Consider the following 230686-nt stretch of genomic DNA (forward strand, 5'->3'; position numbering starts at 1 on the left):
ACCTTGATGGTTCAAATAATGCGTACTCAAGCATAACAAGCGCATTTTGTGTTGCTCAACACAGCGGATTATTTCTGCAAGTGCTTGATCAATGTATGCTGGTTGCACGACAAAGCCAGTAGTAAATTTGTCTGGATGCTGGTCTTGTACCTGGGCGTTAAAATCATTCTGGAAGCGCAGAATATCAAGGGCGTCAGCTTCAGGTACACCATTGCAATATAACTGGGAAAGATTAAGTACTACCTCGTGCTCGATTTGGTGTTTTGCCATCCACTCGATTTTTTCATTGAGAAAGAAGCTCGCATCAGTAATTGGTCTGCGCCAATTGTTTTGATGCATAAATTGGCGTTCATCATCCACCCAGAAGTATTTTTTCTCGCGCATAAACGCAGGAATTTGTTCAGGGTATGGCAACAAATGGCCATGTGCGTTAATTTTGGTTAGCTTAGCTGAAATCGTCATCTTGTTATTATCATTATGATTTTTGTTTAAGATGACAAATCAGCTCAGCTTTCGCAAGTGATAAACCACTTACTTCGATATTTTAGCTAACATCGCTTCAACAGCTTCAAGGTGAGCTTGGTCGTGATGGCACATACCTTGAAATGCAGCACACATTGACAAGAAATCAGGTAATTCCATTCGCTGCGCCATTTTCATCAGTCGTTTGGTCATGCGCATCGCCATTGTCGGATTTGCGGCAATTTGCTCAGCAAGCTGATTAGCGCGAGTTAGTAACCGTTCAGGCTCAACTACCTCAAGCACAATGCCTAATGATTTAGCTTCATCAGCCTCTATCACACGACCAGTAAAGGTTAATTCTGCGGCTTGTTGATAACCGATAATGCGTTGTAAGAACCACGCGCCACCATCACCAGGGATCAAGCCTAAACTCGAGAATGTTTCGCCAAATTTAGCCTTTGAGCTGGCTATTCTCAAATCACACATATTCGCGAGATCAAAACCAGCACCGATGGCTGGCCCATTAACCGCAGCAATAATCGGCACTTCGATACTTTGCATGGCAAGTGGGATTTTCTGAATACCTTGGCGATATTTATCCATTAAGATTTTTACGTCACCGCCAAAATCACCAGCTTGGTTAGCCATATCTTTAATATTGCCACCAGCAGAAAAAGCACTGCCTTGGCCGGTAATAATTAACACCGCAATCGATTGCTCGCAATTGATCCACTGCGCTGTAGCAGCTAGATCGTCAATTAATGCCGTGCCCGTTAAGGCATTTCGAACATCGTGCCTATTGAGGGTTAACGTTGCAATATTGTTGGCTAGCGTTAACGTTGCGTCAGACAACTTAGGTAAAGGTTTCATCAATCAGCTCATGTAAAAAGGTTTACAGACACCATAGCGTAATACTATGAATTTTTGCGACTTTTTTTGGCTTTTTTTACGTATGGTTGAATGAACAAGTACATACCCGTTAGCCATAAAACAAATAGAACGATGCCACTTGGCAACATTAACCACAAGTTAGCATTATCGAAAAAGAATGTGCCATCGTGTAAGCTCTCAAAAAAGTCTGAACGCCGGTAGGCTACTTGTAAGACTTCTCCCGTTTGATTATCGATTTGCACTTCCCATTGATTTTTCGAGCGTACCTTAGTAATACCTTTAGAGGGCCTCACATCTAGTCGGTCAATATCTTGCCAGTTATTAATCTGCGCTTGTTCAACGGTTTTAACTTGTTCAAGTATGCGTTCAAACGAAATACTTGGGGTTATCGCAACGCCCTTTTGCGTTGGCGGTTGCAGATAAGCAAACTCTTTTCTCACTAGCAATAGCAGCCCGCTGACAATCACCAGCAAAATAGGTAGCGCAATGATAATGCTACCCCACTTATGAATTTTTCGATTGGTTTTATTAAACGACTTCATTTACCTATCACAACTAAAGAGTTTTTATCTTTGATATTTAACACTAATCGCAATACTGCGCTCAGGTTGCCATGGAGCATCTTGATCTGCGGTTGCCCGATATAGCTCATTGGTTAAGTTTTGCAAATACACATTAATTTGCCAGTTATTCGAGACCTGATATTGGCCATTTACGTGCCATAAAAACGCACTCTCAAGTTCTCGTTCTGCGCTACCAAAAGCGTGCTTAGCAAAGCGATAACCCAATTGATTACTCACTCGCCAATTGCGCCATTGCCAGATACTATGCCATGATACATCATCTGGGTTTAAATCGTTTAACGAGCTACCATTTTCTGACGTTCCCCGATTGTATTGGAAATGTACTCTGTGCACGAATTGAGTGTTTTGTTGCCACTCGATACTGGCTTCTGCACCATATATCTCAGCACTGTCAACGTTTGTGTAGCTCAAGGTTTGTTCATCCAGCTCAATGCGCTCGATATAGTGGTCAACCCAATAGCGATAAGCATTGAGATCGACGGAAATAGCGTGGTTTAGGTGATAAGTTACTCCCAATTGCCCACCAACGCTTTCTTCTGGTAACAAGTCTTGATTACCTATGATAGTGCCGCGCGGCGTTTCGCCGTTGAAATAACGCTCACTTAAGCTTGCAAAGCGAAAGCCATTGCCAACTTCGGCCTGAAAATTAAGATGCTGGCTAAATGATTTATTAACAGAAAAACTGGCACTAAAATAATTGTCATCAACCTTATTCCCTGTTGTTTGTTGCCATTGCTTGAGTTTATCAACTCGGCCTGACAGGCCCCATGACCAATCATTAAACTGGCCATACTGATGAACGAAAATAGCGTAATTATTCTGCTCTGCATTCACCACCTCACCTTCGGCGATTGCGTCACCGCCAATAGAGTATTCACGCTCGTAAATATTTACATCTGCACGTTTTGTCCACTCTACACCCCACGTCCCTGCCAAAGCAAAATCACTATGACTTGTGTCAACGCCAAATATACCAACGAAATCATCCTGCCATAATAGATGATAGGTTTTGGCTTGATAATCGGTGATATTTTGACGTGTTTGCACCCTTAAAATATCTGACTGCCAAGCTTGGTCGTGCAGGCCTATTTGCCATCGACCAAATGCTCGATGATCGAGAGAAACGTTGACTAAAACGTGATCGTCAAATGGGTACTCGGTAATCCGTTCATCGGGGTATTGCGATGAACTTTTTGCAATATTCCGTGCTTGACTCATAAAAGCATTGGCAGTTAATTCATAGGCTTGCCCACTTTGTTTAAGTGAAGCTATGGCAAAGCGCTTGTCAAAGGAGGTGTTGAGTTTATCACCGTTAGGCGCTGTATTGTTATTAGCGTCTTGATACCCGCCTCCGATGCTAAACCTTTCATTACCATACCCAGCTACAAGTGATTTAGCATCGTTATTTGGCTGATAATTAGCTTGTAAGAATGTTCCGTCAAAGTGCTTTAGCTGAGCACTGACAACGCCCCCCATAGCATCTGAACCATAGTAAGAAGCGCTTGGCCCTTTTCGAACATCAATAGTATCGATAAACTCATTAGGCAAAAATGCGACAGAATTGCCTGCTCGCCGATCGGTTAATATCGGTGTACCGTTTATTTCAGTTTTAATCCGCGCTTTGCTAAACCCGCGAATACTATAGCTTTGAAACTGACCACCTTGTCCGTTTAAACTGACTCCCGGTACATCAGCAAGCCAGTCAGCCAGTGAATTAGGTTGGATAACGATATCTTGTTCAATAAGTTGCTGGTTATTAGAAGTCACTAATTGCTTTTGATAGCGACTGCCCGTTACAGCTATTCGCTCAACCTCTGAGTTATTATTTTGCCCTAACGCAGGCACACTGGCGCATACAGCCAAGTTTACTAGCACAGGTAAAATAATCGCTGGGGTTTTCAAAAGGTTGTTTCCGTTGCTAACAATAAAAAGCCGCAACACTATAGCAGAAATCAGTGGGGATATTGGGGTCGTTTGCCTTGAAAATTTTACCATTAATCGGCATTTTCCTCTTGAGTTGAGGCCAAGACACTAGCCAGAGTACTTTAAGCTGTAATACACTAACTGCAACTATAATGATTTGTTAACAAAACATGGATTTAAAACGACTCTTATCATTGAGCATTTCGATTGCGCTATCACCAGCCCTAATAACTTATTCACCGTTCTCACATAGTCAGAATCAATCAGAGCTCACGACTGGCGGCTTTGCCCATTCACTCTACGAAAAAGCGAATTCAGCCTATCAGCAAGGCGACATTAATACAGCGGTGATTCACGTTAAAAATGCGCTACAGCAAGATTCAAACAACTTACCTGCTCGATTATTATTTGGTCAAATTTTACTTGAATACGGTGAGCTAGCAGCCGCAGAAGATCAATACCGCGTGGCTTTATCGCTAAATGCTGATAAATCGATAGTCATCACCCCGTTAGCACAGTCGCTATTGTTACAAAGTAAGTTCTCAAGCATTTTAGCCGATATTACCATTGGCCCCTACCCGAGAGATATCAACACGCTAGTTTATGTTTATCGCGCTAAAGCATATAGCGGGCTTGCGAATCTTGAGGAAGCTAAATTTAATTACCAACAAGCACTGGTCATTGATGAGGCCAACATAGACGCACTATTAGGCTTATCAACGATTGCTAAGAAACAAAACGAGCCAATAAAAGCTAAACAGTTTTTAACACAGGCCAAAGCTATTGCGCCTGATGAGCCTTATATTGCTTTTTTTGAAGGTGAACAACTTCGTCACGACTTCAAGCTTGATGATGCATTAGTCGCTTATAACGAAGCAATTGCACTTAAAAATGACTATACCGATGCTAGACGCGCTCGCGCGACTATTCACCTCGATCAAAACAATTTAGCGTTAGCAAAAGCTGATATTGAGTTTCTATTAGCTGAAATCCCAAATGATCCTTTCTCACAACTGTTACACGGTCTTTACTTAGCTAAAACCAACCAAAGTATTGAAGCTAAAAATTTAATTGCCAAAACATCTGAACAGTTTAGCCAATTAGATCCTGAAACTATCGACCAATTTGCTCCGCTAGCACTGGTCTATGGTTACTCTCAGTTTTTACAAGGCAACTTACAAAACGCAACAACAAGTTTAAATAGCTATCTACAAAAAAATCCAAGTAGTAAACAAGCCCGTGAGATCCTTGCTGAAATTGCAATAGAGCGAAAGCAGTATGACCTAGCAAGTGACCTACTACAGCCGGTTGCGGTTGATCAGCTATCCAATCGAAGTGCTCATATTATGCTGCGCTCGTTAATTGAAACTCAGCGTTACAATCAGGCATTAACCTTGATTGACCAACTCCCCGACAGTATCAGGCAAACACCTGCTATGGTAAATTTACACGCAGTGGTGTTAGTAAAATCAGGCAATGCAGAGCAAGCGATAGATTTATTGACTCAAAAGCAATCCTCTGCGCAAGGGGTAGCAAAAAATCAGGCGATGCTAATTTTAGGTTACAACTATTTGAATCAAACCTTTAATCAAGAAGCCTTAGCAATAGCGCAAAATCTAGAGTCGAGTTTAGTGTCGGAAAATAAGCCATTAACGATAACCGAATTAAACTTTATCGGCTCAGCCTATTTGGTAAACGGTGATGACAACAGTGCCGAACAATACTTTGAGCGCGCACTAACTATCGATAAAAATGACGAAGTCGTTAAACGCAATTTAGCGCAACTTTACCTAAAAAACAGTGAGTATGCCAAAGCTCAATTGCTCATCGAACAAATGTTAGGGCTAAATCCAAATAACTTAAATGTGCTACCGCTTTATGGTGAATTACTCAAACGTCAAAATGACACCTTAGCGGCACTCGCGATATTTGAGCAAATTAATCAATTGGCCCCTGATAATTTAAAAAACAAATATCAGTTAGCGAATGCCTATTTAGCGACAAATCAGGCTGATAAAGCGATTGATACAGCAAACGACATCAATCGACTGGAGTCACTTTCTCCTTTTGCATTGATTGTTAAAGCAAAAGCAAACTTACTCAAAAATGACAACGAACAAGCCGCTCGCTCACTTAGAATAGCGTTTGGTCTATATACTGAAGATGCAGATAAACTTGTTGAGATAGCTAAATTGCAACTTGCTGCTCGAGACATTTTATCTGTTGAGAAATCAATTGCGACGATCAGTACATTAGATCCTAACCACAGAGCATTACACTATTTAAAAGTAACCCTGCTTGAAGCTACTGGCGATGTATCAGGAGCACTTGCTTTACTACAAAAACAAAAGCAACAAACGAGTGATTATTACAGTATCGAAGCGAATTTAATGCTCAAATTATACCAAGACGAAAACGCGTTAAGCTCAGCTCGAAAGGCTTATCAGTTAAGTCCAACAATTGATAACCATCAACTTATGGTTCGCTGTTTATTATTAACTAAAGATTATTCAGGGGTGTATAAACAATTTGAACAATGGCTTAGTGCAAACCCAAATGACTGGCAATCTTGGCGTAAATTAGCCAACCTCTATGAGCAGCATGGGCTGAGCAACGATGCAATAAAGAGCTATCAACAGGCAATAGAGATCAATAGTAAAGACGTATTTAGTTTAAATAATTTAGCTAATTTATTAATAGAGCAAGAAGCCTATGCCCAAGCGTTAAATCTCGCGCAAACAGCACATCAATACGCACCGCTTGAAGCAAAAATAAACGACACCTATGGTTGGGCATTAGTCCATAACAATCGTGCACAAGAGGCTGTTAACTATTTTAGAGAAAGCTTAGCACGTGACCACAATAATGCGACGACTCGTTATCACCTTGGCATTGCACTACAGAAGCTCAATCGCCGCGATGAAGCCCTAACCGAGCTCTATCAGGCGCTGAGTCTGTCGCCTAACGAGGACGTGAAAGCGCTGATCCAACAAGCTATTGATGGTTAAAATATTAATGCTTTGGCGATTGATATTTAAATCACTTGGTATCGTGCCCATTTCATTAAATATTTCGTGACATGGGCTATAGAGGCTGAAAAAGATGTTTACTCCAAGGAAAATTGAACAAGAACCAAACTGGATAGATGATACAGGAACAAAAATCTACACCATTTCAGCCAATGCTAAGTCGGTCAATCACGCTCACTTTAGTGATGCGTTAATTCAGGCCAAAACACATATTGATATCAACTGGGCTATGACCCCGTCATTTGCGATCTTTCATGAAGGCGCTACATACCCCTATTTAATTTTGTGTTGGTGGCAAAATGACAACGAGCTATTTACGAGAGTGTATGTAAAAGAGGCTGAAACTTGGCTATGCGAGGTGACTAAGTATTCATTTTGTGTATACGATTTGGCGGTTATTTGGGCTGAAAGGAATATATTTATTGAAACAATAGATTGCCCCTCTCCTTGTCTTGAGCGCTATCAACAAACACGCGTAGTAATAGAAAACTAACCTTAAGTTAGACGCAAAAAAAAGACCGGCTTTACCGGTCTTTTTTCATTGAAACATATTGCTTTACGCTGAAGCCTTCTGACGATAAATCAGTAGCAAAGCTAGTGCAAATAACACCATAGTGCTAGGCTCTGGTACTTGAGTTGCAGAAGCCGTGTTAAAAGATAAGTTTTTAAAACCACCCGAGCCCTGCATGCGGATCACCAAATATGAAATTGTATCAGATAGTGAGAAGTCGTGTTTTGCATAACCGCGGTTACCTGTCACTGTCATCATCTCAACGCTGTCAATCATATTACCCGCTGAACCGTAGAAGCTAAATGAACCGCGTTGGTTGGCACCGTCTTCCATATCAGCTAAATCGATCGATTTTAAACTCACCGCTTCGCTAAACTCGACAAAGATAAAGCCACCGTGAGGATTGTTACCTGAGTAACGATCATCAGGATCTTTACACAAGCCTTTACCGCCATTCCAAGCCAAATTACATTGCTCATTGCGCTCGTGGATAATGGCGACATTACCTTGGTCAACTTTCAAGTCTTCATCTTGTGTTGCCCAAGTTGCATCCGTGTTAAACAGTGTTAAGAATAAATCTGAATTTGCGTTGTTGAACGCGTTAGGATCTGATGAAACATTTGAGCTTCCCCAGTGACTCCAGTCAGTTTGCGCCCAAAAGGTAACATCTACGCCACCTAAAGCACCGATGTGACCCGATGAGGTAAACTCCTCATCAATGATCTGACCTTTGTTTTTACTGTACTTCCACTGACATGTTGCACAGTTATTGCCGTCAGTTGGGGCACGTAAACCGCTTTCATCAAATGAAATCGTGTATGAATCAGAATTTGCACTAAACGCTGCTAAAAACAACATTGAGGCAAACGACTTCATTAATATCCTTTTAATCATTTGCAATACTCATCAATAAATCTTTTAGACTAACCGTAACAAAGCAATTATTACGCCAAAACAAAAATCCAATTTAAAACCAACAACTTATACGCATTATAAATATTAAGTTATTGAATACTGTAAAAAAAACCAACACGTCTGATCTGTTGTTTTTTTATTTGTTTTGGCTATATAAAAGCCGGCTATTAGAGCCGGCATTTATAACACAAAATTTACATTTATTTCAAGCTAATTGTTGTGTGAACGGCGCTACCATCTTGATGGTCTGGCTCAAACCAACGCGCGGTAACTGACTTAGTTTGCGTCCAAAAACTAACCACTTGTTTACCGTTTGGCCCTAAGTCACCTAACTTAGATGCTCTTGAACCAGTGAAACTGAAATAAGCCACTGGCACAGGAATTGGCACATTTATGCCAACTTGACCAACATCAATATCATTTTCAAACTTACGTGCAGCCCAACCGCTTGAAGTAAAAATTGACGTACCATTACCGTTAGGGTTGGCGTTAATGATGGCAATAGCTTCTTCGAGTGTTTCTGCTTCTAATACGCAAAGTGCTGGACCAAAAATCTCTTGAGTATAAATATCCATGTCTGTGGTAACGTTTGAGAACATTGTTGGACCAACAAAGTTACCTTGCTCATAGCCTTCGACAACACAGTTACGACCATCAACGAGTAATGTCGCACCTTGCTCTACACCGCTATCTAAAATAGATAAAATACGTGCTTTCGCTTGTGGCGATACCACTGGGCCTAAATCGGCTTCGCGATCTGTACCTGGGCCAACTTTCATTTGTTTTGCACGCTCGGCAATCTCTGGTAACCAATTTCTCGCTTCACCGACTAAAATCGTCACAGGGTTTGCCATGCAACGTTGACCAGCAGCACCAAATGCCGAGCCTAACAAGTCATTAATAGCGCGATCTTTATTGGCATCCGGCATGATCACCATGTGGTTTTTAGCGCCCATCATCGCTTGTGCTCGCTTGCCGTGCTTACTCGCGTGATTGTAAACATGAGTACCGACATTCGTTGAACCGATAAATGATACGGCTTTAACGTCATCGTGCTCACATAGCTGGTTAACCGTATCAGCGCCGCCGTGGACAACGTTTAAAACACCAGCAGGAATACCTGCTTCTATAGCTAACTCAACAAAACGGATAGTTGACGATGGATCTTGCTCTGAAGGTTTTAGAACAAAAGTGTTACCACAAGCAACCGCTGGTGGGAACATAAAGGCTGGTAACATCACTGGGAAGTTAAATGCAGTAATACCGACACCAACACCTAGTGGCTTGTTCAATGTGTAAACATCAACACCTGTTGCGGCGTTATTCGCCATTTCACCAAGTTGTAGACGTGTAATCGAGCAGGCATTTTCAACGGCTTCTAAAGCACGCCCAACTTCGCCTTCTGCATCAGGTAAGGTTTTACCGTGCTCTTGGGTAATTAATTCAGCGATTTCACTTGTGTGTTGGCGAACAAGCTCTTGGAATTTAAGCATGATACGCATGCGATTCGTTAACGACACTTGTGACCAGGTTTTAAACGCTGCTTGAGCTGATGCTACCGCTGCATCAACCTCTTCCTTTGTTGCCATAGGCACTTTAGCGACAACTTCTTGAGTCGCTGGATTTAAAACATCTAACCAAGTATCAGTTTTTGAGCGAACTTTTTCGCCATTAATAATCAGGGGAATTTCTTTGATCGTCATTGCGAACCCTTATTGCTTGTAATCATTGTATCGAGCTAAAGGTATGCTTTATTAAGCAGTGACGCAATATGCATAATTGCATGGCAGCTTGTAAATATGCAAACCATTAAAATTAAAGTATACTTTCGCAATGAATTGGGAAGATATTAAAATATTTTTAGAAGTTGCGCGCACCGAAAAGCTCGCACAAGCAGCTAAACGCTTAGGAAAAGATGCGTCTACGGTCTCTCGTCGTATTCACAAACTTGAAGAGCAACTGAGTACTAAACTGTTTGAACGTAGTATTGATGGCCATGAGTTGACCTCAGATGGTGCTGAGTTACTTGAGCGAGCGCGGCGCATGGAGCAGCAAGCACTCAGTGCTTTTAATCAGATAGCGTTAGAAAATACCGATCAAACAGGGCTCGTGCGCCTTGGTTTAACAGAGGCATTTGCGAGTTATTTCTTAACGCCTAATTTACCGCTATTTTATCAACAACATCCCAATATTGAGCTCGACCTGCTTCATTTTACGCGCGATGTCAAAATTAGTCGCAATGAAGCCGATATTGCCATCTCGCTTGAAAAGCCCAAAAATACCTCGATGATCGTCACTAAACTGTGTGATTATCAATTAAAGCTCTACGTCAACAAGCACAGTGCGGTTGGTCAACGTGCAATACAGCAAGTTAGCTCAATTAATCAATTGCCTTGGGTCAGTTACGTCGATTCTATGCTTTATACCGAGCAACTTGCCTATTTTAATGAGTTAACCGACAACATAGTACCGGTATTTCGATCAAACAGTGTAATAAGCCAATACCAAGCAATTAAAAACGGCATTGGCGTTGGCGTGTTACCCTGTTTTTTAGCCGAGCAAGATGAAGCGCTAACTCCTATTTTTAATGATCAGATAAAAATAGCTCGTACCTTTTATCTGGTTACCCACCCCGAGTGTAAAAGACTGGCGCGAGTTGCTCATGTCTGGGAGTTTTTAAAGCAGTTATGTATTGATAAACAGGCATTTTTAATGCCTGAACATTAGCTTGGTTTGCACAACTATCGGGTCAACTCGAAAATTTTCGACTCACCCCAACCGGTATACTGATTCGATACCTCATCAAAACCTAGGGAATTCAATAAACTCATTGATGCGATATTAGTTGGATCTGTGATAGCTAAGACCTGTTGATATTGTTGATAGTAATCGAGCACCGCCAAGCAGGCTTCTTTAGTATAGCCTTTTTGATAATACTCAGGCGCTATCGCGTAACCTAAATCCGGCATGGGTAAATCTTCGCGTTGAAGTAAACCACATACGCCGAGCGGGGTATCGTCATTTAAACACACTAATAATAAACCAAAGCCATGCTCGTGGTAGCTTTGTTTTGGCCCTGAAGTGATGTATTCACGAGCTGCTGCTTGGTCTTCAATGCCTTTATCGCCAATGTAGTTAATAAAATCCGGTTGATTGTATAAATAACGAATAAAATCAGCGTCGTTAAGCTGCATTTCACGTAAATACAAACGGGCTGAGTTCATCTTAATTGTTTTATTTTTCACAGTAAGTTAATCCTTGTACTTGAACAAACTCGCGATAATCAGTCAAACATGTCGCCGAACCAACGGCTGTTTGGCAAACGCTTTTTTGATATTGCCAAGAAAAAACATCAAACCACAAATCTAATAATGCTGCGGTTAAATGCTCGCCTTGTTGTGCCAGTACCTTAGCGGCAACTTCTGCCGTTGCCAAATGGTTGTCTATTTGAGCGCTGCGCAAGGCAAATCGAGAATCTGTGCTGTCAGTTCCCTGAGTCTCCGGCAGGGTAACAAGCGGTAAACCACTAAGGTATGGGCTTTTTCTAAACATTCTTCGCGCTTCACGCCAACTACCATCAAGTAAAATAAATAAAGGCCGTTGCTGAGCAGCCAACTCAACTTTGCTTGTGATCACTTGTTGATTAGCTTGAGCATATTGAGCAGGAAATACCACCATAGGGTACCAACTAGGATCACTCAGTAGATCAAGCAATACTTGATCAGGTTCAGTCCTCGACCAAATAAAAGGAAAGAAATCATCACATACATCGTTAATCAAGCGTCCTGTATTACTGGGTTTCAATATTTCCTTATCGTGCAGTAATAAGACGAAACCCGCGTTAGCGCTATGGTTTACTTTCAAACCACAAATACAATTGACCTTTGCAACTTGGCAATATAGGCAACGCTTAACGCCTTTACCGCGGGCATTAAACGGCTTGGTCGATTGCGCGATGCGCTGCTGATAGAGTGTTTGATATGGATTCATAGTCGCTGTTTTACCAGTATCACTTCAATTTGCAAGCCCCTAAGCGAAGATAGAACAAAAAAGCGGGCTAAAAGCCCGCAAAACACATGGAGTAATCTGTAAGTTTTTGAGTGTGTATTAAATATCTTTGTGGCTATGTCCATGAACGTGTAAGACATCAATTTTACTCAGTTCTGGCACATTGGCTTTTAACTCATCTTCAAGCTTGTCGATGTGAACAATTTGCTCACACAAGGCATAAGCACTTTTTTCAATATTTTCTGCACGCGCTTCCATTTGGCTTTCGATATTATGACCAAAATCTTCCATGCGTGCTTCAAATGCTTCCATATCGCCACCAGAGAAAATCATTTCTCGACCCACAGCCATTAATAAACTGCCCATTGAGCGTTCAATAGCACTTTCTAAAACATCTTCAAAACGTTGTTCAAAGTCTTCGCCAAAAACATCCTCAGCCATGTCATGGCCATTGCCAATATAAATACCTGAGCCTGAGTCAAACTTATGTGCTAGTTGATCGCGAATTTGTGATAACTCAAAGGTCAAATCTTCAGAGACATCGTTCCCTTCACCTAATAATCCATCAAAGGCTAAATTAACCCCTTCGATGGCAATATTTACGCCTTCGATAGCAACATCGCGAACTTGTGGTACGACGTCACGAATACCTGAAGCATAAGCATTTAACGACGACTGTCCAGCAGCTGATAGACGAACATTATGGTTATCAATAACTAACTCATTTTTAGCCGTGATACGATATAGTTCATGTTGGTGATCATCTGAAAAAATGATTTGATTATCTTTTAGTGAAAAATTTGCATCTAAATTGACATCACAGTTATTGCCCGCCAAAGCAAAGGTAGATGAGGTTGTTGCCGCTAGTACAAGTATTGTTGGTAATGTTTTCATCGCGATCCCTTATTCATGATCCAATTAAGTTTGGCTAATGCCGTTAACTTGTTAAGTTTGTCTTCTCCTATTTACAAATCCAGTGCCAAAAATTTTAACCCTATACTTTTCATTGACTTATGAAAAAAAGACTAACTAAGGGTAACAAAACAATAGAGATAAAGTAGTGAAATAAACCAATTATTTGTGTATCTTGCTACTTCTTTCACCAACAATAAGTCTGATCAATGAAACTATCTCTTATTGCCCTAACAACAACTATGCTAAGTGGCTATGCGTTAGGGCATGGCAACAATCAACTACCCGAGTCACAACAACAGTTTTTCAATCAACTTTCTCAGTATTGCGGTAAAGCGTTTGAAGGAAAAGTAGTCACTGACACGCCAAAAAGTGGCGGTTTTGAAGGCCGTTTAGTAATGCATGTGCGTTATTGTGATGACAACCAAATTCAAATTCCATTTCACGTGGGTAGTGATGCCTCGCGCACTTGGATCGTTACCAAAAAACACGGTGGCTTAGAGCTCAAGCACGATCATCGCCACAAAGACGGTTCCGAAGATGAGCTGACGATGTACGGTGGATTAACTAAAGACGCAGGTTACCCGCAAGTACAATCGTTTCCTGCCGACGAGTTCACTAAAGATTTATTTGTCAGAATGGCGATTCCGGTATCCAACGACAATACCTGGCAGTTTTTTATCTATCCTAAGACGTTTACTTATCGCATGGTAAGACCTGCTCGTGAGTTTCGCGTAGATTTTGATTTAACCAAACCTATTACACCACCAGCGGCACCTTGGGGTTACAGCGACTAGCTGTTTGAGCTTCAATAAGCGTTTAAACAAGCTAAATTACAAAACGTACTTTGGGTTGTTGATTGGGTTCCCGTCTATCGGGTTGTTGGCGAGATTCAATCCAACGCTTTCTTGTTTGCTGATCGGGTTGGCGACGCTCTTTACCTGAGCGTCGTTCAACATCTGGCGAATTAATTGCACGCTTGCTTTTATCTGGCACTTTATCTTTTGATTGACGTTGTTGTGCTTTAGCTTTGGGTTGAGACTGCTGTTGCTGATCGTTTTTTAAGTTCTTGAACGTCACCGCTGTTGACGAAGCCTCTGGAGACACAACCTGACCTAATGAATTTAACTGGCGCACAACTAACTCTCAATAAACGTCCTTAGTGATAATTGTTTATTTTATCGGCAAGCGTGACAAACTCTTTAGTCGAAATATGTAAAATTGCAAGCTTTGATTAACAATCACCAAATAAAATTTATTTTATTAAAAAGTCATTTTAATCCACTGATTTAAGTTAATTTTTTATTAACCGCTAAATAACATAATGAAAGAAAAAGCTAATTAGTTAAGGTTTTTACTAGTAAAATGGCAACTAGTTAGGTTATCTTAACCTTAACAATATATTAACCCTGTTTTATAAGAATAATGTATAACACTTATATTGCTCGCCAAGCCATTTTTGATGCCAAAAATAATACTATCGGATACGAATTGTTATTCCGCGATAGCCCCGACAACAAGTTTCCCGCTATCGATAAAAACATCGCAACGGCAAAATTAATCATTCAGAATCATATTCATGGTGACATAAAAGCAATTTGCATGGGCAAAAAAGCTTTTATCAATTTTACTGAACATTGCTTGATCAACAAGTACCCATTGATGTTCGATAACAACAGTATTGTTATCGAAATTGTTGGTCATCAAACAGCTTCAGAGCGGTTAATAAAAATCGTTAAGTTTTATCACAACAAAGGCTATAAAATCGCCTTAAATGACTATGATTTGAACGAGAAATGGGACGTCTTGTTTCCTTACATTTCAATTTTGAAAATTGATATTGAACAAGTTAACCCAAAACAAGTGTTTAAAGCGCTTTCTCGCATGCGCCCATTCAATATAAAACTTGCAGCAGAAAAAGTTGAAACGGTTTTTCAACGTCAATCTCTTGCTGAAGTAGGATTTAACTACTTCCAGGGGTTCTTCTATCACGTTCCTGAAATTATTGAAGGCCAAACACTCGCGCCAATGAAAGCGCAAATGCTTAACTTGATCAGCGAAACCTTCAAAGAACCATTTAGCTTTAATGCGGTTGCAACGATTATTGGGCATGACGTTAACTTAAGTGTTGGCTTATTAAAGATGGTTAACAATGTTGCTGTCGGTACAAAAGTAGAAATCACCTCGCTTAAACAAGCTGCAGCCTACTTAGGTGAAGAGAGTTTGAAGCAATTCGTGTCAATTCTAGCACTATCAAAATTAACTTCAGACAGCACTGACGAGATCGCCAAGCAATCACTCGTTACCGGTAAATTAATGTCGTCTATTGCCGCACATCCACAATTTAAAGAGATCCGAGAATATGCATTTATTACCGGCCTGTTAAGTTCAATGGAAGTGTTACTTAAAATGCCAATGGCCGAGATAATGGCGACAATGCCATTAGCTGAGCAAATCCGCAACGCGTTGATCAACCGCAGTGGTTTACTCGGTGAATTGCTGGTATTAACCAGTAGATTTATTCAAGGCCAAGACGATATCGAACCATTGCTCGCTAACTTTGAACTAGAAAAAGACGTAGTAGCGCAAGAGTTTGTTAAAGCCAGTAAGTGGGTTGCTAGCCTAGATATATAGGAAATCAGATGAAGCTTATCATGCGCTCAGAATTTGATGATTTACGGCTTAACCCCAATCATCAGTTTGAGGCAGATAGAAATGGTGATAAACAGATCGTAAAAATTTATGCTGATGAACTGCTTATCGCCAAAAAGGTAACTCATAAAAAGTCTATTCGATACTTTGCTATCAAACAATACAAAGACTATTTAATCGAAAAACAATAAAAATAAAGCTTACATTATGCCTCAAGAGCAATTGACGAAAGACCATTGCCAATCATTAATTAGCGCGGTAGAAAGTGTTTTTAACAAAATAAACCAGCCTAGGGTAACCGCTGACTTAGCTTGGGAATGGGATGATAAACATCAAGTCCTATTAACGCATTTTGCACGTAACTTTGCACCAGACATTCAGGCCCTAGTAGCCAAAGAGTTACCTGAGCATTGGCATGTCAACAATTTTAAAAGTGCGCCTCGCATTTTACGCGAACAGTTAATCCGTTACGGCAAGTTGTCTAAAGGTCAGCATTATTACACAAAATCGGCAACCGATGATTGCCCTGCCCTGATCGCCATATGGTGGCCTTGGGGTCACGGTAGTACTTACTCGCTGCGTTTTGGCTTACTCGAGCACAGCTATGATCTAGGTCAAATGGCCGAGCCAAGTATCTGGCATCGCTTGAAGAAAGTATTTAATCGCGCATAGCACTATTATACCAATTGAAATAAATATTTGACCGACTCAGAGCTACGTCAGGGAAGTTAGAATAAAAGAAATTTATGCAGGTGTAGTCATTCTACATCAAGTAAATTTGTGAAATTATCACTTTTCTGATGAGCTCCCAAGGGCGAGTTTAAAAGGCTTTTATACTTCGTTACTGATTTTGATAAGGGAATAACCATTATCGGCAATGAAAGCCTTGTCTAAAAGCCTTTTAAATCTCGCTGAGTGATCAAATAGTTAATTCACTTGGTATTAATTATTTACTACTCAAACCCGAGTAACTAGGTTATTCTTGCCGCCATGAAAGCTCCCCGAAAAATTTTCATTACCGGTTTACCTAGAACAGGCACAACCAGTATTTGTCAAGCGATGCTAGACCTTGGTTTTAAAGTTGCTCATACGGCCTATTCAGCCGAAGCACGCTCGTGCGCAGAAGTGATCGCTGATACGCCTATATTTTGTGATTTTGAGGTGTTATCAAAGCAATACCCTGAGGCAAAGTTTGTTCATTTAACACGTGATTCAGCGCTTTGGCTGCCATCGATAAAACAGTTACTCAATCGAATGTTCAAAAATGTTACTCGTACTGATGGTGGCTTCAATCCGACGCTAAAACGATGTTATCAAAGTGTTTTTTCACCATTAACCCGAGATAACATCAATAGCGATCAGTTCCTATCTAGCATTTATCAACAGCACTACCATGCTGTACTCAATTGTTTTAAGGAGCAACCCAATAGGTTGTTAGTTATTGATGTCGCTCAGCCAGAAAGCTTTACTCAACTGCTGTCATTCTTAGCGATAGATTCAGCACCGATCAGTGGTTTTAAACAAGTCAATATTGGTGGCAAGATCACGTATTGGAATTCAATCAAACACATCAATAAAGTAGATAGTAATTTAAAATAATAACAAATAGTTACCGACAAATTACATCTCCATACACTAGTGTTGATGAGCCTTAGGTAATATATCAAGCTCTCATAGAAGTTTGATTGGTGCCTGATGAAAGAAGTTGTCTTGGTTATTAGCTGTTTTGCTTTGATCGCTTTATCGAGCGGTGGATTGTCTGTCAAAATACTGGCTATATGCCTAGCAATAGTAACGGCGATAGTTGGGCTTTCCTATTACTTAGACCAGTATCACAAGAGAAAACTGCAACAGCGTCTAAAGCGCAAAAAGCGACAAAAAATTATCAATAGCTATCAAAGAAAGCACCAATAACACCTATATCTGCAACGATGAGCCTGCATTGAATAGGCGCTCGTGTCGGCTAATCCATATTTAATGTTTTGATTTCGTCAATGGTTTGTTTGTGCAGTTGCTCGATTGTTTTGCCATGAGGTACAGGTTTACGGGTTTGCGGATCAACCTTAACAAAGACAATATCATCAGCGATACAAATTGTTTTTTTAGTGACCTTGTTGCGTACCATGCAAGTTACTGTAATCGAAGATTTTCCAACACTTTTGGTACGCAAGCCAAACTCAACAACATCACCTTGCATGGCTGCTGATTCAAAACTTATTTCACCAATATGCTTAGTCACTAAACAGTTTGTTTCTAGCTGACAAATGGCGTAAATAGCTGCTTCTTCATCAATCCATTCAAGCGCTCTGCCACCAAAAAGTGAGTTTGCATAGTTAAGATCATTCGGCATCACCAGACGACGAGATAAAAACCTCATAAAAAGCCTCTATGTTTAAGATATAAAAATTATCGTAATTATAACCTGCTTCTATAACATTGGTAAGTGGTTAGACCACCAAAAGACAAGTAAAACTGTACATGCAGTAGGGCTTAACTACTATTATATAGAGTGTGTGAATTCGAGTAAGTTTATGGATTGGTGGCAAAAATTTATTAGTTTGAAGTCGTCTGAAGAAGTAGAGCTAAAGCGGAAAAAGCTTGTGTTTTACATGCTGAGCTATTTGTGTAGCTTGATTATTCTCTATTTCGCCAACCAACAGCCAGACAGCTATTTGACATTACAAATTACACTCAATGTTGTTGGCCTATTTTTTATTGTCAATGCATTATGCTCACATTTTCACCGGTATTTCCAAACGGCGATGTTAACCGGTGCGATCGGCATTGGTTTTCTCGTTATCTATCTAGCTTACTCAGGTGGTCATGAAAACACAGGACTCTACTGGATTTTACCCTTTCCTATTGTGTACTTCGTTTTTTTTGGTTATTTCAGAGGACTAGTTGCAAATATATTGGTTTATTTGGTGTTGATCATCTTACTGCTAAACCCTGAAAATTTGGCAGCAAATTATCGCAGTGTCGAAATATCTCGATTTTTGGCTGCCTATTTAGTTGCGATGATCTTGTGTTTAATCGCAGAGTATTTTCGATTTCAAAGTTATATTGAGTTGTCAGTATTAAACCTAAAAAAGCAAAGACAAGCGAATACCGATTCGCTGACAGGCCTTCCTAATCGTCGTTTCATAGATAGTGTCCTGCTTGAATCCGCAACTATCGATCCAGAAAAGTACTTCCCGATGACTGTCATTATTGCTGATATTGATCACTTCAAACAGATCAATGACACTTATGGCCACAATACCGGCGACCAAGCACTGATCCAACTGTCAGAGTTACTCAAAGCAAACTGCCGTGGCGATGATATTGTCGCGCGTATTGGCGGCGAGGAATTTCTAATTGTCTTCCCACAAACGAGCGTCACTATTGGTTTAAGTATTTGTGAAAAACTCAGACAACTCGTCGAACAAACGCCCATTAAGGATGCTGAACATCATTTTAATATCACCGCTAGTTTCGGTATTAGTCAAGCGCTTACCTTATATGATTTTGAAGAAGCTAAAAAGCACGCCGATGTTATGCTTTACGAAGCCAAAGCTGGCGGTCGAAATCAAGTAAGAATTGGCTGATCAATATGATTATAACAACCTAAATTAGCGAACTTTTATCTTAAAAAATAAACTGTAAAGCACAGGGACAGCGACTAGGGTTAATAAAGTAGCAAACGTCAAACCGCCCATAATCGTTACCGCCATATCTGCGAAAAACGCGTCGAATAACAAGGGTGCCATGCCTAAAATTGTCGTGATTGCGGCAAGCGATACTGGCCGCAAACGACTAACACTCGCCTCAACAACTGCCATATTGGGCGGACTACCTTCGGCAATTTGTAAATCAATTTCCTCAATCAAGACAATGGCATTTTTGATCAACATGCCAAACAAACTCAAAAAGCCTAATAACGACATAAAACCAAATGGCATATCGGCAAGCAATAAGCCACTAACCACGCCAACAACCGCCATCGGTACGACTAACCAGATAATCAAAGGTTGTTTTAACTTGCCAAATAACAATACCGACACTAAAAACATCACTAAAAATCCCGCAGGTAAGCCACTGCCAAGCGCTTTCTGGGCATTTTTTGATGACTCGTATTCACCGCCCCATTCAATGTTATAACCATCGGGTAATGGAATGGCTTCAATCTTCGTTTTAACACGCAGCAATGCTTTATTAGCGGTTTCGCCAAAAGCAGGATCGGCAAATACAGTGATGGTTCTGATCCTATCTCGTCGTTGGATGAGCACTTCTTCGCTGACCAGGGTTACCCCTGACGACAGCTGTTTAAATGGAATATATTGACGCTGTTGCTGACTCCATACCTGATTATTTTCAATAGCACCAATAACAGAATCTTGCGACGCTGACATTTTAGCGACGATTGGATACGCATAATCGCCATCTTGTAACACGCCCAAACGTACGCCCGTCGAAGCGTATTGTACAGCGCGCGTAAAATCGGTCCGAGAAACACCAGCAATGCCCGCATTGTATTCATCAAAATGAGTATTTAGGGCTAAACCTTTTTGTCGCCAGTTTTGCCGAATATCGCGTATCTCGCCATCTGCGCGCATGATGGTCATCGCTTGGTTGGCTAAATCACGTAACACATCGTTATCTGGACCAGAAAAACGCACAGCGAGCTTTGCACCACCGCCTGGGCCAAATTGCAAACGCTCTAAATAAAAGTCAGCATCTAAGTTAGCTGCTTTCGCCTTTGCTAAGATATCACTGGCATATTGATCAATATCATCAGTATTAGCCATGCGTACTAATAATAAGCCATAGCTTTCGTTCGGCGCTTGAGGGCTGTAAGTCAGCGTATAGCGGTCAGCGCCGCGACCAATAAAGCTGGTAATTGCGGTGACTTTATCATGGCGCAATAGCGCCTTTTCTACGGTTAATATCGCATCATGAGTTTGACGAATATCGTTATCTTGGCTACCCCAATAATGGATAAAAAACAGCGGTGTATTCGACGCGGGGAAAAAGCCTTGTTTCACTTTTGAAAACCCCGCATAAGCACTAATCGTTATAACAACCAGCAAACCAACAGTTAACCAACGATGGCGTAGCGAAATATTCAATAACCCCAAATACCCTTTTAAAAAGCCACTAATTTTTTGTTGCGTGTCTGCTTGCTTTTCGACGCGATAAAAATACGAGCCAAAAAGTGGTGTAACACTAACCGCTAATACCCAGCTCAACATTAATGAAATTAGCACAACCGCAAACAGTGAAAATAAAAACTCGCCGGTTGAATCGTTCGATAAACCAATCCCGGAAAACGCAGCAATACCGATAACTGTTGCGCCAAGTAAAGGCCATTGCGTGCGTTTAACGATGAAGCTAGCGGCATCGATGGCAGATTTCCCTTGTTTCATTCTCAGCATCATACCTTCGGCAACGACAATGGCATTATCAACCAACATCCCCATGGCGATAACCATAGCGCCCAGAGAAATTCGCTGTAATTGCAAATTGAGTAACCACATGATCAGTACAGTGCCCATCACAGTGATCAGCAACACTGAGCCGACAACGACACCAGAACGCCACCCCATAAATAAGCATAGCGTTACCGTTACTACGACGACTGACATGATCAAGTTTTCGATAAACCCCTCAACGGCTTGATCAACGATTTTCGCTTGGTTATAAATCGGCGTTAGCTCAATACCGGCTGGCAATTTCGCCAGTACCTGGGCTATTTTTTCATCAACTTGCTCTCCAACACTGACAATGTTGACATCACTAATCGCAGACACCGATAAGGTAACGGCTTCTTGGCCATTGTGATTAACTAAGAAGTTTTGCACCTCGCTTTCTTCAAGTCTTAACTCAGCAATATCACGAATTTTAATTGATGAGCTTGAGCCCGGTAAAACGAGCGTTAAATTACTCAAGCTGTCGATACGAGACTCGGCATCTTCGACTAACAGACGAAGTTTTTTACCGTCAACTTCTACCCGACCACTGTCAAACGGTTGCAGGTTGTCATTAAATAAGGCAATAACATCGGGAAATGAAAGGCCTAAGCCAGCGATGCGATATGGATCCATATAGGCAACAATTTGTTGAGATCTCAAACCGTTGACATCGACTTTTGCTACGCCTTGCGCGGTTAACAATTCTCGACGAATAATGCGAGAAAACTCGCGAATTTCATCAAGACTAAAATCTGGTGCTGTTAGTGCATAATACAAACCAAAGACATCACCAAAATCATCGAGGATTTGTGGTTCAGAAGCACCAAGAGGCAGTTGAGCCCGGGCATCGCGTAGCCGCTTTCTCAACTCATCCCATATCTGTGGCAAGGTTGATGACTTATAGCTGTCTTTGATTTCCACCGTTACTTCTGACATACCTGGCTTAGAAATCGATGTGACTCGCTTTAGCTGTGGCATTTGCTGAATGGCTACCTCGATCCGCTCGGTGATCTCCAGCTCAACTTGTTCAGCGCTCGCACCAGGGAAATAGGTCATTACTCGAGCCTGTTTAATGGTAAAAGCAGGATCTTCTAATCGGCCAATATTCGATAGGCCAACCACACCACCGATCACACAAATTAGCACTAATAGCCAAATATTAACCGGATTTTTTATCGAATAACGTGCTATATCCATTAATCATGCTCCGCACGGTATGGCTTTACTAATAGCCCTTGGTACATTTTACTCGCACCTGCCGTGACAATCATATCAGCTGTTGAAAGTGAAGCATCAATCGCGACAAAATCGTCAGCAAACTTAACAACCTTGACAGATGTTTTATCAACACGTTGAGTTTCTACGTTGTATTTCCAAACGAAAAAACCTTGTTCATCATCACCTAAAACGGCAGAAAGAGGCACTACATGAACCTGCTGTTCACTGCGCTCTTCGATAGTAATATCTAATACCGCTCTCGCGCCTGGCACTAAACTGACGCCTTCTATTGGTTCCATTGCAAAAACGGCTTTGTAGGTTTGAGTGATCGGATCGGGCGTTGTTGAATGCTCTAAGTAAGTCACAGGAAACGATTGAGCTAAACTACCAATAGTTGCTGTAGCCGCTTTAATTTTTTTACCGGTATTAGAGGTAATTACCCTTTCAGGCACATTGATTTTAAAGTAAATCTTTGACATATCTTGCATTCTAGCAATCGGCTGACCTGCGCGAACAAAGCTATTATTATCAACTAAGCGTTCTGAAATTTGAGCGCTAAAGGGCGCTAAAAGTTGGGTATAACTCAGTTCCTGTTGACTATCACTGAGTTCAAGTTCTGCTAACTCAAAGGCGGTTTGGGCATTATCAAAGTCCCTTTGCGACGCAAGGCCTTTTTCAATCATTTGCTTGATGCGATTTAGCTCGCGTTCAGCTTGCAGTTTTCGCGATGTCTTCTCTTTAACCTGATGAATAAATGGCGTTTGATCAATAGTTGCTAATAAATGACCTTGTTCTACTTGCGTGCCAGTAACAATATCTTGCTGAACCAATCGACCAGACACTTCAAAGCTCACATCAATCGTTCTTACTGCATCAACTTCCGCAGGGAAGGTATAGGTTGCATTTTCGTTGATCAATTGCACCTTACCTAATTTAACCATTACAGGGGTTTCTTTTTTTACCTGATTAGGTTGCACATCTGAACAAGCAACAACAGCCAAACAAACTAAGACCACGAATATATTTTTCATCAAACTATTCTCTTACGTGTTAATCAACACAAACATTTAAGCAAAGGTTAACACATTATCAATTTTTGTAAACTTTGTAATTCTCAACAAAAGCGATTACAATCGAGCTATTGCTTTTATTTGCCAAGAATTTCTTATGCTTACCAGTACCATTAAAATTCTTAACGCCGCCAAACACTGTTTTTATCAGCACGGTTATAGTGCGACAACCATTTCGATGATCAGTAAATACGCTGATATCTCGCGCGTTACCATCCATAAACAGTTTTGCTCAAAAGAGCAGATTTTTCGACAAGTATTAAACCAATATACCGCTGACATGCTTGAGCAATCGGCAATTATGCTCAAAGAAAAGCACGGCTGTTGGCAAAAAATAGAAGCGCTTTTAACCAAATGGGGCGATGAAATTTTTAAAGAGATCGGTGATGAGATCATACGCAATGACCTCATTTACTCAGCGAAAAAATACTGTAAAAATGAGCTACTCGAGATGAGAGAAGCCAAATGCAGTATTATCGAACAACTACTGAACCAAGGCATAAAAGACGGTAGCGTCTGTTTAGAAAAATTAGCGATGCAGGCCAGTGAAGTTGCCTATTTAATTGAAATAACTTTTAGTGGCTTAGTCAATACGGGGCGAGAAGATAATCGACAGGATCAAATTAGCGCGCTATTGAAGGTTTATCGAACAGCAACGCTTTAATCTTGCTTGGTATTTTTCTTGGCCGCACTACGTTTATCGTTTTCGCGTTTTACCAATAAAAACGTCAAGTACATTTTGGTTGGCAACGACAAAATCAAACCGATAGCCACACAGGCGGCGCTAATAATCATGCCGTTAACGCCCATAGTCTGCGGTAGATTGGCATAACTAATTAAGTAATGGCCTAACAGCAAGAGGCACAAGCCAATTACAATGACAATTTTTAATAACTTGATCAAACCATCTTCAGACATCGTATTGGTACCATCTAAACTAAATAGCTAATATTGAGCAGTGAATGCTTTTTAATATATTACAATAACTTACGGAAATTAACATGTTTAACTTTACCTATAGCAACCCTACAAGAATTCACTTTGGCGAACAGCAAATTGCTAAGATTGCTAAAGAAATTCCTCAATCTGCCCGTGTTTTAGTGACCTATGGTGGTGGCAGTATAAAAAGCAATGGTATTTATCAGCAAGTTGAGCAAGCGCTTAGTAACCACACCTGGTTTGAATTTTCGGGTATTGAGCCAAATCCAAGCTTAGAAACCTTAGCTCACGCCATTGAATTGGTAAATAAAGAAGGTATTGATTATATCCTTGCCGTTGGTGGCGGCTCAGTTATTGATGGTAGTAAATTTATTGCCGCAGGCGCACATTTTGATGGTGAACCTTGGGATATCCTTGCCAAACAAGCCAAGGTGACAAGCGCAATTGACCTCGGCGTGGTGCTAACATTGCCAGCAACTGGCTCGGAGTCAAACAGCTTTGCCGTGGTATCAAAGAAAGCGACCAATGAAAAGCTCGCCTTTGGCAGCGAACACGTTCACCCCAAATTTGCCGTTTTAGATCCTAGCGTGATCAATTCTTTACCGCAAAAACAAGTAACCAATGGTATTGTCGATGCGTTTGTCCATGTCATGGAGCAATACTTAACCTACCCTGTTGATGCCAAAATTCAAGACAGATTTGCTGAGGGCATTTTACTCACCCTCATGGCTGACGGTATAAAATTAATCAATGATAGAAGCGATGAGAAAGCACGCGCTAATGTTATGTGGAGCGCTACCCAAGCACTCAATGGCTTAATTGGTGCAGGCGTACCACAAGACTGGGCAACACACGGTATTGGCCACCAAATCACCGCGCTGTACGGTTTAGATCATGCGCAAACATTGGCGATTGTACTCCCGCGCATGATGTCGGTAATGCGAGCAGAAAAGCAAGCAAAGTTACTACAGTACGGCGAGCGTGTATTAGCGATTACAGCGGAGCAATTTAACGGCGATATCGATAAAACCATTGATGCAATTATCGATAAAACGGAGCAGTTCTTTGCCAGTGTCGAGATGAAAACCCGTTTTAGCCAATACCAGTTAGGTGAAGACGTTATTGAGCCAATCATTGCGCAATTAACACAGCTAAAAATGACCAAAATGGGCGAAAACCAAACGGTAACCTTAGATAAAGTTAAAGCTATTTTAACCGCTAGCTTGTAATAGCTAATGCTCAAAGCCAGCACGACATACTGTGCTGGCTGTTTGCGTTTAACTCACAGAAGTCTTCATTCACTATAGTAGCGTTGTCAACAAACTTGCTGCGATAGCCCACATGATCAATGCGACCAACAAGTTAATCCCTCTTTGAACCTTGGGCGTTGATAACCAAGGTGACATTTTTGCTGCGCCAAGCGATAACATATAAAACCATGTTAAACTCGCCAGTAAGGTACCAAAGAGAAAGAACACCCGCTCGGCTTCATCAAATTGATTGCTAATACTGCCAATTAACACCACGGTATCTAGATAAACATGCGGGTTAAGCAAGGTTACCGCTAAGGTTGTAAAGATCACGGTTTTCTTAGTTACTGGCGACATTTGTTCAGCCATTTGTTCATTGCTAGCTAAATAAAAGCTTTTAAAAAACAACGCGCCGTAAACGGTTAAAAACACGATACCTAAAATGGTGACCACAAGCGCGATAACCGGGTGTGAACTCAATAGTGCACCACCACCAAAGACACCAAGCGACATCAAGATAAAGTCACAAATAATACAAATCGTCGCTGCTAATATATGATAGTTTCGCTTGATCCCCTGACTAAGCACATACGCGTTTTGCGCGCCAATCGGCATAATTAAACCGGCGCCAATGACAAAACCTTTCGCCAACGTTAAAAACATCACCATTCCCCTTAAAAAATATGGTGTCAGCTTAGCTAGCCAATCAAAACAAGTAAAATTAATAAATTTAATATATTATTAGCTTTACTAATCCAATAAGTTACAAATTACATAGTGGTTCGATAGATGAAAGTAGAGAAACTAGATTATAAGTTGGTCATGGCACTTGATAGCGTGATCGCCGAGCAAAGCTTTGAAGGTGCGGCGAAAAAGCTTCACATTACCCAATCGGCAGTTTCTCAACGCATTAAACAACTCGAGCAATGGTTGGCTCAGCCAGTACTGATCAGAAGTACACCAATAGAAGCAACGGCTATTGGCCAAAAGCTATTAAGTCATTATCAAAAAATTAAACAACTCGAAAGCTCACTGCTCGATGAATTGCGACCCGAGCTCACCAACACCACCCAACAAATCGCGATCGCGTTAAATGCTGATACGCTGGCAACATGGTTTATTCCGGCAATGACACCAGTATTAAAAACTCAAAAAATAGCATTGGATCTTAAAGTCGCCAATGAAGCTGTTAGCCATGAATTACTGAAAAAAGGCGAGGTATTTGGTGCGATTAGCAGCCAATCAACAAGCTTTTCGGGCGGTAAAGCTGTGCACCTCGGTATGCTTGAATACGTATTATGCGCAAGCCCTGAGTTTATTTCGCAGTATTTTTCCTCGGGTGTTAATGCTACCTCGTTACAGTTTGCTCCGGCGATCAGCTTTGATAGCCAAGATACAATGCACACAAGCTTCATTAAACAACATTTTGATCTTAACGCCAATGACTACCCGCGCCACCAAGTAAGAAGCTCAGAAGCCTTTGTTAATATGAGCTTAGCTGGTGTCGCTTATTCACTGTTACCCACCACCCAAGCCCAAGCGTTTTTAGATAACGGTGAGCTCATCGATATTGCCCCGTCATTGCGCATCCAGCAGCAACTCTATTGGCACAGCTGGCATTTAGAGCGCGGTATTTATCGAGAAGTATCACAGGCGATAGTAAAATTCGCCCAAGAGTTGTTGGCAAAATAAACACTTTGGCGACCAAATGAGCAGTCATCAAATTTTGTTCGATTTCTCCTTGAACAACAGCATCAATTGAGTATGATGCGCGGCTATTTTAGTCAACTGTGATGCCTTCTAGAATTAATGAAAAAGCTACTTACCGCCCCCGTACAAATGAACCTTAGCGAGAGCCAAAACCAATATTACCAACAGATATTGCAGCATATTGCCCAGCTCAGTTTAAACTTTATGGCGGTTAAGGTGCACACCTATCCTGAGAAGTTTCTCGACTGGTGCATTGAATTACATCGCATTTGCCAACAAGACTTAAATCTCGCCTTACTCGACGATCATCAATTCAAACCGCTGAAAAAAATTGAAGACACGCTAGTGCAAGCCATTAGCGTTGACCAAATAAAATTATCTCGGGTAATGCCATGGCCAGTATTTGCCGCGTTTATTGATCAAAATAGTCAGCGCCATGGCTTAGCTGAGCGCATTGCGTTACTTGACTATTTACAAACGAAAAAAGATATCGCTTTTGATCAGCTCATTGAAGAAGACAAACTCGCCCTTATTGGTAAACACAGTGCTAAACACGATCCGAGTATTTACCCATTTGATGTTGAATGGTTTGCCAGCACAAAAGCAGCAAAACCATTTATTAGCCTAGTGAACACTCAGCCCCAAGCTATCGCGCAATTATTAGCGACAATTCCTGCTACCGGTGAAGTGAGTGAACAAGCCTATTTCGATTTTGTTGAACAGTATATCGCGTTATTTACGAAGTACTTGCCGAATGAAAAAATCGCATTTATGCCTGCAACGCGTTTATTAGCCATGCTGCGCCCAGATCAGTTCGTCGCGCTAACGAATGCCAAAGTAGACATGATATGCCAAGGTTTAGGGGTCTCGAAAATTCGCAGCCAAGCGCCCCTTGCCTTTATCGATTACTGGCATGAAATTATAAGCACCATTCGCACATCACCTTGGTATAACCAAGCATTGCCAGAAGCGAGTAACGAGCAAGCAATTTGGCCTTATCGCGTTGCTTTACTCGATATGTTTTTATTTGTAGAAGAAGATCACGCGAGTAAATCAAACTATTTGAAACTACGCGATAAACCAGCAAAAACTAGCAACAAAACAACTGCCGTTAAGCGCACTAAAGCCTCTGCTGAGCAGTTAGTTGACCACGCCTTACAAGACGAGAGTACGCCTGAATTTATCAAAGGAATGCGTGATTCAATAATCAAAAGTGTTCAGGCGGGTAAATCCGTTGACGACTCAATCAACCTGATGAAAGCAATATTTAGCTAAACTTTAAGCTTGGCGCTAATTTTCTATGCTTGAACTGCCAGATTGGTTAACTAGCACTCAATCTGGCTGTCCTATAGGTGCCAAAAGCGGAAGTAAGTTTTCTTTATAAGGTTGTTGCTATGAGGCAATTAACTCAATTTTTCACTATAGCAAAACGTCATTCCCGCGAATGCTTACATGGATGTAAGTAAGTAGAATAATGCAGGAGCAATTATCGAGGCGGGAACCTCATAAATTCAAAGCGAGCTTTTAATAATTAATGAAAAAACGCACTGCAAAATGGCAGCAGAACACGTGTAACAACGTCAGGGGATGACGGCTCTCCGCAGTAGGGTTTGGTAGAGTCGAACAGAGAATAGCCAAAACCTTTAAACCAAACCTGTTAGTTTATAAATCTACGATTACCGTTACCTAAGACAGCTTGTGTTGTCTTAGCTTCATCGCAATCTTATTGTGTGAAACGCCTAAGCGCTTTGCCAAAGCCCTAGTTGAGTGAAATTGTGGGTAAAGTTGGCTGAGTAAGGTGTGCTCAAATAAGTCTTGCGCCTCTTGCCAGTTTTGACAATTCCGATAGTCACTGCCAGCGTGCTCAGTTTCACCGCGCTTCGCATTATTCCCCTGCATTGTATGGCTAAACTCATTGAGTACTTGAATAATGTCTGCTTGCGTAATGACACTGGATTTCGCCAAAGCGACAATTCGAAACAGGCTGTTTTGTAATTGTCGAATATTGCCCGGCCACTGATAACTAGCAAGTTGTTGATAGGCATCGTCACTTAAGCTAGGTTGAATGAGATCGACTTGTTGGGCAGCAAGTTTTAAAAAGTGTGGGATCAATAAAGCTAAATCATCTAATCGCTGTCTTAGCGGTGGTATCTGGATTGATAAAACATTGAGTCGATAATATAAGTCTTCCCTAAATGCTTGTTGTTCAATGTTGCTCTCAAGATCTTGATGGGTGGCTGATATGATCCTCACATTAGCATTCAATTCTTGTGTACCACCAACGCGCCTAAATTGATAATTCTCTAAAAATCGTAATAACTTGGCCTGCAAATAGACCGACATTTCAGCGATTTCATCGAGAAAAATGGTACCGCCTTCAGCCAGCTCTAACAAACCCGGCTTACCAGCTTTACTCGCACCGGTAAACGCGCCAGCTTGATAGCCAAATAATTCACTTTCTAATAAATGCTCAGGTAAGGTGGCGCAATTTATCGCAAGAAATGGTTGCTGATTGCGCGCCGAGCTTTGATGAATAGCGCGAGCAAGTAGCTCTTTACCCGTTCCGGTTTCACCGCGCAATAATACGGGTAAATCGAGCGCGGCAAAGCGCATCGCTTGCTCTTTTACTTGTTGCATTTGCGCTGATTGGCTAATAATCGCAGCTATACCATCGTCAAGCGGTTTGGTATTTTGTAATGCTGATATTTGCCGCCCTAACGCTCGAGTTTCTCGCAGCATAATAACCGCGCCCTGATAATCTTGCTCGCTATAAACGGAAGTAATATCTGCAATAAAGTTCATTTGCTTCACGGTGATAGATATTGAGCGCCTAGACTGGCCTTGAATATCTTTACTCGTTAAATTGATCAGCGAGTTAATCTGGCTACCTAATATCGCCGTTGAGCGATTTTTTGAGCCAAATAGCTTCACTGCAGCTTGATTGGCAGTAATAACGACGCCGTGTTTATCAATATCTAAGATGGGTTCAGAAATTCTAGCAAGTAGCGCCTGTAAATGTTGCTCCTTTAACGCACTTGGCATTACATCTATTTGATGACAGGTGATAAATTCAGGTAACTGACTTAGCGCACTGGTTACGTCGGTTAATGAGGTTTGTTGGCCTTCAATATCTAAATAGATAAGCCCAGTTTCAACCTCCATCGCGATTACGTTCCAGCCATGACTAGCAATAGCCGTTAATACCTTTTGCGAAACACCGAGTTTATCTTGAAGTGAAATAGCTAATTTCATTGTCACAAATTTATTACATATCGTCATATAAATATGACAGAGATAAATAAATAGTCAATAGATAGATAGGACTGCGTTTTGCCAAGACAAACAAGGATAAATATAACAACCTCACATTTGAAATAATGGCTTAACTTGGATAAACCTCAGTGTTTGTCATAAATTTATTACAAAAAGCCTGTTTTCTTTGTAAATAGCATTATCAAAACCAGATAACCAACTGAAAAATAAGCAGTAAATACTATTGGTCACAATCTTGCTAAAAGTAACCTGCGGTGAGGTTGAGCGTTAATAACCAAAAGCCATCTCACTAATACGTTTGTCAAAACAAAACTAAACAATAAACAAAAGACAAACAAGCAAGTATAAATAAACGTGTTGCAAGACAACAATAATGACAGCAACACATTAGCAACAGGAAAGTATTCATGTCAGACAAGAACGCAAAGCAGCAATTTAACATTGAAACGCGTGCTATCCACGGTGGCTCAATTAAAGATGAGCAATTTGGTTCGCTCGCCACCCCGTTATATCAAACGTCTACCTTTACCTTTGAGAATGCTCAGCAAGGAGCAAAGCGCTTTGCCGGCGAAGAGCAAGGTTATATTTATTCTCGTCTTGGCAACCCAACAACAACACAATTAGAGCAAACGGTTGCAGCATTAGAAGGAACAGAAGCAGCAGCGGCAACTGCAACCGGCATGGGCGCTGTATCTGCAGCATTGTTGGCGAATTTGAGCGCTGGCGATCATTTGATCTCATCGAAAGCTGTTTATGGCTGTTCATTTGCCTTGATGTCACATATGCTAACCAAGTTTGGTATCGAAGTGAGCTTTGTCGATATGACAGAGCCTGAAAATATCATCAAGGCGATAAAGCCCAATACCAAGGTTATTTTTTTAGAAACGCCAATTAACCCAAATCTTGTCGTGCTTGATCTTGAAGCTATAGGTAGCATTGCTCAGCAGCACCAGTTGATTTCTATCGTTGACAATACGTTTTTAACACCTTACCTACAAAAACCAGCGCAATTTGGTTTTGATCTAATTATACACAGTGCAACTAAATACCTTAACGGCCACGGTGATGTCGTTGCCGGTATTATTTGTGGTAGTGAGGAGATGATCAACGAAATCAAGATGACGTCGTTAAAAGATATTGGTGCGACCATGAGCCCACACGATGCTTGGTTAATTATTCGCGGGCTTAAAACCCTGCCAGTACGCATGGATAGACACTGCAGCAACGCGCAAACTGTTGCAGAGTATTTAGAGGGTCACAAGGCGATCAAACAGGTTCATTACCCAGGCTTAAAATCTCATGCCGGTTATCAATTTATCGGTAAACAAATGAAAGCAGCGGGCGGGGTAATAGCCTTTGAACTTGATGGTTCGTTAGAAGATGGCGCGTTTTTTATCGATCAAATGAAATTGCTGTCAATTGCCGTAAGCCTGGGCGATGCCGAATCATTAATTCAACACCCAGCCTCAATGACACACTCGCCTTATACTGCCGAAGAGCGCGCTAAAGCAGGCATTAGCGACACCTTGATTCGAATCTCAGTGGGTTTAGAGCATGTCGACGATATTATCGATGATTTATCGCAAGCGTTTGACAAATTAGTTGAACGCCAAAAGTCAGCACAACAAGTTGCTTAACTTATCCCAAGTTCAGGTTAACCTAACAAAAAGCCTTCACTAAACACGAAGGCTTTTACTTTTGAAATAGTACTCAAAGAGCTTTCTTCAGATAGTAGCGCGTACCTGTCAGCGGATAATTATCTTGCTGCCACTGCACCTGATAACCATGTGCTTGGTAAAAAGGTTTTGCTTGGAATTCAAGGGTATCTACCAAGGCATATTTACAACCAAGCTTTTTGGCTTCAAGCTCTATCGCATTGAGTAACTTTTCACCCATTCCTTTGCCGCGCAATTGCTCTGCCACCCACAAGCGCTCAATATTAAGCCAATTGCCAAAAGCGATCCCTGAAACGCCAGCAATCATATTATCGCTGTCATCTGTTTGACAGATCGCTAAAGGTATTTTGTTTTTTAAATCCCAGTGTTGGTGATTAAATGCGACGATTTCACGACTCAAACAATCGGAAACTTGCTGATAATTTTCATGCGCAATGGTAAATTTCATAGACTACTTTTTCTGATGATTTTGTCGGTTTCTTATACCAGTTATTCCGAATTCAGGTTATTTAGTTAACAAATAGCCGCGTAAACTAGCTCATTTTTCTGATCCAACTATCCGGCGCTATGCGCAGTACTCGATGCAATATAGCCCATGGCCAACTCGGTACATAAGCATTCGCTTGCTCTTTTTCTATTGCGTTTATGATGGCTTTACAACCCGTTTCTGTGTCGACCATGAACGGGACTTTTTCTACTTTTTCATTAATTTCACTTTTAATAAATCCAGGGTGAATACAACTGACTTTTATGGGTGTATTCATAACATCAATGCGAATCCCCTCGGTAAGAGCAGTTAACCCCGCCTTGGTTGCGGCATATACAGTTAACGCCCGTCTAAAGCCACGCACAGCACTAATAGATGAGATGGTCACCAAATGCCCCGCTTTTTGCTCTCTGAAGATAGCCATCGCAGCTTCACATTGAGCCAAAGCGGCAACAAAGTTAGTTTGTGCTGTCTGCAAATTTGCCGAAAAATAGCCTGTACCCACCGATGCACCTTTGCCCATTCCTGCATTGACTATTACCCTATCGATACAGCCAAAATCCTGCTTGGCTTGATTAAACACCTCAAACACGCGGTCGTGATCATTGACATCTAGCAGGTAAATTTCCACCTGAATATCTGGATTTTGTTCGAGCAATTTAGCTTTAAGCGCTTCTAGCCTTTCCATTCTGCGCGCGCACAACGCTAAGTTTCTGCCTTGTTTGGCGTAAAGCATAGCCATGGTATACCCTAAGCCTGAGCTAGCACCTGTGATCAGTATATTTCGTCTTGTCATAGTTATTCTTCTTGTTGTTTATTTTGTTCTATCAGGCCTTGTTAAAACCTAATAGCTTGCGAAAATAAGCGCATTCGGCCTTTGCTGCTTTTTTCATATCGCCAAATAAATAGGTCGAAGCAAACCACAGGGCAATCAATAACATCAATACTGACTGGCTATTGTCATGGCCTTTAATTAATAATGCACTGCCGATCATTGCTGACGCCCAAATCAATGCATTACCTATCATCATTTTAGATAAACTCTTTTGCTGTTTATCTTCTTGTTCAAGTAATAGCGCATCAAAGCTTTCGTCTTGTTGTGCTTGACACAATTTAAATAATCGCTCGCGATTTTTGGCAAATTCCGCTTTTATCTGTTCTTGATCGCCCAGTTTACTCGTGGCGATATAAAAGGCTTGTTGCTGTGATTTACCTTGCGCTATTTGTGCTTCTATTTCACTGTACAGATGATCTTTTAACTCGTCTAAACTCTCGCTGTTTATCGCATTAATCTCGGTTAATGTATCAAACCACAGGTTAACTTCAGTGTCTAAATCAAACATGCTCTTCTCCTACCAAGCTTTGCAGCATTTCATTGAGCTTGCGCCATTTATTGGTTAGTGACATCAGCTCACTTTGGCCCAACGCAGTAATTTGATAATACTTGCGTTTGCGACCATTCGATGACTGCCCCCAGTATGACTGAATTAACGCTTTTTTTTCTAACCGGTGCATGATCGGGTAAAGCATACCATCAGCCCACTGCATTTCCCCACAAGACAGTGTTTTAACCTGAGCAATGATATCGTAACCATAACTATCGCCCTTGTTTAAAATAGCTAATACAAGCGGAGTCGAAGACGCTGCCACCATATCTTTGGGTAAATCCATTGTAGAAAAACCTCATACCTAGAACATCTAGGTATAAAAGATACATAGAGATTCTAGGTATGTCAACTTAGTGTTGAATTATTGCGCAGATAGCGCTTGGTCAATCGAGCAGAGCGAAGTTGATCGCGAACAAGAGAAATGAGGCTACATTGAGATTTTTGACTCGATTTTCCTTCGCCTAGTCGAATCAGTTGTCGTCGAATGATCGCCATGGTTGTTAAGGCATGTAATGTTTTATCTTTAAAACTCGGGTGTAAGATTTTAGCTTGGAAGTCTGGTTGTAACTGCCATTGATTAATTAAATCAGGCTGAAAAGCTAATGCTGAGGCAATACCAACAAGCGCGATATTTTGCTCAAGCACGCGTTCAACTGTCGCAAGCTGGGTAACACCACCGGTCGTCATAATGGGGATTGTTGCGCTTTTCGCTATTTGTTGTGCAAAGCTTAAAAAATAGGCTTCGCGTTCTAGCGTGCGACCGTCTTTAGTGACCCCCTGCATCGCTGCTGCTTCGTAACTACCGCCTGAAAGCTCAACAAAGTCAACGCCTAAGTTACCCAACATAGCAACAACTTGCTCAGCCTCATCAACATCAAATCCACCGCGCTGAAAGTCAGCCGAATTTAGCTTAACCGAAACAGAAAAAGAAGAGCTCACAGCTGCTTTGATGCCGCTAACCACCTCGAGTAACAAACGCGCTCTGTTATTGAGGCTACCACCCCATTGATCATCTCGTTTATTAACTAATGGCGATAAGAATTGTGAAATCAAATAGCCATGCGCTGCATGCACTTGAATACCATTAAAACCAGCCTTTTCGGCCAAAAGAGCGGTGGTAATAAAGCGTTTGATCACGTCCATTATTTCATTTTCATTCATCGCTTTAGGCACACCAAACAAACTAGAATGTTTACCTAAATCTAGCGGAATAGCTGAAGGCGAAAGTACTTTGCCTTGCATCTTTTTATAGACCTGCCGACCGGGGTGATTGATCTGCATGACGATTTTACAGTCGTTGTGTTGCCCTGCTTTTGCTTGTTTGGCAAATGCACTCACTGCACCTTCATTTTCTAAGACAAGCCCACCGGGCCCCGTCATCGCCAGTTTATCGATCATCACGTTACCGGTGATAATCAAACCTACACCGCCGTTTGACCATTTTTGATACAAGCGCTCAATTTCACGATCGGGTAGCTGTTGCGTATTGCCTAAGCTTTCTTCCATCGCCGCTTTTACACAGCGATTTTTCAGGGTAAGGCCACTGGCCAAGGTAAGTTTTTCAAAAGGTTGATTTGCCATGTGATACATTCCAACTACTTTGCATTAATTAACGCTTAATCATTCAATGAGCGTTTAAGCTTGCGTTGCGTCGCTGCTGAACTGACTAAACTTGCAACCAAAATGGCAAGATAAAATTGGCCGATGATCGCCTCAAAATAAGCCAAAAATTTAGTAATTGGCTGTGATGGCACAATATCACCAAAACCAACGGTTGATAGAATAACAAACGAGTAATAAATATAATCTGGGAGTAGTAAGTACCAGTGTTGAGTTTCAGTGCTGTTACTAAAGGCAGGACCTATAGTCATTTGACATAAGGTGTATAAAATAGCAAAGGTTAAACCGATCAAATAATACAGACAAATCGATCCTAATATTTTGTTCAGATCTATCGGCCCGGTAAATATCACCTGAACTGCAACGTGGTAAGCCATATAGCCGAAAAAGATAAGTAGCATCACCAATTGAAAAAGATAAAAATGGTAAATATTAAGTTGATAGCCAACAATGATTAAAGTACAGCTCAAAATCGGTAAAAAAACGGCTGGCTCTTTGAAATTTAAATTTTCTTTAACACCGAGTACAGAAACGAGCAACACCATTGCGATAGAAGTCAACATCAAACGCTGACTTGAAGCATCAAAAAATTGATGAGATAGTGCGATACCGAATAACAACACGGTAAGTGAGAGTGTTAAGTAAAAAAAGTTATCGTGATGTGAAATATTACCAATTTTAGCCATAACGCGTTCAGTAATCCCTTTAATTAGAATAAAAATAAAAATAAAGTTAGGTTAAGTCTAGCGCAATATAGCGCGACTTTATAACACCAAACCCATCACACACTCATCATACCAAACCCCGTTTACCGTGGAATGCTTGCGCAATATGCCCTCTTGTATCATGCCTTGCTTTGTCATGGTCTTTTTTGAAGCCATGTTGTCGTTGATACAATAGCCAATAAACTTAGTCGGTTGAGCAATTTGCGTAAGCTGCCTTAAAAACTCAGCCAGTGCCTCAGTCATCAAGCCTTTTTGCTGGTATAACGTCGACAGTCGAAATCCGATTTCTATTCGCTGATAGTCAATAGATTCATAGCGACAAAATAGTTCACCAATATAGTTACCATCGACTTTGTCAACGAGGGCAAATGTAACCCATTGGCCTTCTTCACCCGTCCAAGGTTTGATCGAGCTTTTAACTAGCTTTTTCGCTTCGTCTAGCGTAGGAACATCTTTTATGTACTTTTGCATGACCGGATCAAGTTCGTGGGCAAGGCAATTATCAAAATATTTATCTGTGAGTTTCTCGATCAACAGCCTCGGTGTTTGAAATACCAAATTATTTATCGAATCAACAATGGTTAGCGCTAGCATCTGAGGTTTGTAGTGTTAAAGAATTGTTGACCACACTACCGTGTTAACACTTATTTAGCCAGCATTTAAATAACATGAGCGCTGGATAAGCAATTAGCTAACCTATTAAAAGTAATCACTTACATCCATTATTATCAACTAGTTAGCTTAAGATTTTTGACTTCCCCATCGCTTATATGGCAAAAACACATAATAAATGCCAAACAATGTTAACAAAATATTAACAAACTTCTTTTTTTTAATCTGCACTCTCGCTATCATGCGTAATAAATATACCATCAGGCATAGCCGTGCCTGTATTGCAAAATAAAATCAGAAAGGGATATCAACGGAGATAATCAAGTATGCTTAGAGGAAAGATAACAAGCCTTGCGCTTGCCAGTATTGTGGCTGCTAGCCCTGTATTTGCGAGTAAGCACCAAGGCACACCAGCTGATGTCGGCGTTATTAATGAGGCGCGTATTTTATATTGGCTTGAAAAGCGCGGAGAGCTTTCTCCACTTGCCGATGAAGCCACACGTCGAGCGGCGATAAAAAACTTTATTGCGAACAAAAACTTTGGACGAGCCAAATTAAACGGTAGTTTTGGTGCTAAAGTCATGGATGCTGAACAAGCGCCTCATATGGCGATCAGCGGTAAAAAATTACCAAGCAAATATCAAAAGCAACGCTTATTTAGCCAAGAAAAGTCGGCGAGCGCTGTCGTTAACACCACAGTCAAAGTGTTAGCGATCATGATTGATTTCCCTGATCTACCCTATAATGACAACCGTCTATCGGCTAGTGATACCGATATGTACTACAGTGATTATTCAGCTGAACACTACAACGACCTGCTTTTTTCACAAACCGGTTACACTGGCCCAAGCGGTCAAAATATCCAGTCGGCTTATCAGTTTTATCAAGAAGAATCAGGCCAAAGCCTTAATTTTACCGGTAACGCAGTTGGCTGGGTAACTGCCGATAACGATGCTGCCGATTACGGTGCTAACGGCGATGATGGCGATGATATAGACGTTCAGGCACTCGTGTTAGAAGCGGTTACAAAAGCCGTAGCTGAGCAAGGCATTGATCTGGCTGAGTACGATCAAACAGACTTTTTTGACATCGACGGCGACGGCAATGTTAACGAGCCAGATGGCATTATTGATCACGTGATGCTTTTCCACTCAAGTGTTGGCGAAGAAGCTGGTGGTGGCGTGTTAGGTGATGATGCTATTTGGTCACATCGATTCTTTGTCTTTGACGAAAACCAACAGCCGGTAGATGTTCCCGGTTCAGATGTTAGATTATTTGGCTATACAATCAACCCTATTGATGCAGCTACCGGTGTTGTTGTCCATGAATTTGGTCACGACTTAGGTTTGCCTGATGAATACGACACGCTAAATGGTCAATACGGCTCACCTGTTGGCGATTGGTCAGTGATGGCCTCTGGCAGTTGGGTCGGCTCTCCGGCAGGCACATCACCTGTTTCATTTAGCCCTTATGGTAGGGATTATTTCCAAACCCGCTATGGCGGTAATTGGATCAACCAAGAGATCATTGAATTCGATCAAATCAGCAGCGAAGCTAAATCTTTAGTAGCGGCAACAAATCACGAATCAGGCGTCAACCAGCTAAAAGTTTCTCTACCACCACAGCAAGTGCCGATCGGCGCACCTTACACTGGTGATTATCAGTTTTATTCTGGCAATGGTGATGAAAAAACCAATACCATGAGTTTTGACGTAACCTTACCAGCTGATGCTGCAACGCTGACCATGAAGGCTCGCTGGAATATCGAAGTAGACTACGATTACCTACAAGTTATGGTTGATGGTCAAGCGATTGCCGGTAACCACACCAAAGTGACGAATGAATACTATCAAAACGTTACTCATTTTATCACGGGTGATTCAGCAGACATTGCAGGCGCTGAGGGCGACTTGGCTTGGGTAGACTTATCCTTTGATCTCTCGAGCTTTGCTAACCAAAGCGTTACCGTAAGCTTTTTATACAAAACCGACCAATTTGAAGGCGGTTACGGTTTTATGGCTGACGATATCTCAATTGATACCGCCAGTGAAAATGTTGCTCGTTTAGATGCAGAAACGAATGCAGGCTTTACCTTAGACGGCTTTAGCAGAATTACTAACACTATTGATGGCGCGGCACATCATTATTACGTCCAGTTACGCAGTGCAAATGATACCGACAGCATGTTACCTTCGGTAAATTACCATTCAGGTGTTTTACTCTGGTATAGCGATACAGGGGTAGCAAATAACCAAGTTAATGCTCACCCTGGTAAAGTACAAATTGGTGTTGTTGATGCTGATCAACGCCCAATCAAATCATCATCAGGTCGCTTATATAACACCAGTACACAAATCAGTGATGCTGCATTTAGAATATTGCCGCATACAGCGACTAATTTCGATAACGAAACCTCAGTCTTCGACCTATTTGACGATAGCTTAGATTATTCATTCCCCGCTCAACCTGAATCAGGTATAGACCTACCTTTCGTTGGCATGAAGATGTTAGTTGAAACAATTGCTAGCGATTACAGTAGCGCTGATTTGACGATTTCTAATAATGGCATGCAGCGCGTTGAAGCTGAGCGCCAAGGCTTAACGGTCACTTTAACCCTAGAAGCACAAGATATTGCCGACGCAACGTCAATAACTTGGAGCCTAGGTGACGGCACTAGCCTTATGGGACGCACAATTGAGCATACCTATGCGAGCGCAGGTAGTTACGATGTTGAAGTGAGTTACAGCTCAAATACTGGCACTAAAACCGTCGAAAAAGCACTATCGGTTGGTGAAGCACTAGACGGTGAAATTGTTGCCAACCTAACAGGTTTAACGTTAACTGTTGATGCTGACGTTACCGGTGGTGTTGGCGAGTTAACCTACCGGTGGAACTTTGGTGACGGCGAAGACATCGTTGCTGGCCAAAGCGCATCTCACGATTACGAACAAGAGAACAATTACGATGTAACCTTGACGGTAACCGATGAAATTAACCAACAACTGGTGCGAACCTTAAACATAGATATTGTCGACCGTGTTGCCGTTTCTATTACCCGAACAGTGAGTTATTTAACCGTTAACTTTATCTCGTCAGTATCCGGCGGTAGTGCTGATTACACTTATGCATGGGCATTTGGCGACGGCAATACATCTAGCCAAGCAAACCCTAGCCATACCTACGCTAGTGCTGGTACCTACAATGTCTCGGTGAGTGTAACAGATGCAAACGGTAATGTTGCTGAAGACACTATGTCGGTAACGGTAACAGCACGTCCTGCGCCGACAACGACAACATCAACGAGCTCTAGCTCTGGTGGTGGTTCGATGGCATGGTTATTAATCGTACTTGGTTGTGCCTTAGCCAGAAAACGCGGCTAGTTTACACACCATCGTCTTAATAAAGCCAACAACTGTTGGCTTTATTTTTTGCGATTTACTCACTTTATTATTTACATTTTCATAACGAACTCTATAATACGCTTTCGCTAAAAACTAGGTAACGTTACTGCCTTAGAAAATTTAGCCGCGACAAGCTGTTTCACGGATTAGAGAAGATCCTTCCCACGGACAGGGCCAGCAATTTGGATCACACTTCTTAGCTTGGAGTATTCTTATGGACTTATTGTTCGACATAATTGGTATGTCTGGCACATTTTTAGTGGTTGGTTGTTTTTTCCTACTACAACTGAAAAAAATTACGCCAACTAGCCTCACTTACAATTTAATGAATCTTATTGGCGCGATTTTGCTACTGATCAGCCTGTGCTATAACTTTAATTTAGCAAGTTTTGTTATCGAGCTATTTTGGATTGCAGCCTCGTTAATTGGCTTGGTCAACTATTGGCGCAGTGACAAGAACGCGGTAGTCTCAGCCTCTTAGCTATCCCTTTTTACATGTTTTAGATACTTGATTTCATCGAAGACAAATTCGATGAAAGTCTTGAGTTTTTTTGATTGAAAAATCACTTGTGGGTATAGCAGATAAATTGTCCGCTCCTGCAAGCTTTGATGTTGCAATAAAGGTAGCAACTCTCCCAGTGCTACCTCTTTTTTTGCAAAATAATCCGGTATTTTCACTATTCCACTCCCTGCTACTGCCTGATTTTTCAATAAGTTATTATCATTTAGTTGCAGCCAGCCGTTTATCGGTACTTCGCCCGATTTAAATTGCCAAACCCGTTGGTCTTGCCCAGCTAGACACTGATGAAGCGTTAATTCGTCGACCGATGTTGGCGTCCCATTTTCGGCAAGATAGCTCGGTGATGCATAACAGATCGTTTGATATGGTAGTAGCGCTCGAGCAACCATATTTTGTGGCGGCTGCGAAGTCGCACGAAATGCTAAGTCATAATCACTTTGGTGTAAGTCATGAGGAGTATAACTACAATCAATAGCGAAGCTAACTTCAGCATAGCGCTGTTTAAACTTTTGGCAGATATTGAGTAGTATCGCTTGGGTAAATAGGAGCGGCGCAGTCAATTTGATGACGCCGGTAATTTGCTCTTTACCAGCATTTACCGATCGTTCAATATCAATGAGTGAACCTTGAATATCTTGTGTTTGCCGAGCAATCGCCTGACCTTGCTCGGTGAGTTTAACGCTGCGCGTAGAACGAACTAATAAAGCAACGTTCATTTCTTGCTCAAGCTTTTTGATCTGCAATGACAGATGGCTTTTAGAAATAGCCAAACGCTCAGCTGCTTTCGTAAAACTAAGATCTTTTGCAACCTCGTGAAATAACATCAGGCGTTCAAGTTTTTTGTGATTATCCATGGTCCTTTAGCTACAAATTCCCCCAACCAACGACAATTGTACTACATAAAGAACAATCATTTCTTATTTACCTTATATATTAGACAAAGCAATTTCGTGATAATAAATAGCCACGACAAACAAAAACCAGTGATAGCACAATGAGCAAACAACACGTTTTGACCCAATACCTGCCAAACACAAGCCGAATTGTATACGGTGCCATGGGCCTGGGTGGAGGTTGGAATCAAAATCCGATTAGCCAACAAGACATTCAACACACCCATCACATTATCGATACCTGCATAGACTTGGGTATTACTAGCTTTGATCACGCCGATATTTATACCTTTGGCAAAGCAGAGCAAGTGTTTGGTCAAGTATTAAAGCAGCGCCCTGCACTGCGCGACGCAATTTCGATTCAATCTAAATGTGGTATCCGGTTTAACGATGATCTTGGCCCTAAGCGTTACGACTTTTCTAAACAATGGATCAGTGAGAGTGTTGATAATATTCTTGCTAGATTACACATAGAGCAACTCGATATTTTATTGTTACACCGCCCCGATCCACTCGCGCAAATGGATGAAGTTGCTGACGTTATCCAAAAATTAAAACAGCAAGGTAAAATTAAGCACTTAGGCGTATCGAATATGCACCACGGACAAATCGCCTTATTACAACAAGCCATTGACGCTCCTATTGTTTGTAATCAACTTGAGTTGAGCCTCAATCACCTTGCCTTCATAGAAAATGCTGTCACCTCAGGCTGCTCTGGCGAGTCAGGTGTTAACTTTGCTAGTTCTACCTTAGAGTATTGCCAACTACACAAGGTACAAATACAAGCTTGGGGGAGCTTAGCACAGGGATTATTTAGTGGCCGTGATGTTAGTGATCAGCCGCAGAACATACAGCAAACAACACAACTTGTAGCAACACTTGCCGATGAGTATCAAGTATCAACAGAGGCGATAGTGCTGGCTTGGTTAATGCGCCACCCTGCCAACATGCAACCGGTTATTGGCACAACCAATATCAATAGGATCAAGGCATGTGCTCAAGTTTACGGTATCGAATTGTCACGCGAGCATTGGTACAGTTTATATGTAACGGCACGAGGTCATGAGCTACCTTAACGCTTTATTTAGTGAGTTACTGGTTATTTTATGTCAATGGACGTGTCTCTTTTTGTCAATAGTTCGTTAGTAATAGACACTAGATTTTAATCACCAAGCGCCTGTAAGATAGTCATTTTTAAAGATTAATTTCCAGGCGTTATCACTTTATGAAGCTTCACTTGCTTGACGGCTATATCCAGCAAATCTATCTCGTTGAAGAAGCGCAACAATTGATGTTACTCGATGGTTGCTGTCGCGCTGACGTTGATACCGTTACTAATTACATAACCAACACGTTAAAACTACCACTGGCGAGTTTAAAAAACGTGGTGGTAACCCATATGCACCCCGATCACGCCGGCGCTGCCAGTGAATTGCGAAAAGTCACCGGTTGTAAATTGATCGGCGCTAATGTTGATGGCCATTGGTATCAGGGAATAGATGGCTTCTTTATGTACTTAACCGATATGGCGCTTGCTCGTTGGGTTGGTAAACGCATTGGCAAGGGCAAACAAAAAATCCTCTACCCAAGACACCTGAGCTTTGATATCAAGCTTAATGATGGCGACGTCATTCCAGGATTTGAAGACTGGCAAGTTTTGTTTTCTCAAGGCCATACCGACAGAGATTTATCTGTTATGCACTTGCCAACCAAACAAATATATATCGCTGATTTACTCGTTGCGGTAAAAGGTAATTACATTCCGCCATTTCCAATTTTTTACCCAAATCGCTATCGAAATTCGATAGCGCGGTTGGCACAGCTAGATGTCAACCACGTCTTACTTGCCCATGGTGGTAAACAGCCTAAATCGGCGCTAGATTTTAACTTGATTGAAGAACTCTCACCTTCAGTACCGCAAACGCATTGGCGATCGGTTAAGAATAAGCTCTTTAAATCATTAAGTTAGCGCACCTGTGATAACACTTTTAATACATTTTGTTGATTGTTTAATAATCTCGCTTTTGGTACAAATATAGGGGAGAACAAATTAACGATAAAACAACATGCGATACAAAAATAAAACATTGAAATTCTCTCTTACCTTTTTAGCGGCTAGCTTATTACTGGGTTGCGGCTCAACCGAGCTCAAGCCTTCAGTAGAACCCAAAACTAATTTAGCCGCATCGACAAACACCGAACAACCGAAGTACGACACATCACCACTACCAACAGCGCTTAATGAAAAGCTAGAAAATTCGATGGTACTAGTCGAAGGCGGTAAATTCTTGATGGGCTCAGATAGTCCAGAAGCTCGTCGCCGAGAAAAGCCTGTTCACGAAGTAGAATTGAGTGACTTTTACATCAGCAAGTATGAAGTAACCCAAGACCTATATATTGAAGTGATGGGTTGGAATCCGAGTTATTTTCACTGTGATGATTGCCCTCTAAATAATTTAAGCTACACACAGGCCGAGATATTTTTAGCTAAACTCAACGCCCGTACAGGAAAAAACTATCGCTTCCCCACTGAAGCCGAGTGGGAATTCGCCGCACGTGGTGGTAACAAATCTAAAGGTTACAAGTACAGTGGCTCAGATAATATTGATGATGTCGCTTGGTATTCAGGTAACGCTAATAGAAAAGCTCAGCCCGTGGGCTTAAAAGCACCTAACGAATTGGGTTTGTATGATATGACAGGCAATATGTGGGAGTTTTGCTCAGATGATTTTGAAGAGAAGTCCTACATGTACCACGACAAAAAAGATCCTCATGTGGTAATAGACATTCCACGAGCTAAAATCAAAATGAAAGTAACACGCGGCTCTGGTTATGAATACCACGCGGATGAGTCGTTCGTTTTTATACGAGATATGGCAAGTGACAATGTACGCATGCCAGACTTAGGCCTTCGCCTAGCGCATAGTAAATAAGCTGTTTTACAGATAAAAATGACAGCCTTAGGCTGTCATTTTTAGTATACGGCCGGTTACAAAAGCTTAGCGTCTACCAATACAAACGAAATGCTGTCGTTAAAGCAACACCACTAAAGTTGCCCCCCTGATTGGTTTTATCACTCATATCTGCGTATTGTAATCCCAACTGAAGTTTTAATTTATGGCGATTAAAATACCAATTAACACCACCATAGATTTCGCTATACCTATCACCGCGACCTTGCGTTAACTCACTGTCATAACGCCCTTGCCTAATGCCATGCGGATCTGATGAATGAATATAGGTAAAGCGCATTACGTATTGAAACTTATCATTTAGCGTGTAATACGGCATGAGTTCATAGCCCCAAATATCGCTTTGCTCTTTATGTCCCTTACCAAAGCCGATATCCGTCCAGATCCCCCAACTATCTCGCTCAAACTTAGTGGAAAAACTCGTAACTTGTGAGAAGGCATCATTGCCTTCAAATGGGTTTTTATCATTGACCAATACATCAATTGAAAACAGCGCATTATCCCAATATTGGTTTGCATCATAAGTACGGCCTATTGAAAAGAGTCCAAAAAGCGTAGAAGTGTCAAATGAAATACCTTTTACTAATTCTCCCAAGTAAGCACCAGCAAAATAATGCCAGTTATTCTCTAACGTATTCGTTACAGTCACGCCATTAAAGTAATCACCAACAAACCACAAGTTATTCGCAAGATTACTGCGCTCAGGCGTCAGTAATGTTCGGCTTGATGTTTTACCTTCCAAAGTAAAAGGAACAGCTTGTTTAAACACCTTAACCCGCGCGCCAGAATCAAGTAGAAAGCTAACGTTAGCGTCTGCGATACGGCGAAAAGTATCGCCATAGTCATTGTTCAAATTAAAATCGGCATCTAAGGTATAAGTAATGTCATCAAATCGACTTTCTAGACCAAACCTGAAGCGGCGCCAATAGAAGTCCTGGAAGTGGCCATATTCTTTACTGTCAACGCGCACAGAGTCGACATGAATACGGCCGATACCGTGAACATAGTCACCGTTATCATTTTGGTAAAATTTATTAAAATCCCAAAATGATTGATCAATGGTTTCAGTTGCACGCGCATCTGTTGGCAAAATGCTCGGGATAAGCATTGCCAAAAACGCAAATTTGGAGATAGAAGAATATGAAAAATATTGCCACGCGTTCATAACAAAAATAATGCTAGCTACTGATTAAGGTGCAAAAAATAAAATATATAATAAATTAACAGGTTTAACGTTTAGTTTATGAAACGAATTGTAACCCCGCTCAGGCCAGTTTTTGGCACTATGACGAAAACGATTTTTTAGCTTGAAGTTTTTTGAAAATTTCAACGGCAAAATACGCAATTGCACCGATAATAAAACCAACTGTCAGCGTCATTAATAGTGGCGAAATTGCACTCAAAATACCACCTAAAAATGACGATGTATCTAAGGCATCAGATGAACTAGCCACTAAATGATGTAAAAACGGCAAGCCGTGAGTAAAAATACCACCGCCAACAAGTAACATCGCTACTGTACCAATTATCGTCAATGCTTTCATTAATTTTGGCGCAAACGCAAGTAAGCTACTACCTAGCCAATACATTGGCTTATTATCACGGCCATACTGGCTCTTTTTCACTAAATAAAGCCCTGCATCATCGAGCTTAACAATACCGGCAACAACACCGTATACGCCGACAGTAATCAAAATGGCTAAACTAGAAATAACTGCTGCTTGCATTTGCATAGTTTGCTCTTGCACAGTGCCCAAAGCAATCACGACAATTTCAGCCGACAAGATAAAGTCAGTGCGAATCGCCCCTTTAATCTTTTGCTTTTCAAACGCTAATAAGTCTATGGAATCAGTGCTAACTGCGTTAATTAAGGCTTTGTGATCATCGCTATCTTGCTTATCAGGCGATAACCAGTGAGCGATTTTTTCAACACCTTCATAGCACAAGAAACAGCCCCCTAAAAGTAACAAAGGCGTAATAAGCCAGGGTAAATAAGCACTAATAAGCAATGCCGCGGGGACAAGGATGAGCTTATTTTTGAAAGAGCCCTTAGCAACAGCCCAGACAACGGGTAATTCACGGTCGGCTTTAACGCCACTAACTTGCTCTGCATTGACGGCTAAATCGTCACCGAGAACACCAGCGGTCTTCTTTGCTGCAACTTTCGACATAACGGCCACATCATCTAACAAAGTGGCAATATCATCAATTAATGCTAATAAACTCGTTCCGGCCATTGAAACCTATCTCTAAAAAGAAAAACGCCTATAGAATAACGTTTTACACGTTAATAAAAAAGAAATTACGTTAATATACCTGTTGAAATAAGTAGTTAACCCACTCAATGCTATGTTAAGGAGTTTGAAGATATTTGTGGAATTATCAGTAGTGGTTGCCAGTACAGGATTTACCTTATCTGAACGGCGCTAAACAGTGATTTAGAGACTCGACCAAACCCAGCTAAAGCAGAACCGTCATCCCCTGACGTTGTTACAGGGGGGCTCCTTTCATTTTTCAGTATCTTTTGCATTAATTTTCATAAGCTCACTTTGAATTTATGAGGTTCCCGCCTCGATAATTGCTCCTGCATTATTCTACTTACTTACATCCATGTATGCATTCGCGGGTATGACGCTTTGCTATAGTAAAAAATTGAGTTAATTGCTTCATAGCAACAATCTTATAAAGAAAACTTAATTCCGCCATTGGCACAAAGCAATATTCGTTTGGCTGAAAAATACTTTTGTGTTTTGGCAATCCCGTTATTTTGTATGTTTTGCCATCTGGATTTAAAGTCACTTGAATACTGCGTGGTAATCAACGTTCACTGTAATATCGACGCTTCCCTCTACCCCATCTAAGCCAACGAATAAAAAAGCCGATTAAACATCGGCTTTGGCATCGTCTATTGAGCATTCAAGCTATTACGCGATTTTTAGGTAATCTTTAATAATTGCTGCACCGCTATCGGCTTGAATAGGTTTAAAAATAAAACCAGAAACCCCATGTGCTTCGCATTCGCTAACGAGTTTCTGATCCGTTACCGATGACAGCATAACCACTGGAATGTCGCTCCCCATTTCACGAATCATACGCAGTGCTTCATTACCATTAATGTCATTCATGACAACGTCCATAAACATAAAGTCTGGATTTTGTGCTTTAACCTGCTCGACAGCGCTATGACCATCATCAGCTTCAATGACATTTTCATAACCTAGTTGGTTTAGGTAGCGCTTCATCGCTTTGCGAATCATCAGGCTATCATCAACTAATAAGATCTTTGACGATGTCGGTAGTTCTGTAGAGTATGGGTTGGCGATACCTGTTACGTTAGAGGCAGGTTGTTTGTCGCTTATTTCTTGATAGGACACATTGCGAATTAATAAATTGAAATAGTAACGACCCACACCTTCAACCATAATTGGCACTGTAATAACTTCTTTTACACCTTCAAGGTATTGGTCCATATCGTTAACATCGTGAACAAAGTATGGGCTTGAAAAGTCGTAATCTAAATTGTAGCGACCATGCAGCTCAGTTGAGCGACCAACAATAGTATTACCCCACTCGGCTAAGGCATGACTCAACTCTTCGTTAATTTCTTCGTAATCAAAGGTTTCATCAAACATTTTTTCGCATACAGAATTACCAATTGCGATGGCTGTTTCAGGATAGTGATGCATCATAATCACCCCGTCGAGCCCGCCAGTAATATCAGAGCAAACAGCGTAGCCTTTGAAGCGAAAATCATCAACGCTGTCGACAAAAGCTTCGCCAGCATCACCCGTAAGTTCTGTCATTGAACTTAGGCTTGCGATAGATTCTTTGATAAACGGGTATAAAATAACTTTATAGATAGTTTCTACGGACATTGGCTTTCCTTATTATTGTTATAGCTACCAACCCGCACAGTGAAATTAGCGCTCATCTTGTTGTGGCAGTTTGGTAAGTGTTTAATTTCCAACCAACAAACTACTAGAGCGCTAACAATTTTGCAACATATACCCTAATAATAGGGTCATTTAACCGCTAAATTACTCTAACCACTCACCTTTATTAAAGCGATAAATCAGGTTTAGGCTAAATAAATCGTCCCGAGTTTTATAGCGCGTACTAATCAACCTTTTTGCCTCACCTTCAATGCTCCAATTGTTATTAAGTTTGTAGTACAGCCCTGCTCCTAAACTGGTGACAAAGGTTGAGCGGTCGCGATCTTGGTCTTTCATTTCCTCGCCAAAACCTAAGCTTAAGAACGGACGCAAATCTTTATCTGTTTGAAAGTAACGTTGGCCACTCAAACCATAGTTTTCATAGGTGTATTCTTCGCCGGAGACTAAATCATCAGCATGGCCTCGAGCGTATTGTAGGCGCAATGAGTACTTTCGAGAAAAATATAAACCAAGCGATGCATTTAATGTTGTTGCGTTTTCCACCCCCCAGTCGTCATCTAAACTTGTTTGACCAAGGCCTACACCAATACCAACAATACTGGTATCGACAGGATCACCAGTGACTTTGGTGTAGTCATAACTTTGGTAGCTCGCTCTTTGGCGGCCACCACTGCCTAGGGTGTATTCTATGTTGTAACGCACCATGGTTTCGTTATCACCATTGTTGCCAACAGGTACTTCATGAACAGAGATAAAGCCAGTGCCGGCGCGCACAATGTCGCGATCGAACAGGTTATTAATGCCGCGGCCAAGGCTATCAACAGGATCTAAGAAAAACAATGCGGTTGAACCCAACCATTCTTTGCCCATCACCTTACCGCCGTTAGCAAGAATACTTTGCTCGGTTTGGAACATGTACTCCCCGACTACCCAGCCAAGCACAGGTGTTACAACTAAATCTTGAATTGACGGGCGCTCAGCAAAAGCTTCAACACCGTACTCCCAATAAAAAGTCGACATCAAAAATGAGTACATAAATGAGTCCCATTGACGATAGCCCGACTTTCTTGCCGCTTGATAATAAACACCACCAAAATATGGATGACCTAAATAGTTGATCCAAAAGACATCTCTGTCCCAAACGGGTGGGTTGGTAACGTTGTCGCCCCATTTTTTCAGGAATTTACCATCTTTATCCCAGTTAGAAATTTCGTCAGGCAACAACCAGATGACCCCGATAACACCAAAGCCATAACCAAAGATTGATTTTGTTTGCGACCAAAGCCGGGCACTGTCCTCACCATTTTGGGCATCGAACAGTGAAATTTTATAAGGATCGTCGTACTGTACTTTGTAAGGATCTTGTTGTTCCCAAATACTACTGCCAATACGCGAACTGACGACCCGTTCAACCTCGGTAAGCTCGTCACTAGACTCGGTCTGTTCATTACTTAACACAGAAAAAGAAGATAAAAATAAAAGGCTAATTAGAAAGGAGTGCCGAAGTCCAACAGGCATAAGATTTCCTTGGTTGTCAGTTTTTATCAATTATACGTTTACCTTAGGTTAACAAACAATAAAATCAATAATTTTCTCAATAACGCAATATCATCATTGGTTGACTTTTGATTGAGAACTCAATGATAACTCGCGATTTAGCTCTTCAATCTGCTTGGTTCGCTCTAGCATTTTTTGTGTCAATAGCGAATTCGCTCTGCGTTCTACGTTGCGTCGATACAGCACGAAGCTTAGAAAACCAAATAATACCAAACAAATCACTACCGCTACCCAGTACTCAAATACTTGTTTTGCCCTGAGTTCTTCTAACGCTTTAGCGTGTTTTAATTGATTAACTTCCTGAGCGAGCATTTTTGATTGATAACGCGCAAGTTTTGTATTCAAACTGATGTTATTTAACTTATTTTGTTGATTGATCGCGATCTGCATGGCGTCGAGCGCTTCTCGATTGTTTCCTTGATTGGCGTGCAACATGGCAAACAGCCAGCGAATTGGCAGCTCTAGCGCTTGATCATTTGCTTCTGTGGCAATTGCTTGAGCTTGGCTTAGATATTCGATTGCTTGCTCGGTGTCTTGGAAAACAAACCGTGTTTTAGCTAACGTATATAACGCACCAGATAACGCCTTTTGATGACCAATTTCTCGAGCCATCGTTATCGCTTGTCCTGCTAACTCGCCGGCAGCTTGATAATTTTCCAGCTCGAAGTGAACTTCAGATGCGTTGTGCAAGGCTGAAGCTAATGCATAAGGATTATTGGTATCTCGATAATACTCAACAGCTAATAGACCATATTCAAGTGCCCGTTGATACTGCTGTGCCAACTTGAGCGGCACACTGTATTCACCATAAATATGCATGATTTGGGCTTGGCTTGAGTTCGCTTTATGCCACTGTAAAACTTCTTCGTAGTGCGCAATAGCATTGTCGTATTGGCGTAAACTGATATATAACACAGCCAAGTTGTGTTTTATGTCAATTTGGTCCTCTACACTGCCGTATTGTTGATACAAGGACTGTGCTTCAGAATAAGCGACTAGCGCATTGTCATATTCGGCAACCCTAATATTGGCCAAGCCTATATTATTGAGTAAGTTTGCCTGTTGCACATAATCATTGACCATTCGATAATGCACTAGCGTTGCTTGATAACCATCAATCGCTTTATCGTAGTCACCCAAGTAGTAATAGGTAACAGCCTCAAGTTTGTTTGCTTTAGCAACATCCTCTAACAAACGCTGCGATTGCGCGTATCGACTTGCTTGCAAAGCATACGCGAGTGCATCTTGAATTTGGCCATGGCGAATAGCAACATCTGCGTAACTCAGATTGAGTAATGATTGTTCTGATGTCGACAGACTATTACCTTCAAGTGACTTTAACGCCTCAATAGCAAGGTTATAATCATCGATTTCAATGCTTTGACTGACACGTTGGTCAAACGGACTTGGCTCGGCGATAACCGCAAACCTGATCAAACAACACATGATCAAAAAATAGTGGCGTAACATATTATTATTTTTGTAATCAGAAATAGCGATATTTCGCGGATAAAACAGAGGTTAACCTAGCACGTTCAGGCGAACTTTCAAAGCCATCAACGCCTGTAAAAGACAGCTAATCACTCCATTAACACCGTTGCAACAACCGCTTGATGATCTGATAACACTTGGTCAGCAACTTGATAATCGAGAAAAGCCATCGTTTTAGGAATAAAGATCCAGTCTAACCGTTTGTTACCATAGGTGTTATGACTATTAGAGTATTTAAAATAGGTTGTTAGGGACCTATCAGACAAGATAGTACCAATGACTTTATTCCCCCCCTGCCAAGTAGCATTAAAATCTCCCAGTAATATACTCGGCACTTGTCGTTGCTGGCGCACCGCATTTAACTGGGCAATTTGCTCCAAGCGTTTACTTTGCCGCGAAAAGTCGAGATGGATTGAGTAAATATCAATGGGGTGACAGTTTGTTGGCTCAGTAGCACAAGGCAAATTAATTTGCCCGACAACAAACCCTTTGCTAGGTGTTGGTGGTGTCGGTGCAAAACGATAACTAAAGCTATTTGTTATTGGGTACTTAGATAAAATTGCCGTGCCATAGCGACCAAAAAATCGATCAACATGTTTACCGTGAATGTAATATCGATAGCCTGCCAACCCCGCAAGATAAGCGACGTGATCAAATTCTCCGCTCCACCAAGATGCTGCATCAGCCTCCTGCAGCGCGACAACATCAGCATTTTCATACGATAAAAACTGACCTATTTGATTTAAATTTTCTTTTATTTTTTCTTTAGATAACAACAATTGGCTCACGCTATCGCCACGACCGTGAGCTAGATTGAGCGTTAACAATTTGAGTTTGGTGGGTTGTGTTGTTGAATACACATCTGCCACCGAGTGATGAAGCTGAGGAATCAAAGCCTCTTCTTGCTCAAACATAGCGCCAAAAACCGAATTAGCCGACCAATTTAGGCTAATAACAATCAACCAATGAACGATGTTCAGACGCACTACTTATTACTCTGTTGCTGACGATATTCAATGAGCTTATCGATCATCCAAGATTCAACCATCATCAGCTCACCCGGTTGACACTCCAAATGATAGGCCTTGCCCGTCCACGAGCTTTTACTTGCCAAGCGTTCAATAAAGTGCTCAGCGCTGTCGGCAAATTTTTTACCCCGCCTCAGCTTTAATCGCAAATGATCTGCTGCACTCGGTGCATCGTGGATCTCGCCATTGCGATGAAATGTACAACCACTTTGTTCCACGGCATGAATTAAATAAGCGATTTCATGCTCAACTATCTCGCTATTTCCTGCAAAGGTAAAAGTGCTAAAGAAACTTAACAACAAAACAAAAACAAGATGAATCATGTATTACACCACTAGCTAAAGATGACAAAAATCACTATATCTCGCATAACAAGTAGATTCTGTGACATTTATGTACCAGTAACATTAAAGCGCAAATACACAACAATTGTTTTACATCTATGTAACTAAGTATGTTGTATGTAGTAGCTGTAGCGATGATTTTTGCAAAGCGACACTATACCGAACAAAATGCCAAACAAAATACTAAGCAAAAGCTTGATCTAGGGCATAAAAGCGATTTGCCGAAACAGCATCTCATTGTTATTGTTAATTAAAGGAGGAAAACAAAATGAAAAAGCCTTTATATATTGTCGGTGTTGATGGTAGCGAGTGGAGTGAAAGAGCGGTGATGCGCGCTATCAACCTTGCTAAACAAACAAATGCACAAGTCGAGCTAATTTCGGTTATTGAATTTGGCAAAATCCAACCCATTTTAATGGAAGGCAACGAGCCTTATGTTATCGATAAGGGTAATGTCCAAGACGAAACCCTAGAAAAAGTCATTAAACCTTTACTCGATACATACCAAGACAGCGGTGTTGAGATGAGCTATCAACTGCTTTGGGGTGATCCCGTTGATGTTTTGCATGAATGTGCCAAACACGAACGCGCCAACATGCTATTTATGGGCCGCAGAGGTCGCTCAAGGTTTGTCGATATTCTGCTCGGCAGTGTTGCTAATAAAATTGCGCACAAAGCAGGGATCCCTGTGGTTTTAGTTCCTTAGCGATAGCGGCAATAAAAATAGAAAGCCAAATGCACAACAATATGTCGCACTTTTGGCTTTATGTATCTCTGAATTTAGCTTACCTAGTCAGCTATTAGCCACTGAGCTAAGTACGTATAATGTTCTTAGCTTAGTGGCTGGTACTCTTTACCAAGAATAGGTTACATCTTTAACTCGTTTTTCAACATGCATCACTTCATACACGTGATAAACATCCTCAAAATCTAATGCTAGCTCAGTTGTGTAGGTATCACCAACGGGATAACTTTTGATCACCTTTGCACCTCTGATAACCCCTTGGATTTTTGCCGTTAACACCTGATCCGCAACAATTAAATCTGCCATGGTCGTACTACCGGTAATTTGTTGACCATAAACTTGCTCTGCGAGCTCGGCATATGCCGCAATTTTTGACGCGTTAATCGCCATTAACATGCGCTGCGTTTCATTATCAGACTTTTGCAGACTTATCGGCGCATACCCTATTGCCGTTAACACGGGGAATTTTTCAGGTTTAACGCGCTCATATTGCACGTGCTTATCAACACTAGAGCAGCCAGCAACCATTGCCGTTAGAAATAGTGCTATCAAGATATTTTTCATTATTTGCTCCTATTTCGCTTCATTGCTTTTTTGAACAGCTTGAGAATCTCGATACAGCTTGCCATTTTGCATTTTTACATTTTGTTGCTGTGATATCTGCTCACCGATCACCCAATCAGGAATGTACGCTTGTGAGGTTGCGACAACAACATGAGATTGCATGCCAATAATTTTGGCATTAACTAACACACCGCCATCTTGTTTGGTCATAGTACCGGTAACAACATAGTCAATTAATTGGCGAGCCGGCAATTGTTGCCAGTCTCTACTTTGAACAAAATCACCCTCGGGCGTTACCCGAATACTACCTGTCGTTTTATAATCAATCACCGTTAGGCCATAGTGTTGTAACTCATAGACCAAACTTTCAGCCAATTGATTACCCAACCAATGAGTTGACTCTAGATCATCTAAATTTACAAATGACGCAACCGCCAGCGGCGTTTTTGATGAAACGTAATCACTTGATTTAACTAAGTTATTAGCCATAGCTTTGACAACATCATTGATTGCGTGCACAGGCATATTCGCCGTAGTAATTTGCTCGCTTGGTAGCTGTTCATGAGCGTAATAAGCTGATGTTGGTTGTTGTGAAGATGAGCATGCTACCAGTAAACTTGGTAAAGCAATTGCAAGCCAGTGCTTCATAAATATTTCCCCTTAGTGGGTCGTTATTTGTCTTTACTAGTAGAGTTTAAGCATTTTTTACGCCAACTCTTGAATGCTGGAATGTTGGAATGCTGGAATGTTGGAATGCTGGAATGTCGGAATGTTGGAATGTCGGAATGTTGGAATGTTGGAATGTCGGAATGTTGGAATGTCGGAATGTTTTATACCTTTATACCTTCAACAAAAGATTCCCGATTAAAACACCTCGATGTATGGACTCCCTCCCTCTGGGGGAGTAACGTAATAAGTGCCTAAACTTTTACCTTGGAGTCCATACAAATGAATAATAACGTTATTGCCATCGATTTAGCAAAGTCTTCTTTTCATGCCTGTGTTATAACAGATAAAAACAAAGTGCTCACAGATAGAAGTTTTACTAGGGCATCATTAACTAATTGGTTAATTAAGCAGAAACCAGCGACCGTTGTCATGGAAGCCTGTGGCTCTTCACATTACTGGGCTAGATTTGCAGAGCAACACGGTCACAAGGCAAAAATCATCCCGACCAAATCCGTTACCCCCTTTCGCCAGGGCCATAAAACCGATAAGAACGACGCCTTGGCAATAGGCGTAGCTTCAAAACAACCGAGAGTAAAGTCTGTAGCCATCAAAACCGTTGAGCAACAAGGTTTACAGTCGATAGAAAGAATGCGTCAACATCTGAGTGACCAGTTAACAGCAATGAGTAATATGCTTAGGGCGTTAATATCTGAATTTGGCATCACCATCCCCAAAGGTATTTCGGCATTTAAAAAGCGCATTCCTGAAATACTCGAGGATGGAGAAAACGAGCTGCCTTTTGCTTTTCGAGAGCAAATAAGCAATATGTATCAACTGTATTTAGTTATCGAAGCGCAAGAGCAACACATTGAAAAACAACTAGGCTTACTGATTAAACAGCAAGCGCAATGCCAGTCTCTAATGGCACTAGAAGGTGTCGGGCCGGTTAATGCGCTTGGCCTTTATATTGCCCTTGGAAATCAAGGTAGTAGTTTTAAAAATGGGCGAGAAGCCTCGGCTTGTATAGGCCTTACACCGAAGCAATATAGTACCGGAGGAAATATTGTACTCGGTACCATAGGTAAAAAGTGTGGTAACAAACGGCTACGCTCAACGTTAATCCAAGGTGCTTTGGCTTATGTGAAAGTCGTGGATAAACGGCAACCTAAAAACAACAAAGAAATATGGATTAAACAGTTGATAGCAAAAGGTAGTCTTAAAAAAGCGGCGGTAGCATTAGCCAACAAAACGGTTCGAACCGCTTGGGCGATGTTAAGCCATGATAGTCAATATCAAAAACCAGCTGAGCTACACCACTAAATTAGACAACCCATCAATTAAGTTATAGGAAATTACATCTTTATTTAATGCGATTAAAAAATAGGTAAGACCGACCTCCAAGAGCCTGCTCATTCCCTCGGTATAAAATACCGTCACCTCGATGAGGCATGGAGGTGCGAATACATCAGGGGCCAGAGTTCGCTACTCAAATAGAGCCCGAATATACGGACGCACCTTTCCTACTTAACATTGCAAAAAATAGGTTGTAATTATCCGGGAGTCCATATACGGGAATGACACTTTGTTCTGGCCTTACAACCTTTGAACCTTGCAACCTTTAAACCTTGCAACCTTTAAACCTTACAACCTTTGAACCTTGCAACCTTTAAACCTTACAACCTTTGAACCTTTTTAAAAAGCTTCGGCATAATAAATGCATTATCGATAATCATTAGATTCAGTGCCAAAAGCGTGACAGATTTTTTATGAGTAAACTAGCTAAACTTTCGTTGATCACTCTCCTGTTAAATACCACACCAGCTTATGCTGAGTGGTTCCAAGCTTCAGGGAGTTCATTTATTGATAGTAGCGGAAAGAAAATTGCTAAAACACGAGCTACCGAAAATGCGCTAAAAAAAGCGTTACTCGTCGCTGGAGCATCCGTCTCGAGTGTTCAGCAAGTCGTCAACGGCCTAATGACCAAAGACGAACTCAATGTTAGAGCTAGTGGCGTCGTTAATGGTTTTGAAATTGTCGAAGAGTACTACCAGGATGATGTCGTTACTGTCACCATTCGCGCTGACATTTTTCCGCAAGAGAAACAGTGTTTTGCCGCCGACTACCAAAAGCGCTTGTTAGTGACGAAAGCCCATATTAAATACCGAGAACAAGCCAATATAGGTGGAATTTACCAACTGGACAGGCAAATCGCCTACCAACTGAATGAACAACTTCAAAATAACACCCGTTATATGCAAACCCAACTTGCGCTCAATAATACAACTGAGTTCGGTCGTTACATTGATAGTTTTAATCAAGATAAGCTGAAAGATTTGACTATTAGTATTGCTAATATGACCCAAAGTCAGTTTATTCTTTACACCGAAATTACCGACCTATCATTTGAGCAAGAACCAACCAACAGTTGGAAGTTTTGGCAAAATGATATTCTACCGCGAAACTTTGCTATCAGGATCCACCTATTTGATGGCAACACTGGAGAGTCCTTTCTTGAGCAGCAATATAGTGCGGCATCGCCTTGGACATATAAATACCGCGAGCAAGTTGACGTTGCCAGTAATCAATTCCAAACAAGCCCTTACGGCCTAGGCATTAATCGAATTTTAGAACAAGCGGTGATGGACTTAGATGAATCCTTAATGTGCCAACCATCACAAGCTAAAATTATTCACGCAGGTAATAACCAACTCATCTTAAATATTGGTAAACGTCACGGCGTACAAATTGGTGATGAATTCTCGCTATTACACCAAGAAAATTTTATCGCTAACAATGGTAAACAATATACAGGATATACGCTCAGCCCTTATAAAGTTACCATTACTAAGGTCACTCAAGATAGCGCTACTGCTGTTACTCAAAACGATGAAACCCTCGGCAACATCCAGCACAATGATTTAGCAGTAAGATATTAATTTAAATAGTAATAAAGTTAATATTTGGTATATTAAGTGTCAATGTCCCTGTAGCTCAGCTGGATAGAGCATTCGCCTCCTAAGCGAAGGGTCGGACGTTCGAATCGTCTCAGGGACGCCACCCTCTCACTCAGCATTAGATTAACTAATGCGAAATAGTAATTTTTTTCGTTTGTTTAATGTGCATTAAATCTTGATAATGCGCGCTCTTTTTTTGACCACGTAATTAAACAAACGGAGTAATACCCACTAATGAACGAAATGTTCTTCGACATCATCAGTTGGCTAGGTTTAGCCTTATGTATTGGTGCATTTTTTGTTAAAGATATGATTAAACTCAGGTTAGTAACCTTCACAGGTTGTCTATGCTTAGGGGTTTATTACACTCATATTGATGTCGTTCAAGGTATGATTTCCAATGTCATTATTCTCGCGATCAATGGCGCGTATTTATTCAAGTTCAAATTTAATAAACTATTCAAACGTGGAAAAACTCGCTTAGAAGATGAATTAGAGTACAGCTAAGCTCACTATTGCCCGTACAAAAAATTTACAGACATAAAAAAACCCGCTAATGCGGGTTTTTTAATCGTTAAATCCTTGAGCTTTTAATTTTCTTGCTCTATCACAATGTCCCTATCTCCATCTGTGGCGCTATTGCTGAAAAAGGCGGATAAACCTAATATCGCTACGGCTAGCATCACAGTGGTCAACTTCAATCCCCTAGGAGACGACCTATTCATTTTTTGCCTTCAGAGTTATCGTTATTATTTTTTCGACTCTTAACAAATCAACATTACGTTATTAGTAAAACGATTTCAACACATTAGCATCATTTTAGCGACTGATTCATTGATTTTTGTCAAGATATTGCTCAATAACCGATACTTTTATCCACTTTGTGTTTTATCGCTTGTTCTTGAGTCATCGCGATGTAATTGTCAGCGATTTGTTCGATGATCTCTTGCTGATCAGTTATCGCGGCAATATGTGGCGTAATATTAATATTCGGCTGCTGCCAAAATGGGTGTTTTTCAGGTAAAGGCTCTTGTTGAAATACGTCAAGTGTTGCACCGGAAATATCTCCATTACGACACGCTTCAAGCAGGTGTTCTTCATTGATAGTATTACCTCGGCCAACATTAATCAGCCAGGTTTGTTGACTACAAGCTGATAAAAATTCACGATCGATCAATAACCGAGTCGCTTGAGTGTCTGGCAATAGGTTCACTGCGTAATCACAGTCTGCTAAAGCATCATACAGCGCCTGCTTACCTTGAATACAAGGGTAGTTTTTATCTGTTTGTACCGTTCTAGACCAGCCTGTCACGTCAAATCCATTAAGCTGCAATTGACGTGCAACGACATCGCCAATTTGACCGACACCTAACACCAATACCCGTTTACCTTGTAATCGGCGCTGAAATTTCCAGCGCTGTTGTATTTGTTGCTCGGCAAATTCTGTCAATCGACATTGGCGCATTAACATCACACCAAGAACATATTCAGCCATTTGCTGAGCAAGCGAATCGACAACAATACGAGATAAAATCACATGTTCAGGTATTGCTTGATCGAAAGTAAAGTGATCAACCCCTGCCCCTAGCGATTGCGCTACTTTAATATTTGGCAGCTGTTGCCATATATCAACGGGGTGTTTCCACATCACGGCATAGGTCACTTCCTCAGGAGACGATATGTCAGGCCACAGCTGGATTTTAACCTCGGGAAGTCGTTGCTGTAATAATACTCGTAACTTTTCAGCATTGCGATCAGTGATCACTAAAGCGATAGACATAATAAAAAACTCTCTTTTGATGACAACAAGTGATTAGCCTAAGTCGGTAATATAGCAAAAGTTTTCTCTTGATATCGGCAAAAATATTGATGGCTTCCCTACCAATTGGACAGTTTTAATCACGTCCATCTCATTGCTAGATAACAAAAAACATACAAGAAATAAGAGAATAATATTTGCAGTAAATCCGTCGGTAAGCGAGAATACCGCAACTTTTCTTTTCATCAAAAAATAAACCAAGTTCAGGAGCAACTATGCCTTCTCGTCAACAATTGGCCAACGCTATTCGTGTTTTAAGTATGGATGCCGTACAAAAAGCAAAATCAGGACACCCTGGTGCACCTATGGGTATGGCAGATATCGCTGAAGTATTATGGCGCGATCACCTAAAACACAACCCTACTGACCCAAAATGGGTTGATCGTGACCGCTTTATCTTGTCAAACGGTCATGGCTCAATGTTGATATATTCGCTTCTACACTTAACTGGCTACGACCTACCAATGTCGGAGCTTGAAAACTTCCGTCAACTACATTCTAAAACACCTGGTCACCCAGAATACGGTTACACGCCAGGTGTTGAAACAACAACAGGCCCATTAGGCGCTGGTATTTCAAACGCCGTGGGGATGGCGATTGCCGAAAAAACGTTGGCAGCTCAATTTAACCGTGATGGCCACGATATTGTTGATCACTTCACCTACTGTTTCTTAGGTGACGGCTGTTTAATGGAAGGTATTTCACACGAAGCTTGTTCACTAGCTGGTACGTTAGGCCTAGGCAAATTAATCGCATTTTGGGACGACAACGGCATTTCTATCGATGGCCACGTTGAAGGTTGGTTTACTGACGATACACCTGCGCGTTTTGCCTCATATGGTTGGCACGTAATTGCTGATGTTGATGGTCATAACCCTGAAGCAATCAACGCAGCGATTATCGAAGCTAAATCAGTCACCGACAAACCAACTATGATTTGCTGTAAAACCGTGATTGGTTTTGGCTCACCGAACAAATCAGGATCTCATGACTGTCACGGCGCGCCACTAGGTGAAGAAGAAATAGCAGCAGCACGTGAGTTTTTGAACTGGCCACATGCACCATTTGAAATCCCAGCCGACATCGCAAGTGACTGGAACCAACAAGACAAAGGTCAAGCTAACCAAGCGAGTTGGAATGAAAAGTTTTCAGCCTATAAAGCGGCACATCCTGAACTGGCTGCTGAATATGAGCGTCGTGTTATCAAGGGTGACTTACCGGCTGAATTTGAAGCCAAAGCCAATGCGTTTATTAAAGAAACCCAAGCAAAAGCGGAAAACATCGCGTCGCGTAAAGCATCGCAAAATACCATTGAAGCGTTTGGCCAAATGTTACCCGAATTATTAGGTGGTAGTGCTGACTTAGCTGGCTCAAACTTAACGCTATGGTCTGGCTCTAAAGGCATAGAAACCGATCCTGCTGGTAACTACATCTTCTACGGTGTGCGTGAATTTGGTATGAGCGGTATTATGAACGGTATTTCATTGCACGGTGGTTTCATCAACTACGGTGCAACCTTCATGATGTTTATGGAATACGCGCGTAACGCTGTGCGTATGTCTGCCTTAATGGGTATCCAAAATATTTTCGTGTATACCCACGATTCAATTGGCCAAGGTGAAGACGGCCCAACGCACCAGCCTATCGAGCAGTTAACTAACTTACGTACAACACCCAATATGGTGACATGGCGTCCAGCTGACGCTACTGAATCAGCTGTTGCATGGAAAAATGCCGTAGAGCGTCAGCAAGCACCAACGTCTTTAGTGTTCTCTCGCCAAGGTTTACCTGCATTAGCACGTAACGAAGAGCAAGTTGAAAACATCGCTAAAGGTGGTTACATCCTAAAAGACAGTGTAGGCACACCAGAGGTTATTTTAATTGCCACTGGCTCTGAGGTTGCACTTGCATTAAAAGCCGCTGAGCAACTTGGTGACAACGTCCGTGTTGTCTCTATGCCGTCAACAAATATCTTTGACGCCCAAAGCGCCGAGTACAAAGAATCAGTGTTACCATCGACAGTTACTAAACGCGTTGCAATTGAAGCTGCCCATACTGATTTTTGGTATAAGTACGTAGGCTTTGCCGGTAAGGTTGTCGGTATGACTACCTTTGGTGAGTCAGCACCAGGTGGCGTTTTAATGGAGCATTTTGGTTTTACAGTCGATAATGTCGTTAATACGGTAAACTCGCTGTAATTAAACGATAATTCACCTTCAAGCGCCGAGCACTAAGCTCGGCGTTTATTCCAATAAAGAGAGTTATGTCGATAAACATCGCCATTAATGGTTTAGGTAGAATTGGCCGCAGTGTATTGCGCGCCGTCTTTGAAACCAATCGTCAACATCAAATCAATGTCGTCGCCATCAACGAGCTCGCTGACATTGAAGGTATTGCTCACCTATTAAAATACGACAGTACCCACGGGCGCTTTCCATTTGAGGTTAGGCACAGCCAAAATCAGTTGAAAATCAATGACCATACGATCAATATCAGTCATCACAAAAGCTTAAATGCGCTTGAGTGGGCTGAGCACAATGTCGACATTGTGCTCGAGTGCTCTGGTGTATTTGATAAGCGTGAGCATGGCGAATTGCACTTAAAACAAGGCGCAAAGAAAGTCTTGTTCTCACAGCCAATCGCCAAAAAAATTGATAACACAATTATTTACGGCATTAATCAAGATAGCCTGTTAGCTGAGCACCGCATTGTTTCTAATGGTTCATGTACCACTAATTGTATCGTACCTGTGATCAAAGCAATCGATGATGCCTTTGGCGTAGAAAGTGGCACTATCACCACAATTCACTCCTCGATGAATGATCAGCAAGTGATTGATGCTTATCACAGTGATTTACGTCGAACGCGCGCCGCCAGCCAGTCTATTATTCCCGTCGATACCAAGCTTGCTTTAGGTATTGAAAGAATACTGCCTAAGTTTGCCGGTAGGTTTGAAGCTATTGCCGTTCGAGTACCAACGATTAATGTTACCGCGATGGACTTAAGCGTAACAGTCAACACTGATGTTTCCATCGCAGAAATTAATCAAGCAATCATTAAAGCTACAAGTAATGGTTTATCGGGTATCCTGGGATATACCGAAGAGCCACTTGTATCGATTGATTTTAATCACGATCCGCACTCGTGTATTGTCGACGGCAATCAAACTCGTGTTAGTCACAAGCGTTTAGTGAAAATGCTAGTGTGGTGCGACAACGAGTGGGGATTTGCCAACAGAATGTTAGATACGGCTTTAGCCATGTCTAAAGTATAAATTATAGTTATTACACCCTTGTTCAAACGGAGTTAATCATGTCAGTAATCAAAATGAGTGATTTAGCACTTGCCAACCAACGCGTATTAATTCGCGAAGACTTAAACGTCCCTGTTAAAGACGGCAAAATCACTTCAGATGCGCGTTTAAAAGCGGCACTACCAACACTAAAACTTGCCCTAGAATCAGGTGCGAAAGTCATGGTGATGTCTCACCTAGGTCGCCCTACCGAGGGTGAATTTAACACTGAATTTTCACTACAACCTGTGGTTGATTACCTAGCGGCGGCACTTAACTACCCTGTTCGCTTAGTCACTGATTATCTCGACGGTGTTGAAGTGGGCGCTGGCGAGCTCGTCGTGTTTGAAAACATTCGCTTTAATGTCGGCGAGAAGAAAAACGACGAAGCGCTAGCACAAAAACTCGCTAATCTTTGCGATATTTTTGTGATGGACGCCTTTGGCACAGCTCATCGCGCACAAGCAAGTACGCATGGTGTTGCCAAGTTTGCGCCTACTGCATGTGCTGGTCCGTTATTAGCAGCTGAATTAGATGCATTAGGCAAGGCCCTCGATAATCCAGCGCGCCCGCTGGTAGCGATTGTTGGTGGCTCAAAAGTATCAACTAAGTTAACGGTCTTAGATTCGTTAGCAGGTATTGTTGATCAATTAGTTGTCGGTGGTGGTATCGCCAACACCTTCATCGCGGCACAAGGCCACAACGTTGGTAAGTCTTTATTTGAAGCTGACTTAGTCGATGAAGCTAAGCGTTTAACGGCTCAAGCACAAGCAAATGGCGGTGATATTCCTGTACCGACTGATGTTGTAGTTGGAACTGAGTTTTCGGAAAGCGCAACGGCAACATTAAAAGCCGTTAGTGATGTTGCACCAGACGATATGATTTTTGATATAGGCCCAGATTCAGCGCAAGCATTAGCCGATATTTTAGCAAACGCTGGTACCATTGTATGGAATGGTCCTGTTGGTGTATTTGAGTTTGATCAATTCGGCAAAGGTACAGAAATTATTGCTAACGCCATTGCTAATTCAAAAGCTTTCTCTATCGCCGGTGGCGGGGATACTTTAGCAGCGGTTGACAAATACAACATCGCCGATAAAGTCTCATACATTTCAACCGGTGGCGGAGCTTTCCTAGAATTTTTAGAAGGTAAGAAATTACCTGCAGTAGCGATTTTGGAAGAACGCGCAAAATAAGGCTGGAAGGTTAAAAGCTATAATGCTGGAATGTTTTTAACTTTCCAGCATTACAGCCTTATCGCATAAAAAGGCCTTTTGAACTGAAGATTCCGGCCTAAAACACCGCCGGAATGACTCGACCTAAAACACCCTGCCTTAAAGCATTTATCACCTTACAACCATACCGCCTTCTCACATTGAAACCTTCTCACATTAAAGCTATTAACTTTCCCACTTTATCCCCTTCTTTGCTTTCAACCTTCTTGCGCCTTTGATACAATCCGCGCCGACCAATGAAAACTTTCATCACCTATTACATTTGATGACACGTTTTTATCAAACCAACAAAATATCACCACAAGTGTACGACTAGGAGTTAAGAATGGCTTTAGTTTCAATGCGTCAGATGCTAGATCACGCAGCAGAAAACGGATACGGTATCCCGGCATTTAACGTAAATAACTTAGAGCAAGTCCGTGCGATTATGATCGCCGCTGACAAGACCAACAGCCCAGTAATATTGCAAGGCTCAGCGGGCGCGAGAAAATACGCAGGTGCGCCTTTCTTACGCCACTTAATTTTGGCCGCGATTGAAGAATTCCCACATATCCCAGTGGTTATGCACCAAGATCACGGTACATCACCTAGCGTTTGTCAGCGTTCAATCCAATTAGGCTTTTCATCTGTGATGATGGATGGCTCATTAATGGAAGATGGTAAAACACCATCTAGCTATGAGTACAATGTTGATGTTACGCGTCGCACCGTTGAAATGGCGCATGCCTGTGGTGTATCTGTTGAGGGTGAATTAGGTTGCTTAGGCTCACTTGAAACAGGTGAAGCAGGTGAGGAAGACGGTATTGGCGCGGAAGGTAAACTGACGCTAGAGCAAATGCTTACCGACCCTGAAGAAGCAGCAGACTTTGTTCAAAAAACCCAAGTAGACGCCTTAGCGATTGCTTGCGGTACCTCACACGGTGCTTACAAATTCACTCGTCCACCTACAGGCGATATTTTAGCCATTGATCGCATTAAAGCGATCCATGCCCGCATTCCAAATACCCACTTAGTTATGCACGGCTCATCTTCGGTACCACAAGAGTGGTTAGCCGTTATCAATGAATACGGCGGTAATATCCCAGAAACTTACGGTGTGCCAGTAGAGCAGATTCAAGAAGGTATTAAAAACGGTGTTCGTAAAGTTAACATTGATACCGATTTACGTTTAGCATCAACGGGTGCTACTCGTCGTTTCTTAGCACATAACCCAAGTGAATTCGATCCACGTAAATTCCTAGCAGAAACAACCAAAGCAATGACCGACATTTGTGTTGCTCGTTACGAAGCATTTGGTACGGCCGGTAATGCGAGTAAAATCAAGCCAGTGTCTCTAGAGAAAATGTTTACTCGTTATGAAAGTGGTGAATTGAACGCACTCATTAAATAAAAAGCCCCGAAGAGCTTTTACCTTAACAAGATAGTAAATAAGTTATTATTTTGTTAATATTTAACCGCTTAAAAAAGAGGCTATAGCCTCTTTTTTTATGGTTATTTTTTAACACTTAGCCTATCTTTATAGCCCTACACGTTAAAAACCTTAGTGTTAGTAACAAAACCATATATAATTGCCGTGCATACAGAGTGCTTTCGCTCTCTTTAGCGCTATGGAATTAACAATAAAAACCCGGAGAGTACACATGGAAAAAGTCATAAACTGGTTTAGTAATAACCAAGATATGTTAATTAACTTTGGCATTAAGCTGTTAGTTGCCATCGTCATTGTTTTTGTTGGTAAAATGTTATCGCGCTTGATCAGCAAAGCGATTGCAAAAATGCTCAACCACAAAAACGTCGACAACACGGTTGTATCATTTGTTGAAAGCCTCGTATTTGGTTTAGCCTTCACCCTTACCTTAATCGTAGCAATCTCACACTTAGGTTTTAACACCTCATCACTGGTTGCTATTTTAGGTGCTGCAGGTTTAGCCATTGGTTTAGCTCTACAAGGCTCTTTGTCGAACTTCGCATCTGGCGTGTTATTGATTTCATTCCGCCCGTTTAAAGCTGGTGATTTTGTTGAGGTGAGTGGTGTTGCAGGTATTGTTGAAGAAGTTTTAATTTTCTCAACGAAATTGCGCACTGGTGATAATAAAACTGTTATCATTCCCAACGGCTCAATTACTGGTGGCACAATTACTAACTATTCAGCCAAACCAACACGCAGAATTGACTTAGTCATCGGCGTAAGCTACGACGCTGACTTAGCTAAAACACGTCAAATTTTAGCTGACGTCGTTGCTAAAGATGAGCGCGTATTAACCGACCAACCAGTGACCATTGGCGTCAGTGAATTAGCTGATAGTTCAGTTAATATTGTTGTTCGCCCGTGGGTAAATTCAGGTGATTACTGGCCTGTATATTTTAATTTATTAGAAAACATCAAGGTTGCGTTAGACGAAGCTGGGATTGAAATTCCATACCCACAAATGTCTGTGCACCTTAATAACGAGAGTAAAAATGAAGACTAAGATGAATGTTTTGGCACTAGCACTAGTGCCATTTATCTCGCTCGCTCAAGACGACACCACATCTAAAGAACCCGAGTTAACAACGGCTATTGAACTCGGCTTCTTGTTAAAAACGGGTAATACCAATAGTGCGGATATTAGAGCTGGTGCAGAGTTACGTTACGATCTTGAGCACTGGCGCAACTCATTAAACTTCAATATCTTGGGTAAAAAAGGTGAAGTCACCGATGAAGAAGGTAATGATAAATGGGTAACCTCAGATCAAACCTGGAATATCGCTGGTAAAACAAACTACATTCTTAATGAGCGCGGTACAAACTACATCTACGGCAGTGGTGACTACAAGCAAGATCGCTTTAGTGGTTTTGAGTCACAATCTTCAATGTCAACAGGTTGGGGTCGCCGTTGGTACAAAACAGAAGTAGCAAGCTTTGACGCCGATATTGGTCCGGGTTTTAAACGTGATGTAGTTTCGGCAACAGAAACTACAGCAGAAGAAACTAGAGATGCTTTTATTATTCAAGCTTCGGGCCTGTACTTGCACAAAATCAACTCTCACGTTCAATTTCGCCAATTTGTTTCAGCTAAATATGCACCTAAAAATGGTGAAAACAATGTCTATCGCAGTGAAACGTCAGTCATTACTAAGCTAATTGAAACGTTACAACTCAAGTTTTCATTGAATATTGATCACAACAGTGTCGTTGAACCTGGCACCAAGAAAACCGATACAGAAACGGCAGTAACGCTTGTCTATAGTTTCTAACGGTAGCTATTTATAATGTAAAAAAGGGTCAGTGTAAAAATTACGCTGACCCTTTTTTTATTAACCAGTATTGCGCATACCTGTCGCGATACCAGCCATAGTGACCATAAGCAGCTGCTCGTAAACAGGGTGTTCAGGATTGGCTCTAAGTCGCTTTAATGCCTCTATTTGCATTAAGTGCAGTGGTAACAAGTAAGGTTGTCGCAGTTCAAACGAGCTTAAATTCCAACGGTCTCGCTCCATTGCCTGACGTTGACCGAGTAATTGCAAGACGGTTTGCTCATCTTCTTTTAATTGTGATCTAAGTTTATCGCCAAGTGGTTTTAAGCCTTCTTCAACTAGCGCTTCGTCATATAAAGCTGCAACTTGCGGATCTGACTTTAAATAAACCATTTCAGTTAATGAAATACGCGAATTAAAGTAAGGCCATTGCGCTAACATTTCTTGCATAACCGCTTTATTGTCAAGATTGTTTGCGAGTGCTTGACCTAAGCCAAGCCAACTCGGCACCACTAACCTGTTTTGACTCCAAGCGAAAATCCATGGAATAGCACGCAGAGATTCGATACCACCATCAGCTCGGCGTTTACTCGGCCGAGAACCCAAAGGTAATGATGATAGCTCTTGCTCAGGTGTTGCTTGGCGAAAATAACGGACAAAATCAGTCTTATCTTGGACATAACTGCGATATTGTTGGCAGCTTTCTTGTGCCATTTTCTCCATCAACGCGCGCCACGAAGCCTTGGGTTTTGGTGGTGGCAAAATGAGTGAAGACAAGATAGCTGAAGCGTATAGATGTAGCGAACGCACTGCCAAATTGGGTAAGCCGAATTTGTAGCGAATAGTCTCGCCCTGCTCAGTTACTCGCAGCCCGCCAGCCAATGTACCGGGTGGTTGTGAGGCGATTGCCGCATTCGCTGGCCCGCCGCCACGACCAATAGTACCACCGCGACCATGGAATAGTTTTAACTCGACATCTCGCTCGGCAAATACCTCAACCAATGCTTCTTGCGCGGTATATTGCCCCCAAGTTGCTGCTAATACCCCGGCATCTTTTGCTGAATCACTATAACCAATCATGACATAATGCTTGCCATCACAGCGCGCGCGATAATCACTGATATCAAGTAACGATGACATCACTTTAGGTGCGTTGTTTAAGTCGTCTAAGGTTTCAAATAACGGCGCTATTGGCATTCGCCACGATAAACCAACAGCTTTTTGTAAAAGTGCCACCAACAAAACGTCACTGACATGACTAGCCATTGAGATAATATAGATGCCAAGCATTTCTTTCGGTTGACGCGCGATCATCTCATAGGTATCGAGTACTTCTTGAACATCACTAGAAAACTCAACATCAGGGATCAGGGGGCGACTATTGTTTAATTCTTTGATTAAAAAATTAACACGGGTTTGCTCATCCCATGACTCATAATCGCCTAGTCCAAGTGCTTGGGTGATTTCAGCCATCGCTTGATTGTGACGTTCACTGTGTTGACGAATATCGAGCTTAACCATCGAGATGCCAAAACAGTGCACTTTGCGAATCAGATCGAGTAATGATGAATTAGCGCTACGCGATAATCCATGAGCAAGGAGGCTTTCTCGACAGCGATAAAGTGGCTCGAGTAACTCATCTTTTGACTCTATCGTCCCTTGTGTTATGCCATCACTAAGCAAACTAATCGTCTGTTTTAGGCTCTTGATGACTTGCTTAAGTTGATGGCGATACGGGCCAATGTGCTCGACATCAGCGACCAACAAAGCGTCGTTTGCATTATTCATTGAAAGCTCTAAATACAGTTCGGTGAAATCCTGCAAGTAAAGTTCAGCAGCGCGCAAACGCGCATTCAACAATGCCTGTTCGCTCAAAGTTGCTGTCACAAAGGGGTTACCATCGCGATCACCGGCCATCCAGCTCGCCATAGTGATTGGCGCATAATCTAATGCTAAAGCTTGGCCTGTGATTTGTTGTGCGACATCGTCTAACTCACGGATAAACTTTGGTACCGCCGTCCACAAACTGTCAGCGATCACATCTAAACCCCAACGAGATTCATCAAGGGGTGTTGGTCTTTCATTGCGAATTTCATTGGTAAACCAAGCTTGTTCTATCAGTTCAGCGATCCGCGAAGTGTCGTCAGGATTTTCTTCTAACTCTAAGGCAATCTGATGATATTTATGGATAAAAGTTCTGCGGTTGACCTCAGTAGGATGTGCAGTAAGAACCAATTCTACGTGTAATTTACTCAAAGCTTTAGCGAATGCTTCGGGCGAAACATCACCGAGCTTTTGCTGGAGTGCCGCTAACGGATGGGCCAAATCGAGTTCAGCCAACCCTTGCTCACTGACAGTATATTGCTGCTCGGCAATATTTGAGAGATTTAAAAACTGACTAAACGCACGCGCATAAACCAGTAAATCTTGCTCATTGGTTTTGCTAAATAACCCTTGAAGCGTTTCAAGTGCTTGCTCATCGCTGAGTGTGACATCGCGACTTAAATGCCGAATAACTTCGATTTTATCGACCCACTCATCGCCTTTTTCCACTGCAATCGTTTGCCCAAGTAACTGGCCCAATACTCGAACGTTATTGCGAATCGCATCTAACATAATCCCTACCTAAGGTTAACATTGTCGTATTGGCAGGTTAATCTTGCATAATTATTAATTCCAATATATATAAACTAATAAATGTATTTACTTTTATCTATATATGTTTCCAACGAATCGTACACCTACTATAAGGCAACTCCAGTTATTTTCGGCGTTAGTTGAAACCCAAAGCGTTTCTAAAACCGCCGAACGTTTGTTCATTGCCCAACCTTCGGTGTCGATCCAACTTAAAAAGTTAAGCGAATTACTCGGTGTTGAGTTATATCATCAACGCGGTAAACAAATCGTGATCACAGAAGTCGGACAAACGGTTTATCGCGCGGCACAGCAAATTGCCTGTAGCTTTGAAAATTTAGCGATTGAACTCAATGCTTATAACGGTTTACAAGCAGGCACACTGAGATTGTGTATTGTTTCAACAGCACAACACTTTATGCCTCAGATCCTCGGGCCATTTTGCCGTGAGTTTCCGAATATCGACGTAGAACTTACGATAAAAAATCGCAAAACCGTGATCGAGCGAGCAATGCAAAACCTCGACGATTTTTATGTGTTAAGTCACTGCCCTGATGATTTAGCGCTGATCAAGATGCCATTTCTCCATAACGATTTAGTGGTTATTGCGCCAGAGCGGCATGAATTGACCCGAAAACCCTCTGTCTCGCTTAATAGAATTATTCACTACCCCTTTATTTTGCGAGAGAAAGGCTCTGGTACCCGAACCACTATTGATAACTTTTGTCGGCAACACAATATCGCTTTGCATCAACGGATGATGGTAGAGAGCAATGATGCAATAAAAAATATGGTCGCAGAGGGGTTGGGATTGGCAATATTGAGTCGTCATTCAGTAGAAAATAATCCGACAACCGGTGTTGTTACCCTGCCTGTTGAGCATTTTCCAATTGTTAGTGACTGGTATTTAGTGCACAGTAAACAGCGCAAGCTATCACTACTTGCCCAAGCCTTTAGCGACTATATTCACCAGCACCATGTCAAACGCCGTTAGCTATGCCTTTGTTTAATCAAATACTTTGCTAGGCTTTTGACATTTTAACGAGAAATACTGTGTCAAAAATAAAAAAAGCCCGCTTGCGCGGGCTATTAAGGTTCAAAACTAACTAACTTTTCTAGAGAAACTAGTTTCGAATTAACCAAATTGGTTCATGGTGTTGTCTTTACCAGCCGCTTTTAGTGCAGCTTCACCAGCAAAGTATTCTTTGTGATCGTCACCGATATCAGAACCTGCCATGTTTTGGTGTTTAACACATGCGATACCTTGGCGAATTTCCTTACGTTGAACACCTTTAACGTAGCCTAACATGCCTTCATCACCGAAGTATTCTTTAGCTAAGTTATCAGTTGATAACGCCGCGGTGTGGTATGTTGGTAACGTAATTAAGTGATGGAAAATACCCGCTTCACGTGCTGCATCTGCTTGGAACGTACGAATACGGTTATCAGCTTCAATACTTAGTTCAGTCGCATCATATTCAGCGCTCATTAAGTTGTTGCGATCGTATGCTGAAACGTCTTTGCCCTCTTCAACCCATGAATCGAAAACTTGCTGACGGAAGTTAAGCGTCCAGTTGAACGATGGCGAGTTGTTGTAAACTAGCTTAGCGTTCGGGATAACTTTGCGAATCTCATTGACCATGCCACCGATTTGACCGATATGTGGTTTTTCCGTTTCAATCCACAATAAGTCAGCACCGTTTTGTAGTGAAGTAATCGAGTCTAAAACACAACGCTCTTCACCGGTACCCTGGCGGAACTGGAATAAGTTAGATGCTAAACGCTTAGGACGAAGTAACTTACCGCCGCGGTTGATAACAACATCACCGTTGGCTAAATCACTTGCTGCAACTTCTTCACAATCTAAGAATGAGTTGTATTGGTCACCTAAGTCACCCGGCTCTTTGGTTACCGCGATTTGTTTGGTTAAACCAGCGCCTAATGAGTCAGTACGAGCAACGATTACGCCGTCATCGACACCTAACTCTAAGAATGCGTAACGAACCGCGCGAATCTTAGCTAAGAAATCTTCGTGAGGCACGGTTACTTTACCGTCTTGGTGACCACATTGCTTTTCATCTGATACTTGGTTTTCAATCTGGATACAACACGCACCGGCTTCAATCATTTTCTTAGCCAGTAAGTAAGTTGCTTCAGCGTTACCAAAACCAGCATCAATATCAGCAATAATTGGTACAACATGGGTAACATGGTTATCAATTTTGCTTTGTACTTCTTTAGCTTTTGCTTCATCACCCGCTTCACGTGCTGCGTCAAGTTCACGGTAGTAACCGCCTAATTCACGTGCATCTGCTTGACGTAAGAAGGTGTAAAGCTCTTCAATTAATGCTGCAACTGACGTTTTTTCGTGCATTGATTGGTCTGGTAATGGGCCAAATTCAGAGCGAAGTGCGGCAACCATCCAACCAGAAAGGTAAAGGTAACGACGATCAGTATTTTCAAAATGCTTCTTGATTGAAATCATTTTTTGCTGACCGATAAAGCCATGCCAACAACCTAACGACTGAGTATATTTGGCAGGGTCTGCATCATAGTTGTCCATATCTTGACGCATAATTTTCGCCGTGTATTTAGCAATATCTAAACCCGTTTTGAAACGGTTTTGAAGGCGCATGCGAGCTACAGATTCTGCCGAGATAGCATTCCAACCTTCGTTTTGAGAAGAGATTAGCGATGCTGCATTATCAATTTCTTGGGTATAAGTCGACATAGCGTTTCCTTAAATCAATGTAATGTGGTTTTAAAAGTTTTCATCGAGAACGTCATCAATACTAAACCCCAAAAAACACATAACTGAAATATATTATTAGCATTACCACTATTCACCAAAATGATAATAGAGTTATAACTCTAAACAAGATATTTGTTTTTTAGTTTATAAACAATAAGTTAAAAACCAACAAACACAATTAAAACTAAAGTCTTAGTGCTAAATCAAGAAAAACATTTGCTGAAACAAACCAATTAGCACTATAGTGCACATGAAGAAGAATTATTAATTATTACAAAACCATTTAGATTATGAATATATCAAAAATTGATTTAAACCTGTTGATCTATCTTGACGTGTTATTGCGTGAAAAGAATGTCACTAAAGCTGCAAGCCAGCTTAACATTACCCAACCAGCTATGAGTAATGGATTGAAAAGATTAAGAAATTTATTTAACGATCCAATTTTAGTGCGCACCTCTGATGGCATGGTGCCAACCGAGCGCGCTAGAGCTTTGGCACCGACAATTCGCAAAATATTGCTCGAACTTGAAGAAGCATTGCAAGGCGAAGAGGAATTTAACGAGCAACATTCGCAACGTGTTTTTAGGATCATGGCAAGTGACTATGCCGCGTCAACGCTATTACCTGCGCTATTGAGAAAAATCAATCAAAAAGCCCCCAATATTACCATCGACATTATGACACCAAGCGACGTGACGTTTCACGATGTTGAAGCCGGTAAAATCGATATGGCAATCAACCGTTTTGACGAGTTACCTCAGTCATTCCACCAAAAGACGATCTGGCGCGACACCTTTTCTTGCTTGCTAAGTGCTGACAATCCTGTCGTATCAAAATTCAACCTCAATACTTACTTATCAGCCAAGCACGTTTGGGTCTCTAAAACAGGCTTTGGCGTTGGTGTCGGCATGGATCCAAAAGATGTCCAAAAGCTCGGTTGGGTTGATGAAGCACTTGCGCGGTTAGGTAAAAAGCGGGATATCAAGGTGTTTAGCCGAAATTACCACGTTGCTATGCAATTGGCCTATGAAGATGAGCTGGTAGCCACATTACCAACTAAAGCGGCAATGCTTCACAAAGATGACGCTAATTATACCGTGTTAAAGCCACCGTTTGAGATCCCTGATATTGAATTAAAAATGATTTGGAGCCCGTTATTGCATCACGATGCAAGCCATATTTGGTTTCGGCACTTAGTCATGGAAGCGGCAAATGAGCAAAGCTAGCATGATGGATCATGGCTACAGTGTGGTGATCATTGCGATCTGTTTAGCACTGGGCTATGGCATGAATGCGCTTATCGATTTTCTGCCTGCCGCGCTTTACGGTATGTTACTGCTGACCTTTGGCTTGCAGGCGGAAATTTTTCAAGCTGACAGACTACAAGCCAGTGTTGATTGGATCATTAAGCACATGGGTGTGTGTTTTGTGCCCGCAGGTGTTGGCATTATGGAGCACAAAGCACTGATTGCTGAATTTGGCTTAATACTTACCTTATTGGTGATCGTAACAACGATTTTACTGATGTTGGTCACTGGTGCACTCTATCAAAAAATTCTCAATAAAAACCAAGGCGCTCAAATAGAACTAAACAAGGACGAGTCTAGTGCTTGATCACCCTATTAGCTTTATTTTTTACCTTCTGCTAACGATAGTGGTTTATCAGCTATTTGTTTTACTGCAAAACAAACTCAAACTGATTTGGCTCAATCCGATGATGATGAGTTTATTCGTATTAATTCCATTATTGGATCATCAAGGCATTAGCTATCAAACCTATTATCAAGATACTAAAATTTTCACCCAGTTGCTCGAGCCTGCAATTGTCGCGTTAGGTTTTGTTTTATACAAGCAATTACACACGATTAAAGCGCACTTAAAGGCAATAACACTAGTACTTACAACCAGCATTAGCCTGTTTATCATGGTTAATATGACTTTCACGCTTTTGATATTACAGCGTTATGACATTGCCGTTTCTATGTCGCTAAAGTCGGTGACAACACCAATAGGACTGGCACTGACGGAGCAACTTCACGGGATTGCTGCGATCACTGCAGTATCGATTATTATTGCCGGGATTGTTGGTGCTATTTGGGGAATAAGTTTATTAAATCGCTTTAATATCACTCACCCACAAGCGCAAGGCCTAGCAATAGGCTGTGCGAGCCACGCACTGGGCACGGCAACGATTAGCCCGTTAGGCTATCAATATGGCGCTTATAGCTCGCTCGCTTTAGTCGTTTCAGCGGTGATCACAGCGTTATTAAGTCCGTTACTCATCCCTATGTTTCAGCTGTAATGTTTGAATGTTTGAACGTTGGAATGTTTGAATGTTGGCGCTAACTAGTAGCTTAAAACCTTCAAACCTTTAGAGTGACCCCGTTTTAGTGGACACCTTTTTAAATTTAATATTTAGAGGTGTCTATGCGATACAAATCTCGAAAACAATACAGTGAATGCTATAAGATGGATGTTGTAAGACAATCTGTTGAAAGCATTGAAACTCTCCCAGAGTTTGCCAAGCGAGTTGGCATAAATGTTCACATGATACAGCGGTGGCGTAAAAAATACCTTTCATCAGATCCAATAGTTCCAGTGGAGTTAAAAAAATTGAAAGGTCCTGATAAAAGCTACAAACAACTTGAAAAAGAAAATGAACGTTTAAAGAAACAACTTGAACGTGCGAATGAAGATATTGAAATCCTAAAAAAGGCGGAAGAGTTCTTCAAGGAAAAACGGCAGAAAAATTCGAGTTCATAGAGCAAATTCGAACGCCTGGAGATACTCTTCACTTGTGTAAACTGCTAGATGTATCAAGCTCTGGTTTTTATGCGTACTTTAAGCGTGGCACATCGAAAAGAGATGCAAGCAACGCTGAGTTATTACGTGCAATAGACAAGATAATTCAAATATCTGAAGGGGCATTTGGCTACCGGCAGATTCATGAGCAATTACTTGCTGAAGGCTATCAAGCAAGCCCTAATAGGGTTCAACGCCTATTACAGGCACAGCACTATCGTGCTGTTATGTCTCGAAAACAAAAGCGCTACCCTAAGGTTAGCCGTATTAACACACGGCCCAATTTATTAAACCGAGAGTTTTTACCTAAATCAGTAAATCAAGTTTGGGCGACGGATATTACGCAAGTTTATTGTCGTGAAGGTTGGCTGTATGTTTGCGTCATTATCGATTTATATTCTCGAGCTGTGCTTGGTTACAGTCAAGGGCGCGCAGCAACTTCGGATTTAGTTAAAAAGGCGTATTTGAATGCAAAGCGTTTTAGTAAGCTCAGTAACTTAAATGGTGTTCTTTGTCATTCAGACCAAGGCTCTCAATATAAAAGTGACTTGATCGTTCGGTGGCTAAATGCTCAAGGTGCTATAATTAGTATGTCTCGTAAGGGAAACTGTTGGGATAATGCTTGTGTTGAAAGCTTTTTCTCACTCATGAAACAACAATGGCTACACCCACAAGGGGTACAGCCATTGAAATACATGAGTCAAAGGGTTACGGGTTATATTGAAAATATTTATAACCGATTTAGAGTGCATGGCACTCATGGAGAAGTACCATTAGCTCGATACTTACGAGCAAGTTAAATGTGTCCATTATTATGGGGTCACACCACCTTGTTACCTTCATACCTTCTTACCTTTGCACCTTCATACCTTCTCCCCCCTAATCTAGGTATAACCATGCGTTATGGCTTTTCATATATCAATTAATTTAAAAACTTTCTGCCTTTATAATAAATAAATTTAAACAATACCAACAACAACTTGTATTCACAGAAGTTATAACAAGTATCATTTAGAGCAATAACTTTAGTTTATCCAGAGTAACAATAATCAAAAACAAAAACTTAAACCATATAAAACAACAACTTAACTAAAAACACCATACATTAATGCAGACGGTTAAAATGCTAATTGACAAAAACCTATCATGTCAGCCTCTTGCGTATGTTAAGCATTACTCTTACATTCACTACATATTTGTAAGCCCATATGAAATTTTTCAGAGGTAGTTATGTCTTCACGCACATCAATTGCAAACCTATCAATCGACAAAGCACTTTTTGATTTTGTTGAACAAGAGGTCTTGCCTGGTTTACCCATTTCCTCAACTGCGTTTTGGCAAGGATTTTCCAACGTTAACGATAAACTTGCCAACCAAAATCGCGCATTACTGGCCAAACGTGATGACTTACAAAGCCAAATTGACGCTTGGCACCTCGATAATCCTCAATTTGATTTAGCGCGTTATAAAGCATTTCTTCAACAAATTGGTTACTTGAATGAGCCTGTAGCTGATTTCACCATAGGCACACAAAATGTCGATAAAGAAATAGCGCAACTAGCTGGCCCGCAATTAGTGGTGCCAATCATGAATGCGCGTTTTGCACTAAATGCCGTTAATGCGCGTTGGGGGAGTTTATACGATGCGTTGTATGGCAGTAATATTATTAGCGAAACAGATGGCGCGGAAAAAAGCGGCGGTTATAACCCAGTTCGCGGCCAGAAAGTTGTCGACTATGCTAAGCAATGGCTAAACGAAGCACTGCCACTTGTAAATGGTAACCACGAAACCGTAACTCACTATGCAATAGTTCAAGGCCAACTTATCGTTAGTCAAGCTAGTGGTGAGCAAACCTTGCTTGCTGATCAAAGCCAATGGCTTGGTTATACCGGTGACAAAGCAGCGCCTAGCTCACTAATCTTTACCCATAACGGTTTGCATATTGAATTGTGCTTTGATGCTCAATCACCTATCGGTCAAGCAGACACTGCCAATATTAGCGACATTTTATTAGAATCTGCGCTAACCACAATCATGGATTGTGAAGACTCCGTTGCCGCGGTCGACGCTGAAGATAAAGTTATCGCTTATAAAAACTGGTTGGGTTTAATGAAAGCAGACTTAACTGAAAGCGTTAGTAAAAACGGTAAGACGTTCACTCGTAAAATGCACCAAGATAAAGCTTACATCAATAGCCAAGATCAATCGGCTAGCCTGCGTGGCAGAAGTTTAATGTTTGTGCGCAATGTTGGCCATTTGATGACTAACCCGGCAATCCTAGACCAAGATGGCAACGAAGTTTTTGAAGGCATTATGGATGGCTTTATTACCTCGCTAATCGCGATGCACGATTTACAAGGACCTACACAAGGCACTAACTCGAAGGCGGGTTCAATCTATATTGTGAAACCCAAAATGCACGGTCCAGAAGAAGTCAGGTTTGCCAATGAGTTATTTAACAGTGTCGAAGATGTACTAGGACTTGAACGTCACACGATAAAAATGGGCATTATGGATGAAGAGCGCCGGACAAGTGTTAATTTAAAACAATGTATTTTTGAAGCCAAAGAGCGCGTTGTCTTTATTAATACTGGCTTTTTAGACAGAACGGGCGATGAAATTCACACCTCAATGCTTGCTGGCCCAATGACCCGTAAAAACGATATCAAATTAACCAAATGGATTGGCGCATACGAGCAAAACAACGTCGATGTTGGTCTCGGGTGTGGCTTTAGCCAACGCGCACAAATTGGTAAGGGCATGTGGCCTGTACCCGATGATATGGCCAGCATGATGACAACAAAGATAGCGCACGCTCAATCAGGCGCAAATACCGCGTGGGTACCTTCACCCACAGCTGCCACCTTGCACGCCTTGCATTATCATCAAGTCAATGTTGCTGAGCAACAACAAGGCTTGTTAAATCGCACGCCTATTAACCCTGATGACATGTTAAATATTCCACTAGCCGACGACGTTAATTGGAGTCAGGCTGAAATTGAAAACGAGCTTGATAACAACGCTCAAGGCATATTGGGTTATGTTGTACGTTGGATAGACCAAGGTGTTGGCTGCTCAAAAGTACCTGATATTAATAACGTGGGCTTAATGGAAGATAGAGCGACGTTACGTATTTCAAGTCAACATATTGCCAACTGGCTAGCGCATCAGGTTTGCTCAAAAGAGCAAGTACAGCAAAGCTTAGAAAAGATGGCTGTAATTGTCGATCAACAAAATAGCCACGATGCTAATTACCAAGCGATGGCGCCAAACTTTTCTGCAAGTATTGCCTTTAAAGCAGCAAGCGCTTTGATTTTCGAAGGAAAAGCTCAACCAAGCGGCTATACAGAACCATTGTTGCATGCCTTTAGACGTGAGAAAAAGGCAAGTTAGCCGCCTATACATCACAGTTAATTGCCATTACTGCCTTGTAATGGCAATTTCTTTTAGTGCCAACGTAAAGATAAGTAAAGACACTCCTTCGTAGTCATCGCTTGTGTAAAAATACAATTAATCACACTTTTTGCATTTAATCTTAAATTGCGGGCACTTTATCCCAGACAGGTAGTCGAAGTTGATAAAGGTCACTATAGTAAACTAACGATTTAACATTTTCGTAACACGGGTTGAGTATGATAAATGCCGACCTAATTTCCTCCTTGGAGCACATGATGGATACGTTTAACAAGTTCATACCTGCTGTAACCATTTATTCTTTCGCCTGCCTGTTAAGTTTCTCGGCAAGTGCAACGGTAGCCGATGAAATAGGCTATCTCAAAAAACACCAACAAACACATGTTTACCCAATTGTTCAGATGACAATAAGCACTGCTACTTTTGATAAATCTGACAATCAGCTATTAGCTAGTGAAAATTCTCTACTTATTAGTAGTAATCAAGATTTACTACCTGTTACATCAGGAGTAACTCGTAAAGGCGGCCAAATTTTTAAGTTTTTTACTCGTTTTAACGATAACCTACAGCTGTTCTTCTCTTGGTTTTCAAGTAGTGAAAAAGCAGTTGAAAAGCCAGCGAAGGAACCGCAACAACCGAAAACGAGCGTACCTCAAAAAACCTGTCGTTAATTAGATGCTTGTTGCTATGTCTTTAGTATGCACGATACTATTGTGTTCCTGAGTAATCTTGCTTCATTAACTTATGTAGTTTTGAGATAAACCTTTTGACGTAATTTGGGGTTAGCCCGTTGTCCGTTTTATTCAACTTGTATTCTGACAATAGTTACGACATACCGTTTTAGAGCCTTACTATAACTCACTATCTATTTACGCCTGTTATTACTAGCCCAACTTGCTGTCGTTCGATAGCTAGGTATTATTAAAATATTCTGCTGAACTAAAAATGCAAATCGTTAAACAGAACAATAAGTTATGGAATTGAGTGCATTTTCTGTTAGTTTAGATAATAAATCAGTAAATCAATAATAAAGACCTACGAGTCAAGTACTAAGTTTAGAGGGATCTCAATGTATTCTGAAGATGATTTAAATACAGCAATAGAACAAAAAATATTTACTCAAAATGCTGTTGATGAATTTAGGCAAGCGATTTCCAATATTAAAAACTCGCCGTCTGTTGATGAAGAAAACTTTAGATTAGTCAATGGCTTTAACGATATTTTTGTTGTAATAGCTATTTGTTTACTTTTGTTTTCTTCCATTTATGTCTTGAAACCTGTCAATGATAGCCTAGCATCATTTAGCTTTGTCGCTCTTTCTTGGATATTATCAGAGTTCTTTGTATTGAAAAGAAAGATGTCTTTACCCGCCATTGTTTTACTAATTGCCTTTGTCGGCGGTATATTTTCAGCAACTTTGTCATTTTTTAAAGGTACATCTGAACCTGCAATGGTCACTGCAGCGGCACTAGCAACTGTTGGTGCATATACCCATTGGTTGCGTTTTAAAGTTCCGATTACAGTAGCTGCGGGTACAGTAGCTCTAATCGGAACTTTAGTTTCAGTAATATTAAGTGTGTTTCCTGATGCAAAGGAATGGATTCTTGCACTTGTTGCTATATGTGGAATCGGCTCATTTTTCTTAGCCATGTACTGGGACTCCGCTGATCTAACAAGAACGACCCGAAAAGCTGATGTAGCTTTCTGGTTGCACCTCATTTCTGCACCATTAATAATTCACCCTTTGTTTTCAATGCTAGGGGTACTTGAGGGTGACCAAAGTATTATCAATATGGCTGGCGTTATTGTCCTATATATAATTATGTCACTTATTTCTATTGCTATAGATCGCAGAGCATTTATGGTTTCATCACTGGCCTATGTTTTATATGCACTAACAACAATCCTTAAAAACTATGGTGATGTTGACTATAGTTTCGCGGTAACAGGGGTATTTATGGGAGCACTTTTACTCTTATTATCGGCTTTTTGGCAGGTAACGCGACGTCGTGTTGTCAGTTGGCTTCCTGTAGGGCTCACGAAATATGTCCCTAACGTAGTTAACTGATAACAGGCATATATCAGGTGCTAAAACTTAATTAACGCTGAGTGCCTTGCAGGTTCAATAAAGGTTAACTCTTAGCTTTTGATTGGACTATATATTAATTTATGAAAATAATAACATTTTTGTTGCTCTTACCTTTATCTTCCCATGCATTTGCATGGACTTGCCAAAGTTATGGCTCTATAGGTAAAAACTCGATTGATTATCACTTTTCTGTGTCAAGTGACATATTATTTGGTCGAGTTATCAGTGGAACATTTGATTTAGACAGAGAGCTGTCTACAGAATTTGAACTATTGATTTATAAAAGTTTTAAAGGTGGGAAAAACCGGTAGTATTATTTTTCAGACACGACCCGACAGGTATTTTGAAGATATTGTACTAGGTGAAAATTATATTTTTACTTTATATGGTGATAGTAAAATTGACTTTTGTGGGTACCACTTAAGACTTGGAAGAGATGTACGAAATGTCAAACGCTTGAGAGAAATAGCGCAAAATACAAACGCCACGCTTTACGCTCCCATCAAAAGCTTTTTTGAATATGTAGATAATGCTCCCCTTACTAGACGGTAGTCATTATATGTCCTTAATTTACTTGATAATTACGCTTTGACAACTGGAGTCAATATTAAGTTAATAAACCTCATATTGAATGCATATAAGTGTATAAATTCAACTGCCAGATTCAATCGTAATTTATCAAATCTGACAGTCTATTAACTAACACTATAGAGCAACTTAAAAACTATATTGCGTTGCTTTACTCAACAACTGTTTCGCGCTGACTTTGTCTATCACACAGTCGAGCATATCGGCCTTATTGAAAATAATCACTTTATCCAACACCCGGTTATTAACTTGTTCACCACCGCGTTTTACGACTAAGCTGATTTTTTCATCTTTAGGCAAAGCTTTTAAACTATTGCCATATGCGCATAGTGTTTCGGCAAATTGCTGATGTAAGGCGGCATTGTATTGCATGCGTTTTTTTTGCTGCTCTTGTTTTTGGGCCTGCCTAGCTTGGGCTTGTTTTTTGTTTTTCTCAGCTAAAACTTCGCGTTGCTCAAGTAGCGCTTTTTGCTCTTTCTCTAAAGCTTTGATTTCGGCTTTAAGCTCCTTTAACGCAGCTTTATCCTCGGCGATACGCTTTTCTTGATACTTTTTCTCACGAAGATCACGCTCAACATCTCTTAATTCAAAGGTAACATCGCGTTGCTGCTCTCGTAATTGGCGAGATTCTTCACGCACTTGTGCCATCGTTTCGATCGCTTTTTCATACTCATGACCTGTTGCTTCCATGGTCCGAATGATGATTTCTTCTACGTCATCATCGATAACTATATCGTGTTCAATCATAGGCGCAACAGGTGCTGGTGGTACCGAAATAAAGGCAAAGTCATCACCCTGCCAGTGAGAAAAATGGCCACCCGTTTGCAGAGTAAAAACAATTCCTTGATCTTTTAAATACAAGCTATCAACGCGCCCTACTTGCGCTCCCGAGGGGCCTGCAACTTCATTAAGAGAGGTTTTAAAAATACCGTTCATAATGTTGAGCTGTTTGTGCATATCGCTCATATCGACTTGCGCAATGCTAGTACTGCTAAACGCTAGCGTGATGAATAAGGGTATAAATTTTTTCATTATCTTCTCCTAAACACTATAAACTTGAATCAAACAGGCTGGTATTTTGATATTTCACCGCTTGTTGTAGTTGTTTTAACTGAATGTTTTGTCGGCTTTGTTGCTCGGCCATTTGATCGGTAAAATGCAAGAACACATCACTTATGTCTTCTTTTCGCTCTTTTCTCGCACTATCAAGCAAGTAGCTAGCAAGTTTGAGATTACTTTGGCTTTGCTGTTCATTGAGTTGCATCACTAATTGAGCAAGCTTTAATTCGCTATCTTGTTCATATTGCTTAATCGCTTGTGCAATTGCAGCGTCAAGCTCTACCTGCGTTATGGCTTCTTGGTCTGTTTGCCCAAATGCTATCGTGAAGCCATTATCAGAGTGTTGAAACTGCACATTAAATAACACCAAACAAACGGCCAGCACTGAGCAAGTCATCGACAACCAAGGAAGAAATGACCCGCTAGAGCCCTTGGTTGTGGTGGTTTTGTCAAAAAGTGACTGTCGATCCCAGTTGGGCACATCTAGACTGTTCATTTTAGGTGCTAGATTCAACAGAGCGTCAGCTGTTTCCTCACGTGCTTGGCTGTACTGTAAATCACTTTGCTCACATTCAAGTACTTGACTCATTTTCTCATGTTGATCAGATTTCATAATCGACCTCTAACGTTATTTTGAGTTTGTCGAGTGCGCTATAGGCTCTCGACTTAACGGTATTTGTTGAAATGCCAAGTTGTTGGGCGATCTCTTCGAAGGTAAAGTGCTGAAAAAACTTCATTTCAATCACCAGCTTTTGATTAACCGGCAACAACTGCATCGCTTGATAGAGTTGTTGTGCTTGTTGATCGTCATACATCACTTGCACTGAGCAATGGCCATCGTCACGCTCATCTAACGATGGTGTTTCATCAAGTGATAAGGTTGGCTTTTTACGCCGATAAAATTCGATACAACGATAATGCGCAATTTTAAACAACCAGCCTTTAAACGGGCTTTCACCTCGAAAGCTCGCCAAGTTACGGTAAACAGCGATAAAAATATCTTGCATCAAATCAAGTGCATCATCTTGATTGCTCACCATGCGCAAGGCGTAGTGATAAATTGGCTTTTGATAGCGAGTAACGAGTTTGTCCCACGCCGATTGCTTACCTTTTAGCGCTTGTGTAATTAGTGAGTTATCGCTTCGCTCAAACACCAGAGCTCCCGTTTTTATTGCTTTAGTTATCAAGTAGAGGCAAAGGAGAAAAAAGTTTGAAAAATATTTAAATTATTTTTAGGCCAGACAACTAGCAACGACCTCACCAAACTTTAAATAGGTAGAAGTTCGCAATGAAGTGTCACGCCATAACATGCCAATATCGCGATACATATCATCAGGTAACGGTTTGATCGTCAGCCCTTGTAAAGTACCAACACCTTGATCAACGGCCATTTTAGGTAAAAAGGTAAAACCTTGGTGAAAAGCTGTCATTTCAACTAGTGTCGCCAAACTAGAAGAAGAAAATTTATGAATTCGACTTTGATCACCTAAGCGACACGCTGAAAGCGCATGCTCGGTTAAACAGTGCTCTTTGCTCAACAAAAATACACTGGCCTCTGGCACCTGCTGATAATCTTGGGTCTCTAAGAATCGGTCAACTAGACGCTGTTCTCCCGCAATATAAAAAGGATCTTGTCCTAACACTTTAGTGCGAAAGTTATGGCCAGTAACAGGCAAAGCAAGCAGCGCAATATCTATCGAACCATCAGCTAATTTCAGTAATAAGTTTTCGGTAGTGTCTTCGATGAGAAATAATTCCAAATTAGGTAATTCAACCTGGCAGGCCTTGCTCACACTACTCAAAAGGTATGGTGCAACGGTGGGAATACAACCAATGGTTACTGAACCACAGCCAATTTTGCCCTGATATTGAGCAAACTGTTTTAGCTCGGTTGCCTGAACAATCAATTGCTTTGCCTGACGAACAACTTCTTCACCGGTTACGGTAAAACTAAAGGTCTTATGATCTCGCTCTAATAACTGACAGTTTAGCTGCTCTTCGAGCTTCAATATGGCACTACTGAGTGTTGATTGACTGATAAAACACGCACTAGCAGCGCGGTGAAAGTGCTGGTGTTGGTGCAGTGCCACTAAATAAGACAAATGCTTTAAGCTGGGTAACTCCATAATCTATTAAACCTATCAATAATTAACTTTTAATTCATTATAGAGTAATACTATAAATAACAATATATTAGAATAAAAAGTATTATCAGAATAAACACATTATTGCGATAAAACAGTTGATAGAGCTAGGGAGTATTCAGTATATTGGGTCGACATTTACCCATTAAGAAGTAAGGTAGTAACAATGGTAAGAGCATCAGCAAGACACATTCTAGTTGACACCGAGGCACAATGCCTTGAACTAAAAAGCGCGATAGAGAGCGGAGAGGACTTTGCTGAAGTTGCAAAGCAACATTCGCTTTGCCCATCTAAGATGCAAGGTGGCGCATTAGGCTCTTTTGGCAAAGGCCAAATGGTAAAAGAATTTGAAGATGTTGTTTTTAGTGCGCCTTTAAACACGGTTCAAGGGCCGGTAAAAACACAGTTTGGTTATCATTTAATCGAAGTAACCGCGCGAAGCGAATAGCTTCTTTGGAGCAAACGCAATAAAAAAGCCAATCTAAAGATTGGCTTTTTTATTAAAACTTTCTAGGTTTATAGATTACGCAAAGTACGCGTTTAACGCCCAGAAGAAGATAATCGACATACCGGCACCTGCTGGCAACGTGATTACCCATGAAATCACGATATTACGGACAACACCTAGGTTGATTGCAGCGATACCGCGCGCCATACCTACACCTAATACCGCACCAACTAATGTTTGTGTTGTTGAAATAGGTAAACCAGTACCTGATGCAATAACAACCGTACACGCTGCAGCTAGTTCAGCGGCGAAACCACGGCTAGGCGTTAAGTGAGTGATACCTTTACCGATTGTCGCCATTACGCGGTGACCGAATAATGCAAGACCAGCAACAATACCTAAACCACCTAGTGGTAAAATCCACCATGCTAATGCTGTTTTCTTGGCAATTTCACCATTGTTAGATACGATACCTTCAACCGCAGCTAATGGGCCAATCGCGTTTGCTACATCGTTAGAACCGTGAGCAAATGCCATACAACATGCTGTAACAACCATTAATACCGCGAATACTTTTTCAACATTCGCATAGTGGTGTTTCTTCTCAGCCGATTCGTCAAACTTAATGCGAGCGATGAACACTTTACCAGCTATCGCTACAAGTAAGGCAACACCAACGGCCCACATGTAACCTTCCATTGTGCCCAGCTCTAAACCGATGTGCTTTAAACCTTTCTTAATCGTTACCAGTGATAAAACAAAACCCGCCATAAACATGTACACGGGTACGTAACGACGCGCTTGCTTGTATGGGTTGTCTGTATCAAAAATTAACTTTTGTGCACTGTTAAAGATTAAGTAAGCAATAACACCTGAAATAAGCGGTGTAACAATCCAGCTACCAACGATACCACCAACTTTACCCCACGCTACGGTATCTGTACTCACACCAATTGCCGCGAAGCCGATAATCGCACCAACAATCGAGTGCGTAGTTGATACCGGCCAGCCTAACGCAGAGGCAATCAATAACCAAGTTGCAGCGGCAAATAGCGCGGCAATCATACCAAAGACAAGTTGCTCAGGAATATCAACAAAATAACTTGCATCGATAATACCTTTGCGAATGGTTGAAGTAACCTCACCACCTGCTAGGTATGCACCGGCAAATTCGAAGATCATCGCTATGATAATAGCTTGTTTAATGGTTAACGCTTTAGAGCCAACCGATGTCCCCATAGCATTTGCTACGTCATTGGCACCAATACCCCAAGCCATAAAAAAGCCAACGAGGGCTGCTAGGATGATGAGCGTGTCACCGTAATTTACTAAAATTTCCATCGATTAACCTATTTTCTAGCCAACATGATTTCAAGACGAGCACCAACGCGCTCAGCTTGATCGGCAAGTTCACCAACCCACTCGATGATCTGGTATAAAAACATTACATCAACTGGATTTAACTCGTTTTCTAATGCTAATAAATCAGCACGTAATTCAATTTGCATTGTGTCCGTGTCATCTTCAATAACATCAAGTTGTTGGATCATGTTGTTGACGATATCAACCTCACGACCTTTAAAACCTGTTTCTAACAAGTCATCTAACTCGTTAATCGCATCCGCTGCCTTTTCAGTCGCATCTAAACAACGACTTAAGTATGTATTAAATTTTGCTTTTAGTTCTGCTGGTACATCTAATTTACGACCAAGAACGCGACCGGCAATATCTTTTGCTTTATTCGCAATCTTGTCTTGCTCAGTTAATAAAGCAAGTAAATCAGCACGATCTACTGGCATAAATAAGCCACCAGGTAAGTCCACGCGAATTTGGCGTTTTATTGTATCGGCTTCTTTTTCTAATTTAGAAATTTGAGCACGCTCTTTTTCTGCTAATTCCCAGTTTTGTTCTTCTGCTGCCGCAAAAAATGGAACTAACCTACGACCCGCTTTTGTTGCCACACGAATGTGCTTTTCTAGCGGTTTTATTGGTGATTTTGCAAATACACCTAGGATTGAATTTCCAGACATAAAGTTTCCTATAGACAAATGTCTTCGTTTTACTTCGGCGCGGATATTACCTGATCTGAGCACTGTTGCAAGCCTAAATCGTATAAAACCGCATTAAGATCACATTTTACTGATTACTTTTTAACCTAACAACTAAAGCACCATAGTAGTAAAATTGCAACAGCATATTTACTACTACAGTGTTAAGTAAAAATATCAAATAATTGATGTGATTAGAGTTGTGACATGTCGTCAGCATTGGTGTGACGTACCACTTTGCCTTTTACGAAGTAGATAATGTATTCGCAAATATTTTGGCAACGGTCGCCAATGCGCTCAATTGAACGCGCAGCCCACATTGCTGTCATCACTGATGGAATTGATCGCGGATCTTCCATCATGTACGTCATTAACTGACGCATTAAGGCATCGTAGTTACGGTCGATATTTTTATCGGCTTTGTGAGATTTAATTGCCGCTTCTACATCCATACGGGTGAAGGCATCTAATGTGTCTTGCAGCAATGAAAGTACACTTCGGCCAAGATTATCTAAACTCATTAACAAGTCTTGTTGTTTGCTATCAAAGCTTTCTAACGCTACTTGAGCAATCTTTTCCGCTTCATCGCCAATGCGCTCTAAATCTGCAATCGTTTTGATCACCGCCATTATTAAGCGCAAATCACCGGCCGCAGGCTGACGCTTAGCAATAATGCGCGTACATTCATCATCAATACTCACTTCTAGGTTATTGATTTTATAATCGCTTGATAACACTTTTTGTGCGAGTTCACGGTCATTTTCGTAGACTGCTTTTAATGAATCACCAAGTTGCTTTTCAACTAAGCCACCCATGTGCATAACATGGTTGATGACATTTTCTAAATCTTCATTAAATTGACCTGAAATATGGCGGCCAATATTTAAATTATCCATAGGTACCATCTTATTAACTCCTATTAACCGTAACGACCAGTGATGTAATCTTCGGTTTTCTTTTTCGACGGTGTTGTAAATAGCGTGTTGGTATCGCTGTATTCAATTAAATCGCCCATATACATAAAGGCAGTTTGGTCTGAAACACGTGCTGCTTGTTGCATGTTATGCGTAACGATAACAACGGTAAATTCTTTCTTAAGATCGTTGATCAGCTCTTCAATTGTTAACGTTGAGATTGGATCAAGTGCCGATGTTGGTTCATCAAGTAATAAAACTTCAGGCTGAATCGCAATAGCACGCGCGATAACAAGACGTTGTTGCTGACCGCCTGATAAACCTAATGCACTATCGTGCAAACGGTCTTTTACCTCATTCCACAAAGCTGCACTGCGCAATGAACGCTCACACGCTTCGTCTAACACACGACGGTTGTTTTCACCCATAATACGCAAACCGTAAACCACATTTTCATAAATGCTCTTTGGAAATGGGTTTGGTCGCTGGAATACCATACCAACTTTACGGCGTAACATCGCAACATCAACATGTTTATTATAGATGTTCTCACCGTGTAGGTTAATTTCACCTTCTATACGACACGTATCAACCAAGTCATTCATGCGGTTAATACAACGTAAAAGCGTTGATTTACCACAACCACTAGGCCCGATAAATGCTGTTACTTGTCCTTTAGGGATCGCCATAGAAATATTGTTAAGCGCTTGCTTCTCACCGTAGTAAAGATTCAAGTTCTTAATGTCTAAGGCCTTTTGCTCTTGAGATAAATTATTAAGGTCTAATTTATCTTGTTCGCTTGAAATTAAATCTGGGTTTACTGTAATCATAATTACTCTTTCTTTTTGCGCTCAGGCATTACCTGAGCTATGCAATTAAATTGTTTGTCACTAGTGCTTAGCTGTTACGCTCTACGGTATTAGTGCTCTAGTGCGCGGTATTTTTCTCTTAAACGGTTGCGAATCGAAACCGCTGTCATATTTAGTGCTACGATAATCGTTACCAGTAGCAACGCCGTTGCGTAAACTAATGGACGCGCAGCTTCGACGTTTGGACTTTGGAAACCAACATCGTAAATGTGGAAACCTAAGTGCATGAACTTTCTATCCAAATGCAAGAATGGGAAGTTGCCATCTAGTGGTAATGTCGGTGCCATTTTTACTACACCCACAAGCATTAATGGTGCTACTTCGCCGGCTGCACGAGCAATCGCTAAAATGATACCTGTCATAATCGCAGGGCTAGCGATTGGTAAAATAATTCGCCATAGCGTTTCCGCTTTAGTTGCACCTAAAGCTAGTGAGCCGTGACGCATTGACGCAGGAATACGCGCTAAACCTTCTTCTGTCGATACAATAACCACAGGTAAGGTAAGGATTGCTAAGGTAATCGCCGACCATAAAACGCCTGGTGTACCAAATGTTGGGCTTGGCAGTGTTTCTGGGTAGAACAACTGATCTAAGCTACCACCTACCATGTAAACAAAGAAACCTAAGCCAAATACACCGTAAACAATTGAAGGTACACCCGCTAAGTTAATGACCGCAATGCGAAGTAATTTAGTTAAAGCATTTTTACCCGCGTATTCGTGTAAGTAAATCGCGGCAATCACACCAAACGGTGACACAATAACCGTCATCAACAATACCATTAATACCGTACCGAAAATTGCCGGGAATACACCACCTTCGGTGTTAGCTTCACGTGGCTCATCACCAATAAAGCCTGCGATATTGCCTAAGAAGGTTGCAACCTTGCTTCCAAAGCCTAGTTTATTGTTGTAGGTAACTTCTAAGATAGTCTCAAAGTTGATCTCAACGAGCTCACCGCCCATTGAGCGAACCATTAACTTATCGCGAGACACTTTCTCACGAAGTGCCATTAAGTTTGCTTCTAGCTCAACATATTCGTCTTTAAGCGCTTGTTCTTGGGCTGAAATATCAGCTTTAACTGCTTCAGTTAACGTATCGTCTAGTTCGTGTTTACGTGTTTTAAGACGCAAGCGCTCTAATTGATAGTTAATTGCGCCAATATCAGTTTTTTGTAGGTTACTAATTTCTTTTTGGAAATTGTTTACACGCTCGAGTAACTCATCAAGCTCCGAAATATCAACCGACTTGCCATCTAAAATGACCTGTTCAATGTAACCATAGAAATTACCGTTTGAGCGACGTTCAATAACCACTAACTCTTCAGGTTGTGATTGTTTAGTCACGTGTGGCATTAAAATCCAACGGAAATCTAAGCTCACTAATTCACGGTTACCGGTTTTAATTAACAATCGCTCTACCGTTTCTTGGTTAGGGTCGATGTCAAAGTTAATATTGTTAAGTTGTTTAACCGGAATACGCTCGCGGTCGTAAATTTCACCAATGACGCGGCTTTCTTTACCGTAGCTATCTGCCATATCGAACTGATGCAATTGCGACGGCCAAAAGTACGATAAACCGTTTGATGCGATAAGTAACAACAAGCCCACCACCGAGATTAAACTCACAGTAACACCGGCCGCTGACATCCACACCCAAGGTGAACCTGATCTAAACCAATTATTCATGATAATAATACTTCCTTACCAATACTCTATAACGAGCTGTATTTTTCTCTGAGGCGTTGACGAACAAACTCAGCTAAGGTGTTAAAGACAAAGGTGAATACGAATAACACAAATGCCGCCAAGAACAAGATTCGGTAGTGCGAACTACCCACTTCTGATTCAGGCATTTCAACCGCAATATTAGCCGATAAGGTACGCATACCTTGGAAGATACTCCAATCAACTACTGGGGTATTACCGGTGGCCATTAACACGATCATAGTTTCACCAACAGCGCGACCTAAGCCCATCATTACCGCAGAGAAAATACCTGGACTCGCTGTTAACAGCACCACTTTAACCAGCGTTTGCCACTGAGTTGCACCAAGCGCCAGTGAGCCACTAGTTAAGTGCTTAGGTACAGAGAAGATTGCATCTTCTGCCATTGAGAAAATCGTTGGGATAACGGCAAAACCCATGGCAATACCAACGACTAATGCGTTACGTTGGTCGAAATCAATACCTAAATCATTAGTAATGAACTGACGCATATCGCCGCCGAAGTAGGCTTCTTCCACCGTTGGTGATAGTCCAAACGCCGCCATACCCGCTACTAGAATAATCGGCAATAAAATGACAGGAGCCCAAGCTTCAGGTAAGCGCGCTTTCCACTCGCGGGGCAGTTTGTGCCAAGTAAACGCCGCGGCCATGGTGCTCAGAGGCAAGAAAATAAGTAATAAAGCCACCGCAGGTAAGTAATCTTCAATAATTGGCGCTAACCAAAGACCGGCCAAGAAGCCTAAGATAACGGTAGGTAATGCTTCCATCAATTCAATGGTAGGTTTTACTTTTTTACGCAACACTGGCGGCATAAAGTAAGCGGTGTAGATAGCGGCTGCTAACGCGATAGGGACAGCAAATAACATCGCGTAAAGTGCCGCTTTCATGGTACCAAATGAAATTGGCACTAATGAGAATTTCGCTTCAAAATCATCAGAGCCAGACGTTGACTGCCAAATGTAGTCTGGTTCAGGGTAACCTTCATACCATACTTCTTGCCAAAGTGCCGACCACGTTACTTCTGGGTGCTCGTTTTCAACTGAAAACAGCTTGGCTTGAGCATTGTCAATCATCATTAACCCATCGGCGCGAGGGGCAATAGCAAAACCTTGCGGCAATTGCGCTAATGGCTGACCACGCCATAAATCGGCTTCAGATGTTGTGTAGAACGCGCCCATTTCACCACTCGGTGTAAACGTGTAAAAGCTCTTGCGAAATTGTTCCGTGTGGATGCTAACAACTGGCTCGCTATCGCTCACTTCAAACTGACGAATTTCTTGGAATTGACGACCGTTATCAGTTGCCACCTCAAACCATTGGCTAACAACACCTAAGCTTGAACCAAATAGCACCGAACTACCGCCTGATAACAACGACATTGACGTTAAGTCGCCATCTAAAAACGGGGTAAATAAGGCTTTTTGCTCCACCGAGTACTCATCATCTAACTCATAAACGGCAACATCGTTACCACTGCGAACAAATGCCATAGCTAAATCAGGTGTAACAGCGATTTGGTCAACAGTAGTAAATTCAGTCTCAATAGTTTGATAAACCGCTTCAAACTCTGGATCGTAACTAAAATCATCCTCAGCAATCAACGTCGTTTTAATCAGGCGTGCATCTTGAGTAAAGCCAACGAATACTGCCTTTTCATCGTTCATTGCAAACGCTAATTTAGTTAAGGCGTGCTCTTCTTCATCAATAAGAATACTTTCTTCACCTAGCGGATATTCTACTCGCGGTGCAATATCCCTGCCTTCTGGTAGGTACTTTGATGTGAATTTAGCTTGCACTACGTTGACTTGATTAAGCTCGTCAACTAAAACGACTTGGCCATTATTACCGTGCGCAACTAGCGTGATATCAGCATCATCAATAAGTAATTCACGTGAAATTTCTGATCCTTGCTCGCGAAAAGCGCTTTGTGATAATTGATAAAAAATTACCTCGCCTTGCTCAGTAATTTCATATGTCACTTCTTTTAACTCATCAACGCCAACGACAACTGCTGGTGATTGATTAGATAAAGCAACCGAAGAAACTGACTCGATGTTAGCTGATTCAAAGATCGGCTTAATAACATAGAGTAAGTACATAAAGATTAGAATCAATGTAAACAGAACACTCACACCACCTAATGTGATGAAGTACTGCGCTAGCTTATTTTTCACCTGACGGTAGTCAGTTGATTTCGACAATGTCGTCACTCAAACAACCTATAAATGTGGGCTAATTTAACTTGCCGCGCAGTATAAGTCAGAAATGTGACAGTTTTGTGACAAAAACTAACAAACTCGAGTTAACAACAACGTCAAAAAACAACTAAAACCATACAAATCAAAAAGTTAATTAAAAACAGTAACCATACAGGTGTTGTCATATTTAAAATAAGTTGTCTTTTTTGCAGGAACGTAGAAGTTTTTACCAACAACCATTGAACGACAAGCTCGTTACCTATTCAGGTCGGTAAAATAAGGAAAAGCGAATAAAGGGGGCGCCATCAATATGAGAATCTGTAGATAAGCCGCTATCAGTCAATTTGACCGCACCAAAGCCACTATGGCCGATCATAAATTCGCCCCAAAATTGATTGCGTATTCTTCGCTCATAGGCAATACCTAAGTTAGCTTGACCAAAATCAACGTCGATCGTTTGGCCAGTGATATTATTGTCATCAGGCAATTGCCATTCAGCACCGTTAACAAAGCCGCCCACCTTAAATACGTTATTTTTATTTGGTGCAAAAGCCACTACTGGCCATGGCATCACGCCCCCAATACTCCATTGTTGGTCGATAAACCAATCAAAACCTATATAAGGCATTACGATGCGTTCAGCCGTTGTATTATATGACACCGCGCCCCAATAACTGTGAAACCTTGCCGAGTGACGATAACGACCAACGGCACCGACAACACTTTCTCTTGGCTGATTAAAGTCGTGATCACCACCGATCCCCCGATAACCATAATAAAACGCGCCAACTTGCCACTCGACACTTGGTTGCGCAACAACAGCAGCTAATAAGCCAACGGTGTCAATCCGATAATTTTCAAACGCTGTTTCAACGTGGTTTGATTCAATTGTCTGCCCCAAAATAATCATATACTTTTTATCAACATATACAGGCAAGCCGAAACCTTGTGAAATAGACTGATAATTAAATTGGCAGTTGAGTTCGATTTCACATCGGTTTTCTATTGTCACCTGATTTTGTTTGGTGTACTGCAAATAGCCAATGGGTAAAAATGGAACATTTGAAATGTTGCGATCAAAAATAAAATCACTTTGCATCACTTTATTGATCAACATTTCACCAACCGCGTAGCTCGGTGAACTAGCTAATAAAGCGCAATACCATAAATAGCGGGTTGCGTATTGTTTAATCTTAGTTGATTTCATTTAACATCATTCATATGCGGTAGCTACAATTTGATAACAATTCATCACACTTAATACATAACATTGATAATGAAACTATTATAAATTAGTTCGAAACAGTTAACTTGATTAAAGAGTTTCAAGGTCAATTAATCAAGTAGTAATACCGAGTTGACTAACTATTTAATGAAATAGGTATCAGAGCAGAGAACATTGAGCGGAGGCCGCATGAGTAAAATTCGAGTCATTTTAAATGGTAAAAAAGCGATATTAGATGAAGTAAGAGAGGCAATCTTTGCGGCGCGCGCACATGGAGACATTGAAGTACGTGTAACCTTTGAAGGCGGCGACGCAACGCGTTTCGTAAATGAAGCAATAAACGACAACTGCGAGCGCATCGTTGCTGGCGGCGGCGATGGTACAGTCAATGAACTAACCAACGCTTTAATGAAACACCCTGCCGATAAGAAACCAGAACTGGCGATTATGCCACTGGGCACTGCCAATGATTTTGCCAGTGCTTGTAAAATCCCTAGTAATTTACTCAAAGCATTAAAGTTAGCCTTAACAGGTAACAGCTACCCTGTAGATAGTATTCAAGCAGGCGATGACTTCTTTTTAAATGTCGCAAGTTGTGGTTTTGGCGCGCAAGTAACAACTAACACCCCTGTCGCTTTGAAGAATTTCTTAGGCGGTGGTGCTTATACCATTTCAGGCTTAGTACAGGCATTAAAATTCGAACCTTTTAAAGGGACTTTTTCACTGCCAGATCAAGACGCGAGCCGCAATATTATCGTTGCAGCTATATGTAATGGAAGACAAGCAGGTGGCGGCCAAGTACTTGCGCCTGCAGCAGTTATTGACGATGGCTTAATGGATATCGTATCGTTTAGCCACTTTGCACCAGAAGACGTGCCACAAGTACTATCTGAAATTCAAAATCCGACAGGTTCAGGTAAGTTTATTGAACGCGTACAAGTTAGCACAGCAAGTTGGAAATCAGAAGTTGCGATCCCTATTAACCTAGACGGTGAACCAATAAGCACGAATGATATTGAATTTAAAGTACACGAAAAAGCAATCAACCTCGTGTTACCTGATGATTGCCCATTACTATCGAAAAACAACTAAGCTTATTAGCCTGGCTATTAGTTAGCACTGGTAGCCAGTTGATTACTACACTTTTCAAGTGCAACCTTCATTGACAGTCTAAGTTCGTTGGCAATAGCACCCCTGAGCTTTCGAGTTAACCAACCGTGCGTTGTAGCCTTTTTGATAATTTTCAATGGCAAGCTCCACTACGTCACTGGCTTGATTACAAAACGCCCCTTGTGCATATGGGCCAAAGTAAACCAATTCATTTTGCTCACCCAACACTAACGTTGCAGGGGTTGAAGTCACAAAATCAGGCAATCGCTCTTGGCCTGAAACCACGACAATCTCAAAGTTTTCTGCTTGGGCTAACACCGACAGTCGATCAACGTGTTGCTTACTAAAAACATTGCACCGACAATTGGGTTCGACAAAATGATAGACCTTACCTCGAGTAGCCTTGGCATTAATTTCACTGAGAGAAAGTGCACCGGCAAATTCACTAGTACTGAACTTATCAAGCCGACCTGTGGCGTCAAACTCTACCAATCGTTGGGTAGCAAAATAATAGCCAGCTAATAAAACCCCAGCAAGCCAGATAACGACTAACAAATAGTGAACTAAGCCTGGCGAACTACTTGAAGTTCGCCACTGTTTTAACCAAAGCATTGGTTGATGACTCCACAGATTTAGTACTTTCAGACATACATGCAACTTTTTCGATGTCCTTATCCATGGTGACTCTTAAGTTTTCACTACTTTGAGCTATCCCCTGTGTTGTTGTCGCCTGCTGTTCCACAGCGGCAGCAACCGTTGTCGCTATGGTATTGGACATAGCGACAAGCTCAGAGGCTTGTTCGATTTTTTGATTAGCATCCACCGTTGCTTCATTTATGCGATCAACAGAGGCTAAACAACTTTCCATCGACTTGGTTGAGCCACTTGAGTATGTCACCAAGAGTTGTAAAGTATCATTGATTTTGTCGGTACTTTCTTTGGTTCGATTAGCTAGCGTTCTTACTTCATCGGCAACCACTGCGAAGCCCCTACCCTGTTCGCCAGCACGCGCTGCTTCAATAGCAGCGTTTAGGGCGAGTAAATTAGTTTGGTCGGCAATACTGGTGATTTCCGATAACACTTGTGTAATGCTATCAACCGAGTTTGCCAACTCACTTATCTCACCACTAGTTGATTGCAGCGCCGCAATTAATTGGTTATTCATCTCAACCATAGCGTTCATGTTCGCAGCGCTATCTTGGGTAAACTGGTTTGCTTCAGCCATTTGCTCGCTTAAATTCACGGTATCTTGAGCAATAGAAGCGACGGTTTGCGCCATTTGCTCAGCCGAGCTCGCGATCGCATGGATCTCATCTTCTTTGGCCTTGGCGGAATACTCTAAATCATCTTTATTACCAACAAGGCCAAGCGTGCACGCTTTTAAATGCTCTGACTGTTGTTTTACCTCACCAACGACTTGGTCAATCAAGCTTAGGAAGCGATTAAAGCCAGCTAAAATATCACTTTCTCGTTGTTTAGCTCGAAGTTTTAAGTCTATCGACTCAGGATCATTGGTTAGCGCTCGGGTTACTTTACTGAGTTCCTCGCCGACAAGCCCCTCTTCATAAATCGTTTTTGCAATGTAACCAGCGATACACGCTTCAACGATTGCATAAACGGCATGCACAATAACCGTAGTAAAGACTAAATTCTGCTTTTCAAACACATAAACGCCATAACCACTTGTTTGCATGAAATAAAAACTTAGATGATGCACAGCAATTAAGCCTACCGCTGAAATGTATACACGCCAATCGCGAAACATAATAAGTAAAGCAAGAGCAATAAACAGCTCAAAATGTATTTCTATCAAGCCATTCATCTGATGTATATGCAAACACGCAAAGACAATTAAAGACAGTGCTACCACGTGCTTGGTCAGCATTGCGTTTGGCATTTGATGGAGGAAATACAATCCTATGGCCAGTGTCGGAATACCAATTACAAAAGCCTCAGTGTAGGTATCATAAGCCGTTGCCAAAGCAACACTTTCTACAAACAATGCGATCAGCAGGTAGAAAAACAATTTATTAGTTTTTGTCATTTTTTATTACCACCAGGTGTAAATACATGAAGCGCGGTAAACATCTATGTTTTCAATAACCTGCCGAAGCAGCAATCGCTATTGTGTATCCTTACATGATATCAATCACACACTCATTAAGCGTAGCTCAAAATATTGTTTTTGAACAAACTTTGCTGTTAGTTGTAAAACACAAATCATTCAATCTAAAAAACCGATTACAACAATCTAAACAACCAATTTTAAGAATCAATAAAACTTATTTACTATTAATCCCGTAAACAACAACACAGTTTTTCAAAACAAAAATATTTGGAGATATAAGATGACTACTTCATTAATCAATACAAAGATCAATCCTTTTAACGCAACAGCATTTCACAACGGTGATTTTGTTGAAGTTTCAGAGCAAGACTTACTAGGTAAATGGTCTGTTGTATTCTTCTACCCAGCTGACTTCACTTTCGTTTGTCCAACAGAATTAGGTGACATGGCTGACCACTACGAACAATTACAAGCAATGGGCGTTGAAGTGTACTCTGTATCAACAGATACTCACTTTACACACAAAGCATGGCACGACACTTCAGACACCATTGGCAAAATCAAATTCCCAATGATCGGTGACCCGACAGGCAAAATCACACGTGACTTTGGTGTCATGATCGAAGAAGACGGATTAGCACTTCGCGGTACGTTTGTGATTAACCCAGAAGGCGAAATCAAAGTAAGTGAAGTTCACGACTTAGGTATCGGCCGCAGCGCAAGCGAATTAGTTCGCAAAATCCAAGCGGCACAATACGTTGCAGAGCACGATGGCGAAGTATGTCCAGCTAAATGGACACCAGGTGAAGAAACATTGGCACCATCATTAGATTTAGTAGGTAAAATCTAAACGAGCACTAGCCTAAAGACCAAATTGCACCGCTAACATAGATTCAGTGCATCAATAATTGTTAGCAAGCAACTTGGTTACCCATACTTATCGGCTTGATGTGCCTTCTCTCATTCCATCAAGCCTTTTTATCAAACTTTACAACAGTCTCAATATTGAGGCGTGAGGAGCTTATTGTGTTAAATTCCCAACTTATCGAACAATTAAAAACGTATTTAGCTAACTTAACAAAGCAAGTCACTCTTAGCGTTTCAATCGACGAGAGTGCCAAATCACAAGAATTAGATAATTTAGCAACGACAATTGCTGACTTATCACCACTGATTCATTTAAATTATGAGACATTAGATCGCACCCCTGCGCTAGCCATTAGTGGCGAAAGTGGAACTAAAATGACCTTTGCTGGTATCCCGCTAGGACATGAGTTTACCTCACTTGTTTTGGCACTGTTGCACTCAGGTGGCCATCCGATCAAACTTGACGTAGACACCATAGAACAAGTTAAACAGCTAAAAGGTCAGTTTGTCTTTGAAACGTATGTCTCTCTTAGTTGCCAAAATTGTCCCGATGTGGTTCAAGCGTTAAACATGCTAGCGGCAATTAACCCAAACATTACTCACACCATGATCGATGGCGCGTTATTCGAGCAAGAAGTTAACGAGCGCAACATCATGGCAGTACCAAGTGTTTACTTAAATGGCGCGTCGTTTTCTCAAGGTCGCATTAGCTTGGCTGATGTTTTGAAAAAAATTGACAGCGGCAGTGAAGAAAAGCGCGCACAAGCCTTAAATGAAAAAGCACCATTTGACGTTTTAGTCGTTGGCGGCGGCCCTGCAGGCGCGTCGGCGGCAATCTACTCAGCACGTAAAGGGATCAACACAGGCATCGTTGCCGACCGATTTGGTGGCCAAGTGCTCGATACTGTTGGTATTGAAAACTTTATTTCTGTTAAGAAAACCGAAGGCCCAAAATTAGTTGCTAGCCTTGAAGAGCACGTAAAAGATTACGACGTTGATATTATGACGGGCAATACAGCAGTTGATATTGAACAAGGTGATTTATTTAAAGTGACATTAGACAATGGTGCCGTATTAACAAGTAAGAGCGTAATATTAGCAACCGGTGCTAGATGGCGACAAATGAATGTACCTGGGGAAGAGGAATACCGCGGCAAAGGCGTTGCCTATTGCCCTCACTGTGATGGTCCTTTATTCAAAGGCAAGCCTGTCGCCGTCATTGGTGGTGGTAACTCGGGTATTGAAGCAGCAATTGATCTAGCAGGTATTGTCGAGCACGTTACTGTACTTGAGTTTGACAGCAAATTACGCGCAGACCAAGTGTTGCAAGATAAAGCTGCATCTATGGGCAATATTACCATTATTAAGAATGCGCTAACCACTGAAGTACTGGGCGACGGTAATAAAGTGACAGGTTTACAATACACCGACCGCTTAACAGAACAAAGCCATACGCTTGAACTAGCTGGTATCTTTGTCCAAATCGGGTTAGTACCCAATAGCGAATGGTTAAAAGATCGCGTTGAATTAACACCGCGCGGTGAAATTATCACCGATAAACAAGGTAATACTTCAGTGCCAGGGATATTTGCTGCTGGTGATGTCACCGACTCACCATATAAGCAAATTATCATCGCCATGGGCGATGGCGCTAATGCAAGTTTAGGCGCATTTGATTACTTAATTCGACAAGTACCGCAAACCCAGGCCAAAGTGGCTTAGCTTTAAATAAAGTAAGTTAACTTAAACACTTTCCACATGCACTCAACTTTGCTCAGTTATCTGCTTCAAGACCCGCAGTAACTGAGCTTTTTTTTGTTTTACCTCAATGTCACTTATCGCTTGATAGTCGATCGCTTCAAATAGGATATAGAATTCGGTCAGCAAATTTTTACTGCTAGGCTGTTTATCAGCCAGTTGCCGACAATACTCCCTAACAGTTGCATGGCTATGTTGAAAAACTTGATTTGACTGACTATTGGCAAAATGTGCTTGTAACCGATGAAAACACCGAACGTGCGTCGGTACTCGCGGTTTTCGCCAATGAAATTGACTCAACACAAAGTAGCCTACAAAAACACTAGCCATTACCAGTGCTACCGTTAGCGCAACCTTCCACTGCTGACCTTGGCCAAAAAGTTGCTGAAGTAAACTAGACTGTCTTTGCTGTGAAAAACCAACGATATATTTAGTCCACTGATAATCGACAAGTTCAAACGCCCCGCGAATGCGTAATAATGTTGCCCCGTCTAACCAACCTAAACGACCAAAAAGCCCCGTATTAAACAGCGCTTGTTCTTGTACCAACGCCGCATCAATCCCTTGTTCGATGCGCTCTGGACTTACAGCAGCTGTTGGATCAACTCTCGTCCAGCCTAGCTCCTCGAGCCAAACTTCGCTCCATGCATGTGCATCTTTTTGTCTGATCGAATAAAACCGACCTTGCTCGTGATATTCACCGCCGAGGTAGCCCGTGACCAAACGCGCAGGTATACCCGCTGAACGCATAATAAAGGTAAAGGCACTGGCATAATGGACACAAAAGCCAGCCTTAGTGTCAAAGAAAAATTGATCAAGCCTATCGCCACTAATTAATGGCGGGTTTAAGGTGTAAAAATAAGCCTTGTTGCGAATATCAGCTAATACAGTATCAATAATCAATCGCTCAGCATTTTGCTGTTGTCGAAACTGAGCAACCAAACTATCGGCGTAGTTTTGCAATCGGGGATTGGAATTGTCAGGTAGCATCAAATTAACGGCTCTTGATAACTCAGGTAATTGGCGATCAATCGTTAGCTCAGGATAACTTTGCACTTGATAAGCCAATTTTTGACTCACGGGTTTGTCAGCGATTAACGTCTGATCAGCAAGTTTAGTGACATTACTCGACCTTGACTTAGCAACATCAAGTGCGAACAAATACGGCTGATAGCTCGGCTGAACATAGACTTGATAAGTCAAGCTTTCACCTTGAAAGTCAACTGGCTGTGTTTGAGACGCAAGATAGGCTAAATACTGCTGTTTACTGGCAAATATCCCCGATAATTTGGGACTGTGCTCTGCACCTTGCCAAGTAACCCCATCAAAATACTCCATAACCAAGGCACGCCAATAAAGTGGAAAGTTCACCGTCGAAGATCCGCTAAACTCTACCTGAAAGGCAAGCTCATTTGATTGAACTAGTTGACTAATATCACCGACAGATACTTGCTCTGAAAGCCCTGTTTTGGCAATTTTAGCTTGTGGTATCGCTGCAAAAGGCTGGAGCCGAGGAAAGATAAAAAACAAACATATTGCTAAGGGCATCGACAGCAATAGTGCTTTGCCAAGTAATGGGCTAAATTGACGTAATTTAAGCAATGAGATTGGCGATTGTTGTTGATTACCGCGTTGATATTTATCGTAAAATACGAGCGGCAACAGATTGAGCACCAACAGCACTAAAAACAACAAGAAATACCACAATGATTGATGAAAAATCATCGCAGTTGCTAAGATCACCAAACTCAATAAATTAAAGGTATAGAAATCACGTGGATGGTTTTGCTCGAAAAGCTTCATGACATGGCTAAATGCCAGCAAATTGACCATGGTTAACATCAAGCCAAGCTGTTGACTTAAAGCAATTAATATAAGCGCACCAGTAATAGTAAAACCAAAAACTAAGCGACGAGCTCTTAGCCTAGGCCGTGAAATACCCAAATAATAGATTGCAATTAAGCTAACGTTAATCACCACAAACCAAGGCGATAGTTGGCTAGCCAACACGAGTAAGTTAGCCAGTACAATCACCAATAACAATCCTTGCATCTCAACGGCTAAGGCAAAACGTTGCTTAGTTTTCTGGCTAGACTTTGTCATACTCAAGCCTTAGCAAGCGCCAATAAACAAGTTAACTGGTGATGCTCACCAACCTCTGGCGCAATCGTTTGATTTACCAGCTTAATACCAAACGGTTGCTGCAGTTTTGAATACTCAAGAATTAACGCTGTCATTTCACTGTATTTATCTTCGATAAGAGCGCTTGGCATGTGTTGATAGTCAAACCAAATATCGTGACTTACTTGCCCTGTATGGCCTTTTGACAACCACTGCTGTGACTTGGCAAGCTGTTTCCAAGCCACTTGGGAAAGCGGTTGGCCGGGTTGGTAATTTTCTAGCTGATAAAAATCTTCGCCGCGTTGGCTATTTGAAAAGTTACCGCCGTCTTGTGCTGCTTGGTTATTGTATAAATGGGTTAAGTGACTTGGCTGTTTGGGCTGTGGAAAGGTGATGAGCTCACTGGCTAAATCTAATCGTGTCCACGTAGTAAAAAGCCCAAGAGGAAAGGATGACTCTATACGCAAGCGACCGAGCGACTTAACCCCTCTCGATTCATGCACTAGTGGCACATTGCAGTTTTGCTGCTCATTGTTCAACTGTTCAATCATTAACCATGGCGTATCAGACGTTACAGGCTCTACAGCAAAGCGCAAAAAGTAATGAGATTTCGCTGATTTAATTTCAAGCTTAAGGTAACTCAATTGGTGCGCGAAGCCTTGGGGTGAGTTTTTAATACTCAACGCTAACTTATTAAGGTTTTGGAAGCTGATCAGCATGGTCGTGACAAACAAGCTAGCGAGCAGAAAACTGAACATCAAAATAATGTTGTTTTGATAATTAGTGCCAAGTAAAAATATCACCAACACCATAAAAAGATAGGCAAAGCCAAAGACACTCGGAAAGATAAAAATATTTTGGCTCGACAAAACATGCTGTCGCGCCGGTGGAATGCGTTGCTTTAGCCATTTGAGCATGCGCTCTTGCAAGTAGCCTTTAAGCATTGCACTAGTCGATAACAGCGACGTTATTTAACACTTGCTGAGCGAGACTAGGCTGGCCCGCGCTTAGGTTAGCACTGCTTAAATGGCCTATTCTATGCTCACTGACCGCAATAAATACCGCCTGAATATCATCAGGAATGAGGTGGTCTCGCCCTTCGATAAATGCCCAAGCTTTGGCACAGGCAATGAGTGCTTTACTCGCTCTTGGTGACAATGGATAACCAGTAAACTCGTCATCGCGTGTATATTGACAAAGCTTGATAACGTAGTCGATAACCGCCTCACTGCAATGTACGGCTTGTACACTCGACATCATCTGGAGAAGCTGTGTTTCATCGATCACCGCTGGCACTGAATGATTTTCATTGCGAGCGCTTGAGGTTTTGAGCATTTGCTTTTCTGCCGCTTTTTCTGGAAAACCAATGGCAATTTTCATCATAAACCGATCAAGCTGTGATTCGGGTAATGGATAGGTGCCGGCATGAAAGGCAGGGTTTTGCGTGGCAATAACAAAAAATGGTACCGGTAGTGGATGACTTTGGCCATCAATGCTCACTTGGTGCTCTTCCATCGCCTCAAGCAATGCACTTTGTGCCTTAGGGCTCGCGCGGTTAATTTCATCGGCGAGTAATAATTGACTAAAAATCGGCCCTTTGTGGAGTGTAAAACGCTGGCTGTTTTGATCAAAAATCGATAAACCAACAATATCGGCTGGCAGTAAATCACTGGTGAATTGAATGCGTTGATAACTCAGGCCTAACGACTGAGCTAAACCATGAGCAAGTGTCGTTTTGCCCATGCCGGGCAAGTCTTCAATCAACAAGTGACCTTTTGCCAACAAACAGGTTAACGCCAATCTAACTTGATGCTCTTTCCCTAAAATGAGTTGATTCATCTGCGTTAAAATTTTATTAGCTAATTCTCTAGGCATGAAAGGCTCGCGTAATTAGTGAATATGGCGACAGAAAAATAATCACAGATAGTAGGGGTAAGAGTCAACTATTGGCCATCATTAAAAAAAAGCCGAGTACAGTAGACGCAAATTCAAATTGGTATCTTGATCTACGATTGGGCTATTTGTGATAGTGTCGTCATACAATGTGTAATCAAGCGCTAGCATAGTAAAGCCATCAAACAATATCGGTGTTGATACCGATAAGCCGACACTATAATTGACTGCACTCTTACCTTGATAAAAGCCACGAGTTTCACTCACTTCATGAGCCCTGACGCCATAGTAGTAATCAACGTGTTTGTCGTCTAGATAACTAACTTGCACGTTTGGCTCGATAAAAATAGGCCCTTGGCGGAAGATTTTCCCCACTTTAGCCGAAATTTCTTGGCCTTTGGATTTACCAAGAACATCAAACATGGCACTGACATCAACTTGCCAGTTATTGCGCTCGTAGCCGACACCAAGCCCGGCATCCATTGAAAAATCACGCTCGTCCATGCCGATAAAGACGTCACTATCACCATCGTCAAAGCCTTGGAAGCGAGGTGCTAACTTGAATTTGAAATCGATATCGCTAGCAGTGTAAATATCATAGCTAGCAAATGGGCCTAAAATTTCAAAGTTGTCTCCGCGATAACCAAGAACAGGTAACGGGATAACACGTCGATCATAACCTTGATATATTTCGCCACTTAAGCCTAAACCAAAGCCATATAAAAATCCTTTCGGTTCAAGCTGTGCACGATTCTCCCCTCGCTCATCTAGCTGAGAATTAGCTTCTTGAGTCGCAGCATTGGCGCTAGCGATAAGCGGAATAGCAAAGCACAGTGATAGTATACTTGGCAGGATAACTTTTCCTAAGAGCATGCCATTTTTCCTTTATAATTGGTGTTATTGCACTTACGTCATTTTGCCAAGCAAGGTTCACTTTAGCTAATGATTTTGTTTACTATTTTGCGTAGAAAAAGAGTCTTTACAAAAAGCCCAAGAGAAGAACCGATACTAATACCAAAGTAAAATTACTGTGTTTTAACGCAATTTCTTCCGGCGTGCTTAGCTTGATATAACGCGCTATCACAGCGCGCAAAAAAGGTTTCCTGACTCTCCCCTTCTCGCCACTGACTTACACCAAAGGAACAAGTAATCGATAGATTTTGGCTAAACCGGTGTGATGCAATAGTCTCACGCAGTAGCTCCGCAGTGATCAAGGCACCATTGACATCCGTTTCAGGACAAATCATTAAAAACTCTTCGCCTCCCCAACGACCGATAAAATCGACTACGCGTGTTTTTTGTGTCGCTAAGGTTGAGATTTGTTTTAAGATCGTATCACCAAAGTTGTGACCATATTGATCGTTAATCTGTTTAAAGTGGTCGATATCGAAAAGAATCAAAGACAACGGTCTGTGGTATCTTGTCGCTTTATCAAGCTCTTGAACAAAAAATTTATTGAGCGCTCGACGATTACCTAACCCGGTAAGCTCATCGGTAACAACTAACTTATCTAGCGCTTGTTTAGACGCTTCCAGCGCTTTTGTTCGCTCGGCGACTAAGACTTTTAACCGTTTATTAATCCCCCAAAACGACATAATAATGATGATTAATAGCGCTAAACCAAGCCAAGAAACGTAAGCTACTCGTTTATAATCAACGTCAGGTGAAATCACTTCGGTATACAAAAAGTCATCCAAATTGCCCTTTGCAGCTTCAGGGCTAGCTTGTTGATATATATCGGCGATACGCTGAAAACGCTTCTTATTTAAGGTACCTAAATCAATTAGGTTGGGTTTGATCATCCGCTTAGTCATCTGAGCTTCAAACATCAACATGTCTTTTGATTTATCAATATCCAAGTTAGCTAACATCCAATCGACAACCGCTTCTGGATTGTCCATGGCATATTGCCAGCCCTTAAGTGATGCTTTTCTAAAAGCTAAAGCCTGCTGGGTATTATTAAGCAAATATTCTTTAGTGGTAAAAATCAAATCGCCATAAAAATCGATACCGTAGTTAGCCGGTTGGATGAGGTTGACCTTGATACCGCGCTCTTGATAATAAAAGGGTTGATTGGTGATGTATACTGCCATAGCATCAACATTACCAAGCAGTAACTCATCATCTTTAAAAGAGTGAGGTACATGCTGGTAATCTCGATCGCTTATACCAAGCTCACTAAACATGGCTGTGATCACCGCATCATCAAAATTGCGGCGATACATCACTCGCTTGCCTTTTAAATCGATAGGACTTGTTAGATTAGCCTCTTCCAAGGTCATTAATGCTAACGGCGATTGTTGGAAAATAGTGGCTAGAACAACAACGGGCTCGCCCATCAATTTAGTTAACACGACACTCGAATCAGCTATCGCAAATTCGCTCTTACCCGAAATCACCGAATGAATGGCTTCTTGCCCTGGTGAAAACTCCCGAATATTGACCTTTAGGCCTTCATCTTGATAATAACCTTCTTTTTGCGCCGCATAAAAACCAGCAAATTGGAATTGATGAAACCACTTGAGTTGTAAATCAACAGTTTCTTGTGCCGACACGCTGAGCGGCAAAGAAAAAGCGCAAGCTACAGCCGCAAAATTAAAGCGACGCCACCACCTTAAAGCAGTTGCCCTGAACGTTAAAAGATAAAAGATTAAGGATTGCTGTTGCATAAAAACCTGTGAATAACATAATCTTACGCCCCGCTTAATAAAGTGGGGAATCAACCTTCAAGTGTTATCGTCAATCGAATAGATATCTTTAACTATGGTCGAGAAATTATCATTATTCAAAAGCTAACGCTAAAAAATCACCTTAATTTGATGTAGATCAGACAACTTGAATCGGCAACTATGACGTTAATTCACTCGTCATCAATTAAGATCAAACGCTTGGATGCTATTGAGAAATGGGCCGCTTGTGCCAGTATTACCACCAATGACATAAGTCACGCCATCTATGGTAGTTGCCGAATTATGGCGACTTGCTTGATAACCAATGTTCACTTGTTGCCACTGCTCATTAGTAAAATCATAAACGTAGGTTTGTGATAGATTGGTATAATCGCCAAAAACATAGAGTTTATCGCCAACAAGGCTAAGAGAATGGGCGCTCGCTTCAAAAGGCATTGCAGGTAATTTTTGCCAAGCATTGTCTTGTGGAAGAAAACGCTCAAAAACATTCATCGAGGACGTTCTATCAAAACCACCAACGACATAAATTGCTTGATCATGAACGATCGCACGGGTCGTTTTAGCACTTGGCATATCGGCTAGTCGTCGCCATTGCTGGGTATAGGTATTATAGGCAAGCGCTAACTTTGATACATTTAAGCCGTTTTTAGTTGGGTAGGCACCACCAAAAACAAATATCTCATCTTGGTAATAGACCGCGGTATTTATTCTCGTTGGCGCTTTTAGCTCGGTTGCGTAACTGACTTGATGGCTAACGGTATCAAATATTTCGACAGTTTTTTCAAAACGAAACTTACCGCCCTGGGCACTAACGCCGCCAATAATATATACCGATTGCTGGCCATCAAACACAGCAGAAAAATAACGGCGAGGAATAAGCTTGTCTTTTACCACATAGCTAGTTTTGGCCACGGGATCGATAATTTCTACATCAGTCACGAAACCGTCTTGATTAGCGCCGCCAAAAACAAAAATCCGTTGACCGTCATTAATCGCAGCATGACCATACCTTGGTGTTTGTAATTGGAGCTCGGTTGATTGTACTAACGTTTCATCACTCACTTGTTGAGTGCTTTGACAGGCTGACAACAAACAGGCCAAGATAATACTGCTCAGGAAGAGTTTGCAACGATTGAACATAAGATAGTCCTTTATCTCAAATGATATGATGCGATTAATATAGCTCACCGATTAACAAAAAATCAACAAACACGTCATCGACAAAAAAGGGCGTTTGCTGAAAATAACAAACGCCCTTTCTCAATACTTGATAAAACCTGATTAGTGGTTTTCTGACACCATATTAACGGTGTATTTCGGAATTTCTACCACTAAGTCTTCATCAGCAATAATAGCTTGGCAACCTAAGCGTGATTCAGGCTCTAAGCCCCATGCTTTGTCGAGCATATCATCTTCAAGCTCATCACTTTCTTCAAGTGAATCAAAGCCTTCACGAACGATCATATGACACGTAGTACAAGCACAGACTTTTTCACAGGCGTGCTCTACATGAATGTCATTCTTTAATGCAACATCAAGCAAGCTCTCGCCTGTTTCAGCTTGGACAACCGCGCCATCTGGGCACAATTCTTCGTTTGGTAAAAATATAATTTGTGGCATAGTTTAAATCTCGTCGACTGAATGACCGGATAGCGCCGTTTTAATAGATGAATCCATACGACGCTCGGCAAAAGTAGCCGTTTGTTGGTTAACTTGTTCAATAGCTGCTTCAATTGCATCAGTATCGCTACCTTGGCTGATCTTAGCAAGCTCAGTGATAGCTTGTTTGATGTCGTTAAGCTCTTGTTCACTTAATAAGTGCGCGTCACTAGCGAGGGCTGACTCAATTGCTTCAATAACCCGTGCAGCTTCGACTTGTTGCTCTTTTAACATTCGTGCATCAATATCTGCTTTGGCATTAGACATTGAATCTTTGAGCATTTGAGCAATTTGATTTTCTTCTAAACCAAATGATGGCTTAACAACAATCGATGATTCAACCCCAGTTGATTTTTCCATTGCACTGACTTCTAGCAAGCCATCTGCGTCAACTTTAAAGGTCACGCGAATGTGAGCAGCGCCCGCAGCCATAGGAGGAATGTCGCGCAATTCAAAGCGTGCTAATGATCGGCAATCGTCAACTAACTCACGCTCACCTTGTAATACGTGAATCGCCATCGCCGTTTGACCATCTTTAAAGGTGGTAAACTCTTGTGCTTTGGCCACAGGAATGGTGGTATTGCGATCAATCACTTTCTCAACTAAGCCACCCATGGTTTCTAAACCTAGCGATAACGGGATAACATCAAGTAACAGCATATCAGAATCAGGCTTATTACCCACTAACACATCCGCTTGAATTGCCGCGCCGATAGCAACCACTTTATCAGGGTCGATTGAGGTTAATGGTGTTTTCTTGAAGTATTTTTCGACTTCTGTTCGAACTAATGGTACACGGGTCGAACCACCAACCATAACCACTTCTTCAACTTGTTCAGTTGATAAGCCAGCATCTTTTAATGCTCTACGACAAGCGCGTAAGGTTTTGGTCACTAGGGCTGAAATTAATCCTTCGAATGTCGCTTTTGAGATTTCTTCTTGCCAAGTTGTGCCATCGGCTAATGTGAGCTCAACAATGGCTTGGTCAGCGTTGGTTAGCGCTTCTTTTAACGCTCTAGCTTGAACAGCTAACTGACGCTCCATAGAAGGCGACAATGGGCGCTCTAGCCCTGCTCTATCGACTAAATACTCGGCAAGGGCAACATCGAAATCGTCGCCACCTAGTGCTGAATCACCGCCAGTTGCTAATACTTCAAAAACACCTTTATTTAAGCGCAAAATAGAAATATCGAACGTACCGCCACCTAGGTCATAAACCGCAATAACGCCATCGGTATGACCTTGATGCGCCGTATCTAAACCGTAAGCAACTGCCGCAGCCGTTGGCTCATTCAACAAACGCAAGACATTTAAACCGGCGAGCTTAGCTGCATCTTTGGTGCTTTGGCGTTGCGCATCATCAAAATATGCAGGAACGGTAATCACCACGCCTTCTAACTCACCACCAAGTGACGCTTGAGCTCGCTCAGATAAGCTTTTTAAAATTTCACTTGAAACCTGAACAGGATCTACCTCACCGCAGCGGGTTAATAGCGTTGGGTGATTTTCTTTGCCAGCAAACTGGTAAGGTAACGAGGGGTATTTAGCCTGAATATCACTTAGACTACGACCAATTAAACGCTTGGCTGAAACAATCGTATTTTGTGGATCGATAACGCTTTTGGCTTGCGCATCAGCGCCGACTAACGTCGCACCTTCTTGGTAGCTAACCACTGATGGCACAATATCTTGGCCTTGGGCATCTGTTAAGGTTTTAGGTAAACCACTTTGCACACTTGCAACAAGTGAATTCGTGGTACCTAAGTCGATACCCGCTGCTAAGCGATGTTCATGAGGAACGGTACTTTGTCCTGGTTCGGCAATTTGTAATAACGCCATAATGGGGCTCTATATAACAATTAGGTGATTGATTACATATCGAATAGCTGATCTTCGATGCGATCTAATTCAATTTGTAATTTTTGATAAAACTTTAATTTTCGTAAACTTTCTGAGGCCGCGAGATTGCCTTCATCAGTATTGGCCGCTAATTGTACTTGCATTTCGGCAAATAGCGACTGATATTCACTATCTAATTCTTGACTGGCAGCAAATAAAGCGTCGTCAGGATCACTTGCGTGTTTGACGTCTTCGAGTAATTCACGCAACTCCATTTGGCGCATCAAAAACATCGTATCTTTAAACGTGCTTTGTTCGTCTGGTAATTCAACACCGCGCAATTCAAGCATGTATTGAGCACGCATTAGAGGCTTTTTAAGTGTTTGATAAGCGTCGTTGATCATCGACGACTTTTGCACCGCTAATAACTGCTCTTGACTTGAGGCATGAGCAAACTTATCTGGGTGCATCGATTTTTGTAGGCGCTGAAAAACGTCAGCTAGTTGTTTTTCATCAAGATTAAAACTTGGTGTTAAACCAAATAACTCAAAATAATTCAAGTTAACTCCACGTTTTTACAGCTAGGTTAGACGTTGAAACTTTCACCACAACCACACTCGCCTTTCGCGTTCGGGTTGGTGAATTTAAATCCTTCGTTTAAACCTTCTTTGACAAAGTCTAATTCAGTGCCATCTAAGTACACTAAACTCTTAGCGTCGATAATGATGTTTACACCATCGATTTCAAACAACTCGTCATCTTCATTTAGTTCGTCAACGAACTCTAATACATACGCAAGGCCTGAGCAGCCTGTCGTTTTAATACCTAAACGCAAACCAAGACCTTTGCCTCGGTTTGCTAAAAAAGTACTGACCCGCTCATTCGCCGCGGGTGTCATGGTTACTGCCATTTTAGCTTAACCTTTTCGCTTTGCTTGGTAATCTTCAATCGCCGCTTTGATCGCGTCTTCAGCTAAAATAGAACAGTGAATTTTTACCGGTGGTAATGCTAATTCTTCAGCAATTGCTGTGTTCTTAATTTCGGCTGCTTCTTCAATAGACTTACCTTTAACCCACTCAGTAACTAGCGAGCTTGAAGCGATAGCACTACCACATCCGTAGGTTTTGAATTTTGCATCTTCGATAATACCTTGGTCGGTAATTTTTAATTGAAGCTTCATTACATCACCACATGCTGGTGCACCAACCATACCGGTTGCAACTTGTGGATCATTTTTATCCATAGAACCAACGTTACGCGGGTTCTCATAGTGATCAATAACTTTTTCGCTGTACGCCATAATAATCTCTCCTCAATGCACTAGTACTAGTGCGCTACCCACTCAACTGAATCTAAATCAACACCGTCTTGGAACATTTCCCACAGCGGAGACATTTCACGTAAATGACCGATTGATTTTTGAATTAAGTCAATAGCGTAATCAACTTCTTCTTCGGTAGTAAAACGACCGAAACTAAAACGAATTGAGCTGTGTGCTAGCTCATCATTTAAACCTAACGCTCGTAATACATATGAAGGTTCTAAACTTGCCGATGTACAAGCTGAGCCAGAAGATACCGCTAAGTCTTTCAGTGCCATGATAAGTGATTCGCCTTCGACAAAGTTGAAGCTGACGTTTAAGTTACCAGGGTAACGCTTATCAAAGTCACCATTAATAAATACTTGCTCCATGTCTTTGATGCCGTTCCATAAACGGTCGCGCATCGCAGTCACATGAGCTAAATCTTGTGCCATTTCTTCTTTGGCGATACGACATGCTTCACCAAACCCGACGATTTGATGTGTTGCTAAAGTACCACTGCGCATGCCACGCTCGTGACCACCGCCGTGCATTTGCGCTTCTAAGCGAATGCGCGGTTTGCGGCGAACATATAAAGCACCAATACCTTTTGGACCGTACATTTTGTGGGCTGAGATCGACAATAAATCAACTTTTGTCGCTTGTACGTCAACAGGGATTTTACCGACTGATTGCGCGGCATCTACGTGGAAAACAATTTTACGACTACGACACAATTCACCGATTTCATTGATATCTTGAATCACACCAATTTCGTTGTTTACGTGCATAATTGACACAAGAACCGTGTCGTCACGCATTGCTGCTTCAAGCTTAGTTAAGTCAATTAAACCATTCGCTTCAGGATCTAAGTAAGTGACTTCAAAACCCTGACGCTCTAATTCACGACAAGTATCTAATACCGCTTTGTGCTCAGTTTTACAGGTAATAATGTGCTTGCCTTTTTTGCTGTAGAAGTTAGCCGCACCTTTGATCGCAAGGTTGTCTGACTCAGTCGCACCTGATGTGATAACAATTTCACGCGGATCAGCGTTAATTAAGTCAGCAATTTGATTACGCGCAATGTCAACCGCTTCTTCGGCTTGCCAACCAAACTTGTGAGAACGCGAAGCAGGGTTTCCATAAAAACCGTCAGTGGTCATATACTGCATCATTTTTTCAGCAACGCGTTTGTCAACAGGCGTGGTTGCTGAGTAATCGAGATAAATAGGAAGCTTCATTGACTAACTTTCTCCAAACTAATGTTCACGTCGGTATTAATTACCAGTTGTGAATAATACTTTTTGTTTCAATTACCGATTTATGAGCATTTTCGAGCATTTTCTCATGCTGCTCATCTTGTCGCTTTGAAACCGATTTAACATCTCTTTGCTCAACGAGCTCAGACAAAGTGATGCCTTGTAAAAATTCTTCGATTCGACTGCTTAAGTCAGACCACAGGGTGTGGGTTAAACATTGATTGCCACCTTGACAATTACCTTGACCTAAACACTTAGTTGCATCAACGCTTTCATCAACCGCGCTGATCACATCTGCAACAGCTATTTGTGCAGAACACTTACCTAGCTTATAACCTCCGCCAGGTCCTCTGACGCTGTTTACTAAGCCGTGCTTTCTCAGTCGTGAGAACAACTGCTCTAAATACGAAAGTGAAATTCCTTGGCGCTCAGAAATATCTGCCAAAGGCACAGGCCCAGATGAAGCGTGAATAGCTACATCAAGCATGGCTGTAACGGCATAACGCCCTTTAGAAGTCAGTTTCATAATTTGCCTTTATTAAATTGCCGCGCAATTATATATATCCTACTAAATTAGTCAAACAAATACCTGAGCTAATTACTCAGGTATTCTAAAGAGGGAAAAGTGAAAGGTCAATACTTGAGTAAATTAATCAAGTATTATTTTTATTTGCTATATTTGAGGGTCAAATTCATCAACGATATTTTGGCGACGCTCCGCCGCCTTTTGCTCGTCTTCGACAAATTCGCCAACGCGCAACTCAGGCAAAGCTTCTTGACACACGTCACCGCCAAGTCGATTAATTTCTTCGCATAGAGAAGCGACTTTGTTATCCATTAAATGCATGTGGTCCAGCATTCGACCAATTGCTTTGGCAACGGGATCTGGATTGTCAGATGAGACAGCATATGCGTCAAAACCAAATTTTTCGGCAACTTGTTCACGCTGCTTTGTTTGTTCGTCTTTATTTGGGTTAACAATTCTGCCGGGGATACCTACGGCCGTCATGTTATCAGGGACATCTTTAACCACAACCGAATTTGAGCCAACTTTGCCCCCCTTGCCTATGGTAATAGGGCCAAGTACCTGAGCGCCGGCACCGATAACGACATTGTCCATTAAGGTTGGATGACGTTTACCGGCTTTCCAGGAAGTTCCGCCTAAAGTGACGCCCTGATAAAGCGTAACATCATCACCAATTTCTGCGGTACCACCAATAACCACCCCCATGCCGTGATCGATGAAAAAGCGGCGGCCAATAGTGGCACCGGGATGGATCTCAACACCAGTCAACCAACGGGCAATTGTTGATAAGGTGCGGGCTAACCATTTTAGGTCCCACTTCCAAAGCTTGTGACTTAGCCGATGGATCCACACAGCGTGCAACCCTGGGTAATTTGTTAATACCTCAAAGACGGTGCGAGCGGCGGGATCTCTATCAAAGACACTGTTAATATCTTCTTTGATACGACTAAACATAGGTGTTCCTTATATTTTTAGCGCTCGAGAACGCAATACCACACCACCAAGGGCTAAGGTATTGAACCCAGCGCTTTACTGTTGTTCGTTTTTCTTGGCGGCTTTTTCAACTGACGCTAAAATACCGCGCATCATTTTCACTTCTTTAACATCAGGGCGAGCGCGATTTAAGAAGCGGCGTAATTTTGTCATCACCAACCCCGGATGACTCGGTACAATGAAGCCAGTTGCCTTTAACGCTTGCTCAAAATGTTCGAACATACGCTCAGTTTCTTCTACAACCGGATATTCAGTTTCATCTTCGTCAGTTTTTTTACTCGCTAACTGGGCATTTTTTTGTGCTAAAAAGGCCATACGTACTTCATAACTCAAGGTCTGCACTGCCATCGCTAAGTTCAATGAACTATATTCTGGATTCGCAGGGATCTGAACGTGAAAATGACACAGCTGTAATTCTTCATTGGTTAAACCCGAGCTCTCACGACCAAAGACTAGCGCCACAGGGTAATTCGGTGCTTCTTCGATCATTTTCTCGCCGCAAGTGCGCGGCTCTAACATTGGCCATGGCAAAGTGCGAGAACGAGCACTAGTACCAACGACTAATCCACAATCTTTAACGGCTTCTTCTAACGTATCAACCACGGTTAAATCTGCTAAGACATCTGTTGCACCAGCAGCTAAGGCTTGTGCTTGGCCATTGGGCATTTCAATTGGATCAACTAACACCAAGTTTTTCAGACCCATGGTTTTCATCGCACGAGCGGCTGAACCGATGTTTCGACAATCAGAGGTGTTAACTAAAACGATACGAACTGAATCTAATAATGAATTTGACATTTATAACTATCTAGATGGCTAAAAAACTGTTAGCAGTTTAACACAGAACGATAACCCTGTTGTTAAAAAAATTCACCATTTTTCAACCCAGCACCCTATGGCAATTCATTCTGAATTAGTTGATTTACTTCTAAGGGGTGAATAAACGAGCATCTAATAAAAATCGATTTGGCCGCATGATTACAAATTTTTTGTCGTTTATTTAAATTCTTTTTGCTACAATGCGCGCCGCTTTCGCTCCTCGATCGATTTTGAGCGTTATTGCGTTGTTCTTTTACATGCTGTTTTACAAAATTTTATAGGTGATTATTATGCATCCGATGCTAAATATTGCTGTGCGTGCTGCGCGCTCTGCGGGAAATGTGATTGTTCGTGCGTTCGAACAACAAGACAAAGTTGAAGTTACGTCAAAAGGCTTAAATGACTTTGTTACAAATGTGGATAAAGCAGCTGAAGAAGCGATTATCGACATTATCAAGAAAGCGTACCCGACTCACTCAATCGTTAGCGAAGAATGTGGAAAAGTAGACGGTGACGATAATGATTACCAATGGGTTATCGACCCGCTCGATGGCACAACAAACTTTGTAAAAGGCATTCCTCACTTTGCAGTTTCAATTGCATTAAAAGTAAAAGGCAAATTAGATCAAGCTGTGGTATTTGATCCAATTCGCGGCGAATTGTTCACAGCAAGTCGCGGTAAAGGCGCACAATTAAACGGCTTTAGAATCCGCGTTAAAAACTCAAAAGAATTAACTGGTGCTATCGTAGCAACAGGCTTCCCATTCAAGCAAAAATTCCACCTAGATAACTACATGGAAATGTTCAAAACGATGTTTGGCAAATGTGCTGATATGCGTCGCGCTGGCTCTGCAGCGCTTGATTTAGCCTACGTTGCAGCTGGTCGTGTTGACGGTTATTTCGAATTAGGCTTAAAGCCATGGGATACTGCGGCGGGTGAATTACTAGTAGTAGAAGCTGGTGGTTTAGTGACGGATGTTAACGGCGGCTTAAACCACGCGCAATCAGGCAACATTGTTGCTGCAAGCCCGAAAGTGTTAAAAGAAATGGTGGCAGATATTCGCCCTCATTTAACCGATGCAATGAAAAAGTAATATAGAACGATGAAGGCAGTAAGATCGAACTGCCCAACTTTCTTCTATAGGCCTAGGCTCTTAGCTTTTAGTGCTTTATACGCTGACGCTAAGAGACCTTTCGCTCAACTATTTGAATTATTGTCACAAAAATAGGCTTCTCCCAATAACGTAATTGCCGTGTTGGAGTCTATATTTTGTCGTAAGTAGGCAATATTCCCACCTATCGCCAACGTTTCTTGCTTGAGCGTATCCATGGCACTGAGCAGTAATTGAGTTTCAGGAATAAACCAATAACTAATCATGGTACCTGCCGAACCCACGACATCACCGAGCTTTTTGCAATTATTGGGCAGCTGTGTATTATCAAAAACAATTGATACCGATGCTTCATCAGCATACTTCTGGGTAGCACAGCCGACCATTAAACCGCCAATGACCATACTTAATAAAGTAAAATAAAATCTTTTCATCTTTCCAATTGTTAATTTTAGGTTATGCTAACTAGTATGAAAAATAACACAATAATTCTATTATGCCTATGCTTGATCTTGTTCTGCCAAGAGCTGCATGCCGGCAGAGATGTAACCCAACTTCACCTTAAGCCAGGAGGTAATACTTGGTCGATTGGTGCGGGGCTTAGAACAGGAACATTTGCGTATATTGGCGAAGATAAATATCAAGATTTTCTGCCATTGATCATCTATAACGGCGATGAGTTTTTTATCGACGGTACGCGAACCGGTTTTCATTTAGTGAATAATGATAAATGGTTAGTCAGTGCCTTTGCCGCATACCGTTTTGCTGGCTTTAATGAAGAAGACTCTGAACTATTAGATGGTTTAGATCGCAATGATGCAATCGACGGACGAATAGCTGCCACTTATAACACCGATTACGGCAATTTCACCCTTGATTTTGGCCATGATATCAGCAATACCCACAAGGGTTGGGATAGTCAGCTACGGTGGTCAAAGCGGTTTGAATATCACAACTTACTCATGCGCCCCTGGCTCGGTATAAGCTACCAAAATCAGTCACTGACAAATTATTACTACGGTGTCGCAACTGATGAAGCTCAACTAGACAGGCCGAGTTATAGCACTTCCAGTGCCATAGAATGGCAATACGGTTTAGATTTTAGTTATCACTTTGCCAAACATGATTACTTGGCCTTAAATTTCCAATACTCCGAGTTAGATAAGACGAAAATAAACAGTCCGATTGTTGCTGATGAAGGGCAGTTTGAAACTTTTTTGACCTATCGTTACGAGTTTAATGACTACCAATACGATGAAAATACAAATAGCAGCTTATTAAAAGGCCTCACTCAAGGTGAATGGTATTGGCGAGTTGCTCACGGGCGTTTCACGACCGCCAAATTCAATGAGTTGATGCGCTTTAAAAATATGTTTGATCCTGAGCCAAGAAATACCGGGTTGACCAGTCTTTTTGTCGGTAAAAAAATAGCGGATAGTTTTTTAGGGCTACCGTTAGATTCATACGTTACCTTGGGCTATGCTCGTCATTTTGAAAAAGGTTACCAAGATAACTTTAATGAATATGTACTTGGTTTTAAAGCCTATTTCACCAAGTTTCCATGGTCGCATATTGTCAAAACGCGAGTTGGCATTGCTGAAGGCGTTTCTTACGCGAGACGAGTGCCAATTGTTGAACAAGAAAATGTCGATCGAAAAAACCGTTCTGCTTCAAAGTTCTTAAACTACTTGGATTGGAGCTGGGACTTTAGTTTGGGTGACGCCATCGGTAATAAATCCCTGAAAGATTGTTTTCTTGGTTGGTCGGTACACCATCGCTCAGGTATTTTCTCATCTGCAGATTTATTTGGTAACGTAAGTGGTGGCAGTAACGTCAATACCATCTATATTCAATGCCACACTAACAATGGCTAGCTAGTGATCAAAGATATAATCTAAAAAGTCAGGTAAGGGCTGGGGCAATGCCCTGCCCTAAATGCTAATGATTTAGCCTCCCCCCCACTGTTATCAATATCGGCATTTAATTTTATTTTGCTCTATTTACACTGATAATTTGCACGCCAAAAAGCACAGAATATGAAGAAAAGTACAGCCAGATCATCAAGACGACGATCGATGATAATGATCCGTACACAGCACTGTAATTAGATGCTCTATCAACGTACCAGACAAAAAATGCTTTACCGACTTCAATTAAAAAAGTTGCTGTTAGTATACCCGGCAATAATGATCTAAAGCCGAGTGTTCGGTGAGGTATCAGTCGATATACCATACTCACGAGGACAAATGTCAACACTAAGCTACTAAGATTATGGCTAAAAATACTTAATACGGCGCTTGCTTGTTTACCCAAAAATATCGACTGAGAATTAGCTAGCAGCTCAAAAACAGGGGATAGCGCAATAATAATAGTGATCAGCACAGTGGCAACAATTGTTAGGGCAAAATCTCTTAGTGTCGATAGGAAAGTCGCGCCATTTGCTTTCATGCCAAGCGATAGGTTAATCGCTCGGCTTAAAGCCCCAACCATTTTCCTGCCAGACCAAATTAAGACAAGAATGCTACTAACCCCCGTGGTTCCTCGTATTTGTACCAAAGAGTCAATAATTTTGGTCACTACAGAGGAGCTTACTGGAATAAGGCCAACAATGAATTGGTTAACACGCATTGCCATATCGTTGGATTTGAGCACGTAGCCACCTATCGATAATACGCCTAGTATCAGGGGAAACAGTGACAAAAACGTAAAAAAGGCGACACTAGCAGCCATATCTTTGCCATGCTCCTTTTCATCTTTTTTCGCAGCGGTTATCAACACCCCGATAAAAGGAAGTTGCCCGAGCCATAACTCCAGTGTTCGGATATATTGTTTGATTCGCGAAAAAACATCACCAATTTTTTGAATTATGGCCATCAATCTAGCTAACTACCTGCAAGTTCTTCTGCGGTTTTACCGATCCCGATCAACTCAATACCATCGATACATAATTTAATACCAATGAGTAGGCCTACAGCTAAATCTCCAGAAGCAGGCCATTGCATCCACATGAAAATACCTGCTAATACACTGGCTAGAGCCCCGACCATCATCCACGCGCCGCCAGCAACAGGGGGGAGTCGTGCAGCAAACACCATAGCACCGATGCCATCAACGAAAAGGTAAAAAGTCAGCACTATAGCTAATGCTCTCGCACCTTGGTCGGGGTTAAAAATCATGTAACCACCAGCAAGGCACGTTATTATCCCCATAAATGCTTTTAACAAGGTAGAACCCCAACCAAGCGACAGCCAAGCAAATAAAGTACGCCCAATACCGCTAAGTAACAGGATAAAGCCAACCAAAACACTGATACTCATGCCTGTGAAGTTAGGAGCAAGTAACGCCACTATACCTAACAATAAAACAACGATACCTAGCGTTTTTACCTTGCCCGCGACTTTAGCAACTGGACGAAGCAATTCTTGTGTTTCCATAGATGGATTTCCTAGCTAATTAAATCAACAATTTGATAATTTAAGGTTAGCCTCTGGTTTATTTAATCGCAATATCAATTACATAATGTAACTTCATTGATACTAAGCGATAACAAAATCTGCTCTGCAGGTGCTGTAAATATTATTAATGGTTAGTTATTTTCAATGAGTAAAAGCTCAGTTTGCCTGCCGTCAAAGTAGCGTATGCCGCTCTCATCGAAGTAAGCATTTTCTTCTAACATAATCCGAATTTCTTTTTGCCAAGCATTGAGGTAAACCGCATTGTTAAGCTCGATTGAATAAGCCGTTTGATAATGCAAGGGGTAATCGCCTGTGCCAACAACACCGTTTTGCTGATCCCACATGCCTATTGTCGTCCCTGCACCATGGCCATGATAGCCCAGTGGATGTGTGTATATGGTAGGTTTCAACCCTTTCGCTTTGGCTTTATTTAGTGATGATTTAAGCACCTGATTACCCGTTCTACCTTCAGCAAACTCTTGCGTGAAGATATCTTGGAGTAAATTGGCTTTTTGCAGGGCATTAACCAAATAATTAGGCGCTTGCCGCTCACCTTGTTTAAGTACATAGGCGTGTTGTTGGGTATCCGTGTTTAACCGAAGGTAACTCAAACCAAAATCTACATGAAGCAAGTCTCCCGCTTGAATGACTTGCTCACCATAACCATTGGTAAAGCTATCTTCGTGATCAAATTTAGCGGCGTCACTGCGCTGAATGGCAACTGTCGGGTGAAACCAAGTTTGTAAGTTGAGCGATAAGACTTTTTCTCTAAACCACCATTGCATATCTTCAGTGGTGGTTTTACCGACTTCAATAGTTTTACTTGAAAAGCCTTCAGCGATAATCGCGTGTGCTTGGGCGACTAACTGTTCCATGATTTCCAGCTCTGGTTCAATCCGAGTCTCTAACCAAGCGATAGCCAAAGGCTCGGCGCTAACTAATTTGTGATGATACGCTTTAGGTAAAGCATCTATCAGCTCGCGTTTATCCGTCACGTTTAGGCCGTCAGCATGGCCCCAATACTCAGACTCATTTAGGGCGATATTTCTTGGCTTGTACAGATTAATCACATCATTGAGTGCCTGCCATTGGTTTGGCTGATTTTTCTTATCCCATGCTCGCTCAAAGACAATACCCACTTTATAAGGCGCGATTGCCAAGGCTTTTAAGCCTTCTTCAGGCGTATTAATAAACGCGAGTATGGTACGGCGGCGCGCTGAGTGCCAAGTGGCTGGTAACATCGTTTTAATAATGGGATCTTCATTGTATTCCCGCGAAATAATCAGCCACATATCGACGCCGTGTTGTTTCATTAACCTCGGTAGCAGTGTTGTTATTCGCTGCTCGGTAATGCTGTCTATTACTTGTGCGCGCTCTCTTAATGGCAGTGGTTGCCAGTCAGCCAATGCTGGCACCGAAAAAGCGAAGATAAAGAGCGATGTTGCAATTATTTTGCTCATGATGTGTCCTTAAAGTTTGCTCGACCAATATCAAATCAATTAATTATTTGATTACTCATAACCACCAAATGAACCTGCTGGCCCCGGAAATACCACAGGTGATTCAAAGCCATCTTTTGAGACACTACTAACACCGAAAAAATAATTATCAATCACAACATTTTCTAAGGTAAAACTATCAACATTGCCAACATACTGACTTTTTGTCCATGTCGGCTCAGTAGTTAAGCGCCAGTGAATGCGATAACCGGCAAGGTTTTTAGCTTGTTCACCCGTTAGTTTTTGCCAACTTAAGGTGGTCGAAGGTTGCACTGCCCCTTTGATTTTCACTTGGGCAGGTGGCGCCGGCGCCCATGCCAAAGAGGCTAAACTGACCGCATTAAGTGACGTGAGTTTAGCGTTAAAGGCAAAATCGACGCCTGATAGTACATCGCCATAGGCTCTACCATTTTCAATTCTAATATCTTGGTGTTGTCTGTCGTAGTGTTCATTGGTTTCCATAATGCGAACCGCAGGAAAGCCTACTTCATTAAACGGACGGTGATGACCACCACGGCCAAACCTATCGAGGCGATAGACCATCATGGTATCTAAATTTGGAATGTACTTGTCGGCAATCACATCAATATAGCGAGCTAAATTGCGCGACGGCGAGTCAACTTCACCGCCAGTAAAACGCCTTAAACGCGCTTCTTCTGGTGTTTCAACAAAACGAACCCCTTCAGAAAATACCCGTGCCGTGGTGTTGTTGATAACACCATTAATACCGGCAATATTGCCAATCATGTCGTTGTTGATGACACCTTCTACTCGCCACTTTTCTTCAAGGGCAATTTCCGCCATGATTTTACCGCCAAATAAGCCCTGCTCTTCGCCCGATAGCGCAGCATAAACAATCGTGCCGTCAAATTGGTATTGCGATAAGACACGAGCCGCTTCAATAACGCCAGCAACTCCTGTCGCGTTATCATTAGCACCTGGCGAATCTGACGTATAATCAAGCGGATCTGAAACACGAGAGTCAATATCTCCCGACATCACAATGTAACGATTAGGATCAATACTACCGCGCTGAATCGCGACAACATTGACCACTTCAGTCGGCTCAGGGATACGCTTTTCTCCCGAGATTGTCTTGCGCTGATAAACCACTTCTAAACAACCACCACAAGCTTTAGAAATTTGGTCAAATTCGTCTTTGATCCAACGTCTTGCTGCGCCAATACCTCGGCTGTCTGATTTTGTTTCAGATAATGTATGACGCGTGCCAAAACTCACGAGCTTTGTTACATCTGTTTTTAATCGCTCACTGCTGACCGCTTTTTGGATATCGCGCAGCACTGGTTGTTCACTCTGTGGTACTACTTGACTAATAGCTGGTAACGCGCCGGTGAGTAGCACACTAATAAAACCATATTTAACAATTAGTTTGTTATATTTTGACATCTTGAATCTCGTATTATTGTTCTACCAACAGAGTAACAAGCTTATAAAATTCTCGCCATAGACAAGCTGATATATCAAAGCAAAACTTTTATTATGTATTACATTTAAGAATAAATAGTGATTTTTAGCAAAGATATGGTTATATTAAGGCTAGAGTAAAAATTCTAAACAATTGCGCAAGGTAAAAGAGATGAGCAAGCTCCCCAGTGCTGAGCACAAACAGGCGTTTATTGCCGGTGAAGTCGCCTTAGTTGGTGCTGGTCCGGGTGATGTTGACCTATTAACACTTCAAGCATTTCGCTTTATTTCACAAGCTCAGGTGGTCATTTATGATCGCTTAGTCAGTGATGAAATTATGGCATTAGTACCCAAGGAGTGCGAGCGTATCTACGTTGGCAAAAAACAAGCCGTGCACCGTGTTCCTCAACAGGGTATTAATCAGTTACTGGTTGATTATGCTAAGCAAAACAAACGTGTCGTTAGATTAAAAGGGGGCGATCCCTTTGTTTTTGGTCGCGGAGGTGAAGAAGCGCAGTTCTGTTTAGCTAATAATGTTGCCGTCCATATTGTGCCTGGTATGACAGCCGCATCAGCGTGTTCAAGCTATGTTGGTATTCCACTTACCCATCGCAATGTTGCCCGCTCTTGCACTTTTATCACTGGCCATATTCAAGAAAACGGTGAACTCGATTTACCGTGGCAAACCTTAAACGACAAACAGCAAACCGTTGTTTTTTACATGGGGGTAAAAAGCCTGCCCATTATTATCGACCAAATTACCCAAGCGGGTCGTGACATTACAACGCCAGCAGCGTTAATTCGCAAAGGTACCCAACCCGATCAGCAAGTATTTAAAGGCACGTTAGCAAACTTAGTTGAGTTAGTTGAACAACATCAAGTCAAACCGCCAACTCTGATCATGATTGGCGATGTGGTAAACACCTTTGATGGCGAACACCTCAATGGTCTGGGCTATTTAACACCCTAGCCCTTTTATCGCCGTAGCCCATTAATAGCAAAGTTATACTATCGGCCTAAAACGATAAATCACAATTGATGGCAATGCTAAACCAAAGCATAAAGCCATTAAAATAAATAACGTGGATAAGCCATTTTCCACGACCATCGACATCATCTCGATGCTGTAGCCAAGTTTGTGAATGCTAAACAAGCCAATAAAGGTTTTAAAAGCATAAGTACCTGGAAATAAAGGAATTACCGACGCGATAGCAAACACAGGCCTAGGTACAATATACTTGCGCGACCAATACACGCCAATCAAACCAACGAGTGACGCTGCCACTAAACTAGACCACTCTATCCCCCACCCCATAAAGATTAGCGCGGTTCGCAAGCTATGAGCGATTGCCCCTGCTAATGCACACAAAGGAAGAATTTTAGGTGGTACATTAAACGCCATGGCAAAGCCAACAGCAGCAATTGCCGAAAACACGGCATCTTCAACCAGTGCGAGTAATAATTCAGTCATTTACAACCACCCTTGAATACCTGTAATAGTCATCGATAATGCGATGCCTGCAGCGGCTGAAATTGTTAGTAAGCTAGCGATGATCCAGCGAGTCATGCCATTGATCACATAACCTTTCACCATGTCGAAAACCGCATTGATCAGTGGAAAGCCCGGTACTAATAGCAATACCGAAGCGGCCATAATTAATTCAGGTTGATTACCCAACTGAAAACGAACACCAATTGATGCAATAGTAGTTGCTACAAAGGCAGATATCATAAAAATCAAAAAAGGGTTGTGGTGACGATGAGCCAAGCTTTGACGAACAAACATCGCCGAGGTTGATGCAATAAAAGTCAGTACAAAAACCCAACTGTCGCCACCGAATAGCCGACTCAAACTAGCACACGACAAGCCAATCATCACCATCACTAAATAACGGTTGTACTTTAATGGTTTAATTTGTCGCATTAGTTTGATCGATTGTGCTAAATTGAGTTGCTTCTTTTCTACGCGAATGGTTACTCGTTGAATTTCGCTGACCACATACATATTGATGCCGCGATCATAAAAACGCCGTGAACTGGTAACACAGCACTGGTTTACTATACCAGTAACAAGCAGTGCATTGGCGGTGATACCGACCTCAACACTATCAAGACCTAGCGCGATACCTAAGCGCATCAAGGTTTGTTCAACAAATTTGCTCTCAGCGCCGTGTTGCATTAAGCGCATACCCGTTTCAACAACATGGGTGACAATGGTTGATTGTTGCTGATCACAAAGCGCGGGGGTGGTCAAAAGGGAAAATCCAACTAGAGCAAATAGATTGTTAATATTTTAATCAATTTATTTGCGCTAACTGTAAACCAAGCGTATGAATTTGTTTAAAACATCGCTTACTATGAATTTGAAGATGAAGCTTTATTGGGCTTTTTTCGCCAGTGCTTGCGATTTTTATTAGCCGAGCCCGCTGGTTTTTTATTCGCCTTAGGTTGCGATTGATTGTCAGTCGAACGGCTCTTATTGTGTTGTGGCTTATTGGGCTTTTGCTTTTTCGGTAACGATTTAACTGCGTTTTGCTTGTCGCTGTTTTGTGATTTCGCTGAATCACTAACTTTTGGCTTTTTTGGTTTTTTCGGCTTTTTCTTCTTATAGGGTTTGATAGCACGTGATTCAGGCAACGGGTTATGAGGGATGAAACCATCAATTTCTCTGCGCTCAATATGTTGTTGGATCACGTATTCAATGTCTTGAAGTTGGTCTATTTCATCTGCGCTTACCAGAGAAATCGCTTGACCATCAACGCCTGCGCGTCCCGTTCGACCAATTCGGTGAACATAGTCTTCTTGAACGTTAGGTAAATCAACATTTACAACAATTGGCAATTGGCTAATATCAATGCCACGAGAAGCAATGTCCGTGGCCACTAAAGCCTGAATCGTTTTATCTTTAAATGCCTGTAACGCTCTATTTCTCGCACCTTGGCTTTTATTACCGTGAATGGCGAGCGCTTCAATTTCTTGGCTTTCTAAAAAGCGAACCAAGCGATTGGCGCCGTGTTTAGTGCGGCTAAAAACTAACACCTGTTGCCACTTTTCCTGCTTGATCAAATGGGCAAGTAGTGCCGGTTTTTTCTTTTTATCAGTTGGTACTAACCAGTGCTCAATCGTAGATGCTGTCGCATTGTCAGGTGTAACTGAAATTTCAGTTGGCTTTACCACAACACCTTTGGCCAACTCTTTGATCTCTGGCGAAAAGGTTGCCGAAAACAATAAGGTTTGGCGTTTTGTTGGCAGGAGTTTAATGATATTACGAATATCGCGAATAAAGCCCATATCTAACATGCGATCGGCTTCATCTAATACCAGTGTTGTTAATTCATCAAACTTAATCGCGTTTTGTTCAAATAAATCGAGTAAACGGCCCGGTGTTGCCACTAAAATATCAACCCCATTGCGCAAGCGCATCATTTGAGGGTTAATTTTCACACCGCCATAAACCACAGTGCTTGATACCTTTAGGTGTTTGGCATAAGTTTCAACATTTTCACCAACTTGCGCGGCAAGCTCACGCGTTGGCGTTAATACCAAAACCTTAGTGTGATTGTGCTTTACGCGCTGCTTACTTTGCTGTAATTGCTGAAGAATTGGCAAAACAAAACTGGCGGTTTTACCGGTGCCTGTTTGCGCCGCCGCCATAACGTCTTTACCCAATAAAATTTTCGGAATTGCTTGTGCTTGAATAGGCGATGGCGTTTTATAACCCTTTTCTTCAATCGCTTGTAAAATTTCAGGAGAGAGTTCGAGTGAAGAAAATGTCATGTATCGCCTCAGGCAAGTAAATAAATCGCACTAAATGGCATAAAGCATAGCCGATTTAGCAAAAGGGCGAGAAGAATACGCGAAGCGCTAAAGCTGTGCAAGCGATCAATAAGAGTTAATATCAATGTGCCTTAACTTGAATCTTTAGATTTAATAACTAGAACTCAATCATATTTTCAGTTTTGTGCCAACAAGGGTCGTTTATCTTCATCTTCGCCCCTTCAACTACGTTATAATAACGGACTATCAGGCTAGTCCAAATGGAAACCTGATGTTTAAAAATGATTCACTGCTACTACAAGGACTCGGACTTTCAATAATGAAATTGGTATATAAGCTCACAATAGCGACATGCCTGATTCTACTTCAAGGGTGTTTTAGTTCCAAATATCAGCTTGATACCGAAGATGATGAGGAAAGAGGTATCAGAAATACTTCTACTGGAGAGTTAATTGTTGCTCCAGCAGTGATTGGTTTTGAAAATCAGAGAGGCCATTATTTTGGTTATAGGCTGCCTAAACAAAATGTAATTTGTGACTGGCCCAAGAATGGGCGCAGCAATACGTTTACTATTGCTAAGTTAGACTTAACCCCCGTATTTTTCTCTCTTAACATAGAGACTGGTATGCTTAATGAGTTTACTAATAGGTCTAGATTTGATGAGCACCTTCAATCACTCGATATCATCTTAGGTGATAAATTTATGGATATTGACAACAGTCCTTTTGTTTTACATTACAAAGGAATATATAAGGATTACGACTTTTCAAGTTGTACCCCTCTCGACCACTAGGGCTGTTTGGTGCCATTAACAGACCTTCATGTGACTTTGTAATTTGGGAACGAATCGTATGAACAGCCCCAAAACAAAAACTGTATGGGGCTAAATGGACTTGCTATGACACTAACTCTTTTATTTTTTCTTTAGAAAAGAGCTTGTATAAGCTTGGTACTACAAACAACGTAAGTAGCGTTACTGTGATTAAGCCACCAACAATGACACTAGCAAGTGGTCGTTGAATTTCAGAGCCAACTCCATTTGACATTAACATAGGTATTAGACCCAACGCTGATGTGATAGCAGTCATAAGCACAGGGCGCAACCGTGAAGTCGCACCATCAAATACAGCTTCTGATATTGCTAGCCCATCTTTGATTCGTTGATTGATGCTTTCCACCATTACTACACCATTAAGTACCGCCACGCCAAATAAGGTAATAAAGCCAACAGAGCTTGGAACTGATAGGTACTGACCCGAAACGTATAGTGAAAATACACCACCAATAACAGCTAATGGAACATTAAGTAAGATCAGCATCGCTTGTCCTACTGAACCAAATGCAAAATAAAGGAGTAAAGCTATCAAAGCCAATGACAACGGTACGACAATAGAAAGACGCTGCTGCGCACGCTGCTGACTTTCGAATTGCCCACCAATCGACACCGAATAACCTGCTGGCAATTCTACTTTTGATGCTATCTTTGCTTGAATACCTTCAACCACACCTCCCATGTCACGGCCTTGGACGTTAGCTTGAATAACCACTCGACGCTGTACATCATCTCGCCTGACCTGTGGAGGGCCTGACTCAAAAGACACAGAAGCTACATCACCAATTCGCACCCAAGCCCCTGTAGGAGATTGCAGTCTAATATCGGCAATTGCTTCACTATTCGCTCTAAATTCTTTATCTAAGCGCACGTAAATATCATAACGTTCGTTACCATTGATAATTTGTCCAGCTTCAACGCCACCAATACCGTCTTTAACCACTTCCATGACATCACCAACTGATAAACCATATCGAGAAAGCTCAAGTCTATTAGGAGCGATAACAAGTTGTGCTTCACCTGCAATCTGCTCAAGTGCAACGTCTTTTGCACCCTCAATTGACTTAATCGCAGCTTCAATTTCTCGCCCTTTATTTGCTAGCACCTGTAAATCAGAGCCAAATAATTTAATGGCAAGTTGTGCTTTAACCCCTGATAACAACTCATCTACACGAGTAGCAATAGGCTGAGAGAAATTTAGTAACAATCCCGGAAACTCTTCTAATGAGCGTTCCATTTGATCTTGCAGCTCATAACGATTAGAGGCATTTGTCCATTCTGAAACAGGCTTAAGACCAATGTAAATTTCAATGTTGTTCACAGGCTCTGGGTCGCCGCCAATTTCTGCTCGACCAATGCGGCTTAGCGCGTAAGTCACTTCAGGGAATGCCATCAACTTTTCTTCTAGTATTGGAGCAACAGATAGCGCTGTTTCCAAACTTGAAGAAGGCGCTAACGTTACCCTCAGGTTAATGGTTCCTTCTTCTAACTCTGGCACGAACTCTGTTCCAATTTGTGGAATTATTGCCGCTGCTGAAGCGACTAGAGCTATTGACACAAAAACAACAAGCTTGGTTTGCCTTAATGCGATTTTCAATAACTTTCGATACAAAATATCGATAGGTTTTAAAATCAAACTTTCCCTTTCTTTCACCCCTCGCTTAAACATAAAAGTGGCAAGTGCAGGAACAATAAACAAAGCAACTACAATAGCTGACACAACCGCTAACATAATGCTGATAGCCATTGGCTGAAATAGCTTTGCTTCAACACCTTCGAAACTAAACAGTGGCGTAAAAACAACGAGAATAATTGAAGCTGCAAAAAAGATAGGGCGAGCAACTTCTTTGCCTGCCAATTTTAACTTTTGTTTAGCTTCAATACTTTCATCAGCACTTTCGCTTTCTATTTGTCTGTTTAGGTGTTTAAACATATTTTCAACCATAACAACTGAGCCATCGACTAACATGCCAATAGCCACGGCGATACCGCCAAGCGACATCAGGTTGGCTGAAATGCCTAACCAAGCCATTACCATTAATGCAATTCCAATAGAAATTGGAATTGAGATAAGCACTAGAAACGTAGCTCTTAAATTCATTAAAAATAAGGCGAGTACAACAGTGATAAAAATAAAAGCCAAAGTAAGGGCTTCAACCACGGTTGCAACAGCTTTTTCAATTAAGTCAGCTTGATCATAAAAAGGCTCAAATCGCACACCTTCTGGTAACGCCTGATTGATAAGCTTTGTTCTAGCATTAATACCATCTATCGTCGCTTTGGTATTTGATCCCATGCGTTTTAATACAATGCCAGAGACCACTTCACCTAAATTCTCAACATTGCCATTGTCCGTTTTGCGGGTCATAGTGACAGCACCTTGCCTGATCTCAGCACCAAGCTCTACGTTGGCGACATCCGAAACAGTAACAACGACACCATTAAGTGTTTTAACAGGCACCTGTTGAATATTCTCAATACCTTTTTCACCACTTTCGAACCAACCAGTACCACGAATAACAAGCTGTTCTTGGCCGCGATTCATGTACCAGCCACCGACATTGGCGTTGTTATTTTCAAGCGCGGATACCACGTCCTCTTGGGTTAACTCGTAGGATAGTAATTTGGACGGATCGACATTAACTTGATATTGACGGACGTTCCCGCCGAATGACAGTACATCTGTTACACCGTCTACAGGCATTATTAGCAGTTTAATGATCCAGTCATTCAGACTTCTAAGCGCCATTGAGTCATACTTACTTGTGTCATCTGATATCAGCAAATATTGAAACACCTGTCCTAAGCCGGAAGTGTTTGGCCCCATCTCTGGTGTCCCAACCCCAGCAGGTATGAGTTCTTTTGCAGCCTGTAGGCGTTCAAATACCAATTGTCTTGCAAAATATATATCCGTACCTTCTTTAAAGACTACCGTGACACCCGACAAACCTGTTTTTGAAATAGAGCGCACTTGTTCTACATCTGGTAATGCGTACATTACAGCTTCAATTGGGTATGTGATAAGTTGCTCTACTTCTTCTGCGGCTAAACCTGGCGATTCGGTATTAACAGCAACTTGCACGTTTGTAACGTCTGGGAACGCATCTAAATTCAACTTAGGTATGGTGATAACAGCACTTGCTATCAATGCAAGTAGTGCGATCAGCACGAGCAATCTATTGTTAATAGACCAATCAATAATTCGATTAAACATAACTGGCCTCCTTAATGATTGTGCGGGTCAAAGCCGCCCTTAGCTATCTCAGAGGCGACAAAAAAAGCACCACGGGTAACGACTTTTGTTCCAGATTCAAGGCCGAAAACTTCTCGGTATTCGCCAAAAGATCGACCTCTTGTTACTTCGACTGCTTTAAATTCATTTGGGTGGTCTTCAATAAACACAGTCCAATCACCATCACTGCTTCTAATCAACGCTTCTTCTGGTACTGCAATGACTTCGCTGTTCGATTGGAACTGAAAATAGACTTTCACAAACATACCTGAATGAAGCTTATGTCCAGTATTAATGACCGACAGTCTTACTGTTCGGGTTCGTGTAATGGGATCGATAGTATGAGCTTCTTGAATGACATTGGCTTGGTATTTATAACCATTTAAATCAATCAAGGCCGGACTGCCTAAGGCTAAATTTAACTCTTTGTTAGGGGGAACATTTGCTTCTACCCAAAGGTCGTTTTCATCGGCGAGTAACATAATGGTCTCACCCGCTTCAATGCGCTGACCTTGCATGAAGTCATCTTGCAGGACAACACCGTCCCGCTCAGCTATGAGCACGTACTGCCCAAACGTAGCGCTATCTTGTTGGGCTATTTTGTCAATCGCCTGCTTTGTTAAGCCAAATGCTACTAACTTTCCATAAACACCTTTATAGATGTTTTCTGCTTCAACAAGCGTGCGTTCGCTTATGTTGTTACTTCCTAGCTTTTTCGCTCGCTTCCAATCAGAAGAGGCTATTAAAAAATCTGCTTGAGTTTGAGCCATTGTTTCGCTGAACAAGGTAACTAATTTTTGTCCAGACTTTACGTGGTCTCCTAAGCTTGCATGGCGATTAATCACCACTGAATCTGTGCGAGGTGAAACAAGATAGCTCTTATAGCCATTGGCTTTGACTTCTCCTGGTGCATAAACCGTGTTCAAGTATTTCTTTGGAAAAACAGCATCTACTTCAATGCCTGCTACTTTAATTTTTTCCGTACTTAAGGAAATCCCTTCTTCATGATTCTCTTCTTTAACGAGACTCTCGGTTTCATGTTCTTCACCCTCTGCATGGTCATGTTCATCTGTAGCTTTTTTGACAGGCTTTTCATGCTCATGCGAGTGTTCATCGTGTTGTGTGTTTCTTTGACTTTCAATTGCCAAGGTTGTGTTTATTGAAAACACGGCAAGAATGACTACTAACGCTACGCCAGTAGTTCGAAAAATAATATTCATAATGTCTCTTAACTTTTCTTAAACCAAATTATGTTTGCGCAAAAACGCACTGTATGGAGTAGAAAGTTAAGCTATAGGTGGTCGATAGAGCCTAGTGGAAATACCCAAAGGCAATAAAGTTAATTTGTTGAAGTTATGTGAATGATTTAAAGATAGGTTTGGTGTAAACGCTTTTACCAAAATCCAACTAGTATGATTGCCACTACAGTGTCCGCAATGGTGACAGTCCTCGATATCGTGTTCGTTATTACTATCTAACTGAGGAGAATGATCTGTTTCGTGGTCATGAATAGTTTGTAGATGTTCAACATCTAACTGATGACTTTCCATGCTTGCAGATACAGCAACGAACGATTGCAAAACAATCGATATAATCAGCAGTATTTTTAAAGCAATGTTGGTGTTCAATATTCTATTCTCTTCATTAGACGTTGGTAATGTAACAAATTTCTGAGTACAAATCTAAGCCAGTTAATCAGTGTAAATGTTACTCATCTCTGCAAATTTCATTGGGAAATTCAAACTCAATGGTGGTATGCGACAAATCAAAAGCGCCTAAGTCCTCAGAAATTAGCTGCTTGAGTGATTGTAACTTAGGTACATCGTACGGAGCTTTCAAGACTAGGTGTGCTGTTAGCACATGACTTTCACCATCTAAAGACCAATAGTGCAAGTGATGTACTTCTCTCACTTCTGATTTAGAAAGTAAGGTTTCTGTTATCTTGTCTTGTGTTTCTTTATCAGGTGACGCTTGTAAAAATAATGCCAACGTAGACCTTAAGTTTTTTAGAACGTTAAATAAAATAAAAAGTGTAAAAGCGATAGATAACAAAGGATCTAAAATAGGCCAATCTACAAACATCAAGATAATGGATACGATAAGGACAGCAACCCAGCCAAGGACATCTTCTAATAGATGCCATGTTAATACCTTTTCGTTTAATGTGGTTCCCGCCTTAAGCTTATATACGGCATAACCATTTACTGTCACCCCAAGTAACGCCAATCCTAGCATTCCCTCTACCATTGGCATTTCTGGGTTAGATAATCGAGGAATTGCCTCAACCAAAATAAAGATAGAGCCAGCAATTAAAACAACGCTATTTATTAAGGCACCAAACAGTGACAAGCGCTTATAACCGTAGCTGTACGTCGAAGGTGCTTGCTTATCTGAAAAGTGGCTCAACAACCAAGCAAAGCCGATGGATATGCTGTCACCTAAATCATGAACTGCGTCAGCCATGATTGCCGTACTATTGGTTAGCCAGCCGCCGATGAATTCAATGATGGTAAAAATAACATTTAGAAAAAATGTCCAACCAATGCGCTCATTTTTATCGTGTCCATGGTGGTGGCTATGATTGTGGCTGTGCATTTTTACCTCTACTTTGGTTGCTAGCATTTCTCAAACGATTAACATTCATATTGATAAGATGACGAATCACCGACTGATATAACCAGCGTTTGACTCCTGACAAATTGGTGCCTTTCTCGCTGTAAAATTCATCTGGCGAGTTGTATAAACCAAAGTCATCATGAATGCCTTCCTTTTGAATGTATGTATCTTTTCCCATCCATTCTGTCTGAGGGTTCTCTAAACAGGTTGTTGCGATACCATACCCACAGAAACCACCTTTATCTTGTCTGAATTTAGCTTGAACGGAGCTTAGATAATCATTGTCGAGGATAAAGCCTTCTAAGTTGATCCATTCGCCATCTAAAAAGACTTCAACCCAGCTATGGATAATGTATTTGGGCGCAAGCCAAAACACGTAAGTGGGGATAGCTCCTTTTTGGAGTTGTTGATCAATCGTGAAACCATGAAATCGACACTGAATACCGAGCGCCCGTAGTAGAGCCATTAACAAGTTTCCCTTGGTATTACACTGACCATAGCCATCAGCTAAAACTTCACTTGCGGCAATATCATCGCTGCGGTTATAGCCGAACTGAATTTCATCTTTAACAAAAGAGTAAGCAGCACCTATCTTGTTGTAATCATCTAAAGCTTGCCAGCCTCGTTCTTTAATCAATCGTTGAATAGCATCGTGACTAAAATTTAAGATATTTGTTTCAGATAAATAGGTCTCGTTCATATCACCATCACTTACGTAGTTTTGCTTTACATAAGATAACTATAAAACCTATAGTAACTATAGAGTCAAGCTAGGTTTTAAAAAATATGAAAATAGGTGAACTTTCTAAAGTTTCGGGCTGTTCCATTCAAACAATTAGATATTACGAAAAAGAAGGGTTACTGAATCCGCCTAGTCGTAGCGAAGGAAATTTTCGGTTATATGATGAAAAGGCGTTGAAAGAGTTAGAGTTCGTAAAGCATTGTCGAAGCCTCGATATTCCATTGTCAGATATAAAGACCCTAGTTGAACTTAAAAATAAACCAGAAGAAAGCTGTTCCTCAGTCAATAATCTAATTGCAAACCAGCTCGAATTAGTTAACCAACGAATAAAAGAGTTGAAAGTATTAAAGTCCGAGCTTCAAATAATGAAGAAAGCCTGCTCTTCAGACAATACAGTAGAAAGATGTGGGATTATGAGAACCCTAGAGGTGTAATTAAAACCTCAGTGTCCGCTTTACGCTCATTTCAGACACCTGCAAATGTCATGCACTGGTAAAAGTTGCAGCAATAACAAAAAAGGCTAAGTTGTTGCAACCTAGCCTTGTGTTTCGTTCAATTTACTCGTTTAGCATGGCGAGTTTTTCTTGATAGCCCTGCTCTTTTTGCACGTATTTGTGCCATTGACTAGCTGTTTTTGCTGAGCTTTTTATCCCTTTAGCTTGTTCAAATGCCGTTAGCGATTGATCAAACTGCTGTAAATTAAAGTGAGCCATCCCCAAAACTAACAACATATTACCTTGATTGTCGAGATCACCTCGAGCAATCGCTTTATTGGAGTAATTTATTGCCTGTTGCCAATTCTCCGTATTGAGATAGGTTTGAGCAAGCTGTGCATCAAATTTACCGTGCTCGGCGATCTCTGCCGCTTTTTTCAGCACAGGGATCGCTTTTTGATCTTCTCTAGCTTGAATATAGGCCTGCGAAATTAATTGATAATGTTTTTCCTCAGGTACTACTTTACCTGAAGCGATAGCATCATCGAGTACTTTGGCTGCTTTAAAGGGCAGTTGTTGATACAAATACAACTGCGCAAGCATCACAATGTCACCAGGTTTAGTGATATAGCCTGCTTGCCACGCCGTTTCCATCGCGCCAAGCTGTTTTTGCTCTTGGCCAATTTCGCCGTACATTCCGGCAAGTTGTAGCCAATACTGAGGTTTTTCGTACAGCTTAACCAACTTTTCTATGACCTTAGTAACATTTTCTGGTTGTTTAAGCTCATAATACGCTGCTCGCTGCAGAATTAACCAGTGCTCTTTTGGCAACTCATTACTCGCCTCAGCCATATCAACTGCGCTAGTAATATGTTTGATACTTTCGTTAAATTGCTTGTTTTGATAATACACCTGAGCAAATAAAATGTGCTGATTAGCCACTAATGGCTTATTGTTAGCAACTTGCCACTGATTCAAAAATTCAAGCGATTTAGCATAATCTTGGCTTTGCATTGCCAGTTGCGCCAACGAGTAAAGCGTTGCAACACGCAAGGTGTCAGGAATCGCTTCTTGCGCAACCACATTTTCAAAACTACTGATTGTATTGGCAATATCTTCTTGCCCGTAATACATAAAACCGTAGAAGTTCCATAACATGGCTTTTTCATAACTATTTAAGCTGTCAATGTTATCTTTAACTTGGTCAAGTACCTCAAAGCCAGCTGTTTTATCACCGTTTTCACTTAGCTTTTGTGCTCGCGCCAACTGTGTGTAGACACGATCGCGCATTGCCGGTACCTTGGTGGTTGCTTGCGTTGAATGAGCAACCGCGCCGAAATGATGTCCAAAAACCGTGACGTTAGTTAACGCGGGCAAACTAAATAGCGCTCCGGCAATCACACTTTTTATCATTAAATGCTTCATCATTTGCTCCTGTTCTTTATTAACCGTCTATTTCAAAGGTAATTTTGTTTTGCACGCCAGCGACTTCCATTGGTTGCCCATCAACAACGCGCGGACGATATTTAAATTTGAGCGCAGCTTCTATCGCTGCTCTATCAAATATTCCTTCAGGCTGGGATGCAACGACGATAGGGTCGCGCACCGAGCCATTTTTAGTCACGGTAAACTCTAAAATAACATAACCTTCTATGCCACGAGATTGTGCTCGGCGAGGATAAATCGGGGCAACTTTAAACAGCGGTAAGTATTCACCATCTGAACTTGCTAAACTCAAACCACCTGACAAGCCCGTATCGGCTTGTACATCTGCACTAAAACTGGTGCTAACCGCGTTAGCATTGGGGTTCGCTTTAGCCATTTGCATCGGCTCAACCTGTGGCGGTGGCGTTTGTGGCTTAGGTGGTTTTTGTGGTTTGCGCTCTTTCTTTTGTGGCGTTTCTTCTTGCTTTAAGCGAATAAAATCAAGCACATTGCCTTTTGGTGGATCAGTAAGCACATCGTTACCACCTTTGATAAGCACTTGCATCCCCCACAATAAAAAGAAGGTTACGCTTACCGCTAAGCCTATCGCCAAGATATAACGCGCCAGCGCAGAGGAAAAAACACTCCCTTTAGCTGCTATTTGCGTTTGCTCTAATTCAATTGCCGCTGACATTGTTACGCCTCATCAGCCGCAATTGACACATCATAAACACCAGCGGCACGTGCTGAGTCCATGACCTTAACTAATACATCAGTCGTTGCTTTCTTATCCGCTTGAATAACGACTGTGCCTTGTGGGTTTTCAGCTTTTAATCGCTCAATGTTGGCCTGCACTGTACGCACATCAACTCGGCGCTTATTGATCCAAATCTCACCTTTATCGCTAATAGCCACTAAGATGTTGGCACGCTCTTTCTTGACCGCAGTCGCCGCTTCAGGGCGGTTAACATCAATACCGGCTTCTTTCACGAAAGATGCGGTAACGATAAAGAAAATAAGTAGAATGAAAACAACATCGAGCATGGGTGTCATGTTAATTTCTTCTGCTTCTTCAGCTTCGTGAATGACTTTTGCTAATTGTGAACGCATGTTTAAGTCCTTAAAGTTTTTTTGGATACAACAACTAGTGCTGCATCAATAATTTATCTTCTAATAGTTCCGTTTGGCGTTTTGCATAACGCTGGAAGTAAGTCACCATAAATACACCTGACAAACTGCCCACCATACCTGCCATAGTAGGAATAGTTGCACGAGATACGCCCGATGCCATTGAGCGGGCATTGCCGCTACCAGAAATGGCCATAACGTCGAATACTTCAATCATCCCTGTTACCGTGCCGAGTAAGCCAAGCAATGGGCAAAGCACAACAAGTGACTGAATTAACGCGATATTGTGATTTAATGCCGAAGAGGCTTTAGAAACCGTTGCCATTCGAATTTGCTCGGCGTTCCAAGAGCGGCGTTCCTCTCTGGCAAACCAGCGGTTAACAATATTGTTTTTCATTGCGCGGTAGCCAAATAAGACAAACGCAAGACGCTCAAAAATTAATAGCCACATTAAGGCGATGACTGCGGCAATGACGGTCAAAACCTGACCGCCAGTGTCGAGAAACTCACGGATACTATTCATCATGTCGATGAACAAAATCATGGTTTATGCTCCCTTCTCGCTGCGGTTTGCAATAATGCCAGCGCTTTGCTGTTGAAGGATGTTGATAATGCCCTTACTACGGGTATTTAATAGCGTAGAAATAAAGACCATTGGAATCGCAACCACTAAGCCTAATACCGTAGTAACAAGTGCTTGTGAAATACCACCAGCCATTAACTTAGGGTCGCCAGTACCAAACAAGGTAATGGCTTGGAAGGTATTGATCATGCCGGTTACCGTACCAAGTAGACCGATAAGTGGCGCAACTACCGAAATGATTTTAATAATGGTTAAGCGCGATTGCAGTTTAGGCACTTCACGTAAAATTGACTCAGAAAGCTTTAACTCTAGCGTTTCAGTGTCGGCATTTGGGTATTGCTCTTTAACCTTGAGTACTCGGCCTAATGGGTTATCGTCACGCGGCTTGGCAGCTTTTAATTGACGATTAACTTTCGCACCAATTAAAAACAGTGAAATGAAACGCTCAATGGCAATCAATAAGCCGACTAAACCAATCGCAATAATGACATACCCCACTGGACCACCTTGATCTACGCGCTCGCGATCACTCGGTGCTTGAATCAGTAAACTTAAAATTGAACCACCGGTTGGATCTAAGGCAAATGCTACTTGGCCATTTGATGTATTGGTTAGCTCTTTTGCGCTATCTAAATAACGATTAACAGGTTGGCGCACTAATTCTGCGACTGCATCTGTCTCGCTGATATATTCTAAATATTTGCCGTTAGCAACTAGGTTAAAACTACCAACACGTTTAACGTTTGCTGTTGTTCTCGTGCCGTCAGCAAGCACGATTTCGCGCTCAAAACTGGCAATTTTACCGCTTTGCGTCATCTCGCGCTGAAGTTCAAACCACAGTTGCTCAATCTCTTCAATTGAGGCGAGTTTTGACGTTGAGCCCATTGATTGAGCAAAGTCATCTAAAAAGCTATCACGGCCTGAGATTTGCGCCGAAATAACTGAGTTTTGGAATTTGCTTTTGGTGTCACCGGCAACTTGTTGCAACACGCCAAATAACTCTTTTAATTCACCTAAGCGCTTGTTTAACGCTTCTGTTTGATTAGCAAGTGCTAACTCATTATCTTGGAACTGACCTTCGAGCTCAGTACTGAGCTTGATTTGATTATCTCGTTGGTTAACGGCTTGTTTTAATAATGCGTCTTGCTCTGATTTACGAGCAACAAACTGAGCTTCACGGGCTTTGTTTTGCTCTGTTTGAGCAATTTGACCTTGCGCTAATTGGTTTAGTAGCTCGTCTAAGTTTTTCGCGTCATTTGCCTGGCTGCCAACACTCAGTGCTGTCATAGCAAAACCAGCTAATAAGGCTTTCTTGTTAAAGGTAAATTTCATCATAGGTTCCTTATTCGCTAACGTTTAATGGCACAATAACTAAGTCAGGGGCAAGCTGCTTTCTGGCAATGCGAAAGGCTTTGTTTAAATCGCTGCGATAACTCGCAGGTAGTGCTTCCCATGATTTACTCTCAGCGTTCCATAAACCGAGGTTTGAGCCATCGCGCGTTTGGTATAAAAAGCTCACGCGACCTATGCGTAGAAACTCAACGTTTTGCTCTTGACCATCGATCGTCAAAAGCCCGCTGTAGGCTTCTATCGTGCGACCGTAATCAACTTCAATCTGATAGGCCTCTAACACGCGGCGAAACTTCTCTGAAACGGCAATATCTGCGCGTTCCATCATGCTGTTTAAGCTTGCTAAACGCTGTGCGCGCTCTTCTGGTAAAAAAGGCACATCAAGCGCAACAAAGGCTTCTAAAGTCGAAATCATACGCGCCATGAGCGGGGAAATTTGGCGCTCAATAATGCTGACTTGCTCCATTGAATTAGCTATATCTGCTAGCTCAGCTAATTGGTTGTCAATTTGCTTTTGCATTTGCACGTTGTAGACATTCAAGCCATCAATTTCTTTATTAACCGTTTTAAATTGTTGTAATTTGGTTTGAATTTGGTCGCTAATTTTGTCGATTTTGTGTTGCGACTTTTCAGCTGACTGATTAATTTTTTGGCCTGCTTTTACAACGTCTTGAACATCGGTTGATTGCGCAGCATTAAGCGAAAGGCTGCAACTTACACCGATAAGTGCGGTTGCAAAGGCTAGCTTAGACAATTTCATAGTAAACCCTAGTTGATTTGCAAAAAATGTAATGACGCAAGGACAAAGTTCATGAACTTACGCGCTTTTGTTATGGTGCAAAATTCTAAAGGGCATTTGTGACAATAAAGTTTCAACAATATTGCAACTTTATTAAATGACAGAAAAGTGTCAGATTTTTTAAATTTATTAAGGATTTATGACAACTAGCGACAAACGTACGAGTCGTACCCGAGTAGTCGGGTATCTATTTGTTGTAAACCAGGAGATTACCGCCTGCGCGGTAATGACGGGACGAGTCATACCCGAGTAATCGGGTACCTTTGTGTTGTAAAACATGAGATTACCGCATGCGCGGTAATGACCATACGAGTCATACCCGAGTAGTCGGGTATCTATGTACTGTAAACGAGGAGATTACCGCCTGCGCGGTAATGACGATAAGGGCTAGAGATTACCGCATGCGCGGTAATGACGATTAGAGCCAGAGATTACCGCATTTGCAGCAATGACCATACGAGTCATACCCGAGTAGTCGGGTATCTATGTGCTGTAAACGAGGAGATTACCGCCTGCGCGGTAATGACGATAAGGGCTAGAGATTACCGCATTTGCAGCAATGACCATACGAGTCATACCCGAGTAGTCGGGTGTCTATGTGCTGTAAACGAGGAGATTACCGCCTACGCGGTAATGACGATAAGAGTCAGAGATTGCCGCATTCGCGGTAATGACGATAAGGGCTAGAGATTATCGCATCGATAATTGCTCCCTGTATTATTCTAATGACCTACATCCATGTAGGCATTCGCGGTAATGACGGTAAAGTCAAAAAAAGGTAGCTTGCGCTACCTTTTCTAACAGTTAGTGCGATTACGCCTTATTCAAATTCCCAGCGGAACTGAATATCAAAACCTATCCCTTTGGTTTCTGATCGGAATAAGGTATCGGAAAATTCGATCTCTTTTTTCTGATCTAGGATATTTTCAACCTTAAATTTCAAGGTCGTTGAATAGGTTGGGAAGTAGGTATAAACCAAATCTAACGAGTGAAATGGTTGCTCGTACTTATCATCTTGGCCTTCAATACCTGGAATAATAATGCGATCGCCAAATACGTTGTAGGCAAGCGTCGCCGAGTGATTACCATTTGGTGCATCAAAGCCTAAATTTAAGTTAACCACATACTCCGAGTGACCCGTCATTCTGCGCGTAGGATTGGTAATAGCCGCTGAAACACCGGTTTGATCAACCACGCGCTGGGTGTCGATATTAATTTCTGAATCACTTAGCGTGACGTTACCAGAAATAAAGAAGCTATCTGCCCATTCGCCAATAGTATCGGCTAGGAAGGTGAAATCTTTCATAAAGTCCACTTCAACACCATAGACATTGCCGTCTTCAGCGTTTGCCATAACAATCAGTGGCGGACCATCTTGGGCTGGTGATTGAACCGACTCAATTGGGTTAATCATATCTTTATAGAACAAGCCAACCGATAAGTTTTCACCGGTATCCATGTACCACTCCCAACGCAAGTCGTAATTTTTCATATCTGTTGGGTTTAGTGCTGGGGTACCGCGCACTGGATAACCCGTTAACGGATCGAGATACGTGGTAGGTGCAACTTCTCGTAGATCAGGTCGAACTGTCGTTTGGCCATATGAAAAACGGTATTGCATCTCGGCAGATGGAATGTAAGTTAGCGCTAACGCCGGATACCACTCGTCCTGCTGAAAAGCTAAATCGTTTAAGTCTGCTGGTAAATCAAACTCGCCTGTTGAGGGCTTTAAACCAGCAACGACTTGGCGAAAATCTTCATATCGAACGCCGCCGCTGATGCGCCACTGTTGATCAATAAAAACATCAGCTTCAACGTAATATGCATCAATCATTTGGGCTGCAAAATAATCATCGCCATCCACTGAAGTATCGCGAATAACAGTTTCATTGCCTTTTAGCTCACCGTTGAGAATAACCTCATCAGTTAAGATGTCGTTCATCATGCTACCGCTAAAGTCAACGTTATTAAACGCAAGCGTATTCACATCAATTCGGCGAGCAAATGCTTGACGACTTTTCTCGACAAAATCACCACCGGCTTTTAATTCAATTTCCATATTGTCGGTCATGATCGGCAGTGAAAAGTTATAGCCATAGTTTTCTAGATCATCGTCAAGCGACTGAAATGAATAGCGCGAAGCAGTAGTTGCTCGGCGCAACGAGCTTTCACTACTAACATCAAATATGCCATCTTCGTTGCCATCGGCAACTATATAACGGGTTTCAATATTGCCCGGTGCCTGGCGCTCTGATCGCGAATCTGAGTATTTCCAATCGAAGCCTAAATAGCTGAGTTCAGGAAAGTTATGACTACCGCGAATTTGATTGGCGATCATCTCACGTTCTTCGTAAATCACTTCGCTATCGCGTACGCGCAACCCATCGCTAATTAAGACGTTATTCGTGTTACCTAATTTAACGCGAAGCTCATCCACAGTGTCGTGCAAAATTAAACTTGATAAATCAATGCGATGATTGTTTTGATATTCAAAACCAACATTGAACATGCCTGACCATTTAACATTGTGCTGAGTCGATTTCACATCATCAAAACCGCGTACCAATGACCAGGTATCGTCTTGGTTACGTCTAAAGTCTTGACCGTCATAAATTTCGCTATATTGATATTCATTGTCATATGATACGGCGGCTAAAAAGCCAATGCGGTGATCGTCAAAATCAGCGCGATTACCAACAGTAAAATCAACGCCGTAGTCTAGATCAACGTGATCTTCGACAGGATCGTAGTCGCGGTTCATTTCTGCAGCAATTTGGCGATTTTCATCCTGTGAGACACTGCCTAAACCTTGGTAGCTCGACCACAGATCTTTGAGGGCTTGTGGCGCTTGACGCGTGCCATCATCAATACCTTTCCAATCATCGCTGCCGCCAGTATAGCTATAGCCTCGATTAAAGTTATCGGTATTACCACCAACATTGGCCGCCATATTCATCACAAAGTCTGAAGGAATGGTTTTTAGGCGAATATCAACGTTACCGCCACCAAAATGCGCCGGCATTGACGGCGAATATGATTTTTGCACACTCAGTGATTCAATAATTGACGATGGGAATAAATCGAGCGGAATAACGGTTCGCGTTGGATCTGGGCTCGGTACATAAGCACCGTTTAATTGGGTACTTGAGTAGCGCTCGCCTAAACCGCGAACATAAATAAATTTACCATCGACTAGCGTTAAACCGGTAACACGACGCAAAGCCGCTGCGGCATCGCCATCTCCTGTTCTTGAAATTTGCTCAGCGCCAAGAATATCGGCAACAAAAGCTTGGTTCTTACGCTCTTCAATAACGGCACTTGCCGTACCTTTTAAACGACTTGCCTTGACGACAACTTCTTCAATCGCAAGTGCTTCCTCGTTTGCCGCCTCTTGAGCAACAGCATTGGCACTTAGTCCGGTTAGGAGCGCTAGCGTGATACTCGATAAGCTAAAACGATTGGTGATATTTTTCATCTCTAACCTCGTTACTATGATTAATTTACCTGAGCAATTTGCCACTGCTGATAAAATCAACCACGGTAGTTATGAACTGTTTTCTATTCGGTTTGTTTTGATTATTAAGAAATTAAGCCACTGCCTGATGGCAGTGGCTTATAGACGCAGGCTTATTCCAAGCCTACCGTCCAACCAGCAGTCCAATCGTTGTCAGCTGTCACCGCACCGATGTGAGAGGCATTATCAAAGAATGTGCTCGCACCAAAGTCATATGCTTGTGTTGCATCTGTGGTGTAAATGCCACTTAATACATCACTGATATTCTCTTGTGTTGAGTTATCCATCATCGCATTTAATACCCAGTTACCAAGGTCAAACGATGCATCACTAGAATCAGCGGTGTTTTTAAAGTTCTCATCACAAGCAAATACCGAGTTAGTAATAACAGTGTCGCTCGCTACGGCTTGGTCAACAGTTAAGCCTGCTTCAAGCTCTAAACACTCACCCATTCCAGCGCCACCAGTGACAACAAAGTTGTGTAATTGAGCACGTGTACCTTCGCGTAAGTAAATACCTTCAGAGTCTTTATCGGCGGTATCAAAACCGTTGCCGATAATGGTCATATTGGCAATCGTTGGGTTTGATTGTGGCTCTTTACCCGGTGTTGAACCGTCATTATCGGCTTCAATTGCACGGTTCGCTTCACCGTCGTTATCAGCGTGCTTAACTAAAACATACTGCATATTACCGCGATAGCCGTTATCCCAATCGACTGAGTCGTCTTTGTTGGCCGTTAAAACAACGTATTTAGCGTTAACTGCACCACCGAAGAATTCGATACCATCGTCAGCATTTTCGTGAACTTGGATGTATTCAACTGTTGTTGCTGCGCCCACACCACCAAAAGTAATGCCGTTTAATTCATTATCTGGCGCAATTTCATAACCTGCGTGCTTAACAACTACGTAGCGCAAAGTACCAGAATTATCGTTCCAGTCCGTACCGCCAAACACAGCCCCTTCTTCAACACCTTCTACTTGTAATGCACAAGCGCTGCCGTCTGACGGACACTTGTTAGATGGTGCGTTACCGAGTAAAACGATACCACCCCATTGACCTGAGCCTGTTTCTTCACCGTTAACATCTTGGCTAGAAGTAAAGGTAATAGGATTAGCTGAAGTGCCGTTTGCTTCAATTTTTGAATCGCGGCTAACCACTAAATAATCGTTACCAGAGCGACCAAAAATGGTTACGCCAGCATCGATTGTCAAAGTAGATGAGTTTGCTTTATCTTCACCGACAAATACCGGACCATTTAATGCGTAAATATTATTCGCCGTTAAACGTAGATCGCTCGTTAACGTACCTGAAATTTCACATGCCGACTGGCCTGCTACAGCGGTGATCGCTGTTGTGCCCATTGGGCAGCCTTGAACTGGTGCTTGTGCTGTTACTTCACCGCCACCAAAACCAAACGCCCAACCTTGACGCCAATCATTTTCACTATCAAATGCACCAATGTGAGATGTCGTGTCAAACCAACCATCAACTAATGCGACATCTTGACCGCCATCGATTAATGATGAGTTAGCATCTGGCACACCAGTATTATCAATTAAGATAGAAGTGCTCACAGAATTTGACTGTTCAGCTAAGAACCACGCTTCTAAATCTAACAGTGTTGAATCATCAGCTGCTTTTGCATTTTTGAAATTCTCGCCATTTGCACAGGCCATTACTGAATTTTGAAAAACAATTTTACCTGAGTTTGCGTTATCAACCGTTACCGATGAGCTATCGCCGCCTTCAAACTCTAAACACTCACCCATTTCTTCTGGACCAGTTACAACAACGTTGTAGAATTTACCGGCAGTACCTTCGCGCAGGTAAATACCTTCCGAGTCTTTATCAGCTGTATCAAAGTTGTTGCCGATAATCGTCATATTGGCGATTGTTGGATTAGATTGCGGCTCTTTGTCTGGTGTTGAACCGTCGTTATCAGCTTCAATTGCGCGGTTCGCTTCACCGGCATTCACATCGTGTTGAATAAAAACGTGTTGTAAACGGCCGCGATAACCGTTGTCCCAGTCAACAGAATCATCTTTGTTACCTGTAAGCACTAAGTGCTTGACATCAACCGCGCCACCGAAAAACTCAACGCCATCATCGGCATTAGCGTGCACTTGTAAGTAGTCAACTTGTGTACCTGAACCAACGCCACCAAAAGTAACACCGTTTAGTTCATTGTCTGGGGCAATTTCATAACCTGCGTATTTAACGACAACGTATTTAAGGATACCTGAGTTATCTTCCCAGTCCGTACCACCAAATACTGCACCTTCTTCAACACCTTCGACTTGTAAAGCACACTCACTGCCATCTGAGGGGCACTTATTTGATGGTGCATTACCTAAAATAACTAAGCCACCCCATTGGCCAGCTGTAGTCTCTTCACCTTGAACGTCTTGAAGTGAAGTGAAAATAATCGGATCTTGTGCTGTACCTTCAGCCATGATTTTAGCGCCGCGGTGAACAACCACATAATCACTGCCAGAGTTACCAAAAATTACCGCGCCAGGCTCGATCGTTAGGGTAATTGGGCTGCCATCGGCATTAGCATTTTGCTTAACTGCTGGTGCACCTTGACGAGACTCACTTGCTGTTGTGCCTTGACCAACTTCAAGAGCGCCGTCAATCGCATAAAAGACTGGCGTCCCCTCAGCACTAGCAACCAATGTGGTATTTTCGCTAATCGCACCAGATATCGTTTGAACGTACACTTCAGTACCGAGAACCGCACTCACTTGAGCGCTTAATGTGGTATTTGGCGTACCGGCTAAATTATCTGTTGGATTAGATGGGTTGGTTGGCTCGGGATTATTGATCGTTGTATCACCTACCGAGTTATCTACTTCTGATGACAAATTGATGTCACCACCACAACCAGCAAGTATTAACGCACTAGATACAGCACTGACTTTAAAAATTTCCATTAATTTCATTGTTGTTATGCTCCGCAGCATGTCTAAGTTATAAAAAGTAAAAATTGACAAAGCGTTACGTCATGTAACTTGTTTGCTATTAAAATTTTGTTCGCCATGCTACGGAGTAAAAATGACAGAAATGTTTTGGAAATATTTATTTTTTGTTGCGCGTTTTTTACAAACAGATGACAAAACAACGCCACGCCAGAGCTAGCAAGGTGTTGTTTACATGACGTTTTTATGACAAAAAAAATCCCGAGCTACTAACTTTCGCTAGCAACACGGGATTTTTCAATTAAGACGCGGTTGGCGAAAGTCGCGCCTTATATTAATTCAGTTCAATTCAAAGAATGATAACCACCATTATTGTGGTGCATTAGTTTTCGCAAACTTAGTAACAATAACACCGTTACAATACAAATCACTTAACACTTTTTCATCTTGAATGGATTCAATACCTTGGTTTAATGCGGTGATACATAAATTTGATGCATCATCGTTATTTGCCGGTATAAACTTTTTTACTTTCACAACTTCTGGCTGCTCAGGTAGCGCCTTCTTTTGTACTTCTGATGCAAAACGCTTTAGCGTTTTGCCATTACACGTCATATGAGATAACTCTTTATTAGCATCAGAAAACTGAGTAACAGCGACCTTTTTAGCTGCTTGATAACCTTGCTCAGCGGCAACAATGCACAGGTTTGTTGCTGGTGAATCATCTAACGCAACCATTTTAACATTTGACGATAAGGCAAACGCCTGAGTGCTGGCAATTGATACAATGACTAAAGCAAATAATTTTTTCATAACGACCTCTAAAACTAAAATAAACTGGCTATCTCGCGGTTTAGAGCAATTATACTAACCCGAAGCGGAATGTAAATATATTTCGTAATAAAATTACAAATAAGATCTATTGAATACGAATTCAGTCAAACAAACACCTTAAAGAACGAATTAAACGTAATTAAATTACATTACCATTTTTGCATTTTACGGTAGATTGTTGACGGGTTTACTTGCAGTAACGCTGCAGCTTGGGTGATGTTGCCTTGGCATTTTGCAATAGCGTCTTCTATAGCTCGGCGCTCAACATCGGCTAAAGGAATGACTTCTGAACTTTCACTAGGTGTTGCTGTAACGCCTGAATTAACCATATTCTCTGGTTGCAGCCGACTGTTGTTAATACTAATGTGCTCTTGCAATATCGCATCTAACATAGCTTTGGTGATCTGTTGACCGCTATTCATGATGCAAACACCGTGAATGGTATTTTCGAGTTGTCTAACATTACCCGGCCATGCATATTGATTAATCAAGCTAACGGCATCATCAGAAAACCCAGTAAATGATTTACCCTGTTGCTCACTAAATCGGGTTAAAAAGTGTTTGGCGAGTTCGAGCTTATCCATTTCGCGCTCTCTAAGGGGGGGAATGGATAACGGAATGACATTAAGGCGATAAAACAAATCCTCACGAAATTGCCCCGCACTTACCGCTTCGGACAGACGCACGGCTGACGCACTAACAATTTGCGTATCAAAGCGCTTTATTTGATGACTACCTAAAGGTGTATACTCTCGCTCTTGTAAAACACGTAACAGCTTGGCTTGAATCGCAAGTGGCAAAGTCGTTATTTCATCGAGAAAAACCGTACCGCCATCAGCTTGGGCAAAAATCCCTTGGCTATCGCTAACGGCACCGGTGTAGGCCCCTTTAACTGCACCAAATAATTGTGCTTCAATGAGATTTTCTGAAAAATTTGCACAATTTACCGCAACAAACGGCTGATCTTGCCGTGCGCTTGCTCGATGACAAGCATTAGCAACCAATTCTTTACCTGTGCCCGTTTCACCATTGATAAAAATTGGCACATTAGCACCTGCGGCTAAGCTTATTTGCTGCTTCAAGTGCTGCATAGCTAGGCTATCACCGATAATGGTTTTTTCGACAAAGCTATCTTTTGGTGTTTGAGTCTTAGGTGCTTTGTTTTGGGTAACGACACTTTCAACGGCGAAAATTAATTCTGCATTTTTCCATGGTTTGGCAATAAATTTATCAATAATCCCTTCATTAAAGCATTTAGAAACCTGATCAAAATCTTGATATGCACTTAACATAATACGCGTTGAATCGGGCCACAGTGCTTTTGCTTCTTGCAACAAGGCGTAACCATCAATATCAGGCATACGCTGATCTGAAATAATGACACTCGGCTCTGCTGCCTTGATAGTGCGCAGCGCTTGACGAGGAGATGTAAAGGTTTGAATATCTGCAGGCAGACGAATCAAGCATCGTTTTAATGCACTACAAATTTCTCGCTCATCATCAACGATGATGACCAAGGGTAAATTATTTTGTATCGACATTTACTTCTCCTGCTGATTTACCCCACGTAATATAGACACGTAAGTGCTGTTTCGAGCTTTGCTCAAAAGTTTCTAGTTTTGCAATACACTTTGCCGATACGTGAGTACCCTTAACCAATAGCTTGCGTTCATTTTCATCCAGTAAATCTTGTGATAACACCATACCTTGTCGCAACTGCCCTACGGTAATAACTCGCTCAAAATACTCATCCGCGGTTGGCGATTCTATTAATTGAAAGAATTGCTTAATGATTTGCCGATCAAAAACCTGACCAGATAACTTTGTCATCATGATTTTTGCTTCTCCATGCGCTATAGGCTCTTGGACGAAGTCACCTCTAACCAGTAAATCGTAATAAAGTACAACAGATAAAATTTTACTTCCGATTGAAATCTCATCGTTAAATAAACCATCGGGGAAACCCGTGCCGTCAACATGCTCGTACAAATGAGCTAAGATTTCTGCACTCGGCGCTAGCAGTTGTGAACCTCTCAACAAATTAGTCGAATTAACGGAAAGTTTTACAAACCTTGCTTTTTGATTATCCGTCATTTGTTGCCATCCCTTGTGCAGTAAATCCTGCGGCACACCAAAACTACCTATTTTGTGATAAAGCCCTGCGAGGTAAATTTGTTGTGCGACACCAAAAGTTTGCCCTAAGCGCAAGGCAAGCAATTTGGCTTGCTGAGCAACGCGTTCACTTTGATGGTCGTGCTCTTGGCAAAAATAACTAATCAAATGAGCACCGACATGAATTAACTCATTATTCATGACTTTCAAATCACTTTGCTGCTGATCGGCATGTTCATGTAACAATGAGATATTATGTTCAGCTGAGGCAAGTTTCTTCTTTTTATCATTTAATTGTTTTAAGGCACTGCGTTGCTTGCGCTCAACTTGCAGTTCTTTGATTAACGTATTGAGTTGAACAATAAGCTTTTTGTTATCCCAAGGCTTTGAAATATAGCAAGATACCTTACCTTCATTAATTGCCTCTTCTGCTAACGCCATATCGGCGTAGCCAGTTAAAATAACCCGCTTGGTTGGTTCATGTAGTTTGGCAATAGTAATCAAAAGCTCAGCACCAGTCATTTTGGGCATTCGCATATCACTAATAAAGATATGGCTCGGATGGAGTTTAAACTGCTCAATAGCTTTTAGCGGATCAGTAAACCCCCGCACGTTATACTTACCATTTAGTGTGCGCTTGAGCGCGTTGATGATCTCGACTTCATCGTCGACAACAATAATCGAAGGTAGCATCTAATCTCCATCTAAATTAATGACTTGCTTTAAGATGTGCTAGCATTATAGTTATAAAGATATAATGTATAAGCCTAATTAATCAATGACAAACGGTGAAAAATGAAAGGCGCAATCTTTACTGGTTTAGCTGAATTTGTTGAAACCCATTACACTTTAACCGACTGGTTAGAGGCAATAGATAGTTGCGACCTCCCCTCCAACGGCGAATATATAGCAACAGAAATTTATGATGACAGTGAATTTTTTCAGCTTGCCGGCGCGTTATCTAAACAACTCAATGTGCCTGGCGAAGATATCTACCGAGCATTTGGCGAGTACTTCTTCACCACGTTAATGGCTATCGCATTAAAACACGTCGAACACATTACTGACTTGTTCGACTTTATCCACGCGGTTGATTCTATTATCCATATAGAAGTTCAGAAAGCCGATCCTCTAGCCTATACGCCAACGCTGCTATACGATCAACCCAATGACAACACGCTAGTGGTGCGATATATGTCAAAACGCAAAATGTGCCACTTTGCTGAAGGTTTAATTTTAGGTGCCGCTAAACACTTCAATCAACCTGTCGAATTATGTCAAAGTGACTGTATGCTAGCTGGAGATGATCATTGTCTGATCAAAATTCAAATGAAGTAATTGATTATCAGCGTACGATAAACTTACTTGAAAAAGCCCTAGTGCGTGAACGCAATGCCAAAAAGCGCCTAGAGCAAAAGCTAGATGAAAAAGCTCAACAACGCTTAGATGAAAGCAGTGAGTTTATTAAAGCTTTCCAAGAGGCTAATTCTCGCCAAATCCAATTGCAGTTTTTATCTATGCTTAACCAGGACATTATCTCCGATAAAAACCTCGAAGAAATGTTTGACTCTTATACTCGAGGGTTACAAAAACTACTAGAAAACTGCCCAGTGTTAATTGCCTCATTAACTAAGAAAAATTGGCAATTATTGCATTTATCATCCTCTGCAAGTGACTGGCAACGCTTGGAATTAAATTCGGCTTTAATCGCTATGCTCAATCAATTCTTAGGTGGGCATAGACAAAAGTGGAATCGATTGGAAGTAGACGAAACAGGCGCTTTTTCAGCGTTGCTAACTAATAGTACATTGTTATTTTATATTGTTGAGTTATCAGCCAATCAGCAGCGAATTATCTTTCTTGATATCAATCACTTTTGCTACAGTGATGACTTTAAAAATACCCTTAGAGTATCTGGTCACAACTTCACGACGGCGATCAACAAGCGCATGACTGAAGTTGAATTATCCTACAATAACCAAAAACTTAAACACGCACTCAAGACGCTAGAAAAAACCCAACTACAACTTGCGCATAAAGACAAAATGGCCTCATTGGGACAACTGTCGGCGGGTATTGCTCATGAAATTAATAATCCCATTGGCTATGTCTCAAGTAATCTCGACTCACTAAGTGATTATCTTGAGTATTTTCAACAAGCGTTTAACGCACTCAGCAAAGATAAAGCCAATCAAACAATTCTCAACAACAGTCAACTGCAATTTGCCATTGAAGATACGCCTGCATTAGTTGCTGCCTGTAAAAATGGGGTTGAGCGAGTTGCAAACATTGTTAATAGTCTCAAAACTTTCTCTCGAAAAGAGCACGACGAATTTGGCCCTACCAATGTAAATGAGGTAATTAACTCAGCAATTGAGATGATTTGGAATCAATTAAAATATCATCACCAGCTCGATCTACAATTATCGCCAGCCCTGCCATTGGTCTATGGTAACTTCGGCCAACTTCAACAGGTATTCATCAACTTGTTTGTCAACGCCTCTCAAGCAATGACAGAGAACGGTAAACTTACGGTGACCAGTCAATGGGTAGCAGATGCCGTTGAAGTGACAGTTACCGATACTGGCTGTGGTATCGCGCCTAAAAACTTAAAACGCCTTTTTGAACCCTTTTACACAACAAAGGATGAAAACGAAGGTACGGGCTTAGGCTTAAGTGTTTCATACGCGATTATTGAAAAGCACAACGCAATAATTTCAGTAAACTCAGCGATTGCTCAAGGAACCACCTTTACGCTGAGGTTCCCTGCTTTACCAGCAAATTTTGACGAAAAAAAAGCGCTCTAGAGGAGCGCTTAGACTATGGTTTTCTTTAAACCTGTCCCAATGTTAGAGCTTTGCCGTAATGTTGTCTGGTTTGTAAATATGAAATATCGAATAGCGACTCGTTGTTAACGACTGCTGGCGTGGATTTCTAAAGGAAATCGCCACTTCGACATTATCGCCTTTGAAGTCTGAATTTTTATCGCAATAAAACACGGCGCTAATCGGGTATAACCCCATATCGAGATCAACATTACCTGTCAGTATTTGTTTTTGTTCATATTTGGTAACCACGTGCAGTTTGTGATCAATAACTCGCTTGCGATTAATATCTATTCGCGCATAACACGAACCAATTTGGCTCATCACATCAACTTTGGTATTTTCTGGCGCGCCTTTTAGGTAAAACGCAACGGCGACTTGTAACCGACCCGGTTGATGGCTCGGAAATAAACCGTTCAAACGGTACATACTGGAATCAGCTTCAGTAATACCGTAGCGCTCATGACTCGACAGTGAAAAGCGTGTTTCATTCATAACAAATGAGCCAATATCGGTGGCATAAAAGATTTGTTCTTTTTTATCTGGCAATGGATACACTCGGGTGATCCAGCCAGGATACAAATCAGCGTTTTCAACAGCTTTAGCGAGCACTTCATTACTTTCAACATGATATGGATTTAACGTTCTTAGAATATCTAACTCATTTTGTTGGCTTTGTACCAAGCGCTTTTGCTCAACTAGGTTATCTTTTAAACTCGTCGTTTTATTCCACAAGTGGAAACTGGTCGCAACCGAGGCGCTAACAAACACTAAAGCTAGTACTGTCTTGATGATACTTTCTTTAAATGAGGCGGTTTTTCTGTAACGTTCTTTTCTGTAATATGCACTCATATTTCTACCCTCACACCAAACGTGATTTCGTACCTTTTATTTGCGAACTTGTTTTGTTACGCAATTACACTACAAGTACACGTGCAATTACTTAGCCAATTAATTTTTTACTTATAAAACAAACAGATAAACAAAATCAAAGACTCACTTAGGCTTTTCGCTTTGCAATTTGCATGATGACGTATTGCAAAATGCAACCCCCAAATTTCCTTCATTAACTAACCATATGATTTAAAACAACATTTTATTTATGGCTTAGCGATTGCCTTGTTTTACATGTCGAATAGACGGTGAGAAAAGGAGTATGTTATGAAGTTACTGATTTCATCCAGTATATTGGGCGCAATCTTATTGCTTTCGTCAAAGGCTATAGCAATAACCCCTGTTGATATTGAGCTTTCACTGCTTGTTGATATTTCGGGCAGTATTAGCGCCAGTGAATACGATATGCAAATGCAAGGCTATCAAGCGGCTTTCGAGAGTGAAAGACTGCAAAATGCCATTATCAATGGTACAGAAGGCCAAATTGCTGTTCAGCTCATCATGTGGTCGGGTAGCAATCAACAGCAAATAATGATCGACTGGAGTTTAATAGACTCGGCCGAATCAGCTAATAATTTTGCTCAGCTCGTTGGCGATTTAGCCAGACCGTTTTCTGGCTGGACAGCCATAGGCAGCGCAATAGACTTTGCCAGCCCGTTATTTGCCACTAATGATTATCACGGCTATCAACAAATTATCGATATCTCGGGTGATGGCACCAATAACGCTGGTCTATCCGTTGCTCAGGCCTCGGATCAAGCGATTGCCGATGGCGTTGATACGATTAACGGTATTGTCATCACCGAAGATCAAAACGTGATAGATCAATACGCCAACCAAGTGATCAACGGCGATAGTCCATTTTTACTAGCAACAACTGATTTCAGCGGCTTTCAACAAGCAATCGAAAATAAAATTGTCGCTGAAATTGAAGGCAGTCGACCGGTCGGTGCAATCAGCGTACCTGCGCCGGGTACCAACATATTATTTGCTATTTCACTCATTTGTATTTTTGGCTCAAGAGTACTTGCTAAGGAGAACACTCATGAAACAGTTTAACCGTGCATTAACTAGCTTAGTTATGGTTGCTCTTAGTGGCTTTGCAACCGTACAAGCACAAGATTACAACTTAGATTTTGGCTTAGTATTACACAATGATATCGGCGAGCCCGTCGGCTTTGAAAAAACCAATGAAATACCACTAACCTACAATGGTGAGCCAGCACTTTACGGCCTAGTGGTAACCAATGACGATAACACGCCATTTACACTAAGTTCAGTACATATATTACCAGCCGATGGTAATGATAAACCGCGTAAGCTCATGGGCAAGCCGATGTATATTCAAAAGCGCGGTGCAGTGTTCATGCGAACGGATATTGATGATGTGGTTGGTGTTTATCAGATGGAGATTTATCTTGATAATGTCTTGTATAAAACCATTACGTATCAGATCACCGACAATGCAATACAACTAGCTCAAATTCGATAACCTCACCGTGAGACAAGGATGTCGCCCTTAAAGAAAAAAACACTTTATACACCATCTGATCTGATTAAATGGCATTCGGTAAATAACGTATCTCCCTAGACAAAAAAGGCAGGTGTAATGACTCGACCTGCCTTTTGCTTGTTTAGACCGTTAGTTAAAACGATAAGTCATCTAAAATGTCGTCATCAACTACGTTAGCTAACGTCACTTTTAACTTCGGCGTTCTCGCCATTTCGCGTTTAATCGCAAAGTTTGCTTCTTCATTACGAGCCCAACTGCGTCGTGCAATACCATTGTTTACATCGAACATTAACATTGATTGTAGACGACGCTCAGCATCAGCGCTGCCATCTAACAACATTCCAAAACCGCCGTTGATCACCTCGCCCCAGCCAACGCCACCACCGTTGTGGATTGAAACCCAAGTTGCGCCGCGGAAACTATCGCCAATCACGTTGTGGATCGCCATATCAGCAGTAAAACGGCTACCATCGTAGATGTTTGACGTTTCGCGAAATGGTGAATCGGTACCACTAACATCGTGATGGTCACGCCCTAATACCACAGGGCCAATCTCACCGCGCTCAATGGCATTATTAAACGCTTTAGCAATTTCGATACGACCTTGAGCATCAGCATATAAAATACGCGCTTGAGAGCCTACCACTAACTTGTTTTGCTTAGCATCCTTGATCCAAGTGATGTTATCTTGCATTTGTTGCTGAATTTCTTCTGGCGATTCAGCCATGATTTTGTTCAGTACTTGGGCAGCAATCGCATCGGTTTTATCAAGATCTTCTGGTTTACCTGAGGTACAAACCCAACGGAAAGGACCAAAGCCGTAGTCAAAACACATCGGGCCAAGAATATCTTGGACATATGACGGGTATTTAAAATCAATACCGTTTTCTGCCATCACATCGCCACCGGCGCGTGAAGCTTCTAGTAAGAAAGCATTACCGTAATCAAAGAAATACGTACCGCGTGCCGTGTGTTTGTTAACTGCATCAGCGTGACGTTTCAAGGTTTCTTGTACCTTCACTTTGAACAGCTCTGGCTCTTCGCGAATTAAGCGATTTGACTCTTCGTAGCTAATATCTACTGGGTAGTAACCGCCTGACCACGGGTTGTGTAATGAGGTTTGATCTGAGCCTAAGTGAACAAAAATTTCTTGTTCATAGAAAGTTTCCCAAACATCTACCACGTTCCCGATAAAGGCAATTGACACCACTTCTTCATTGGCTTGAGCTTTTTGCACGCGTGCCACCAACTCATCCATGTTATCGATGAGCTCATCAACCCAACCTTGCTGATGGCGCTTCGTTGCCGCTGCTGGGTTTACCTCCGCACAAACGGTAATACAGTTAGCGATGTTACCGGCTTTGGGTTGTGCGCCACTCATGCCGCCTAAGCCAGCCGTTAAGAAAATTTTACCTTGCGGTGTTTGACCTTTTTCAAGTACTTTGCGGAACGCGTTCATTACCGTAATCGTTGTACCGTGAACAATCCCTTGTGGGCCAATATACATAAATGAACCGGCGGTCATTTGGCCATATTGGGTAACACCTAAGGCGTTGAACTTCTCCCAATCATCTGGCTTTGAGTAGTTCGGGATCATCATACCGTTAGTTACGACAACGCGCGGCGCATCTTTTGACGACGGGAATAAGCCCATCGGGTGGCCAGAATAAATATGAAGCGTTTGATCTTCCGCCATTTCACTCAAATATTTCATCGCCAGCAAGTATTGCGCCCAGTTTTGAAATACAGCGCCATTACCGCCGTAGGTAATTAGCTCTTCAGGGTGCTGGGCAACGGCTGGATCTAAGTTGTTGTCAATCATTAACATGATCGCCGCCGCTTGTTGGCATTTTGCTGGGTAGTCGTGAACGCTGCGCGCTTTAAGCTCATAATTTGGCTTAAAGCGGTACATGTAAATACGACCAAAATCTTTTAACTCTTGCGCAAACTCAGCAGCTAACTCTTTGTGCCAAGCTTTTGGAAAGTAACGCAGCGCATTGCGAACTGCTAATTGCTTTTCATCTTGCGTTAAAATGTCTTTGCGCTTTGGCGCACGGTTTAAGCCGGCAAGGTAAGGCTTCGCCGATGGTAACTCACTTGGAATACCTTGTTTGATTTGTTGTTCAAAACTCAAATTTGCTTCTTGAATACTCATCTCTTTCCGCTCCTTACTATGCTGGGTTAACGTTAAACGCTTGCGACTTCACCAAGGCAATCATCGCGTCGATATCTGGTTTTAACAGTCGGTCTTCTTCTAATTTGGCAACCTTGCTACGAATAAGCGCAAAGTTTTCCTCAATCAAATCTGAACAGGTATTCGGGCGTCTAAATTCAATCGCTTGGGCGGCGTACATCAGCTCAATAGCAAAAATCTTATCTAAGTTACCCAATACTTGGTTGAGTTTACGACCTGAAATACTGCCCATCGATACGTGATCCTCTTGGCCCATTGAAGTCGGTACACTGTCTGCTGATGGTGGGAAACACAAGGCTTTGTTTTCAGTCACTAAAGCTGCTGTCGCATATTGTGGGATCATCATGCCTGAGTTTAAGCCACCAGACGTGGTTAATAATCGTGGTAAGCCATGCAAGCCTTCAAGTAATAAATAACAGCGTCTATCAGAAATATTCCCCAATTCAGCCGCGGCAATGGTCGCGTAATCTAATACCATAGCTAATGGCTGACCGTGGAAACTACCACCAGAAATCGCTTCTTCTGAGCTGATAACGATTGGGTTATCGGTAACTGAATTCATTTCGATTTCAGCTAACTCTTTTAAATGATAGTAAGCATTGCGTGAAGCACCGTGTACTTGTGGAATACAGCGCAGTGAGTATGGATCTTGTACGCGATCACATTCTTCGTGATCAGCCATATTTTGCGAGTCTTTAAAGAATCGGCGCATACGGCTAGCTACTTCTAGATTACCTCTAAAAGCACGGGTTTGGTGAAGCTCATCTCTAAACGGCGACTCACTACCTTGCATCCCTTCTATACTCATAGCGCCCGCTAAATCAGCTAAATCAAGCAAGTAACGCATCTTAGTTAAAGCCGCAATAGCGTGAGATAGAATAAATTGAGTACCGTTAATTAGTGCAAGACCTTCTTTAGCGTGAAGCTCTAATGGCTCAAGCTTATGTTTTGCCAACGCTTGCGCAGCAGGAATGGTGGTACTGGCATCAGCCGACCAAAATTCGCCTTCACCAATCAATGGTAAGAACAGATGTGATAGCGGCGCTAAATCACCTGATGCACCAACCGAGCCTTGCTCAGGCACTACAGGGATTAAGTCTAAATCAATAAACGCTAACATGCGCTCAACCACTTCTAGGCGAATACCAGAGAAACCTTGGCTCAACGCGTGTACTTTGGTGATCAACATCAATTTAGAAATCGATTTAGCAATTGGCTCACCAACACCTACAGCATGAGTTATTAATAAATTCTTCTGTAATAAGTGCGTTTCTGCTGGTGAGATTTGGGTATCACATAGCGGGCCAAAGCCGGTATTAATACCGTAAACCGCTTCGTCTGAATTCGCCATTTTCTCAACGTTTTGGCGACTTTTGTTAATTTGATCGAGCGCAGCTTGGCACAGCTCAGCGTTGATTGTACCGTCGGCAATGCCGTTTACAATGTCAAGATCAAGGTGATCAATACCATATTTAAACGTCACGTTATTCTCCTAAAATATACTTAAAAGGTCAGGTGACCACCCAAGCGATACTTGTCGCCTGGCGAAGTCAAAATAGCGAAACTCACGACACCTGATGATGACCAAGTACGTCGTTTCACTTGTAAACAAGGTTGCTGGCTCGAAATTGCCAACAACTGATTAATTTTTGATGAAGCAATAATAGCTTCTATTTCATGCGTTGCCTCGGTAAGCGGTGCAACGTGTGATAAATATTCGTGCGGCGTTGTTTTGCCAAAGTCTTGCACTAAATAGTGAGGTGCTAGGTCAGCATTAACATAGCGCTGCTCTAGTTGAATGGGTTGGTTATTTTCAAAGTGCAAAATTTCGCTGTAAAACACCTTAGCATTGGCTTTTAAGCCAAACAGTGGCACTAATGACGCCGGCAGTTCAACTTCAATTAACTGGACTAATTGACTGTGATATTGATGGCCACGCTCGCGGATTTCATCGGCAATATTTTTTATTTCAAGCAGTGACGATTGCGACTTAAAGCTCGCGACAAAACTGCCAACACCTTGGGTGCGAAATAACACATTTTCGTCGGTCAGCTCTTGTAACGCGCGGCGCGCCGTCATTCGGCTAACACTAAAGCGATCTGCTAACTCGTTTTCTGATGGCACTTTATAATTTGCCGGCCATTCACCACTTTCGATTTGTTTAAAAATATATTGTTTAATTTCAACAAACTTTGGTACAGACATGGGCACAGACATATTTACTCGCAATCGTTTACTTGTATATACAATCAATAATAGCTCAAGTGTGTCACAAAACAGTTGTATATACAAGCAGGTTATTTCAATGTGTAATAGCAATAAGTGCAAGGTTAAGGTTAACAAGTGCAAAGCTGTGATTGTTTAGATATTGAATAACGCCTGTAGTCTTGTTAGGTTAATTATCCATAGAACAAAGTTGTTTATTAGTTTTAGGAACTTATAATGAAAAGGATTTTTACTTCTGAGTTTTTTCTTGTCTTTATTGCGGTGTTTTGTGCAACGATAATTCACAGGTACTTGATTAATTCAGTAACAGAGTTAAAAGACTTACATTGGCTTTTAGATTTCCTACTTTTTATTACTATCTTAACGCCTTTTCACCTAATCCTAGAGTACATCAAAAACAAGCTTGATAATAAAGAGTGAGTTTCAATCATGGAGAGAGCAACTAGGTTCTAGACAAGACAGCCCTATTCTTGTTTATAAATCGCTCATCTATAATTGCCAATTTACTCTAAACAACTACTATCAAATTGAATTTTGCACTCAAGCTTGTTACTTTAGCCAAGTTAATCACTTGTTAACAGCCCTGTAACCAATCACAAAAACAAGGAAGTGAGATGAAACATAACTTAATTGTGGTCCTTACCATTGCCCTGCAGTTAACCGTGTTTGGCTGTGCCAGCTCAATTAAAAGTGATTTTGTTGTTGATGGCAGTACTGAAGCGTCAACGAGTATGAGTGTCGGAAAAATTATTGATAGTCTTGAAGGTAATGAGCGCGAAAAGTTTATGATAGCACTCGTTAGGATCAACTATGCCGATATCACAGGCGATGAGTTTTTAAGACAAACAAATCAAGACAACCCTAGCCTCAATTTTGATAGTTTAGGTAGTAAAATTGATGGTATGAACTATTATCAGATCTTAGCCTTAGCAAATAAATCATCCACAAAAGTAAAAGTGCACTAACGCTTTTTCAGTACTAATAAATTGTAATAAAATGGATAGCTTATGAAGCAATGTATCTTAACTTTGTTTACTTGCCTGCTAATGGGCTGTGCGTCAAATCAATTTGTTGAAACCACAACACAAACCGCTAAAACCAATGTCGAAGCGCGCGAACGCTCGTTACCTGACGATTTAAAAACTGGCAACGGCAACGCCGATGACATGAAAAAAGGCGTTAAACATGCGACCAACGAAGGGCTATTAAAAGCGCTACTTTCTATATTCAAATAATAAATTCCTATTTTTATCTAACAAACATTAGCCCTTGAATCATCAAAAAAAACGTATTATTAATCACTTACCTCCCATATTTATGGAATCATTTAGTATAAAGTAAGGAAACTTATGAAAGCAGTTATTAAACCCCTTGTTATTTCACTTAGCCTATTAGCTTCAACACAGATAAACGCCGAAGAGCAATTAACCTTTGGTCTAGGTTTGGGTAATTTATATAGCGGCTTAGGCGTAAATGTCGGTTACCAAGGCGAAAACTCATTAAAGTATATGTCAGCTGGTTGTATGTCCTATTCTTCAATGTACGGCACAACATGTGGCGTTGGCGCGGGTATTGTTAAAACCGATATCTTTGATTTTCAAACCCCAAATCACGGCCTCGGCGCTTATCTTGGCATCGTTGGTACTCAGGTTGTCCGTTTCGACAGAAAAGCGATTTACGGCGGTGGTATTGGCTATCACTACTTCTTTAATGGCATTGATAAATCAGGATTACAACTTGGTATTGCTGGCGTTATTGGCAAAGAAGATAGTGGTACAGGTGGGGCTATGGTTGTTCAATTAGGCTATCAATTTTAGTATTGATAATAATTAAATAAAAAAGGATTAAACAAATGGATTTGATAAAACGCCACTTACCCTTATTGTTTTGCTGTATTGCCGGTATATTTCTCGGCAGCTTTCTCAAAAGCTTATTCGTGCATGGTGAGTTTAAAGTGTTAACGTTCACTTATTGTGTATTGTTTTTTGCCCTAACCTACCGTTATTCGAGTTTGTTTAAAAAGAAAAACGCGTTAGCACGGTTAATAACAACTAATGGCGAGAGCTTAACAATTCAATCACAGCAGTTTGCTTCAGCAACATCGGCAAAAAATATCGACATAAATCAAATTTCTACCATTACCATAGGCGATAATTATTTATCAGTGATTATTGGTAATAACGGCAATGGTTATGACTTTTACTTCAGCGCGAGCAAATCAGAGATTGCCGAGCATATAAAAGGCTTGATGAGCGGTAATAGTAAAGTTAACTATCAATACGTTTAGGTATTGAATTTCGCTTTTAGGTAGTTATATCACCATTAATGTATAAATACTTTGTAGATTAGTGACTTTTTCTGATTATATTGTCGGGGTGCCGACAGCACTAAAGAGGGAAAAATAGTCTGTTTCCTTCTTTAATCTCCCTCGGCGCACCAATAAAAAAGGGCTAGCATTATACAATCGCTAGCCCTTTTTTCATTTTTAACAATCGATGCTTATGGCATCATTTGCTCTTGTTCAGCACCTTCTTTTTCCACCACTTCAGGGATCAAATCTTCTTTTGATACCCCTAAGGTTAAGGCCAGTGAACTAGCAACGTAAATTGATGAATAAGTACCAACAAATACACCAAACAACAATGCCGTTGCAAACCCGTGAATTAATGCCCCGCCTTTAAAGAATAAGGCCAACAATACTAGGATTGTCGTTAATGAGGTAATAAAGGTACGACCTAACGTTTGTGTTAGTGATATGTTGATGATTTGCTCAGTACCTTCATCGCGAACTTTTCTGAAGTTTTCACGAATACGGTCTGAAACAACAATGGTATCGTTTAGTGAGTAACCAATGACCGCCAGCAAGGCCGCCAATACCGTTAAATCAAACTCTAAACCTAATACCGAGAACAACCCTAACGTTAATAACACATCGTGGAATAAAGCCACGACAGAGCCGACAGCGAAACGCCATTCAAAGCGAAATGAAACGTATACCAAGATACAAATAAGTACCGTTAGCATCGCTAAACCGCCTTGCTCGGCAAGGTTTTCACCAACACTTGCACCAACAAACTCAATGCGGCGCATTTCAATGTTCTGCCCCGTACCTTCACGTAGAACAGATAATACCTGATCACCTAAGGTTTCCGCTTTAACATCTTCGCGAACACCTAAGCGAATAACCACATCACGTGAACTACCGTATAGCTGTACCACGGCATCATCATAACCATTGGCATCTAAAACTGAGCGCAATTGGTTGAGATCAGCAGACTGTTCAAAACCGATCTCAATTAACGTACCACCAGTGAAATCTAAACCGAAATTCAACTTATTGGTTGCTAGCGTAAAGACACTCGCGAGCATCATCATAATACTAAAGATTAATGCCGGCTTGCGAAAACGCATAAAGTCGAGAGGTTTGTCAAAATTCATAATTTGCATAATTTAATCCCTCGCCTTAAATCGGTAACTTGTCGAGGCGTTTACCACCCCATATACCATTAACAATGGTACGTGTTAATAAAATTGCTGTGAACATCGACGTGATAATACCGATTGATAACGTCACCGCGAAACCTTTGATTGGGCCAGTACCGACAGCAAATAAGACAAATGCTGCGATTAAGGTTGTAATGTTGGCATCTAAAATGGTTGAGTATGCCGCATCGTAACCTTGGTGGATCGCTTGTTGCACCGACTTACCAGCACGCAACTCTTCTCGAATACGCTCGAAAATAAGTACATTGGCGTCAACCGCCATACCAACGGTAAGCACAATACCCGCCATACCCGGTAAAGTTAATGTTGCGCCAGGGATCATCGACATAATGCCGATAATCATGATCAGGTTAACCGTTAGTGCGATATCAGCAACAACACCGAAAGCGCGGTAGTAAATAATCATGAAAATACATACAGCGATAAAACCAATCACGATAGCTTGCAGACCAAGCTCAACGTTTTCAGCACCTAACGATGGGCCAACTGTGCGCTCTTCAACAATTTGAATTGGCGCAATTAACGCACCGGCGCGAAGTAGTAACGCTAAGTCATGCGCTTCTTGTTGAGAGCCCGCACCGGTAATACGGAAACTCTTACCTAAACGCGCTTGAATCGTTGGCGCTGAGATAACTTCTTCGACTTTTTCAAAAATAGTGTTGCCGTCTTTATCAACTCGACCGGTTGGCTTGTATTCAATAAAAACAACCGCCATTGGTTTACCAATGTTGTTTTTGGTTGCGTTAGAAAACTTGCTACCGCCCGGAGAATCAAGCGTAATATTTACTTGTGGACGAGAGTATTCATCAAAACCCGATTTTGCATCAACAATGTGATCACCGGTTAGCATAACGCGCTTTTTCAATAAGATAGGACGGTTAGTATCACGTTGGTTTAACAACTGAGAGCTTGCCGGTACACGACCATTTAACGCAGCGTTTAAATCACCATCAGTGTCAACCATTCTAAATTCAATGGTTGCCGTTGCGTTTAAGATTTTCTTGGCTTTAGCCGTATCTTGAATACCCGGTAGTTCGATCACAATGTGCTTTTGACCTTGGCGCTGAACCAATGGCTCAGCAACGCCTAGTTCGTTAACACGGTTGCGAATAATCGTGATGTTTTGCTGTAGCGCATATTCACGAGTCTCTTTTAGCTTTTGCTCGGTCATATTCGCCATTAGGGTTAATTCATCGTCGTTTTCAACAAAGATGAAATCGCGGTAACGGCGTGATAAAAAGCTTTCAGCCGCAGCTAAATCTTCAGCGTTGCGCAGTTTAATTTCAATACCGTTATCGGTGCGCTTAACACCGCGGTAACGAATTTTTTCACCGCGTAAATCGGTGCGAAAGTCGCCAACCATACCGTTTTCAGCTTTCAAGATGGCTTCATTCATGTTGACTTCCATCAAGAAGCTAACACCACCACTTAAGTCTAAACCTAACTTCATCGGCTGCCCGCCAATTGCGGCTAACCACTCTGGTGTTGCCGGTGTCAGGTTCAATGCAACTGAGTATTGCTCGCCGATTTTTTCATCGAGTAAATCACGAGCCTTAAGCTGATCTTCAGTGTTGGTGAAGCGAACCAATACTTGGTCTTTTTCAAACTCCGCGTTCATGTACTTAATTTGGCTTTCTTTTAACGCGCTTTCTACGGTTGCTAATGTCGCTTCATTAGCTTCATACCCGCGCAAGCCAGAAATTTGTACCGCTGGATCTTCACCATAAAGGTTAGGCGCTGCATACAAAGCACTGATGGCTACGATGAACAGCACCATTAAGGTTTTCCACAATGGATACTTGTTTAACACAATTTAATCCTAAATTATTCTTTGAAAAAACAAAAAGCCGCAACAAAGCGGCTATTTGATTATAAGTTTTTCATTGTACCTTTTGGTAAAACAGCAGATACCGCTGCTTTTTGTACTGTCACTTCTGTACCTTCGGCAATCGCTATCACGATAAAGTCTTTTTCGTCAGATACTTTGGCAATTTTACCGACTAAACCGCCTTGAGTAAGTACTTCATCGCCTTTACCTAGCGCTGACATCAAGCTTTTGTGCTCTTTTACACGCTTAGCTTGTGGGCGGTAAATCATGAAATAAAACACTAAACCAAATACAAGCAACATAATAAGCATGTCGATACCTGCGCCTTGTGCTGGAGCAGCCGCGGCATGTGCTTTACTGATAAATAAGTCCATAGTTTCCTCTTCTTATACTTCTATGTTTCTAAAATAAATTTAATTCGATAATAAAATGTCTAAATTATTCGCTATCCTGACCGGCAAGAGGCGGCACAGGTAACCCACGCAAGGCGTAAAACTCTTCGACAAATTCGTCCAATTTACCTTGCTCAATAGCATCACGCAAACCTTTCATCACACGTTGGTAAAAACGCAAATTGTGAATGGTGTTTAGCTGTGAGCCTAAAATCTCGTTACACTTATCAAGGTGGTGTAAATACGCACGTGAATAGTTTTTACAGGTGTAGCAATCACACTGCGGATCTAAAGGCCCAGTATCTGTTTTATGACGAGCGTTGCGGATCTTAATAACACCGTCGGTAACAAATAAGTGACCGTTGCGCGCATTGCGCGTTGGCATGACGCAGTCAAACATATCGATGCCGCGACGCACACCTTCAACTAAGTCTTCCGGTTTACCCACTCCCATTAAGTATCTGGGCTTATTTTCAGGAATCAAGGGGGTAGTGTGATCTAATATGCGAATCATATCTTCTTTAGGTTCACCAACTGATAAACCACCGATAGCATAACCATCAAACTCAATCGACTTTAAGCCTTTGACCGAAATTTCACGCAAGTCTTCATACATACCGCCTTGGACAATACCAAACAAGGCATTTGGGTTCCCCTGATGGGCGTCTTTTGAGCGCTGTGCCCAACGCAAAGAGAGCTCCATTGAGTCTTTTGCTTCTTGGTGAGTTGCTGGGTACGGCGTGCACTCATCAAAAATCATCACAATATCTGAGCCTAATTTGCGCTGTACTTCCATTGAACGCTCTGGCGTTAGCATGATTTTTTCACCGTTAACTGGCGAGCTAAACTTCACACCTTCTTCGGTAATTTTGCGCATTTTGCCTAAGCTAAACACTTGGAATCCACCTGAGTCAGTTAAAATCGGCTTATCCCAGTTAATAAAGTCGTGCAGATCACCGTGTTGTTCGATGATGTCCGTGCCAGGACGAAGCATCAAGTGAAAGGTATTGCCAAGAATGATCTCAGCGCCGATATCTTCAACTTCTTCGGTTTTCATACCCTTTACAGTGCCGTAGGTACCAACCGGCATGAACGCTGGCGTTTCAACGGTGCCACGATCAAAGGTCAGGCGACCACGACGAGCTTTGCCGTCAGTTGTTAGTAATTCATATTTCATCTTTATTCCTTCACCTACCAGCGAAACAGGCTGATGGTTGTTTAAGTAAATAACTTACAGCGCGCTTGCCGTTTGGCTGTTGCGCGTTAAAAACATGGCATCGCCATAGCTAAAAAAGCGATATTGTTCGGCAACCGCTTCTTTGTACGCCGCCATAATATGGTCGTAGCCAGCGAATGCGCTAACTAACATCAACAGGGTTGATTCAGACAAATGGAAATTAGTGATCAAAGCATCGACTAACTGCCACTCATAACCAGGAGTAATAAAAATACTGGTATCTTGATAATAAGGCTTTAACTCTGTACCAGCTTGTTTAGCCGCCATCGCGGCACTTTCAAGTGAACGGACCGAAGTTGTGCCTACGGCAACTATCCGGCCACCGCGAGCTTTGGTATTAGCGATTTGATTCACCACCTCTTCGCTCACTTCAACATATTCAGCGTGCATGACGTGATCTTTTACCTCATCAACTTTGACCGTTTGAAAGGTGCCAGCACCAACGTGCAAGGTAACAAAGGCCAGTTCAACGCCTTTGGCTTTAATTTTTTCTAATAGCGCGTCGTCAAAATGCAAACCCGCCGTTGGCGCGGCCACGGCACCGGGTTTTTCACTGTAAACGGTTTGATAGCGCTCTTTGTCACTGTCTTCATCTGGGCGGTCAATATATGGCGGCAAAGGCATATGGCCAATGCGCTCTAATATGTTCAAGACATTTTCGTCACCGGCAAATTTTAATTCAAACAAGGCATCGTGACGCTCAACCATAGTGGCACTAACCTCGCCTTCAAGAATAATCTCACTACCCGGCTTTGGTGATTTACTACAACGAATGTGCGCCAATACTCTGTGCTCATCTAAAATGCGCTCAACCAGCACTTCGAGCTTACCACCCGTTGCTTTTTGACCGAACATACGCGCTGGGATCACTCGAGTATTATTAAACACGAGTAAATCACCAGCGTTTAAATGTTCAAGGATATCAGGGAATTGTTGATGAGCTATGGCACCACTGTTACCGTTTAATACCATCAAACGGCTGGCAGTTCGTTGCTCTTTTGGATAACGAGCAATTAAATGTTCTGGCAAATCAAATGAAAAATCGGCTACACGCATGTTTATTTATCGGGAATTTTGACAAGTTAAAATCGTGCGCTAGTCTAGTGTTAGCCATAGAGAATATCAAGATAAATGTGTATTTTCGGCGTCTTTTTAGCCAGTAACAGATAGACAAAATAAACTAAACTTATAGCAACTATTCACTAAATAACTTATCGCCTTGCTCAGCAGTTTAATAGGCTTGAGTTAGAGCGTGTTGCTCGAGTCTAAACATATTATATTAGGTCGTTATGAATAATTTAGCTTTCGCCATCGCCAAAACCATTCTCAATGGCTTTGAGCGCCATATTTTTCTTTTCACAGAAATTACCCGTTCTGCTAAGCAGCGTTTTGAACAATGTCAGTGGCAGGAGGTTCACCAAGCGGCGAAGCAGCGCACTGACTTTTACGATAAACGCGTTACTGAAACCTTAGTCACTTTGAAACAAGACTTTGCAATTGACACCTTAGATTGTGAGCTTTGGCAAGGGGTAAAACAATGCTACGTGCAATTACTCGAGACCCATGCACAACCTGATTTAGCCGAGAGTTTTTACAACTCGATTTTCTGCCACTTATTTGAGCGAAAATACTATTTAAACGACTATATTTTTGTTAAATCAACGGCAAATAAAAACAAATTGGTCGCTCAAGCTCAGCTTTACACTCGCTACCATCCAGCCGAAAAAGGGTTAAAACAAACGATTTGCGATATTCTTGCTAAACCGGGATTTGATATCGACTACGAAGATTTAACCCGTGACGTAGACATTCTCGTCGAGCGCTTTTATCAACAATCCGAGAAAACCCGTTTCACCCCTGAAGAAATGTCATTTGATATTCTCAACTTTGTTTTTTACCGCAATAAAGGCGCTTACATTATCGGTAAGGTAAATTCGCCAGCCGGTGAAACGCCGTTTATCGTCGCCTTAGTCAATAATGAAAAAGGCGGTATCGTGCTAGATGCCATGCTCAGTGAAAGTGAAGAAATGGCAGTTGTCTTTGGCTTTGCCCGTGCTTACTTTTTTGTTGATTGCCTGTATCCATGTGCCCTTGTTGAGTTTTTACAAAAACTGATCCCACATAAAACCAAAGCGGAGCTGTACTCTGCCATAGGCTTTCACAAACAGGGCAAAACCCAATTTTACCGCGACTTTTTAGATCACCTCGCTAATAGTAACGATGAGTTAATTCTCGCGCCGGGTATTAAAGGTATGGTTATGTCGGTATTTACCCTACCCTCTTATCCTTACGTTTTTAAGATCATTAAAGATGAATTTTCGCCATCGAAGAACGTAACCAAAGCCGAGGTCAAAGAGAAGTATCGCCTAGTCAAGCTCCACGACCGTGTCGGCCGCATGGCTGATACCATGGAATATTCTGAAGTAGCCTTTCCTAAATCGCGCTTTAGCCAAGCATTACTGGATGAATTATTAAAAGTAGCGCCATCACTCGTTCGCTTTGAAGACGATTTAGTGATCATTGCCCACATGTATATTGAACGTCGGATGACGCCACTCAACCTGTATTTAGCCGATGCCACACTCGAGCAACAAGAAGACGCGCTATTTGGTTATGGCCAAGCAATTAAACAATTAATTGCTGCTGATATCTTCCCCGGTGATATGCTGCTCAAGAATTTTGGCGTGACCCGCCACGGCCGCGTAATTTTTTACGATTATGACGAAATCACCTACATGGACGAAGTTAACTTCCGCACGAAACCAGAGCCTAAAACCGAAGAACAAATTTATGCTTCAGAACCCTGGTACACAGTGAATCCCGGCGATGTCTTCCCTGAAGAACTCGCTGTGTTTGCCTTGGCAAATCCAACTTATCGCGAGCTATTTAAAAAGCATCACGAGGACTTACTCTCAGCTCAGTATTGGCAAGCTGCCCAGCAAGATGTTGCCAAGGGCTTGATCGCCGATGTATTCCCGTATCCCAATGAAATTCGCTTTTGCCAATTTTATAACTAAAGCGCGAATAGGTTTGGCGAATAAAAACGCTAGCGTTGGTGATTTATCGCGAAGTTTTTCGCCAAAATGAATAGAAAATAAGCGAACAGAAAAAATTCGCAAATTTATGCTTTACCTTTTAAAAAGCATACGTATAATGCTCGCTTGTTGCAGGGGTATAGTTCCAATTGGTAGAACAGCGGTCTCCAAAACCGACGGTTGGGAGTTCGAATCTCTCTACCCCTGCCAATTCTTCCCTCTATTCATACCTAAATTATTTCGTTAGTATATAAACCCTTATTATTACTGATTGTTTGATCATAACTTATGGCGATTTCGCAACGACAATTCGATGTGCTCAGTGAAATGGGTATCAAACTGTGGCAACGCAAATCCACACCCGTAAACGAAGCTCAAACAACCACTCAAATAGCGCTAACAAGTGACGCCTTTGCTGATATACAAAACACGGTATTGTTCCAAGATATACTGCTCGCCTTGGCATTAACACCTGATCAAGCGCGATTAATTGACGGGCATATCGATTTGGGGTTGATCAACTGGCAATTCGATAACACGGATAGCTGCACATACACTGACTCACAATTAGTTACACCAACGCTCGAGAAAATCACTGAATCAAGCGAGTTAAAACGCCAACTTTGGCAAGTAATTCAGCATCAGCAAGTATGAAGTTAACGTTTTCACCGATCAGTCAGACAACCGTTGAACGGCTGATGCCTATCGAGCTTGCTTGCCATTCTCATCCATGGACAGAAAAACTGTTAAGAAGCTGTATTGGCGGCCGATATTTTGGCTCATATGCCGAGCTCGATAATCAAGTTGTCGGTTTTTACATTGCGGATAATGTTGTTGGCGAAACGACTTTGATGGATATTTGCGTAGCTCCTGATCATCAAGGCCAAGGTTTCGGCACAAAGATACTACAGCACTACTTTGCTCAAGCAAAACAGCGGCAATGTACCACTGGATTTTTAGAAGTTAGAGCAAGTAACCACAGCGCCAAAATGCTGTATATTAATCACGGCTATATCGAAACAGGCAGACGAACTGGCTATTACCCCAAAGCAGTGGGCTATGAAGATGCCATAGTTATGTGCAAAGAGCTTAGCTAATTACCTAGCTTGTTTTTTCTTGCGCGCATACATCTGTTTATCAGCATGATCGATCAGAGCTTCTATTGAGTTGTGCTGTGATTCGTTATAACTCACCATACCATAGGAAAAAGCAATTTCGTAAGGTTTATCACTGTTGGCATTAAAGGTATCTAGCGCTTGTTGAAAGCGTTCAATCGTTCGCTTAGTTTGGTGGATATTAGCCCCAGTAAACAACACCGCAAACTCATCACCGCCCAGTCGAGCAAGGATATCTGATTCGCGTAATTCTTTTGATAACAAACAGCTAAAAGCGATCAAAACCTCATCGCCCTCTTGGTGGCCATAGCTATCATTGATCGCTTTGAATTTATCTAAATCAAAATATACTAATGACAAATTTAGGTGCATTCGGTGGCACATTTGAAAGCTAAATTCAGCTAAAATGTTAAAACCTCGACGATTAGTGATCCCGGTTAGCTCGTCAAGTGTCGATATTTGCACTGCCTCGAGCTCACGTTCGGCCAAAACAGCTAAATCTTCAAAGTCTCGCAGATCATTGCCACTGAAGGTTCTCGGCTTATCATCAATAATACAAAACGTGCCTAGCCGTACCCCATTAATGCCTTTTAGCGGATAACCAGCGTAAAAACGAATACAAGGTTCATCTAGGACTAGGGGATTATCAGCAAATCGACTATCTTTGGTGGCATCTTCAATCACTAAGCATTCATCCGATAAAATCGCATGACCGCAAAACGAAACATCGCGGCCGGTTTCTTTGACAGGCAAACCAAAGCACGATTTAAACCATTGTCGATCTTCATCCACCAAGCTCACCAGGGCTATGGGCACATTAAACAAGCGCCTTGCCATTCGCGTTAACCGATCAAAGCGTTCTTCGGGTTCAGTATCGAGGATTTTCAAGGCGTGCAGTGCTTGCAAACGTTCAAGTTCGTTATCTGGAATATCGGGGTTTCGCAAAATAGCTCCTTTGCCAACAAAATTTAACGTTGGTCGTGCACTCGACAATGAAACGATGGCCTTTAACAAGTATAGCTTGCGATCGAAAATTAGAAAAAAAATCAGTCAAATAATATGAGCCCAGCACTAAGCTTAAAAATGGACTGTTTTTTAGCCAATAAATCATAAATTTTTATACAATAGTTACTGAATGAATCCAATGTTTTAGGTATAATGTCGCGCTTTTTAGCGATTGAATTGATTTCGCCATTTCAATCCTTGTATTTTTCGTATTCGCCCAACAGGTAACTAGCATGTCTGTACAACAGCAAGAAGTCGATATTCGTCGCACCTTCGCTATCATCTCGCACCCTGATGCCGCCCAGCCTTTCAACGCTTAAAACCACCTTTCATTGCACACCACAATCACATCTCTACGTACTGAATTTAAAGGCTTTTTGTCTTTTTCTCGTTTCTTTGCTTTTCAATGATGTTCAAGCGTAACCTCGGAAAGTGTGTACAAACTTGAGTACAAATTCCGTTTTAGAGGCCTTTGGCGAAATTTCCATGACACAAATCTGGCTGTAGGCCTTGCTGTTACTGGTTTTGATGAAGAAAGTACCTCCTGCTTTTGGCACTTTGGTTTCGACATTACAAAAGCGGAATAAATGCGATCATCTCTAGTTTTTTGTTTATAAGCTTATGAATTTAAAGGGTTCGTCATTGTGGTTTTTGGTGTGTCATCGTTGCGAGTGTACAAACAGTGTGTACAAATTTTTCTCGTTAGGCGTGTTGATTGCTATTCATGACACAAACCGCCTTGTAGCCCTTGTTATTCATAGGTTTGAGCTGAAAAGTACCTAATAGCAACATTTGTGTTTTGATAAGGCTGATCTTCTGAACAAATCATGCATCTTTCTGACCATCAACAAGTGATGAATCAGGCGATGATAGCTTTACATTGATTTTCAGGAGAATGCAGATGACAGCAGTAGCGCACCAGGTAACCCCTTTTCTAACATCTTACGAAGTGATGGCTCGTTACCACATTAGCTATACGACGCTCTGGCGAAGAATAAAAGATGGCAGCTTGCCGCAACCTCGTATCAACCGAAATACGCGAAATAAGCTGTGGCACATTGAAGACTTGGAGGAGTATGAGAAGAAAGAGGACTGAGCCTCTTTCTTTTACTGTCCGAAACGCCAGTTGAACGGAAAGCCTGTCGGCTCGATGATGGTCTCTAGCTGTTGATACCAAACGTCGTAAGCATGACGCATTTCATCCAGGTACTGATATTGGTTGTAGATAGCATCCAACCCTTTTTTGCTGTGGCCAATCATCAACTCGGCAACTTCTTGCGTGGTGATGGCTGACATTCGCGTTCGCATCGTTCTGCGAAGATCATGCATAGACCAGTGTTCCATCTCAACACCAAGCGATCTGCGAGCCCAGATTTTCACATTGTTAGGAATAGTGGTATCAAAGCCATTTGTGGCAAGCTCTTCTTGTCCGTTCGCGGGAAACAAGTAAGTTGATTTGCTCATCTGCATCGCCAGTTCAATCAGATCGATAGCGGGTTTAATTAGTGGCCTCATGATCGGCGCTCCAATTTTCTCACCTTGTTTGCGGATCTCTATGGGCACTGTCCACATTGCAGATTGCAAGTCAAAGTGATGCTTTTCAGCTTGAATGAGTTCGCCCTTGCGCCCTCCCAATAAGAGAAGCAGTTTTATGTAGATGCGATTCTTCTCAGTGATTTTTGACTCATGCAAATAGCGCCAAAGTATCCTGATTTCGTTGTCGTTTAGCACCCGAGTTCGTTTGCCTTTCTTACCGCCGACCTTTTTTGCAGTGATCCCAGCGGCAGCGTTAATTTCCAAAATTTGTTCATCAATCAGCCAGTCATAAAACTTATGCAGCACAGACACTAGGCGTTCTGTGTTTGAAGGGGACGACTCCGAAACCTCACGAAGACAGTTTCTTAAGGACAATTCATTGATGTCAGTTAATGGGTACTTGCCAAGTCGGGGCAGCAAATATATTTCACTGCTGCGTTTTTGGTAGTGCCACGTTTTCTCCTTTAGCCCTTGCTTACCGGCAGAGTCTATCCAGTCTCGAAAAATCGATTCGAAGCTTTGATTAGCAGAATACTTAGCCCGTTCCTGCTGTAGGTAGAGCTTGGGGTTTCGACCTTGATCAAGTACTGCCCTTAACCTATCCAGCTCATTCCTGGCTTCAGCAAGCTTCATAAGTGGGTAAGTACCAATGTCTACCCGCTGTTGCTTGCCATCGAAACGATAACGAAACTGAAAAACAATTTTGCCCTTGGGCGATACCCGAGCACTTAGCCCATCTCGGTCGGCTTTTACTACGGTTTCTTTTGCTTCTTTATTTAACCTGGCATCGAGCCAGCTAACTGATAACGCCATGTTATAAGCCCAGCCCTAGTTTTGATTTTAATGATTGTTTACGTGATTCTGCTTTGGGTTCTGGCGCTGTACTCATAGAAGTCACTTCACCATCTGGTGCAAAGCCATCCACCTGTACAGATGTCGTGGATAGATTGGGTTGGCTCATGTGAATTAACCCAAAGGTGGCCAGCATCCGCAGACGCTCAGCGCGTTCCCGTGGTGGCGTCTTTTCCAATTCTTTGAGCAGTTCAGGGTGGCTCCCTGGGGGAATGTTGACGACGACTCTCATGATCACGCCCCATAAAACCAGAAGCCTCGGACGTTCGCCAAAACAGACTGTTCCGGCACGATGATCTTGCTTCGTGAAAAAATCTCCTTGGCCGCTTCCTTATAAGCCATGGCTCCACCTCCGGCGATCAATACCAAGTCCGCATTGATGCTTTCGTCACGCATGGATTGGCGCATGGCTGTAAGAGCAACAGGCGCTACCTTTTTCATGGCAGCATTCAGATAAGGTGAAATATCGACCTTTTCTCCAAACAGCAGGACCTGCAAGTCGCCGGTTCTCATGGCTTTTTCAAGTCGATCCATTCCGACTTTGGCACCGTGATCTTCTGAAATCAGCTTATCAATGGTTTCCAGTAGCACGGACATTGCCTGAAGACTGGTTCCTGATGAGCTGTAGCGAATTTCTCCGGCCTCAAGAGCAACCCAGTCAACAGAAAAGAAGCCGGGATCTATGACGACGACGCGACCTTCTTCAATCAAGCCCAAATCTCCACCAGTTTGAACCAGATCCATATAGGCACCGGCAGGCTGCGGCAGCACTTTGACATCATGAACTGTGATGCTGCGCTTAGGCGTCACTTGATGGACACCTTTTAAACGCTGCACAAGGTCAGACTTACGTTGTGGTTCATGAAACTGGGAAACCGGTAATCCAGTGACAACCAAATCGATGGATTCTGTTTCAGCCATTAACAAGGCGGCATGAAAAAGTGCCTTATAGGTTTTTGTGGTGGGATATTCCGGGTGAAGCTCTCGTTCCCAGCCTTGAAGGCGTCCAGCAGGAACACCAGCGGCCCAACGCTCATTATCGACTGACACATACAAACAAGTTTCATCATCGCCTCCACCGATACGCTCTGGCATACGATCCGCAGGACCGGCACCCGCAGGCAGAATAATGGTTTTCGGTTCACTGCCTGATTGGCCAATTGCCAGCTTCAGGTTCGAGTAACCGATATCTACGCCTAGTACAAACATACTTATCTCCTGTGCACTCAAAGTGCTCTAACGGTTTTCAATCAACCGCGCTGTTCACGCTTGGGCTATTCCAAGTGCTCTGGCGGTTCACTCAAATGTCATTATCAGGATTCGGTGCACTGGCGGTGGGCAGAAAGGTGACAAATCCTTTCATCTATCTGCCTATTGCATTTTCGCAAAAGTATGAGAATAGGCTCTGTTTGGCGGCGGATGACCTAGTCAAAAAAATCGAGACGCCAAACGTCGTTTGCATTCTGGCCTGAACTCGCCAAACGGTTTGTATCTTCATGACGATACGTCTTTTTAGGCGTTTTTAAGTGAAATCGGGCTGTATCCCTTGTCAGGTATGGGATTGCGCGAGTTGATTTATATCGAGACGCCAAACAGTGATTGTTACGGCAGTTTCACGTTTGGCGTTTCGATCCAAAAGCCAAACGGATAGTGGTTTTGGCTTTTGAGGTTAATTGGATGGGAAAATTGGTTTGGTAGAAATCGTCAATGAACAATGGAAAGCAGAGGTATCAGATTTACTTCAGCAAGAAACGGACAGGCTAAAAGCGCTGGCACGAACTGAAGTTGATGACTTTTGGGTTACCCATTACAAGGTTCGAGAGAATGAGCCCTTTAAAGACTGGGGCCTGCTTGGTGTCCGTATCAGAGACTTTAAGTATGGCTTTGGCATAGAGTGGTACATCAACAGTTTTCACGGTCAACGAGGCAAGCGCGTGGTCTTTAGCAAGGGACTGCGTATTTCAAAGACGAAGCTGAGATACTCATTTTTGGACTGCCAAGGTCTAGCCAAAGAATGGGAGTTAGCGCTGGCCATGGAGAAAGAAGAATTCTTCAGTGATATTCGACGCCAAGTTGATAAGCTCAACATGCTGCGTCGCAGAGTGAATGCCTATTGAGTTAACTGCGCTACTTCACTCGCGGCAACTGGTCCCAGCGTGTTGTGTAGGCGGGAGACAAATGCTCTCGCTTCATCGACCAATCTTTCTTCGTTCCTTGTCCAGCAAAGAAAACCTTTCCGGCACCACTTTGGTTAATGGTGTCCAATACAGACATTAACTGTTGGCTATTAGAGCGGGTCGATACGTCATCGAATAGTCCTGGTTGAAACATGCCTGGATCGTAAAAGTCAGACAGCATGACGCCCGCTTTGGCATAACGAAAACCATCCTTCCAAATTCGCTTGAGTAAGTGATTGGCCAGCTCGATAAAATCCCGCGTATCGCAACTGGGGATTAGCAATTCACCCGATGCAGAGTTGCTGTACTGCGGCTCGTTGTCCTTAAAGGGGCTGGTACGTATAAACACGGTCAGCACTTTGGCTTGCTGCTGTTCTTTGCGAAGCTTCTCAGTGGCGCGGGTTGCGTATTCGCATACGGCTTCACGTAACAATTCAAAGTGCGTCACTTTTACGCCAAATGAACGGCTACAGACGATTTGGTTCTTGATTGGCGGGATCTCTTCTAGTTCAATGCACGACTCACCATTGAGTTCTCTGACGGTTCTTTCTAAAACCACCGAGAACTGGTCTCTGATGGCTCTAGGAGAGGCATTGGCTAGGTCTAAGGCTGTGGTGATACCCAACGCATTTAAACGCTTAGAAAGCCGTCTACCAACGCCCCAAACATCATCAACCGGGACTAATGCGAGCAATCGACGTTGCCGATCTGGATTGGTCAGGTCTACAACCCCCTGAGTGGCTGGATATTTTTTGGCGGCATGGTTTGCCAGTTTGGCGAGTGTTTTTGTCGGTGCAATGCCTACACAGACGGTGATCCCAATCCAGTGGCCTATGCGCTCTCGCACTTGTTGTCCGAACTCGACAAGGGATATGGCAGACTCAATACCGGTTAAATCCAGAAACGCTTCGTCAATGGAGTAGACCTCTACTCGTGGTGCCATCTCCTCCAAAGTGCGCATCACTCGACTGCTCAAATCTGCGTACAGCGCGTAATTGGACGAGAATGCCAAAATGCCATGGCGCTGCATTTCAGCTTTGATCTGAAAGACGGGTACGCCCATTTTTATACCGAGTAACTTAGCTTCACGTGAGCGTGCAACCACGCAGCCGTCATTGTTAGACAGCACCACAACCGGCGTATCTTTTAAATCAGGACGAAACAGCTTCTCACAACTGGCGTAAAAATTGTTGCAGTCCACCAAGGCAAATACAGGCATGGGATACTCACGACTTGCGGCGCATGTTTCGCACCACATTGGTGACCACACCAAATATCTCTAACTCTGTCCCTTCAGGAATATGAATGGGCTCATACACCTGGTTTCTTGGGAGCAGCATGACGCACGGCCTTAGTTGAAGCTCCTTTACCGTGAGTTCACCATGGATACCAGCGATGACAATGTCACCGTGTTCTGCTTGGACAGAGCGATCAACCACCAAAATATCATCTGGGTGAATCCCGGCATCAATCATTGAATCACCTTCAACACGCACAAAGAACGTTGCAGCTGGTCGCTTGATGCACAGCTCGTTGAGGTCGAGCGTTTGCTCAACATAATCCTGCGCTGGGGAGGGAAAACCAGCAGAAACACGTTCCATGAACAATGGAATACGAAGGCGCTTGGCTTTGATGAAGGCAAGTGCGCCGCTACGGCCTATCAGCGAGACACTCATGACGAACCTCGAAAAATCACAATTGATACTGTTTGTTTATACAGTATCTAATGCTATGCTGATTTCTACAAGTAAAATTGTAGGTAAAACTGTAGTTGTTCGAGCAAGACGCTGTGTTGTCGGTGATTTATTTTTTGTGTTGAAAAACTAGATGTGGGGGATCGCTCGCCCTCGTCAAAGCCTGCAAGGCTTGGACAATACTGCTTCTGCCTACTGCTCTTGTTTCTGTTACTGATCCTGTTACTGCTACTGGTTAACGCATGGGTCAAGTAACCGTCAGACAAGGCTTGTTGAACCCTTTGCAAAGGGTTTAAAAACAGTTAGTAAAATTCTGCTTCGTATTGAATTTACTGGCTTAAAGCGAAGTTAGGAGCACCATTAAAATGCTCAGTCGAACTCGGTTCAAGCCTTTTGCAACCGTTTGAAAAGGGGTTGGCTAAGCCATACGTAAAGGGTATCGGTAAGGGTTACCTAAAGGGTTTAGCTAAGGCTTTCTGAAAGGCTTAGCCAAAGCCTTCATACATGGGTTCACCCAGTAGAAAGATTAAAAAAACGCTTAGGTATCCAAGGTGCATTTAGAAAAACCTGTGGCACAGTGAAATCACCTAAAGCGAACAATAGAATTGAAGAGGAACCATCAATGACAAGAGCCCCTGCGCCATTTCCGCTAGAGCGCCTCACGGATATCCCAGAAAGACCAGAAGATTTTAGATTGCTGGAGCGTATTCCATTAACCCGTGAGCCGCAGTCCTGGCCACTTGAACTTTCTCCTATGGTCGGTGATGAACAGCCAATGGTGCTGCTCGATACAGAGACAACCGGACTGTCTGCCGATGATGAGTCCATTATTGAGCTTGGTATGGTTAAGGTGCTTTACAGCCCCTCTGCTCAGCGGATTGTGTCGATTGTTGATGTGATCAGCCTGTATGAAGATCCCGGCAAGCCAATCCCCGAGCTGATTACCGAGTTAACCGGCATCACCGATGAGATGGTGCAAGGCCAGCGCATTGATGATGCTCTGGTAGCGAGTTGGTTATCCGATGATCCGCTGGTGGTTGCGCACAATGCACAGTTTGATCGTCCTTTCTTTGAAAAGCGTTTTGCTGCATTAGGACATCTATCTTGGGCCTGTTCAGCCAGTGGAATAGATTGGAAGGCGCTGGGTTTTGAAAGTCGAAAGCTTGAGTACCTGCTGCTTCGCTTAGGTTGGTTCTATGAAGGACACCGAGCTGCAACCGATTGTTTGGCGATGGCCTGGTTGTTTCATTTGTTGCCCGAGTCCGTTGCAAACTTGTTGTCTGAAGCAGACAGGCGAACTGTGTTAGTTCGTGCGTTTGGTGCGCCGTTTGACGTAAAGGACTATTTAAAAGAGCGTGGTTACCGCTGGCATGACGGTGTTAAAGGTGCCAACAAACATTGGTGGCGCGAAATCAGCGAAGACGAGTTGCCGCAGGAACAAACTTACCTGGATGATTTGTATCATCGTGGCTCAGAACATGCCCACTATGACTACAAAGATGCCCGCAATCGATTTAAAGCTTTGTAGCTCTCTACAAGGCAAGCCTTGCATATTTGAAAACCTCTGGAAAATGGAAAGTGAACTCATGGTTTAACCAACAAGAGGAATCTTTCCATGTACCAAGACACCTACATTGAATACTGGGGCGAAATCTTCGTCTCTGCCCGCATCATTGAATTTGGCATCACGTTCGAGCGCTTTCTTAAAGATCCATGGAAGCACTTGATGTCCTGTGGCCAAGAGTCTGCCCCAGACGCGATTGCTGAAGGAATGCTGCCATTGCTACCAGCCCAGGCAGAAGTTGCTAGGCGTGTTCGGGAAAGTGAGCAACGAGCCCTGATGTCCACGAACTCGGAAAAAGGGAAGTCTCAAAGCAGTAACATCGTGGTGCCACTGGTTCGGGTAGCGCATTGATAGCGGCTATCAGCAATGACACGAAACAAGGCCTTCACGCCCATAACTGAGCGGCAATTGCAATCAAGATCAAAAAGTTGCCGCTTAGTCTTCCCTACAAAATAATTTGTGATAGGATGATACCTAATAAAATTAATTAGGTTGAAGCCTATTCAGTGTTTTATGGCCATCTGTCCAGCTTCAACCGGTAGAGATTGATTAGTCATTGCGGATAAAGAGCAGCATTGAGTGACGCTTTTCAATGTGATTACGCGATGTCGGTCCGTATTTTATAAACAGAGTTTTAAGAATCTGGTTGAATTGGATAAACAAGACGCATGACAAATGATGGTCTGAAACAAACGGTAGTGGCGAAGTCAGATAGGCTTTCGCAGATAGCGCAGTTGCCACAAGCAACCAGGGATCGCATTGCCCACATCGATTTCACCTTATTGTTTAAGGGCGAAGCGGTGCGGGCGGATTTAGTCGATCGCTTCAGTATAGCCGCCGCACAAGCAACGAAAGACTTCACCATGTACAGAGAGCTTGCGCCAGGCAACATTGAGTATGACCAAAAGCTCAAGTTGCACAAGCGCGGTGAAGCATTTGAGCCCTTGTTCGACTACGACGTTGTGAGAACGCTGGCAACCATTAGCCAAGGGTACGGCGATGGCTTTACTGGAAAGGTAAAACCACCTCTTGCGTGTGAAGCGCCTTATCACCTTAACAAGCCGAGCTTATCGATAGTAGCGAAAGTCACCGAGGCCATACACAAAGGCAAAGCCTTGCGTATCACCTATGTATCGTTATCGAGCGGTGAAACCACGCGTGAAATTGTGCCGCATACGCTGGTAGACAATGGCCTGCGTTGGCACGTTCGTGGTTATGACCGCAAGCATAATGAGTTCCGTGACTTTGTGCTTACCCGAATTAAAGCAGCGGTTGTGCTTGAGGATTCGAGGTTGTCTGAAACCGAGCTCGAAACCCAAGACCGGCAATGGAACCGATTTGTAGAGCTGGAGTTAGTGCCACACCCACGCATAGAGCACAGCGAAGCGATAGAGCTGGACTATGGCATGACGGAGGGCGTGATGAAGGTTGAAATCAGAGCAGCAACTGCGGGGTACATGCTTCGGCTTTGGAATGTCGATTGCTCCAAAGAGGCTCAGTTAAAAACACCCGAATTCCATTTATGGCTAAAAAATTATCAAACTTTATACGGTGTCGGTAACCTTGCGATTGCGCCTGGTTTCGATATGGTCACAGAATAGGAAATAACATGAACAAGCAACAATTAGCCGCAAAAATCTGGGAATCAGCAAACCAGATGCGCTCAAAAATCGAAGCTAACGAATACAAAGACTACATCTTAGGTTTCATTTTTTACAAGTACCTGAGCGACCAATTAGTTCAGTTTGTCACCAAAGAGGGCATGACACCTGAAGACATTAATGCCCTAAACGAAGAAGACGCGGACACGGTCAAGTACATTCAAGACAATCTAGGCTATTTCATCGCTTATGATAACTTATTTTCAACATGGATTGCTCCAGAGTCCGACTTCGACGAGTCTAACGTGCGCGATGCGCTATCCGCCTTTAGCCGTTTGATTTCTCCTACCTACAAAAAATTGTTTGAAGGTATTTTCACCACACTCGAAACGGGTCTTAGCAAACTGGGTGAAAGCGCGGGTAAACGTACTAAAGCCATTAGTGACTTACTTCATTTAATCAAAAGTATCCCAATGAACGGTAAGCAAGGCTATGACGTACTGGGTTACATCTATGAATACCTGATTGAGAAATTTGCCGCCAATGCCGGTAAAAAAGCCGGTGAGTTCTATACGCCGCATGAAGTCTCGGTACTGATGTCGCACATCATCGCCCACGAATTAAAACACAAAGACACCATCGAGATTTACGACCCAACGTCGGGCTCGGGTTCGTTACTGATCAATATTGGTGAAGCGGTCGAAAAATACGCCAAAAGCAAAGACAGCATTACCTATTATGCTCAAGAGTTGAAAGCCAATACGTATAACTTGACTCGTATGAACCTGATCATGCGCGGGATTAAAGCCAGCAACATCAAAACCCGTAACGGTGACACCTTAGAAGACGATTGGCCATACTTTGATGAAAACGATCCGCAAGGTACTTATCATGCGCTGTATGTGGATGCGGTCGTTTCTAACCCGCCTTACTCGCAACCGTGGGACCCAATTTTTAAAGACAGCGACCCACGTTACTCGCGTTTTGGCTTAGCGCCCAAAACCAAAGCAGACTTTGCCTTTTTGCTGCATGATCTTTATCACCTAAAACCCGATGGCATTATGACCATTGTCTTGCCCCACGGCGTACTCTTTAGAGGTGGTGAAGAAGGGGAAATTCGCAAGCAATTAATTGAGCAAAACCACATTGATGCCATTATCGGCTTACCAGCTAACATCTTTTTTGGTACTGGTATTCCTACCGTTATTTTGGTGCTCAAGCAGAAGCGTGAAAACAATGACGTATTAATTGTGGATGCCTCCAAGCACTTTGTTAAAGAAGGTAAAAACAATAAACTGCAAGCCAGTGACATCAAGCGCATTGTTGATGCGGTCATTAACCGCGACAGCATCGAAAAATTCTCGCAAGTGGTGAGTAAGCAAACCCTGCGCGACAATGGCTACAACTTAAACATACCCCGTTATGTAGATGCGTCACCAGCGGCTGAAAGCTGGGATTTACACGCCACTATGCTCGGCGGTATCCCTAATAGCGAAATTGCGCAGTTACACCAATATTGGCAATCATTCCCGCAATTGCATGATGCGCTGTTTGTGGCCAAGTCTGCCGCCTACAGTGAATTAGCTATTGCCAAACGAGACGTTAATGCAACCATTACCCTGCATCCACAAGTCATCGAATTTATCAGTGCTTATAACCAAGCTTTTGCTGGATTTGATGACTATTTGAACAATACACTTATTCAAGGCTGGCAAGATGTTAACCGTAACCAGCAAGAGCCTGAATTAAGCACCGAGTTATTCACACGCTTAAGCAGCGTTGCCCTCATCGACAAGTACCAGGCCTATCAGTTTTTAAACAACCAATGGCAAGTTATCAGTACCGATTTGGAAGTGATGCAAACCGAAGGCTTCGCCGCCACTAAGCAAGTTGACCCTAATATCGTGGTTAAAAAGGTTAAGGGCAAAGACACCGAAGTACAAGATGGCTGGAAAGGCCACATCATGCCATTTGATTTAGTACAACAAACCTACTTGAGCGATGACCTAGCGGCACTGGCAAAACAAGAAAACCGCCTTGCCGAAATCGCTAGCACGCTGGACGAAATACTTGAATCTCTAAGTGAAGAAGACAAAGAGCAAGACACAGTAAAAGAAAGCAAAGACGGCTTTGCCAATGCCGAAGTGGCCAAGGCGGCCAAAGCCTTCTTGAAAGAACAGAAAGACAGCAAAGTTAAATTTGAAAAGGAAAGCTACGAAGCCAAGATAATTGCGGCGAGTAAACTCATCGACGAAGAGAAGAAGCTGAAAAAAGCGGTCAAAGAAGCACAAGTCGCCCTGCACTTAAAAACTAAAACCACCATCGAAGGGTTAAGCGATGAGCAAGTGTACGAATTGCTGCACCTAAAATGGATCGAGCCATTAAGCCAAGAGCTTGCTGCCATGCCAAGTGTCGTGATTTCAGATTTGACCAACCAAGTACAATCCCTTGCCGATAAATATGCGGTGACCTATTCGCAAGTGGCTAATGAGATTAAAACCACCGAACAAGAACTAGCTGACATGATGGGCGAACTCACCGGCAATGAGTTTGATATGCAGGGCTTGAATGAGCTTACCAGCTTGTTGAAGGGGGCATAGGCATGAATGTTGAAAAGAATGTGCCTGTTCTTCGCTTTGAGGGGTTTAGTGATGAATGGGTAGAAAAGCCCCTAAATCATGAAGTTGAGCTTTTTAGCGGACTTACATACTCACCAAAAGATATTAGAAAAGAGGGGGTTTTTGTAATTCGCTCTTCGAATGTTAAGAATGGACAAATTGTTCAGGCCGATAATGTGTATGTGAATCCTGAAGTAGTCAATTGCAGTAATGTGAAAGAAGGTGACATTATTGTTGTTGTTCGTAACGGTTCAAGAGCTTTAATTGGAAAGCATGCACAAGTTAACTCATTGATGGATAACACCGTTATTGGGGCTTTTATGACTGGGGTGCGAGCCAGTTACCCCGAGTTTATTAATGCATTGTTTGATACTGATAAATTTAAAGCGCAAGTTGAGAAAAACTTAGGCGCAACTATTAATCAGATTACCAATGGCGCTTTTAATAGCATGGTATTTATGTTCCCTGAGGGACAAGAAAAAACCGCAATCGGCAACACCTTCCAGAAACTCGACAACCTAATCAACCAGCACCAACAAAAGCATGAAAAGCTCAGCAGCCTTAAAAAGGCCATGCTGGAAAAGATGTTTCCTAAGCAAGGCAAAACGATCCCTGAAATCCGCTTTAAAGGGTTTAGTGGTGAGTGGGAGGTGCGCAGTTGGCGAGATACGGTTGATATTTCAACAAATATGGTTGATCCAAGGTCTAGCCAGTATGGCGAGCTATTTCATGTCGGCCCAGGGAACATAGAGTCTTTCACCGGCATGTTTTATAACAATGTCTTAAAAGTAAAAGATAGCAATTTAATAAGCGGGAAATTCCACTTTAATAAGGGTGACATTATTTATGGGAAAATCAATCCTCAACTAGCAAAGTATGTTATAGCGCCATTTGAAGGTCTTGCAAGTGCCGACGCATATGTTTTGAGTGCAAAAAATGGAGTGGTTCAGAATTATTTATATGCAATTCTGCAAACTGAAGATTTTTACAAATATACGGTGTCTGTTTCATCGCGTACTGGTATGCCAAAAATAAATAGAGATGAGCTGAATATTTATAGTTACTTGTCACCCGATGAAGCAGAACAAGAAAGAATTGGCAGCTACTTCCAAAAACTTGATGCTCTAATAAATCAACACCAACAACAAATCACCAAACTTAATAACATCAAGCAAGCCTGCTTGAGCAAAATGTTTGTTTAGCAGGGAGCACCAACATGACGACGTTTAAAACCGAAGCACAATTTGAGCAGGCATTTATCGAGGTGCTTACTCATAAGGGATGGGAGCCTGAGGTACTCAAAAACAAAACCGAAGCGGACTTACTGCAAAACTGGGCGAACATTTTATTTGAAAACAATCGCCAGCAAGACCGCTTAAACGACGTGCCACTGACGGCAACGGAAATGCAGCAGATTATTGAACAGATCAAAGAGCTAAAAACACCGCTTAAACTCAATGGGTTAATTAACGGCAAAACCGTGGCCATTAAGCGCGATAACCCCGCCGATGCCTTGCATCTTGGCAAAGAAGTCAGCCTAAAAATCTATGACCGCCAAGAAATTGCTGCTGGTCAAAGCCGTTACCAAATCGTCCAGCAGCCGAAATTTGAACGCGGCAGCCCACTGCGTAATGACAGACGTGGTGATGTGTTGTTACTGATTAACGGTATGCCGGTCATTCATGTTGAACTTAAACGCAGTGGCGTGCCAGTTAGCCAAGCGGTTAACCAAATCGAAAAGTATTCCAAAGAAGGTATTTTTAGTGGGCTGTTTTCACTCATTCAAGTGTTTGTCGCCATGGAGCCTAATGAGGCCAAATACTTTGCTAACCCAGGGCTAGATGGCAAGTTTAACCCAGATTACCAATTCAATTGGGCCGATTTTAACAACGAGCCCATGAACCATTGGAAAGATATTGCCTCGACACTGTTATCCATCCCCATGGCGCACCAGTTGATTGGCTTTTACACCGTTGCCGATGATACCGATGGTGTGCTTAAAGTGATGCGCAGTTATCAGTATTACGCCGCCAATGCGATATCGGATAAGGTAGCCAAAACCAACTGGCAACAACTGGGCAGTGCCAATAATAAAGACAGACTGGGTGGATATGTTTGGCATACCACAGGTTCGGGCAAAACCATGACCAGCTTTAAATCAGCACAGCTCATTGCCCAATCAAAAGATGCCGATAAAGTCATTTTTTTGATGGATCGCATCGAGTTGGGCACCCAGTCGCTGGCGGAATACCGTAATTTTGCAGGCGATGGTGAAGATGTACAAGCCACCGAAAATACTCATGTATTGGTAACTAAGCTAAAAAGCACGTCCCCAGCCGATACTCTAATTGTTAGCTCTATTCAAAAAATGAGTAATATTTTTGAAGAAGTGGATGATGAAGGCACTGCAACAAACTCGGCAGATATTGAAAAAATCCGCGCTAAACGATTGGTATTTATTATTGACGAGGCGCACCGTTCAACGTTTGGCGACATGCTGATCATTATTAAACGCACCTTTCCCCGCGCCTTGTTTTTTGGTTTTACTGGCACGCCTATCCAAGAAGAAAATGAAAAAAACGGCAATACTACCAGTACCGTATTCGGCAACGAGCTGCACCGCTACAGCATAGCCGATGGTATTCGCGATGGTAACGTACTCGGCTTTGATCCCTATAAAGTTCCTACTTTTAGGGATGGTGACTTAAGGCAGGCTGTCGCCCTAGAGCAAGCTAAGGCGGGATCTGTAGCGGAAGCAATGGATAATCCTGTCAAAAAGAAAAAATTTAATTATTTTATGAATGAAGTGCCTATGGCTGGCTACAAAGACGCTACAGGTAAATACCACAAAGGTATTGAAGATTACGTACCTAAAAGTCAGTACCTAAGCGAGACTCACCAAGCCAAAGTGGTAGAAGATATTCTGCACAAATGGGATGTGCTAAGCCAAGGCAATAAGTTTCATGCGATTTTGGCTACTAACAGTATTGCTGAAGCCATTGATTATTACCGTCTGCTAAAGGCTGCTAAGCCTGATTTAAAAGTATCAGCACTGTTTGATCCCAACATTGATAATGATGGCAGTGGCGACCGTGGGCCAACGTTTAAAGGTGATGGTTTGGATGAAATTATCCGTGACTATAATGCGCGTTATGGCCACGATTTTGATTTTGCCCGTCATGCAGCATTTAAGAAAGATCTAGCCGCACGCCTTGCTCACAAAAAACCTTATGAGCGTATTCATACCGATCCTACAAAACAGTTGGATTTATTGATTGTTGTAGACCAAATGCTCACCGGTTTTGACTCCAAGTGGCTGAATGTCTTGTATTTAGATAAGGTAATTAAATACCAAAACATCATCCAAGCCTTCTCTCGTACCAATCGATTGTTTGGCCCCGATAAGCCTCATGGTGTTATCCGTTACTATCGTTACCCGCATACGATGGAGCAACATATTAATGATGCGGTAAAACTATACTCTGGCGACAGACCCATTGGGTTATTTGTTGATAGGCTAGAAAGTAACTTAGAAGCAATGAATGAACTATTCGGTGATATTACCGAGTTGTTCATTAGTGCCGGTGTGGCGAATTTTGAAAAGCTGCCAGAAGATGTTGAGGCGTGCGCAAAGTTTGCTGAACTATTTAAAGTATTTAACCAGCATCTAGAAGCCGCGAAGGTACAAGGTTTACATTGGGAGCAGTCGGTTTATACATTCACGACGGACGCTTCAACAGGCGAAAATGGCACTGAACATGAGGTTACTCTCGCCATTAATGAACAAACCTACCTGAGCCTTGCGCTGCGTTATAAAGAGCTCGCATCAAAAGGTGATGGTGGTGGTGCGGGTGGCGGAGATGTGCCTTTTGATATTAGTGGCTATTTGACGGAAATCGACACAGGAAAGATTGATGCCGACTATATGAATAGTCGCTTCGATAAATATTTAAAAGAGCTAAATCAGCATAATGATCAAGCCAGCATTGAACTTACGCTTAACGAACTGCACAAGTCATTTTCTTCACTGACGCAAGCTGAACAAAAATACGCCAAGCTTTTCTTACATGATTTACAGCGTGGCGATGCAAAGTTAATAGAAGGCCATACTTTCAGAGATTACATCAACACCTACAAAGACAATGCTGAAAACGCCCAGATTAATGCCATTGTTAATGCGTTAGGTTTAGATAAAAGCCAGCTTATTAGCTTATTAAACGATAGTGTCAATGAGAAAAACCTTAATAATTTCGGTCGCTTTGACGCGCTTAAAGACACTGTTGATAAGGCAAAAGCCAAAGTTTATTTTGAAAAATTAGATGGCCTAAGCATTCCGCCCTTTAAGCTCAATATTCGCATCGATCAGTTTTTAAAGCAGTTTATTTTTGCTCAGGCTGATGATCTCTTGAATGATGTAGTAGATATGCTTGATGGAGTAATGGAAGAGTCATGAGTAGCCAATCTCATTCTCTTTGCACTGTTAACTTGGTTAATTCAGCTATCTCAGTGAGAGAGTGGTCGCTGTTTTTACGAAAAAGTATCCAGGAGGAAAATAATGGTCACATTTGATCAGCTTATGCTCCCGCTAATAAAGGCATTAGTTAACCTTGGGGGCTCAGGCAGCATCGACGAGATTTACGAAGAAGTTGTCGAGCTTGAGAAGTTTGATGAGGGTACTTTGGCTGTTCTGCACAACCCCGAAAAAAGTAGCCAAACAGAGGTTGGATATCGATTAGCTTGGGCTAGAACCTATCTGAAGAAAGCTGGATACCTTGAAAACTCATCTCGTGGCGTATGGGCACTTACAGATAAAGCTAGACAGGAACCGGAAATTGATAGCAGAGAAATTGTCAACTTTGTTAGAGCTCTGGACCGCAAGCCTGAACAGGCTAATGCTACGACATCTACTCCAGAACTGTCGTCAGATGACTCCCCAGAAGAGGCTATGCTTTGGCGTGAAAAACTGCATCATGTGCTAATTGAAGAAATGAGCCCGGATGCGTTTGAGCGACTAACACAGAGATTATTGAGAGAATCAGGTTTTATCCATGTTGAAGTGACTGGCCGCACGGGTGATGGTGGTATCGATGGCAAAGGAATTGCCCGAATCAACGGTTTGATGAGCTTTCATATCGCTTTTCAGTGTAAAAAGTACAAAGGTTCCGTTGGGGCTCCCGAGATCCGTGATTTTAGGGGCGCAACCGTTGGTAGAGCTGATCGTGGGATGTTTATCACTACAGGTAGCTTTACAAAAGCTGCCATTGAAGAAGCCAACCGTGATGGCGTTGCTCCGATTGACTTGGTCGATGGTGATCAGTTAGCCGATAAACTTAAGGAACTTAGTTTAGGCGTTAAAACAGAGTTGGTTGAAAAAGTAACAGTTGATCCTAGCTGGTTTTTAGGCCTTTAACTGTTAATAAGCACCAAGAGAACTCCAAAATGCATTTTCAAGTTCTTGAATATATGCGATTAAATACGGCCACTAACATAACGGGAAGTTAGAATGAATCCTGAAAAATACAATAGAAGTATAAGCTTGCTTTGCCCGACTTGTGGCTGTTCAGACTTTTCATACGAAGACGGTTGCGATGAAACAATACAAGTAATGACTTGTGCATCTTGTGACCGAGAGTTCAATAAAGATGAGCTTATTCAAGAGAATAGCGAAAATATTGATGAGCACCTTTCTGAAATCAAGGAAGAAGTTTTAAAAGACGTTCAAGACGAACTACGTAAATCTTTGAAAAAGGCTTTTTCTGGTAGCAAGAATATAAGGATTAGGTAATGCCGGTAACTATTGATGTAGGTGATGTGATAGCTGGATTAGCTTTCCTTTTATCTAGCTACGCAACATGGCAAACGGTCAGCTTTAATAAGAGGCAGAAGTCACTTGTCGAAAGCCAGGAAAAGCTAAACACCATTCTCTTGGAAAAAGAAAATGAAGATGCTCTGAAAGGAAAGCAAGCTGACCTTGGTGCATCAATTATAAAACTTGGCAGCAGTAAGTATCGGCTTAAGGTTTGGAATAAAGGTTCTGCTACTGCAAGAAACGTCAGAATTGAGTTCCCCGAAGGTAACGATTTAGTTATTGAATCAGAAGTGACTGACAAATTTCCAATGGAAAGCCTCGAAAAGTATCAAGCCGTTGAGCTAATAGCCGCTGTTCATATGCAAACGAAACGAAAGCATGTTGTTCGGCTAGTTTGGGAAGATGATGCCCAGTCTTACAATGAAAAGCTGTCTTACCCCACACTGTAATGTAACTGTCGGTTTTTTCACTAGAACGAAAACAACTACAGATAAATGCATATTTCTTTCAGCTATCTAACATCTTCAGTTGCTAAAGAACCTTCACACTATCGTGACGGAGGTTCATCATGTTCAAAAACCTATTTTTTCAAGCCAAAGCAATACCAGAGCTGTCATCTCAACTGGATGCAGACATTCCACGCTATCCGCCATTTCTGAAGGGGTTGCCTGCTGCGTCACCCGAGGATTTGCAGTCCACACAAGACGAGCTAATTGCCAAACTGCGCCAGGTACTTGGCTTCAACCAGCGTGATTTTCAAAGGTTAATTCAGCCCTGCATTGATCATCTGGCTGCTTATGTCCACTTGCTGCCAGCTTCTGAGCATCATCATCACAGTGGTGCGGGTGGTTTATTACGTCATTCGTTGGAAGTTGCTTTCTGGGCGGCACAAGCTGCTGAAGGGATCATCTTCGTTGCCAGTGGCACTCCAGTTGAGAAAAAAGAGCTTGAACCAAGGTGGCGTGTTGCGGCGGCATTAGGCGGTTTGTTCCATGATATTGGTAAGCCTGTTTCAGACTTGTCCATCACAGACGAAGATGGATGCTATCAGTGGAACCCATTTTTAGAAACCTTATCCCAGTGGGCCACTAATAACCGCATTGAACGCTATTTCATTCGCTGGCGCGACGGACGGTGCAAGCGGCACGAGCAATTTTCAATTCTGGTTTTAAACCGGGTGATGACACCTGAGTTGCTCGCCTGGTTAACCCAACCGGGCCCTGAAATTTTGCAAGCCATGCTGGAAGCAATTGGCAATACCGATCCAGAGCATGTCCTGTCTAAACTGGTCATTGAAGCTGACCAAACCAGTGTACAGCGAGACCTGAAAGCTCAACGAATTTCCGTTGACGACAATGCCCTTGGTGTCCCAGTCGAACGCTATCTACTTGATGCTATGAGGCGATTGCTTGCCAGTTCCCAGTGGTTGGTCAATCAGCGAGATGCCAGAGTTTGGATACGAAAATCGAATCAATCAACCCATCTTTACCTGGTTTGGAAAAGCGCGGCTAAGGAAATCATTGAGCTGTTGGCCAAAGACAAGATACCTGGCATTCCAAGAGATCCCGATACCCTTGCGGACATCCTCATTGAGCGAGGATTGGCCACTAAATCCGCCTCAAATGAGCGATATGAAAGCTTTGCCCCTGAAGTGCTGATCAAAGACGGCAAGCCAATCTGGCTACCCATGCTGCATATATCTGAGGCCGATTTATTGTTCAGCTCGAATGTACCAAGTGGTGTGACACTGTTTAACAAATCTGAGTGGGAAGCAACGCAGCAAACACAAGCAGAACCTCAGAGTCGTTCCAGTGAGCATCCAGACTTACCTGAAGCGTCATCATCAATTGAACTCAATAATTCGACTGAGTCGCCATCGACAAAACCGTCCGAACAAGATGATGAACTTCGTCATGCCAGTGATGTTAGTACCCCCCAGGCAACTGAAAATGCCCCAGGTGATGAATGCGAAAAGCCTAACAATTCATATGATGGCGCTATCTCAAATAACGTAAACCAGCAAGATGCAGAGGCATTGAATCTCCCTGAATCTTTGGCGTGGTTCCCAGAGGCCAGCAGTGCGTTGATTATGGTTGGTGAACAGCTTCTGATCCGCTATCCCGATGCCGTAAGACCTTGGTGTGCACCCCGAAAACTGCTTGCTGAACTCAGTCGGTTAGATTGGCTTGAACTAGATCCGGCAAACCCGACGCGTAAAGCCAGAACTGTGACTACAAATGATGGAGTTCAGGAGCAAGGGTTACTGCTGAAGGTATCGATTTCTAAAGGGCTAACTGCACTGATAGACCTTTCCAAACAAGACGCAGAATCAGTGACAGCAATTCAGAACAAAGAGGCTTCACAGCGTCCGAGTCGAATTAATATAACCAATGCCCAAGCAAAAGAGCCCGCCACAAGAGCGGAGCGTAAGCAAAAGCCGATTGCGGCCAATGCGAACTCAAGTACAGACCCCAAACACGCGCAGCGGCAACAGATGGTTAGTTTTGTGAAAGATTTGCCCATCTTACTGACCGATGGCGATTACCCAGACGTGGATCATAGTGCCGATGGTATTCGCGTCACGATTCAAACCTTACGCCAAGTCGCCAATGCACATGGCATTCCAGCCGGACAGCTGCTTCGGGGGATCTCGGCCAGTGACCAATGCCAGTTTGATGAGGGGGAAACGGTTCTGTTTACCGCTCACGCTGAACGTTAATCCATTTGATATTAATCGGATTGCAAACGGTTATTTTGCGGAGCATGAATGAAAGAAAACGCATACGAGATGCCTTGGCGCACGAACTATGAAGCCATGGCAGCAGCAGGTTGGCTGGTCGGAGCAACTGGGGCAATTGCCGCAGAAATGCTGACTGAGCTACCACCTGAGCCATTTTGGTGGATGACAGGGATTTCCTCGGGCATGGCGTTGTATCGCCTGCCTGAGGCTTATCGCCTTTATAAGTTGCAGATGGGGCTAAAAGGCAAACCATTGGCATTTATGGCGCTGTCGCATTTGCAAAAGGTAATGGCAAAACATCCTGATGAATTGTGGTTAGGTTATGGCTTTGAGTGGGACCAACGCCATGCCCAACGCGCTTATGAAATCCTAAAGCGGGATAAGCAAACCTTGCTTAACCAAGGTCACGGCAAGCAAATGGGTTCGACCTGGATTCATGGTGTCGAGCCCAAAGAAGAAGATGTGTACCAGCCAGTTGGTCACACTGAGGGGCATACCTTAATAGTTGGTACGACCGGTGCCGGAAAAACCCGATGCTTTGATGCGATGATCACCCAGGCCATTTTGCGCAATGAAGCCGTGATTATTATTGACCCCAAGGGCGACAAAGAACTTAAGGATAATGCGCAGCGAGCCTGTATTGCCGCCGGTAGTCCTGAGCGCTTTGTGTATTTTCATCCGGGTTTTCCAGAGCATTCAGTACGTCTTAATCCCTTGAGGAACTTTAACCGGGGTACTGAAATTGCCAGCCGAATTGCGGCATTAATCCCATCTGAAACCGGTGCTGATCCATTTAAAGCCTTTGGTCAAATGGCACTGAATAACATAGTGCAAGGTCTGTTGCTTACGTCACAACGTCCTGATCTGAAAACACTGAGACGATTCTTGGAAGGTGGCCCAGAAGGCTTGGTAGTAAAAGCCGTCACGGCCTGGGGGGAGCAGGTGTATCCGAACTTTAGTGTGGAGATCAAGCGCTTTACCGAAAAGGCCAATACCTTGGCTAAACAAGCTATGGCGATGCTGCTTTTCTACTACGAACGCATTCAGCCCGTTGCCGCCAATACTGATTTAGAGGGGCTATTGAGTATGTTTGAGCATGACAGAACCCACTATTCAAAGATGGTGGCCTCATTGATGCCGGTGCTCAATATGCTCACATCAAGTGAACTAGGTCCATTGCTATCACCGATTGCAAACGATGTGGATGACAGCCGGTTAATTACGGATTCTGGCCGTATTATCAACAATGCCCAAGTGGCCTATATCGGGTTGGATTCATTGACCGACGCCATGGTTGGCAGCGCCATTGGTTCGTTGCTTTTATCCGATCTCACCGCCGTGGCCGGTGACCGCTATAACTATGGTGTTGAAAATCGTCCCGTAAATATCTTCATCGATGAGGCGGCTGAAGTCGTCAACGATCCCTTCATTCAACTGCTCAACAAAGGCCGTGGCGCAAAAATGCGTTGTGTTATTGCTACTCAGACCTTTGCTGACTTTGCAGCTCGTACAGGCAGTGAAGCTAAGGCTCGCCAGGTGTTAGGTAACATCAACAACTTGATAGCCCTTCGGGTGATGGACGCCGAAACGCAGCAGTACATTACTGACAATCTGCCTAAGACTCGGTTGCAGTACATCATGCAAACTCAAGGTATGTCGTCCAACTCGGACAGCCCCGCGTTGTTTACCGGCAATCATGGCGAACGCTTGATGGAGGAAGAAGGCGATATGTTTCCACCGCAGTTATTAGGCCAGCTTCCCAACCTGGAGTACATCGCCAAGCTTTCAGGTGGCCGCGTGATCAAAGGCCGCATTCCTATTTTAACCAGCGCTACACAGGCAGCATAAGGAGTCTGTATGCATCATTCTGTCTGTCTGAAAATGACAACACTTACCAGTAAAGAAATGCTCGCTCAGTGGCAGCAACATAACCCCCAGTTCAAGGAAACCTTAAGACTGCTTGAAACCGACTGGCCTCATGCTTTGGCCTCGGTGTATTGCTTGGCGGACTACTTAACGGATGCGTTCACGTTAGATGGCCATTCCATCTTTGATTTGTGTCTTTGTAATGGCTTGGGCAGTTATGAAGAAGTTAGTTGTGATGATGACAGTGTACGCCTGTGGCATTTCATTGAGGCGCTGACCTGGACTGCCGCCAGTGCTTTAACGGGGATTCGCCTGCGTGATCCTGACCATTTCGAATGGGCCGCCGTGGATGGTGTGTATTTCTACTCCTGGATTCGTAATCGTCCAAATCGGATGGCGTATCTGGCTGAAGGACGCATCGATGTGCGTTATGTCAGTGGTCATACGACGACAAAGCGGCTTCAACAAGTGATTAAAGCCCGGATTATGACGCCAACCGTTGCAGCCATGCTGGCCCGAGTAGAAGAGGATGTTTGGCATGAGCAAGCATAAGTCGGTTTGGCTGCTGTGTCTGGCACTGATGCTGGAGATTATTGCCATTGGCGTGTTAGTGCCCGGTGATTGGACTGGCCGGGTCATTAGTAAAGAGAAGCAGATGATCCAAAATCAATTGGGCGCACAAACGAGCTATTGGATTGGTCAAACTAGCCATGGCTGGTATCAATCATGGGTTGTGGATACGCAGATGGAGCAATCTGTGCGTGATTTTCTAATCCCCACTGAAGAGCAGCGACTGCGCTCTAAAGGGATGGAGAACATGGGAGGCTTTTGGTTTGTCTGGGTAGAAGACCGTATTCAGGCATTTTTTGATGTGTTGTACCAAGTGTTCACTCGATTTGCTTTACTGATGGTCTGGTTGCCCTTTGCGCTTATTCTCATGTTACCGGCGTTGTGGGATGGCTTAATGACCTGGAAGATTAAGAAGACAACCTTTGATTTTTCGAGCCCTATCATTCACCGCTACAGCATGATTATCCTGGGCTCAGGTGTCATTTTGCTGTTTATGGGATTGTTCGCCCCGCTGGCTATTCCTCCTGTGGTGTTACCGTCGATGATCATCGGTTTGGCGTTGATGGCGGGGTTGGCGTTAAGTCACTTGCAGAAGAAGATATGAGGCCCATCAGGCCTCATCTTGTAGAGCTAAAACCTTACGCCTACGGTATTGCCATTCTCGTCTTCCGCTGGCAAATGATAAGTATCAATAAGGTGACCTTGAAGCCAAATATATTGCGGCATCCAAAACGAGTACTGTCGTATAAGAGCCAATACTTCTTTCAGCGGTTTGTTTGCATGAGGCTCGGCAAGACGAAAGTACATGAATGAGCAATAATCTCGAAAATACTCATGAAGCTCTGAATCCGATAGCGTTTCTTTTAGTAGCCTGTTTTGCTCATCGTCCTCGTCAGGGGAATTGACATAAATTTCAAATAGCTGCTTTTCAGTAAGCATTTCCAAGAAGTGGTCTTCAATTAAAACCCCATCACTGGTATCGACATCCATACCATCTTTGACATCAAAAGCCATGACACATCCTGAAGATAATGCCACTTCTGATGGTTTCAGTACGTCATTAGCTTGTACAACCTGATTCCAATGATTAAAACCAGCAGTTACTGCAATTTCATCGAGTGCTTGAGTGTGTGGAATAGATTTTTCACGTTTAAGCTTTCGTGCTTTTTGCTTTAAACGTTCAACCGTGTCAGAGGAAATGATTTTAGTAATTTGCATTGAGTTTCTCCTATTAGCGAATACGGTGCCCACTGCCGAGGTCGCAGAAAAAACCTAAGCAAAAAATAAATTTGATATGCATGTCGTCCCGTCCGGGTTTGCTAAAGTGGGCAGCTGGTCTCGACACGACCAATATCCCCATCATATCAACCGCATCAAAAAGATCAATTGTTAGTATTGTCTGAGTAGAACCCTCAAAACCTTCAAGAATTCGGCATCTAGCTGACCACTGAACCTGCCAATCCCAAGGCATCCTTCACTTCTCAATTCAAACAACGAGGAGTGACTATGGAACCTGTGAGTATTCCATCCTATATCGATGACCCGCCGCACTTCCTGCTTTGGAGTGCCGATGAGATGGCTCCCATTCTGTTGGGGCTAGTGATCGGCATTTTTACCGGTAATGCCTTGGTTTTATGCCTGTTGGGGTTGGTGACAACCAAGCTCTATCGGCGTTTTCGTGATGGTCGTCCAGATGGTTTTATTCTTCACGCCATCTACTGGGCTGGACTGTTGCCAACCAAAGCCAAGACGATCCCTAACCCATTTATCAGGAGCTATCTGCCGTGAAGTTCGACGTATTTTTAAAATCATGGCAAGGCACGCAATTAGAGAACCGATGGCAACGGTTCCTGATTGCGGTGCTGGTGCTATCTAATTTGCTGCTTGCGGTAGCGGCATTTTCTCGCAATACCGTGGTAGCCATTCAACCACCAACTTTGTCTGAACCGGCTGAAGTGTCACGAAACCAAGCCACTCAACCTTACCTTGAATCCTGGGGACTCTACCTGGCTGAGCTTATGGGTAACGTGACGCCAGGTAATGTGTCTTTCATCCGGGTTGCCATTGAGCCGCTACTTTCTCCAGCGGTGTACCAGCAAGTGGTCGATGCACTGGAGATTCAGGCAAGACAAATCCGCGAAGACCGGGTCACGCTCAAATTCCAACCCAGACAAGTGGAGTATGAGTATGAAACCGGCCATGTCTTTGTGACCGGTTATTCCTTGGTTTCTGGGCCATCTGGAGATGAGCAGCGCCAAACTCGCACCTATGAGTTTGACATCGATATTGAGCAATACCGTCCAAAACTTAGCTGGATGGATACGTATGAGGGGCAAGCTAGAACGAAGCGCGTTCGTGAAAAGTTGACCCAAGAGCAAAACCGGAGGGTGAATGATGCGAACCAAAATTAGTCGATGGATGACACCAAGCTTAATCGCAATGAGCTTGAGTGGCGTCCTTTTATCTCAAGCGTCGTATGCAGACGTGGAATTGCCGATTGTGCCAGCCAGTGTGATGAAGCAGTCTGCTACTGCAAATCCACCGACTCAAACCAATACGGCTTCAACGGATGTGCCAACAACGCTAATGATGACACCGGGGGTTAATGAACTGATCCCTGTAGCACTTGGCCATCTGAATCGGATTGTGACGCCGTTTGAATCGCCTCAGGTGAGAACAACCAGTGATGCTCAGACGCAAATCAAGGGGAATGTTGTATATGTGGCCACGGACAAAGAATCACCGGTTTCACTTTACATCACTCCGCCTGGTCAGGAAGCGCCCGCATTATCAGTCACCTTAGTGCCTCGTCGTATTCCACCGCGTGAAATCACCTTAGCTATTGATGGTCAGCAGTGGCCTATTAAGGGCGTCGTGAACCGAAAAGCCGCCACTTGGGAAACGGCTCAGCCATACGTCGATAGCTTACGTGATTTACTCAGACGCCTTGCACTAAATGAGTTACCACAAGGCTATGACATCCGTTTGGCTGGCCAAACTGACACAAGCCCGAAATGTTTTCAGCCGGGCTTAAAGTTTGGTTTTAAGCAGGGGCAAATTGTGTCGGGACATTACTTCACCGTCTATGTAGGACTGGTTGAAAGCTTTGCCGATGAGCCGATAGAAGCCAGTGAATTAGCCTGCCATGCACCGGATATAGTGGCAAGCGCCTACTGGCCTCGCAATATCTTGTTACCGGGTGAAAAGACTGAGTTGTATGTGGTTGTTCGCAATCATCGTGAAGAAGCGGTGGAAAGTCAGCGACCTTCGCTTCTTGTGGGAGGTGAATAACGATGAAAGCACAATGGGAACAAATGAGCCCGAACATGAAGCGGGGCCTATCGGTTGCCGGTATTGCTGGTGGTCTCATTCTTATGGTGATGGTGTTTTCACCTAATCCTGACGATGGCTCAAGTAGTCGGAACCGACAGGAAACAATTCGGCACATTCTTACGGATACCAATACTCGTGATGTTGGGGTCGATAGTTTGGCTGCGAACGTAAAACTACTCAGTGAGCGCAATGAACAGTTACGTCGTGAAGTTGAGCGCTTGCGTCGTGACGTCGATTCAGGACGGCTAAGCCCAGATTCGCCTTCTATACCAAGTGAAGTCAATGCGGAGCTGGCCCGCCTTAGAGCGGAACTTGATGATTTTCACGCTGGAGGTGATGCAGCAGTTGAAGGCACAAATAGCCGTTTTGAAGTGCCTTTATCTGCCATGGAATTGCCTAAAGAAGAAAAGCCACTGCCGTCTAACCCAGACGACTATTTTGCCAATGCGCCGCTGCCTGATCCGCTCTATCAGCAGCCAGCAAATGGCCAAGGTACACGAGCTCGGGATGTTCCATTGCCGCCAATCACGATTCGTATGATTGAGCCTGAAGTGGTTGTCGAACCAGAGGTTGTTGTGCAAGAAGCGCCGCCTTTGTATCTACCGGCGGGCAGCATCATCTCGGGTACTTTGATCACAGGTTTGGATGCACCTACTCACGAGTCCGCAAGACGCGAGCCTTTTCCTGCATTGCTGAGGATTCAAAAGGAAGCCATTTTACCCAATCGATTTAGAGCGGATATCAAAGAGTGTTTCTTGATCGCCGCAGGTTACGGTGATTTGAGCTCTGAGCGTGCTTATTTGCGAGGCGAGACCATTTCATGTGTGAGAGAAGATGGTGGCGTCATTGAAACACGACTGGATTCTTATGCCGTGGGTGAAGACGGCAAAGCCGGTATTCGTGGCCGATTAGTGTCGAAACAAGGCCAACTGGTGGCCAAATCAATGATGGCCGGATTCCTTCAGGGTTTGGCAGGCGCATTTGATGTAAATCCTGTGCCGACGATTCAGACGGGTAATGCCGGTGATACTCAGTTGTACCAGCAAGTCATGAGCCAAGAAGCATTACAGGGCGCTGCGATTAAAGGCACAGGTAAAGCATTGGATCGAGTGGCCAAGTTCTATTTGGACATGGCTGAAAATATGTTCCCAGTTATAGAGGTAGACGCTGCAAGGAAAATTGAAGTCATAGTCACTCGTGGTGCCTCGTTGTCGTTGGCCACTTCGCAAGGGGGAGGTGCAAGAAGATGAAAAAATTCTGCATGTTGCTAACCGATCGAAGTCCGTTTCAGACAATAAGATGTGTATCCAGAGGAGAGTTAACCATGACGACATCAATGCAGAACAACCCAAAGCACCAGTCAAAACAGTGGTCTAAAGCTGGATTACTTTTATTGGCAGTCGGCTCAACCTTATTGTCTGGCTGTAGTTCATTGGGTCTTGGGAGTAGTGAATATGGATGCCCAGGTATGCCTGACGGTGTGCGCTGTTTATCCGCTCGTGAAGTCTATGAGCTTACCAGTAATGGCGCTGCACCCAAGACGATTGATGCTGTGGCGACTCGAATTGGTTCTCCCTCTGGGTATTCACAATCTGATTTAGAGACAGGACTGCTGAGCCATCCAGCATTACCTGAGACGCAGCAATCTGCACCTCTTCGCATTCCTTCAAGGGTGATGCGGATTTGGATTGCGCCTTGGGAGGATGACCGTGGAGATCTGAATTTATCCAGCTACGTGTTTACCGAAATTGAACCGCGCCGGTGGGATATTGGGGTGTCAGCACCTCGAACGGTTTCGCCAGTGCTACGTCCACTTCAGACTCAAAGCGATTCAGCCTCAGCGGGAGCTGATGGTAAGCGCGATAACTTGAGTATCTACGGAGAAACTAACGAATGACAAATGCAGTTCGCAGCATTCAAACTCAGCGCCTAATGACCATTGGTGCGCTTGGTTTGATGGCGTTAATGATTTCGGAGCCCTCATTTGCGGGCACCGGTGGTGATGCTTTCTCCGATGTGTGGGATACCCTAAAAGACTGGACCCAAGGTACTTTGGGACGGATCGTAGCGGGAGCCATGGTTCTGGTGGGTATTGTGGGCGGTATCGCTCGCCAAAGCTTGATGGCTTTTGCCTTGGGCATTGGTGGCGGTATGGGTCTCTACAATACGCCAACAGTCGTTGAAAGTGTTATGTCTGCAACCTTACCTGTTGTTGCCAGCACTCAAGAAGTTATTGGCACAACTGTTCCAGCAATCAGCGCCGTTTTACTGGGCACCTGATAAACTCTATAGAGACCTTTAAAAGGTTTGGGTCTACAAAGTCACTGCTTTGTGGACCCAATTTTTACATTCTAAATTCATTATTTGTAACGTTGCCTAGTAACTCGTTACTCACAGTTTTAAATAGTTTCGCCAAAGTATTTTGCAGGTAAACTTGAAACTTATCCTGAGCTAGGGTTCTATCAAATACATCTGTTGGTAAGAAACGTTTCATTTCTGCAATGAACGCTTCACTAGACACAATATCAGGAAGTCGTTCGAGAAAGTTTTCCAACATTTTGTTGAAGTGCTCAAGTTTATAATCTGACACCTTGTTTTTAACTAAGTCCATATTGAGTGTCGCGCCTTGTTGCTGTAACCAAGCTAAATCCCATATATCTCGGTGGCGGACATACCTTGTAGTGGCAGGTAAAGAAATGATTTTATCCGCCATGACCTCATCCAAGCTTTCTGTCAGAATTAGCGTATCACTGTATCCATCAGGCAAAAAATCGTAGTTTATTTGAAGAGGTTGCGGCTCTCTTGTATAGGCTGGAATGTTTGCCACTTCTACTTTGATTTTTTGTTTTGGCAGATCTTTTCTCTCAGGAGAAGTCACTACCGCTATTTGCCACTTATCAATGCTCAATTCAGAATATTTAGGATCTTGCTTTAGATCCTTTGGTTCTTTTACTGTCACTTCAAGCCCGTATCGTTCGCCAATGTACTTTTCTATACAATGTTTCATGTCTGCCAACATTGCTGAGCTGAAATCCTTCCCGCCAGCAAAATCCAGATCTTCGCTGAAACGATTGCCTCCATAACAAAGTCGTAACGACGTGCCACCTTGAAAAGTTAGTTTGTCTAGAAGTCCACCTTTCTCTAGCGCAAATAAAATATCGTAGTGTAAGAGCTCTTTCTCTATCACTGAACGCATATGAGATACATTTTCAACCTGCATTGCTTTATTCACCAATAGCGCGAAATTTTCTTGATCAATTTTCATATAGCCCATCCTTGCTTACTAAATGTGTATTTCGGCCAACTCGTTTTAAGTCTCTGTATGCAGTTTGTTTCGTTGCTAACCTAAGTGGTCTGCCGACTAAACTGGTATTTTCTATAATATCGATTGGATCTCGTTTCGTATGCGTAAATTCAATTGTACCCAAAGGTGTTTTGAATTCACCGGAACGCCCCGTTGTCATAACCGTTAAGCGATCTACTGGAATTTGCGAAATAACACCGAAATCAGAAAGTGCAGACTCCAGGCTAATGTAGTTATATTCTCCACGTCGAATAGTTTTAGCAATTTGCTCCAACGTATCGCTGCCTTTCGACTGCGCTAAATTGTATAAATACACACCATTAATGATTCGGGTGAGTAAGCCATCGTCTTGCAAACGTTTAATTCCCGCACGCAATGCTCGTTCATTATCTTGATGAAAGATTTTCGCCAGATCTGAATTAGTAAAAACACAGCGACCACGCTTGTCATATTCTAAGAGCTTTTTAATTGCCTCAGCCTTTTTCACAATACGCCTCTAGTTATCAAGGATGACACTTAAACATGTCATAAGTGTAGACTTATTTTTTATGGAGCGCAAGTGTACAATAATGACGCTAAAAGCTGTCAAATTTGTCAACTTGACCTCTGGGGGGTATTAAAAGGACTTGGTTAGTTTACACAGTGATGAATTTTAACACCCAGAGTGTGAAAAAGCGGGTTTAGATAAACTAGATGAATTGGGGGAAGCCTGTAAGGCTGCCAGAATGAAAGCTATACCTGAACTAATAGTGCGTAACAACAAGTGGCACCCTAGCAAGGCATCCAATTCTTCAATCTATCTAACCGAGTCCACATAGGACAACTGCATAGACTGGAGCCTCGATTTACATTAACGAGGACTCCTCATGCGAAAACTATCTCCAATTATTCTGGCGCTTGCGCTGTCTCCATTGGTTCAAGCTGAACCTGTGTCTGAAGTGTCGCCCGTTGGCAAAATTGACGGCATGGTTTCTTTACCTGTCACTGGTATGAAAGCGGTCGAAAGCAATGGCCGTATTGTTTTCATGTCAGACAGTGGCCGGTTCGTCATTGATGGCACGCTCTATGATGCCTGGTCGAAAAAGCCGCTTACTAGCCTCGAAGAAATTCGTGAAGCTGGTAACACGCTGGACTTAAGTCGTCTTGGCTTAAAAATGGATGATTTGAACCCACTGACTTTAGGCGAAGGCAAAAAGAAAGTGGTGGTCTTTGTTGACCCCCGGTGCCCGCATTGCCATGAGCTTTTGAAACAAGCCCTACCGTTAACCAAAGAATACACCTTCCAAATTCTCCCTGTGCCAGTGCTTGGTCCTGATTCAGAGCGTCAGGTTCGCCAGCTTGGCTGTGCGCGTGACAAGAAAGCAGCCACCGATGCATTGCTCAATGGCCGGATTGGTAACCTAGAACAGGATGATGCCTGCAACTTAGAACCAATGCAGCGTACCTTGGTGACGGCTCAAATCCTGGGCATTCAAGGTGTGCCTTTCATCGTTGCCAATGATGGTCGCATCAGCCGAGGCCGTCCTTATGATCTTTCTGCTTGGTTGGAGGGGCGTTAATGAAAGCCTCTCTGTATTCAGGGCAACGCGCTTCAGAGCTCTTGCCAGTATTGGCCTATTCCGACGATGAGCAACTGTTTTTCATGGAAGACCAAAGTGTTGGCTTTGGTTTTCTATGTGACCCATTGCCTGGTGGTGATGAGTCTGTTGCAGACAGGGTTAATGTTCTACTTAACAACGACTGGCCAAAAGACACTTTGCTGCAATTTGGCCTGTACGCCTCGCCTGATATTCAAACCGACCTTCAGCGCATGATGGGCTTACGCCATCGTCAATCCGATCCATTGCTCAGGGCGTCGATACGCAAACGTGCGGACTTCCTCGATGGGGGCACGGTTCAACCGATAGAAGAATCAACCCAAACTCAGGTACGCAACTTTCAACTGATCGTCACCTGCAAATTGCCTTTGGAAAGTCCTATACCGACGGAGCGTGAGTTGAGTCGAGCATCCGCGCTTCGGGCTTCTTTCTCGCAAGCGCTGGCAACGGTTGGTTTTCGTGTTACTGAGATGACCGACCGAAATTGGCTCGCAGCATTAAGTGCTCAGCTTAACTGGGGAAAAGATGCTTCCTGGCGCAATCCATCACCAATCCGCAGTGAGGCTGATAAACCACTTCGAGAGCAAGTGTTGGATTATGACCGAGCTATCAAAGTGGATAGCCAAGGTCTGATGTTGGGTGATTACCGAGTTAAAACCTTATCGTTTAAGCGCTTGCCTGAACGGATCTGGTTTGGTCATGCCGCAAGTTTTGCGGGCGATATGATGACGGGCAGTCGCGGTTTACGCGGAAGCTTTTTGCTGAATGTCACCATTCACTTTCCTTCAGCCGAGGCCATGCGATCTCGTCTAGAGACGAAGCGTCAATGGGCGGTCAATCAGGCCTATGGCCCAATGCTCAAGTTTGTGCCGGTGCTTGCAGCCAAGAAAAAGGGATTTGATGTTCTTTTTGAAGCCTTGCAAGAAGGTGATCGTCCTATTCGGGCAAATATGACTTTGACGCTGTTTTCACCAACGGAAGAAGCGTCGATCAGCTCTGTTTCAAATGCTCGAACCTATTTCAAAGAACTCGGATTTGAACTGATGGAAGATAAGTACTTCTGTTTGCCCATATTCCTGAATGCTTTGCCATTTGGTGCTGATCGCCAGGCGATGAACGACTTGTTTCGATTCAAGACCATGGCGACACGGCATGTGATCCCTTTGTTGCCTTTGTTTGCAGATTGGAAAGGCACGGGCACGCCAGTGATTAACTTTGTTTCCCGCAATGGCCAGATCATGAGTGTGTCCCTTTATGACTCGGGCAGTAATTACAACTGTTGCATAGCGGCGCAATCGGGGTCGGGCAAGTCTTTCCTGGTGAACGAAATCATCTCCTCCTACTTATCAGAAGGCGGGCAATGCTGGGTGATTGATGTTGGCCGCTCTTATGAAAAGCTGTGTGAAGTCTATGACGGTGAGTTCTTACAGTTCGGGCGAGACAGTGGCATTTGCTTAAATCCGTTTGAAATCGTTGAGGACTATGACGAAGAAGCGGATGTGTTGGTTGGGTTATTGGCCGCAATGGCCGCACCTACGCAGTCATTAACCGATTTTCAGATGGCCAACCTAAAGCGTCAGACCCGTGAACTGTGGGAGAAAAAAGGTCGTGCCATGTTGGTTGATGATGTGGCAGAGGCCTTAAAAAATCACGAAGACCGACGTGTGCAAGACGTGGGTGAGCAGCTCTATCCGTTTACGACACAGGGCGAATATGGCCGCTTCTTTAATGGTCACAACAATATTCGCTTCAAAAACCGTTTCACCGTTCTGGAGTTAGAAGAGCTCAAGGGGCGTAAGCATCTGCAACAAGTGGTGTTGCTTCAGCTTATCTACCAAATCCAACAGGAGATGTACTTAGGTGAGCGGGATCGTCGCAAGATTGTGTTCATCGACGAAGCCTGGGATCTGCTGACTCAAGGTGATGTCGGTAAGTTCATTGAGACGGGTTACCGGCGATTTCGAAAATATGGCGGCAGTGCTGTGACGGTAACGCAGTCGGTCAACGATTTATACGATAGCCCTACAGGTAAAGCCATCGCTGAAAACTCGGCCAATATGTACCTGCTTGGCCAAAAAGCCGAAACCATCAACGCGCTCAAAAAAGAAGGCCGTTTGCCATTAGGTGAAGGCGGCTACGAATACCTGAAAACGGTTCATACCGTCACGGGTGTCTATTCCGAAATTTTCTTTATCACCGAAATGGGCACCGGGATCGGCCGCCTCATCGTCGATCCGTTTCACAAGCTGTTGTACTCGTCCCGTGCAGAAGATGTAAACGCGATTAAACAGTTAACGCGCAAAGGCCTTTCTGTTGCTGATGCCATCTCTCAGTTGTTGAAGGAGCGAGGCTATGAATAAGTCCACGCTTTGGCCATTTATGGCCTCTATTACTTTGTCTATTGCTGGTAGCGGTTTAATGACCAGCTGGCTCTTAATGAAAACACTCGAACCCATCCACAGCCAGTTGGCGTTAAGTACGCCCATTGCAGTCGTGGATTTTGGGGAGGCGGTGTTGTCACTGGGCCCCAATGCCAGTGAACAAGACATCGAATCCAGGTTGCTTCAGACCAATCAGCAAATTGAAAAGCTAAAAGCAGCCGGTTTTATCGTGCTGGATGCCCAAGCGGTGGTGGGTGCTGATGATTCCATATTTGTGCCAGTAGGCTCAAAGGAGGTGTCTCATGCAGATACTCCGTAAAAGAATGCCTTGGCGGCCATATCTCATCCGGTTGGCCGTTCTTGCGTTAATCATGGCCTTGGTAGGCACCTACGCCATGATGCGCTACCGAATAGGTATTGATACCCAGCAAGAGCGCTGCCTGCCTGATACCACGGTGTATCTGATTGACCTATGGAATAAAGAGCCCGTTAAGGATGGTTTGTATGCCTTCCACTCAAAAGGACTTGCTCCGTTATATCACGACGGTACTCGTATGCTGAAACGCCTAACAGGGATGCCTGGGGATGAAGTCAAGGTGACGCCTGAACATGTGCTGGTGAACGGTGCTGAAGTCTCAACCGGTATGGCATTAGCCCAGCGTCTTGGTGTGGCGGAATCACAATTTAGCCGCTCATTGACGCTGCAAGAAAACGAATATTGGTTTTCCGGCGAGGCTGCTACGAGTTTCGACTCCCGCTATTGGAATGCCGTTAAGCGCGAGCAGATTGTCGGTCGCGCTTGGCCGCTTTGGTAGGAGGTAGATGATGCAAAGACTATGTCTCTTATTTTTGTTGGTTGCTCCATTGTCTTGGGTTCAAGTTTCCTGGGCACAAGAGCCTTTTCCGTTGTCTGACGAGGACAAAAAGATCGTCGAAATGAACCGCAGCATTTTACAAAGTGCTGTGGATGGTTCATCTGAATTTATCGAGCCTTTTTCACCGATTGAACAACCTGCGTCGCTCAAACACAACGATGAATGGTTGATATTTGCGTCGTCTTCACTGGGGGATTCCTCACTGAAGCAGCTATTTAAAGAGGCCAGTGCTACCGGCGCTATTGTGTTGTTTCGGGGAATTCCTGAAGGAAAGACCTTGGGGGCGGCTATCCGTGATTGGCATACGCTGATGAAGGGGCTTGATCCTGTTCCTCAGGTTCGAATAGATCCGAGAGCCTTTGTGCACTGGCGGGTGACTAGCGTGCCTGCCATTTTCCGCATAGAAGATGACAAGGTGACTGCAAGTGCACTAGGGGTTTACAGCAAGGGCTGGTTGCAGCGTCAAATTGAAACAGGCAATACCGGTTCATTGGGTCAACGCGGTCCTATTCATTCGATTTTAGAACCGGATTTGATGCAAGTAGCGATGCAGCGTTTACAGTCGATTGATCTGGGCGCATTAAAGAAAAAAGCCATTGAGCGTTTCTGGTCTCGCCAAACTTTCACTGACTTACCCAAAGCCACGCAGTATCGGATAAGAATGGTTGATCCAACCATCGTCATGCAGCGGCCACTATTGGATGCCAATGGCCGAACATTGATCCCAGCAGGAACGCGTATTAACCCGCTAAAAGCCTTGCCGTTTACTCAGCAGCTTGTGGTGTTTAATGCGTCGAACGCTGAAGAAGTGGACGCAGTTGCGCATTGGCTTGAGACGCAAGATAGGACACTGCGCCGCATTACGCTTATCACCACGCAGCTCGACCGTGCCCAAGGCTGGAATCGCCTCAATGCGCTCGAAAAGACATTGGACAGTCCGGTTTACCTTCTCAATGCCTCGCTAAAGCAGCGCTTTGATTTGCAAGTCACCCCATCGTTTGTTCAAGCAAAGGGGCTCGCGTTTGAAATAGAAGAAATTCCAGTAAAGGAGCTTGTTCATGAAAAAGCTCAATAATACGTATAGTCTGATACGGACTCTCGTTGTCATGCTTGTCCTGGGCGCATCTATTCCTGCAAAAGCCGAATTGACCTGCCCAGACGCGGGGTTATTGTCCGGCAAGTTGCTGACGGATGTTTGCTGGTCATGCATTTTTCCTATCCGGGTTGCAGGTCTTCCACTTGGCTCTGGCAGTGTCCCAAGCGGCGCATCAAACAAGTCATTTTGCTTATGTGAAGACAACTTAGGTGTGCCAAGGCCAGGTATTGTTACCAGCATGTGGGAGCCAGCGCGTCTGATTGAACTGGTCAGAGCGCCGGGTTGTTCGCCTTCCCTGGGAGGGATTCGTTTACCGTTAGGTGATAGACGACTGCAAGGTGGTCATGGCGAGGGTGAATACGACACCGGTGATCTCGCTTTCTACCATTACCATTATTACGCCTTTCCGCTTTTGGTCATGCTCGATTTGTTCATGGATGGCAATTGCAATGCCGATGGTTACATGGACTTTGACTTGATGTATTTGTCGGAATTGGACCCAACATGGCTGAACGATGAACTGGCCTTTTTTACTCAGTCTGAAGCGGCTGCCGTTGCCAATCCATTGGCTATATCTGCTTGTACCGCTGACGCTGCCTCATCAACGCTTGGTAAACCCATCGACCAGTTGTTTTGGTGTGCTGGCAGTTGGGGGCATCTCTATCCGTTATCTGGCCATACCTTAGCCTTTGGCTCATTAGCAGAAAACACCAGCCATTTAGCGGCGCGTGCAATCGCAGCTCAACACAGGCGTGGTCTTGCAAGGCGAACAATGGGGAACAGTGCGCTATGCCGACCTGTTATCGAACCCATGCTGCCGAAATCCCAATACAAGATGAGTATGTTCTTCCCTGTACCAGAAACTGAAAGTGCGCATGTCATCGGTGAAAGCACCATGAAATGGGGAGAGTGGCGAACAATCCCAGGTGCCGGTGAAGATGCGCTCTATATTTTGTGGCGCTGGCAAGACTGCTGTAACTCGGGAGGTTAACCATGAAACCAACACTTTTCACCCGAGTGTTAGCGGGTATTTTATCTATCACTATGGCGTGCTTGCCCCTACATGGTGTCGCCGCTGATGTGCAGCGCCAATCCGGCTTAAGCGGACAACAAGAAGGTAAGCAATTACTGCAAAACTGGACGATGCCCGCACTTAACGGCAATACGTTGTCGGTGCCGAATGGCAGTGGTAATGAGTCCATTAACTTGCAAGAGCTTTTTCCTGGTATGGATCAGGGCTCATTGGATGTCTTAACGGGCGTTTATGGCTCTGATACCAGCATGAATCAATTGGGGACGCAGCGCCAAGAGAGCATGGCATCCGAAAGTGGCGCTACGGGTGAGGCGTTTCGTTCGCTACAGCAAATCAAAGACAGGTCGCGGCCAGATATGGTCAATGATCCGCTTTGGGCATTAACCGATGCGGTTCAAACTGACCCAAATCTATTAACACAAAGCTTCCCAGGCTGTGAGTCTCAAGGTGAAGGTAGCCCAAATTACCAGCAATGCGACAGGCTCAATACAGCGGTGAACAGCTGCACTATTACTCACGATTACACGGCAGGCATTATTGAGCATGTTTCAGGACCAATGAACCTTCGCTCTTGTGGTGAGGGATGTCTTGAAGTTTGGATTGGACGAATTGGCGACAACTACTGGAGTGGCCGTTGTAAAGTGTTTGAACAGGCCATCACACTCAAAGTCGTGAATCCCGATGCGATTACCTCAGCCGTACTTGAGTACGCCAAATGGGATGACTACATGCAAGTGTGGCTTGGTGATCAGAAAGTCTGGTCTGGGCCGAACAATAATTTTCCACCAGAAACGGCAGGTCGCTGCGAGCTTAGTACCAGTTGGGAACGCAATCCTAATACTGACCTCACCGCCAAGCTAAAAGCGGTAGAGCCCGGTTTAGAAGTGCCAGTCAAAATTCGCGTATCGGTAACGGGTAGTGGTGAGGGCTATGCACGCATCAAGGTGCGCTTTGATCCAACCAAGGTGGTGATGAATGATAGTTGGTCACCACAGTCCTGTATCGAACAAGCAGCGGATATCCCGACGAAGTTTTCAGACTACAGCATTCAATGCACGGATCAGCCGTCTTCAACCAACGGATGTACGGTGGTCAATGGTGTTTCAGTTTGTGAATCCTACTTTGCCCCAAGCCCTGTGGCTGGCATATCGCCTTTGTGTCGGCGTGTACAAGTTAGTGTGGATGATGAAAGCTATAAGGGGATTGAAAATCAGGCCTGCCAAGTGCTTGAAGCGAATCCTTCCTGTGGATTCATGTCGTCAGAATGTGCCGAGACCAATGATAAAGGTGAATGCATTCGTTTTACCGATACCTATGACTGTGGATTACAAACCAGCGATCCAAAGTGCGTGGTATCCAATCTTATGCCGAGTAGTTTTGAGGCTTGTGAGCCTACTCAGACGATTACGCCATTTACTGAAACCAAGCATGTACCGGATTACCAGGTGTGCGAGAAGATCAGCACGCTTACTCAGTGTCAGTTAGAGCGACGTGTATCCGCTGAAACCCATCAACAAAGCTGGTCCATTGAGCGCGGTTGCTTTAGCTCTGAAACCATCAGTTTTGTTCCACAGCACAGCACCACCATGCAAACTGGAAACGCGACACTGAAGATTTTTGATAATCAAAATACTGAGATAAAAATCACCGAGTCGCCGTCCAAGGCAAATGGTTGGAAAACGACACTCTCACTGACGGGCAACAAGGAAACGGTGACTGAGACGAAACCGTCCATTAAATACCCTGAAATGACCTGTCCAAAAGGAACCTTGGTTGGCTCATTGTGTAAAGTTGTCAATGGGTCGATTATTTCGTGGCATGAACCCCAGGAAGTCACTCGTTCCAGATGTGAGTCTGGCTGGAACAAAGTCGATTTCGACACTTGCAGCCGAGAAGTTCAGAAGTGTTTGGCTCCTGCGAAACTGAGCGCGTCATTGGCCTTCTCCGGCAAATACTTAGAGCAGGACGTTGTTCATCAATCAAGTGATCCGGGCATAGACCAATGCTTGATGCAAACGGATCAGTTCACTGCGGTGCAGTGGCAGTGTTTGGATACGGGCACAAAACGAATCGACGGGTTAACGGTTGGTAGTGGCGAGTTGGCCAATCTTGGAAATCTTTATCCGGCTGTTGTTTCGTCTCCTGCTCATTTAACCAGTCGCGGCAGTTCTGATGGACTGGGGCTCTCATGCTGGAGGGCAAGAGCGACCTACAATGCTTCGACTGCTCATCCTGAGTTCAACATGGGCAGCTCAGATAGCTGGGTAGATGCCAATGGTAATACACAAACCATCGTCAATAACGGACAAAACACGACCACCAATACGTGTGCCGCACTGGAGCAAAACCCAGTCTGTCAGTATGTCAGAACCGAATGCACTGAAGGCGGGGCTGGTCATGAAGGCTTCTGTTATATCCAAAGTTTGGTGTATGACTGCGGACAAAGCGTTGAAGTGCAAAACGCTCGAATGGAAACTCAATTCAACTGTGAGGGGCCAGTTCGCTGCATGGGCACTGATTGTTTAGAGCCAGAGTCAATCAAGCAGGCTAACTTTGCAGAAGCCGCAGCGATGCTTAATGCGGCGCAGTTTATGACCAATGATATGTCATGTACGGGAGCTGATGGCCAAGACAACGTTGAGTGTACGGTCTTTAAAGGTAATGCTGGCCAGTGCAAGAAAGCCGTTGGCGGCATAGTGGATTGCTGTGAAAAGCCAAGTGGCGTGTCGTTATCGGACTACATCACGATGATAGTAGCGGTTAACAAGCTTGATACGGCAGTCATGGCCATGAATCCGTCTTCGGCAATCTATGGTTCGTGGAATACGCTCAGGGAACCAATCACCAGTACTTGGAGTGCGGTCAAAGAGCCCTTTGTGTCTGCATGGGACTCTCTCATGGGGGCTGGGCCATCAACGGCTGCTGGCGCGGGAGCGGAGCAAGCTGCGACTGGCTTCATGCAGGTGTTGACCAACAAAACGGCTGAATGGGTAGGTACGACCTTTGGTTCAGGGGCGCAATCGGCACTGTTTAGTAACGTTGGTGGCGCAGTTGGAGCCGATGGTGTCGTTTCGGGTGGTAACTTTGCGCTGGGTGGCGCTGCGGGCGCGGTTCTGAGTACGGTTATGACGGCCTACATGATTTATTCAGTCACCATGATCCTCATTCAGCTTATCTGGAAATGTGAGCAGAGTGAGTTTGAAATGAACGCCAAGCGGGTATTGAAGAGTTGCCACTATGTAGGTTCTTACTGCAAGTCTAAATTCTTAGGTGCCTGTGTTGAAAAACGGCAGTCATATTGCTGCTTTACTTCGCCGCTTTCACGGATCATTCAAGAACAAGTACGTCCTCAATTGGGCCTTGGTTGGGGCAGTGCGAAGTCACCAAACTGTGAAGGTTTGACCGCGAGTCAGTTAAACCAGGTAGATTGGAGCCAAGTCAATCTCGATGAATGGATAGGTATCTTGTCGATAACAGGCAACCTACCCGAAGTACCGTCACTGGATCTGGAAAGACTCACTGGCTCAGGAAGTACGCTAAACGTGGATGGAAACCGTCAAAGTGCCGCAGACAGAGCCATTGAACGGCTAAACGGAATGGATGCTCAGAAATTACGCCAAGAGGCGACGGAAGAAATTTCGGGGAATAACTAGAAGAAAAAATCTTTGTCAGCTCCAGTATATTTTGGAGCTGACATCGCGCTAGATGTTGCATTATATGTAGTAAAGGGAACGTTTTTGAGGACGATTTATGGCTTTGCAAGTTTAATGACTTTTTAAATGTGCGTTAAATCGGTAATAAACTGTGCTGCATATTGAAGGTATTCCTGTTGTGGAGTTCGAATTACATCCCATCTTTTTGCATAGTTAAGAGGCCTGTCGCGTTGTTTTGCGTATGTAAGAACAAGCCGACGTTTGGCACGGGATACACCAACAAAGAAAGCACACCGATTAGCATCTTGATCCCCAAAGAATATTTCGTTCTCAACGGCCATAATTATCGTTGAGTCGAACTCCAATCCTTTGCTCTTATGGATAGTCAGAATACGCACAGCCTGATCATCAGAGAAACGAGTCAAGGCTTGAGGCAAATCGGGGGTAAGTTCAAGCAATTCTTCAATGCGTGCTTTGGTATCTCCCACAACTTCACCTAATCTGGCATGTGACTCATAGTCAGGCGAGAGAGCAACAAGAGTCTCCATTCCTATTTCCTTCAAAAATCCACACACAGAATCCCACCATCCTGAAAACGGTTCATCCAACAACTCGGCCATGGCTATGATTTTTCGCTGTTCCTTGAAGAAGCTTTGGAAATTTTGCCTGACGCTAGACTGCACCTCATCATCGGCAAAGGGAATCAATTGATTCATCAGCCGAATCCAGGCTTTGGGCTCTCGCTGGCCATAGAGACAGGACAAATAGTCAACAACGAGCCTTGCGGCAGGTTCGACAGTAATATCCTGCATCTCCTGCTCATTCCGGTACGGTATTCCCCTAACTTCTAATGCCACCATCAGGTGATTGGCGTAAAGATCTAGTTGTTTGGACACTAATACGGCGATTTCGGATAACGGAACCTGTTCATTTCTTATCCACCCGGCAATCAAATCGGCCAAGTACTCAGCTTCACTCTGGGCATTCTCGAATTGCCACGCGAAGACCTCTCCCTCTTCACCAGCAAGTTGGTGATCAGGCATGACGGAAGCCGGATCGAGCACGCGAATTATCTCGTTCTGCATCCGAAGCAGGCGTGGTTTTGAACGAAAGTTTCGGTACATGTTTAATGGGACCGCTGAAAAATCCCTAGCGAACGTTTGGAAAATTCCGTCCAATGCACCTGCCCATCCCATGATTTTCTGCTTGGTATCACCGACAGCAGTGAGACGAATGCTCGTACCTTGGAAGGCTACCTTCACGAGTTCATACTGCTGATCCGTGCAGTCCTGGAATTCATCCAAGAAAACATCGCTGTAAGTTTGGCGTATGGCATTTCTTGCGACAGTGGAGGCCTTAAGAATTTGAATTGCTAGCGGTACAAGATCATGAAATGTAATTTGCCTTTTTGTGACTTTTCTTTCGCCAATCGAATAATCCAGATCAAGAGCATCATTACCAGTAAGCACTACTCGGAAACGATCAATAATACGCTTTGCAAACGCATGAAATGTGTAGCTATCAAAACGGGAAGCCAATTCTTGTCCACAGCGTCGCTGGATTCGCTCCTTCAAGTTTTTGCTGGCGTCAACTTTGAAAGAGATAGCGAGTATTCTCTTCGGATAACGGCAGGTTCCGGTTCGTAGGAGGAAGTCAGCTCTTTGTGCAAGCATTTCCGTCTTGCCCGCGCCCGGCCCCGCCGTCAGTGCAAGACAGCGCGCTTGTTCCTTCGCAGCCCGCAGTGCATTGGGTTCAAGCGTTAGCCCATCCGAAGGCAGCCATGCATCTACAGCAATCACTCGGGCAGTTCCGCAAGCTTGGCGATCACGGCATCAGTGAGTCGTCCAAATGATTCAGGCATGTTCGCCAGCAAATCCGCGTCGCTTAGTTGAGCGAGAGCATCGATATGAGCAGCGGGCTTGCTGCCCAGTTTAAAAAGCTTGTGATACGTAGAGAAAAGATTTAACTCGTCATAGCTATATTGGGATGGGTCATGATGGCTCTTGCCCAACACGGCTTTAATCGTTGAGTCATCCGGAACTTCCTGTTGAACACCGTAAGCATCTGGGAAAGCAAGGAGCATTGAAAAATCCAAATCCATTGGAAATGAGAAAAACACACCACGCATTTCCAGCTCTGCAAATACACTCTTAGTACCGTTTTCAAAGAAATGGTGGGTACGAACAGGTACTTTGTCATCATTCCAATCTGATAAAGAAAAAGTATTTGGCAGAACTTTTTCAGGTTGATATAAGCCAAGTTGGTTATTTACATACTTTATTCTTCCCCAGCCCGCTTGATATCTGCCCACATCTAAATCGAGAAGGGTCAAAAATGGGATTTGCAGTGCTGATAACAGGCGCCAAAAATGGTTGACATGCCTACCTCCAAGCGGAGCAATCGTAACCGCTGACTCATCAACTGGCGCACCCTTCGCTTGGAAAAGGCGCGGTAGTACAATTTCTTCGCTATCCCCTTCACCCAACACAACCAAACGTGAGAAGTAGATCTCAGGGAATGCCTGGACAGCCTCGCGTACAAACTTGTGCGCTTCATCGGTTTTAGCGGGTAATTGGATTTTCGTAATTCTTGATTGCCGGGTTTCGGTAAGTCGAAGATATCGAATATGTTCCGGATCGACACGTCGTAACATTGACGGAGCATGCGTAGCGATTAGGGCCTGAGCATCCTCGTTGCTCGTCATGGAGTTCAGAGCGCTGACAATCCGCCCCAGATAGTGAGGCGAGAGGCTGTTCTCTGGTTCCTCAAGGGCAATCAAAGTAAAGACTGGCGGACGCAATTTTTCTGGGTCAAAAGAGCCGTCCTCACCGGCAAGGACAGCACGCCCAATTGCTTGAGATGAAAGAACCAATGACAGATAGAGCATCGACTTCTGGCCGTCACTGAGTCTGGAAAAATCGACAAGATGTTCATCATGTCCAGGCGAGAATGATACGGACAAATGACGAAGCAACGCCTCGATCTCAGATGCCACAAAAGTAATCTTGGGATCTGTAAAGTAGCTGCCTTTATGAAGGGTGCCCCATGTTTTCTTCAGGTGGGCACTAAAAGCATTGACCGATGGATTAGCAGCCAAACTCTCACTAATCTGGTCGGTGAACCCTTTGACTTCCTCCCGTTCATTTTCCCAGTTCACTGCCCGTAGCAAGCGGCCAAGCAGCGCGTTCGTTCCATATGCTATGTGGTCAGTCGGATCTCTTCTTGCGGGCAGATAGTGGACTTGTATGTGATTTCGTTCAGACCTTGGAACCGTTTGAGGATTTAGAGGCGAACCATCCGGGCCAGCTTCAAGCACATACACAAAAGTCTCATCAATATCCCCATCCAGGCCCATAGTGGCACTTAGGCGATATCGTACCCTAGGAATTCCGTCAGGGGCATCAAGGCGCATGTGACTGAAATGGGGAGCAACGGTCGAGTTATCTTCTTCATCCTCCAACTCGGGGAACACGAAGTCCGCCTCAATCCATAACTGCCTTTCTTCGGGCGCTTCTTGTTCATCGTGCGGGACATGGAAGTCTGAGCGCTGAATACGGCGTAATGATGGATCAAATGCAAACAGTCGGCACAAAGCCTGGAGTGCAGCAGTCTTGCCTGACCCGTTGGGGCCAATCAGATAGGTAATATTTTCCAGTGTCAGTTCTGTTGGTTCAGCACCAAAACTCTGAAAATTTGAAACCCGAATACTGTGCAGTTTCATTCTTTTATCCTAATACATATGGCCCGAAAAATTAAATCTTCCCGTTCCATGGGTGATTTATACAGAACAAGAATTCCCTACACTCGAGCCCGTGCACGTTCTCTCGCCTTAAGCTCTATGCGTTGTGATATTTGGCTATATAGCTGGGCTTCCTCATTCTCTCGATCAGTGACAGTCACAACCAAGGCATAGTCTTCTTGTTCGAAACTCAACGCCTCACCCCAATCTCTATCTTGTCGAGTAATTACAACAAACCACTTTTCAGAAGGCTTCGGCTGTTTAATCCGCCAAGTTGAAGATTGAACTGTACCTTTACCTCTTAATTCAGCACTTATGTCCCTATTACTTGTAGCATCATCATTTCTGGTTTTAGTTTCATCCTGAGTACTGTGATTGAAATGCCTTTGAACAGACTCAAGCGACTGATCTTTGACTAACCTAAAAGACATTTTAGTGGCCACATAGTCTATCCTAGTTGTCCTGACCGCTGGACAATAAGACAGAGTAACTCTAATTTCTCTGGAAGCACGCTGAGACCTTAAAAAATCATCGGGAAGCGGCAGTTCGAAAAAGTGATGCGAGTTGTTTTCAATTTTCTCTTCAGCCATTAAGACAACGGCATTTTGTGAAGATCTAAAAAGCTCCCCCTCATCAACAGCACCATAACCAGCTATATCTCTAAACGCATCTCGTCCATTTGCGCTCCTATAAGATTTCTTCATATCTTCAGGAAAGCTGCTTTCAATCTCCGACAGCATATTCGCATGATTAACCAGTAGTGCTCTGAGCAAATTAGCAGAAGCCTTCGGGTAGTTATTCAATAAACGACCTGCAAGATGGGTAATGTAAGGTGCCGCAAAACTTGTTCCGCTAATTTCGCTAAACAATGTGTTCCCAACGAATCGACTATTACAGGTCAGTACCCCCATGCCTCGCATAACTGCATTGAGTTCGTTGCCTGTTCTTATTGGAGAAGCCAAGTTTCCACCCATAGCTACCAGCTCGGGTTTAATTGCACCTTTAATAGTGGGACCGTGACGTGTAAATGGGGATGGTTGATTTTCTGTGGCTGGAGCCAATTGCCCAATTTCAGGATACCGTTGAGCATCGAAAGTCGCATTATGTCGAGCCAAGCTTCCCACCGTTAGAACGTTTAGTGCCGGAGCTGGATCTATGATAATACTTTCGTCAGCTAGAAGGTATTCTGGATACTCGTCTCTCCAGCTATGTCTTGGCACATCTGGATCGATAGAGCCTGAGAAGTTCCCAGCAGAAACGACAAATAAGATATTGAAGTCCCTAGCCAATTTATCCAAGACATACGCAATTCCTCGAATATGACGATTATCGTAAGGTGCATTGGAATTCCCTAACGACAAATTGAAAATTCGACATTGGTGTTCTTCGACAAAATAGGTTACAGCTTCAATGAGAGTTTTTTCGATAGAACTGGAGTCAAACTCCGCATTCTCATCAAGAATTCTACCATTGAAAATCCAAAGTTCAGGGTGCCAATAATTAGTTGAGTTACACGCTTCCAAGTCACCATACAGAGCTACACCAGCGACAGCAGTGCCATGACCATTCAAATCCATGCCACCTGTATCACCAATAAAGTCTTCACTTTCCGCAATTGCGGGTGCCAACAGGGGATGGTTAGTATTTACTCCGCTATCAAGAACACAAACCCTGGCAGCTTGATGAGTAGGGGATAGTATTCCTTCAGGAATTCTATCGATGTCACAATTCAATTGGCTATAGTGAATACCGCTCTTGGGTGGGAGATCAACCAGCCTAACATCGCTGTGATTCAGCAGTACATTCGCCTGACTAGAGTTAACCTCCAGACGGTACATTATTAAGCTATCAAGGTTAACTTTATCTGTTCGCCGTATTCCGTTATGAACTAACCAACGCTCAAATGCATCACAAGTGCTTAACCTCTCAGGATGATAAGCAACAGCCACAGGCCAAAGTTCCACATCTAAGAGAAATTTTTCTGACCTTGGTAAGCCATTTCTTCTGAGAGCCCAACTCTTCCGATCCTCACTTGTCCAGTTATCGATTCCCTCTATGGCTTCGAGAATCTGTTTGTACGTCAACTCCGCATCGTCTAAACCTAAACGTTGCAAGTGATCTGCAAACACAGCCATTCCGGTTTCATCAACAAAAACAACACACAGATGATTGTCTTCTTGGCTTACAAACTCGATACCATGTTTGTTTAGATGGGTAATATCGAGAAGTCCCGTATAACGAATTTTCAGTACAAAATTACCAGGGCGTGACGTTTGTTGACTTTGTGCGAATTTGAATGATTCAGTTAAGTCTCTGGATAATTTTTGACCATGCCCACGAAGATCACCTCGTGGATGTCTTGGAATATTGATTTTTCTTGTTCTACGTTCATTTTCAAGCAGTTCTCTTTCAATCTTAAGATGTTCATAATTAGCCATTCCTAGTCCCTTTTTTTAACTTTCTCGAGAAGCTGCTTGCTTCAAGTCCTTAACGGTCAAAAATTCCTGACTACGTAGGATCATCCTTTTTACTGCTCTACGAACAATACGTTCAATATCAGCGCCACTCTTTGTAGAAAATATCCCGAGGATAGATTTATCATCTAACTCAAATTGGCGACGTACACCACGCAATTTGAGTGAAAGAATTTGTTGTATTTGCAGCTCATCAGGTAATGGGAAGTCAATTTTTTCATCGAAGCGTCGCCAGATAGCACTGTCTAAAATGTGCTCATGGTTTGTAGCTGCTAAAATTAGACTCTTCCCTTGATAAGCGTCCATCATCTGAAGCACTGCGTTAACGACGCGGCGTAACTCGCCATGTTCGCCTGAGTCAGAACGTTCTTTGCCTATGGCGTCAAATTCATCAAATAAAACCACCATAGAATGTTCAGCAACAAAATCAAAAACTTTGCGAAGATTCGCGGCTGTTTCACCCAAAAAAGAAGATACCAACGCATCGAGACGAACAATTGCAAGAGGTAAATCAAGCTCAAAAGCAATTACCTCAGCTGCTAAGGTTTTCCCGCAACCCGGAGGACCATGAAAAATAATTTTTCCAGACGGCTTCATTCCAAAACTTCTCAGCACATCGACACGGCGGTGTTCCTCAAGAAGTTCCTCGATGGGTGCGATACTAGATTCAGGTAAAACCATTTCTTCTATTGGTCGCTGAGCTTGTCGAACATCTAATAGTGGTAGTCCTCGCTCTTTATCTACAGGAGGAGTAGGCAAAGTGTTACGTCCATTTTGTTTAAGCGGTCTTAAATGCTCACCATACAATATCTGCTCAAGATCATTTGCAAGAAGGTGATGTTGCTTTTGACGCTCATCTTGAATAACAGCTTCTGAAGCAAGCCGAAAGGCCTCGGAATCACCAATGGTTCCAGCCCTAATCAACTGTCTCAGTATTTTACCGTTAGCCACTATTATTCCCCTTTGCACTGTTCATTTATAATCGAATTACTCAGTCTTTTGTCGTATTAAATACTAATTATTTCATCATATTAATAACGATTTAAAATAATCAGACGTAACTACTTAGTATTATCTGAGGCTATGATGGGGCTTAGCCCATTCGATTTTGCATAATCCAAAATTAGTATTTCTATCATAGATGCTTGAGAGCGATGTTCTTTTTCCGCTGCTGCTTTTAGCAACAGCTTGATTTCTTTAGATGTTCGTATTGACAAAGTCTCTTCTTTTGAACGCGACACTATGCTTCTCCATGATAAATAAGCAATACAATGTACTGCATTATGCGTACATTGTATACTGTTTATTGAACTCATTACGGATAGCATGGATAGCGATATAGAGCCCCTTCGAGAGGGGCTGGTTGATGGGAGCCTAGTTGGCTAGTTGGCGGGGGTATCTGTTTCCTCTTCAGTGATATCGTGATCGGTTGAAGGCACCGCTTGTTCAACTTCTGCTTCTTTACCCTTAGCTTGAGCTGATTTTCGGGCTCGAATTTCTATATCAATAATGCGCCGAGCCAGTTTGATAATGCGCTGTTGCCATGCGTAGTTGCCATCAACACGTTGCTTATTGCTAAGCACGCTAGACAACCAGAGAGTGTCCATTGAGATCATCAACGCATCGAGTTTGCGCACTAAGCCGACAAACTGGCCAACCTGTGGCGAGCTTATTTTTGCGTTGAAGGTTATCGGATCGGTGTAGTCAGGTACTTCATCGATGCCGTTGGACTCCATCAGTTTGTCCAAACGAACTTGTTCGTTGTCTACCGCCTTCGCGCAATCCTCGATCAGCTGGCTAATGATCTGTTCCACTTCATCAATTTCGTTCTCATCGCCAATGATGCGTAGGATGACATCGATTCCGTAGAGCGCACTGACCGTCCGTCTAAAAACACGGTCAACGACACGTTGCGCCTGTAAGCTATTAATTGTGAATGATTGTTCAAAGATGGGTTTAGAGTAATTGGGTTTTGCTTGGGCCATAAGTTTGCTCCTGATATGACAATAATCAGTCCCTAGCCTAATCCTCTGTGAGGTAATGGCCTTTCAGCTAGGTGGAAGAATTGAGCATCTTTCTAACTATCCTGTCTGGATAAGACGGTTACACTGACTATCAAATATTGCTGATCTGTTTCAGTGATATCTGCGCCTGAGAGCATGAGCTCAAAGGAAGCCCGCCGCTGAGTTTTCTCAGTGGTACTAAGAGGTAGCTAGCCTCCTTAAACAAATAGCCTGCATGTTTTTACATGCTCAACCATGCGTTCCTTGCGGTTCGCCTTTTCACCACCCAACTGGGGGAGTTTTCCCCAGTTGGGGGTGACTCCTTCACAACCAAATTAAGGAGTCACCAATGGAATATATCTTCGGATTTATTATCCAAATCGCAGGCATTATGTTGCTTGCAAAACTGAGCTGGTCGCTTTTGCGATTGCTTGCTCGTCAAAGCGTGCGCCCGTTTCGATTTGTACTTACTCAAATCAAGCGATTGCTCACACCAACACCAAAACGTCGTCCAATGGCAGTGCCTAAAGCTCCTGGTATGCCCCGTTTGACATCTGCGTTTTACAAAGAGCCACATCAGTACGACATGGCTTTACTCGAAATACCAACCTATCTGCGTCGTCAGTCTTCTTTGCCCAGCCGGGTAGAAGCGACTGTGTGCACAGAGTTCAACTAAGACGAGGAAAACATCATGAAAAACCAAGTAACACTCATAGGCTACGTTGGCTCTGAGCCAGAGACGCGAGCCTATCCATCAGGTGATTTGGTGACCAGCATTTCGCTGGCCACTTCTGAGAAATGGCGCGACCGTCAATCCAATGAGCTCAAAGAGCATACGGAATGGCATCGGGTCGTTTTTCGAGATCGTGGTGGATTTAAGTTAGGGCTAAGAGCAAAAGATTTGATCCAAAAAGGAGCGAAGCTTTTTGTTCAAGGGCCTCAGCGCACGCGCTCATGGGAGAAAGATGGTATTAAGCATCGATTGACCGAAGTGGACGCGGACGAGTTTCTGCTTCTTGATAGTGTGAACAAAGCATCTGAGCCATCACCGGCGGATGATGCGAGCTCCCAAGCTAATTGGGCACAAACATATCCTGAACCAGATTTTTAACCGAGCAAAAACGCTTTAACCCAGCCGGGAGTACTTTCCCGTCAGGGGCAGACTCCCACTTTGATTGTCGGAGTCCACAATGGAAAAACCAAAGCTAATTCAACGCTTTGCTGAGCGCTTTAGTGTCGATCCAAACAAACTGTTCGATACCCTAAAAGCAACAGCATTCAAGCAACGTGACGGTAGTGCACCGACCAATGAGCAGATGATGGCGCTCTTGGTGGTTGCAGATCAGTACGGCTTGAACCCTTTCACCAAAGAGATTTTTGCGTTCCCTGATAAACAAGCTGGGATTATTCCAGTGGTAGGTGTCGATGGATGGTCTCGCATCATTAATCAACACGACCAGTTTGATGGCATGGAGTTTAAGACTTCAGAAAACAAAGTCTCCCTGGATGGCGCGAAAGAATGCCCGGAATGGATGGAATGCATCATCTACCGGCGCGACCGTTCGCACCCGGTCAAAATCACTGAGTATCTGGATGAAGTCTATCGACCACCTTTTGAAGGCAACGGCAAAAATGGCCCTTACCGTGTAGATGGTCCATGGCAGACGCACACTAAGCGAATGCTAAGACATAAATCCATGATCCAGTGTTCCCGCATTGCGTTTGGCTTTGTGGGAATTTTCGATCAAGACGAAGCAGAGCGAATTATCGAGGGCCAAGCAACACACGTTGTTGAGCCATCGGTGATTCCACCCGAGCAAGTTGATGATCGAACCCGAGGGCTTGTTTACAAGCTTATCGAGCGGGCGGAAGCTTCAAACGCTTGGAATAGTGCATTGGAATATGCCAATGAACATTTTCAAGGTGTTGAGCTGACGTTTGCGAAACAAGAAATCTTTAATGCACAGCAACAAGCAGCCAAAGCGCTCACACAGCCTTTAGCTTCTTAGCGCCACGCATTCATTTTACTAACCCTGGCGGGATTATTCTCCCGTCAGGGGGAAGGTCTCGTCTTTTTTTGGAGATCTTCCATGACTAAATCAGCCTCACTTTTTCGCTTGGTATTGGTTGTTGCCCTTGTCTTAGGTTCGATTCAAGCCGGTAAAGCGGCAATTGATTCGGTTCAAGCAAGTGTTGTTCAGCACCAAACAGCGTTAGCACAAGCTGCAAAGTAACCACTTAACCCTGAAGGGGAGTTCTCTCCTTCGGGGGAGTCTCCCCTCAAAGGAGGCAATATGAAGGTTATCGACCTATCACAACGTACTCCTGCATGGCACCAGTGGCGCATTGCAGGGGTTACGGCATCTGAAGCCCCAATTATTATGGGGCGTTCACCCTACAAAACACCTTGGCGATTATGGGCAGAAAAAACCGGATTCGTATTACCGGAAGACCTGTCGAATAATCCAAATGTGCTTCGCGGTATAAGGTTGGAGCCTCAAGCAAGGCGAGCATTTGAGAATGCGCATAATGACTTTCTTCTGCCGTTATGTGCAGAAGCCGATCATAACGCAATCTTTCGAGCCAGCTTTGATGGCATCAACGATGCGGGCGAACCCGTTGAACTGAAATGTCCTTGCCAGTCAGTTTTTGAGGATGTGCAATCTCACCGAGAACAAAGCGAGGCGTACCAGTTGTATTGGGTGCAAGTACAGCATCAAATACTGGTCGCCAATAGCACGCGAGGTTGGTTGGTTTTCTATTTTGAGGATCAACTGATTGAGTTTGAAATACAACGAGACGCGGCGTTCTTAACTGAGTTGCAAGAAACAGCGCTTCAGTTTTGGGAGTTAGTACAGACCAAAAAAGAACCGTCAAAATGCCCTGAGCAAGATTGTTTTGTTCCCAAGGGTGAAGCCCAATACCGTTGGACATCGCTGTCTCGACAGTATTGCTCAGCACATGCCGAAGTGGTCCGACTGGAAAATCACATTAAATCTTTGAAAGAGGAAATGCGAGACGCCCAGTCAAAATTGGTCGCCATGATGGGTAACTACGCTCATGCCGACTATGCTGGGGTCAAACTCAGCCGCTACATGATGGCGGGCACGGTGGACTATAAGCAATTGGCCACCGATAAGTTAGGCGAGCTGGATGAACAGGTTTTAGCCGCTTACCGAAAAGCGCCACAAGAGCGGTTGCGCATTAGCACCAATAAGCCAGAGCAGCCCGTTGAAACACCAATCAAAATCAGTCTTGAGCAAGATAACTTGGTTCTGCCAGGTGACTCACCGAGCTCATTTTATTTTTAACGTTCACTTGGAGCCGATTTCGGCTCCTTTCTCATGCGCTTACATCGAGTGCATCAGAAAGCAGTTTCACTCGTAGCCAATGCTGGGTACGAATGATAGAGCGAGCTGAACTCTTACATACACAGCCATACCACAATCAACACACCACCCGACGGGGACTTCATTCCCTGTTGGGCATGGTGCCTCGTCAAAACAGATGAGGTTTACCATGACTGAACAATCTCCATTTTTGGTTCAAGTGAATCAAGCGTTTAATGTCCCGGCTCCTGATGCTTTCGTTCTGGAAGGATTTAGTGCCGACACTACCCATCCAAACATTCCCGTTCGCAAGGACGAGTATGTTTTTAGAAAAGAAGACTTACGTGACGTATTGGCGTTTTTGTCTAACCCAGACGGTGACGGTTTGTATATTACAGGCCCCACTGGATGCGGTAAGACCTCGCTAATTTGCCAAGTTGCTTCTCGATTGAATTGGCCTGTTCAGCAAATTACTGCGCACGGTCGATTGGAGTTGTCCGATCTTATCGGTCACCACACGCTGGTTAATGGCAACATGACCTTTGTGTATGGACCGCTGGCACTGGCTGTAAAGCATGGCCATTTGCTGATCATTAATGAAATGGATCTTGCTGAGCCTGCTGAACTGGCTGGGCTCAATGACATTTTGGAAGGTGCCCCGTTGGTCATCGCACAAAATGGCGGTGAGATCATCATGCCACATAACAAGTTTCGTTTTATCGCAACCGGCAACAGTGCGGGCAGCGGTGATCAAACGGGCTTGTATCAAGGCGTGCTTCAACAGAATTTGGCTTTCCTTGATCGCTTTAGAATCATTGAAGCGACCTATGCAGAGCCATCTGTAGAGGAAGCCATTCTGGAGAACGTTACGCCGGGCTTGCCAGAAGTCTTTCGCCAAAAAATGGTGAAGGTGGCTGGTGACATTCGTCGTCTTTTTATTGGGGGCGCGGATGGCGGTGCGGAGCTTAGTATCACCATGTCCACTCGGACCTTGGTGCGCTGGGCAAAGTTAACACTTGCTTTTAAAGGTGCTCCTAACGCAGTGGAGTATGCACTGGTTCGGTCTTTGACGGCTCGTGCTGAGTTGGAGCAACGAGAAGCCATTCACCGTATTGCCGCTGATGTATTCGGTGATCACTGGGAGGATTGATGATGGAAAAGTGCTTTGCTCTTTACCGTTACAGTCATTCTGATGGGACAGCCAAAGAATGGGCCATTTATGTTGGATCAGATAACCAGGAGATTGAAGTTCGGTTTGGAAAAGCCGGTCAATTGTCGCAGCAGCGATTGATTGACTCGACTGATCCTAACGCTGAAGCAGACCGACGAATCAATGAGAAAATCAACAAGGGTTATCGATTTGTTGGACAAGTCGGCATTGATCATCAAGGGCGGCCATTTGAACTCTCAAATGCGCTTGATAGCGTAGCGTGCGCCAATAACGTCAGTTGGGAGTTTCGTACTCGCAAGGACGTCAATGGCCAAATCTCGCTGGCGCAAAAAGCGTTGTTCGATATGGCAAAGCTGCTTGAAGCCTATGGCTTGGCTGTTATTGATGATAACCAGGTCAGGATTGGAGAATGGTCATTAGGGTTTTGCAAAAGCGGATTACCTAGTACCAATCAAATCAGCATGGTGTCAGGTGAAGGCGCTGGCATTGTTAACACGGATGATGGCCCGTGGCCATTGTTGCTGTTGCTGGCTTTTAAGCGTCAATTACCACCTCTGTGTTCGCTCACAGTAGCGAGTCCTGAAGGGATAGAAGTATCCGACCAACTGAAGTTGGAAAAAGATGTATTGCGGTTGCTAGGCAGTGATTTAGAGCGGGTTCGCCCGATAGCTGAAGCACTGGACTTAATGCCTGCGAAAATCGATCTCAACCAATCGTCGCCTGATTCGCAAAATTACTATTTCTGATAGTGGTGTTGCCATTAGCGCGTCAATTACTACCACCCAAACGGGGGCCATTGCTCCTGTTGGGAGTGGTGCGTCCCCATCTCGCATGAGGATGCACTATGAGTATTCAAACCCTCGACAAACTTTTGATTTGTCACATCGACTGTTCCATCTGGAGCGGTAGAAAAAAACTAAGGCCTGAAGATTTCAGACTAGCCAATGGCAGCCAACTTCCACCGAAGGATGTTGCCAGCTTAGGGAGTAAAAAAATTTGCGACCCTGAGGCATTGGCGAACTTTGAAAGGCTTAAGAAAGAAGCGCAGCGCTTGTGTGAGCAAGTCGGTGTGCGGTTTTTAGGTGGCTATGCCGTCCCTGAAGACCGAATTGATCAGATTGTTCCAGAGCTTGACCGTATAGGTCTGGAGTTTGCGCAGTGCAAGCAGTTGTTCTTGGACAACTATGATCAGGTGACGTTTGACTGGGTTGCAAAACACCCGGAATTTGCAGATGCAATCCGGCGTGCGCTGTCACCCATCGAAGACGTGGAACAACGGCTTCAGTTCGATTATGCCATTTATCGAATGCAACCAGCTGAACAAGCTGGTGGCTTAGATGACAAGGTCAATGGTATGGGACACACCCTCTTTAGGGAGGTGGCTCGTGATGCCAATGAACTGTTTGAGCGTTCCGTTGCAGGTAAGAATCAAATCAGCCAGCGAGCCCTTAATCCTCTCAAGCGATTAAGAGACAAGTTGGATGGTTTGTCATTCCTGGATCATCGAGTTCAGCCGATGGTTGAAGCGATGGACAATTTATTTGTTCGTCTGCCGAAGACCGGCCCTGTGACAGACAATCTCTATCACGAACTGATGGCGACCATTTTAATTTTGTCTGATCCAGACAAGATGAGAATGCACGGTGAAGGTCAATTGGATATCAGACAACTGATGCCCAAACCTGAACCTAAACCCGCACAGCCAGTATCTGCTCAGGCAGATAACTTACGTGCAATACCACAACCAACCGTCAGACCAAACCTTGGTTCGACTGTACCAAACTCATTTTATTTCTAACGTCCTTGAGGGCATGTTGCCCTGAAGGGCGCATGTCCTCTGAACTATGTAAGAGGAAATTATGCAATCAACCATCCATAACCCCAGCCAACTGAACCAGTTTGAACCGCATTTTCGTGGTGTGACTGATGCTGTTGAAAGTGAATTGATACCAGAAGTGGCGTGTTGTCGAACGTTAGTACAACGGTCGTACTCAACACATAGTGTCGTGATCCCTAAGAACCCTGTGCTGATCGCAGATGCGGACGCACAAGGTGTTTGGTTATCAGCCATGGTATTTGTTCCAAACATGGCATTGCAGCAAGCCGCTCATGAGCGGGACTGGCTGCAATATCAACACGAGGTGTCTACTCAGTTACAAGACCAGTACGGTCTGACATTGGATGACATCCTGAGTTTAGACCAGCTTAAAACGTCATTTGAACAGCACGAGAGTCCTGCTCAATTGGTGCCTTGGTTAGGTCAAAAATACGACCTGGATAAGCTAAAAGCACAGGTTTAAACATCCACATTCCCAGCGGGGAAACGCTCCCGCTGAGGGAGTATTCCCCCTAATGATTAGGAGACTCCCATGAATCATCCATTAAAAAACGCACTGCCAATCGTTGCCGCCGCTTATGGCGAAAAGTTTGGTGTGAAGGTGCTTATTCAAGGACAAGATGCGTTTACCGATGGTGAGCGGATTGTGATCCCAACAGCAAACCCAGACGACCCACACTATCAACAGATAGCTTGGGGTTATCTGGCTCATGAAGCAGCGCATATTCGGCATACTAATTTTGACATGGTGCAGAAGGCGTCGTCCAAGCCGATCCGTAAGGCACTTCTCAATATCATTGAGGATGTTCGCATTGAAAACGAATTGGCAAAGGATTACCCCGGAACCCGGCGCAGTATTTCGCAAGTGATTGAGTACATGGTGGACACACAGCAAATGTGTGTACCTGAACAGCTTGAGCCTGCATCTAACTTGCAAGCATGGTTGTTGTTCCGCTTGAGATGCCATTTTCTGGGCCAGAAAGCGCTGACGCCTTTGTATCAAGCAGTCGATGAAAGAGTGAGACAACTCTTTCCTGCCGCAGCGATGAGCCGGTTAAGCGCCATGCTGACAGCAGTGCCTAGCCTAGCGTCTACAGGTGAAGTGCTGAAACTTGTCGATGCCATCGTTGTCATGTTGGAAGACGAATCTCGTCCACCACAGGATGAGTCGGATGCTGATAGCGGTAATGACATTGGACAAGATGCGAGTAATGACAGCAATAACAGTAGTGACAGTCAAACCCCGGAAGCAGACTCGTCTGCAATGGGGGATGCTGCTGAAACGGGGGATTCAGATAACTCTGATCAAGCTGACAATTTGCGACAAGCCTTAGAGGCCAGTGCCGCTCAGTTTGAACCCGATACCTTTGCCCAAGTGGCAGAAGTGTTGTCGGAACAAGCTGAAGGACATCAGGGTGTAACTCCACTCAGTTTGCCCCAAGCAGAGCAAGCTATGTTGGGTGATGAGGCCATCTTGACCTTATCGGCGTCTGAGTCCGCTCAAATTCGAGCCCGACTTAGGGGCATGGTTCAGTCCAGTCAGGACAATCGGAATCATGCCAAAAGGCACGGTCTTCGAGTTGCAACCCATCGTCTTGCCGCTTCACAAGCAGGTGAGTCGAGATTGTTTATTCAAAGGCAACCTCGCATTGCGCCTAATGCTGCTGTGCACTTGCTGGTCGATATATCGGGTTCAATGGGTAAACCCATTGGCGAAGGTAATCGAAAGTACTTTCATGTTGCCAATGAAGCCGCTTTGGCTTTGGCCATGGCACTGGAAGGCATACCGGGTGTTGTACCTGCGGTCAGTTATTTTCCTGGTATTCATCAGGAAGTTTCTATCGCGTTATTGCCCAAGCAATCGGTTCGACATCGGGCCGCCTGTTTTGACCAAAAACCACGAGGTTGTACGCCTATGGCACAAGCGATGTGGTTTGCGGCAAACAGTTTGTTAGCGCAAAAACAGAAGCGAAAGCTAATGATAGTGCTAACGGATGGTGACCCAGATGATTGGGCTGCCACGCATGACATTGTTGACCGGTGCAGACGCAGTGGCTTTGAGCTTCTGGGGATCGGGATTCAAACACGCAGTGTTGAGAAATTCTTTCCTCAAAGCATTGTGATTAATGACGTCAAAGATCTAAAGCGTGAGTTATTCGAAGTAACACAACAACTGTTAATTCAGTAACCACATCAATTTTACCACCCTGCGGGGACGATTCCGTCTCCGTCAGGGCATGGGTTCGTCTCCGCTTTTTTTTGGAGACTCCTATGAAAAACAGAAAGTTCTTAGCTGGCGAAGAAGCCGGTACTTACATCGTTCCTGAGCAAGTGACTGAAGCGGATATCTTAGATATGGCGCTTAAACTTGCCCGTGGTCGATTGAGTAAAGGTCGCAAAATTGAACAGCCATCATCGGCGTTCTCATACCTGCAAACTCTGATGCACGAGTATGAGCACGAAGTCTTTGGTGTACTGTTTCTTGATACAAAGCATCGCGTCATTCGATTTGAAGAGCTATTCAAAGGTACTTTAGATGCGGCGAGCGTGTATCCAAGGGAAGTAACAAAACGAGCGCTAGAACTTAATGCAGCAGCAGTGATACTGGTTCATAACCATCCATCGGGTGATCCTGAACCCAGTGAAGCTGATAAACGCATCACTCATCGACTCCGTGACGCCTTGTCACTTGTTGATATTCGAACGCTTGACCATGTCGTGGTCGCATCCGAGGGCTGCGTTTCGCTTGCCGAACGCGGTTATCTTTAATGAATGGGCGCATTGCCCATTCTCCTTCATCACAAAAGCAGTCCCATCAACACACGTCATCACAGCTCGAATTTCTATTTGAGTTTGATGATGCCCCAGTCACTTGGTCTGACAGGGAAATCTGGCAGTTACGCGAAGGCATTCTTTTGGATGCGATCCGAGTATTGCTGGACGGTCGTGTCAGCACTCGGTTGCGCAAGGATGTGTTGTCGTGGATTCAAAATGACGAAATAGCGCCATTTTGCTTTCGTGTTTGCGCGATGGCTGCGGTTGTCGATCCTGATGTGCTTCGTGATTCCATCATGTGGCTATTAAGACGACATGATATCCAGCTTGACTAACGTTCCTGCATTAACCAAACGGCTTAATGCAGGACCCAAGCTGACTTTTACCACCAGTGGTAGGAGTCGGCTTTTTACTTAAGGAGGTTATATGGCGTTACCTTTACAGATTGAAACAGTGAGGCCATATCTTAATGGCCAATGGCTTCAAATACTGGCGGCGTTGGTGCCAGAACTTGATGCCGCTATTGCTCGAAAAGGCCGTCATGTGGCTTGTCCTGTTCATGGCGGTCGTGATGGCTTTAGGCTGTTCAAAGATGCTGAATACACCGGTGGTGGCGTTTGTAATACCTGCGGTATCTTTCATGATGGCTTTGAACTGTTGTCTTGGATTAATGGGTGGAACTTTGCTCAGTCTATTGAAGCAATCGGCCAGGTTCTTGGTATTCAGCCCGGACAAATACAAGCACCTTCTCGGGCAATAACGCGTAACGCTGTTGATTGGAAGACTAGAAAGCAGAACGAGGACAAAGCGATTATCCATCGCTTGAATCAAACCTGGGGAGAAACGCTATCTCTTGCAGATACTCGTGCGCAACCAGTTTGGAACTACTTGCATCGTCGTGGCATTGTTACGCGGCTTCGTCCTGAATGGGATTCGGTGCTGAGGTTTCATCCAAACTTGCCTTACCATGATGAAGATGGTCTGTTTATCGATAGCTACCCAGCGCTGCTAGGTAAAATCGTTACTCAGCAAGGGCGTTCGGCCACGTTCCATCGGATCTACCTAAGTGAAGATGGATTCAAAGCGCCGGTTGAAAAGCCTAAAAAGATGATGCCGATACCAAGTGACAGAACAATCACTGGTGGTGCCATTCCTATAGGTGAGCCTGGTGAAGTACTAGGTGTTTCTGAAGGTATAGAAACGGCCCTAGCGGTAACCAGAGCAACGGGGCAAACATGTTGGTCGGTTGTGAATGCAACGCTACTGGCTAGGTTTGAACCACCAAGTAATGTGAAAATGCTGTACATCTGGGCAGATCACGATCTCTCTGAGACCGGCCTGAATGCAGCGAATGAACTTAAGAAAAAAGCCTGGCAAAAAGGCATTCTGACACAAGTCTTGATCCCTCCGATACCAACGTCACTCGGTGTGAAAAGTTGGGATTGGAATGATGTGCTGAATGTTTACGGTGCCATGGGCTTTCCGAAAGTTCATATCTGATCTAAGGGGCTTCGGCCCCTTTTTTTGCGCCTTGCATATTTGAAAAAACATGGAGAATGAAAAATAGATAACCAATAGGAGAAACAAACATGATGGTATTAACCCTGTTAACAAAGCAGATTGATGGTGAGTTTACGGTTTACTGGAAGACCGGACTTCGAAGAGGTGGTGAGCTAAAGGTCGATTTAGGTGAGCAATACGACAAGCTACCTGAGCAGCAAAAGCCAATTGCAGCTGAGCTCTATGCGATTCACCACCTATTGTC

Annotated in this window: 211 protein-coding genes and 2 tRNA genes (2 of these 213 only partly in view); 102 read left to right on the forward strand and 111 right to left on the reverse strand. The window is 43.0% G+C overall.

The annotated features are described in order from the left end of the window. The 4 genes from LP316_RS13505 to LP316_RS13520 all read right to left on the reverse strand — a co-directional run. Positions 1-462, reverse strand: the start of a protein-coding gene (locus LP316_RS13505) for an amidohydrolase family protein (protein WP_226960749.1). Its footprint begins 582 nt before the window's first position; 462 of the gene's 1044 nt are visible here — the first part of the coding sequence; the start codon lies at positions 460-462; the stop codon falls past the left edge of the window. Positions 463-531: 69 nt separating this feature from the next. Further along, positions 532-1332 carry an enoyl-CoA hydratase-related protein gene (locus tag LP316_RS13510; RefSeq protein WP_193021671.1) on the reverse strand — a complete coding sequence of 267 codons (801 nt, stop codon included), beginning with the start codon at positions 1330-1332 and terminating at the stop codon, positions 532-534. A 44-nt stretch (positions 1333-1376) separates the two neighbouring features. Then, positions 1377-1895, reverse strand: coding sequence for a PepSY-associated TM helix domain-containing protein (locus LP316_RS13515; RefSeq protein WP_193021672.1), 519 nt, complete (start codon positions 1893-1895; stop codon positions 1377-1379). A gap of 24 nt (positions 1896-1919) precedes the next feature. Continuing rightward, positions 1920-3839 carry a TonB-dependent receptor plug domain-containing protein gene (locus tag LP316_RS13520; protein WP_193021673.1) on the reverse strand — a complete coding sequence of 640 codons (1920 nt, stop codon included), beginning with the start codon at positions 3837-3839 and terminating at the stop codon, positions 1920-1922. Between the two features lie 215 nt (positions 3840-4054). Between LP316_RS13520 and prsT the strand changes: the two genes are divergently transcribed. Further along, positions 4055-6868, forward strand: coding sequence for an XrtA/PEP-CTERM system TPR-repeat protein PrsT (prsT, locus tag LP316_RS13525; RefSeq protein ID WP_193021674.1), 2814 nt, complete (start codon positions 4055-4057; stop codon positions 6866-6868). 94 nt (positions 6869-6962) lie between these two features. Next, complete coding sequence (locus tag LP316_RS13530) at positions 6963-7382, forward strand: hypothetical protein (protein ID WP_193021675.1); 420 nt, start codon at positions 6963-6965, stop codon at positions 7380-7382. Between the two features lie 63 nt (positions 7383-7445). Here LP316_RS13530 and LP316_RS13535 read toward each other — a convergent pair whose 3' ends face one another. Both LP316_RS13535 and LP316_RS13540 read right to left on the reverse strand, forming a co-directional pair. Next, positions 7446-8276, reverse strand: coding sequence for a PEP-CTERM sorting domain-containing protein (locus tag LP316_RS13535; RefSeq protein ID WP_193021676.1), 831 nt, complete (start codon positions 8274-8276; stop codon positions 7446-7448). A gap of 239 nt (positions 8277-8515) precedes the next feature. Continuing rightward, complete coding sequence (locus LP316_RS13540; protein WP_193021677.1) at positions 8516-10018, reverse strand: CoA-acylating methylmalonate-semialdehyde dehydrogenase; 1503 nt, start codon at positions 10016-10018, stop codon at positions 8516-8518. A gap of 130 nt (positions 10019-10148) precedes the next feature. Here LP316_RS13540 and LP316_RS13545 point away from each other — a divergent pair, with 130 nt between their 5' ends. Continuing rightward, complete coding sequence (locus LP316_RS13545; RefSeq protein ID WP_193021678.1) at positions 10149-11042, forward strand: LysR family transcriptional regulator; 894 nt, start codon at positions 10149-10151, stop codon at positions 11040-11042. 14 nt (positions 11043-11056) lie between these two features. Here LP316_RS13545 and LP316_RS13550 read toward each other — a convergent pair whose 3' ends face one another. The 3 genes from LP316_RS13550 to LP316_RS13560 form a co-directional block, all read right to left on the reverse strand. After that, positions 11057-11560, reverse strand: coding sequence for a GNAT family N-acetyltransferase (locus LP316_RS13550; RefSeq protein WP_193021679.1), 504 nt, complete (start codon positions 11558-11560; stop codon positions 11057-11059). Further along, positions 11550-12305: a tRNA-uridine aminocarboxypropyltransferase gene (locus LP316_RS13555; protein WP_193021680.1), complete on the reverse strand. Its 756-nt coding sequence runs from the start codon at positions 12303-12305 to the stop codon at positions 11550-11552. Before LP316_RS13555 ends, LP316_RS13550 begins: the two co-directional genes overlap by 11 nt. 117 nt (positions 12306-12422) lie before the next feature. After that, complete coding sequence (locus LP316_RS13560) at positions 12423-13217, reverse strand: DUF2884 family protein (protein WP_193021681.1); 795 nt, start codon at positions 13215-13217, stop codon at positions 12423-12425. Positions 13218-13477: 260 nt separating this feature from the next. On the opposite strand from LP316_RS13560, the gene LP316_RS13565 reads away from it, so the two are divergent. After that, positions 13478-14032 (forward strand): hypothetical protein, encoded by a 555-nt coding sequence (locus LP316_RS13565; protein WP_226960851.1) that lies wholly within the window; start codon positions 13478-13480, stop codon positions 14030-14032. Between the two features lie 31 nt (positions 14033-14063). On the opposite strand, the gene LP316_RS13570 is transcribed toward LP316_RS13565, so the two are convergent. After that, entirely contained in the window at positions 14064-14372 is a 309-nt protein-coding gene (locus tag LP316_RS13570; protein ID WP_193021683.1) for a hypothetical protein, read from the reverse strand. 288 nt (positions 14373-14660) lie between these two features. Between LP316_RS13570 and LP316_RS13575 the strand changes: the two genes are divergently transcribed. From LP316_RS13575 to LP316_RS13590, 4 genes are all read left to right on the forward strand, one after another. Beyond that, a complete protein-coding gene (locus tag LP316_RS13575; RefSeq protein ID WP_193021684.1) occupies positions 14661-15869 on the forward strand; it encodes an EAL and HDOD domain-containing protein in 1209 nt (402 codons plus the stop codon). Between the two features lie 8 nt (positions 15870-15877). Continuing rightward, on the forward strand, positions 15878-16078 hold the full coding sequence (locus LP316_RS13580; RefSeq protein ID WP_193021685.1) for a hypothetical protein: 201 nt from the start codon (positions 15878-15880) through the stop codon (positions 16076-16078). Between the two features lie 16 nt (positions 16079-16094). Beyond that, positions 16095-16559 carry a hypothetical protein gene (locus LP316_RS13585; RefSeq protein ID WP_193021686.1) on the forward strand — a complete coding sequence of 155 codons (465 nt, stop codon included), beginning with the start codon at positions 16095-16097 and terminating at the stop codon, positions 16557-16559. Positions 16560-16877: 318 nt separating this feature from the next. Further along, a complete protein-coding gene (locus LP316_RS13590; RefSeq protein ID WP_193021687.1) occupies positions 16878-17486 on the forward strand; it encodes a sulfotransferase in 609 nt (202 codons plus the stop codon). A 364-nt stretch (positions 17487-17850) separates the two neighbouring features. On the opposite strand, the gene LP316_RS13595 is transcribed toward LP316_RS13590, so the two are convergent. Continuing rightward, positions 17851-18264 carry an acyl-CoA thioesterase gene (locus LP316_RS13595; RefSeq protein ID WP_193021688.1) on the reverse strand — a complete coding sequence of 138 codons (414 nt, stop codon included), beginning with the start codon at positions 18262-18264 and terminating at the stop codon, positions 17851-17853. A gap of 154 nt (positions 18265-18418) precedes the next feature. Between LP316_RS13595 and LP316_RS13600 the strand changes: the two genes are divergently transcribed. Further along, positions 18419-19474 (forward strand): GGDEF domain-containing protein, encoded by a 1056-nt coding sequence (locus LP316_RS13600; RefSeq protein ID WP_193021689.1) that lies wholly within the window; start codon positions 18419-18421, stop codon positions 19472-19474. Between the two features lie 24 nt (positions 19475-19498). Here LP316_RS13600 and LP316_RS13605 read toward each other — a convergent pair whose 3' ends face one another. Together LP316_RS13605 and LP316_RS13610 are read right to left on the reverse strand one after the other, a co-directional pair. Further along, positions 19499-22534: an efflux RND transporter permease subunit gene (locus LP316_RS13605; RefSeq protein WP_193021690.1), complete on the reverse strand. Its 3036-nt coding sequence runs from the start codon at positions 22532-22534 to the stop codon at positions 19499-19501. After that, complete coding sequence (locus LP316_RS13610; RefSeq protein ID WP_193021691.1) at positions 22534-23586, reverse strand: efflux RND transporter periplasmic adaptor subunit; 1053 nt, start codon at positions 23584-23586, stop codon at positions 22534-22536. Before LP316_RS13610 ends, LP316_RS13605 begins: the two co-directional genes overlap by 1 nt. Before the next feature lie 136 nt (positions 23587-23722). Here LP316_RS13610 and LP316_RS13615 point away from each other — a divergent pair, with 136 nt between their 5' ends. Beyond that, a complete protein-coding gene (locus tag LP316_RS13615; RefSeq protein ID WP_193021692.1) occupies positions 23723-24289 on the forward strand; it encodes a TetR/AcrR family transcriptional regulator in 567 nt (188 codons plus the stop codon). On the opposite strand, the gene LP316_RS13620 is transcribed toward LP316_RS13615, so the two are convergent. Next, positions 24286-24543, reverse strand: a complete 258-nt coding sequence (locus LP316_RS13620) for a hypothetical protein (protein ID WP_193021693.1) — start codon at positions 24541-24543, stop codon at positions 24286-24288. The two genes, LP316_RS13615 and LP316_RS13620, sit on opposite strands and share 4 nt — an antisense overlap. An 83-nt stretch (positions 24544-24626) precedes the next feature. Here LP316_RS13620 and LP316_RS13625 point away from each other — a divergent pair, with 83 nt between their 5' ends. Next, positions 24627-25793, forward strand: a complete 1167-nt coding sequence (locus LP316_RS13625) for an iron-containing alcohol dehydrogenase (RefSeq protein WP_193021694.1) — start codon at positions 24627-24629, stop codon at positions 25791-25793. Positions 25794-25865: 72 nt separating this feature from the next. On the opposite strand, the gene LP316_RS13630 is transcribed toward LP316_RS13625, so the two are convergent. After that, positions 25866-26477 carry a LysE/ArgO family amino acid transporter gene (locus LP316_RS13630; RefSeq protein ID WP_226960750.1) on the reverse strand — a complete coding sequence of 204 codons (612 nt, stop codon included), beginning with the start codon at positions 26475-26477 and terminating at the stop codon, positions 25866-25868. A gap of 126 nt (positions 26478-26603) precedes the next feature. Between LP316_RS13630 and LP316_RS13635 the strand changes: the two genes are divergently transcribed. Both LP316_RS13635 and LP316_RS13640 read left to right on the forward strand, forming a co-directional pair. Continuing rightward, positions 26604-27506 carry a LysR family transcriptional regulator ArgP gene (locus LP316_RS13635; RefSeq protein ID WP_193021696.1) on the forward strand — a complete coding sequence of 301 codons (903 nt, stop codon included), beginning with the start codon at positions 26604-26606 and terminating at the stop codon, positions 27504-27506. Between the two features lie 117 nt (positions 27507-27623). Further along, the gene (locus tag LP316_RS13640; RefSeq protein ID WP_193021697.1) at positions 27624-28799 is read left to right on the forward strand and encodes a hypothetical protein; all 1176 of its coding nucleotides are present in this window, start codon (positions 27624-27626) and stop codon (positions 28797-28799) included. 411 nt (positions 28800-29210) lie between these two features. Here the strand turns inward: LP316_RS13640 and LP316_RS13645 are convergent, their stop codons facing one another. Further along, complete coding sequence (locus LP316_RS13645) at positions 29211-30776, reverse strand: sigma 54-interacting transcriptional regulator (protein ID WP_193021698.1); 1566 nt, start codon at positions 30774-30776, stop codon at positions 29211-29213. 428 nt (positions 30777-31204) lie between these two features. Here LP316_RS13645 and megL point away from each other — a divergent pair, with 428 nt between their 5' ends. Then, positions 31205-32434, forward strand: coding sequence for a methionine gamma-lyase (megL, locus tag LP316_RS13650; RefSeq protein ID WP_193021699.1), 1230 nt, complete (start codon positions 31205-31207; stop codon positions 32432-32434). 73 nt (positions 32435-32507) lie between these two features. Here megL and LP316_RS13655 read toward each other — a convergent pair whose 3' ends face one another. The 7 genes from LP316_RS13655 to LP316_RS13685 all read right to left on the reverse strand — a co-directional run bounded on the left by LP316_RS13655 (position 32508) and on the right by LP316_RS13685 (position 37287). Continuing rightward, positions 32508-32921, reverse strand: a complete 414-nt coding sequence (locus tag LP316_RS13655) for a GNAT family N-acetyltransferase (RefSeq protein ID WP_193021700.1) — start codon at positions 32919-32921, stop codon at positions 32508-32510. Positions 32922-33006: 85 nt separating this feature from the next. Then, a complete protein-coding gene (locus LP316_RS13660) occupies positions 33007-33756 on the reverse strand; it encodes an SDR family oxidoreductase (RefSeq protein ID WP_193021701.1) in 750 nt (249 codons plus the stop codon). 31 nt (positions 33757-33787) lie between these two features. Next, a complete protein-coding gene (locus tag LP316_RS13665; RefSeq protein WP_193021702.1) occupies positions 33788-34303 on the reverse strand; it encodes a permease prefix domain 1-containing protein in 516 nt (171 codons plus the stop codon). Then, positions 34296-34631, reverse strand: coding sequence for a PadR family transcriptional regulator (locus LP316_RS13670; protein WP_193021703.1), 336 nt, complete (start codon positions 34629-34631; stop codon positions 34296-34298). The genes LP316_RS13665 and LP316_RS13670 overlap by 8 nt, the downstream gene beginning before the upstream one ends. A 62-nt stretch (positions 34632-34693) precedes the next feature. Next, the gene (locus LP316_RS13675; RefSeq protein ID WP_193021704.1) at positions 34694-35929 is read right to left on the reverse strand and encodes an NADH:flavin oxidoreductase/NADH oxidase family protein; all 1236 of its coding nucleotides are present in this window, start codon (positions 35927-35929) and stop codon (positions 34694-34696) included. Positions 35930-35964: 35 nt separating this feature from the next. Next, a complete protein-coding gene (locus tag LP316_RS13680) occupies positions 35965-36654 on the reverse strand; it encodes a potassium channel family protein (protein WP_193021705.1) in 690 nt (229 codons plus the stop codon). A 78-nt stretch (positions 36655-36732) separates the two neighbouring features. Then, positions 36733-37287, reverse strand: coding sequence for a GNAT family N-acetyltransferase (locus tag LP316_RS13685; protein ID WP_193021706.1), 555 nt, complete (start codon positions 37285-37287; stop codon positions 36733-36735). A gap of 344 nt (positions 37288-37631) precedes the next feature. Between LP316_RS13685 and LP316_RS13690 the strand changes: the two genes are divergently transcribed. Both LP316_RS13690 and LP316_RS13695 read left to right on the forward strand, forming a co-directional pair. Then, complete coding sequence (locus tag LP316_RS13690) at positions 37632-40685, forward strand: immune inhibitor A domain-containing protein (RefSeq protein WP_193021707.1); 3054 nt, start codon at positions 37632-37634, stop codon at positions 40683-40685. 235 nt (positions 40686-40920) lie between these two features. Further along, on the forward strand, positions 40921-41187 hold the full coding sequence (locus LP316_RS13695; RefSeq protein WP_193021708.1) for a CBU_0592 family membrane protein: 267 nt from the start codon (positions 40921-40923) through the stop codon (positions 41185-41187). Here LP316_RS13695 and LP316_RS13700 read toward each other — a convergent pair. After that, positions 41184-42080 (reverse strand): LysR family transcriptional regulator, encoded by an 897-nt coding sequence (locus LP316_RS13700; RefSeq protein WP_193021709.1) that lies wholly within the window; start codon positions 42078-42080, stop codon positions 41184-41186. The genes LP316_RS13695 and LP316_RS13700 overlap by 4 nt on opposite strands. Positions 42081-42220: 140 nt before the next feature. Here LP316_RS13700 and LP316_RS13705 point away from each other — a divergent pair, with 140 nt between their 5' ends. The 3 genes from LP316_RS13705 (at position 42221) to LP316_RS13715 (ending at position 45052) form a co-directional block, all read left to right on the forward strand. After that, positions 42221-43195, forward strand: coding sequence for an aldo/keto reductase (locus LP316_RS13705; protein WP_193021710.1), 975 nt, complete (start codon positions 42221-42223; stop codon positions 43193-43195). Positions 43196-43344: 149 nt separating this feature from the next. Continuing rightward, the gene (locus tag LP316_RS13710; RefSeq protein WP_193021711.1) at positions 43345-44088 is read left to right on the forward strand and encodes an MBL fold metallo-hydrolase; all 744 of its coding nucleotides are present in this window, start codon (positions 43345-43347) and stop codon (positions 44086-44088) included. Between the two features lie 97 nt (positions 44089-44185). Beyond that, positions 44186-45052: a formylglycine-generating enzyme family protein gene (locus tag LP316_RS13715; RefSeq protein ID WP_193021712.1), complete on the forward strand. Its 867-nt coding sequence runs from the start codon at positions 44186-44188 to the stop codon at positions 45050-45052. Positions 45053-45125: 73 nt separating this feature from the next. Here the strand turns inward: LP316_RS13715 and LP316_RS13720 are convergent, their stop codons facing one another. The 7 genes from LP316_RS13720 to LP316_RS13750 all read right to left on the reverse strand — a co-directional run bounded on the left by LP316_RS13720 (position 45126) and on the right by LP316_RS13750 (position 53383). After that, positions 45126-46256 carry a porin gene (locus LP316_RS13720; protein WP_193021713.1) on the reverse strand — a complete coding sequence of 377 codons (1131 nt, stop codon included), beginning with the start codon at positions 46254-46256 and terminating at the stop codon, positions 45126-45128. Between the two features lie 118 nt (positions 46257-46374). Continuing rightward, a complete protein-coding gene (locus LP316_RS13725) occupies positions 46375-47328 on the reverse strand; it encodes a DUF808 domain-containing protein (RefSeq protein ID WP_193021714.1) in 954 nt (317 codons plus the stop codon). 687 nt (positions 47329-48015) lie between these two features. Then, positions 48016-48966, reverse strand: a complete 951-nt coding sequence (locus tag LP316_RS13730; RefSeq protein ID WP_193021715.1) for a response regulator — start codon at positions 48964-48966, stop codon at positions 48016-48018. 162 nt (positions 48967-49128) lie between these two features. Beyond that, positions 49129-50502, reverse strand: coding sequence for a DUF3943 domain-containing protein (locus LP316_RS13735; RefSeq protein WP_193021716.1), 1374 nt, complete (start codon positions 50500-50502; stop codon positions 49129-49131). A gap of 93 nt (positions 50503-50595) precedes the next feature. Continuing rightward, positions 50596-52011, reverse strand: coding sequence for a tetratricopeptide repeat protein (locus LP316_RS13740; protein ID WP_193021717.1), 1416 nt, complete (start codon positions 52009-52011; stop codon positions 50596-50598). 110 nt (positions 52012-52121) lie between these two features. Continuing rightward, positions 52122-53018: an endonuclease/exonuclease/phosphatase family protein gene (locus tag LP316_RS13745; RefSeq protein WP_193021718.1), complete on the reverse strand. Its 897-nt coding sequence runs from the start codon at positions 53016-53018 to the stop codon at positions 52122-52124. Then, complete coding sequence (locus LP316_RS13750; protein ID WP_193021719.1) at positions 53018-53383, reverse strand: DUF5329 family protein; 366 nt, start codon at positions 53381-53383, stop codon at positions 53018-53020. Before LP316_RS13750 ends, LP316_RS13745 begins: the two co-directional genes overlap by 1 nt. A 289-nt stretch (positions 53384-53672) precedes the next feature. Between LP316_RS13750 and LP316_RS13755 the strand changes: the two genes are divergently transcribed. Further along, positions 53673-54110 carry a universal stress protein gene (locus tag LP316_RS13755; RefSeq protein WP_193021720.1) on the forward strand — a complete coding sequence of 146 codons (438 nt, stop codon included), beginning with the start codon at positions 53673-53675 and terminating at the stop codon, positions 54108-54110. Between the two features lie 147 nt (positions 54111-54257). Here the strand turns inward: LP316_RS13755 and LP316_RS13760 are convergent, their stop codons facing one another. Both LP316_RS13760 and LP316_RS13765 read right to left on the reverse strand, forming a co-directional pair. After that, positions 54258-54713, reverse strand: coding sequence for an LPP20 family lipoprotein (locus LP316_RS13760; RefSeq protein WP_193021721.1), 456 nt, complete (start codon positions 54711-54713; stop codon positions 54258-54260). Between the two features lie 9 nt (positions 54714-54722). Continuing rightward, positions 54723-55361: a FlgO family outer membrane protein gene (locus LP316_RS13765; protein ID WP_193021722.1), complete on the reverse strand. Its 639-nt coding sequence runs from the start codon at positions 55359-55361 to the stop codon at positions 54723-54725. A 300-nt stretch (positions 55362-55661) separates the two neighbouring features. On the opposite strand from LP316_RS13765, the gene LP316_RS13770 reads away from it, so the two are divergent. From LP316_RS13770 to LP316_RS13785, 4 genes are all read left to right on the forward strand, one after another. Beyond that, positions 55662-56702 carry an IS110 family transposase gene (locus LP316_RS13770; protein ID WP_193020570.1) on the forward strand — a complete coding sequence of 347 codons (1041 nt, stop codon included), beginning with the start codon at positions 55662-55664 and terminating at the stop codon, positions 56700-56702. Between the two features lie 446 nt (positions 56703-57148). Continuing rightward, positions 57149-58318, forward strand: coding sequence for a flagella assembly protein FlgT (locus LP316_RS13775; protein ID WP_193021723.1), 1170 nt, complete (start codon positions 57149-57151; stop codon positions 58316-58318). Positions 58319-58362: 44 nt separating this feature from the next. Then, a tRNA-Arg gene (locus tag LP316_RS13780) sits at positions 58363-58439 on the forward strand. A gap of 131 nt (positions 58440-58570) precedes the next feature. Further along, positions 58571-58843, forward strand: coding sequence for a YgjV family protein (locus tag LP316_RS13785; protein WP_193021724.1), 273 nt, complete (start codon positions 58571-58573; stop codon positions 58841-58843). A gap of 349 nt (positions 58844-59192) precedes the next feature. Here the strand turns inward: LP316_RS13785 and LP316_RS13790 are convergent, their stop codons facing one another. Further along, positions 59193-60116: a 2-hydroxyacid dehydrogenase gene (locus tag LP316_RS13790; protein WP_193021725.1), complete on the reverse strand. Its 924-nt coding sequence runs from the start codon at positions 60114-60116 to the stop codon at positions 59193-59195. A gap of 254 nt (positions 60117-60370) precedes the next feature. Between LP316_RS13790 and tkt the strand changes: the two genes are divergently transcribed. The 6 genes from tkt to LP316_RS13820 all read left to right on the forward strand — a co-directional run bounded on the left by tkt (position 60371) and on the right by LP316_RS13820 (position 67919). Beyond that, positions 60371-62353: a transketolase gene (gene tkt / locus LP316_RS13795; protein WP_193021726.1), complete on the forward strand. Its 1983-nt coding sequence runs from the start codon at positions 60371-60373 to the stop codon at positions 62351-62353. 65 nt (positions 62354-62418) lie between these two features. Further along, on the forward strand, positions 62419-63429 hold the full coding sequence (epd, locus tag LP316_RS13800) for an erythrose-4-phosphate dehydrogenase (protein WP_193021727.1): 1011 nt from the start codon (positions 62419-62421) through the stop codon (positions 63427-63429). Positions 63430-63467: 38 nt separating this feature from the next. Further along, complete coding sequence (locus LP316_RS13805) at positions 63468-64643, forward strand: phosphoglycerate kinase (RefSeq protein WP_193021728.1); 1176 nt, start codon at positions 63468-63470, stop codon at positions 64641-64643. A 364-nt stretch (positions 64644-65007) separates the two neighbouring features. Further along, positions 65008-66072 (forward strand): class II fructose-bisphosphate aldolase, encoded by a 1065-nt coding sequence (gene fba / locus LP316_RS13810; RefSeq protein WP_193021729.1) that lies wholly within the window; start codon positions 65008-65010, stop codon positions 66070-66072. 250 nt (positions 66073-66322) lie between these two features. Next, on the forward strand, positions 66323-67153 hold the full coding sequence (locus LP316_RS13815; RefSeq protein WP_193021730.1) for a mechanosensitive ion channel family protein: 831 nt from the start codon (positions 66323-66325) through the stop codon (positions 67151-67153). After that, positions 67143-67919 carry a YdiY family protein gene (locus LP316_RS13820; RefSeq protein WP_193021731.1) on the forward strand — a complete coding sequence of 259 codons (777 nt, stop codon included), beginning with the start codon at positions 67143-67145 and terminating at the stop codon, positions 67917-67919. Before LP316_RS13815 ends, LP316_RS13820 begins: the two co-directional genes overlap by 11 nt. Positions 67920-67979: 60 nt before the next feature. On the opposite strand, the gene ppc is transcribed toward LP316_RS13820, so the two are convergent. Further along, positions 67980-70535, reverse strand: coding sequence for a phosphoenolpyruvate carboxylase (gene ppc, locus LP316_RS13825; protein WP_193021732.1), 2556 nt, complete (start codon positions 70533-70535; stop codon positions 67980-67982). Positions 70536-70638: 103 nt separating this feature from the next. On the opposite strand from ppc, the gene LP316_RS13830 reads away from it, so the two are divergent. After that, positions 70639-71547, forward strand: a complete 909-nt coding sequence (locus LP316_RS13830) for a LysR family transcriptional regulator (RefSeq protein ID WP_193021733.1) — start codon at positions 70639-70641, stop codon at positions 71545-71547. A 141-nt stretch (positions 71548-71688) separates the two neighbouring features. On the opposite strand, the gene LP316_RS13835 is transcribed toward LP316_RS13830, so the two are convergent. Next, a complete protein-coding gene (locus tag LP316_RS13835) occupies positions 71689-73284 on the reverse strand; it encodes an isocitrate lyase (protein ID WP_193021734.1) in 1596 nt (531 codons plus the stop codon). 311 nt (positions 73285-73595) lie between these two features. On the opposite strand from LP316_RS13835, the gene LP316_RS13840 reads away from it, so the two are divergent. The 8 genes from LP316_RS13840 to LP316_RS13875 all read left to right on the forward strand — a co-directional run bounded on the left by LP316_RS13840 (position 73596) and on the right by LP316_RS13875 (position 81592). Next, complete coding sequence (locus LP316_RS13840) at positions 73596-74534, forward strand: LysR family transcriptional regulator (protein WP_193021735.1); 939 nt, start codon at positions 73596-73598, stop codon at positions 74532-74534. Next, positions 74521-74922 carry a CidA/LrgA family protein gene (locus LP316_RS13845; RefSeq protein ID WP_193021736.1) on the forward strand — a complete coding sequence of 134 codons (402 nt, stop codon included), beginning with the start codon at positions 74521-74523 and terminating at the stop codon, positions 74920-74922. Before LP316_RS13840 ends, LP316_RS13845 begins: the two co-directional genes overlap by 14 nt. Then, positions 74915-75610, forward strand: a complete 696-nt coding sequence (locus LP316_RS13850; RefSeq protein WP_193021737.1) for an LrgB family protein — start codon at positions 74915-74917, stop codon at positions 75608-75610. The genes LP316_RS13845 and LP316_RS13850 overlap by 8 nt, the downstream gene beginning before the upstream one ends. 125 nt (positions 75611-75735) lie before the next feature. Then, positions 75736-76071: a transposase gene (locus tag LP316_RS13855; protein ID WP_193020511.1), complete on the forward strand. Its 336-nt coding sequence runs from the start codon at positions 75736-75738 to the stop codon at positions 76069-76071. Between the two features lie 5 nt (positions 76072-76076). Beyond that, positions 76077-76910 carry an IS3 family transposase gene (locus LP316_RS13860; RefSeq protein ID WP_226960847.1) on the forward strand — a complete coding sequence of 278 codons (834 nt, stop codon included), beginning with the start codon at positions 76077-76079 and terminating at the stop codon, positions 76908-76910. Between the two features lie 430 nt (positions 76911-77340). Further along, positions 77341-79503 (forward strand): malate synthase G, encoded by a 2163-nt coding sequence (locus tag LP316_RS13865; RefSeq protein WP_193021738.1) that lies wholly within the window; start codon positions 77341-77343, stop codon positions 79501-79503. Between the two features lie 278 nt (positions 79504-79781). Next, complete coding sequence (locus tag LP316_RS13870; protein WP_193021739.1) at positions 79782-80195, forward strand: hypothetical protein; 414 nt, start codon at positions 79782-79784, stop codon at positions 80193-80195. Positions 80196-80593: 398 nt separating this feature from the next. Continuing rightward, positions 80594-81592: a hypothetical protein gene (locus LP316_RS13875; RefSeq protein ID WP_193021740.1), complete on the forward strand. Its 999-nt coding sequence runs from the start codon at positions 80594-80596 to the stop codon at positions 81590-81592. A gap of 738 nt (positions 81593-82330) precedes the next feature. On the opposite strand, the gene LP316_RS13880 is transcribed toward LP316_RS13875, so the two are convergent. From LP316_RS13880 to LP316_RS13895, 4 genes are all read right to left on the reverse strand, one after another. Then, entirely contained in the window at positions 82331-83233 is a 903-nt protein-coding gene (locus LP316_RS13880) for a hypothetical protein (RefSeq protein ID WP_193021741.1), read from the reverse strand. Between the two features lie 16 nt (positions 83234-83249). Beyond that, positions 83250-83873 carry a hypothetical protein gene (locus LP316_RS13885; protein WP_193021742.1) on the reverse strand — a complete coding sequence of 208 codons (624 nt, stop codon included), beginning with the start codon at positions 83871-83873 and terminating at the stop codon, positions 83250-83252. Then, positions 83863-84414, reverse strand: a complete 552-nt coding sequence (locus LP316_RS13890) for an RNA polymerase sigma factor (RefSeq protein WP_193021743.1) — start codon at positions 84412-84414, stop codon at positions 83863-83865. The genes LP316_RS13885 and LP316_RS13890 overlap by 11 nt, the downstream gene beginning before the upstream one ends. Before the next feature lie 78 nt (positions 84415-84492). Next, on the reverse strand, positions 84493-85386 hold the full coding sequence (locus tag LP316_RS13895) for a hydrogen peroxide-inducible genes activator (protein WP_226960751.1): 894 nt from the start codon (positions 85384-85386) through the stop codon (positions 84493-84495). Positions 85387-85570: 184 nt separating this feature from the next. Here LP316_RS13895 and LP316_RS13900 point away from each other — a divergent pair, with 184 nt between their 5' ends. Then, positions 85571-85852, forward strand: a complete 282-nt coding sequence (locus LP316_RS13900; protein ID WP_193021744.1) for a peptidylprolyl isomerase — start codon at positions 85571-85573, stop codon at positions 85850-85852. Between the two features lie 75 nt (positions 85853-85927). On the opposite strand, the gene LP316_RS13905 is transcribed toward LP316_RS13900, so the two are convergent. From LP316_RS13905 to LP316_RS13935, 7 genes are all read right to left on the reverse strand, one after another. Next, positions 85928-87193: an inorganic phosphate transporter gene (locus LP316_RS13905; RefSeq protein WP_193021745.1), complete on the reverse strand. Its 1266-nt coding sequence runs from the start codon at positions 87191-87193 to the stop codon at positions 85928-85930. An 8-nt stretch (positions 87194-87201) separates the two neighbouring features. Next, complete coding sequence (locus LP316_RS13910; protein WP_193021746.1) at positions 87202-87882, reverse strand: TIGR00153 family protein; 681 nt, start codon at positions 87880-87882, stop codon at positions 87202-87204. Between the two features lie 212 nt (positions 87883-88094). Continuing rightward, positions 88095-88796: a phosphate signaling complex protein PhoU gene (phoU, locus tag LP316_RS13915; RefSeq protein ID WP_193021747.1), complete on the reverse strand. Its 702-nt coding sequence runs from the start codon at positions 88794-88796 to the stop codon at positions 88095-88097. A gap of 23 nt (positions 88797-88819) precedes the next feature. After that, the gene (gene pstB, locus LP316_RS13920) at positions 88820-89644 is read right to left on the reverse strand and encodes a phosphate ABC transporter ATP-binding protein PstB (protein WP_193021748.1); all 825 of its coding nucleotides are present in this window, start codon (positions 89642-89644) and stop codon (positions 88820-88822) included. Between the two features lie 89 nt (positions 89645-89733). Beyond that, a complete protein-coding gene (gene pstA, locus LP316_RS13925) occupies positions 89734-91374 on the reverse strand; it encodes a phosphate ABC transporter permease PstA (RefSeq protein ID WP_193023910.1) in 1641 nt (546 codons plus the stop codon). A 23-nt stretch (positions 91375-91397) separates the two neighbouring features. Then, on the reverse strand, positions 91398-93509 hold the full coding sequence (locus LP316_RS13930; protein ID WP_193023911.1) for an ABC transporter permease subunit: 2112 nt from the start codon (positions 93507-93509) through the stop codon (positions 91398-91400). A 358-nt stretch (positions 93510-93867) separates the two neighbouring features. Continuing rightward, positions 93868-94815 (reverse strand): hypothetical protein, encoded by a 948-nt coding sequence (locus LP316_RS13935; protein WP_193021749.1) that lies wholly within the window; start codon positions 94813-94815, stop codon positions 93868-93870. Between the two features lie 207 nt (positions 94816-95022). On the opposite strand from LP316_RS13935, the gene yegS reads away from it, so the two are divergent. Then, positions 95023-95925, forward strand: a complete 903-nt coding sequence (gene yegS / locus LP316_RS13940; RefSeq protein ID WP_193021750.1) for a lipid kinase YegS — start codon at positions 95023-95025, stop codon at positions 95923-95925. A gap of 78 nt (positions 95926-96003) precedes the next feature. Here yegS and LP316_RS13945 read toward each other — a convergent pair whose 3' ends face one another. Further along, complete coding sequence (locus LP316_RS13945) at positions 96004-96555, reverse strand: DUF6436 domain-containing protein (protein WP_193021751.1); 552 nt, start codon at positions 96553-96555, stop codon at positions 96004-96006. Further along, positions 96521-97987 carry a methyl-accepting chemotaxis protein gene (locus LP316_RS13950; RefSeq protein ID WP_193021752.1) on the reverse strand — a complete coding sequence of 489 codons (1467 nt, stop codon included), beginning with the start codon at positions 97985-97987 and terminating at the stop codon, positions 96521-96523. Before LP316_RS13950 ends, LP316_RS13945 begins: the two co-directional genes overlap by 35 nt. A 304-nt stretch (positions 97988-98291) precedes the next feature. Here LP316_RS13950 and ahpC point away from each other — a divergent pair, with 304 nt between their 5' ends. Both ahpC and ahpF read left to right on the forward strand, forming a co-directional pair. Beyond that, the gene (gene ahpC / locus LP316_RS13955) at positions 98292-98861 is read left to right on the forward strand and encodes an alkyl hydroperoxide reductase subunit C (protein ID WP_193021753.1); all 570 of its coding nucleotides are present in this window, start codon (positions 98292-98294) and stop codon (positions 98859-98861) included. A 98-nt stretch (positions 98862-98959) separates the two neighbouring features. After that, positions 98960-100600, forward strand: a complete 1641-nt coding sequence (ahpF, locus tag LP316_RS13960; RefSeq protein ID WP_413470657.1) for an alkyl hydroperoxide reductase subunit F — start codon at positions 98960-98962, stop codon at positions 100598-100600. A 42-nt stretch (positions 100601-100642) separates the two neighbouring features. Here the strand turns inward: ahpF and LP316_RS13965 are convergent, their stop codons facing one another. From LP316_RS13965 to trmJ, 15 genes are all read right to left on the reverse strand, one after another. Continuing rightward, positions 100643-102739 (reverse strand): transglutaminaseTgpA domain-containing protein, encoded by a 2097-nt coding sequence (locus LP316_RS13965; protein ID WP_193021755.1) that lies wholly within the window; start codon positions 102737-102739, stop codon positions 100643-100645. A 2-nt stretch (positions 102740-102741) separates the two neighbouring features. Next, positions 102742-103701, reverse strand: coding sequence for a DUF58 domain-containing protein (locus tag LP316_RS13970; RefSeq protein ID WP_193021756.1), 960 nt, complete (start codon positions 103699-103701; stop codon positions 102742-102744). 4 nt (positions 103702-103705) lie between these two features. Continuing rightward, positions 103706-104632, reverse strand: a complete 927-nt coding sequence (locus tag LP316_RS13975) for an AAA family ATPase (RefSeq protein ID WP_193021757.1) — start codon at positions 104630-104632, stop codon at positions 103706-103708. An 81-nt stretch (positions 104633-104713) separates the two neighbouring features. Continuing rightward, on the reverse strand, positions 104714-105523 hold the full coding sequence (locus tag LP316_RS13980; protein ID WP_193021758.1) for a MipA/OmpV family protein: 810 nt from the start codon (positions 105521-105523) through the stop codon (positions 104714-104716). Positions 105524-105675: 152 nt separating this feature from the next. Continuing rightward, positions 105676-107205, reverse strand: coding sequence for a GGDEF domain-containing protein (locus LP316_RS13985; RefSeq protein ID WP_193021759.1), 1530 nt, complete (start codon positions 107203-107205; stop codon positions 105676-105678). 315 nt (positions 107206-107520) lie between these two features. Next, positions 107521-108480 (reverse strand): Kelch repeat-containing protein, encoded by a 960-nt coding sequence (locus LP316_RS13990; RefSeq protein ID WP_193021760.1) that lies wholly within the window; start codon positions 108478-108480, stop codon positions 107521-107523. A gap of 141 nt (positions 108481-108621) precedes the next feature. Then, positions 108622-108960: an ISC system 2Fe-2S type ferredoxin gene (gene fdx / locus LP316_RS13995; protein ID WP_193021761.1), complete on the reverse strand. Its 339-nt coding sequence runs from the start codon at positions 108958-108960 to the stop codon at positions 108622-108624. A gap of 3 nt (positions 108961-108963) precedes the next feature. Further along, complete coding sequence (hscA, locus tag LP316_RS14000) at positions 108964-110838, reverse strand: Fe-S protein assembly chaperone HscA (protein ID WP_193021762.1); 1875 nt, start codon at positions 110836-110838, stop codon at positions 108964-108966. A 32-nt stretch (positions 110839-110870) separates the two neighbouring features. After that, the gene (gene hscB, locus LP316_RS14005) at positions 110871-111398 is read right to left on the reverse strand and encodes a co-chaperone HscB (RefSeq protein ID WP_193021763.1); all 528 of its coding nucleotides are present in this window, start codon (positions 111396-111398) and stop codon (positions 110871-110873) included. Positions 111399-111424: 26 nt separating this feature from the next. Next, on the reverse strand, positions 111425-111748 hold the full coding sequence (iscA, locus tag LP316_RS14010; protein ID WP_193021764.1) for an iron-sulfur cluster assembly protein IscA: 324 nt from the start codon (positions 111746-111748) through the stop codon (positions 111425-111427). A gap of 6 nt (positions 111749-111754) precedes the next feature. Beyond that, complete coding sequence (gene iscU / locus LP316_RS14015) at positions 111755-112138, reverse strand: Fe-S cluster assembly scaffold IscU (RefSeq protein ID WP_193021765.1); 384 nt, start codon at positions 112136-112138, stop codon at positions 111755-111757. 26 nt (positions 112139-112164) lie between these two features. Beyond that, on the reverse strand, positions 112165-113379 hold the full coding sequence (locus tag LP316_RS14020; RefSeq protein WP_193021766.1) for an IscS subfamily cysteine desulfurase: 1215 nt from the start codon (positions 113377-113379) through the stop codon (positions 112165-112167). Positions 113380-113419: 40 nt separating this feature from the next. Then, positions 113420-113923: a Fe-S cluster assembly transcriptional regulator IscR gene (iscR, locus tag LP316_RS14025; RefSeq protein WP_193021767.1), complete on the reverse strand. Its 504-nt coding sequence runs from the start codon at positions 113921-113923 to the stop codon at positions 113420-113422. A 147-nt stretch (positions 113924-114070) separates the two neighbouring features. Further along, positions 114071-114877 (reverse strand): serine O-acetyltransferase, encoded by an 807-nt coding sequence (gene cysE, locus LP316_RS14030; RefSeq protein WP_193021768.1) that lies wholly within the window; start codon positions 114875-114877, stop codon positions 114071-114073. A gap of 75 nt (positions 114878-114952) precedes the next feature. Next, positions 114953-115714 carry a tRNA (cytosine(32)/uridine(32)-2'-O)-methyltransferase TrmJ gene (trmJ, locus tag LP316_RS14035; RefSeq protein WP_193021769.1) on the reverse strand — a complete coding sequence of 254 codons (762 nt, stop codon included), beginning with the start codon at positions 115712-115714 and terminating at the stop codon, positions 114953-114955. A gap of 311 nt (positions 115715-116025) precedes the next feature. Here trmJ and suhB point away from each other — a divergent pair, with 311 nt between their 5' ends. Then, a complete protein-coding gene (suhB, locus tag LP316_RS14040; RefSeq protein ID WP_193021770.1) occupies positions 116026-116829 on the forward strand; it encodes an inositol-1-monophosphatase in 804 nt (267 codons plus the stop codon). A 104-nt stretch (positions 116830-116933) separates the two neighbouring features. On the opposite strand, the gene LP316_RS14045 is transcribed toward suhB, so the two are convergent. After that, positions 116934-117281, reverse strand: a complete 348-nt coding sequence (locus tag LP316_RS14045; RefSeq protein ID WP_193021771.1) for a DUF4156 domain-containing protein — start codon at positions 117279-117281, stop codon at positions 116934-116936. Between the two features lie 36 nt (positions 117282-117317). Between LP316_RS14045 and LP316_RS14050 the strand changes: the two genes are divergently transcribed. After that, positions 117318-118721, forward strand: a complete 1404-nt coding sequence (locus LP316_RS14050; RefSeq protein WP_193021772.1) for a MipA/OmpV family protein — start codon at positions 117318-117320, stop codon at positions 118719-118721. 112 nt (positions 118722-118833) lie between these two features. Here LP316_RS14050 and LP316_RS14055 read toward each other — a convergent pair whose 3' ends face one another. The 4 genes from LP316_RS14055 to LP316_RS14070 form a co-directional block, all read right to left on the reverse strand. After that, positions 118834-119721 (reverse strand): YihY/virulence factor BrkB family protein, encoded by an 888-nt coding sequence (locus LP316_RS14055; RefSeq protein ID WP_193021773.1) that lies wholly within the window; start codon positions 119719-119721, stop codon positions 118834-118836. An 8-nt stretch (positions 119722-119729) separates the two neighbouring features. Beyond that, positions 119730-120281 (reverse strand): HdeD family acid-resistance protein, encoded by a 552-nt coding sequence (locus LP316_RS14060; protein WP_193021774.1) that lies wholly within the window; start codon positions 120279-120281, stop codon positions 119730-119732. A 152-nt stretch (positions 120282-120433) separates the two neighbouring features. Beyond that, the gene (locus LP316_RS14065; RefSeq protein WP_193021775.1) at positions 120434-121762 is read right to left on the reverse strand and encodes a M24 family metallopeptidase; all 1329 of its coding nucleotides are present in this window, start codon (positions 121760-121762) and stop codon (positions 120434-120436) included. A gap of 51 nt (positions 121763-121813) precedes the next feature. After that, positions 121814-123208, reverse strand: coding sequence for a M28 family peptidase (locus LP316_RS14070; RefSeq protein ID WP_193021776.1), 1395 nt, complete (start codon positions 123206-123208; stop codon positions 121814-121816). Between the two features lie 190 nt (positions 123209-123398). Here LP316_RS14070 and cobA point away from each other — a divergent pair, with 190 nt between their 5' ends. After that, entirely contained in the window at positions 123399-124196 is a 798-nt protein-coding gene (cobA, locus tag LP316_RS14075; RefSeq protein ID WP_193021777.1) for a uroporphyrinogen-III C-methyltransferase, read from the forward strand. Between the two features lie 33 nt (positions 124197-124229). Here cobA and LP316_RS14080 read toward each other — a convergent pair whose 3' ends face one another. The 3 genes from LP316_RS14080 to LP316_RS14090 form a co-directional block, all read right to left on the reverse strand. Next, positions 124230-124697 carry a threonine/serine exporter family protein gene (locus LP316_RS14080; RefSeq protein WP_193021778.1) on the reverse strand — a complete coding sequence of 156 codons (468 nt, stop codon included), beginning with the start codon at positions 124695-124697 and terminating at the stop codon, positions 124230-124232. Beyond that, positions 124698-125480, reverse strand: coding sequence for a threonine/serine ThrE exporter family protein (locus LP316_RS14085; protein ID WP_226960752.1), 783 nt, complete (start codon positions 125478-125480; stop codon positions 124698-124700). A 101-nt stretch (positions 125481-125581) separates the two neighbouring features. Further along, complete coding sequence (locus tag LP316_RS14090) at positions 125582-127003, reverse strand: DEAD/DEAH box helicase (protein WP_193021779.1); 1422 nt, start codon at positions 127001-127003, stop codon at positions 125582-125584. A gap of 271 nt (positions 127004-127274) precedes the next feature. On the opposite strand from LP316_RS14090, the gene LP316_RS14095 reads away from it, so the two are divergent. Continuing rightward, positions 127275-127796, forward strand: a complete 522-nt coding sequence (locus LP316_RS14095; protein ID WP_193021780.1) for a hypothetical protein — start codon at positions 127275-127277, stop codon at positions 127794-127796. A 103-nt stretch (positions 127797-127899) separates the two neighbouring features. Here LP316_RS14095 and LP316_RS14100 read toward each other — a convergent pair whose 3' ends face one another. The 4 genes from LP316_RS14100 to LP316_RS14115 all read right to left on the reverse strand — a co-directional run bounded on the left by LP316_RS14100 (position 127900) and on the right by LP316_RS14115 (position 134383). Beyond that, positions 127900-131049 carry an efflux RND transporter permease subunit gene (locus LP316_RS14100; protein ID WP_193021781.1) on the reverse strand — a complete coding sequence of 1050 codons (3150 nt, stop codon included), beginning with the start codon at positions 131047-131049 and terminating at the stop codon, positions 127900-127902. 11 nt (positions 131050-131060) lie between these two features. After that, positions 131061-132287: an efflux RND transporter periplasmic adaptor subunit gene (locus tag LP316_RS14105; protein WP_193021782.1), complete on the reverse strand. Its 1227-nt coding sequence runs from the start codon at positions 132285-132287 to the stop codon at positions 131061-131063. Between the two features lie 487 nt (positions 132288-132774). Continuing rightward, positions 132775-133662 (reverse strand): cation diffusion facilitator family transporter, encoded by an 888-nt coding sequence (locus tag LP316_RS14110; protein ID WP_193021783.1) that lies wholly within the window; start codon positions 133660-133662, stop codon positions 132775-132777. Then, complete coding sequence (locus LP316_RS14115) at positions 133643-134383, reverse strand: transglutaminase-like domain-containing protein (RefSeq protein ID WP_193021784.1); 741 nt, start codon at positions 134381-134383, stop codon at positions 133643-133645. The genes LP316_RS14110 and LP316_RS14115 overlap by 20 nt, the downstream gene beginning before the upstream one ends. A gap of 86 nt (positions 134384-134469) precedes the next feature. Here LP316_RS14115 and LP316_RS14120 point away from each other — a divergent pair, with 86 nt between their 5' ends. Then, complete coding sequence (locus LP316_RS14120; protein ID WP_116008576.1) at positions 134470-134859, forward strand: Cd(II)/Pb(II)-responsive transcriptional regulator; 390 nt, start codon at positions 134470-134472, stop codon at positions 134857-134859. Between the two features lie 123 nt (positions 134860-134982). Here LP316_RS14120 and LP316_RS14125 read toward each other — a convergent pair whose 3' ends face one another. From LP316_RS14125 to LP316_RS14175, 11 genes are all read right to left on the reverse strand, one after another. Beyond that, a complete protein-coding gene (locus LP316_RS14125) occupies positions 134983-136284 on the reverse strand; it encodes a tetratricopeptide repeat protein (protein WP_193021785.1) in 1302 nt (433 codons plus the stop codon). Between the two features lie 19 nt (positions 136285-136303). After that, positions 136304-136912 (reverse strand): energy transducer TonB, encoded by a 609-nt coding sequence (locus LP316_RS14130; protein ID WP_226960852.1) that lies wholly within the window; start codon positions 136910-136912, stop codon positions 136304-136306. Positions 136913-136980: 68 nt separating this feature from the next. After that, on the reverse strand, positions 136981-137394 hold the full coding sequence (locus LP316_RS14135; protein ID WP_193021787.1) for an ExbD/TolR family protein: 414 nt from the start codon (positions 137392-137394) through the stop codon (positions 136981-136983). A gap of 34 nt (positions 137395-137428) precedes the next feature. After that, entirely contained in the window at positions 137429-137956 is a 528-nt protein-coding gene (locus LP316_RS14140; RefSeq protein WP_193021788.1) for a MotA/TolQ/ExbB proton channel family protein, read from the reverse strand. Between the two features lie 3 nt (positions 137957-137959). Further along, a complete protein-coding gene (locus LP316_RS14145; RefSeq protein WP_413470658.1) occupies positions 137960-139330 on the reverse strand; it encodes a MotA/TolQ/ExbB proton channel family protein in 1371 nt (456 codons plus the stop codon). 7 nt (positions 139331-139337) lie between these two features. Then, positions 139338-140105 carry a DUF3450 domain-containing protein gene (locus LP316_RS14150; RefSeq protein WP_193021790.1) on the reverse strand — a complete coding sequence of 256 codons (768 nt, stop codon included), beginning with the start codon at positions 140103-140105 and terminating at the stop codon, positions 139338-139340. 859 nt (positions 140106-140964) lie between these two features. Beyond that, a complete protein-coding gene (locus tag LP316_RS14155) occupies positions 140965-143619 on the reverse strand; it encodes a TonB-dependent receptor domain-containing protein (RefSeq protein WP_193021791.1) in 2655 nt (884 codons plus the stop codon). A 152-nt stretch (positions 143620-143771) separates the two neighbouring features. Beyond that, positions 143772-146603: a hypothetical protein gene (locus LP316_RS14160; protein WP_193021792.1), complete on the reverse strand. Its 2832-nt coding sequence runs from the start codon at positions 146601-146603 to the stop codon at positions 143772-143774. 345 nt (positions 146604-146948) lie between these two features. Continuing rightward, positions 146949-147392, reverse strand: a complete 444-nt coding sequence (locus LP316_RS14165; RefSeq protein WP_193021793.1) for a hypothetical protein — start codon at positions 147390-147392, stop codon at positions 146949-146951. A gap of 170 nt (positions 147393-147562) precedes the next feature. Further along, entirely contained in the window at positions 147563-148954 is a 1392-nt protein-coding gene (locus LP316_RS14170; protein WP_193021794.1) for a sigma-54-dependent transcriptional regulator, read from the reverse strand. Further along, positions 148938-150218: an HD domain-containing phosphohydrolase gene (locus LP316_RS14175; protein ID WP_193021795.1), complete on the reverse strand. Its 1281-nt coding sequence runs from the start codon at positions 150216-150218 to the stop codon at positions 148938-148940. The genes LP316_RS14170 and LP316_RS14175 overlap by 17 nt, the downstream gene beginning before the upstream one ends. Positions 150219-150320: 102 nt before the next feature. On the opposite strand from LP316_RS14175, the gene LP316_RS14180 reads away from it, so the two are divergent. Together LP316_RS14180 and LP316_RS14185 are read left to right on the forward strand one after the other, a co-directional pair. After that, complete coding sequence (locus LP316_RS14180; RefSeq protein ID WP_193021796.1) at positions 150321-150863, forward strand: heme NO-binding domain-containing protein; 543 nt, start codon at positions 150321-150323, stop codon at positions 150861-150863. After that, positions 150836-152332 (forward strand): sensor histidine kinase, encoded by a 1497-nt coding sequence (locus tag LP316_RS14185; RefSeq protein WP_193021797.1) that lies wholly within the window; start codon positions 150836-150838, stop codon positions 152330-152332. The genes LP316_RS14180 and LP316_RS14185 overlap by 28 nt, the downstream gene beginning before the upstream one ends. 42 nt (positions 152333-152374) lie before the next feature. On the opposite strand, the gene LP316_RS14190 is transcribed toward LP316_RS14185, so the two are convergent. Continuing rightward, positions 152375-153202: a hypothetical protein gene (locus tag LP316_RS14190; RefSeq protein ID WP_193021798.1), complete on the reverse strand. Its 828-nt coding sequence runs from the start codon at positions 153200-153202 to the stop codon at positions 152375-152377. Between the two features lie 309 nt (positions 153203-153511). Here LP316_RS14190 and LP316_RS14195 point away from each other — a divergent pair, with 309 nt between their 5' ends. Together LP316_RS14195 and LP316_RS14200 are read left to right on the forward strand one after the other, a co-directional pair. Next, positions 153512-154303, forward strand: coding sequence for a DUF1194 domain-containing protein (locus LP316_RS14195; protein WP_193021799.1), 792 nt, complete (start codon positions 153512-153514; stop codon positions 154301-154303). Next, positions 154290-154736, forward strand: a complete 447-nt coding sequence (locus LP316_RS14200; RefSeq protein WP_193021800.1) for a hypothetical protein — start codon at positions 154290-154292, stop codon at positions 154734-154736. Before LP316_RS14195 ends, LP316_RS14200 begins: the two co-directional genes overlap by 14 nt. Positions 154737-154890: 154 nt before the next feature. On the opposite strand, the gene LP316_RS14205 is transcribed toward LP316_RS14200, so the two are convergent. Genes LP316_RS14205 through hutC form a run of 3 tightly spaced genes read right to left on the reverse strand, consistent with a single transcriptional unit; the run spans position 154891 to position 159156 of the window. Continuing rightward, positions 154891-156912 carry a urocanate hydratase gene (locus LP316_RS14205; protein ID WP_193021801.1) on the reverse strand — a complete coding sequence of 674 codons (2022 nt, stop codon included), beginning with the start codon at positions 156910-156912 and terminating at the stop codon, positions 154891-154893. A gap of 16 nt (positions 156913-156928) precedes the next feature. Then, positions 156929-158434, reverse strand: coding sequence for a histidine ammonia-lyase (gene hutH, locus LP316_RS14210; protein ID WP_193021802.1), 1506 nt, complete (start codon positions 158432-158434; stop codon positions 156929-156931). Positions 158435-158454: 20 nt separating this feature from the next. Then, positions 158455-159156 carry a histidine utilization repressor gene (hutC, locus tag LP316_RS14215; protein WP_193021803.1) on the reverse strand — a complete coding sequence of 234 codons (702 nt, stop codon included), beginning with the start codon at positions 159154-159156 and terminating at the stop codon, positions 158455-158457. A gap of 635 nt (positions 159157-159791) precedes the next feature. Here hutC and LP316_RS14220 point away from each other — a divergent pair. The 4 genes from LP316_RS14220 (at position 159792) to LP316_RS14235 (ending at position 161464) form a co-directional block, all read left to right on the forward strand. Then, the gene (locus tag LP316_RS14220; RefSeq protein ID WP_193021804.1) at positions 159792-160142 is read left to right on the forward strand and encodes a DUF6694 family lipoprotein; all 351 of its coding nucleotides are present in this window, start codon (positions 159792-159794) and stop codon (positions 160140-160142) included. Between the two features lie 42 nt (positions 160143-160184). Further along, a complete protein-coding gene (locus tag LP316_RS14225; protein WP_193021805.1) occupies positions 160185-160412 on the forward strand; it encodes a hypothetical protein in 228 nt (75 codons plus the stop codon). A gap of 114 nt (positions 160413-160526) precedes the next feature. Then, positions 160527-160994, forward strand: a complete 468-nt coding sequence (locus LP316_RS14230) for a hypothetical protein (protein ID WP_193021806.1) — start codon at positions 160527-160529, stop codon at positions 160992-160994. Positions 160995-161029: 35 nt separating this feature from the next. After that, positions 161030-161464 (forward strand): hypothetical protein, encoded by a 435-nt coding sequence (locus LP316_RS14235; RefSeq protein ID WP_193021807.1) that lies wholly within the window; start codon positions 161030-161032, stop codon positions 161462-161464. A 212-nt stretch (positions 161465-161676) separates the two neighbouring features. Here the strand turns inward: LP316_RS14235 and secF are convergent, their stop codons facing one another. From secF to queA, 5 genes are all read right to left on the reverse strand, one after another. Then, complete coding sequence (gene secF, locus LP316_RS14240; protein ID WP_193021808.1) at positions 161677-162624, reverse strand: protein translocase subunit SecF; 948 nt, start codon at positions 162622-162624, stop codon at positions 161677-161679. 16 nt (positions 162625-162640) lie between these two features. Next, positions 162641-164491, reverse strand: coding sequence for a protein translocase subunit SecD (secD, locus tag LP316_RS14245; protein WP_193021809.1), 1851 nt, complete (start codon positions 164489-164491; stop codon positions 162641-162643). A 59-nt stretch (positions 164492-164550) separates the two neighbouring features. Then, positions 164551-164883 (reverse strand): preprotein translocase subunit YajC, encoded by a 333-nt coding sequence (yajC, locus tag LP316_RS14250; protein WP_193021810.1) that lies wholly within the window; start codon positions 164881-164883, stop codon positions 164551-164553. A gap of 64 nt (positions 164884-164947) precedes the next feature. Next, positions 164948-166078 (reverse strand): tRNA guanosine(34) transglycosylase Tgt, encoded by a 1131-nt coding sequence (tgt, locus tag LP316_RS14255; RefSeq protein ID WP_193021811.1) that lies wholly within the window; start codon positions 166076-166078, stop codon positions 164948-164950. Positions 166079-166132: 54 nt separating this feature from the next. Then, on the reverse strand, positions 166133-167194 hold the full coding sequence (gene queA / locus LP316_RS14260; RefSeq protein ID WP_193021812.1) for a tRNA preQ1(34) S-adenosylmethionine ribosyltransferase-isomerase QueA: 1062 nt from the start codon (positions 167192-167194) through the stop codon (positions 166133-166135). A gap of 233 nt (positions 167195-167427) precedes the next feature. Here queA and aceK point away from each other — a divergent pair, with 233 nt between their 5' ends. The 4 genes from aceK to rimI all read left to right on the forward strand — a co-directional run bounded on the left by aceK (position 167428) and on the right by rimI (position 170270). Continuing rightward, the gene (aceK, locus tag LP316_RS14265) at positions 167428-169155 is read left to right on the forward strand and encodes a bifunctional isocitrate dehydrogenase kinase/phosphatase (RefSeq protein ID WP_193021813.1); all 1728 of its coding nucleotides are present in this window, start codon (positions 167428-167430) and stop codon (positions 169153-169155) included. Positions 169156-169306: 151 nt separating this feature from the next. Beyond that, a tRNA-Trp gene (locus LP316_RS14270) sits at positions 169307-169383 on the forward strand. 78 nt (positions 169384-169461) lie between these two features. After that, positions 169462-169827, forward strand: coding sequence for a DNA polymerase III subunit psi (locus tag LP316_RS14275; protein WP_193021814.1), 366 nt, complete (start codon positions 169462-169464; stop codon positions 169825-169827). Further along, complete coding sequence (gene rimI, locus LP316_RS14280; RefSeq protein ID WP_193021815.1) at positions 169824-170270, forward strand: ribosomal protein S18-alanine N-acetyltransferase; 447 nt, start codon at positions 169824-169826, stop codon at positions 170268-170270. Before LP316_RS14275 ends, rimI begins: the two co-directional genes overlap by 4 nt. On the opposite strand, the gene LP316_RS14285 is transcribed toward rimI, so the two are convergent. Beyond that, positions 170271-171233 (reverse strand): sensor domain-containing diguanylate cyclase, encoded by a 963-nt coding sequence (locus LP316_RS14285; RefSeq protein ID WP_193021816.1) that lies wholly within the window; start codon positions 171231-171233, stop codon positions 170271-170273. It abuts the gene before it with no gap. Between the two features lie 961 nt (positions 171234-172194). Here LP316_RS14285 and LP316_RS14290 point away from each other — a divergent pair. After that, entirely contained in the window at positions 172195-172389 is a 195-nt protein-coding gene (locus LP316_RS14290) for a helix-turn-helix transcriptional regulator (protein ID WP_000127614.1), read from the forward strand. Between the two features lie 11 nt (positions 172390-172400). On the opposite strand, the gene LP316_RS14295 is transcribed toward LP316_RS14290, so the two are convergent. Genes LP316_RS14295 through LP316_RS14305 form a run of 3 tightly spaced genes read right to left on the reverse strand, consistent with a single transcriptional unit; the run spans position 172401 to position 174890 of the window. Further along, a complete protein-coding gene (locus LP316_RS14295) occupies positions 172401-173642 on the reverse strand; it encodes a tyrosine-type recombinase/integrase (protein WP_096036025.1) in 1242 nt (413 codons plus the stop codon). Between the two features lies 1 nt (position 173643). Next, positions 173644-173913 carry a hypothetical protein gene (locus tag LP316_RS14300; RefSeq protein WP_193023929.1) on the reverse strand — a complete coding sequence of 90 codons (270 nt, stop codon included), beginning with the start codon at positions 173911-173913 and terminating at the stop codon, positions 173644-173646. A 2-nt stretch (positions 173914-173915) separates the two neighbouring features. Beyond that, a complete protein-coding gene (locus LP316_RS14305; protein ID WP_001963822.1) occupies positions 173916-174890 on the reverse strand; it encodes a ParM/StbA family protein in 975 nt (324 codons plus the stop codon). Positions 174891-175354: 464 nt separating this feature from the next. On the opposite strand from LP316_RS14305, the gene mobI reads away from it, so the two are divergent. After that, entirely contained in the window at positions 175355-175798 is a 444-nt protein-coding gene (gene mobI, locus LP316_RS14310; protein ID WP_193021817.1) for a conjugative transfer protein MobI(A/C), read from the forward strand. 10 nt (positions 175799-175808) lie between these two features. Here mobI and umuC read toward each other — a convergent pair whose 3' ends face one another. Together umuC and umuD are read right to left on the reverse strand one after the other, a co-directional pair. Then, complete coding sequence (umuC, locus tag LP316_RS14315; RefSeq protein ID WP_193021818.1) at positions 175809-177077, reverse strand: translesion error-prone DNA polymerase V subunit UmuC; 1269 nt, start codon at positions 177075-177077, stop codon at positions 175809-175811. 7 nt (positions 177078-177084) lie between these two features. Beyond that, positions 177085-177534, reverse strand: coding sequence for a translesion error-prone DNA polymerase V autoproteolytic subunit (gene umuD, locus LP316_RS14320; protein WP_031500429.1), 450 nt, complete (start codon positions 177532-177534; stop codon positions 177085-177087). Between the two features lie 640 nt (positions 177535-178174). Between umuD and LP316_RS14325 the strand changes: the two genes are divergently transcribed. The 13 genes from LP316_RS14325 (at position 178175) to LP316_RS14385 (ending at position 194924) form a co-directional block, all read left to right on the forward strand. Continuing rightward, a complete protein-coding gene (locus tag LP316_RS14325) occupies positions 178175-179080 on the forward strand; it encodes a 3'-5' exonuclease (protein ID WP_193021819.1) in 906 nt (301 codons plus the stop codon). A gap of 87 nt (positions 179081-179167) precedes the next feature. Further along, on the forward strand, positions 179168-179467 hold the full coding sequence (locus LP316_RS14330) for a hypothetical protein (protein ID WP_032469903.1): 300 nt from the start codon (positions 179168-179170) through the stop codon (positions 179465-179467). A 317-nt stretch (positions 179468-179784) separates the two neighbouring features. Next, positions 179785-180717, forward strand: a complete 933-nt coding sequence (locus LP316_RS14335; RefSeq protein WP_193021820.1) for a WYL domain-containing protein — start codon at positions 179785-179787, stop codon at positions 180715-180717. 8 nt (positions 180718-180725) lie between these two features. Continuing rightward, positions 180726-183317 carry a type I restriction-modification system subunit M gene (locus LP316_RS14340; RefSeq protein WP_193021821.1) on the forward strand — a complete coding sequence of 864 codons (2592 nt, stop codon included), beginning with the start codon at positions 180726-180728 and terminating at the stop codon, positions 183315-183317. A 2-nt stretch (positions 183318-183319) separates the two neighbouring features. Beyond that, on the forward strand, positions 183320-184537 hold the full coding sequence (locus LP316_RS14345) for a restriction endonuclease subunit S (protein ID WP_193021822.1): 1218 nt from the start codon (positions 183320-183322) through the stop codon (positions 184535-184537). 14 nt (positions 184538-184551) lie between these two features. Then, entirely contained in the window at positions 184552-187788 is a 3237-nt protein-coding gene (locus LP316_RS14350; protein ID WP_193021823.1) for a type I restriction endonuclease subunit R, read from the forward strand. A 102-nt stretch (positions 187789-187890) separates the two neighbouring features. Then, positions 187891-188745, forward strand: a complete 855-nt coding sequence (locus LP316_RS14355) for a restriction endonuclease (protein ID WP_025611289.1) — start codon at positions 187891-187893, stop codon at positions 188743-188745. Between the two features lie 93 nt (positions 188746-188838). Further along, the gene (locus LP316_RS14360) at positions 188839-189120 is read left to right on the forward strand and encodes an ECs_2282 family putative zinc-binding protein (protein WP_025611290.1); all 282 of its coding nucleotides are present in this window, start codon (positions 188839-188841) and stop codon (positions 189118-189120) included. Continuing rightward, a complete protein-coding gene (locus LP316_RS14365) occupies positions 189120-189593 on the forward strand; it encodes a hypothetical protein (protein WP_025611291.1) in 474 nt (157 codons plus the stop codon). Before LP316_RS14360 ends, LP316_RS14365 begins: the two co-directional genes overlap by 1 nt. A gap of 119 nt (positions 189594-189712) precedes the next feature. Next, positions 189713-191863: a MobH family relaxase gene (gene mobH / locus LP316_RS14370; RefSeq protein ID WP_193021824.1), complete on the forward strand. Its 2151-nt coding sequence runs from the start codon at positions 189713-189715 to the stop codon at positions 191861-191863. A gap of 48 nt (positions 191864-191911) precedes the next feature. Further along, on the forward strand, positions 191912-193732 hold the full coding sequence (gene traD, locus LP316_RS14375) for a conjugative transfer system coupling protein TraD (protein WP_193021825.1): 1821 nt from the start codon (positions 191912-191914) through the stop codon (positions 193730-193732). Between the two features lie 9 nt (positions 193733-193741). Next, entirely contained in the window at positions 193742-194302 is a 561-nt protein-coding gene (locus LP316_RS14380) for a conjugative transfer protein (RefSeq protein WP_103201387.1), read from the forward strand. Beyond that, complete coding sequence (locus tag LP316_RS14385; protein WP_000033754.1) at positions 194289-194924, forward strand: DUF4400 domain-containing protein; 636 nt, start codon at positions 194289-194291, stop codon at positions 194922-194924. Before LP316_RS14380 ends, LP316_RS14385 begins: the two co-directional genes overlap by 14 nt. 26 nt (positions 194925-194950) lie before the next feature. Here the strand turns inward: LP316_RS14385 and LP316_RS14390 are convergent, their stop codons facing one another. Continuing rightward, positions 194951-195538, reverse strand: a complete 588-nt coding sequence (locus LP316_RS14390) for a plasmid-related protein (RefSeq protein WP_193021826.1) — start codon at positions 195536-195538, stop codon at positions 194951-194953. 288 nt (positions 195539-195826) lie between these two features. On the opposite strand from LP316_RS14390, the gene traL reads away from it, so the two are divergent. From traL to traA, 6 genes are all read left to right on the forward strand, one after another. Next, the gene (gene traL, locus LP316_RS14395; RefSeq protein WP_000433891.1) at positions 195827-196108 is read left to right on the forward strand and encodes a type IV conjugative transfer system protein TraL; all 282 of its coding nucleotides are present in this window, start codon (positions 195827-195829) and stop codon (positions 196106-196108) included. After that, entirely contained in the window at positions 196105-196731 is a 627-nt protein-coding gene (locus LP316_RS14400; protein ID WP_000667167.1) for a TraE/TraK family type IV conjugative transfer system protein, read from the forward strand. Before traL ends, LP316_RS14400 begins: the two co-directional genes overlap by 4 nt. Then, a complete protein-coding gene (locus LP316_RS14405) occupies positions 196715-197611 on the forward strand; it encodes a type-F conjugative transfer system secretin TraK (RefSeq protein ID WP_193023913.1) in 897 nt (298 codons plus the stop codon). Before LP316_RS14400 ends, LP316_RS14405 begins: the two co-directional genes overlap by 17 nt. 2 nt (positions 197612-197613) lie before the next feature. Beyond that, positions 197614-198903, forward strand: a complete 1290-nt coding sequence (locus tag LP316_RS14410) for a TraB/VirB10 family protein (RefSeq protein WP_193021827.1) — start codon at positions 197614-197616, stop codon at positions 198901-198903. Positions 198904-198977: 74 nt separating this feature from the next. After that, positions 198978-199550: a type IV conjugative transfer system lipoprotein TraV gene (gene traV, locus LP316_RS14415; RefSeq protein ID WP_146008853.1), complete on the forward strand. Its 573-nt coding sequence runs from the start codon at positions 198978-198980 to the stop codon at positions 199548-199550. After that, positions 199547-199933 (forward strand): TraA family conjugative transfer protein, encoded by a 387-nt coding sequence (gene traA / locus LP316_RS14420; protein ID WP_193021828.1) that lies wholly within the window; start codon positions 199547-199549, stop codon positions 199931-199933. Before traV ends, traA begins: the two co-directional genes overlap by 4 nt. 64 nt (positions 199934-199997) lie before the next feature. Here traA and LP316_RS14425 read toward each other — a convergent pair whose 3' ends face one another. Further along, positions 199998-200918 carry a nucleotidyl transferase AbiEii/AbiGii toxin family protein gene (locus tag LP316_RS14425; RefSeq protein WP_193021829.1) on the reverse strand — a complete coding sequence of 307 codons (921 nt, stop codon included), beginning with the start codon at positions 200916-200918 and terminating at the stop codon, positions 199998-200000. Further along, entirely contained in the window at positions 200908-201444 is a 537-nt protein-coding gene (gene abiEi, locus LP316_RS14430) for a type IV toxin-antitoxin system AbiEi family antitoxin (RefSeq protein WP_127693169.1), read from the reverse strand. Before abiEi ends, LP316_RS14425 begins: the two co-directional genes overlap by 11 nt. 379 nt (positions 201445-201823) lie before the next feature. On the opposite strand from abiEi, the gene LP316_RS14435 reads away from it, so the two are divergent. Genes LP316_RS14435 through traN form a run of 7 tightly spaced genes read left to right on the forward strand, consistent with a single transcriptional unit; the run spans position 201824 to position 211593 of the window. Next, the gene (locus tag LP316_RS14435) at positions 201824-202516 is read left to right on the forward strand and encodes a DsbC family protein (protein WP_001228924.1); all 693 of its coding nucleotides are present in this window, start codon (positions 201824-201826) and stop codon (positions 202514-202516) included. Then, complete coding sequence (gene traC, locus LP316_RS14440; RefSeq protein ID WP_024008831.1) at positions 202516-204915, forward strand: type IV secretion system protein TraC; 2400 nt, start codon at positions 202516-202518, stop codon at positions 204913-204915. Before LP316_RS14435 ends, traC begins: the two co-directional genes overlap by 1 nt. After that, positions 204908-205255, forward strand: coding sequence for a hypothetical protein (locus LP316_RS14445; RefSeq protein WP_011788500.1), 348 nt, complete (start codon positions 204908-204910; stop codon positions 205253-205255). Before traC ends, LP316_RS14445 begins: the two co-directional genes overlap by 8 nt. Then, positions 205239-205751 carry a S26 family signal peptidase gene (locus LP316_RS14450; RefSeq protein ID WP_193021830.1) on the forward strand — a complete coding sequence of 171 codons (513 nt, stop codon included), beginning with the start codon at positions 205239-205241 and terminating at the stop codon, positions 205749-205751. Before LP316_RS14445 ends, LP316_RS14450 begins: the two co-directional genes overlap by 17 nt. Positions 205752-205761: 10 nt before the next feature. Next, a complete protein-coding gene (locus LP316_RS14455; protein ID WP_193023914.1) occupies positions 205762-206886 on the forward strand; it encodes a TrbC family F-type conjugative pilus assembly protein in 1125 nt (374 codons plus the stop codon). Then, positions 206870-207898 carry a TraU family protein gene (locus LP316_RS14460; protein ID WP_193021831.1) on the forward strand — a complete coding sequence of 343 codons (1029 nt, stop codon included), beginning with the start codon at positions 206870-206872 and terminating at the stop codon, positions 207896-207898. Before LP316_RS14455 ends, LP316_RS14460 begins: the two co-directional genes overlap by 17 nt. A gap of 2 nt (positions 207899-207900) precedes the next feature. Further along, on the forward strand, positions 207901-211593 hold the full coding sequence (gene traN, locus LP316_RS14465) for a conjugal transfer protein TraN (RefSeq protein WP_193021832.1): 3693 nt from the start codon (positions 207901-207903) through the stop codon (positions 211591-211593). A 122-nt stretch (positions 211594-211715) separates the two neighbouring features. Here the strand turns inward: traN and LP316_RS14470 are convergent, their stop codons facing one another. The 6 genes from LP316_RS14470 to LP316_RS14495 form a co-directional block, all read right to left on the reverse strand. Beyond that, complete coding sequence (locus LP316_RS14470) at positions 211716-213392, reverse strand: UvrD-helicase domain-containing protein (RefSeq protein WP_025610717.1); 1677 nt, start codon at positions 213390-213392, stop codon at positions 211716-211718. Next, positions 213389-215314 (reverse strand): ATP-dependent nuclease, encoded by a 1926-nt coding sequence (locus tag LP316_RS14475; protein ID WP_175223897.1) that lies wholly within the window; start codon positions 215312-215314, stop codon positions 213389-213391. Before LP316_RS14475 ends, LP316_RS14470 begins: the two co-directional genes overlap by 4 nt. A gap of 77 nt (positions 215315-215391) precedes the next feature. Continuing rightward, positions 215392-217770: a S8 family peptidase gene (locus LP316_RS14480; RefSeq protein WP_025610719.1), complete on the reverse strand. Its 2379-nt coding sequence runs from the start codon at positions 217768-217770 to the stop codon at positions 215392-215394. Between the two features lie 15 nt (positions 217771-217785). Further along, positions 217786-218757, reverse strand: a complete 972-nt coding sequence (locus LP316_RS14485; RefSeq protein WP_025610721.1) for an AAA family ATPase — start codon at positions 218755-218757, stop codon at positions 217786-217788. Between the two features lie 110 nt (positions 218758-218867). Then, positions 218868-219047: a hypothetical protein gene (locus LP316_RS14490; RefSeq protein ID WP_025610722.1), complete on the reverse strand. Its 180-nt coding sequence runs from the start codon at positions 219045-219047 to the stop codon at positions 218868-218870. A gap of 141 nt (positions 219048-219188) precedes the next feature. Next, a complete protein-coding gene (locus LP316_RS14495; RefSeq protein ID WP_193021833.1) occupies positions 219189-219791 on the reverse strand; it encodes a hypothetical protein in 603 nt (200 codons plus the stop codon). A 367-nt stretch (positions 219792-220158) separates the two neighbouring features. Between LP316_RS14495 and LP316_RS14500 the strand changes: the two genes are divergently transcribed. The 14 genes from LP316_RS14500 to LP316_RS14565 form a co-directional block, all read left to right on the forward strand. After that, positions 220159-220485, forward strand: a complete 327-nt coding sequence (locus tag LP316_RS14500; protein ID WP_000455722.1) for a hypothetical protein — start codon at positions 220159-220161, stop codon at positions 220483-220485. A gap of 15 nt (positions 220486-220500) precedes the next feature. Beyond that, positions 220501-220920 carry a single-stranded DNA-binding protein gene (locus LP316_RS14505; protein ID WP_012368368.1) on the forward strand — a complete coding sequence of 140 codons (420 nt, stop codon included), beginning with the start codon at positions 220501-220503 and terminating at the stop codon, positions 220918-220920. A 79-nt stretch (positions 220921-220999) separates the two neighbouring features. Next, positions 221000-221818, forward strand: a complete 819-nt coding sequence (gene bet / locus LP316_RS14510) for a phage recombination protein Bet (RefSeq protein WP_000414662.1) — start codon at positions 221000-221002, stop codon at positions 221816-221818. Between the two features lie 81 nt (positions 221819-221899). Beyond that, a complete protein-coding gene (locus LP316_RS14515; RefSeq protein ID WP_015066581.1) occupies positions 221900-222043 on the forward strand; it encodes a hypothetical protein in 144 nt (47 codons plus the stop codon). 60 nt (positions 222044-222103) lie between these two features. Then, a complete protein-coding gene (locus LP316_RS14520) occupies positions 222104-223120 on the forward strand; it encodes a YqaJ viral recombinase family protein (RefSeq protein WP_108716794.1) in 1017 nt (338 codons plus the stop codon). A gap of 208 nt (positions 223121-223328) precedes the next feature. Then, positions 223329-224288, forward strand: coding sequence for an AAA family ATPase (locus tag LP316_RS14525; protein ID WP_031500504.1), 960 nt, complete (start codon positions 223329-223331; stop codon positions 224286-224288). Continuing rightward, complete coding sequence (locus LP316_RS14530) at positions 224288-225055, forward strand: hypothetical protein (RefSeq protein ID WP_193021834.1); 768 nt, start codon at positions 224288-224290, stop codon at positions 225053-225055. The genes LP316_RS14525 and LP316_RS14530 overlap by 1 nt, the downstream gene beginning before the upstream one ends. 98 nt (positions 225056-225153) lie before the next feature. Next, positions 225154-226107: a DUF3150 domain-containing protein gene (locus LP316_RS14535; RefSeq protein WP_170355913.1), complete on the forward strand. Its 954-nt coding sequence runs from the start codon at positions 225154-225156 to the stop codon at positions 226105-226107. Positions 226108-226168: 61 nt separating this feature from the next. Further along, positions 226169-226609, forward strand: a complete 441-nt coding sequence (locus LP316_RS14540; RefSeq protein ID WP_193021835.1) for a hypothetical protein — start codon at positions 226169-226171, stop codon at positions 226607-226609. 69 nt (positions 226610-226678) lie between these two features. Continuing rightward, positions 226679-228334 carry a VWA domain-containing protein gene (locus LP316_RS14545; RefSeq protein ID WP_193021836.1) on the forward strand — a complete coding sequence of 552 codons (1656 nt, stop codon included), beginning with the start codon at positions 226679-226681 and terminating at the stop codon, positions 228332-228334. A gap of 83 nt (positions 228335-228417) precedes the next feature. Then, a complete protein-coding gene (gene radC, locus LP316_RS14550; protein ID WP_000797298.1) occupies positions 228418-228915 on the forward strand; it encodes a RadC family protein in 498 nt (165 codons plus the stop codon). Further along, the gene (locus LP316_RS14555) at positions 228915-229256 is read left to right on the forward strand and encodes a plasmid-related protein (RefSeq protein ID WP_193021837.1); all 342 of its coding nucleotides are present in this window, start codon (positions 228915-228917) and stop codon (positions 229254-229256) included. Before radC ends, LP316_RS14555 begins: the two co-directional genes overlap by 1 nt. Before the next feature lie 91 nt (positions 229257-229347). Continuing rightward, positions 229348-230421: a primase-helicase zinc-binding domain-containing protein gene (locus LP316_RS14560; RefSeq protein ID WP_193021838.1), complete on the forward strand. Its 1074-nt coding sequence runs from the start codon at positions 229348-229350 to the stop codon at positions 230419-230421. A gap of 89 nt (positions 230422-230510) precedes the next feature. Next, on the forward strand, positions 230511-230686 hold the start of the coding sequence (locus LP316_RS14565) for a hypothetical protein (RefSeq protein ID WP_193021839.1). Its footprint extends 523 nt past the window's final position; only the first 176 of its 699 coding nucleotides appear in the window; the start codon lies at positions 230511-230513; its stop codon lies off the right edge, out of view.

It is taken from the genome of Thalassotalea sp. LPB0316, assembly GCF_014898095.1.
Lineage (GTDB): Bacteria > Pseudomonadota > Gammaproteobacteria > Enterobacterales > Alteromonadaceae > Thalassotalea_G.

What these genes read in the sequence shown, in the direction of transcription:
- LP316_RS13510 (WP_193021671.1), bottom strand. Translation starts at nt 1,332, where the DNA reads ATGAAACCTTTACCTAAGTTGTCTGACGCAACGTTAACGCTAGCCAAC.
- LP316_RS13515 (WP_193021672.1), bottom strand. Translation starts at nt 1,895, where the DNA reads ATGAAGTCGTTTAATAAAACCAATCGAAAAATTCATAAGTGGGGTAGC.
- LP316_RS13530 (WP_193021675.1), top strand. Translation starts at nt 6,963, where the DNA reads ATGTTTACTCCAAGGAAAATTGAACAAGAACCAAACTGGATAGATGAT.
- LP316_RS13535 (WP_193021676.1), bottom strand. Translation starts at nt 8,276, where the DNA reads ATGAAGTCGTTTGCCTCAATGTTGTTTTTAGCAGCGTTTAGTGCAAAT.
- LP316_RS13540 (WP_193021677.1), bottom strand. Translation starts at nt 10,018, where the DNA reads ATGACGATCAAAGAAATTCCCCTGATTATTAATGGCGAAAAAGTTCGC.
- LP316_RS13545 (WP_193021678.1), top strand. Translation starts at nt 10,149, where the DNA reads ATGAATTGGGAAGATATTAAAATATTTTTAGAAGTTGCGCGCACCGAA.
- LP316_RS13555 (WP_193021680.1), bottom strand. Translation starts at nt 12,305, where the DNA reads ATGAATCCATATCAAACACTCTATCAGCAGCGCATCGCGCAATCGACC.
- LP316_RS13560 (WP_193021681.1), bottom strand. Translation starts at nt 13,217, where the DNA reads ATGAAAACATTACCAACAATACTTGTACTAGCGGCAACAACCTCATCT.
- LP316_RS13565 (WP_226960851.1), top strand. Translation starts at nt 13,478, where the DNA reads ATGCTAAGTGGCTATGCGTTAGGGCATGGCAACAATCAACTACCCGAG.
- LP316_RS13575 (WP_193021684.1), top strand. Translation starts at nt 14,661, where the DNA reads ATGTATAACACTTATATTGCTCGCCAAGCCATTTTTGATGCCAAAAAT.
- LP316_RS13580 (WP_193021685.1), top strand. Translation starts at nt 15,878, where the DNA reads ATGAAGCTTATCATGCGCTCAGAATTTGATGATTTACGGCTTAACCCC.
- LP316_RS13585 (WP_193021686.1), top strand. Translation starts at nt 16,095, where the DNA reads ATGCCTCAAGAGCAATTGACGAAAGACCATTGCCAATCATTAATTAGC.
- LP316_RS13590 (WP_193021687.1), top strand. Translation starts at nt 16,878, where the DNA reads ATGAAAGCTCCCCGAAAAATTTTCATTACCGGTTTACCTAGAACAGGC.
- LP316_RS13595 (WP_193021688.1), bottom strand. Translation starts at nt 18,264, where the DNA reads ATGAGGTTTTTATCTCGTCGTCTGGTGATGCCGAATGATCTTAACTAT.
- LP316_RS13600 (WP_193021689.1), top strand. Translation starts at nt 18,419, where the DNA reads ATGGATTGGTGGCAAAAATTTATTAGTTTGAAGTCGTCTGAAGAAGTA.
- LP316_RS13605 (WP_193021690.1), bottom strand. Translation starts at nt 22,534, where the DNA reads ATGGATATAGCACGTTATTCGATAAAAAATCCGGTTAATATTTGGCTA.
- LP316_RS13610 (WP_193021691.1), bottom strand. Translation starts at nt 23,586, where the DNA reads ATGAAAAATATATTCGTGGTCTTAGTTTGTTTGGCTGTTGTTGCTTGT.
- LP316_RS13615 (WP_193021692.1), top strand. Translation starts at nt 23,723, where the DNA reads ATGCTTACCAGTACCATTAAAATTCTTAACGCCGCCAAACACTGTTTT.
- LP316_RS13620 (WP_193021693.1), bottom strand. Translation starts at nt 24,543, where the DNA reads ATGTCTGAAGATGGTTTGATCAAGTTATTAAAAATTGTCATTGTAATT.
- LP316_RS13625 (WP_193021694.1), top strand. Translation starts at nt 24,627, where the DNA reads ATGTTTAACTTTACCTATAGCAACCCTACAAGAATTCACTTTGGCGAA.
- LP316_RS13630 (WP_226960750.1), bottom strand. Translation starts at nt 26,477, where the DNA reads ATGTTTTTAACGTTGGCGAAAGGTTTTGTCATTGGCGCCGGTTTAATT.
- LP316_RS13635 (WP_193021696.1), top strand. Translation starts at nt 26,604, where the DNA reads ATGAAAGTAGAGAAACTAGATTATAAGTTGGTCATGGCACTTGATAGC.
- LP316_RS13640 (WP_193021697.1), top strand. Translation starts at nt 27,624, where the DNA reads ATGAAAAAGCTACTTACCGCCCCCGTACAAATGAACCTTAGCGAGAGC.
- LP316_RS13645 (WP_193021698.1), bottom strand. Translation starts at nt 30,776, where the DNA reads ATGAAATTAGCTATTTCACTTCAAGATAAACTCGGTGTTTCGCAAAAG.
- megL (WP_193021699.1), top strand. Translation starts at nt 31,205, where the DNA reads ATGTCAGACAAGAACGCAAAGCAGCAATTTAACATTGAAACGCGTGCT.
- LP316_RS13655 (WP_193021700.1), bottom strand. Translation starts at nt 32,921, where the DNA reads ATGAAATTTACCATTGCGCATGAAAATTATCAGCAAGTTTCCGATTGT.
- LP316_RS13660 (WP_193021701.1), bottom strand. Translation starts at nt 33,756, where the DNA reads ATGACAAGACGAAATATACTGATCACAGGTGCTAGCTCAGGCTTAGGG.
- LP316_RS13665 (WP_193021702.1), bottom strand. Translation starts at nt 34,303, where the DNA reads ATGTTTGATTTAGACACTGAAGTTAACCTGTGGTTTGATACATTAACC.
- LP316_RS13670 (WP_193021703.1), bottom strand. Translation starts at nt 34,631, where the DNA reads ATGGATTTACCCAAAGATATGGTGGCAGCGTCTTCGACTCCGCTTGTA.
- LP316_RS13675 (WP_193021704.1), bottom strand. Translation starts at nt 35,929, where the DNA reads ATGGCAAATCAACCTTTTGAAAAACTTACCTTGGCCAGTGGCCTTACC.
- LP316_RS13680 (WP_193021705.1), bottom strand. Translation starts at nt 36,654, where the DNA reads ATGGCTAAAATTGGTAATATTTCACATCACGATAACTTTTTTTACTTA.
- LP316_RS13685 (WP_193021706.1), bottom strand. Translation starts at nt 37,287, where the DNA reads ATGCTAGCGCTAACCATTGTTGATTCGATAAATAATTTGGTATTTCAA.
- LP316_RS13690 (WP_193021707.1), top strand. Translation starts at nt 37,632, where the DNA reads ATGCTTAGAGGAAAGATAACAAGCCTTGCGCTTGCCAGTATTGTGGCT.
- LP316_RS13695 (WP_193021708.1), top strand. Translation starts at nt 40,921, where the DNA reads ATGGACTTATTGTTCGACATAATTGGTATGTCTGGCACATTTTTAGTG.
- LP316_RS13700 (WP_193021709.1), bottom strand. Translation starts at nt 42,080, where the DNA reads ATGGATAATCACAAAAAACTTGAACGCCTGATGTTATTTCACGAGGTT.
- LP316_RS13705 (WP_193021710.1), top strand. Translation starts at nt 42,221, where the DNA reads ATGAGCAAACAACACGTTTTGACCCAATACCTGCCAAACACAAGCCGA.
- LP316_RS13710 (WP_193021711.1), top strand. Translation starts at nt 43,345, where the DNA reads ATGAAGCTTCACTTGCTTGACGGCTATATCCAGCAAATCTATCTCGTT.
- LP316_RS13715 (WP_193021712.1), top strand. Translation starts at nt 44,186, where the DNA reads ATGCGATACAAAAATAAAACATTGAAATTCTCTCTTACCTTTTTAGCG.
- LP316_RS13720 (WP_193021713.1), bottom strand. Translation starts at nt 46,256, where the DNA reads ATGAACGCGTGGCAATATTTTTCATATTCTTCTATCTCCAAATTTGCG.
- LP316_RS13725 (WP_193021714.1), bottom strand. Translation starts at nt 47,328, where the DNA reads ATGGCCGGAACGAGTTTATTAGCATTAATTGATGATATTGCCACTTTG.
- LP316_RS13730 (WP_193021715.1), bottom strand. Translation starts at nt 48,966, where the DNA reads ATGTCCGTAGAAACTATCTATAAAGTTATTTTATACCCGTTTATCAAA.
- LP316_RS13735 (WP_193021716.1), bottom strand. Translation starts at nt 50,502, where the DNA reads ATGCCTGTTGGACTTCGGCACTCCTTTCTAATTAGCCTTTTATTTTTA.
- LP316_RS13740 (WP_193021717.1), bottom strand. Translation starts at nt 52,011, where the DNA reads ATGTTACGCCACTATTTTTTGATCATGTGTTGTTTGATCAGGTTTGCG.
- LP316_RS13750 (WP_193021719.1), bottom strand. Translation starts at nt 53,383, where the DNA reads ATGATTCATCTTGTTTTTGTTTTGTTGTTAAGTTTCTTTAGCACTTTT.
- LP316_RS13755 (WP_193021720.1), top strand. Translation starts at nt 53,673, where the DNA reads ATGAAAAAGCCTTTATATATTGTCGGTGTTGATGGTAGCGAGTGGAGT.
- LP316_RS13760 (WP_193021721.1), bottom strand. Translation starts at nt 54,713, where the DNA reads ATGAAAAATATCTTGATAGCACTATTTCTAACGGCAATGGTTGCTGGC.
- LP316_RS13765 (WP_193021722.1), bottom strand. Translation starts at nt 55,361, where the DNA reads ATGAAGCACTGGCTTGCAATTGCTTTACCAAGTTTACTGGTAGCATGC.
- LP316_RS13770 (WP_193020570.1), top strand. Translation starts at nt 55,662, where the DNA reads ATGAATAATAACGTTATTGCCATCGATTTAGCAAAGTCTTCTTTTCAT.
- LP316_RS13775 (WP_193021723.1), top strand. Translation starts at nt 57,149, where the DNA reads ATGAGTAAACTAGCTAAACTTTCGTTGATCACTCTCCTGTTAAATACC.
- LP316_RS13785 (WP_193021724.1), top strand. Translation starts at nt 58,571, where the DNA reads ATGAACGAAATGTTCTTCGACATCATCAGTTGGCTAGGTTTAGCCTTA.
- LP316_RS13790 (WP_193021725.1), bottom strand. Translation starts at nt 60,116, where the DNA reads ATGTCTATCGCTTTAGTGATCACTGATCGCAATGCTGAAAAGTTACGA.
- tkt (WP_193021726.1), top strand. Translation starts at nt 60,371, where the DNA reads ATGCCTTCTCGTCAACAATTGGCCAACGCTATTCGTGTTTTAAGTATG.
- epd (WP_193021727.1), top strand. Translation starts at nt 62,419, where the DNA reads ATGTCGATAAACATCGCCATTAATGGTTTAGGTAGAATTGGCCGCAGT.
- LP316_RS13805 (WP_193021728.1), top strand. Translation starts at nt 63,468, where the DNA reads ATGTCAGTAATCAAAATGAGTGATTTAGCACTTGCCAACCAACGCGTA.
- fba (WP_193021729.1), top strand. Translation starts at nt 65,008, where the DNA reads ATGGCTTTAGTTTCAATGCGTCAGATGCTAGATCACGCAGCAGAAAAC.
- LP316_RS13815 (WP_193021730.1), top strand. Translation starts at nt 66,323, where the DNA reads ATGGAAAAAGTCATAAACTGGTTTAGTAATAACCAAGATATGTTAATT.
- LP316_RS13820 (WP_193021731.1), top strand. Translation starts at nt 67,143, where the DNA reads ATGAAGACTAAGATGAATGTTTTGGCACTAGCACTAGTGCCATTTATC.
- ppc (WP_193021732.1), bottom strand. Translation starts at nt 70,535, where the DNA reads ATGTTAGATGCGATTCGCAATAACGTTCGAGTATTGGGCCAGTTACTT.
- LP316_RS13830 (WP_193021733.1), top strand. Translation starts at nt 70,639, where the DNA reads ATGTTTCCAACGAATCGTACACCTACTATAAGGCAACTCCAGTTATTT.
- LP316_RS13835 (WP_193021734.1), bottom strand. Translation starts at nt 73,284, where the DNA reads ATGTCGACTTATACCCAAGAAATTGATAATGCAGCATCGCTAATCTCT.
- LP316_RS13840 (WP_193021735.1), top strand. Translation starts at nt 73,596, where the DNA reads ATGAATATATCAAAAATTGATTTAAACCTGTTGATCTATCTTGACGTG.
- LP316_RS13845 (WP_193021736.1), top strand. Translation starts at nt 74,521, where the DNA reads ATGAGCAAAGCTAGCATGATGGATCATGGCTACAGTGTGGTGATCATT.
- LP316_RS13855 (WP_193020511.1), top strand. Translation starts at nt 75,736, where the DNA reads ATGCGATACAAATCTCGAAAACAATACAGTGAATGCTATAAGATGGAT.
- LP316_RS13865 (WP_193021738.1), top strand. Translation starts at nt 77,341, where the DNA reads ATGTCTTCACGCACATCAATTGCAAACCTATCAATCGACAAAGCACTT.
- LP316_RS13870 (WP_193021739.1), top strand. Translation starts at nt 79,782, where the DNA reads ATGGATACGTTTAACAAGTTCATACCTGCTGTAACCATTTATTCTTTC.
- LP316_RS13875 (WP_193021740.1), top strand. Translation starts at nt 80,594, where the DNA reads ATGTATTCTGAAGATGATTTAAATACAGCAATAGAACAAAAAATATTT.
- LP316_RS13880 (WP_193021741.1), bottom strand. Translation starts at nt 83,233, where the DNA reads ATGAAAAAATTTATACCCTTATTCATCACGCTAGCGTTTAGCAGTACT.
- LP316_RS13885 (WP_193021742.1), bottom strand. Translation starts at nt 83,873, where the DNA reads ATGAAATCTGATCAACATGAGAAAATGAGTCAAGTACTTGAATGTGAG.
- LP316_RS13895 (WP_226960751.1), bottom strand. Translation starts at nt 85,386, where the DNA reads ATGGAGTTACCCAGCTTAAAGCATTTGTCTTATTTAGTGGCACTGCAC.
- LP316_RS13900 (WP_193021744.1), top strand. Translation starts at nt 85,571, where the DNA reads ATGGTAAGAGCATCAGCAAGACACATTCTAGTTGACACCGAGGCACAA.
- LP316_RS13905 (WP_193021745.1), bottom strand. Translation starts at nt 87,193, where the DNA reads ATGGAAATTTTAGTAAATTACGGTGACACGCTCATCATCCTAGCAGCC.
- LP316_RS13910 (WP_193021746.1), bottom strand. Translation starts at nt 87,882, where the DNA reads ATGTCTGGAAATTCAATCCTAGGTGTATTTGCAAAATCACCAATAAAA.
- phoU (WP_193021747.1), bottom strand. Translation starts at nt 88,796, where the DNA reads ATGGATAATTTAAATATTGGCCGCCATATTTCAGGTCAATTTAATGAA.
- pstB (WP_193021748.1), bottom strand. Translation starts at nt 89,644, where the DNA reads ATGATTACAGTAAACCCAGATTTAATTTCAAGCGAACAAGATAAATTA.
- LP316_RS13930 (WP_193023911.1), bottom strand. Translation starts at nt 93,509, where the DNA reads ATGTACTTACTCTATGTTATTAAGCCGATCTTTGAATCAGCTAACATC.
- LP316_RS13935 (WP_193021749.1), bottom strand. Translation starts at nt 94,815, where the DNA reads ATGAAATCAACTAAGATTAAACAATACGCAACCCGCTATTTATGGTAT.
- yegS (WP_193021750.1), top strand. Translation starts at nt 95,023, where the DNA reads ATGAGTAAAATTCGAGTCATTTTAAATGGTAAAAAAGCGATATTAGAT.
- LP316_RS13945 (WP_193021751.1), bottom strand. Translation starts at nt 96,555, where the DNA reads ATGCTTTGGTTAAAACAGTGGCGAACTTCAAGTAGTTCGCCAGGCTTA.
- LP316_RS13950 (WP_193021752.1), bottom strand. Translation starts at nt 97,987, where the DNA reads ATGACAAAAACTAATAAATTGTTTTTCTACCTGCTGATCGCATTGTTT.
- ahpC (WP_193021753.1), top strand. Translation starts at nt 98,292, where the DNA reads ATGACTACTTCATTAATCAATACAAAGATCAATCCTTTTAACGCAACA.
- ahpF (WP_413470657.1), top strand. Translation starts at nt 98,960, where the DNA reads ATGTGCCTTCTCTCATTCCATCAAGCCTTTTTATCAAACTTTACAACA.
- LP316_RS13965 (WP_193021755.1), bottom strand. Translation starts at nt 102,739, where the DNA reads ATGACAAAGTCTAGCCAGAAAACTAAGCAACGTTTTGCCTTAGCCGTT.
- LP316_RS13970 (WP_193021756.1), bottom strand. Translation starts at nt 103,701, where the DNA reads ATGCTTAAAGGCTACTTGCAAGAGCGCATGCTCAAATGGCTAAAGCAA.
- LP316_RS13975 (WP_193021757.1), bottom strand. Translation starts at nt 104,632, where the DNA reads ATGCCTAGAGAATTAGCTAATAAAATTTTAACGCAGATGAATCAACTC.
- LP316_RS13980 (WP_193021758.1), bottom strand. Translation starts at nt 105,523, where the DNA reads ATGCTCTTAGGAAAAGTTATCCTGCCAAGTATACTATCACTGTGCTTT.
- LP316_RS13990 (WP_193021760.1), bottom strand. Translation starts at nt 108,480, where the DNA reads ATGTTCAATCGTTGCAAACTCTTCCTGAGCAGTATTATCTTGGCCTGT.
- fdx (WP_193021761.1), bottom strand. Translation starts at nt 108,960, where the DNA reads ATGCCACAAATTATATTTTTACCAAACGAAGAATTGTGCCCAGATGGC.
- hscA (WP_193021762.1), bottom strand. Translation starts at nt 110,838, where the DNA reads ATGGCGTTATTACAAATTGCCGAACCAGGACAAAGTACCGTTCCTCAT.
- iscA (WP_193021764.1), bottom strand. Translation starts at nt 111,748, where the DNA reads ATGGCAGTAACCATGACACCCGCGGCGAATGAGCGGGTCAGTACTTTT.
- iscU (WP_193021765.1), bottom strand. Translation starts at nt 112,138, where the DNA reads ATGGCGTACAGCGAAAAAGTTATTGATCACTATGAGAACCCGCGTAAC.
- LP316_RS14020 (WP_193021766.1), bottom strand. Translation starts at nt 113,379, where the DNA reads ATGAAGCTTCCTATTTATCTCGATTACTCAGCAACCACGCCTGTTGAC.
- iscR (WP_193021767.1), bottom strand. Translation starts at nt 113,923, where the DNA reads ATGAAACTGACTTCTAAAGGGCGTTATGCCGTTACAGCCATGCTTGAT.
- cysE (WP_193021768.1), bottom strand. Translation starts at nt 114,877, where the DNA reads ATGTTTAGTCGTATCAAAGAAGATATTAACAGTGTCTTTGATAGAGAT.
- trmJ (WP_193021769.1), bottom strand. Translation starts at nt 115,714, where the DNA reads ATGTCAAATTCATTATTAGATTCAGTTCGTATCGTTTTAGTTAACACC.
- suhB (WP_193021770.1), top strand. Translation starts at nt 116,026, where the DNA reads ATGCATCCGATGCTAAATATTGCTGTGCGTGCTGCGCGCTCTGCGGGA.
- LP316_RS14045 (WP_193021771.1), bottom strand. Translation starts at nt 117,281, where the DNA reads ATGAAAAGATTTTATTTTACTTTATTAAGTATGGTCATTGGCGGTTTA.
- LP316_RS14050 (WP_193021772.1), top strand. Translation starts at nt 117,318, where the DNA reads ATGAAAAATAACACAATAATTCTATTATGCCTATGCTTGATCTTGTTC.
- LP316_RS14055 (WP_193021773.1), bottom strand. Translation starts at nt 119,721, where the DNA reads ATGGCCATAATTCAAAAAATTGGTGATGTTTTTTCGCGAATCAAACAA.
- LP316_RS14060 (WP_193021774.1), bottom strand. Translation starts at nt 120,281, where the DNA reads ATGGAAACACAAGAATTGCTTCGTCCAGTTGCTAAAGTCGCGGGCAAG.
- LP316_RS14065 (WP_193021775.1), bottom strand. Translation starts at nt 121,762, where the DNA reads ATGAGCAAAATAATTGCAACATCGCTCTTTATCTTCGCTTTTTCGGTG.
- LP316_RS14070 (WP_193021776.1), bottom strand. Translation starts at nt 123,208, where the DNA reads ATGTCAAAATATAACAAACTAATTGTTAAATATGGTTTTATTAGTGTG.
- cobA (WP_193021777.1), top strand. Translation starts at nt 123,399, where the DNA reads ATGAGCAAGCTCCCCAGTGCTGAGCACAAACAGGCGTTTATTGCCGGT.
- LP316_RS14080 (WP_193021778.1), bottom strand. Translation starts at nt 124,697, where the DNA reads ATGACTGAATTATTACTCGCACTGGTTGAAGATGCCGTGTTTTCGGCA.
- LP316_RS14090 (WP_193021779.1), bottom strand. Translation starts at nt 127,003, where the DNA reads ATGACATTTTCTTCACTCGAACTCTCTCCTGAAATTTTACAAGCGATT.
- LP316_RS14095 (WP_193021780.1), top strand. Translation starts at nt 127,275, where the DNA reads ATGTTTAAAAATGATTCACTGCTACTACAAGGACTCGGACTTTCAATA.
- LP316_RS14100 (WP_193021781.1), bottom strand. Translation starts at nt 131,049, where the DNA reads ATGTTTAATCGAATTATTGATTGGTCTATTAACAATAGATTGCTCGTG.
- LP316_RS14105 (WP_193021782.1), bottom strand. Translation starts at nt 132,287, where the DNA reads ATGAATATTATTTTTCGAACTACTGGCGTAGCGTTAGTAGTCATTCTT.
- LP316_RS14110 (WP_193021783.1), bottom strand. Translation starts at nt 133,662, where the DNA reads ATGCACAGCCACAATCATAGCCACCACCATGGACACGATAAAAATGAG.
- LP316_RS14115 (WP_193021784.1), bottom strand. Translation starts at nt 134,383, where the DNA reads ATGAACGAGACCTATTTATCTGAAACAAATATCTTAAATTTTAGTCAC.
- LP316_RS14120 (WP_116008576.1), top strand. Translation starts at nt 134,470, where the DNA reads ATGAAAATAGGTGAACTTTCTAAAGTTTCGGGCTGTTCCATTCAAACA.
- LP316_RS14125 (WP_193021785.1), bottom strand. Translation starts at nt 136,284, where the DNA reads ATGAAGCATTTAATGATAAAAAGTGTGATTGCCGGAGCGCTATTTAGT.
- LP316_RS14135 (WP_193021787.1), bottom strand. Translation starts at nt 137,394, where the DNA reads ATGCGTTCACAATTAGCAAAAGTCATTCACGAAGCTGAAGAAGCAGAA.
- LP316_RS14140 (WP_193021788.1), bottom strand. Translation starts at nt 137,956, where the DNA reads ATGATTTTGTTCATCGACATGATGAATAGTATCCGTGAGTTTCTCGAC.
- LP316_RS14145 (WP_413470658.1), bottom strand. Translation starts at nt 139,330, where the DNA reads ATGATGAAATTTACCTTTAACAAGAAAGCCTTATTAGCTGGTTTTGCT.
- LP316_RS14150 (WP_193021790.1), bottom strand. Translation starts at nt 140,105, where the DNA reads ATGAAATTGTCTAAGCTAGCCTTTGCAACCGCACTTATCGGTGTAAGT.
- LP316_RS14155 (WP_193021791.1), bottom strand. Translation starts at nt 143,619, where the DNA reads ATGAAAAATATCACCAATCGTTTTAGCTTATCGAGTATCACGCTAGCG.
- LP316_RS14160 (WP_193021792.1), bottom strand. Translation starts at nt 146,603, where the DNA reads ATGAAATTAATGGAAATTTTTAAAGTCAGTGCTGTATCTAGTGCGTTA.
- LP316_RS14165 (WP_193021793.1), bottom strand. Translation starts at nt 147,392, where the DNA reads ATGAAAAAATTATTTGCTTTAGTCATTGTATCAATTGCCAGCACTCAG.
- LP316_RS14170 (WP_193021794.1), bottom strand. Translation starts at nt 148,954, where the DNA reads ATGTCGATACAAAATAATTTACCCTTGGTCATCATCGTTGATGATGAG.
- LP316_RS14175 (WP_193021795.1), bottom strand. Translation starts at nt 150,218, where the DNA reads ATGCTACCTTCGATTATTGTTGTCGACGATGAAGTCGAGATCATCAAC.
- LP316_RS14180 (WP_193021796.1), top strand. Translation starts at nt 150,321, where the DNA reads ATGAAAGGCGCAATCTTTACTGGTTTAGCTGAATTTGTTGAAACCCAT.
- LP316_RS14190 (WP_193021798.1), bottom strand. Translation starts at nt 153,202, where the DNA reads ATGAGTGCATATTACAGAAAAGAACGTTACAGAAAAACCGCCTCATTT.
- LP316_RS14195 (WP_193021799.1), top strand. Translation starts at nt 153,512, where the DNA reads ATGAAGTTACTGATTTCATCCAGTATATTGGGCGCAATCTTATTGCTT.
- LP316_RS14200 (WP_193021800.1), top strand. Translation starts at nt 154,290, where the DNA reads ATGAAACAGTTTAACCGTGCATTAACTAGCTTAGTTATGGTTGCTCTT.
- LP316_RS14205 (WP_193021801.1), bottom strand. Translation starts at nt 156,912, where the DNA reads ATGAGTATTCAAGAAGCAAATTTGAGTTTTGAACAACAAATCAAACAA.
- hutC (WP_193021803.1), bottom strand. Translation starts at nt 159,156, where the DNA reads ATGTCTGTACCAAAGTTTGTTGAAATTAAACAATATATTTTTAAACAA.
- LP316_RS14220 (WP_193021804.1), top strand. Translation starts at nt 159,792, where the DNA reads ATGAAACATAACTTAATTGTGGTCCTTACCATTGCCCTGCAGTTAACC.
- LP316_RS14225 (WP_193021805.1), top strand. Translation starts at nt 160,185, where the DNA reads ATGAAGCAATGTATCTTAACTTTGTTTACTTGCCTGCTAATGGGCTGT.
- LP316_RS14230 (WP_193021806.1), top strand. Translation starts at nt 160,527, where the DNA reads ATGAAAGCAGTTATTAAACCCCTTGTTATTTCACTTAGCCTATTAGCT.
- LP316_RS14235 (WP_193021807.1), top strand. Translation starts at nt 161,030, where the DNA reads ATGGATTTGATAAAACGCCACTTACCCTTATTGTTTTGCTGTATTGCC.
- secF (WP_193021808.1), bottom strand. Translation starts at nt 162,624, where the DNA reads ATGCAAATTATGAATTTTGACAAACCTCTCGACTTTATGCGTTTTCGC.
- yajC (WP_193021810.1), bottom strand. Translation starts at nt 164,883, where the DNA reads ATGGACTTATTTATCAGTAAAGCACATGCCGCGGCTGCTCCAGCACAA.
- tgt (WP_193021811.1), bottom strand. Translation starts at nt 166,078, where the DNA reads ATGAAATATGAATTACTAACAACTGACGGCAAAGCTCGTCGTGGTCGC.
- queA (WP_193021812.1), bottom strand. Translation starts at nt 167,194, where the DNA reads ATGCGTGTAGCCGATTTTTCATTTGATTTGCCAGAACATTTAATTGCT.
- aceK (WP_193021813.1), top strand. Translation starts at nt 167,428, where the DNA reads ATGAATAATTTAGCTTTCGCCATCGCCAAAACCATTCTCAATGGCTTT.
- LP316_RS14275 (WP_193021814.1), top strand. Translation starts at nt 169,462, where the DNA reads ATGGCGATTTCGCAACGACAATTCGATGTGCTCAGTGAAATGGGTATC.
- rimI (WP_193021815.1), top strand. Translation starts at nt 169,824, where the DNA reads ATGAAGTTAACGTTTTCACCGATCAGTCAGACAACCGTTGAACGGCTG.
- LP316_RS14290 (WP_000127614.1), top strand. Translation starts at nt 172,195, where the DNA reads ATGACAGCAGTAGCGCACCAGGTAACCCCTTTTCTAACATCTTACGAA.
- LP316_RS14295 (WP_096036025.1), bottom strand. Translation starts at nt 173,642, where the DNA reads ATGGCGTTATCAGTTAGCTGGCTCGATGCCAGGTTAAATAAAGAAGCA.
- LP316_RS14300 (WP_193023929.1), bottom strand. Translation starts at nt 173,913, where the DNA reads ATGAGAGTCGTCGTCAACATTCCCCCAGGGAGCCACCCTGAACTGCTC.
- LP316_RS14305 (WP_001963822.1), bottom strand. Translation starts at nt 174,890, where the DNA reads ATGTTTGTACTAGGCGTAGATATCGGTTACTCGAACCTGAAGCTGGCA.
- umuC (WP_193021818.1), bottom strand. Translation starts at nt 177,077, where the DNA reads ATGCCTGTATTTGCCTTGGTGGACTGCAACAATTTTTACGCCAGTTGT.
- umuD (WP_031500429.1), bottom strand. Translation starts at nt 177,534, where the DNA reads ATGAGTGTCTCGCTGATAGGCCGTAGCGGCGCACTTGCCTTCATCAAA.
- LP316_RS14325 (WP_193021819.1), top strand. Translation starts at nt 178,175, where the DNA reads ATGACAAGAGCCCCTGCGCCATTTCCGCTAGAGCGCCTCACGGATATC.
- LP316_RS14330 (WP_032469903.1), top strand. Translation starts at nt 179,168, where the DNA reads ATGTACCAAGACACCTACATTGAATACTGGGGCGAAATCTTCGTCTCT.
- LP316_RS14335 (WP_193021820.1), top strand. Translation starts at nt 179,785, where the DNA reads ATGACAAATGATGGTCTGAAACAAACGGTAGTGGCGAAGTCAGATAGG.
- LP316_RS14340 (WP_193021821.1), top strand. Translation starts at nt 180,726, where the DNA reads ATGAACAAGCAACAATTAGCCGCAAAAATCTGGGAATCAGCAAACCAG.
- LP316_RS14345 (WP_193021822.1), top strand. Translation starts at nt 183,320, where the DNA reads ATGAATGTTGAAAAGAATGTGCCTGTTCTTCGCTTTGAGGGGTTTAGT.
- LP316_RS14350 (WP_193021823.1), top strand. Translation starts at nt 184,552, where the DNA reads ATGACGACGTTTAAAACCGAAGCACAATTTGAGCAGGCATTTATCGAG.
- LP316_RS14355 (WP_025611289.1), top strand. Translation starts at nt 187,891, where the DNA reads ATGGTCACATTTGATCAGCTTATGCTCCCGCTAATAAAGGCATTAGTT.
- LP316_RS14360 (WP_025611290.1), top strand. Translation starts at nt 188,839, where the DNA reads ATGAATCCTGAAAAATACAATAGAAGTATAAGCTTGCTTTGCCCGACT.
- LP316_RS14365 (WP_025611291.1), top strand. Translation starts at nt 189,120, where the DNA reads ATGCCGGTAACTATTGATGTAGGTGATGTGATAGCTGGATTAGCTTTC.
- mobH (WP_193021824.1), top strand. Translation starts at nt 189,713, where the DNA reads ATGTTCAAAAACCTATTTTTTCAAGCCAAAGCAATACCAGAGCTGTCA.
- traD (WP_193021825.1), top strand. Translation starts at nt 191,912, where the DNA reads ATGAAAGAAAACGCATACGAGATGCCTTGGCGCACGAACTATGAAGCC.
- LP316_RS14380 (WP_103201387.1), top strand. Translation starts at nt 193,742, where the DNA reads ATGCATCATTCTGTCTGTCTGAAAATGACAACACTTACCAGTAAAGAA.
- LP316_RS14385 (WP_000033754.1), top strand. Translation starts at nt 194,289, where the DNA reads ATGAGCAAGCATAAGTCGGTTTGGCTGCTGTGTCTGGCACTGATGCTG.
- LP316_RS14390 (WP_193021826.1), bottom strand. Translation starts at nt 195,538, where the DNA reads ATGCAAATTACTAAAATCATTTCCTCTGACACGGTTGAACGTTTAAAG.
- traL (WP_000433891.1), top strand. Translation starts at nt 195,827, where the DNA reads ATGGAACCTGTGAGTATTCCATCCTATATCGATGACCCGCCGCACTTC.
- LP316_RS14405 (WP_193023913.1), top strand. Translation starts at nt 196,715, where the DNA reads ATGCGAACCAAAATTAGTCGATGGATGACACCAAGCTTAATCGCAATG.
- LP316_RS14410 (WP_193021827.1), top strand. Translation starts at nt 197,614, where the DNA reads ATGAAAGCACAATGGGAACAAATGAGCCCGAACATGAAGCGGGGCCTA.
- traV (WP_146008853.1), top strand. Translation starts at nt 198,978, where the DNA reads ATGACGACATCAATGCAGAACAACCCAAAGCACCAGTCAAAACAGTGG.
- traA (WP_193021828.1), top strand. Translation starts at nt 199,547, where the DNA reads ATGACAAATGCAGTTCGCAGCATTCAAACTCAGCGCCTAATGACCATT.
- LP316_RS14425 (WP_193021829.1), bottom strand. Translation starts at nt 200,918, where the DNA reads ATGAAAATTGATCAAGAAAATTTCGCGCTATTGGTGAATAAAGCAATG.
- LP316_RS14435 (WP_001228924.1), top strand. Translation starts at nt 201,824, where the DNA reads ATGCGAAAACTATCTCCAATTATTCTGGCGCTTGCGCTGTCTCCATTG.
- traC (WP_024008831.1), top strand. Translation starts at nt 202,516, where the DNA reads ATGAAAGCCTCTCTGTATTCAGGGCAACGCGCTTCAGAGCTCTTGCCA.
- LP316_RS14445 (WP_011788500.1), top strand. Translation starts at nt 204,908, where the DNA reads ATGAATAAGTCCACGCTTTGGCCATTTATGGCCTCTATTACTTTGTCT.
- LP316_RS14450 (WP_193021830.1), top strand. Translation starts at nt 205,239, where the DNA reads ATGCAGATACTCCGTAAAAGAATGCCTTGGCGGCCATATCTCATCCGG.
- LP316_RS14455 (WP_193023914.1), top strand. Translation starts at nt 205,762, where the DNA reads ATGCAAAGACTATGTCTCTTATTTTTGTTGGTTGCTCCATTGTCTTGG.
- LP316_RS14460 (WP_193021831.1), top strand. Translation starts at nt 206,870, where the DNA reads ATGAAAAAGCTCAATAATACGTATAGTCTGATACGGACTCTCGTTGTC.
- traN (WP_193021832.1), top strand. Translation starts at nt 207,901, where the DNA reads ATGAAACCAACACTTTTCACCCGAGTGTTAGCGGGTATTTTATCTATC.
- LP316_RS14475 (WP_175223897.1), bottom strand. Translation starts at nt 215,314, where the DNA reads ATGAAACTGCACAGTATTCGGGTTTCAAATTTTCAGAGTTTTGGTGCT.
- LP316_RS14480 (WP_025610719.1), bottom strand. Translation starts at nt 217,770, where the DNA reads ATGGCTAATTATGAACATCTTAAGATTGAAAGAGAACTGCTTGAAAAT.
- LP316_RS14495 (WP_193021833.1), bottom strand. Translation starts at nt 219,791, where the DNA reads ATGGCCCAAGCAAAACCCAATTACTCTAAACCCATCTTTGAACAATCA.
- LP316_RS14500 (WP_000455722.1), top strand. Translation starts at nt 220,159, where the DNA reads ATGGAATATATCTTCGGATTTATTATCCAAATCGCAGGCATTATGTTG.
- LP316_RS14505 (WP_012368368.1), top strand. Translation starts at nt 220,501, where the DNA reads ATGAAAAACCAAGTAACACTCATAGGCTACGTTGGCTCTGAGCCAGAG.
- bet (WP_000414662.1), top strand. Translation starts at nt 221,000, where the DNA reads ATGGAAAAACCAAAGCTAATTCAACGCTTTGCTGAGCGCTTTAGTGTC.
- LP316_RS14515 (WP_015066581.1), top strand. Translation starts at nt 221,900, where the DNA reads ATGACTAAATCAGCCTCACTTTTTCGCTTGGTATTGGTTGTTGCCCTT.
- LP316_RS14520 (WP_108716794.1), top strand. Translation starts at nt 222,104, where the DNA reads ATGAAGGTTATCGACCTATCACAACGTACTCCTGCATGGCACCAGTGG.
- LP316_RS14525 (WP_031500504.1), top strand. Translation starts at nt 223,329, where the DNA reads ATGACTGAACAATCTCCATTTTTGGTTCAAGTGAATCAAGCGTTTAAT.
- LP316_RS14530 (WP_193021834.1), top strand. Translation starts at nt 224,288, where the DNA reads ATGATGGAAAAGTGCTTTGCTCTTTACCGTTACAGTCATTCTGATGGG.
- LP316_RS14535 (WP_170355913.1), top strand. Translation starts at nt 225,154, where the DNA reads ATGAGTATTCAAACCCTCGACAAACTTTTGATTTGTCACATCGACTGT.
- LP316_RS14540 (WP_193021835.1), top strand. Translation starts at nt 226,169, where the DNA reads ATGCAATCAACCATCCATAACCCCAGCCAACTGAACCAGTTTGAACCG.
- LP316_RS14545 (WP_193021836.1), top strand. Translation starts at nt 226,679, where the DNA reads ATGAATCATCCATTAAAAAACGCACTGCCAATCGTTGCCGCCGCTTAT.
- radC (WP_000797298.1), top strand. Translation starts at nt 228,418, where the DNA reads ATGAAAAACAGAAAGTTCTTAGCTGGCGAAGAAGCCGGTACTTACATC.
- LP316_RS14555 (WP_193021837.1), top strand. Translation starts at nt 228,915, where the DNA reads ATGAATGGGCGCATTGCCCATTCTCCTTCATCACAAAAGCAGTCCCAT.
- LP316_RS14560 (WP_193021838.1), top strand. Translation starts at nt 229,348, where the DNA reads ATGGCGTTACCTTTACAGATTGAAACAGTGAGGCCATATCTTAATGGC.